This is a genomic window from Arsukibacterium sp. UBA5043, assembly GCA_002415085.1.
In the GTDB taxonomy this organism is placed as follows: Bacteria; Pseudomonadota; Gammaproteobacteria; order Enterobacterales; family Alteromonadaceae; genus Alishewanella.
In genome coordinates, this window is sequence record DIBV01000017.1 from 57,672 (window position 1) to 237,489 (window position 179,818).

161 protein-coding genes, 1 tRNA gene and 1 riboswitch (1 of these 163 running past the window's edge) are annotated in these 179,818 nt (G+C 48.8%); of the genes, 91 read left to right on the top strand and 71 right to left on the bottom strand.

Annotated elements, in window-relative coordinates; genetic code table 11:
• Positions 1-133, bottom strand: partial view of a S8 family serine peptidase gene (locus B2Q61_RS14210; protein WP_290616908.1) — the 5' end (the start) only. 1,409 nt of this gene lie to the left of the window's left edge; only the first 133 of its 1,542 coding nucleotides appear in the window; its start codon is at positions 131-133; the stop codon falls past the left edge of the window.
• A gap of 372 nt (positions 134-505) precedes the next feature.
• Between B2Q61_RS14210 and trxB the strand changes: the two genes are divergently transcribed.
• The 4 genes from trxB to infA all read left to right on the top strand — a co-directional run bounded on the left by trxB (position 506) and on the right by infA (position 3,233).
• A complete protein-coding gene (trxB, locus tag B2Q61_RS14215; RefSeq protein ID WP_290616910.1) occupies positions 506-1,462 on the top strand; it encodes a thioredoxin-disulfide reductase in 957 nt (318 codons plus the stop codon).
• An 18-nt stretch (positions 1,463-1,480) separates the two neighbouring features.
• Positions 1,481-2,197 (top strand): leucyl/phenylalanyl-tRNA--protein transferase, encoded by a 717-nt coding sequence (gene aat, locus B2Q61_RS14220; protein WP_290616912.1) that lies wholly within the window; start codon positions 1,481-1,483, stop codon positions 2,195-2,197.
• The gene (locus tag B2Q61_RS14225; RefSeq protein ID WP_290616914.1) at positions 2,190-2,918 is read left to right on the top strand and encodes an arginyltransferase; all 729 of its coding nucleotides are present in this window, start codon (positions 2,190-2,192) and stop codon (positions 2,916-2,918) included. Before aat ends, B2Q61_RS14225 begins: the two co-directional genes overlap by 8 nt.
• A gap of 96 nt (positions 2,919-3,014) precedes the next feature.
• Entirely contained in the window at positions 3,015-3,233 is a 219-nt protein-coding gene (gene infA, locus B2Q61_RS14230) for a translation initiation factor IF-1 (RefSeq protein ID WP_019676586.1), read from the top strand.
• A gap of 63 nt (positions 3,234-3,296) precedes the next feature.
• On the opposite strand, the gene clpA is transcribed toward infA, so the two are convergent.
• Entirely contained in the window at positions 3,297-5,564 is a 2,268-nt protein-coding gene (clpA, locus tag B2Q61_RS14235; protein WP_290616916.1) for an ATP-dependent Clp protease ATP-binding subunit ClpA, read from the bottom strand.
• Positions 5,565-5,616: 52 nt separating this feature from the next.
• Positions 5,617-5,937: an ATP-dependent Clp protease adapter ClpS gene (gene clpS / locus B2Q61_RS14240; protein WP_290616918.1), complete on the bottom strand. Its 321-nt coding sequence runs from the start codon at positions 5,935-5,937 to the stop codon at positions 5,617-5,619.
• 192 nt (positions 5,938-6,129) lie between these two features.
• Between clpS and cspD the strand changes: the two genes are divergently transcribed.
• Positions 6,130-6,342, top strand: a complete 213-nt coding sequence (cspD, locus tag B2Q61_RS14245; RefSeq protein ID WP_019676583.1) for a cold shock domain-containing protein CspD — start codon at positions 6,130-6,132, stop codon at positions 6,340-6,342.
• A 101-nt stretch (positions 6,343-6,443) separates the two neighbouring features.
• On the opposite strand, the gene B2Q61_RS14250 is transcribed toward cspD, so the two are convergent.
• Positions 6,444-8,672, bottom strand: a complete 2,229-nt coding sequence (locus B2Q61_RS14250) for an NADP-dependent isocitrate dehydrogenase (RefSeq protein WP_290616920.1) — start codon at positions 8,670-8,672, stop codon at positions 6,444-6,446.
• 306 nt (positions 8,673-8,978) lie between these two features.
• On the opposite strand from B2Q61_RS14250, the gene B2Q61_RS14255 reads away from it, so the two are divergent.
• From B2Q61_RS14255 to B2Q61_RS14275, 5 genes are all read left to right on the top strand, one after another.
• Positions 8,979-9,518, top strand: a complete 540-nt coding sequence (locus B2Q61_RS14255; protein WP_414631479.1) for a pseudouridine synthase — start codon at positions 8,979-8,981, stop codon at positions 9,516-9,518.
• Between the two features lie 131 nt (positions 9,519-9,649).
• The gene (mnmA, locus tag B2Q61_RS14260) at positions 9,650-10,753 is read left to right on the top strand and encodes a tRNA 2-thiouridine(34) synthase MnmA (RefSeq protein WP_290616922.1); all 1,104 of its coding nucleotides are present in this window, start codon (positions 9,650-9,652) and stop codon (positions 10,751-10,753) included.
• A gap of 2 nt (positions 10,754-10,755) precedes the next feature.
• Positions 10,756-11,385 (top strand): high frequency lysogenization protein HflD, encoded by a 630-nt coding sequence (gene hflD / locus B2Q61_RS14265; protein ID WP_290616924.1) that lies wholly within the window; start codon positions 10,756-10,758, stop codon positions 11,383-11,385.
• Between the two features lie 15 nt (positions 11,386-11,400).
• Complete coding sequence (gene purB / locus B2Q61_RS14270; protein WP_290616925.1) at positions 11,401-12,771, top strand: adenylosuccinate lyase; 1,371 nt, start codon at positions 11,401-11,403, stop codon at positions 12,769-12,771.
• 94 nt (positions 12,772-12,865) lie between these two features.
• Entirely contained in the window at positions 12,866-14,032 is a 1,167-nt protein-coding gene (locus B2Q61_RS14275; protein WP_290616927.1) for a cupin domain-containing protein, read from the top strand.
• A gap of 122 nt (positions 14,033-14,154) precedes the next feature.
• Here the strand turns inward: B2Q61_RS14275 and B2Q61_RS14280 are convergent, their stop codons facing one another.
• A complete protein-coding gene (locus B2Q61_RS14280; RefSeq protein ID WP_290616929.1) occupies positions 14,155-14,604 on the bottom strand; it encodes a DUF4826 family protein in 450 nt (149 codons plus the stop codon).
• Between the two features lie 136 nt (positions 14,605-14,740).
• Between B2Q61_RS14280 and B2Q61_RS14285 the strand changes: the two genes are divergently transcribed.
• Positions 14,741-15,871, top strand: coding sequence for a Leu/Phe/Val dehydrogenase (locus B2Q61_RS14285; protein WP_290616932.1), 1,131 nt, complete (start codon positions 14,741-14,743; stop codon positions 15,869-15,871).
• A gap of 86 nt (positions 15,872-15,957) precedes the next feature.
• On the opposite strand, the gene B2Q61_RS14290 is transcribed toward B2Q61_RS14285, so the two are convergent.
• Together B2Q61_RS14290 and B2Q61_RS14295 are read right to left on the bottom strand one after the other, a co-directional pair.
• A complete protein-coding gene (locus B2Q61_RS14290) occupies positions 15,958-18,273 on the bottom strand; it encodes an acyl-CoA dehydrogenase (RefSeq protein WP_290616934.1) in 2,316 nt (771 codons plus the stop codon).
• A gap of 11 nt (positions 18,274-18,284) precedes the next feature.
• Positions 18,285-18,959, bottom strand: coding sequence for a TetR/AcrR family transcriptional regulator (locus tag B2Q61_RS14295; RefSeq protein ID WP_290616936.1), 675 nt, complete (start codon positions 18,957-18,959; stop codon positions 18,285-18,287).
• A gap of 482 nt (positions 18,960-19,441) precedes the next feature.
• On the opposite strand from B2Q61_RS14295, the gene B2Q61_RS14300 reads away from it, so the two are divergent.
• From B2Q61_RS14300 to B2Q61_RS14320, 5 genes are all read left to right on the top strand, one after another.
• A complete protein-coding gene (locus B2Q61_RS14300) occupies positions 19,442-22,048 on the top strand; it encodes a TonB-dependent receptor plug domain-containing protein (protein WP_290616938.1) in 2,607 nt (868 codons plus the stop codon).
• A gap of 147 nt (positions 22,049-22,195) precedes the next feature.
• Positions 22,196-23,449 carry an HD-GYP domain-containing protein gene (locus B2Q61_RS14305; RefSeq protein ID WP_290618111.1) on the top strand — a complete coding sequence of 418 codons (1,254 nt, stop codon included), beginning with the start codon at positions 22,196-22,198 and terminating at the stop codon, positions 23,447-23,449.
• Positions 23,450-23,484: 35 nt separating this feature from the next.
• Positions 23,485-24,111 carry a uracil phosphoribosyltransferase gene (upp, locus tag B2Q61_RS14310; protein WP_290616940.1) on the top strand — a complete coding sequence of 209 codons (627 nt, stop codon included), beginning with the start codon at positions 23,485-23,487 and terminating at the stop codon, positions 24,109-24,111.
• A 64-nt stretch (positions 24,112-24,175) separates the two neighbouring features.
• The gene (locus B2Q61_RS14315) at positions 24,176-25,057 is read left to right on the top strand and encodes an alpha/beta fold hydrolase (RefSeq protein ID WP_290616942.1); all 882 of its coding nucleotides are present in this window, start codon (positions 24,176-24,178) and stop codon (positions 25,055-25,057) included.
• Between the two features lie 64 nt (positions 25,058-25,121).
• Positions 25,122-26,234: an META domain-containing protein gene (locus tag B2Q61_RS14320; RefSeq protein ID WP_290616944.1), complete on the top strand. Its 1,113-nt coding sequence runs from the start codon at positions 25,122-25,124 to the stop codon at positions 26,232-26,234.
• A 144-nt stretch (positions 26,235-26,378) separates the two neighbouring features.
• On the opposite strand, the gene rplT is transcribed toward B2Q61_RS14320, so the two are convergent.
• The 4 genes from rplT to thrS all read right to left on the bottom strand — a co-directional run bounded on the left by rplT (position 26,379) and on the right by thrS (position 29,535).
• The gene (rplT, locus tag B2Q61_RS14325; RefSeq protein WP_019676566.1) at positions 26,379-26,735 is read right to left on the bottom strand and encodes a 50S ribosomal protein L20; all 357 of its coding nucleotides are present in this window, start codon (positions 26,733-26,735) and stop codon (positions 26,379-26,381) included.
• A gap of 16 nt (positions 26,736-26,751) precedes the next feature.
• On the bottom strand, positions 26,752-26,949 hold the full coding sequence (gene rpmI, locus B2Q61_RS14330; RefSeq protein WP_027672243.1) for a 50S ribosomal protein L35: 198 nt from the start codon (positions 26,947-26,949) through the stop codon (positions 26,752-26,754).
• 91 nt (positions 26,950-27,040) lie between these two features.
• Positions 27,041-27,583 (bottom strand): translation initiation factor IF-3, encoded by a 543-nt coding sequence (infC, locus tag B2Q61_RS14335; protein ID WP_026349420.1) that lies wholly within the window; start codon positions 27,581-27,583, stop codon positions 27,041-27,043.
• 41 nt (positions 27,584-27,624) lie between these two features.
• Positions 27,625-29,535 carry a threonine--tRNA ligase gene (thrS, locus tag B2Q61_RS14340; RefSeq protein WP_290616946.1) on the bottom strand — a complete coding sequence of 637 codons (1,911 nt, stop codon included), beginning with the start codon at positions 29,533-29,535 and terminating at the stop codon, positions 27,625-27,627.
• Between the two features lie 361 nt (positions 29,536-29,896).
• On the opposite strand from thrS, the gene B2Q61_RS14345 reads away from it, so the two are divergent.
• A complete protein-coding gene (locus B2Q61_RS14345; protein WP_290616948.1) occupies positions 29,897-31,048 on the top strand; it encodes a hypothetical protein in 1,152 nt (383 codons plus the stop codon).
• Between the two features lie 148 nt (positions 31,049-31,196).
• Here B2Q61_RS14345 and B2Q61_RS14350 read toward each other — a convergent pair whose 3' ends face one another.
• The gene (locus B2Q61_RS14350) at positions 31,197-31,703 is read right to left on the bottom strand and encodes a DUF6436 domain-containing protein (protein WP_290616950.1); all 507 of its coding nucleotides are present in this window, start codon (positions 31,701-31,703) and stop codon (positions 31,197-31,199) included.
• 29 nt (positions 31,704-31,732) lie between these two features.
• Positions 31,733-33,226, bottom strand: coding sequence for a methyl-accepting chemotaxis protein (locus tag B2Q61_RS14355; RefSeq protein WP_290616952.1), 1,494 nt, complete (start codon positions 33,224-33,226; stop codon positions 31,733-31,735).
• A gap of 148 nt (positions 33,227-33,374) precedes the next feature.
• On the opposite strand from B2Q61_RS14355, the gene B2Q61_RS14360 reads away from it, so the two are divergent.
• The 3 genes from B2Q61_RS14360 to B2Q61_RS14370 are packed head-to-tail and all read left to right on the top strand — an operon-like array spanning position 33,375 to position 35,212.
• Positions 33,375-34,235 carry a fructosamine kinase family protein gene (locus B2Q61_RS14360; RefSeq protein ID WP_290616954.1) on the top strand — a complete coding sequence of 287 codons (861 nt, stop codon included), beginning with the start codon at positions 33,375-33,377 and terminating at the stop codon, positions 34,233-34,235.
• 9 nt (positions 34,236-34,244) lie between these two features.
• Positions 34,245-34,997, top strand: coding sequence for a pteridine reductase (locus tag B2Q61_RS14365; RefSeq protein WP_290616957.1), 753 nt, complete (start codon positions 34,245-34,247; stop codon positions 34,995-34,997).
• Positions 34,998-35,011: 14 nt separating this feature from the next.
• Positions 35,012-35,212 (top strand): CPXCG motif-containing cysteine-rich protein, encoded by a 201-nt coding sequence (locus tag B2Q61_RS14370; protein WP_290616959.1) that lies wholly within the window; start codon positions 35,012-35,014, stop codon positions 35,210-35,212.
• Between the two features lie 38 nt (positions 35,213-35,250).
• Here the strand turns inward: B2Q61_RS14370 and B2Q61_RS14375 are convergent, their stop codons facing one another.
• Complete coding sequence (locus B2Q61_RS14375; RefSeq protein WP_290616961.1) at positions 35,251-35,880, bottom strand: riboflavin synthase subunit alpha; 630 nt, start codon at positions 35,878-35,880, stop codon at positions 35,251-35,253.
• A gap of 56 nt (positions 35,881-35,936) precedes the next feature.
• Between B2Q61_RS14375 and B2Q61_RS14380 the strand changes: the two genes are divergently transcribed.
• Positions 35,937-37,334 carry an MATE family efflux transporter gene (locus tag B2Q61_RS14380; protein ID WP_290616964.1) on the top strand — a complete coding sequence of 466 codons (1,398 nt, stop codon included), beginning with the start codon at positions 35,937-35,939 and terminating at the stop codon, positions 37,332-37,334.
• Positions 37,282-38,304: a DUF3080 family protein gene (locus B2Q61_RS14385; protein ID WP_290616966.1), complete on the top strand. Its 1,023-nt coding sequence runs from the start codon at positions 37,282-37,284 to the stop codon at positions 38,302-38,304. Before B2Q61_RS14380 ends, B2Q61_RS14385 begins: the two co-directional genes overlap by 53 nt.
• A gap of 39 nt (positions 38,305-38,343) precedes the next feature.
• On the opposite strand, the gene B2Q61_RS14390 is transcribed toward B2Q61_RS14385, so the two are convergent.
• Positions 38,344-41,214 (bottom strand): prolyl oligopeptidase family serine peptidase, encoded by a 2,871-nt coding sequence (locus B2Q61_RS14390; protein WP_290616968.1) that lies wholly within the window; start codon positions 41,212-41,214, stop codon positions 38,344-38,346.
• Positions 41,215-41,514: 300 nt separating this feature from the next.
• Between B2Q61_RS14390 and B2Q61_RS14395 the strand changes: the two genes are divergently transcribed.
• The 10 genes from B2Q61_RS14395 (at position 41,515) to modC (ending at position 47,755) form a co-directional block, all read left to right on the top strand.
• Positions 41,515-41,591: transfer RNA gene (locus B2Q61_RS14395), tRNA-Val, on the top strand.
• Between the two features lie 135 nt (positions 41,592-41,726).
• Positions 41,727-41,876, top strand: a riboswitch (molybdenum cofactor riboswitch).
• Entirely contained in the window at positions 41,865-42,836 is a 972-nt protein-coding gene (gene moaA, locus B2Q61_RS14400; RefSeq protein ID WP_290616970.1) for a GTP 3',8-cyclase MoaA, read from the top strand. It overlaps the preceding riboswitch by 12 nt.
• A gap of 1 nt (position 42,837) precedes the next feature.
• Positions 42,838-43,404, top strand: a complete 567-nt coding sequence (gene mobA, locus B2Q61_RS14405; RefSeq protein ID WP_290616972.1) for a molybdenum cofactor guanylyltransferase — start codon at positions 42,838-42,840, stop codon at positions 43,402-43,404.
• Entirely contained in the window at positions 43,391-43,930 is a 540-nt protein-coding gene (locus tag B2Q61_RS14410; protein ID WP_290616974.1) for a molybdenum cofactor synthesis domain-containing protein, read from the top strand. Before mobA ends, B2Q61_RS14410 begins: the two co-directional genes overlap by 14 nt.
• A 1-nt stretch (position 43,931) precedes the next feature.
• The gene (gene moaC / locus B2Q61_RS14415; RefSeq protein ID WP_290616976.1) at positions 43,932-44,423 is read left to right on the top strand and encodes a cyclic pyranopterin monophosphate synthase MoaC; all 492 of its coding nucleotides are present in this window, start codon (positions 43,932-43,934) and stop codon (positions 44,421-44,423) included.
• On the top strand, positions 44,420-44,671 hold the full coding sequence (locus B2Q61_RS14420; RefSeq protein ID WP_290616978.1) for a MoaD/ThiS family protein: 252 nt from the start codon (positions 44,420-44,422) through the stop codon (positions 44,669-44,671). Before moaC ends, B2Q61_RS14420 begins: the two co-directional genes overlap by 4 nt.
• A 1-nt stretch (position 44,672) precedes the next feature.
• A complete protein-coding gene (gene moaE, locus B2Q61_RS14425) occupies positions 44,673-45,122 on the top strand; it encodes a molybdopterin synthase catalytic subunit MoaE (protein WP_290616980.1) in 450 nt (149 codons plus the stop codon).
• 3 nt (positions 45,123-45,125) lie between these two features.
• Positions 45,126-45,899 (top strand): molybdate ABC transporter substrate-binding protein, encoded by a 774-nt coding sequence (modA, locus tag B2Q61_RS14430; protein ID WP_290616982.1) that lies wholly within the window; start codon positions 45,126-45,128, stop codon positions 45,897-45,899.
• A gap of 3 nt (positions 45,900-45,902) precedes the next feature.
• The gene (modB, locus tag B2Q61_RS14435; protein WP_290612742.1) at positions 45,903-46,604 is read left to right on the top strand and encodes a molybdate ABC transporter permease subunit; all 702 of its coding nucleotides are present in this window, start codon (positions 45,903-45,905) and stop codon (positions 46,602-46,604) included.
• Positions 46,601-47,755, top strand: coding sequence for a molybdenum ABC transporter ATP-binding protein (modC, locus tag B2Q61_RS14440; protein WP_290616983.1), 1,155 nt, complete (start codon positions 46,601-46,603; stop codon positions 47,753-47,755). The genes modB and modC overlap by 4 nt, the downstream gene beginning before the upstream one ends.
• 96 nt (positions 47,756-47,851) lie before the next feature.
• Here the strand turns inward: modC and B2Q61_RS14445 are convergent, their stop codons facing one another.
• The 3 genes from B2Q61_RS14445 to narL all read right to left on the bottom strand — a co-directional run bounded on the left by B2Q61_RS14445 (position 47,852) and on the right by narL (position 51,481).
• Positions 47,852-49,444, bottom strand: a complete 1,593-nt coding sequence (locus B2Q61_RS14445) for a thiamine pyrophosphate-binding protein (protein ID WP_290616985.1) — start codon at positions 49,442-49,444, stop codon at positions 47,852-47,854.
• Positions 49,445-49,565: 121 nt separating this feature from the next.
• Positions 49,566-50,813: a gephyrin-like molybdotransferase Glp gene (gene glp / locus B2Q61_RS14450; RefSeq protein ID WP_290616987.1), complete on the bottom strand. Its 1,248-nt coding sequence runs from the start codon at positions 50,811-50,813 to the stop codon at positions 49,566-49,568.
• Positions 50,814-50,827: 14 nt separating this feature from the next.
• Positions 50,828-51,481 (bottom strand): two-component system response regulator NarL, encoded by a 654-nt coding sequence (narL, locus tag B2Q61_RS14455; RefSeq protein WP_290616989.1) that lies wholly within the window; start codon positions 51,479-51,481, stop codon positions 50,828-50,830.
• 321 nt (positions 51,482-51,802) lie between these two features.
• On the opposite strand from narL, the gene B2Q61_RS14460 reads away from it, so the two are divergent.
• Positions 51,803-53,419 carry an MFS transporter gene (locus B2Q61_RS14460; protein ID WP_290616991.1) on the top strand — a complete coding sequence of 539 codons (1,617 nt, stop codon included), beginning with the start codon at positions 51,803-51,805 and terminating at the stop codon, positions 53,417-53,419.
• A gap of 60 nt (positions 53,420-53,479) precedes the next feature.
• On the opposite strand, the gene B2Q61_RS14465 is transcribed toward B2Q61_RS14460, so the two are convergent.
• Positions 53,480-55,264 carry a type IV pili methyl-accepting chemotaxis transducer N-terminal domain-containing protein gene (locus tag B2Q61_RS14465; protein WP_290616993.1) on the bottom strand — a complete coding sequence of 595 codons (1,785 nt, stop codon included), beginning with the start codon at positions 55,262-55,264 and terminating at the stop codon, positions 53,480-53,482.
• Between the two features lie 335 nt (positions 55,265-55,599).
• On the opposite strand from B2Q61_RS14465, the gene B2Q61_RS14470 reads away from it, so the two are divergent.
• From B2Q61_RS14470 to nrdD, 8 genes are all read left to right on the top strand, one after another.
• The gene (locus tag B2Q61_RS14470; RefSeq protein ID WP_290616995.1) at positions 55,600-59,316 is read left to right on the top strand and encodes a nitrate reductase subunit alpha; all 3,717 of its coding nucleotides are present in this window, start codon (positions 55,600-55,602) and stop codon (positions 59,314-59,316) included.
• A 16-nt stretch (positions 59,317-59,332) separates the two neighbouring features.
• Positions 59,333-60,868: a nitrate reductase subunit beta gene (gene narH / locus B2Q61_RS14475; protein ID WP_290616998.1), complete on the top strand. Its 1,536-nt coding sequence runs from the start codon at positions 59,333-59,335 to the stop codon at positions 60,866-60,868.
• Between the two features lie 5 nt (positions 60,869-60,873).
• Positions 60,874-61,644 (top strand): nitrate reductase molybdenum cofactor assembly chaperone, encoded by a 771-nt coding sequence (narJ, locus tag B2Q61_RS14480; RefSeq protein ID WP_290617000.1) that lies wholly within the window; start codon positions 60,874-60,876, stop codon positions 61,642-61,644.
• A 12-nt stretch (positions 61,645-61,656) separates the two neighbouring features.
• The gene (narI, locus tag B2Q61_RS14485) at positions 61,657-62,346 is read left to right on the top strand and encodes a respiratory nitrate reductase subunit gamma (protein ID WP_290617002.1); all 690 of its coding nucleotides are present in this window, start codon (positions 61,657-61,659) and stop codon (positions 62,344-62,346) included.
• 316 nt (positions 62,347-62,662) lie between these two features.
• Entirely contained in the window at positions 62,663-63,430 is a 768-nt protein-coding gene (locus B2Q61_RS14490; RefSeq protein ID WP_290617003.1) for a peptidylprolyl isomerase, read from the top strand.
• A 189-nt stretch (positions 63,431-63,619) separates the two neighbouring features.
• Positions 63,620-64,834 carry a hypothetical protein gene (locus B2Q61_RS14495; RefSeq protein WP_290617005.1) on the top strand — a complete coding sequence of 405 codons (1,215 nt, stop codon included), beginning with the start codon at positions 63,620-63,622 and terminating at the stop codon, positions 64,832-64,834.
• A 296-nt stretch (positions 64,835-65,130) separates the two neighbouring features.
• Positions 65,131-65,583: an anaerobic ribonucleoside-triphosphate reductase activating protein gene (gene nrdG / locus B2Q61_RS14500; protein ID WP_290617007.1), complete on the top strand. Its 453-nt coding sequence runs from the start codon at positions 65,131-65,133 to the stop codon at positions 65,581-65,583.
• An 18-nt stretch (positions 65,584-65,601) separates the two neighbouring features.
• Complete coding sequence (nrdD, locus tag B2Q61_RS14505; RefSeq protein WP_290617009.1) at positions 65,602-67,404, top strand: anaerobic ribonucleoside-triphosphate reductase; 1,803 nt, start codon at positions 65,602-65,604, stop codon at positions 67,402-67,404.
• Here nrdD and B2Q61_RS14510 read toward each other — a convergent pair.
• Positions 67,362-67,748 carry a SirB2 family protein gene (locus B2Q61_RS14510; RefSeq protein WP_290617011.1) on the bottom strand — a complete coding sequence of 129 codons (387 nt, stop codon included), beginning with the start codon at positions 67,746-67,748 and terminating at the stop codon, positions 67,362-67,364. The genes nrdD and B2Q61_RS14510 overlap by 43 nt on opposite strands.
• A 331-nt stretch (positions 67,749-68,079) precedes the next feature.
• Between B2Q61_RS14510 and B2Q61_RS14515 the strand changes: the two genes are divergently transcribed.
• Entirely contained in the window at positions 68,080-70,347 is a 2,268-nt protein-coding gene (locus B2Q61_RS14515; protein WP_290617013.1) for a nitric-oxide reductase large subunit, read from the top strand.
• Positions 70,348-70,436: 89 nt separating this feature from the next.
• On the opposite strand, the gene B2Q61_RS14520 is transcribed toward B2Q61_RS14515, so the two are convergent.
• Both B2Q61_RS14520 and B2Q61_RS14525 read right to left on the bottom strand, forming a co-directional pair.
• Positions 70,437-70,910 carry a hypothetical protein gene (locus B2Q61_RS14520; RefSeq protein WP_290617015.1) on the bottom strand — a complete coding sequence of 158 codons (474 nt, stop codon included), beginning with the start codon at positions 70,908-70,910 and terminating at the stop codon, positions 70,437-70,439.
• 78 nt (positions 70,911-70,988) lie between these two features.
• The gene (locus tag B2Q61_RS14525; protein ID WP_290617017.1) at positions 70,989-71,240 is read right to left on the bottom strand and encodes a hypothetical protein; all 252 of its coding nucleotides are present in this window, start codon (positions 71,238-71,240) and stop codon (positions 70,989-70,991) included.
• 219 nt (positions 71,241-71,459) lie between these two features.
• Between B2Q61_RS14525 and norR (B2Q61_RS14530) the strand changes: the two genes are divergently transcribed.
• The 3 genes from norR (B2Q61_RS14530) to B2Q61_RS14540 all read left to right on the top strand — a co-directional run bounded on the left by norR (B2Q61_RS14530) (position 71,460) and on the right by B2Q61_RS14540 (position 74,846).
• On the top strand, positions 71,460-73,028 hold the full coding sequence (gene norR / locus B2Q61_RS14530) for a nitric oxide reductase transcriptional regulator NorR (protein ID WP_290617018.1): 1,569 nt from the start codon (positions 71,460-71,462) through the stop codon (positions 73,026-73,028).
• 99 nt (positions 73,029-73,127) lie between these two features.
• Positions 73,128-74,312, top strand: coding sequence for an HPP family protein (locus B2Q61_RS14535; protein ID WP_290617020.1), 1,185 nt, complete (start codon positions 73,128-73,130; stop codon positions 74,310-74,312).
• 129 nt (positions 74,313-74,441) lie between these two features.
• Positions 74,442-74,846 (top strand): ribonucleotide reductase subunit alpha, encoded by a 405-nt coding sequence (locus B2Q61_RS14540; protein ID WP_290612722.1) that lies wholly within the window; start codon positions 74,442-74,444, stop codon positions 74,844-74,846.
• A 60-nt stretch (positions 74,847-74,906) separates the two neighbouring features.
• On the opposite strand, the gene hemN is transcribed toward B2Q61_RS14540, so the two are convergent.
• Together hemN and ubiT are read right to left on the bottom strand one after the other, a co-directional pair.
• Positions 74,907-76,268, bottom strand: a complete 1,362-nt coding sequence (hemN, locus tag B2Q61_RS14545) for an oxygen-independent coproporphyrinogen III oxidase (RefSeq protein ID WP_290617022.1) — start codon at positions 76,266-76,268, stop codon at positions 74,907-74,909.
• Between the two features lie 80 nt (positions 76,269-76,348).
• The gene (gene ubiT / locus B2Q61_RS14550; protein WP_290617024.1) at positions 76,349-76,864 is read right to left on the bottom strand and encodes a ubiquinone anaerobic biosynthesis accessory factor UbiT; all 516 of its coding nucleotides are present in this window, start codon (positions 76,862-76,864) and stop codon (positions 76,349-76,351) included.
• Between the two features lie 110 nt (positions 76,865-76,974).
• On the opposite strand from ubiT, the gene ubiU reads away from it, so the two are divergent.
• The 3 genes from ubiU (at position 76,975) to mog (ending at position 79,548) form a co-directional block, all read left to right on the top strand.
• Positions 76,975-77,967 carry a ubiquinone anaerobic biosynthesis protein UbiU gene (gene ubiU / locus B2Q61_RS14555; protein ID WP_290617026.1) on the top strand — a complete coding sequence of 331 codons (993 nt, stop codon included), beginning with the start codon at positions 76,975-76,977 and terminating at the stop codon, positions 77,965-77,967.
• A gap of 5 nt (positions 77,968-77,972) precedes the next feature.
• Positions 77,973-78,845, top strand: coding sequence for a U32 family peptidase (locus B2Q61_RS14560; protein ID WP_290617028.1), 873 nt, complete (start codon positions 77,973-77,975; stop codon positions 78,843-78,845).
• 166 nt (positions 78,846-79,011) lie between these two features.
• Positions 79,012-79,548, top strand: a complete 537-nt coding sequence (gene mog / locus B2Q61_RS14565) for a molybdopterin adenylyltransferase (RefSeq protein WP_290617030.1) — start codon at positions 79,012-79,014, stop codon at positions 79,546-79,548.
• Between the two features lie 49 nt (positions 79,549-79,597).
• Here mog and rnk read toward each other — a convergent pair whose 3' ends face one another.
• From rnk to B2Q61_RS14580, 3 genes are all read right to left on the bottom strand, one after another.
• Entirely contained in the window at positions 79,598-80,005 is a 408-nt protein-coding gene (gene rnk / locus B2Q61_RS14570) for a nucleoside diphosphate kinase regulator (protein WP_290617032.1), read from the bottom strand.
• A 111-nt stretch (positions 80,006-80,116) separates the two neighbouring features.
• The gene (locus tag B2Q61_RS14575) at positions 80,117-81,868 is read right to left on the bottom strand and encodes a bifunctional protein-serine/threonine kinase/phosphatase (RefSeq protein WP_290617034.1); all 1,752 of its coding nucleotides are present in this window, start codon (positions 81,866-81,868) and stop codon (positions 80,117-80,119) included.
• Positions 81,869-81,898: 30 nt separating this feature from the next.
• Entirely contained in the window at positions 81,899-83,395 is a 1,497-nt protein-coding gene (locus tag B2Q61_RS14580) for an MFS transporter (RefSeq protein WP_290617036.1), read from the bottom strand.
• A gap of 301 nt (positions 83,396-83,696) precedes the next feature.
• Between B2Q61_RS14580 and B2Q61_RS14585 the strand changes: the two genes are divergently transcribed.
• The 3 genes from B2Q61_RS14585 (at position 83,697) to B2Q61_RS14595 (ending at position 86,869) form a co-directional block, all read left to right on the top strand.
• Complete coding sequence (locus B2Q61_RS14585) at positions 83,697-85,004, top strand: MFS transporter (protein WP_290617038.1); 1,308 nt, start codon at positions 83,697-83,699, stop codon at positions 85,002-85,004.
• 12 nt (positions 85,005-85,016) lie between these two features.
• A complete protein-coding gene (locus B2Q61_RS14590; protein ID WP_290617040.1) occupies positions 85,017-86,219 on the top strand; it encodes an NnrS family protein in 1,203 nt (400 codons plus the stop codon).
• A gap of 260 nt (positions 86,220-86,479) precedes the next feature.
• The gene (locus B2Q61_RS14595; RefSeq protein ID WP_290617042.1) at positions 86,480-86,869 is read left to right on the top strand and encodes a putative zinc-binding protein; all 390 of its coding nucleotides are present in this window, start codon (positions 86,480-86,482) and stop codon (positions 86,867-86,869) included.
• A 34-nt stretch (positions 86,870-86,903) separates the two neighbouring features.
• On the opposite strand, the gene B2Q61_RS14600 is transcribed toward B2Q61_RS14595, so the two are convergent.
• The 3 genes from B2Q61_RS14600 to norR (B2Q61_RS14610) are packed head-to-tail and all read right to left on the bottom strand — an operon-like array spanning position 86,904 to position 89,595.
• Positions 86,904-87,668, bottom strand: coding sequence for a HesA/MoeB/ThiF family protein (locus tag B2Q61_RS14600; protein ID WP_290617044.1), 765 nt, complete (start codon positions 87,666-87,668; stop codon positions 86,904-86,906).
• Entirely contained in the window at positions 87,652-88,068 is a 417-nt protein-coding gene (locus B2Q61_RS14605) for a YbaN family protein (protein WP_290617046.1), read from the bottom strand. Before B2Q61_RS14605 ends, B2Q61_RS14600 begins: the two co-directional genes overlap by 17 nt.
• Complete coding sequence (norR, locus tag B2Q61_RS14610) at positions 88,069-89,595, bottom strand: nitric oxide reductase transcriptional regulator NorR (protein ID WP_290617048.1); 1,527 nt, start codon at positions 89,593-89,595, stop codon at positions 88,069-88,071.
• A 169-nt stretch (positions 89,596-89,764) separates the two neighbouring features.
• On the opposite strand from norR (B2Q61_RS14610), the gene ytfE reads away from it, so the two are divergent.
• Positions 89,765-90,478, top strand: a complete 714-nt coding sequence (ytfE, locus tag B2Q61_RS14615) for an iron-sulfur cluster repair protein YtfE (RefSeq protein WP_290617050.1) — start codon at positions 89,765-89,767, stop codon at positions 90,476-90,478.
• A 13-nt stretch (positions 90,479-90,491) separates the two neighbouring features.
• Here ytfE and B2Q61_RS14620 read toward each other — a convergent pair whose 3' ends face one another.
• Both B2Q61_RS14620 and B2Q61_RS14625 read right to left on the bottom strand, forming a co-directional pair.
• Positions 90,492-91,820: a sensor domain-containing diguanylate cyclase gene (locus B2Q61_RS14620; RefSeq protein ID WP_290617052.1), complete on the bottom strand. Its 1,329-nt coding sequence runs from the start codon at positions 91,818-91,820 to the stop codon at positions 90,492-90,494.
• A 93-nt stretch (positions 91,821-91,913) separates the two neighbouring features.
• The gene (locus tag B2Q61_RS14625) at positions 91,914-92,963 is read right to left on the bottom strand and encodes a sugar phosphate nucleotidyltransferase (RefSeq protein WP_290617054.1); all 1,050 of its coding nucleotides are present in this window, start codon (positions 92,961-92,963) and stop codon (positions 91,914-91,916) included.
• Positions 92,964-93,239: 276 nt separating this feature from the next.
• Between B2Q61_RS14625 and B2Q61_RS14630 the strand changes: the two genes are divergently transcribed.
• The 4 genes from B2Q61_RS14630 to B2Q61_RS14645 all read left to right on the top strand — a co-directional run bounded on the left by B2Q61_RS14630 (position 93,240) and on the right by B2Q61_RS14645 (position 96,018).
• Positions 93,240-94,298 carry a PAS domain-containing sensor histidine kinase gene (locus tag B2Q61_RS14630; protein WP_290617057.1) on the top strand — a complete coding sequence of 353 codons (1,059 nt, stop codon included), beginning with the start codon at positions 93,240-93,242 and terminating at the stop codon, positions 94,296-94,298.
• Positions 94,295-94,936 carry a response regulator transcription factor gene (locus tag B2Q61_RS14635; RefSeq protein ID WP_290617059.1) on the top strand — a complete coding sequence of 214 codons (642 nt, stop codon included), beginning with the start codon at positions 94,295-94,297 and terminating at the stop codon, positions 94,934-94,936. Before B2Q61_RS14630 ends, B2Q61_RS14635 begins: the two co-directional genes overlap by 4 nt.
• A 132-nt stretch (positions 94,937-95,068) precedes the next feature.
• Positions 95,069-95,539, top strand: a complete 471-nt coding sequence (locus B2Q61_RS14640) for a CBS domain-containing protein (protein ID WP_290617061.1) — start codon at positions 95,069-95,071, stop codon at positions 95,537-95,539.
• A 26-nt stretch (positions 95,540-95,565) separates the two neighbouring features.
• A complete protein-coding gene (locus B2Q61_RS14645; RefSeq protein ID WP_290617063.1) occupies positions 95,566-96,018 on the top strand; it encodes an Hsp20/alpha crystallin family protein in 453 nt (150 codons plus the stop codon).
• 56 nt (positions 96,019-96,074) lie between these two features.
• Here the strand turns inward: B2Q61_RS14645 and B2Q61_RS14650 are convergent, their stop codons facing one another.
• The 6 genes from B2Q61_RS14650 to rsgA all read right to left on the bottom strand — a co-directional run bounded on the left by B2Q61_RS14650 (position 96,075) and on the right by rsgA (position 102,479).
• On the bottom strand, positions 96,075-96,500 hold the full coding sequence (locus B2Q61_RS14650) for a secondary thiamine-phosphate synthase enzyme YjbQ (RefSeq protein WP_290617065.1): 426 nt from the start codon (positions 96,498-96,500) through the stop codon (positions 96,075-96,077).
• Positions 96,501-96,553: 53 nt separating this feature from the next.
• Positions 96,554-96,994 carry a nucleoside deaminase gene (locus B2Q61_RS14655; RefSeq protein WP_290617067.1) on the bottom strand — a complete coding sequence of 147 codons (441 nt, stop codon included), beginning with the start codon at positions 96,992-96,994 and terminating at the stop codon, positions 96,554-96,556.
• 249 nt (positions 96,995-97,243) lie between these two features.
• Positions 97,244-97,543: a HigA family addiction module antitoxin gene (locus B2Q61_RS14660; protein ID WP_290617069.1), complete on the bottom strand. Its 300-nt coding sequence runs from the start codon at positions 97,541-97,543 to the stop codon at positions 97,244-97,246.
• A gap of 10 nt (positions 97,544-97,553) precedes the next feature.
• Positions 97,554-97,832: a type II toxin-antitoxin system RelE/ParE family toxin gene (locus tag B2Q61_RS14665; protein WP_290617071.1), complete on the bottom strand. Its 279-nt coding sequence runs from the start codon at positions 97,830-97,832 to the stop codon at positions 97,554-97,556.
• A 441-nt stretch (positions 97,833-98,273) separates the two neighbouring features.
• Positions 98,274-100,907 (bottom strand): AAA family ATPase, encoded by a 2,634-nt coding sequence (locus B2Q61_RS14670; protein ID WP_290617073.1) that lies wholly within the window; start codon positions 100,905-100,907, stop codon positions 98,274-98,276.
• Positions 100,908-101,438: 531 nt separating this feature from the next.
• Positions 101,439-102,479 (bottom strand): ribosome small subunit-dependent GTPase A, encoded by a 1,041-nt coding sequence (gene rsgA / locus B2Q61_RS14675; RefSeq protein ID WP_290617075.1) that lies wholly within the window; start codon positions 102,477-102,479, stop codon positions 101,439-101,441.
• Between the two features lie 359 nt (positions 102,480-102,838).
• Here rsgA and B2Q61_RS14680 point away from each other — a divergent pair, with 359 nt between their 5' ends.
• The 5 genes from B2Q61_RS14680 (at position 102,839) to B2Q61_RS14700 (ending at position 109,359) form a co-directional block, all read left to right on the top strand.
• Positions 102,839-103,543: an ABC transporter ATP-binding protein gene (locus B2Q61_RS14680; RefSeq protein ID WP_290617077.1), complete on the top strand. Its 705-nt coding sequence runs from the start codon at positions 102,839-102,841 to the stop codon at positions 103,541-103,543.
• Complete coding sequence (locus B2Q61_RS14685) at positions 103,530-106,055, top strand: ABC transporter permease (RefSeq protein WP_290617080.1); 2,526 nt, start codon at positions 103,530-103,532, stop codon at positions 106,053-106,055. Before B2Q61_RS14680 ends, B2Q61_RS14685 begins: the two co-directional genes overlap by 14 nt.
• A 79-nt stretch (positions 106,056-106,134) precedes the next feature.
• Positions 106,135-107,253 carry a type 1 glutamine amidotransferase domain-containing protein gene (locus tag B2Q61_RS14690; protein ID WP_290617082.1) on the top strand — a complete coding sequence of 373 codons (1,119 nt, stop codon included), beginning with the start codon at positions 106,135-106,137 and terminating at the stop codon, positions 107,251-107,253.
• 40 nt (positions 107,254-107,293) lie between these two features.
• Positions 107,294-107,989: a response regulator transcription factor gene (locus B2Q61_RS14695; RefSeq protein ID WP_290617084.1), complete on the top strand. Its 696-nt coding sequence runs from the start codon at positions 107,294-107,296 to the stop codon at positions 107,987-107,989.
• Positions 107,986-109,359, top strand: coding sequence for a sensor histidine kinase (locus tag B2Q61_RS14700; protein ID WP_290617086.1), 1,374 nt, complete (start codon positions 107,986-107,988; stop codon positions 109,357-109,359). The genes B2Q61_RS14695 and B2Q61_RS14700 overlap by 4 nt, the downstream gene beginning before the upstream one ends.
• On the opposite strand, the gene B2Q61_RS14705 is transcribed toward B2Q61_RS14700, so the two are convergent.
• Positions 109,349-110,113, bottom strand: coding sequence for a hypothetical protein (locus B2Q61_RS14705; RefSeq protein ID WP_290617088.1), 765 nt, complete (start codon positions 110,111-110,113; stop codon positions 109,349-109,351). The genes B2Q61_RS14700 and B2Q61_RS14705 overlap by 11 nt on opposite strands.
• A 194-nt stretch (positions 110,114-110,307) precedes the next feature.
• Positions 110,308-110,772 (bottom strand): VOC family protein, encoded by a 465-nt coding sequence (locus B2Q61_RS14710; RefSeq protein ID WP_290617090.1) that lies wholly within the window; start codon positions 110,770-110,772, stop codon positions 110,308-110,310.
• Between the two features lie 239 nt (positions 110,773-111,011).
• Here B2Q61_RS14710 and B2Q61_RS14715 point away from each other — a divergent pair, with 239 nt between their 5' ends.
• On the top strand, positions 111,012-113,105 hold the full coding sequence (locus tag B2Q61_RS14715; protein ID WP_290617092.1) for a catalase: 2,094 nt from the start codon (positions 111,012-111,014) through the stop codon (positions 113,103-113,105).
• Between the two features lie 145 nt (positions 113,106-113,250).
• Here B2Q61_RS14715 and B2Q61_RS14720 read toward each other — a convergent pair whose 3' ends face one another.
• The 5 genes from B2Q61_RS14720 to B2Q61_RS14740 all read right to left on the bottom strand — a co-directional run bounded on the left by B2Q61_RS14720 (position 113,251) and on the right by B2Q61_RS14740 (position 117,882).
• On the bottom strand, positions 113,251-113,832 hold the full coding sequence (locus B2Q61_RS14720) for an urea carboxylase-associated family protein (protein WP_290617094.1): 582 nt from the start codon (positions 113,830-113,832) through the stop codon (positions 113,251-113,253).
• Entirely contained in the window at positions 113,825-114,535 is a 711-nt protein-coding gene (gntA, locus tag B2Q61_RS14725) for a guanitoxin biosynthesis heme-dependent pre-guanitoxin N-hydroxylase GntA (RefSeq protein ID WP_290617096.1), read from the bottom strand. The genes B2Q61_RS14720 and gntA overlap by 8 nt, the downstream gene beginning before the upstream one ends.
• A gap of 415 nt (positions 114,536-114,950) precedes the next feature.
• Positions 114,951-116,366: an amidohydrolase family protein gene (locus tag B2Q61_RS14730; RefSeq protein WP_290617098.1), complete on the bottom strand. Its 1,416-nt coding sequence runs from the start codon at positions 116,364-116,366 to the stop codon at positions 114,951-114,953.
• Positions 116,367-116,469: 103 nt separating this feature from the next.
• On the bottom strand, positions 116,470-116,934 hold the full coding sequence (locus B2Q61_RS14735) for a VOC family protein (protein ID WP_290617100.1): 465 nt from the start codon (positions 116,932-116,934) through the stop codon (positions 116,470-116,472).
• Between the two features lie 69 nt (positions 116,935-117,003).
• A complete protein-coding gene (locus B2Q61_RS14740) occupies positions 117,004-117,882 on the bottom strand; it encodes a DUF5694 domain-containing protein (protein WP_290617102.1) in 879 nt (292 codons plus the stop codon).
• Positions 117,883-118,104: 222 nt separating this feature from the next.
• Between B2Q61_RS14740 and B2Q61_RS14745 the strand changes: the two genes are divergently transcribed.
• Entirely contained in the window at positions 118,105-118,752 is a 648-nt protein-coding gene (locus B2Q61_RS14745; RefSeq protein WP_290617104.1) for a hypothetical protein, read from the top strand.
• Positions 118,753-118,806: 54 nt separating this feature from the next.
• Here the strand turns inward: B2Q61_RS14745 and B2Q61_RS14750 are convergent, their stop codons facing one another.
• Positions 118,807-119,301, bottom strand: coding sequence for an STAS domain-containing protein (locus tag B2Q61_RS14750; RefSeq protein WP_290617106.1), 495 nt, complete (start codon positions 119,299-119,301; stop codon positions 118,807-118,809).
• Positions 119,302-119,304: 3 nt separating this feature from the next.
• Positions 119,305-120,678, bottom strand: a complete 1,374-nt coding sequence (locus tag B2Q61_RS14755; RefSeq protein ID WP_290617108.1) for a SpoIIE family protein phosphatase — start codon at positions 120,676-120,678, stop codon at positions 119,305-119,307.
• 380 nt (positions 120,679-121,058) lie between these two features.
• On the opposite strand from B2Q61_RS14755, the gene B2Q61_RS14760 reads away from it, so the two are divergent.
• Positions 121,059-121,511 carry a PA2169 family four-helix-bundle protein gene (locus B2Q61_RS14760; protein ID WP_290617110.1) on the top strand — a complete coding sequence of 151 codons (453 nt, stop codon included), beginning with the start codon at positions 121,059-121,061 and terminating at the stop codon, positions 121,509-121,511.
• 86 nt (positions 121,512-121,597) lie between these two features.
• Here the strand turns inward: B2Q61_RS14760 and B2Q61_RS14765 are convergent, their stop codons facing one another.
• Positions 121,598-123,367 (bottom strand): N-acetylglutaminylglutamine amidotransferase, encoded by a 1,770-nt coding sequence (locus B2Q61_RS14765; RefSeq protein WP_290617113.1) that lies wholly within the window; start codon positions 123,365-123,367, stop codon positions 121,598-121,600.
• Positions 123,368-123,588: 221 nt separating this feature from the next.
• Here B2Q61_RS14765 and B2Q61_RS14770 point away from each other — a divergent pair, with 221 nt between their 5' ends.
• Complete coding sequence (locus tag B2Q61_RS14770) at positions 123,589-124,542, top strand: ATP-grasp domain-containing protein (RefSeq protein ID WP_290617115.1); 954 nt, start codon at positions 123,589-123,591, stop codon at positions 124,540-124,542.
• Complete coding sequence (locus B2Q61_RS14775) at positions 124,527-125,360, top strand: class II glutamine amidotransferase (protein WP_290617117.1); 834 nt, start codon at positions 124,527-124,529, stop codon at positions 125,358-125,360. Before B2Q61_RS14770 ends, B2Q61_RS14775 begins: the two co-directional genes overlap by 16 nt.
• A 78-nt stretch (positions 125,361-125,438) precedes the next feature.
• Here B2Q61_RS14775 and secF read toward each other — a convergent pair whose 3' ends face one another.
• The 5 genes from secF to B2Q61_RS14800 form a co-directional block, all read right to left on the bottom strand.
• Positions 125,439-126,380: a protein translocase subunit SecF gene (gene secF / locus B2Q61_RS14780; protein ID WP_290617119.1), complete on the bottom strand. Its 942-nt coding sequence runs from the start codon at positions 126,378-126,380 to the stop codon at positions 125,439-125,441.
• A 10-nt stretch (positions 126,381-126,390) separates the two neighbouring features.
• A complete protein-coding gene (gene secD / locus B2Q61_RS14785; protein ID WP_290617121.1) occupies positions 126,391-128,244 on the bottom strand; it encodes a protein translocase subunit SecD in 1,854 nt (617 codons plus the stop codon).
• A 93-nt stretch (positions 128,245-128,337) separates the two neighbouring features.
• Entirely contained in the window at positions 128,338-128,667 is a 330-nt protein-coding gene (locus B2Q61_RS14790) for a hypothetical protein (protein ID WP_290617123.1), read from the bottom strand.
• A 162-nt stretch (positions 128,668-128,829) separates the two neighbouring features.
• Entirely contained in the window at positions 128,830-130,368 is a 1,539-nt protein-coding gene (locus B2Q61_RS14795; RefSeq protein ID WP_290617125.1) for a bifunctional GNAT family N-acetyltransferase/carbon-nitrogen hydrolase family protein, read from the bottom strand.
• A gap of 18 nt (positions 130,369-130,386) precedes the next feature.
• Positions 130,387-131,055, bottom strand: coding sequence for a pseudouridine synthase (locus B2Q61_RS14800; protein ID WP_290617127.1), 669 nt, complete (start codon positions 131,053-131,055; stop codon positions 130,387-130,389).
• A 129-nt stretch (positions 131,056-131,184) separates the two neighbouring features.
• Between B2Q61_RS14800 and B2Q61_RS14805 the strand changes: the two genes are divergently transcribed.
• Together B2Q61_RS14805 and mscL are read left to right on the top strand one after the other, a co-directional pair.
• The gene (locus B2Q61_RS14805) at positions 131,185-131,886 is read left to right on the top strand and encodes an RluA family pseudouridine synthase (protein WP_290617130.1); all 702 of its coding nucleotides are present in this window, start codon (positions 131,185-131,187) and stop codon (positions 131,884-131,886) included.
• A 104-nt stretch (positions 131,887-131,990) separates the two neighbouring features.
• Entirely contained in the window at positions 131,991-132,392 is a 402-nt protein-coding gene (mscL, locus tag B2Q61_RS14810; RefSeq protein WP_290617132.1) for a large-conductance mechanosensitive channel protein MscL, read from the top strand.
• A 196-nt stretch (positions 132,393-132,588) separates the two neighbouring features.
• Here mscL and B2Q61_RS14815 read toward each other — a convergent pair whose 3' ends face one another.
• Positions 132,589-135,060, bottom strand: coding sequence for a S9 family peptidase (locus B2Q61_RS14815; RefSeq protein WP_290617134.1), 2,472 nt, complete (start codon positions 135,058-135,060; stop codon positions 132,589-132,591).
• A 350-nt stretch (positions 135,061-135,410) separates the two neighbouring features.
• Here B2Q61_RS14815 and B2Q61_RS14820 point away from each other — a divergent pair, with 350 nt between their 5' ends.
• On the top strand, positions 135,411-136,397 hold the full coding sequence (locus tag B2Q61_RS14820; RefSeq protein WP_290617136.1) for a PEP-CTERM sorting domain-containing protein: 987 nt from the start codon (positions 135,411-135,413) through the stop codon (positions 136,395-136,397).
• A gap of 87 nt (positions 136,398-136,484) precedes the next feature.
• Here the strand turns inward: B2Q61_RS14820 and B2Q61_RS14825 are convergent, their stop codons facing one another.
• Entirely contained in the window at positions 136,485-137,090 is a 606-nt protein-coding gene (locus tag B2Q61_RS14825) for an FMN-dependent NADH-azoreductase (protein ID WP_290617138.1), read from the bottom strand.
• Positions 137,091-137,263: 173 nt separating this feature from the next.
• Here B2Q61_RS14825 and B2Q61_RS14830 point away from each other — a divergent pair, with 173 nt between their 5' ends.
• Both B2Q61_RS14830 and B2Q61_RS14835 read left to right on the top strand, forming a co-directional pair.
• On the top strand, positions 137,264-137,923 hold the full coding sequence (locus B2Q61_RS14830; RefSeq protein WP_290617140.1) for a sigma-70 family RNA polymerase sigma factor: 660 nt from the start codon (positions 137,264-137,266) through the stop codon (positions 137,921-137,923).
• Entirely contained in the window at positions 137,907-138,593 is a 687-nt protein-coding gene (locus B2Q61_RS14835; protein ID WP_290617142.1) for a ChrR family anti-sigma-E factor, read from the top strand. The genes B2Q61_RS14830 and B2Q61_RS14835 overlap by 17 nt, the downstream gene beginning before the upstream one ends.
• A gap of 89 nt (positions 138,594-138,682) precedes the next feature.
• On the opposite strand, the gene B2Q61_RS14840 is transcribed toward B2Q61_RS14835, so the two are convergent.
• Complete coding sequence (locus tag B2Q61_RS14840; protein ID WP_290617144.1) at positions 138,683-140,983, bottom strand: aminotransferase class V-fold PLP-dependent enzyme; 2,301 nt, start codon at positions 140,981-140,983, stop codon at positions 138,683-138,685.
• Positions 140,984-141,139: 156 nt separating this feature from the next.
• A complete protein-coding gene (fadR, locus tag B2Q61_RS14845) occupies positions 141,140-141,856 on the bottom strand; it encodes a fatty acid metabolism transcriptional regulator FadR (protein ID WP_290617146.1) in 717 nt (238 codons plus the stop codon).
• Between the two features lie 172 nt (positions 141,857-142,028).
• Between fadR and dsbB the strand changes: the two genes are divergently transcribed.
• Positions 142,029-142,562, top strand: coding sequence for a disulfide bond formation protein DsbB (dsbB, locus tag B2Q61_RS14850; protein WP_290617148.1), 534 nt, complete (start codon positions 142,029-142,031; stop codon positions 142,560-142,562).
• Positions 142,563-142,665: 103 nt separating this feature from the next.
• Here the strand turns inward: dsbB and B2Q61_RS14855 are convergent, their stop codons facing one another.
• The 3 genes from B2Q61_RS14855 to B2Q61_RS14865 form a co-directional block, all read right to left on the bottom strand.
• Entirely contained in the window at positions 142,666-143,283 is a 618-nt protein-coding gene (locus B2Q61_RS14855) for an FKBP-type peptidyl-prolyl cis-trans isomerase (protein WP_290617150.1), read from the bottom strand.
• A 105-nt stretch (positions 143,284-143,388) separates the two neighbouring features.
• Positions 143,389-143,673, bottom strand: a complete 285-nt coding sequence (locus B2Q61_RS14860; protein ID WP_290617152.1) for a YfcL family protein — start codon at positions 143,671-143,673, stop codon at positions 143,389-143,391.
• Between the two features lies 1 nt (position 143,674).
• Entirely contained in the window at positions 143,675-144,805 is a 1,131-nt protein-coding gene (locus B2Q61_RS14865) for an ATP-NAD kinase family protein (RefSeq protein WP_290617154.1), read from the bottom strand.
• 191 nt (positions 144,806-144,996) lie between these two features.
• On the opposite strand from B2Q61_RS14865, the gene B2Q61_RS14870 reads away from it, so the two are divergent.
• Positions 144,997-146,400 carry a coniferyl aldehyde dehydrogenase gene (locus B2Q61_RS14870; protein WP_290617156.1) on the top strand — a complete coding sequence of 468 codons (1,404 nt, stop codon included), beginning with the start codon at positions 144,997-144,999 and terminating at the stop codon, positions 146,398-146,400.
• 73 nt (positions 146,401-146,473) lie between these two features.
• Here the strand turns inward: B2Q61_RS14870 and B2Q61_RS14875 are convergent, their stop codons facing one another.
• Genes B2Q61_RS14875 through prmB form a run of 3 tightly spaced genes read right to left on the bottom strand, consistent with a single transcriptional unit; the run spans position 146,474 to position 149,707 of the window.
• On the bottom strand, positions 146,474-147,634 hold the full coding sequence (locus B2Q61_RS14875) for an MFS transporter (protein ID WP_290617157.1): 1,161 nt from the start codon (positions 147,632-147,634) through the stop codon (positions 146,474-146,476).
• Positions 147,635-147,655: 21 nt separating this feature from the next.
• Positions 147,656-148,756 (bottom strand): chorismate synthase, encoded by a 1,101-nt coding sequence (gene aroC, locus B2Q61_RS14880; RefSeq protein WP_290617159.1) that lies wholly within the window; start codon positions 148,754-148,756, stop codon positions 147,656-147,658.
• The gene (gene prmB / locus B2Q61_RS14885; RefSeq protein ID WP_290617161.1) at positions 148,757-149,707 is read right to left on the bottom strand and encodes a 50S ribosomal protein L3 N(5)-glutamine methyltransferase; all 951 of its coding nucleotides are present in this window, start codon (positions 149,705-149,707) and stop codon (positions 148,757-148,759) included. It lies immediately after the preceding gene.
• A gap of 50 nt (positions 149,708-149,757) precedes the next feature.
• Between prmB and smrB the strand changes: the two genes are divergently transcribed.
• Positions 149,758-150,318, top strand: coding sequence for an endonuclease SmrB (smrB, locus tag B2Q61_RS14890; RefSeq protein ID WP_290617163.1), 561 nt, complete (start codon positions 149,758-149,760; stop codon positions 150,316-150,318).
• A gap of 9 nt (positions 150,319-150,327) precedes the next feature.
• On the opposite strand, the gene sixA is transcribed toward smrB, so the two are convergent.
• Entirely contained in the window at positions 150,328-150,816 is a 489-nt protein-coding gene (sixA, locus tag B2Q61_RS14895) for a phosphohistidine phosphatase SixA (RefSeq protein WP_290617165.1), read from the bottom strand.
• 205 nt (positions 150,817-151,021) lie between these two features.
• Between sixA and B2Q61_RS14900 the strand changes: the two genes are divergently transcribed.
• Complete coding sequence (locus B2Q61_RS14900) at positions 151,022-153,784, top strand: insulinase family protein (protein WP_290617167.1); 2,763 nt, start codon at positions 151,022-151,024, stop codon at positions 153,782-153,784.
• A gap of 112 nt (positions 153,785-153,896) precedes the next feature.
• Positions 153,897-156,092, top strand: coding sequence for a putative bifunctional diguanylate cyclase/phosphodiesterase (locus B2Q61_RS14905; protein ID WP_290617169.1), 2,196 nt, complete (start codon positions 153,897-153,899; stop codon positions 156,090-156,092).
• 43 nt (positions 156,093-156,135) lie between these two features.
• Here the strand turns inward: B2Q61_RS14905 and maoP are convergent, their stop codons facing one another.
• Positions 156,136-156,483: a DUF413 domain-containing protein gene (maoP, locus tag B2Q61_RS14910; RefSeq protein ID WP_290610809.1), complete on the bottom strand. Its 348-nt coding sequence runs from the start codon at positions 156,481-156,483 to the stop codon at positions 156,136-156,138.
• 129 nt (positions 156,484-156,612) lie between these two features.
• Between maoP and hdfR the strand changes: the two genes are divergently transcribed.
• Positions 156,613-157,473, top strand: a complete 861-nt coding sequence (gene hdfR, locus B2Q61_RS14915) for an HTH-type transcriptional regulator HdfR (RefSeq protein WP_290617171.1) — start codon at positions 156,613-156,615, stop codon at positions 157,471-157,473.
• Here hdfR and B2Q61_RS14920 read toward each other — a convergent pair.
• From B2Q61_RS14920 to fadI, 3 genes are all read right to left on the bottom strand, one after another.
• Positions 157,470-157,667 carry a hypothetical protein gene (locus tag B2Q61_RS14920; protein WP_290617173.1) on the bottom strand — a complete coding sequence of 66 codons (198 nt, stop codon included), beginning with the start codon at positions 157,665-157,667 and terminating at the stop codon, positions 157,470-157,472. The genes hdfR and B2Q61_RS14920 overlap by 4 nt on opposite strands.
• Positions 157,668-157,772: 105 nt before the next feature.
• Entirely contained in the window at positions 157,773-159,911 is a 2,139-nt protein-coding gene (gene fadJ / locus B2Q61_RS14925) for a fatty acid oxidation complex subunit alpha FadJ (protein WP_290617175.1), read from the bottom strand.
• Entirely contained in the window at positions 159,911-161,221 is a 1,311-nt protein-coding gene (fadI, locus tag B2Q61_RS14930; RefSeq protein ID WP_290617177.1) for an acetyl-CoA C-acyltransferase FadI, read from the bottom strand. Before fadI ends, fadJ begins: the two co-directional genes overlap by 1 nt.
• A gap of 225 nt (positions 161,222-161,446) precedes the next feature.
• On the opposite strand from fadI, the gene B2Q61_RS14935 reads away from it, so the two are divergent.
• The 8 genes from B2Q61_RS14935 (at position 161,447) to B2Q61_RS14970 (ending at position 171,313) form a co-directional block, all read left to right on the top strand.
• On the top strand, positions 161,447-162,400 hold the full coding sequence (locus B2Q61_RS14935; protein ID WP_290617179.1) for an AAA family ATPase: 954 nt from the start codon (positions 161,447-161,449) through the stop codon (positions 162,398-162,400).
• Between the two features lie 8 nt (positions 162,401-162,408).
• Positions 162,409-163,356, top strand: coding sequence for a DUF58 domain-containing protein (locus B2Q61_RS14940; protein WP_290617181.1), 948 nt, complete (start codon positions 162,409-162,411; stop codon positions 163,354-163,356).
• Entirely contained in the window at positions 163,346-163,837 is a 492-nt protein-coding gene (locus B2Q61_RS14945; protein ID WP_290617183.1) for a DUF4381 domain-containing protein, read from the top strand. The genes B2Q61_RS14940 and B2Q61_RS14945 overlap by 11 nt, the downstream gene beginning before the upstream one ends.
• Positions 163,830-164,819 carry a vWA domain-containing protein gene (locus B2Q61_RS14950; protein WP_290617185.1) on the top strand — a complete coding sequence of 330 codons (990 nt, stop codon included), beginning with the start codon at positions 163,830-163,832 and terminating at the stop codon, positions 164,817-164,819. Before B2Q61_RS14945 ends, B2Q61_RS14950 begins: the two co-directional genes overlap by 8 nt.
• On the top strand, positions 164,803-166,668 hold the full coding sequence (locus tag B2Q61_RS14955; RefSeq protein ID WP_290617187.1) for a VWA domain-containing protein: 1,866 nt from the start codon (positions 164,803-164,805) through the stop codon (positions 166,666-166,668). Before B2Q61_RS14950 ends, B2Q61_RS14955 begins: the two co-directional genes overlap by 17 nt.
• On the top strand, positions 166,662-168,374 hold the full coding sequence (locus B2Q61_RS14960; protein WP_290617189.1) for a BatD family protein: 1,713 nt from the start codon (positions 166,662-166,664) through the stop codon (positions 168,372-168,374). Before B2Q61_RS14955 ends, B2Q61_RS14960 begins: the two co-directional genes overlap by 7 nt.
• A gap of 128 nt (positions 168,375-168,502) precedes the next feature.
• The gene (gene putP / locus B2Q61_RS14965; RefSeq protein WP_290617191.1) at positions 168,503-169,999 is read left to right on the top strand and encodes a sodium/proline symporter PutP; all 1,497 of its coding nucleotides are present in this window, start codon (positions 168,503-168,505) and stop codon (positions 169,997-169,999) included.
• A 93-nt stretch (positions 170,000-170,092) separates the two neighbouring features.
• Positions 170,093-171,313, top strand: coding sequence for an EAL and HDOD domain-containing protein (locus tag B2Q61_RS14970; protein ID WP_290617193.1), 1,221 nt, complete (start codon positions 170,093-170,095; stop codon positions 171,311-171,313).
• Between the two features lie 35 nt (positions 171,314-171,348).
• Here the strand turns inward: B2Q61_RS14970 and B2Q61_RS14975 are convergent, their stop codons facing one another.
• Positions 171,349-171,660, bottom strand: a complete 312-nt coding sequence (locus B2Q61_RS14975) for a ComEA family DNA-binding protein (RefSeq protein ID WP_290617195.1) — start codon at positions 171,658-171,660, stop codon at positions 171,349-171,351.
• 340 nt (positions 171,661-172,000) lie between these two features.
• On the opposite strand from B2Q61_RS14975, the gene B2Q61_RS14980 reads away from it, so the two are divergent.
• From B2Q61_RS14980 to B2Q61_RS15000, 5 genes are all read left to right on the top strand, one after another.
• Positions 172,001-172,258, top strand: coding sequence for a PepSY domain-containing protein (locus tag B2Q61_RS14980; protein ID WP_290617197.1), 258 nt, complete (start codon positions 172,001-172,003; stop codon positions 172,256-172,258).
• Positions 172,258-172,935, top strand: a complete 678-nt coding sequence (locus B2Q61_RS14985) for a response regulator transcription factor (protein WP_290617200.1) — start codon at positions 172,258-172,260, stop codon at positions 172,933-172,935. Before B2Q61_RS14980 ends, B2Q61_RS14985 begins: the two co-directional genes overlap by 1 nt.
• A gap of 2 nt (positions 172,936-172,937) precedes the next feature.
• Complete coding sequence (locus B2Q61_RS14990) at positions 172,938-174,263, top strand: ATP-binding protein (protein ID WP_290617202.1); 1,326 nt, start codon at positions 172,938-172,940, stop codon at positions 174,261-174,263.
• Positions 174,264-174,353: 90 nt separating this feature from the next.
• A complete protein-coding gene (gene folX / locus B2Q61_RS14995) occupies positions 174,354-174,716 on the top strand; it encodes a dihydroneopterin triphosphate 2'-epimerase (RefSeq protein WP_046556111.1) in 363 nt (120 codons plus the stop codon).
• A gap of 59 nt (positions 174,717-174,775) precedes the next feature.
• Complete coding sequence (locus tag B2Q61_RS15000; RefSeq protein ID WP_290617204.1) at positions 174,776-175,666, top strand: TIGR01777 family oxidoreductase; 891 nt, start codon at positions 174,776-174,778, stop codon at positions 175,664-175,666.
• 15 nt (positions 175,667-175,681) lie between these two features.
• Here B2Q61_RS15000 and B2Q61_RS15005 read toward each other — a convergent pair whose 3' ends face one another.
• Positions 175,682-178,168, bottom strand: coding sequence for an ABC transporter permease (locus tag B2Q61_RS15005; RefSeq protein WP_290617206.1), 2,487 nt, complete (start codon positions 178,166-178,168; stop codon positions 175,682-175,684).
• Positions 178,158-178,874 carry an ABC transporter ATP-binding protein gene (locus tag B2Q61_RS15010; RefSeq protein WP_290617208.1) on the bottom strand — a complete coding sequence of 239 codons (717 nt, stop codon included), beginning with the start codon at positions 178,872-178,874 and terminating at the stop codon, positions 178,158-178,160. Before B2Q61_RS15010 ends, B2Q61_RS15005 begins: the two co-directional genes overlap by 11 nt.
• Between B2Q61_RS15010 and B2Q61_RS15015 the strand changes: the two genes are divergently transcribed.
• Entirely contained in the window at positions 178,873-179,460 is a 588-nt protein-coding gene (locus B2Q61_RS15015) for an arylesterase (protein WP_290617210.1), read from the top strand. The two genes, B2Q61_RS15010 and B2Q61_RS15015, sit on opposite strands and share 2 nt — an antisense overlap.
• Positions 179,461-179,818 lie beyond the last annotated feature (358 nt).

Below are 179,818 nucleotides of genomic sequence, written 5' to 3' on the forward strand. Positions count from 1 at the left end.
GCTTAAATTTAATAATATATCGGCCGTTGTCGTTATTTTCGTCAATCAGGCTGTTAGCAACGGCCTGAGCAGTTAAAGTAAGTGCAAAGCAACTGCTGACACCAAGTACTAAGAGTTTTTTAGTTGTTTTCATTGTGGTACCTTGTTTTCAGAATATGAATTGTATGACATCCTTTTTATTGACTGCGTCCTTCGACACTTAACTAACCAGTTGCTCAAGAAAACAACAATTACAAAACTCTTACAAAATACTTATAAAAAAAAACGTCAGCCCTCATCCAGGGAAAAAAAACGGATATCAGAAACAAATAAACTATTTCAGGAAAATATTTTAACGCCCTTATACCGCTAAGTTATTAGGTAGATGGTTTATGAATAATGATTTAGCCCGCCAGGTTTACAGCTAGCAGCAAACTAATTAGCCCCCAGATCTTTCTATGCCGATTGCATTCTTTTAGAATCACCCCCATTGCGTTTTCACTAAGTCGTTTTTTTGGAGTATTACATGTCAAACAGCAAGCATTGTCGGTTACTAATTCTGGGTTCAGGCCCGGCCGGATATACCGCCGCAGTTTATGCTGCCAGAGCTAATTTAAATCCGGTGCTGCTAACAGGCATGCAACAAGGTGGCCAGCTAACCACTACCACCGAAGTAGAAAACTGGCCAGGCGATGCTCATGGCTTAACCGGGCCGGCGCTGATGGAGCGGATGCAGGCCCATGCCGAAGCGTTTAACACCGAAATTATCTTCGATCATATTCACACTGTTGATTTACAACAGCGGCCATTTACCCTGACCGGCGATAATGGCAGCTATACTTGTGATGCGTTAATTATCTGTACCGGTGCCTCGGCTAAATATCTGGGTCTGCCGTCAGAAGAAGCCTACAGTGGCCGCGGTGTTTCAGCTTGTGCTACCTGTGATGGTTTCTTTTACCGTAATCAGAAAGTCGCCGTGGTTGGTGGTGGTAATACCGCGGTAGAAGAAGCTCTGTATCTGTCGAATATTGCCAGTGAAGTGCATCTTATTCACCGTCGTGACACCTTTAAAGCCGAGAAAATTCTGGTAGACCGTTTAATGGAAAAAGTGGCCGCAGGAAAAATCGTGCTCCACACCCATTGTGTACTGGAAGAAGTACTGGGCGACGAAATGGGGGTAACCGGCGTACGTTTGGGGTCAACCAAAGGCGAAGCCGCATCGGAGCTGGCGCTGCAGGGCGTCTTTATTGCCATTGGCCACTCGCCTAATACCGATATTTTTAAAGGCCAGCTGGACATGAATGGCGGTTATTTAAAAGTTGTCAGCGGCACGGAAGGTAATGCCACCCAAACCAGTATTCCCGGTGTGTTTGCTGCCGGTGACGTGTCCGACCATATTTATCGTCAGGCTATTACCTCTGCCGGAACAGGCTGTATGGCTGCGCTGGATGCTGAGCGTTACCTGGATGGTCTGGTAAAATAGCGTAGTTAGCCAGTTCAAATGGCTATTTACCTGCCTGAGCTTGACCCTGCCCAACTGTGGTTTCCTCCGGTTGAGCAGGCGCTTGAACAACCCGATGGTTTACTGGCGATGGGCGGCGACTTATCGAGTGGCCGCCTGACGCTGGCGTATCGCAGCGGCATTTTCCCCTGGTTCAGCGACGGTGATCCGTTGTTGTGGTGGAGCCCGGCGGTACGCGCAGTATTTGCCCCCGCCAGTCTGAAATTTAACCGTACCCTGCGTAAACAATGGCAACGCTCAGCACTGCAGCTGACTCTTAATCATGCGTTTACCGACGTGATTAAGGGCTGTGCCGCGCCGCGCAAGCACCAACCTGAAACCTGGATATTGCCGCCAATGCAACAGGCGTATCAGCAGCTGCATCAGCAAGGCCATGCCCATAGTATTGAAGTGTGGCAGGCTGGTAAGCTGGTCGGCGGCCTGTATGGTATTGTTGTTGGCGGTTTGTTCTGTGGCGAGTCAATGTTTAACCGGATACCCAACGGCGCAAAATTTGCGTTGCTGGCGCTGCAGCAACACGTTAGCCAGTATGCGCCGGGCTGGATTGACTGTCAGATCCCTAACCCTTTCTTACAGCAATTAGGGGCCGGGACAATTGGCCGCGCACAATACTTAACCTTATTACAGCAACAGGCCATGCTCAAAAGCCCAGCCGGCCACTGGCTGCCACAACAGCTAAGCTTACCATATGACTGAGTCTTTTTCGGCAACAAAGCGTGCATTACGTTTTGGTTTAACCCATCCTGCTCCCTGCAGTTACCTGCCGGGCCAACAGGAGCAATTAGTCGTGTTAATGCCGGAAGAGCCCATCAGCGCCAAACTATATCAGCAGCTGCTGGCGCTGAACTTCAGGCGCAGTGGTGAACAAAGCTATACCCCCCACTGCCCGGCCTGTACCGCGTGTCAGTCAGTCCGCATTGACCCGCTGCAATGGCAGCCTTCTCGCAGCCAGCGCCGGCTACTAAATAAAGCAACGCGCGCTAATTTGCAATACAGGCTGGTTACCACAGCGGATGTTGCACTTTATTTTCCGCTGTTTGCTGCTTATATCGCTTTTAAACATGACGATGGCATCATGTTCCCGGCAACGGAGGAGCAACTTAGCAGCATGCTAACGTGCAGCTGGCTAGAAGTGAAATTTCTGGAGATTTATCACGACGAAAAGCTGATTAGCGTCAGTATTATTGATCAGCTTGCCGATAGTTACTCAGCGGTTTATACCTTTTTTTCCCGGCAGTATCAGCAATATTCACCCGGCAAACTCGCTATAATTTATTTACTCGAGCGTGCCCGGCTGGATAACAAAGCATTTGTCTATTTAGGTTATCTGGTAGAGGCATGTCAGAAGATGGCGTATAAGGCCGAATTTAGACCACAACAACGATTTATTCAGGGACATTGGCACTCTTTTGCCTAAAAAAGCGCTTGCTGCTTTACTTATTGCTGTGATTTCGGCACAATCTGCGCAGTTTTTTGAAGGTTCAAACCAAATTTATAGAGGCGAGTACGCTGAATGGCGAAAGAAGACGTAATTGAAATGCAAGGTACCATCCTGGATACATTGCCAAATACCATGTTCAAAGTAGAACTGGAAAATGGTCATGTGGTTATCGCTCACATTTCCGGTAAGATGCGTAAAAACTATATCCGCATTTTGACAGGCGATAAAGTTACCGTTGAATTAACGCCTTATGATTTAAGTAAAGGCCGTATCGTATTCCGTCAGCGTTAAATCAGCTTTAGTACTAAAAAAACCCGGTCAATGCCGGGTTTTTGCTTTGTGCTCAGAGCAAGCCTAGTCTATCAGGGCAAGATCCTGTTCGGTCTGGTAATCGAAGAATAACTCATCGTTTTTCAAGCTCACTTTTACATCACCCCCGTGGAGCAAGCGACCAAATAATATCTCATTGGCCAACGGTTTCTTCAGTTGTTCCTGGATCACCCTGGCCATTGGTCTGGCACCCATCGCCTGATCATAGCCCTTGTCAGCCAACCATTGTCTGGCGTCAGTGGTTAACTCCATTGATACCTGCTTTTTATCTAACTGCACCTGTAAATCGCAAACAAATTTATCAACAATTTGCAGAATAATATCGGCAGCCAGATGTTTAAACCAGATAATACCATCTAACCGGTTACGGAATTCCGGACTAAAAGTACGGTTGATTTCGCTCAATGCATCATGGCTGTGGTCTTGCTGTTTAAAGCCGATGGATTTTCGAACTGTTTCCTGAACTCCGGCATTGGTGGTCATCACCAGCACTACATTTCTGAAATCGACCTTACGCCCGTTATTATCGGTCAGAGTACCGTGGTCCATAACCTGTAACAAAATATTGTACACATCGCTATGGGCTTTCTCTATTTCATCCAGCAGAACGACCGAGTATGGATGTTTAGAAACGGCGTCAGTCAGCAAACCACCCTGCTCAAAACCGACATAGCCTGGTGGGGCGCCAATCAGCCGGCTTACCGCATGCCTTTCCATATACTCAGACATATCAAAGCGCAATAATTCTACCCCCATTACCTTTGCCAGCTGCTTGGTTACTTCGGTTTTCCCCACCCCCGTAGGACCTGCAAACAGAAAGTTTCCTATTGGCTTCTCTTCATTGCCAAGGCCCGAACGAGACAACCGTATCGCGGCCGTCAACACTTCTATTGGTTCGTCCTGACCAAATACCACCAGCTTAAGATTGCGGTCCAGATTCGCCAACACATCTTTATCTGAAGCTGACACGGATTTCTCCGGGATCCGCGCCATCTTAGCAATAATATGCTCTATTTCAGGAACGTTAATGACTTTCTTGCGTTTTGATGTTGGTAGAAGCCGCTGACTGGCTCCGGCTTCGTCTATCACGTCTATCGCTTTATCAGGCAAATGACGCTCATTGATGTACTTCGCTGACAATTCTGCCGCAGCCCGAATTGCCTTTTGGGTGTAACGCACATTGTGATGCTGCTCATAACGTTCTTTCAAACCCATCAGAATACGGGTGGTATCTTCGACACTGGGTTCGGTAACATCAATTTTCTGAAAACGGCGCACCAGGGCTGTGTCTTTTTCAAAAATACTTTTAAATTCCTGATAAGTGGTCGATCCCATGCAACGTAGCCGGCCACTGGACAATAGCGGCTTAATTAAATTAGACGCATCCATTACGCCACCTGAAGCGGCACCGGCACCAATTACTGTATGAATTTCGTCAATAAATAATATTGAGTCTTTCTCTTTCTCCAGTTCTTTAAGTAACGATTTTAACCGTTTTTCAAAGTCGCCACGGTATTTGGTCCCCGCCAGCAATGCGCCCATATCAAGCGCGTAGATAGTGGCATTAGCAATGACCTCTGGCACCTGCTGCTGCACGATACGATACGCCAGACCTTCAGCAATAGCGGTTTTACCGACACCCGCTTCCCCTACCAGCAGCGGGTTATTTTTCTTGCGCCGGCACAGTACTTGTACTGCGCGCTCTACCTCGCGGTCACGGCCAATCAATGGATCAATATGACCATTTTTCGCTTGAATATTCAGGTTGCTGGTAAAATTTTCCAGATATTTACTTTCTTCAGGCACCGTATCAGTCAGCTCTTCCTGCCCACTGTCATCGTGCTGTTCAAGCTTTTCCGTTTTAGTCACACCATGCGAAATGAAATTGACGATATCTAAGCGAGTAATATCAATTTTCTTCAGCAGGTAAACCGCCTGAGACTCCTGCTCACTAAAAATTGCCACCAGCACATTGGCACCCGTGACTTCCGATTTACCTGATGACTGCACATGAAACACCGCCCGCTGTAAAACCCGCTGAAAACCTAAGGTAGGCTGGGTATCTCGCTCTGCATCACTGTCAGGCAACACCGGCGTTGTAGAGTCGATAAAGCTCGCTAGTTCAAGCCTGAGTTTATCAATATTAGCACCGCAAGATTTCAGTGCATCTCCGGCTGCCGGGTTATCCAGCAACGCCAATAATAAATGTTCTACCGTCATGTACTCATGCCGGCGTTCGCGCGCAAACCGGAACGCTAAATTCAGCGTCAGTTCCAGATCTTTATTTAACATAGCTTACTCCCAATACCCCTGAGAACCACTTCCAGACCATGCCAAGACATTCCTAAGCGCGTTCCATTGTGCACAACAGTGGATGCTGATGCTCTTTTGCATACTGTTGCACCTGCTGTACTTTAGTTTCTGCAATTTCAGCTGTGAAAATGCCACACACCGCCTTGCCCTCGTAATGTACTTTCAACATTATTTCACTGGCTTTTTCATACTGCATATTAAAAAAATGCGTTAGCACATCGATCACAAAATCCATTGGAGTGTAGTCGTCGTTGTGCAAAATCACCTTATACATAGGTGGCGGAGTCACTTTTTGTCGGGTTAACTCTGCCAGGTCATCGTGTTTTGTATCTAAATTTTGCTTACCGCTCATAAACTATAGCCATGCCTGCGCCAACCAGCAAAGGCGCTTATATTAAAAATTAGTAAAAAAATCGCACTATTTTTGCAAACAGCTTGACTCTTTGCTTAAATTATCTACAGTAGATATTGGGGCTGTACGAGTCCCCTTCAAGTACACTCTAGAATATAGAATATAGCTAACTTAGAGAAGGAAGTAAGTAGTATGGCTACCGGTAAAGTAAAATGGTTCAATAATGCCAAAGGATTTGGGTTTATTCGTGAAGATGGTCGTGATGAAGATATCTTCGCTCATTATTCTACCATTAGCATGGATGGCTACCGCACGCTAAAAGCAGGCCAGGATGTGGTGTTCGATCTATCTGAAGGCCCGAAAGGGCTGCATGCTGTAAATATTAAGCTCCCCGGCGAAGAATAACCTTTTCATCGTTTCAATGTTGTACCGACCTGGCATCGGCAGTTAAAAATAAAAAAGCAGGCAAATGCCTGCTTTTTTTATCGGTACTCAGCTGGTAATAATTACAGTGACTGTAAGGTCCTGTTTAATGTCGGGCTAGGCCGCATCGCATCGCTTACCAGTTTGTCATTTGGCCGGTAGTAACCACCAATCTGCACGGGGTGTCCCTGCACACCATTCAGCTCCGTCAGGATATCCTGCTCATTCGCCTGCATCGATTCAGCCAGCGCTTTAAAGCGCGCTGCCAGTGCGGTATCAGTAGTTTGATTTGCCAGCTCCTGCGCCCAGTACAACGCCAGATAGAAGTGACTGCCGCGGTTGTCCAGCTCACCGGCTTTGCGTCGCGGTGATTTGTCGTTATCCAGGAAGGTTGCAGTCGCTTTATCCAGGCTATCTGCCAGTACTTTGGCGGCACTGTTGCCAGTCACCTGAGACAAATGCTCCAACGATGCCGCTAATGCCAGAAACTCGCCCAACGAATCCCACCGCAAATGGTTTTCTTCAACAAATTGCTCTACGTGTTTAGGCGCTGAGCCACCAGCACCGGTTTCAAATAAACCACCACCGTTCATCAGTGGTACCACTGACAACATTTTAGCGCTGGTACCCAGCTCTAAAATCGGAAATAAATCTGTCAGATAATCACGTAGCACGTTACCGGTTACAGAAATTGTATCAAGGCCCTGTTTAATCCGGGCCAGGGTATGACGGGTAGCTTCTACCGGCGCCATAATCTGAATATCCAGGCCAGTGGTATCATGATCTTTCAGATAACGCTCTACTTTTTCAATCAGCTGTGCATCATGGGCCCGCTCACTGTCCAGCCAGAAAATCGCCGGCGTTTCACTTAAACGAGAACGATTCACGGCCAGTTTTACCCAGTCACGAATTGGTGCATCTTTTACCTGACACATCCGCCAGATATCGCCTTGTTCAACGGTATGGCTGAACAACACGTCACCTTTACTGTTTAGCACTTTTACCGTACCGTTTACCGCAATTTCAAAGGTTTTATCGTGTGAACCATATTCTTCTGCTTTTTGTGCCATCAGGCCTACGTTAGGAACTGAACCCATGGTACGTGGATCAAAAGCCCCGTTTTCTTTACAGAAACTAATGGTTTCCTGATAAACACCGGCATAGCAGCGATCCGGGATAACTGCTTTAGTGTCTTTTAACTGACCATCCGGGCCCCACATCTGACCAGAGCTACGGATCATCGCTGGCATTGACGCATCGATAATCACATCGCTGGGAACGTGTAAATTAGTAATGCCTTTGTCTGAGTTCACCATTGCCATAGCGGGTTTGTCTGCATATAACGCCGTTATAGCATCTTTAATTTCCTGTTGTTTGGCTTCTGGCAGGCTGGTAATTTTTGCATACACATCACCCAAGCCATTGCTGACATCAACACCGGCATTGGCAAAATCGTCTGCATATTTGCTGAAGATTTCCTGATAAAACACCTTAACCGCATGGCCAAACATAATGGGATCAGATACTTTCATCATAGTGGCTTTTAAGTGCAGCGAAAACAGGATGTCTTTTGCTTTCGCATCAGCAATTTCAGCAGCATAAAAATCACGAAGCGCTTTAGCACTCATGGTTGCCGCATCAATAACCTCATCTGCCAGCACTGCCACGTTGTCTTTCAATACCGCAACCTTGCCATCAGCCTGATGCAATTCAATGCGCAAGGTATCAGCGGCAGTAAGAGTAGTGGATTGTTCTGAGCCATAGAAATCGCCATGTTGCATATGAGCAACATGTGAGGCTGAGTTTGACTGCCAGGCGCCCATGCTGTGGGGATTTTTTTTCGCGTACTGCTTAACAGAAGCCGGCGCACGTCGGTCTGAATTACCCTCTCGCAGTACCGGGTTTACCGCACTACCTTTAATTTTGTCGTAGCGCCCTTTCACATCGCGCTCTTGATCTGTTTTAGGCTCTGATGGATATTCTGGCAGCGCATAGCCCTGGCTCTGTAGCTCTTTAATCGCGGCTTTTAACTGCGGTACGGAAGCACTGATATTGGGCAGCTTAATAATATTGGCTTCTGGCTGTTTAGCCATCTCACCCAACTCTGCCAGCGCATCATTAATGCGTTGCTCTGGCTTTAAAAAATCCGAAAAACTGGCAATAATACGCCCTGACAGTGAAATATCCCGGGTTTCAACTGCAATGCCTGCAGCTGAAGAAAATGCCTGGATAACGGGCAGCAAAGAATGAGTAGCCAGTGCTGGCGCTTCATCGGTGATGGTATAAATGATTGTTGCACTTTCTTTCGACATGTTAGTTCCTGTATTGTAATCGCGGATTGTCCACGGAAGTCCGCGGCCCCGATGGCCCAATGGGAAGTGCCGCGCTAACACTGTAGCACTGTGATTATTGTTTAAAACGCAGCAAAAACAACGGCCGTTAGTATATCAGTATAAAGTCGATTTAAACAGGCGCACCAGCGCCTGCAGTATCGAGACCGGCGCGTGGCGCTAAGTGACTTATAGGAAATAGCTTTGAAACATCCAGCGCCTTTTCGCCACAGGCAACATAAGCCAATTGCTAAAAAAAACAATAGGACCAAGGTCGAAATTCCACTATTGGTATTGTTCAATAAACCTTACGATGTGCTTAGTCAGTTTACGGATAACAGTACCCCTGCCCGCACTACTCTGGCTGATTTTATCCAGTTAAAAGATGTCTACCCGGCAGGTAGGCTGGATCGCGACAGTGAGGGGCTGTTGCTGTTAACCAATTGCGGCCAGACCCAACATCAGTTAAGCGACCCTAAACATAAAGCACCAAAAACGTATTGGGTGCAGGTTGAAGGTGAGATTAGTGATGCCGCCCTGGCCAGCTTGCGCCAGGGCGTGCTGCTAAATGATGGCCCTACCTTACCCGCAATTGCCGAGCGGATGGCCGCTCCGTCACTGTGGCCACGTAACCCACCGGTGCGTTACCGTGCCAGTATTCCTACCAGCTGGCTAAGCCTGACCATAACCGAGGGACGTAACCGTCAGGTTCGGCGCATGACAGCAGCAGTAGGCTTTGCCACATTACGCCTGGTGCGCCAACAGATTGGCCAGTGGCAGCTCGCTGACTTACCACCCGGAGAATACCGGGTTATAAATTTACCTTAGCCCGATACCTGCTCCGGCTAAATCCAGCCAGCAGACACATAAGCTGCAGCCACGCTGGCGATAACGATTTTTTACCGGTTAATTTAGTGCTATACTCCGCGCCTTATTTTGGTCACAGCCAGTGTGGTGCAATGTCAGCTAACAGCAGTAAAAAAGTCATCGTCGGCATGTCCGGCGGCGTGGATTCTTCAGTATCGGCCTATTTGTTAATTCAGCAGGGTTATCAGGTTGAAGGCCTGTTTATGAAAAACTGGGAAGAAGATGACAATGACGAATACTGTGCAGCAGCCGAAGATATGTATGATGCGCAGCAGGTCTGCGATAAACTGGGCATTCCGTTACATAAAATAAATTTTGCCGCAGAATACTGGGATAATGTGTTTGAGTATTTTCTGGCTGAATACCGGGCGGGCCGCACTCCTAACCCGGATATCATGTGTAATAAAGAAATAAAATTTAAGGCTTTTCTCGAATTTGCCGCTGAGGCGCTGGCAGCAGATTTCATTGCCACCGGTCATTATGTGCGTCGCCGCCAGCAAAACGGCCATTGGCAACTACTCCGTGGTCTGGATAATAATAAAGACCAAAGCTACTTTTTATACACGTTAAGTGAACACCATGTCGGCCAGACCTTGTTTCCAATAGGTGAGCTGGAAAAACCAGCGGTGCGGGCTATTGCTGAACAGCAGGGTTTGATTACCCATGACAAAAAAGACTCTACCGGTATCTGCTTTATCGGCGAGCGTAAATTTAAAGATTTTTTACAGCAATATCTGCCTGCCCAACCCGGAGATATCGTTAGCATTGACGATGAACAGGTAATTGGCCGACATGATGGTCTTATGTACCACACGCTGGGCCAGCGCAAAGGCTTGAAAATTGGTGGTCTGCGTGATGGCGCTGACGCACCATGGTATGTGGTAGGCAAAGACTTAGCGCAAAACCGGCTACTGGTGGCGCAGGGTCATGACCATCCGGCATTGTTATCCAGGGGCCTGATTGCCAACCAGTTAGACTGGGTCGACCGCCAGGGGCCAGAGGATACTTTACGCTGCACCGTCAAAACCCGTTACCGCCAGAGTGATATCAGCTGTACCTTAACCCCGCTGGCAGATGGCCAGATCAAGGTGGTATTCGATCAGCCGCAAAAAGCCGTTACTCCTGGCCAGTCTGCGGTATTTTATCTTGATGACGTATGCTTAGGCGGCGGCATTATCGACGAGGCCATTACGTAATTATGCAACCTTCTTTATCAAACCAAATTATTGGTCTGGCCGGCCTGTGTCAGGCGGTCAGCTTGCTCCAAAACCTGGCCCGGCACAACAAACTGCAGCCTGAGCTTTATCACACCACGTTGGCCAGTGTTGCTAACCTGAATCCGGAATCACCTTTGGCCGTATATGGCGATGACCCGGCAAACCTTGCCGCCGGCTTGCAGTTAATTATCGACCAGCTGGGCGACAATACCAAAAAGGATGTCGAACTGACCCGTTATCTGGTTGGCGTGCTGGCACTTGAGCGTAAACTCAATAAAAAGCAGGGTAACCTGGCTGAGCTTGGCAAACAACTTGGCCAGCTGGAGCGACAGTTACAACATTTCTCCGTCACCGACGAGACCATTGTTGGTCGTCTGGCAGACATTTACAGTGAGTGTATCAGCAGCCTGGGTAGCCGCATTCAGGTATATGGGCAACCAGATTTACTCAAGCAAACTGCCGTGCAGCAAAAAGTCCGGGCACTGTTATTGGCGGCAGTGCGCGCTGCGGTATTGTGGCGCCAGGCAGGCGGTAGCAGGCTGAATTTTATTTTTAAACGTCGCAAACTGGTGGCAGCCGCTAAGCAGATGCTGGCACAAACCACACCTTAAACTTCTGGAGTTTTCATGGAACTTAATGCCCTTACCACCATATCCCCGGTTGACGGCCGTTATGGTAGCAAGACGGTTGAGCTACGCCCCTATTTTAGTGAATTTGGTCTGATAAAATACCGGGTTACTGTTGAAGTACGCTGGTTACAGCAATTAGCCGCCACCCCTGCCATTGCCGAGGTTCAGGCGTTATCTGCAGAAGCAAATCAATTGCTTAATAATATTGTCGATAATTTTAGCCTGGCAGACGCCCTGCGGGTAAAAGACATTGAACGCACCACCAACCATGATGTAAAAGCGGTGGAATACCTGCTGAAAGAAAAAGTGGCGGCCAATAGCGAGCTTAGTGCTATTAGCGAATTTATCCACTTTGCCTGCACCTCTGAAGATATTAACAACTTGTCGCACGGTTTAATGTTAAGCCAGGCTCGTCAAGAGGTGTTATTACCACAGTGCGATGCCCTGCTTGCCGCCATCAAAAACCTGGCGCTGGAACATAAAACGGTTGCGATGATGGCTCGCACCCATGGCCAGCCTGCCTCACCCACTACCATGGGCAAAGAAATGGCCAACGTCTACGCCCGGCTGCAACGCCAGCGTGATCAGATTGCCGCAGTCGATATTATGGGTAAAATTAATGGCGCCGTAGGCAACTATAATGCGCATCTATCTGCCTACCCTGACCTTGACTGGCATCAATTTGCCGAGCAATTTGTCACCAGCCTGGGATTAAGCTTTAACCCTTACACCACCCAGATAGAGCCGCACGACTATATTGCCGAGCTATTTGATGCGATAGCCCGCTTTAACACCATATTGCTGGATTTTGACCGCGATATCTGGGGTTATATTGCGCTGGGCCATTTTAAACAGAAAACCGTGGCCGGTGAAATCGGTTCTTCCACCATGCCTCATAAAGTAAACCCGATTGATTTTGAGAACTCAGAAGGCAACCTGGGTATTGCCAATGCGTTATTTAACCATCTTTCGGCCAAGTTACCGGTATCCCGCTGGCAGCGCGATCTGACAGACTCTACCGTGCTACGTAATCTGGGCATGGGCTTCGGCTATACCTTAATTGCGTATCAGGCAACGTTAAAAGGCATCAGCAAATTGGAAGTTAATGCCCCGGCTCTACTCGCCGAACTGGACAGCAACTGGGAACTGCTGGCAGAACCGGTGCAAACCGTTATGCGTAAATACGGCATTGAAAAGCCATATGAAAAACTAAAAGAGCTCACCCGGGGTAAACGGATAAATCAGGCTGATTTGGCCCGCTTTATCGATAGCCTGGCGCTACCTGAAGCAGTTAAAACTGAGCTGAAACAATTAACACCGGCTAATTATATTGGCGATGCCATTGCTCTGGTAAATAAATTACCATAACCACAATAGCAACTGTTGGTGCAGCAGTAATGCTCCACTAGCCCAACATAACAGGCATTGCATGGCGCAGTGCCTTTTTAATTGGAATACCCTTATGTACAAACTTGACTTTAGCGACCTCACCCCAGAGCGTTTTTTAGCCGAATTCTGGCAGAAAAAACCGCTATTGTTAAAACAAGGCTTTAAGCATTTTACCGATCCATTGTCTGCGGACGAGCTGGCAGGCCTGGCACTGGAAGAGGAAGTCGAATCCCGGGTGGTACAGTGTGCTAACGGTAACTGGCAAATGGAAACCGGACCGATAAGCGATTTTAGTCGTTTTGGTGAGCAAGACTGGACCATTTTAGTGCAGGCGGTGGATCACTGGCATAGTGAAGCAGCAACCTTGTTGGATCCTTTCCGGTTTATTCCAAACTGGCGGATAGACGATCTCATGGTCAGCTTTTCCACCCCCGGTGGCGGCGTTGGCCCGCATCTTGACCAGTATGATGTATTTATTGTGCAGGGTGAGGGGAAACGGCATTGGCGGGTGGGTATGCCTGATAGCACTCTTGAGCAATTCTGCCCGCACCCCAGGTTGTTGCAAGTTAGCCCCTTTAATGCCTGTATCGATGTAATAATGGAGCCGGGCGATATCCTGTATATTCCGCCAGGTTGTCCGCACGAGGGTATTTCGCTTGAAAACAGTTTAAACTACTCAGTCGGTTTCAGAGCGCCGGCACAAAAAGATCTGCTAACCGGGCTGGCTGACTATCTGATCGATAATGATATCAGTGGCAAACGTTTTACTGATCCTGCGCGGCCGGTATCCTCGAATATTGGTGAGCTGGGTAGTGCCGATTTGACTCAGGTAAAACAATTGTTGCAACAACTGGTCAGTGATGATGAAAGCCTGCCATTATGGTTTGGCCAGTATATAAGCCGGGCTAAACACGAACTTGACCTGCAGGAGCCTGATCCGCATTATCAGGCAGAGGAGATAGCGGAGTATCTGGAAGAAGGCTCAGAATTAACCCTGACCGGCGGGTTGCGCTGCTGCTATCATCAGGCGAGCTCCGACACCAGCGAACCGGCAGACATTGCGTTATTTATTAATGGTGAACAATATCTGCTGCCAGGCAACGAACTGACAACCGCTAAGTTACTTACCGAGCAGCGCCAATTGGATGAGCAACAGTGCCGCCACTTTCTGGCCCTGCCAGAGCGGCTTGGCTTACTGGTTCATTTAATAAATCTGGGTTACTGGCATTTTACCGAGTAAATTAGCAAATCAGGCTCTGTCATCCCATACTGATATGGCGATGACGTGCTGGTAACCTAAGCAAATAAAAAAACCGCAGAATCTGCGGTTTTTTTTATTTATTGTATGCTCTGCGTTACAGATTAAGCATTAGTCGAGCTCTGCCACACCGCTTCATCTTCAAATAACTGATACAGCCCCTGAGCCCGGGAGACCAGCAAATTCGCGAAATCACGCTGAGTTTTCTCAACCGTTGCGTTATTCATAATGTTTTCCGCCTTTATCTGCCAGTTAAGAGAAAAAGAGCGCATCGCATCCCGCGCTGTTGGCGCTGCAGAAAATGGCATATGATCGGTTGGCAAATCACCACTAATCACCCAATATGACTTTTTATCTTTGGTATTCAGTTTCCACAATGCCACCAGCGGCGGTAGGTAGCGGCTTTCGGTTACGGCAACATTGTCAGGAATAATACCTTTACCAGCAAGATACTGGTTCGCCTTTTGATATTGGGTTCTAACCCACTCTATCCGCTGCTGCTCTGCAACTGCCTGCTGTTCTTGTTGTTGTTCCTGAGTTAACTGCTCACTCATTTTTTCGCTTCCAATTAAAATTTGCCTTACTTTAAGGTACTCAGTCTGCACAATCAAGCGTCGCCAATTAATGTCGACCATCCACATGTCAGACCACCTATTATTTTCGGTGATATATAGCGAAACTCAGGTTGAAATGTTACATTCCGCGGCGCAAAAAAGTGGCGTAGTGCCACTCATTATCAGCCAGATTAAACCCGAGGGAGAATCAGACGTGGCAGTATTTAATCATCCTGAATTCGACAACCATGAGCAAGTGGTGTTTTGTAGTGACCAGGAAACAGGGCTTCGGGCTATTATTGCCGTGCACAGCACCCGCTTAGGGCCTGCCGTTGGCGGCTGTCGCTTATGGAACTATGCCACTGACGAAGAAGCCATTGTTGATGTGCTTCGGCTTTCCCGCGGCATGACTTATAAAAACGCCATGGCCGGCCTGCCATTAGGCGGTGGCAAATCGGTGATAATTGGCGATGCGAAAACCATCAAAACCGAAGCCTTATTCCGTGCTTTTGGCAGGATGTTACATCGGCTTGGTGGCAGTTATTATAGTGCGGAAGACGTTAATATTACCACCGGCGACATTATGCAGGTAAATAAAGAAACGCCTTTTGTTGCTGGCCTGGAAGGCAAAAGTGGCAATCCTGGCCCCTTTACTGCGCTTGGTACCTATCAGGGTTTAAAAGCTGCGGCCATGCACAAATATGGCTCAGCCGATTTAAGCGGGAAAACTGTAGCCGTACAGGGTCTTGGTAGCGTTGGATATGGCCTTTGTGAGTATTTGCATCAGGAAGGCGCCAAACTTATAGTTACTGATATCAATCAGACGTCAGTTGAACGGGCTGTCGCTCAATTTGGCGCTACCGCGGTTGGCTTACACGGCATTTATGAGGTTGACGCCGATATTTATGCACCTTGTGCATTAGGTGCAACGCTTAACGATGAAACCATTAATCTGTTAAAGGCGAAAGTGGTTGCCGGTTGTGCTAACAACCAGCTAAAACAGGCACGTCATGGCGAAATGTTGCGTCAGCGCGGTATTTTGTATGCTCCGGATTACGTTATTAATGCCGGCGGCATTATTAACGTCGCCTGTGAAATGCGGCCACAAGGTTACAATGCTGATGAGTCTACAGCCAAGGTTAACCAGATTTACCATACCCTGCTGAATATTTTTCAGCGCGCGGATGAAGAAGGCAAACCTACCAGTGACATCGCCGACGTAATGGCTCAGGAAATTATCAGCCGCGGCCAGCAACCTGCAGACTAATTGCTGAAATTATCACTTCAGCAAACACCATATAATAAAAAACCGGAGCAAATACTCCGGTTTTTTTATTAATAACGGCTTAGCGATTAAGCCGCATTTTGTTTGTTCAGCGCCTGAGCTGACAACACACCAGGTTTAAAGCTATCAACCGAAATTGATTTAAAACGTAACCTATTCATTTCGGTTAACTGCACCGCTTCCCCCTCGCTGATCACCTTTTGCACTTGTGCCTGCTTAATCGTTTCGGCTAAAGGCAATTTACGGGCAAGTTTACCTTCCCGTTGCGCCTGGTAGATTTTCTTCATGATCGGCTGTGCGTCATGCATGGCGACAAAGGCTGACTCCATCAGGCCGGTAGCATCGTTCTCATCGTTACCAATAAAGCACAAGTGCGTTAACCGATCGCGGATCACTCCGGGCTTGGCCAGTGCGGTACAAATATTGATGGCAATCTCATCATCCGGCATTTTGTAACCAATGCCAAATGGGAATACCAGGGTACGAATAACCCTTGCCACGAACCGATTTGGAAAGTTAACCAGAAAGCCGTCAAACGCTTTGCCAATTTCGGCCAGCGAACGCTGCACGCTGTAATGAACAAATGGTAAGTCTGCCTGCTGCCGACCATTATCTTCATAAAATTTCAGCACCGCTGAGGCAATATATAACTGGCTTAACACATCACCTAACCTGGCAGACAACATCTCTTTACGCTTTAAATCGCCACCCAGCATCAGCATTGACACATCGGCGCTTAATGCCAACGCGCGACTCATCCGGCTTAGTTGCTTGTAATAACGGGCCGTCTCACCAGAAACCGGAGCGGCGTTAAACGCGCCAGCAGTCAGGCCCTGCCATAACGCTGAGAACGTATTACCAATCGCAAACCCAACATGATTAAGCAATAATTTATCAAACTGTTTCAGGCCCTCTTCCGCATCGGGATTCGCCGCGGCTTCTAATTCTGCCAGTACATAAGGGTGACACCGGGTAGCGCCCTGACCAAAAATCATCAGGTTACGAGTCAGGATATTGGCCCCTTCTACAGTAATAGAAATTGGGATCCCCATATAACCATGAGCCAGATAGTTCATCGGGCCACACTGGATAGCTTTACCTGCATGAATATCAAACGCATCATTTAATAAGGTACGCGACATCTCGGTCATGTGGTATTTGGCAATCGCCGTAACGACAGACGGGCTAAGTTTTAAATCTATCGCACCAGCGGTCATTACCCGCATAGCTTCCAACGTATAGGTAAAGGCACCAATTCTCGCCATGCCCTCTTGTACCCCTTCGAACTTACCAATTGACATGCCAAATTGCTGCCGGACATAGCCATAAGCACTGGTCATCCGGGTTGCTAAATGACCCGTTGCCGTCGCCAATGCTGGCAATGAAATACCCCGGCCCGCCGACAGGCATTCCACCAGCATGCGCCAGCCACGACCTGCGTAATCAGGCCCGCCGATTATCCAGTCAAGCGGAATAAAGACGTCTTTACCATAAGTCGTGCCGTTCATAAACGCCATATTCATCGGGAAATGACGGTCACCAATTTCAACCCCTTTGTGACTGGTTGGGATCAGCGCACAGGTGATCCCCAGTTCTTCCTTCTCTCCCAGTAACTGTTCCGGATCGTATAATTTAAACGCCAGACCCAACACGGTCGCGACAGGTGCCAGCGTAATATAGCGCTTGTCCCAGTTGAGCTTGATCCCAAGTACCTCTTGGCCTTCAAATTCGCCTTTACAAATAATTCCGGTATCAGGAATGCCGCCGGCATCTGAACCAGCTTCCGGGCCCGTTAAAGCAAAACAGGGTACGTCGGTGCCGTTGGCCAGGCTCGGTAGCCAGAAATCTTTCTGAGCCTGAGTACCGTAATGCATCAGTAACTCACCCGGCCCTAATGAATTTGGTACCATAACGGTAACCGCTGCGGTTAAACTACGGGTGGCAATCCGCGACACAATCGTAGAGTTAGCAATAGCAGAAAACTCGCGGCCACCATAAGCTTTGGGGATGATCATCGCAAAAAAGCCTTCGCTTTTTATGTAATCCCAGACCGCTTTAGGCAGGTCGCGATCTTCCTGCACTATTTTGTAGTCATCCAGCATAGATAACAACGTTTCGACCTGATTATCCATAAATGCCTGCTCATCTTCTGACAGTTCCGCTTTTGGAATACTGTGCAGCTTGTGCCAGTCTGGCTTGCCTTTAAACAGCTCGCCATCCCACCAGACATCGCCAGCCTCCATAGCCTCCCGCTCGGTATCAGACAGCGGTGGTAAGATTTTTTTGAATATCGCAAATACCGGTTTACTGATCAGACTACGGCGGATATCAGTGACACCAAGTATCACCACCACAGCCAGAACCAAAATTATTAATATCTCCATAACGCTTTCCTTTAAGTACCTGAGCGCGACAGCTGCTGAGGGTATGAACGAGTAAACACTGGCGCGGCAATACCTGCAGCCAGATAGGGCAGCAGGCGCTGAATCACGCCTTCTATATCAACTTCTTCACTAAAATCTGCTTCAGCTATTTCCGCCAGCGCCTCATTTGACGCCATGGTAAATACCACGGTGCCCAGCGAAAAATGAAGTCGCCAGAACAGTTCACTTGCAGGTAACTGAGGGCAGGATTGCTGTACCAGCAACACAAATTTATCCAGCACCCGGCCATAATTATGGTTTATAAACCAGCGTAAATGGCCCTGCACATCGGTATAGCCGCGGCCCAGTAACTGTAAAAAAATCCGGGTACCGTTATGGTGTACCGAGTTAAGCTCTAGCAAAGGTTTAACAAATACGGCAAGTACCTGCGTCAGGTTATTAGGTTGCTGCACTGCCAGTAACCGGTTAAATTCCTGATCTAAACGTGCCATCAGTACCCGTAAATAACGTTGCAGCACTGCCTGAATAAGTTCTTTTTTTGAACCGAAATGATAATTTACCGCCGCCAGATTCACTTCCGCTAAACTGGTAATCTGACGCAGCGAGGTGTCATTAAAACCCGTTTCAGCAAACAGATTTTGTGCAGCGTCAAGGATTTTTTGTTGGGTATTTTGTTTTGCAACCATCGTTAACCCACAAATTAAAACAAGTGTTTGAAATGTACGTTTGAATCTAAAACTTGTCAAGCAACAACTTCAATACTGGTCAGACTTGATGAGCAACAATAAATAAGTAACTGTCGTAGCAGGGGATTTAATCTGCATTTTTCTACCTGAAAAAATAGCTTGACATTATTCAGCCGCTGAGCGAACTTTGCTGTGATATTAACCAACCGGAGAGTAGTCAGATGCAAAAATGCGCCCGCAATCACGTCTACTATTGCTCTGTGTTTTACCTGTCTGAATGGTTCAATAATTAGTTCTCCCTCTGCGTCAGGCAGAGGCTTCCCCGTGCGATATTATTAAAAATAGCATTTCAAAAACTTTCAGCGTTTTGCTGTTTAAATTCCTGCCCGGGGTATATCTATCCGTCTTTGCCTTGACGCACTTTTCCCTTTTTCTATCAGATTGCCAATTAAAGGCAACATTTGTAATCCAGAGGAATGTGTATGTATTGTCAAGCAAAAATGAAGCTATCCACCCTAACTGTTGCGGTTATCCTGGCCTCTACCGGCCAGCATGCGCTCGGAGCAGAAGAACAGACTACTGCCACAGAGCAGAAAACTGAAAAAATTCAGATAACCGGCTCCCGCTTAAAAGGCGTAGATATGGAAGGCGCCAATCACTTGCAGGTGTTTAGCCGCGAAGACATGACGAAACGCGGCTACGACAGTGTCGGTTCGTTTTTGCGCGATTTACCGCAAGCTTCCAGTGCCGGCACCTTTACCGAAAATGGTGGCGTAGGCGGTGCAGATGGTTCTCCAGCCGGTTCTTCAGGTGTAAGCTTGCGAGGCCTGGGCAGCAGTTCTACTCTGGTTCTGGTTAATGGCCGCCGGGTTGCCGTCGACTCGTTCACCAATGGCTTTAACTCCTTTGTAAACGTTAATGCTATACCTATGTCCGCCTTAGAGCGGGTTGAAGTCCTGACCGATGGCGCATCGTCCGTGTACGGTTCCGATGCCATTGCCGGGGTAATCAACTTTATCCTGCGTAAAGATGTTGAAGGCCATGAAGTTTCCGTGTCTTATGGTGATGATACTAAAAGCAGCAACTTTGGCCGTACCAACCTGACCTATGTTGGCGGTTTCAACACTGAACACAGCAACACCACATTGGTTGTCGATTATTTTGATCGCAATGCCCTGTTTAACAGCAACCGGCCAATTGAAGTCACCTTAAAATCCAGTACCCGGGTAAGTATCGACGGCACCGATTACGCAGAGCCCTGGTGTGGTGATGATGTCAGCAACGGTGGTAGTCGCTGTCGCTATGACTATGTTATTGAGCGATCCATTCAGCCTGATACCACTACCCTTGGCGCGACATTGCATCATAATTATCAGCTGGCTAATGGTCATGAATTTTTTGTCGAAGCCATGTTTCAGAATAATACCGGTGCAGCGTACGACTCTGCTGCCGCGTTTGATGTACGGGTAGCGGGCAATTCAGATCTGGTTCCACAATGGGCGCGGGATGTTGATGCTGCAGATGGCATGGTAAATCAAATTCGGGTCCGCTCCCGTTTTCCTGAAACCCGTGTGCAGGATTACGATACCACTAGCTTCCGGGTTTTAGCGGGCTTGCGTGGTGACCTTGGTATGTGGTCGTGGGAGAGCGCAGCGACTTATGGCAAAACCGATAACGAAATTACGCATATTCAAGGTTACATGGGTATTGACAAGGTTAATGCCGCTATTGCCAGCGGTTCGTTTAACCCGTTCAATTTAGGCCGCGATAATAGTGCAAGTGCTATCGCTGCGGTACGTGAACTGGCACCCCGGGTTGGCGAATCAGAGGTTTACTCAGTCGATTTTAATCTCGCGGGTGACTTAGCTGTAGCATTACCTGCGGGAAATATCAGCGCCGTTTTCGGTGGCGAATTCAGAAGTGAAGACATTTTTGACCGCCCAGCTGACATTGCCCAAAGTGGTGGTGTATTTGCGCTCGGAGCCAGCGACGCCGCAGCAGATCGCACCCAATATGCGGCCTATGGCGAATTCAACCTGCCACTTACTGCCGAGCTGGATCTGATAGCGGCTTTACGTTACGACCATTACAGCGATTTTGGTGGCGATATTAATCCCAAACTGTCCCTTCGCTATCGGGCAACCGATGATTTAATTGTTCGTGCTTCGTGGAGTACCGGTTTTAGGGCACCATCACTGTCACAACTTGGTGCTGGCGAGTCATTAAGTTCGGCCTACATAAACTGTGGAGCCGACCAGCCATTCGATGCGCTGTGCGGTAACTTTGGTGCCACAGCTGGCGAGTTAGAGCTTGATCAGGAAACCCTGGGTAACCGTGACTTAAATGCAGAAAACTCTGAAGCGGTAAACATTGGTTTCTCCTGGAACCTGACCGACAAACTACAAGTTACTGCAGATTACTGGCGCTATGAACATACCGATATCGTCGATGTTGATGCCAACACTACCCTCAAAGCCTGTGTTGCCGGTACCGCCCCGGTAACCAGCAGCATTGCAGCGCTTAATGGTGAGTTTGGTTGCGTCTTGGATAGCGGCGACGATTTAGTGTTTTTACGTACCGGCTTCTTTAACGTAGGTCGCCAGAAAACAGACGGGATAGACGTTAAACTGGACTATCGTATTGAGACGAACAGTTTTGGCAGCTTTAAACTGTTTGCTGCCGGCACTAAAACGTTCAGCTATGAACGTCAAATCACCCCTGATAGCGCCAGCGAAGATTTGCTGGGTAAGTTAAGCGGCGCCAATGAAATTGCCCGACCCGACTTTGTTGCTGACGTTGGCACAGACTGGCGTTTAAATAACTGGACCGCCAGCCTATCTGCACACTATATCAGCGAGCTGGGAGATGGTGATTTTAAATTCGGTGGTAACGAAACTGTTGACGCCTGGCTGGTATTCAGCGGCAGCGTCGGCTATGAGTTGACGGCGGATCAGCGTCTGTTACTGACGGTACGAAACCTGACCGATGAAAAGCCGCCCTATGCCTCGTCACCGACCAATGGCTATGCCAGTTCAGTGCATGACTGGATTGGTACCCTCTGGACTGTCAGATATACCGTAAATTTCTAACAGGTTCAGGCATTCATACTGATCCTACACAATAAAGGGGCTGAAAAGTCCCTTATCTTTCAGTTAACGCTGGCGCCTGTGCCTAACCTTACTTAAACTCTCTGTTTGAGTAGTAATTCTCTGAAAACGGAGTGGCAGTTGTCTGCAGTGAAAATTAAACCTGAACAAGTAAAATTAGGCTATGCCATTAAGCTCCCCAGCGGCTGGATGAAACACCCGTTTTTATCCAGCAACATGCTGGTAGAAAACCAGCAGCAGCTTCACATTATTAAAAACCTGGGGTTGGAGTATGTATATTTTTACCCCAACAAAAGTAAACAAGTAACTGAAGATATTGCTGAATTATCTGAAAGTGAAGAGATTGAATTTAACAGCAAAATGTCTGAAGCTCAGGCCATGATGTTAAATGAAAAAATGCTCAGGATTGAGCAAGCTAAAGCACACCGGCGGGATATTCAAAAAACAGAGAAAGCCTTTAATCATTCGTTAAATCAGGTTCGCGAACTGATGAAACAGGTTAGTAGCCGGCCGCTTAATGCCATTACCGAAGCCTCTCACTTAATCAGCCAGTTAGTTGACACCATCATTAATGCCGAAAGTCTGATCTTGCATTTAATTTCATCGGGTAATAAAGATCAGGAAACCTTGTACTATCATGTTCTGAATGTTTCTATCGTCAGCATGATGCTGGCCCGCAATCTGGGCTGTTCAGCGCAAGACATCAAAACAATTGGCATCGGTGCGTTGTTTCACGACATTGGCAAACTTAAAATACCCAGCCAAATCCTACGCAAAACAACACCTTTAACGGCTCCCGAACAAAATTTATTAAAACTGCATACTCAATACGGTACAGACCTGATTGGACTGGCGGAAACCTTTCCGCTTGAAGCCTGGCCAATCATCGAGCAGCATCACGAATATCTGGACGGCAGTGGTTATCCAAAAGCACTGAGCAAAGGCCAAATTAATAACCTTGCCCATATTGTCACTGTGGTAAATGAATTTGATAATTTATGTCATCCGCTTGACCCTGCCAAAGCCCGCTCCCCGCATCATGCACTGGCATATCTGTACCGCAGTATGAAGGGCAAGCTGGATGATAAAACCATGCGGGTTATGATTAAAATGATGGGAATTTATCCACCAGGTACTGTGGTAATGTTAAGCGACCAGCGGTTTGCTATGGTGATGTCAGTTAATAGTGACAGCCTGCTGCAACCAAACGTAATGATCTATCAGCCGGACGTGCCACGGCTCGAAGCACCGGTTATCAGTCTGAATAGCGATGATCTCAGCATCAGCAAGGTGCTGACCATTGCCAGCCTGCCAGAGAAGGTCAGAGAATACCTTAACCCCAGGGCGCAAGTTAGTTACTATGTGCAGGGTAAACCCGGTTAAGCTATCTATCACTTCACAAGCACAGGGAACATAAGATGCAGGTCAATGAAGTAAAACACCCTCTGGTTCAGCATAAAATAGGGCTGCTCAGAGCCGCCGATATCAGTACCAAGCAATTCCGGCAACTCGCAGCTGAACTGGGCAGTTTACTAACCTATGAAGCTACCAGAGACTTTGCCACCGAAACTACCACCATCGACACCTGGAATGGCATCTGTCAGATTGAGCAAATTCAGGGCAAAAAAGTCACTATTGTACCAATTTTAAGAGCCGGCTTAGGTATGCTTGATGGCGTACTGGATCTACTACCCAGTGCCAGAATCAGTGTGGTTGGTATTTATCGCGACGAAAGCACCCTGCAGCCTGTTCCCTATTTTCAAAAGCTCGCCGCAGAGCTGGATCAGCGACTAGCGCTGGTGGTTGATCCTATGCTGGCAACAGGCGGCTCAATGATTGCTACTATCGATTTATTGAAAAAACAAGGCTGCCAGCGCATCAAGGCGCTGGTGCTGGTGGCGGCGCCTGAAGGAATTAAAGCACTGAGCGAAGCGCATCCCGAGATTGAGCTCTACACTGCAGCCATCGATACGGGTTTAAATGAACAAGGATATATTTTGCCTGGCCTGGGCGATGCCGGTGATAAATTGTTTGGCACCCGATAAAGCTATTGCCTGAGACACTAAAAAATGGCACTTTGGTGCCATTTTTTATTACAGAGCATAAAGTGTGGATTTAATTCCCTGGCACTATTCGACACGTTACGGATTTACCTTACGAGGCTATCATAGTAAGCCCAGCGGCAAACCACTGCTGCATATGTTGCATGGCAATGGTTTTTGTAGTCGTACTTACCTGCCTTTATTGCAACATTTAGCATGTCATTTTGATTTTTTTCTGTCTGATGCTCAGGGCCATGGTGACAGCGACCATGGCGGCCCCTTTTTAGGCTGGAATATTTGCGCTGAACTTGCTGCTGAGGCATTGCACGCGCATCGTCATCTATTCCCTGATCAACCTGTTATTGGCGTCGGCCACAGCTTTGGCGGCATACTTACCGCCTTGATCCACAGCAACCCTGATAGCCCCTTTCAGCAGGTAATACTGCTTGATCCGGTGCTGTTTACACCTTCTATGCTTACCGTTATGCGTTCGCTGGATGGCATTGGTTTATATCGAAAAAATCCAATGGCCAAAGCTGCGTTGCGCCGGCGTCAGCATTGGCCTGACAAAAATACTGCCTATAGTTATTTTAACAACCGCGGTATGTTTAAAAACTGGCAACCTGAGGCGCTGGTAGCTTATATTGAGCATGCCATATCAGCATCAGATCAGGGCCTCAGGCTGAAGTGCGCACCGGAACGTGAAGCAGAAATTTTCAGCTCTTATCCCGATAAACTCTGGCCACAGTTGAGTCAACCTTGCTCCTCAATTCTGGTGATCTACGGCAACAGCACCTATCCCTTTATCAGTAAAGCGGTCAAAAAGTGGCAAAATCGTAATCCAGCGGTGCAAAGTGTCGTCACCGAGGGTGGCCATTGCTTTATGCAGGAACACCCGGCGACAACGGCCAGGCTGATGTTGCAGCATTTAAACGGTAAAGCGGGCTAAAATTGACGTTATAAACTGGTATGCTTTACGTTATAATATGACAAATTTTTATCAGGGTATGCAGATGAAAAAGTCCTTACTATTAGCGGCAATGGTGTTGGCAGGGTGCAGCCAACTGCCAGCTCCTGAACAAGTGAGCCCCGAGCAAGTCAGTGCAACCCCTGCTGCACCAGCTGCACCAGAGCAACCACAGGAAGAAGTGGTACCAGATAGCGAAACAACCAAATCGATTGCCACTAATTTTGAACAAATTTTTATCGACAATAACGTCAGTTTTAGCGGTACCCTGCCCTGCGCTGACTGTCCAGGCATTCAGTACCATCTGAACCTGTACCGCGATGGTCGTTTTGAAGTTCGCCAGGAATATCTGGAACGTGGTGAAATCAATATTATTAAAGGAATATGGTTACTGGAAAAACGCAACCTGCATCTGGTTAATCAGCAGCATACGCTGCCAGCGTTTTATTTCTCTAATAATAACCAGCTGGCGATGTTGGATTTGGCCGGCAAACCAATAAGCTCAGCACTCAATTATCAATTAAAACGTATAGCGGATTTTAGTAAACTCGATACCCGGCAACCGATGCTGGGCTTGTATTTTCTGAATGATAATAACGCGACCTTTACACTCTGCCAGACAGGTGAAAGTTTGCCGGTTGCCAATACCCAACATCATTTGCCGATGATGCGCCATTACCAGCGAGACGAACGGTTGCAGAACAATGCCGTTATTGCCACCCTGGTTGGTCGCAAACAGGACAATGCCGAAGGTGAAACGCAATTGTTGATCGAAAAGTTTGAACAGTTCTGGCCCAACGCGGTATGTCCTGATCCCTATGCACCGGGACAAATTCAGGGCATTGTCTGGCGGGCCGAAAAGCTTGCTGGCCGTTATGTGCCGCAACAATTGAATGTACGAATGCTTTTTGATTCACAAGATCGCTTATATGGTTTTGCAGGGTGCAACAGTTTTAATGGTAGTTATAAGCAACAATCTAACCGCCTGAATGTCGCCGGCCTGGCCAGCACTCAAAAGTTCTGTAGCGATAGCAGCCAGTTTGAACAGCAGTTTACCTCGTCATTGCAAGCTGCAGATCGGGCTGAAGTTAATGGCAATAAACTACAGCTGTTTAAAGACAATAGTCTGCTAATTGAGCTAAAACCAGCACTGAACTAGCAGATAAGTATTAGTATACGAAAAGGGCCTTTATTTACGTAAAGGCCCTTTTTTTCAGTTGCAGCCCAAAAAAATACCCTCATACCATGGGTAGTGAGGGTATTTAAGCCACGGCTAAGTGGCTGCCGATGCTATCAGCTTATATCAGACCAGGGCTTCTTTGGCTTTAGATACTAAAGCGGTGAAAGCGGCTTTGTCATATACAGCGATGTCAGCCAGGATCTTACGGTCGATTTCCACAGAGGCTTTTTTCAGACCTGCAATGAAACGGCTGTAAGATAAACCATTCATCCGTGACGCTGCGTTAATACGCGCGATCCACAGTTGACGGAACTGACGCTTACGCTGACGACGGTCACGATAAGCATATTGACCGGCTTTAATAACGGCCTGGAACGCAACACGATAAACACGACTGCGGGCACCGTAGTAACCTTTAGCCTGGTTTAACACCTTCTTATGACGCGCGCGCGCCGTCACACCACGTTTTACTCTTGGCATTTCTGACTCCTGTTAATTATGCGTACGGCATGCAACGGACTAAGCCGGCAATGTCTACTTTAGCGACTAAGGTTTTTGGACCTAACTGACGCTTACGCTTAGAAGTCTTCTTCGTCAGGATGTGGCGAAGGTGTGATTGCTTACGTTTAAAGCTACCAGAAGCGGTTTTTTTGAAACGCTTCGCGGCACCTTTATTGGTTTTCATCTTTGGCATAGTATTTAAACTCGCATTGTTAAGTTACAACGAATAATAAGGCGTTAAAAAACTGCGGCAAGCCGCAGTTTCCTAAACTTGAAGGCACTTATTACTTCTTATTTGGGGCCAGCATCATGATCATCTGCCGACCTTCCACCCGTGAAGGGAAAGATTCGCAGATAGCGATATCAGATAAGTCCTCTTTAATCCGAGAAAGCATCTCAATACCGATTTCCTGATGCGCCATTTCACGCCCACGATAACGTAGCGTTACTTTAGCTTTGTCACCCTCTTCAATGAAGCGACGCAGGTTGCGTAGTTTTACCTGGTAATCGCCTTCGTCAGTTCCAGGCCGGAATTTTATTTCCTTAATCTGGATCTGTTTTTGCTTCTTCTTCTGCTCTTTCAGAGCTTTACTCTTTTCGAACAGGAACTTACCGTAGTCCATCAACTTACAAACTGGTGGTTCGGCTGTCGGGCTAATCTCGACTAAATCATTGCCACTGTCTTCAGCCAGTTTAATAGCTTCAGCAATACTTACTACACCCAGTTGCTCACCTTCGACACCAATTAACCGTACTTCTGGCAGGTTAATTTCTTCGTTGATCCTGTTAGGACGGTTTGCAGGTAATGTTTTCTTTCCTACTTTAATAGTATGTTCCTCCGAAAAATTATTCTTATACGCTTAATCGCTTATACCCGGGTTTTAATTTCTGTGGTCAGCTTCTCTACAAACGCCGCCACCGACATTTTTCCAAGGTCTTCACCTTTACGCGTTCTTAAGGCGATATCGCCCGCTTCCATTTCTTTATCGCCAACGACAACAAGATAAGGAATACGCTTAAGCGTGTGCTCGCGGATTTTAAAGCCTATCTTCTCATTTCTCAAGTCACTAATGACTCTAATACCGTTAGATTTGAAAGTTTTTACTAAATTCTGCACATATTCGGCCTGATTATCGGTAATATTCATTACCACCACCTGAGTGGGAGCTAACCAGGCTGGAAACAGGCCGGCATATTCTTCAATCAAAATACCGATAAAACGTTCGAGCGAGCCAAGTATCGCCCGGTGGATCATCACCGGCACTTGCTTTTCACCACCTTCAGAAATAAAAGTGGCGCCTAAACGGCCAGGTAAGGCAAAATCTAACTGTATTGTGCCACATTGCCACGCCCGGTTCAGACAATCGTGCAGGGTAAATTCAATTTTCGGACCATAAAACGCGCCTTCGCCTGGCTGCAAGTCATAGTCGATATTATTGCTTTTCAGCGCTTCAATCAGGCCCTGCTCGGCTTTATCCCAACTTTCATCAGATCCAATGCGCTGTGCAGGCCGGGTTGACAATTTTACTTTAACGTCTTTAAAGCCAAAAGTGCTATAAACATCGAATACCATCTGAATACATTTGGTTACTTCGGCCTGCACCTGATCTTCAGTACAGAAAATATGGGCATCGTCCTGAGTAAAACCGCGCACCCGCATTAAACCATGTAAGCCGCCCGATGGCTCGTTGCGGTGACAACAGCCAAACTCGGCCATTCTGAGCGGTAAATCACGATACGATTTCAGGCCCTGATTAAAAATCTGGACATGACCCGGGCAATTCATTGGCTTAATCGCATACTCGCGATGCTCAGACTGAGTGGTAAACATGTTTTCGGCATATTTGTCCCAGTGGCCAGATTTTTCCCATAGCACCCGGTCCATCATTAACGGACCTTTTACTTCATCATAATCATATTCGCCCAGCTTTTCCCGCACATAGCTTTCCAGCTCACGGAAAATAGTCCAGCCGTCGTTGTGCCAGAACACCATACCCGGTGCTTCTTCCTGCCAGTGAAATAAACCCAGCGCTTTACCTATTTTACGATGGTCACGCTTTTCTGCTTCTTCCAGCTGAGTTAAATAGCCCGCCAGTTGCTTTTTATCAGCCCAGGCCGTGCCGTACACCCGTTGCAACATTTTGTTTTTCGAGTCGCCACGCCAGTAAGCGCCGGCCACTTTCATGATTTTAAAGTGCTGGCAAAACCGCATATTGGGCACATGCGGGCCACGACACATATCAATGTATTCTTGGTGGTGATACAAACCCGGCTTATCGTCTTTGCTGACGTTGTGCTCCAGAATTTCCATCTTGTAGCTTTCACCACGTGCTTTGAAGGTATCAAACGCTTCTTGCCAGCTGACCTTATGCTTAATCACATCGTATTCGGTTTTAGCCAGTTTGAGCATCAGCGCTTCGAGCTCAGCTAAATCGTCGCTGCTGATTGGCTGATCAATATCAACGTCATAGTAAAAGCCGTTTTCAATTACCGGGCCAATGGCCATTTTCACATTCGGCCACATTTGTTTAATGGCGTGGCCTAATAAATGCGCGCAGGAGTGGCGGATAATTTCCAGACCGTCCTGATCTTTACTGGTAATAATGCTTACGGTTGCATCCGTGGTAATAGGGTCACAGGCATCCACTAACTGACCATTTACCTTACCGGCAATAGTAGCTTTGGCTAAACCGGGGCCGATGTCTTTGGCGACATCCATCACAGAAACAGCAGAATCAAAGGCGCGCTGGCTGCCATCAGGCAGAGTAATAACTGGCATGATATTTCCTTTTACAGTGGTGGCCCACACCAAGGGTCACTTGATTAAACACGTAAATCGTTATTTCGTGCGCCTTGCGTGGCAGTTGACATCCCTTACTAAGGGTTGTTTGTACACAGCGTGGTACACGTTTTAAGCCATTGCTAATCAACGTAGATTAGAAAGGCACCAGCATCATACATGAAAATATGCTGCGAATCATTTATGTCTGAATCCAAATGGTAATTTATTAACCAAAAATATTGTTTAATTCCGCATGCGATGAGTGCGAAACCAGCCAGTGGGTAACTTTAACGATAAACATATTTTACATTTATACATGTGTTCTTTATCATCACAAAAACAACAAATGAGGTACAAAATGATAAAAAAATTAGCCTCGGCACTTTGCTTGCTTGTCTCGGCTTATGCCGGCACTGCATCAGCATCAACAGGCGTAAAAGGTTATGCCTGTAACAATTGCACATCGCAGCAAGCTGAGAGTATTGCTCGCTCCCGGGGAGCACCTGTCCTTCGCTGTGAACCGACAGGCAACAATGAACTGACAAGTATTGATGAACACGCGTGTTACAGTTCACCGCAAAAATTTGTTATTTTTGATGTGAAGAATAGGATAACTTATCCATTTCACGTATCTCATAGCAATCAAGGTGGCTCAAGTTCAGATATGATTCTGAATTCAAACCTTACAAGTTTAACGCATCCAGAAGCCGGAATAGCGCAAGATTTTTTTGACATGTTAGAAATGCAAGAACAGACATTGCAGGCTATAGCACTAGCTGAAGAAGAAAACTTGCAACTGACATACACGGCACCACATTCCGTTTCAACCTTCTCAACAGGTAGCTATAGCAACGCTTCCACTACTACTGCCCCCGATGAATGCGCATCAGACAGCGCTGCAACCGTTCTTAAAATGGCATTGGACCCTAAATACAAAAATAGTCTACGTAATGCCGTTAACACGCGGTTAAGGCAAATAGCTGCTTCATTATATAAAAAAGATTTCCAAGACATACGGTTTAACCAATTTGGATTCGACGCAAAAAAAGATGGTGTTGGCATATCTATAGGCTGGGAATATCTAAATAAAGCTAAACTAGTTAGTAAATATATTTTTGAACCTGGTCAGCAAATCGTACCAGAAGGCGAATCTTATTATCCTCCCAGAGCGGCGTTCAAGCTGTCTTGGGATGATAATTTGGATATGATCGTAGTCGAAATAGAGAAGAGTTTATCAAGAGTAAAACCAGACTTAAACCTTCAAGATGTTTTACAGAATAGTTCTTGGATGATGGAACTGAGCGCTTGTGCAATTATTCAGCTTCAGAAAAATTACTATGCCAGCAATGCGATTCCAAGTGAGCCAACCGGCAGCGATGCTGGAGGCAGCTATCCTGATGGTAACATTAACTTCCCAAGGCCAAGCATGACTACTCAAGAGAAATGCAAATGGCACTTTTACGATAAAAATGGCCAGCTACTTATCACTTTAATGGGGCCATGTCCGTAAGTAAGTTAATATTTTTTAAACCATTAAAAAGTAATGACGCCCAGGGGCGAAACACCTGTAGATAAACTAACACCACCGGTAATCGCTGCCAGTTGGCAATTGTCCGTACCGGTCAGAGCCCTTAGTTTTACATCTGCCAGTGGCTTAATCAGGCGCCTAGCTTGACGACACAGCGACACGCTTTAGCTTCACCATTAAGCCAAAGACCGGCAAGGTTAACGTCACCTTTTAAAATGGGCGCAATTAAACTGGTCGAAACAGAGCACATCGGGCCGGTTGCATAAGGCCCGGCATAAATCAATTGACCATTATCAAAAATAAGCACCGCCGGGGTTGCCGGCAGCATCAGACCGGCGCCGCTTACCTGTTGTAACTGACGATAAAACTGTTTATTTGCAGGCAATTGATAAGCCTCGGTAAACGAAGCGATATGTTGACTTGCCAACCTGTTGCAAACGCACTCAGGCTGCCCGACATGCACAACCTGTTTGCCAGCCTCTGGTGCGATACCCAGCGTTTCAATTGCTAAAGCTTTGGGGGCTGAAACCTGCCAACTGCCGCTATCATCGAACTGGCCATAATTCTGATTACCGAAATAAAATAATCCGGCACTGGCCAGCACAACCCACACCACAAAGACTACAAGCAGCAACATCACTCGCCTTTGGGCGCTTGATACACCCATTACACCCTGAATTTTGCCGACTCATTACTAAGAGCAATGGTAATTTGCTCCAGACTATCGGCACTTTCTAACACTTTCTGTCCAAGAGCATGTTGCTCTGATGTCATTTGGTTAAGGTGTTGCACACTTTGCGCAATTTCATTACTGGATGCGGTTTGCTGCTGCAAAGAGTTGGCCATAGTATCTGAAGAATCAGCAACTTGTCTGGCCTGCTCCAGAATAGTTTGCAGTAATTTGCCACTTTGTTCGGCATGGCCACGGGTATCCTCAAGTTGCTCAATACTACGCTTAACCACTACCACTGATTGCGCACTGTTCTCAACCAGCCTTTCAATCATGGTTTTAATCTCATCTGTCGAACCACGGGTGCGTGATGCCAGAGTACGCACTTCATCAGCGACAACGGCAAAACCGCGACCTTGCTCGCCGGCTCTGGCCGCTTCAATGGCAGCATTTAGTGCCAGCAAATTGGTTTGTTCAGCAATAGATTGAATAACATCTAAAACTTTACGAATATCAACGGTGGCATTGGCCACCTCATTTACCGTCCGGCCAGTGTCAGTTAATTGTGTTGCAAGTTGCTGCACGGACGCAATAGTGCTGCTGACTGATGTTTTCCCCTGATCTGCAGCCTGCTCTGCTGCTTTTGAAAAATCCAGTACCTGTTGCGATAAATTAAACACATCCTGAATACTATGCGACATTTGCTCTGTGGCAGTTGCAACCCGGTCTACTTCATTCATTTCATTGCGCATGCTTACGGCCAGTGAATCGCCCTCGTCACGCAAAATCCCAGACTCCTTTTTTAAAGTTTGCGACTGTTTTTCAATCGTTGTCAGCGTTTTTTGCAGTGTTGCCAGCACCGCATTAAAATTATTTATAATGGCTGAATTCAAATCGGGGCAACGATGGGTTAGCACTACCTTACCATCGCTGGTTAACAATGCTTCAGTGGCATCAAACAAGCCCTGGCTTACGATGGCTTCACGGTAACTCTGCCTTGAGATCACGACTAATACTGCTGATTCCACCACCACAAACGCCGCATGCAGCATAATAATACCGAACGACAAACTCTGTTCAGGAACCAGATAAACAGCGGTACCTTGCATTTGCAAATACATAAAAAGCAAATGATGCACGGCAATGGTGGCAGCAGCGGTCAGAATAACCAGATAATCACGAAAGGAAATTAAAATGGCCAGTAACACAAAAATGCCAAAGTGCATCTCCAGCATACCGGCAGCCTGATGAATATGCAGCGCCGAGAAAAACATAAAACTGACACCAAAGCTTATCCGGGCCAGCGGGTGATCTCCAAGCAACCGATAGAACAACAAAGGCAGTATTGCGGATGGCAAACCTATTAGCAGCGCCGGTAACCAACTGCCATGCCAACTGGCCAATGCCAGTGCCAAAACAAACAATGTGAGGTTTACCCCACTCATTAGTTTGAACGCATGCACACGAAAACTCGGGATAACAATGGCCATTTGAACTCCAGACAACGGGTAGTATTAACAACTGTAGCAGCTACTAAAACGATGACCCGTAATTACGTTATTAAATCCTGATCAGGATCAGTGTTTTTTCTTATATATCAGTCATACTGAAATGACAACAGCGGAATGGAGATAACCGATGTGGCAGGCGATTGCAGATCATATTAATAGTGAACTGGATACCGACTTTAAAGTTGAAGATAAAGTTCAGCTCACCGGTGGTGATATTAATCTGGCGTTTAAAATAAGCGGTAACGATCGCCACTTTTTCGTTAAAATTAATCAGCGGGAGCAATTAGAGCATTTTGAAACTGAGGCATTAGGGCTTAAAACGCTGCGCCAGCATCATTGCATCCGGGTTCCCGAGGTAATTTGCTGCGGTCAAACCCTTGATAAAGCGTTTTTGGTACTCGAATACCTGCCACTGGTAAAAGAAAGCGGCAGCGGCTGGCAGCAGTTGGGCCAGCAATTGGCCTTATTGCATCAACAACATGAACAGGCCATGTTTGGCTTTGATTGGGACAATGTTATCGGCCGCACCCCGCAACCAAATAAGTGGCAAAGTAACTGGAGCAGCTTTTTTTCAGAGCAGCGCCTTGGCTGGCAATTGCAGTTACTGCTGGAGCAGGGTTTCGGTTTTGGCAATATCGACTATATTGTTGAACAATGCCGCCAACGCTTAACACATCATCAACCAGCACCTAGCTTACTGCACGGTGACTTATGGCGCGGTAATGTCGGTTTTCTAGCCGGCTCGCCAGTCATTTATGACCCGGCCTGTTATTACGGCGATCAAGAAACTGATGTCGCTTTCACTGGTCTGTTTGGCCGTTTTCCTGAAACTTTTTATCAAAGTTACCAGCAGTTTAATAAACTTCCTGACGGTTTTAGCGAGCGCAAAGAGCTTTATAATTTGTATCATATACTTAATCACGCATATTTGTTTCGCGGCGCTTTTCTGGTACAAGCACAGGAGATGATTAAACAGCAATTTTACTAGGATAGCTTTATGTCCCATTCCGACGCCCCGGTGGCACTGGTTACCGGCAGTGCCAAACGTTTAGGCAAACAAATTGTATGCCAGCTGCATCACGCAGGCTACCGGGTTATTATTCATTATCATCAGTCACACACTGCAGCAAATGAGCTGGCTGCCAGCCTGAATCAGCAGCGGCCTGACAGCGCCACCACATTGCAAGCGGATCTGTTAAACTACGATGAATTAACACAATTGGCCAGCAACGCGCTGAGCTGTTTTAACCGACTGGACGTTCTGGTCAATAATGCTTCAAGCTTTTATCCTACCCCTCTGGCCAGCGCCACCATAGAAAACTGGAATGATTTATTCGGTAGCAATGTTAAAGCGCCCTACTTTTTGGCTCAGGCGCTGGCTCCAACCCTGTCAATGCATAAAGGCTGTATTATCAATATGGTTGATATTCATGCCACGCAGCCATTACAGGATCACAGCATTTACTGCATGGCTAAAGCGGCCTTATTGATGATGACAAAATCGCTGGCACGGGAATTAGCGCCTACAATAAGAGTCAATGGCATCGCACCAGGCGCTATTTTGTGGCCAAGTCAGCAATTAGCCGACGCGGATAAAGCGGAGATTTTGCAGCAAATACCGTTGCAGCGTATCGGCACCCCTGATGATATTGCCAACACCGTGCTGTTTTTGCTGCAGTCGCCCTATATCAGTGGTCAGATTATTGCTGTTGATGGTGGTCGCAGCCTGGGAACAGCACAAAAAGCCTGATTAAAGGAGGCAGTATGAGTATTTTAACCAAAACCATCAGTTGTCCGTTTTGCGGCCACCCGATACATGTCGATGTTGAAGTGACCGATGACGATCAGGACTACATTGAAGATTGCAGCAATTGCTGCAATCCAATTCACTTAAAGGTACACAAAGATATTCAACATCACAGTGTGCAGATATTTGTCGACGCAGATGATGAACAGTACTATTGATAGCTAAAATGATTGTTTAAATGATGGCTAACTGCCGGCTAACTTTTAGCCGTAGCAAAGCGTTCTGCCATCACCCGCTCAACCGTTTTAATGATGGTCAGTGTTTGCTGATCCAGTTCAATATTAACGATATCGCCCTCTTGCTTGTCACCCAACGTGGTAATGGCCAGGGTTTCCGGAATTAAATACAGGCTAAAACCACTGTCGGTCACCTCGCCCACCGTTAAACTGCAGCCCTCTACAGCAATAAAGCCTTTGGCCAGAATATAAGGCAAAAAGCGTGTATCCAGACTGAGCTCCATACTCACCTTATGCTGCTCGCGCGTCAGTCTGGTTAAAATGGCGGTGGTTTGAATATGGCCTGATACAATATGGCCGCCCAGTTCGCTGCCAAACGTCAATGAGCGCTCCAGGTTTACCTTGCTGCCCACGGCAAGCTTACCCAGGTTGGTTTTATCCAATGTTTCGGCGATAACATCAAAACACACCCAGCCTGCGTGACTATCAAATTCGGTAGCGGTTAAACATACGCCATTAATCGCAACACTGGCCCCACGCTCCAGCGCCTGTAAATTGGCGGGTGGCACCGTTAATGTCAGGCGGCGTAGCTGCCCTTCATCGCGAATTTCGCGCACTTGCGCGGTTGTCTGAACTATTCCGGTAAACATAAAACCTCAATTGTGCTAAATTGCGCGCCATAACTGGCCAACCCGAATGATGGCGCATGGTACCCTTTTCCCGCTTTGAAGCCAAAACTCTGCTAAAACTGACCGGCCCTATTATGCTGGCCCAGCTAACCCAGACCATGATGTATTTTGTCGATACCGTCATGGCCGGCCGCTTTAGTGCTACTGATATGGCAGCACTGGCGGTAGCCTCAGGCCTGTGGTTACCGGTAGTGCTAACTTTACAAGGCCTGCTGCTCGCGTTAACGCCCATTGTGGCGCAGTACTATGGCAGCAGGCAAACCGAACCGGTTAGTCATTTTACCCTGCAAAGTCTGTATCTGGGAATGCTACTTGCCGGCTTATTATTTATGCTGATGTTGTTTGCCGATATTCCAATCAACATGCTGAATATGGAGCCGGTGCTGCGCGATAAAACCCTGCAATATCTGTATTACGTAAGCTGGGGCTTGTTTCCGGCCGCCGGCTATATTGTTATCCGTAATTTATTTGAAGGCATAGGTAATACCAAAGCCAGTATGTGGATCAGTTTTGTCGGCATTTTGGTCAACATTCCGGCTAACTATATTTTTATTTACGGCAAGCTGGGTATGCCGGCCCTGGGCGGCGCGGGCTGTGGCATTGCCACCAGCCTGGTATTTCTGGCAATGTTCATCGCCATGCTGGTATACGGCTGGTACAGCCGCACTACCCGGCCCTACCGGCACTGGCCTAAGCAGCTTAGCGCCAATTTAAAAGACATCTGGTATGTAGTTTGCCTGGGTACCCCGATTGCCTTTTCCATCTTTTTTGAGGTGACGCTGTTTGCCTGTATTCCGCTGGCGATAGTGCATCTGGGGCCGATAGTGGTGGCCGGCCATCAGGTCGCGAATAACTACAGTGCGCTGGTATTTATGCTACCGCTGAGCTTTGGCCTGGCAACGACCATCAGAGTTGGCCATTTAGTCGGCCAGCAAAATAATAAAGAGCTGAAAAAAGCCATTATGACTGCGCTGTGTATGGCCGTGTTTATGTCATTTTTTATCGCCAGCTTTACCTATTTTATGCGCACTTATGTGGCCTCGCTATACTCGACCAATCCAGAGGTTATCGCCATGGCCAGCTCGCTGTTAATTCTGGCCTGCTTTTACCAGTTATCTGACGCCATTCAGGTGGTGTCGGCTTGTGCCCTGCGCGGTATGAAAATCACCAAGCCAGTGTTTTACATTACCCTGTTTGCTTACTGGCCAATCGGTTTTGGTTTAGGCGCCGTATTAGGCTTAACTGACTGGCTGGTAGCGCCAATGGGTGCTCATGGTTTCTGGATAGGCATTATTATTGGCCTGAGTACTGCCGCCATTATGCTGGCAATTATTTTACGCAACCAACTTAAAAGGATCGATCATGAAATACGGCATGCCGGTATCGATGCTGATGGGGGTGCTGTTAGCCCTTAGCGGCTGTGCTGAACCCGATAGCAAAGCAACACTACTTGACTATCAAAAGCGCTTAAACCGGGTGCTGCAGCTTGAAAATATCAGTGTTCAAGCTGAGTTACCTGAAACACTGCCGCGCCCCAGTGCACTGAATCAGCCGCTGCCTGACATCCGTATGGACTTAACGGATGCCTGGGCCAGCCGCGAATGTGGCCTGGATCAGTTGATTGGTGAGCGCAACAGTGGCTTAGGCCGGGTATTTCAGCCCAGTAAACAGCTAAATTATGAACTGCGGTTACTCGCCCGCCTGCAGCAGTGTCAGCAGCAACCGTTAAGCCCGGCATTACAACAGCAAGTTAGTGGCTGGCTTGCTCAAAAACAACAAAGCGTCCAACTTGCTTTTAATAATATGCTGCTAACTGACGACACGCTACGCCAGCAATGGCATAGCAGCAGTAAACGTTTAGTGCCTGGCCAGACTAACGGCTTTATTGACAGCACCGCCGCGTTGCGCAGCCTGATTAATTTAAAACAACTGATAGAAACAAGCGCCTGGCAACACGCTGCAGAAGTTGATATTGAACAAAGCCTGGCAGCGCTGTATCAGCATGATTTTTTAGCCGGATTACAAAATAGCCTGCGGTTCAGTGCCGCCTGGTTTATTCAGGTTAACCCGCAGTTAGTAACCATTGCGCCGACAAGCTTATGTCCAGCAGGACAAAACAAACCGCAACTGACCATTTTAAGCACCGTATTTAGCAAGTTTTTTATTGCAAAGGTGCAGGCCCACTTAGCTGAGCTGACCCGCTACTATAATGAAAGCTGGCCGCTCATTGCCAAGTTGTATCAGCACACCCCGATTTATCCGGCGCTGCAACAGCGTTATCAGCAACCAGCCGAGCAACTGCAGCAGCAACTGCTGTTGCATGTACAGTGGTGGCAGCAACTCAACCAGGTATGCCCGGTTAACCTTACCCAAAGCCCGGCCTAGGCCGGGCTGATAACGCGTATTTTTTACTAAAAGCGCAGCTTACTTTTCGTATTGCTGATACGGCATGCCCTCTGCCCACCACATCGGTGCCGGCGCCCCTTTTAAGTAGTGATCAAAGAACTCACGCATTTTAATGCTGTAGTCCAGTTTATTCGCATAGCGCTGCAAATGATGCGGCTCATTTTCATAGTGCAGCATTACCACGTCTTTGCCTAAACGGCGCAGCGCCAGATAATACTCAATGCCCTGCTCCCACGGCACCGCACCATCGTCGTCGCCAAACTGGATCAGCATCGGGGTATTAATTTTATCGGCAAAAAATACCGGTGAATTATCAATATAGGGTTTCAGGTCGTCATACATCGATACGCCAAGCCGACTCTGGCCGGTTTCATACTGAAACTGACGGGCCAGACCGCTCTGCCAGCGAATACCGCTGTAGGCACTGGTCATATTAGCCACCGGTGCCCCCGAAACGGCTGCTGCAAACATGTCGGTTTCGGTCACAACAAAGGCCGTCTGATAACCTGACCAGCTATGGCCATGTAAGCCAATCGCCTGTGGATCGGCCACGCCCATATCAATTAATTTTTGCAGGCCCGGCACTAAAGATTCCGTGGCACTAGGGCCAGGCGCTGCCGGTCGAAAATGAATATCGGGTAAAAACACCAGATAATTCTGGCCCAGATAATACGGGAAGTTCGGCCGGTGATTGACCTTCATCTGATTATAATGATGCAGCCGCTGCGAGAACTTCTCGTAGTAGTACACCACTACCGGGTACTGCCTTGCCGGATCATAGCCATCCGGGGTCAGTAACACGCCCTGTAATGGCTCGCCGCTGGCGCTGGTCCATTCAATTAAATGGCTGTCACCCCAGATAAACTCTGCCTGCTGCGGGTTAACATTGGTCAGCTGGCGCCGCTGATTAAAATCAGCACTGGCCAGCCATAAATCAGGAAACTGCCTGAAGCTCTGCTCAGTAAATAAGTAATGCCGTTTCGCCTCACTGAAGTCATCCAGAGTTTCAACCACGTCATAGCGTTTTTTGCCCTGCAGTAATACCGTAAGCTCGCCGCTGGTGGCATCAGCAGATAAGGTAAGCTGGGCAAAACCATATTGCTTGGTGTCTTCGTTATACATTTGCAGCAAATGGGCTGCCGCCGGGTCGACAGCCAGCGCATCATCCTTTTGCTGCAAGCGGTATTGCTGCTTAGCCGCCCTGCCATCCGTCAGTTTTTGCATGCCGCCACCAGGGCTCAGCGCCCAGATATCAAACCGGTCATACACCAGTACCGCCGACTCATCGGCTAACCAGCCTGCCACACCATAACTTTCGGCAGCCATCGGCCGGTCGTTCTGCTCATCTACCCAGGATACCGGGGCACTGCCCCCCAGCTGCACAGTAGTGCCGGTTGCGCTGTCAAACAACTGGTACTGCTCTTCTTGCAGATAGACAACGTAGCGGCCTGATGGCGATAAATGGGCCGACTCATGGCTGCGGTTAGCGCTGAATACCTGCTGGCGCTGGCCGCTGCGTAAATTAATATGCCAGATATCGTGCAAGCGGCCATCCCAGCTCAGCTGTTTTAAATAAGGCCGGCCACTACTGATAAGCTGCGCGTCAGTATGCTCGCTAAGCTGCAGTCGCTCGTCGATATCATCACTTAACACCACCATCTTCGCGCTGTCCAGCCAGATAACAGCCGGCGCAGTGCGCTTTAACGCCTGCTTATATTCTGCCTTTTGCTGGCTGTTAATCCGCGCATCATCGCCATGCCATACCTGCAAGCGCCGGTCGGCCAGCAGCCGCTCCACGTTATACAGCTCAGCCTCAGTTTGCGGCGGTTCCATTTTTGCCGGTTTGTCACCGCTATCCGGCCGGTGGCCGATAAACAGCCGCTTGCCATCTTTGCTCCAGCGCGGCGCAGTGTGCTCGCTTAGCAGCCAACCTGCGCGCTGAGTATTAAGCTGCTGCGCGCTGTCATCTCCCTGTGACCAGAGCCATAGCTGCTGGGCTGCTTCTGCCTGGTTTGAGGCCTTTAACTGCGCGCTGTCGGGCCCGCTGAAAAATACCAGCTGACTGCCCTGCTGATTAAATTTCAGCTGTTGCAGCTTTTGTGCTGTTGCACCATGTGCAGTGAACCGGCTGTCAGCAGCGCTGTCCCATACCAGCAACTGCTGCTCTGGTGGTTGTTTGTCAGCTTGCGGGCCGGCGTTCTCTGTTGCTGCCAACTCAGCAACCCAGGCCACCATTGACCCCTCTGCCGCCACCGCAAAATCGGTTACCTGAGCCAGGGTTTGCAAGGTACCGCTGGCTAAATGCAGCGCCTGCAGGGTTTGTGTGCGGTCTTTGCTGTCCGCCTTACGCACCAGTAACAATGCGGTGTGGCCGTCACCGGTAAATGCAAAGCGATCAATATTGGCGATAACCCGCTGCTCGCCCGTTTCACTGTTTACCAGTACCGCATTTTGCGCCAATGCTTCACGCGCTTTTTTATCAGCAGCCTGCTCGCGCTCTAAGAGCGGCGCGCGTTGGCGAAACAGCGCAAAACTGCCATCGGCATTAAGCTGGCCCTTATCGCCGCGCTCAACACTGAGCTGTTTGCCACTTTGTAAAGCAACCAGATAACCGGTGCTGTCGCCAAAATCAGGCGCAGCGGTATACACCATAAATTGCTGGTTTTCGCTAAGCTGGCGCTCTTTAATTTCCCGAAATTTCATAATGTCGGTCAGCGCAAGTGGCCGCAAACCGGTCGTTGCAACGCTACTGGCAGCAATAGCGCCAGAGGTTATTTCAGCCTGGGGCGTTGTGTTCTGCAACTGGCTGCAGCCGGCACTGACAATCAGCAGTAACATAGCCGCACTAAAGCGCAAAGGTCGGCGTAAGCCGTTGCTCGTTCTAATCATAACTTCCTCGAAAGCCTGCTTATCTGAATTATTGTTCTGCCAGGCGACATATCTTACGGTGGGCCAAAGTTAACATAGGCGACGATAAATGTGTGCAGCGAAGGGGCTGACTGCGGCAAAGATACGACCAAAACCTGCAGAGTTGCGGTTAAATACCGGCTGACAGGCTAAAATTCAGCCAAACGTTAAACGAAACACGAAAAACACTTGCCAACCCGTCAGCAGCACAATAACATAGCCGCCGTTGTCAGCCAGACTGTTTACTCTTTATAAAGGCATAGCGGCCGGCAACCCAAGTGTGCGTCCTTAGCTCAGCTGGTTAGAGCACTACCTTGACATGGTAGGGGTCGGTGGTTCGAGTCCACTAGGACGCACCAAAAATTTCTTTTAAAACGCCACCTTATGGGTGGCGTTTTTGCTTTTTATTATCCTGTTGTAAGCCTACCTACCCACAATGGAGTAAACAAGCCCCCTCTTAATGGCAATAACCAAGCGTAGCCTCAGCATGTAACATTAATCCACAACACCGAGCTACCGGCTCTAAGCCTGATACGTATTTTACGATATCAGGGATGAACGGTATGCCGTGGCAATCATGCCACCGGGTATGACGGGAAACGGCCATACCTCCCCATTTGGAAAGGTGAATTATGTTAACTGACGCTTATGCGCGCCGCTTTAGCTATTTGCGGCTTTCTGTTACTGAAATCTGCAATTTTCGCTGCAGCTATTGCCTGCCTGATGGCAATGACTGTGACTCCCGTAGCGGTGAATTAACCCTAAGCGAAATTAAACATCTGGTTACTGCCTTTGCCAGGCTGGGTACCCGCAAAGTACGGATTACCGGTGGCGAGCCTTCGCTGCGTAAAGACTTGACCGAAATTATCGCTATCTGCAAAGCGGTACCCGGTATTGAAAAAGTGGCACTGACCACCAACGGCTACCGTTTAAAACGTGATGCGCTGGCCTGGCAGGAAGCAGGTCTGGATGCGGTGAACGTTAGCGTCGATAGCCTGGATGCCGACACCTTTCACCTGGTCACAGGCCAGGACAAATTAGCCGACATCTTAGAGGGCATAGCCCATGCTAAAGCCATTGGCATTAAGCAGGTAAAAATTAATACCGTACTGCTAAAACAGCATAATGCCCTGGCCCTGCCCGATTTTCTTAAATTTGTTAAACAGCAGGATATTGCGCTGCGTTTTATCGAGCTGATGCGTACTGGCGATAATGCTGATTTTTATCAACGCCAACATTTAAGTGGTGCCAGCATTCAACAACAGCTACTGGATCAGGGCTGGCAGTTGAATGTCAAAGCGAAAACTGACGGTCCAGCTCTGGAATACTCGCATGCAGATTATCAGGGGCGGATTGGTCTGATTATGCCCTACAGCAAAGACTTCTGTGCCGACTGTAACCGGCTTAGAGTTTCAAGCCTGGGTCAGCTGTATTTGTGTCTGTTTACCGACAACCACCAGGAGTTGCGTAGCCTGCTGCAAACAGATAATAGCGCGCCCTTAATGCGTTTTTTGCAACAAGCAGTGCAAGGCAAAGCTTTCAGCCATCAGTTGGCTGAAGATTACAGTGGCAGCACCCGGCACCTAGCCCAGATTGGTGGCTAATATGAGCAGTTGTATGCAATTTAGCGCACTGATTTTAGCCGGAGGAAAATCCAGCCGCATGGGCCAGGATAAAGCGCTGCTAAACCTTAATGGCTTGAATTTACTTGAGCATATGCAGCAATTGGCGCAAGAAAGCGGTGCAGCAGAGGTACTGATTAGTCGTAACCAACCGGGTTTTATTGCCGATCAAACTCAGCAACAAGGGCCCTTAGCCGGTATTTTAGCGGCGCTTGAGCACTGTCGCAGCTCACAGTTACTGGTATTACCGATAGATACGCCATTATTGAGCACACTTAGTCTGCAGCGGCTGCTGCGACACGCGGCTGGCCAAGCCGCCTGTTTTGCCAATAGCCCGCTGCCCTGCGTACTGCCGGTAAACCCGACACTTAGTGCCATGATTAGTAAACAACTGCAAAACGGCCAGCGTTCGGTTAAAGCATTGTTGGCAGACCTTAATGCGCGAACTCTGCCGGCCCCGACCACTGAACTGCTTAATACCAATACCCCACAAGACTGGCAGCTTTGCCTGAAATTACTAAATAACGGAGAGCACTATGCCAAGGCCTGATTTAAGCCGGTTTTATCCGCTGACTATAGCCGTACTTACCGTCTCGGACAGTCGAAGCAGCGCTAATGACAGCAGCGGCGACTTGCTCTGTCAGCTGCTGCAAACCGCAGGTCACCAATTAGCAGAGCGGATAGTATTGCCGAACAACAAATATCACATACGTGCCGTGTTAAGTCAGTGGATCGCAAGCGAGACCATTCAGGTAGTGTTGCTGAATGGTGGCACCGGCTATGCCAAGGGTAATTGTACGGTCGAAGCATTAACACCGCTTATGGATACACAGGTACCGGGCTTTGGCGAGTTATTTCGACAGTTAACGTTTAACGAATTAGGCTCAGCCGCGATGCAATCCGGCGCACTGGCTGGACTGGCCAATGGCACTTTGCTATTTGCGATGCCTGGCTCTGGCGGTGCCTGCAGGCTTGCCATGCAGCAATTGATTTTGCCACAGCTGGATAGCAAAACCGGTCCCTGTAACTTTGTTGCTCATGTGAAAAACAACCCAATCAATAATTGTGGAGCCTGAAATGAGTGAATTCCCACATTTAACGCATCTGGATCAAAGTGGTGCCGCTGCCATGGTCGATGTTAGTAACAAGCAGGACACTAAGCGGCTGGCCCGCGCCGGCGCAGTAGTATTTACCACGCCAGAAGTGATCAGTTTAATTGAGCAGGCCTTACTGAAAAAAGGCGATGTACTGGCCACCGCCCGCATTGCCGGCATTATGGCAGCGAAAAAAACCAGTGAGCTTATTCCGCTGTGCCATCCGCTCATGCTAAGCAAGGTATCAGTCGACTTTCAGCTACTGCCAGCGCAAGGTCAAATAAAAATTGAAAGCTGCTGTGTGCTAAGCGGCCAAACCGGCGTCGAGATGGAAGCATTAACTGCCGCCAGTGTGGCAGCGCTAACCATTTACGATATGTGTAAAGCGGTAGATAAGGCGATGACCATTAGCGAGATCCGGCTGCTGAAAAAAACCGGCGGTAAGTCGGGGCATTATATTTCGGAGGCAATATGATTAAAATTCTGTTTTTTGCAGCGCTGCGTGAGCGACTGGATTGCGAGCAATACTTGCTCAGTTGTGAGAGCAATACACTGAATGTGGCATCGGTACTCAGCCAATTGCAAAGCCGCTGCCAAAACTGGCAGCAGGAGCTAAGCCGCACTGATTTGCTTTGCGCCCTGAACCAGCAACTGGTGCCGCTAACCGCCAGCGTGCAGGATGGGGATGAACTGGCGTTTTTCCCCCCGGTAACCGGAGGCTGATATGAGCATATTTGTCGCCGTACAAAGTGATGATTTTTGTCTGGCCAGTGAATACAGTGAGCTACGCCGTAATGCAGCCTGTGGAGCAATTGTCACATTTAGCGGCCTGGTGCGAGAGCTGCATGATACCGTTCTGCATGGCATGACACTGGAGCACTACCCTGGCATGACCGAACAGGCACTTAACCGCATTGCCACCGATGCGCTTAATCATTGGCAACTGGCTGCTGTACATATTATTCACCGGGTTGGCAGGCTTAAGCCAAATGAGCAGATAGTGTTTGTCGGGGTAGCAAGCGCCCACCGGGCCGCTGCGTTCGCCGCCTGCGAGTTTATTATGGATTACTTAAAAAACCGCGCACCGTTCTGGAAAAAAGAACATACCGCAGAGGGTGATTACTGGGTTGAGGCCAAAGCCAGTGATCAGCAGGCGCTGGCGCGCTGGGAGTAAAATATGATCCGGAGTGCACTGCTGTTTTGTCTGTTTTCTCTGGTTTACGTCCTACCGGTTTATGCCGGCGACAAGCTGATGCTGGCTGCAGCGTCAGATTTACGCTATGCCTTAGATGAAGTCATTCTGCTGTTTCGCCAGCAGCACCCCACCACAGATATTCATGTTGTATATGGGTCAAGCGGCAAACTCAGCACGCAAATTCGCCATGGCGCGCCTTTTGACTTGTTTTTTTCAGCTGACAGCCGCTTTCCTGAGCTGCTGTACCAAGATGGCCACGCGGTTACTGTGCCACAACCTTACGCTGTGGGTCATTTGGTACTGTGGAGCCCACGGCAAAATATGTCAGAGGTTGAGCTGCATCAGCTGAAAAACATGACGTTTCGTCGCCTGGCCATTGCTCAACCGGCGCATGCGCCTTATGGCCAACGTGCCAAAGAAGCTTTGCAAACTCTTGGCCTGTGGGCAGAGCTTGAACCAAAGCTGGTGTATGGCGAAAACATCGCCCAAACCGCACAATTGGTGCAAAGCGGCGGCGCAGACATTGGCATTATTGCGCTGTCGTTAGCAAAGTTTCCTGAACTGGCCAAACAGGGTTATCACCTTATTCCGACAGACCTGCATCAGCCGCTTACCCAGGCTTTTGTGGTTACCCGTCATGGCGCGGATAACCTTGCTGCTCACCATTTTAGCGCCTTTATGAAAAATCCGGCTGCCCTAACGGTAATGCAACGCTTCGGCTTTGAACTGCCAGCAACTCTGCCGGCACAGGACTAAGCCATGCCTGAGTTTCTCACAATATTGAGTAGTCAGGACTGGCAAGCCATCCAACTCACCCTTAAGCTGTGTTTATACACCACGCTGATTTTACTGCTGCTGGGTACCCCGCTGGCCTGGTGGTTATCGCTTAGCCATAGCAAACTGCGCACCGCCATTCAGGCGATAGTAGCGCTGCCACTGGTATTGCCACCCACTGTGCTGGGTTTTTATTTGTTACTGCTGCTTGGGCCGCATGGCGCTATCGGCAGTACCCTGGAGCAACTGGGGCTAAACCATCTGGCATTTAGCTTTAGTGGCATTCTAATTGGCTCAGTCATTTACTCGCTGCCCTTTACCGTGCAGCCTTTAGTGGAAAGCTTTCGACGCATGGGACCAAGGCCGCTGGAAGTCGCCGCTACTTTAGGTGCCAGCAAGCTGGATCAGCTGTTCAGTGTAATACTGCCACTATGCCGTGGTGGGTTTATCGTTGCTGCAACGTTAACGTTTGCCCATACCTTAGGCGAATTTGGGGTTATCTTAATGCTCGGTGGCAGTATACCCGGCGAAACCCAGGTGTTATCGGTACTGATTTATGACCACACCGAAGCGATGAATTATGCGCAGGCGCATCAGTTATCGTTAGGGTTATTAATTACCGCCTTTGCAGTACTGTTTATTGTATATGGGTTAAACCGCCGGTTTGAACGCGAGGCCATACTATGATTAGCCTGTTGCAACATGCCGCCCAGCACTGCTGGCAGCATATTAGCCAGCCACGCCAATTAGCCGCTGCGCCTGAGTGCCAAACGCTTACAGTGCAGTTAAGCCTGGCTCTTGGCGAATTTTCACTGCAGTTAAATAACAGCCTGCCGTTAAACGGTATTACCGCCCTATTTGGCCGCTCGGGTTGTGGTAAAACCACCTTATTGCGTGCAATTGCCGGGCTCGACCGCCATGCTAATGCGCAAATTTGCCTTAACGAAACGCCATGGCAACAGGGTAAACAGTTTGTGCCGGTGCATCAGCGCCGGATAGGTATGGTATTTCAGGAAAGCAGCCTGCTGCCGCATTTATCAGTTGAGCAAAACCTGCTGTATGGCTTTAACCGGCTGGCAAAGCAAACTGCTGTGCGGCTGCAACCAGAGCAGGTGATCCGCTTACTTGAGCTGACGTCACTGCTTAAACTGGCGCCACAGTACTTATCCGGCGGTCAGCGCCAGCGCATCGCACTGGGCCGGGCTTTACTGAGCCAGCCGCAATTACTGCTGCTGGATGAACCTTTAGCATCATTGGATCAGCAAAGCCGCAGCGAGATTTTGCCGTTTTTACAGCGCATAGCTAATACAACCGGCATACCTATGCTGCTGGTCAGTCATCAGCTGGACGACGTCGTAAAACTGGCCGATCAGCTGGTATTGATGAAACACGGCCGCATCCACAGCCAGGGCCCGCTGCAACAGCAATTACTCCAACCCGAACTGGCTGCTATCGGTGCTATGTCGCTACTGCACGCCAAAAGCCAGGGCAGTCACAACCACCTGCTGCAGCTTAGTATCGGCCAACAGCAGTTACAATTACCCTCACCACAGCATAGTGTTGACGCAAACTACTCCGCCACCTCATACCGTTTACGTATTCAGGCGCGCGATGTCGCGCTAAGCCTGAAACCACTTAGCGACTGCTCAGTCAGCAATCAGCTTCAGGTCAGCATTACCGGCATACACCCCGCACCGCACCCCGCCGAACTGCTGGTACAGCTGGAGCTTGACCGCCAGCCACTTCAGGCACTGCTAACCAAACAATCAGCAGACCGGCTCGGCTTACAAATTGGCCAGCAGGTTTATGCGCAAATTAAAGCAGTGGCGTTGGACTAGCTTAACGCCGAATCACTGATCACATCCAAGGTTTGTCATTGTTATTACCAGCGGTAAACACCTGACAGGTAATGAGCAAAGCCAAAGCCCGGATAGCTAACATGGTGTGAGATTGCTTTTGGCTGCCGCTTTAAAGCCCTCAGCGAAGTTATTCAGCCGTGCGGTGCGACTGCCTGCCGGTAGCATTACTTCTATCAGGCTAAAGCGTCTGTTGCTGTTAAGCGCCAACGACAATACCTCGTCAAAATCAGCCAGATTACTAACCTGCATACCATGTCCGCCCATACTGCGGGCCAGCTCAGCATATTGCCAGTTATCTAAGCCGGTACAGTTAAGGCCGGGAGCAAAAGCGTCAATCATGTCCCAGCGCTGGTTATTAAAGACAATAATAATCGGGGCAAAGCCATAGCGGGCACAATGGCCAAGCTCCAGGCCAGTCATTAAAAAGGCGCCATCGCCTACCAGCACCACCGGCCGTAAGCCGGTGGCGGCCTGCACGCCAAAGGCGGCAGGCACCGCATAGCCCATAGAAGCATAAAACGCCGGTGCCAGCATCAGGCTGGGATTAGCATGCAAAGAGGCGAACAGGCAATCGCCTATATCAGAAATCAGTGGCACAGTGTCATGGCGGGCGGTCAATATCCGCTCCAAACCCTGCACCAGGCTGGTGGCACTAAGCTGCTGCTCTGTTGCGACAGATGGCAAAGCCGGCATTACCGGTGGCTGAAATGCCGCTAGTGGCGCGGCCAGCAATGCTGCCAGCAGCGGCTTTAATGCCAGTTGCTGCTGTTCAAGACAAAGCACTTTTTCAGCGGGGAACAGCTCTGAATGGGCAGCAAAATTGCTATCGGTTTTAATCACGCCAATTTGCAGAATAAGATCGGCTTCAGATAACAGCTTTGCCGGGCGGATATCAGATTTATCAAGAAAAATACCGCCAAACCGCGGATGGTGCTGATTAAAGCTGGCACGGCCCATCAGCGTGCAGATAAAAGGTATATTCAGCTTAGTGGCTAAGGCTTCCAGCTCAGTCACTGCCTCAAAACGGCGGACATCTACCCCGGCTAATATCACCGGCTTTTTTGCCTTTTGTAAGCGGCCAGTTAACGCAGCGACGGCCAGCTCAATTTTATCCGCCGCTATCGGTTCAGGCAGGTAAGGCCCTGCGGCAGTCGTGTTAAAACTTAGCGCGTCACGCGGTATTTCCAGCAGCACCGGCCGGCTTTGCTGTTCCACCACGGTTAACGCGGCACGAATGTCGGAACCGGCAGTATCCGGGTTATCTAACCGAAACCGGGCAGCGGTAATTTCACGGTAAATATCGCGCTGTGAGTCGACCGTTCTGGCCTGATGATGTATTTGCAAACCGCGCGCAATCTCGCCCTGGCTAGGGAAACCGGCAATAACTAACAGCGGTACATGTTCAACATAAGCCTGGGCCACCGCATTGACGGCATTAAGGGCTCCGGCACCATAAGTGAGGATAACTACCGCCGGTTTATTGCTGATCCGGGCTGCTGCATCGGCGGCAAATACCACTGAGGGTTCATGACTTAAATAATACAGCGGCAAGTGGTTGCGCTGCTGCAGTTGCTCGAACAACGGCAGCACAAAATCGCCGGGAATGCCAAACAGTTGTTTAACACCAAAAATGTCCAGTTCCTGCAACAACGCATCGATTAATAACATAAACCACTCCCGTTTTAGCTGATGCCGGCAGTGTGGTTATTATTGCGCTAACTGGTGTTGATACAGATCAAAACCGCACCGGCTTCAGCCGGTACAAAAGAGGTATGCTCATTTTTGGATATCAGCGTAACAAATCTGAAAACGGCAGTATCGATACCATTTCACCGGCTGGCAGGCTGCTGCTGTCACGCGGCAAGACAATATAGCAGTTAGCATTTGCAATAGAGCTCAACATGCCCGAACTTTGGGCGCCTGAGGTTTTTACTTTTAAACCGGTTTCGCCCTGCCAGTACCAGCCGCGCTGATAATCCTGCCGCCCGGGCTGTTTTTTCAGCGGTACATCACATTCTGCCTGCAACAACTTAGCTGACGATTGGATAACCTCACCGCTAAGTTTACGCAACACCGGTTGGACTAATTGCTCCAGCGTGACCACTGCCGCCACCGGGTTACCCGGTAAACCAAAGAACCAGCAATTGTTAAGTTTACCAAAGGCGAACGGCTTCCCCGGCTTAATCGCCACCTGCCAGAAATTGATCTGGCCAAGCTTACTGAGAATTTGCCGGGTATAATCGGCCTCGCCCACCGACACGCCGGCACTGGTTACCAGCACATCGGCCTCTTTCATCGCCTGCTGAAATGCCTGCTCTATTGCCCCAGGCTCGTCTGGCAATAAGCCAAGATCGATAAGCTGCACATCAAGACGCTTAAGCATTGCGGCGATAACGTAGCGGTTGCTGTCATAAATATGACCTGCCGGCAGTTTTTGCCCCGGCGCAACAAGCTCATCACCACTGGAAAATATCGCTACCTTTAGCTGACGAAGCACATTAACACTGGCAATGCCCAGAGACGCCAGCAAACCGATATCGGCCGGGCGCAGCTTATGACCAGCAGTAAACACCTCAGCACCCTTGGCGATGTCTTCACCGGCACGGCGGACATGCTCGCCCATTGTTGGTTGGAGCTGACAGAGAATCGATTGCTGCTGGTCGGTTTCGCTAAGCGCTACCTGTTCCTGCATCACCACAGTATCTAAACCTTCAGGCAACACGGCCCCGGTGGTTATCCTTACACAACACCCTGCCGGGACAGGATTTGCAAACGCATGGCCGGCCAGCGCGGTTCCGGCCACCGCCAATCGAACGTCAGGCTTAACATCCGCTGCGCACAGCGCATAACCATCCATAGCTGCATTGTCATAACCCGGTACATTAATGTCTGACACCACAGGCTGTGCCAGCACTCTATCCAGCGCATTGTTCAGTGGCACACTAACGCTTTGGGTCAGCGGCTGCACTTCGCCAAGCATTTGTAATATTGCCTGCTCTGCAGTTAGCATTTGTTTCGGGACGCGGGCGTCTTGCATCGGGCGTTTCTCCACTAAAACTGGGAAGCTTGCTGGTTAACCATCCACACCGCTGCTTCAACCCGTGAGCGCAGGCCAAGCTTCTTCAATAAATGTTTAACATGGACTTTTACTGTGCCATCCGAGATATTAAGTTCACGGGCAATCAGCTTGTTACTTAAGCCCTTAGCAATAAAACTGAGAATTTCATGCTCACGGTTAGTCAGACTGTTAAGTTCAGCCGGCGTTTTAACCGCCGGCCGGCGTAGTGCAGTTGCCAATACCTGAGTAATCGCTTCACTGAGTACCATTTTACCGGTAAGCGAGCGTTTAATTTGATCCAGTAAAATTTCCGGATCACTGTCTTTTAGTAAATAACCATCTGCGCCGTTACTGATAGCATTAACAACATCTTCATCTGCATCAGAAACAGTCAGCATAACTATCCTGGACGTTACGCCTTCATCGCGCATTTTTTTTAAGGTCGCAATACCATCCATACCCTGCATATTTAAATCCAGAATAATTAAATCCGGGTCCAGCTCGCTTGCCAACGGAATTGCCTCAGCGCCACTACTGGCTTCAGCAATCACTTCAAGCTCATCTTCCAGCGCTAATAACTGCTTTAAGCCTTTGCGCAATAAAGGGTGATCATCCACTAACATAATGCTGGATTTCTGCTCTGCCATGTCCCGCTCCAAGATTAGACAATGTATCTATATGCTATTAGCTTACAACAAGCCGGGACGAACTTTGATATAAATCAGTAAAATGGCTGTTCAGCAGCCGGGCTTAATTTAAACTTTAAGCGCTACCTGAGCTCACCGCCTGATTATATGCTACTGATATATATCAATTATTTTAACCAGAATTTTTAAAGCTACCACTTTCTAGGTACCCCTAACTATCCCTCTTCCCACCACGGCTAACTCTGAAGATACATTGTGACATAGCGTCTGACCCTGCATAGTTTGGGCAGCTTAAATTGCTGTTCCCAACAGGAGTGAACTATGTCAGATCTTAAACAATGGCAACCGGAAGACGACAACTTCTGGCACAGCCGGGGTAAGGCTATTGCCAACCGTAACCTGTGGATATCCATCCCCAGCCTGCTTTGCGGCTTTGGTGTCTGGATGTTATGGAGTATTGTCACGGTACAAATGCTTAACGTAGGTTATCCGTTTAGCACGGCAGAGCTGTTTACGCTTACCGCAATTGCCGGCTTAACCGGCGCAACGTTACGTATTCCTTCCAGCTTTTTTGTGCGGTTGTGTGGTGGTCGTTACACCTTATTCCTTACTACCAGCTTACTGCTGATCCCTGCTGTCGGAACCGGGCTGGCGCTGCAAAGTATCGACACCCCGCTGTGGGTATTTCAGCTGATGGCGTTGTTATCCGGCATTGGCGGTGGCAATTTTGCTTCATCAATGTCTAATATCAGTTTCTTTTTTCCGAAAAAGCAGCAAGGTTTGGCACTGGGCTTAAACGCTGGCCTGGGTAACTTTGGTGTTACTACCGTGCAAATCCTGGTGCCGCTTTTTATGTCGTATGGCGTGTTTACCCTGCTCGGTGGTGGGGAGCCGATGATCCTGGCTAAAGCCAGCGGCACCGTTACCGGTACCATACCGGCCGGCACTGAAACCTGGATCCAGAATGCCGGTTTTGCCTGGTTAATCACCCTGATACCGCTGGCGTTTTTGCTCTGGTTTGGCACTAACAATATTCATACCGAAGAAGTGACACCTAAACTGCCTTCAGCAGCCAAATCTTTCAGCATCATTCTGACCATGCTGGGCATTGGTTTTATCACCTCTATTGCCGGTCTATGGTTAATTTTACCGGAGTCGGCCAATGGTTCAGGTTTTGGTATTCCGAAAGAAATTGTGCTGATTGCAATCTTATTTGCCACCGTGTTTTTACTTAAATTGTTGCCGGGCGCCATTCGCACCAGTCTGGATCGGCAATATAAGATTTTTAACAATAAACACACCTGGGTAATGAGCGTACTTTATGTGATGACTTTTGGCTCTTTTATCGGCTTTGCCGCCGCCTTCCCGTTATCCATTAAAGTGATATTTGGCTACAGCCATATTATGGTAGATGGCGTTATGACCCATTCTACGCCAAACCCCAACGGCCCCAGCGCCTTAACTTATGCCTGGATTGCCCCCTTTGTGGGCGCGCTGATCCGCCCGGTTGGCGGCTGGATTGCTGATAAACTCGGTGGCGCCTTTGTAACCCAGCTATGTTCTGTGGTGATGGTACTATGTGCATTGGGTGCGGCTTACTATATGCAGCTGGCCTATCAAAGCGCCACGCCAGAGCAGTACTTTGTGCCGTTCTTCCTGATCTTTTTAGGTTTGTTTGCTGCCAGTGGTATTGGTAACGGCTCCACCTTCCGCACCATTGCTGTGGTATTTCCAAAAGAACAAGCTGGCCCGGTACTGGGCTGGACTTCAGCCGTTGCCGCCTATGGTGCATTTTATATTCCACAGGTACTGGGAGAGCAAATAAAAGCGGCTACCCCGGAATACGCGATGGTAGGGTTTGCCATTTTCTACAGCCTGTGTTTGCTGGTGAATTGGTTTTTTTACCTGCGTAAAAACGGCGAGTTTTATAATCCATAGCCCAAACAGCTATTCCTGCAAACCACAGGGGGCGTAAATATACGCCCCCTTTGCGCTCCATCATGCCAGATGCTGCTGTAATAAATACTCTGGCCGGAAGCTGAAATACACACCGGTACCGCCTTCTGCACGGGCTTTAATCTGAATACTGCCACCTAAATGCTTGCTTCGTTCCTGCATAATGGCCAGACCATAATGGTTTAGTTTTTCAGCCGATGCAGGTATGCCAACCCCATTATCTTCCACCGCCAGATTGATCCCCTCAGCACTATGATGCAGGCTGATTTTAAGCTCGCTGCCCTGGCTATGATGCACAGCATTCTGACTGGCTTCCCGGATAATTTGCAAAAGATGAATTTCTTCATGTGGCGCCAGCGGCACATTCGTCAACTGGTAATCCAGCCTGATGTGCAAATCAGACTGAATGGTTAATTGTTTAACCGTGGTTTGTAAGGCGCTTAACAAGCCTTCGCCATCAACTTTTAAACGGAAGGTGGTTAGCAGCTCGCGCAGCTGGCGATAAGCCGCATCCAGACCCTGTTTCAACTCAGCCGATACATCAGCAATAATAGCTTTGTCATCTTTTTGGGTCGCTTTATTCAGGCGGGTAACCTGAATTTTTAAATAAGACAACGCCTGGGCCAGCGAGTCGTGCAATTCACGGGCAATCACAGTGCGCTCCTGCATCAATGCCAGCCGGCGTACCTGTTGTTCTTCAGATTTTAAACTTAATGCCAGTGCCAGCTGATCAGCGACTGAGCTTAGCAACTGTTGCTGCCACTTAGCCAGCTGCTGGCCCTGTGTAACCCGTGCCACCAGAACACCATATTTTTTCCGCTCGCGTTGCAGCTGAAAATTAAACTGATGAGTTGTACAGCCAGCATTTTCTGTCTGACTTAAACAGTCACCGCAGTTCAGCTGAATGCAAGGTTCTGCACCGTCGGTTCCGGGCACCAGTTGTATATAGGGTTTATCGCCTTCCTGGGTGAACAGACACAATTCCAAATCGTTGAGTTTAACCACCGGCTTTAACTCAGCAATAATCTGATTAAAATCGACATACTCCGGCACATGTTCACTAATACGCTGCGCCGTGTTATACAAAAACCGTAGCGTGGTATTGCTATGCTTCAGCGCCTCGGTTTGCTGTTCTACCCGCTGTTCCAGATTGCCATACATGTAAGCGATGGAATCGTTCATTTTATTAAAGCTGTGCGCCAGAGTGCCCAGCTCATCATTATTCTCCACGCTGAGACGGTGGGTAAAATCTCCCATAGCAACTCTTTTCGCGCCCTGAGTCAGTGTTTCCAGCGGTTGCTGAACCATCACTTTTAACCAATAAATGACAATAGCCGACAACAACACTGTGGCCAGTAATGCGACCAGCTGCAGAGTACGGAAACTACGGACCTTCTGCTCGGCATCCTGCTGGATATAAGACACCAGCTGCTCAAGCAACTGAATCTGCTCTGTCAGAGCCTGCTCAATCTGTACCGGCTGTTGTGACAACTGCGCCAATTCCGGTTCCAGTTGTTGCCAGTGCTGTCTGGCCGTTTCGAATTGCGAGGCTATTTTTTCGTTATGCATAAAGCGGGTAAACACCGGATGTTGCCAGCTTTGATTAAATTGTACTTTGGCAGCCTGCAGCTTTTGTTCATCCTGCTGCAGCGTCAGCAAGGCCAGACGGTAACTTTGCATCCTGAGCGAGCCGGCGACATTGACTGCGTGAGCATCATTATCGGTTTTATCTGATAACCAGTACGAGACCAGCATGGTACCAATAGCCAGCGCTACAATGCAGGCCAGGGCAATATTAATTCGGCTGACTATTGAAAACTGTCGCATAACTTCTCCGCTTACATTACTGGCTAAGCATACCTGCTTATTGGCTGCCGCGCTGCTATCTGGCAAAAATTGCCGGCAAAAATGAGCTACTCCTTTTGCCCCGCCGGGGTAGTCAATATTACCGCACTGGCTTTGCAGGGGGTATAGACCTGCGTATTGTCAACTAAAACAGCGTTACCCACACTACCACCTTGTGGGTATTTTTGTTTTTTATCAGTCATTTAGCGCGGTAGCCGCTTTGATCCAAATCAAGCATTATCTCAGTGTAGTTTCTATAGTGTGCCTACCAGAAAAGCAAGATCTCTGTTCATGCAGGACAAGACCAGGAGTAAACCATGAGTCACCTACTCGACAAACTGCGGTTTTTCAAAACCCGCAAAGCCCCGTTCGCCGACGGCCACGGTGTTACCACTAACGAAGACAGAACCTGGGAACAAGGTTATCGTCAGCGCTGGCAGCACGATAAGATTGTGCGCTCAACCCATGGCGTAAACTGCACCGGCTCGTGTAGCTGGAAAATTTATGTAAAAGACGGCCTGGTAACCTGGGAAACCCAGCAAACCGACTATCCGCGCACCCGGCCGGATTTACCGAATCATGAACCGCGCGGCTGTCCGCGTGGCGCCAGCTATTCCTGGTATATCTACAGCGCCAATCGCTTAAAATACCCCAAGGTACGCCAGCAATTAATGAAACTGTGGCGCGAAGCCAAAGCGCTGCATCAGGACCCGGTAAAAGCCTGGGAGTCTATTGTCAGCGATCCGGTAAAAGCGAAAAGTTACAAAGAACGTCGCGGCTTGGGCGGCTTTATCCGCGCCAGCTGGGATGAAGTGAACGAGCTTATCGCTGCGTCAAATGTGTATACCACCAAAACCTATGGCCCGGACCGGGTTACCGGCTTCTCGCCCATTCCGGCGATGTCGATGGTGTCCTACGCCGCAGGTGCCCGTTATTTATCGTTAATCGGCGGTAACTGCTTAAGCTTCTACGACTGGTACTGCGACTTGCCACCGGCCTCACCCCAGGTATGGGGCGAGCAAACCGACGTGCCGGAGTCGGCCGACTGGTATAACTCGAATTACATTATTGTCTGGGGCTCTAATGTGCCGCAAACCCGCACACCAGACGCGCACTTTTTAACTGAAGTACGTTACAAAGGCACCAAAACCTGTGTTATCACCTCAGATTATTCAGAAGCCTCTAAGTTCGGTGATACCTGGTTAGCGCCACGCCAGGGTACCGATGCCGCGCTGGCAATGGCGTTTGGCCACGTTATTTTACAAGAGTTTTACGTTAATAACCCAAGCGCGTATTTTACCGACTATGTAAAACGCACCACTGATATGCCGATGCTGGTGATGCTGGAACAAGGGGATAAGCATCTGACACAGGGCCGTTTCCTGCGTGCTGCCGATTTAGTGGATAACCTGGGCGAAGACAACAACCCGGACTGGAAAACCATTGCCATTAACAGCGATGGCCGCTTAACCAGCCCAAACGGTGCCATTGGTTACCGCTGGGGCCAGGCCGGAAAATGGAACCTTGAGCAAAAAGATAAAGACGGTGATATCGACTTACAGTTATCGTTAAAAGATAACCGTGATGAGCTGGTCGACGTGGCTTTTCCTTATTTTGGTGGCGCGCCGCACGAATATCAGTACTTTCAGCACACCGCGCACGACGATGTGCAAATCCGCAAAATTCCGGCCAAAAAAGTTGAGCTGGCCGATGGCAGCACGGCGCTGGTTGCCACTGTATTTGACTTAATGCTGGCACACTACGGTGTCGACAACGGCATTGGTGATGATAGTCGCGCAAAAACCTATCTGGACAATGTGCCCTATACCCCGGGCTGGCAGCAGCCAATCACCGGTGTTAACCCGGACGATGTGATTAGAGTAGCCCGCGAATTTGCCCGCAATGCCGATAAAACCCGCGGCCGTTCGATGGTCATTGTCGGCGCAGCATTAAACCACTGGTATCACATGGACATGAATTACCGTGGCTTAATTAACATGCTGATGATGTGCGGTTGTATTGGCCAGAGCGGCGGCGGCTGGGCGCATTATGTCGGCCAGGAAAAACTACGGCCGCAAACCGGCTGGACCCCACTGGCCTTTGCGCTGGACTGGCAGCGGCCACCACGTCATATGAACGGTACCTCATTCTTTTATAACCATTCCAGCCAGTGGCGTTATGAAAAGCTGGATATGACCGAAGTAGTATCACCGCTGGCGAACAAAGAAAAGTGGAGCGGCAGCATTATCGACTTTAACAGCCGTGCCGAGCGCATGGGCTGGTTGCCATCCGCACCACAGTTAGGCGTTAACCCGCTGGGGCTGGCCGCCAAAGCCAAGGCGGCCGGGGTTGAGCTAAAAGACTATGTGCTGCAGCAGCTAACAGATCGCAGCATTAAGTTTGCCTGCGAGCAGCCCGACAGCCCGCAAAACTTCCCGCGGAATATGTTTATCTGGCGCTCTAACCTGCTGGGTTCCAGCGGTAAAGGCCACGAATACATGCTGAAGCATTTTCTGGGCACCAAACATGGCTTGCTGGGTAAAGACTTAGGCGAGTTCGGTGGCAAAAAACCACAGGATGTCGAGTGGACTGACAACGGCGCTGAAGGCAAGGTCGACTTATGGGTGACGCTGGATTTCAGGATGTCTACCACCTGTCTGTATTCCGATATTGTGCTGCCTACCGCCACCTGGTATGAAAAAGACGATATGAATACCTCGGATATGCATCCGTTTATTCACCCGTTAACCGCAGCGATTGACCCGGTATGGGAAGCGCGCAGCGACTGGGAAATCTTTAAAGGCATCGCCAAGGCATTCTCCAAAGCCGCTGTTGGCCACTTAGGTGTGGAAACTGATGTTGTCACCACGCCAATGCACCACGACACCCCGGCCGAACTGGCCCAGCCTTATGGCGTAAAAGCCTGGTGGAAAGGCGAATGTGAGGCCTTACCAGGCTTGACCATGCCACATATTAATATTGTTGAGCGTGATTACCCCAATACCTATCAGCGTTTTACCTCTGTTGGCCCTTTGCTGGAGAAGATTGGCAATGGCGGTAAAGGCATCGGTTGGGATACCAAGGACGAAGTCGCTTTCCTGAAAAAGCTGAACCGGGTGCACACTGACGAAGGCATTAACAAAGGCATGGCGAAGATTGACAGCGCCATCGATGCCTGCGAGATGATCTTATCTCTGGCACCGGAAACCAATGGCCATGTCGCGGTAAAAGCCTGGCAGGCGCTTAGCAAAATTACCGGTCGCGACCACACCCATTTGGCACTGCCTAAAGCTGACGAGAAAATTCGTTTTAACGATATCGTCGCCCAGCCGCGCAAAATCATCAGCTCGCCAACCTGGTCTGGCCTGGAGGATGAACATGTGTCTTACAACGCGGGTTACACCAACGTCCATGAGCTGATCCCATGGCGCACCATTACCGGCCGCCAGCAGTTTTATCAGGATCACGAGTGGATGCGCGATTTTGGCGAGCAGCTGTGCAGCTACAAGCCACCGATTAACTTAAAAACCGTGCAGCCGGTGCTGAATAAAACACCGAACGGCAATAAAGAGATCGTACTGAACTGGATCACGCCGCACCAGAAATGGGGTATCCACAGTACTTACTCGGACAACCTGCTGATGCTGACGCTGTCGCGGGGCGGCCCTATCGTCTGGTTAAGCGAAACCGACGCTGCCGCTGCCGGTATTGAGGATAACGACTGGATTGACATCTTTAACGTCAATGGCGCCATCGCCGCCCGCGCTGTGGTATCGCAACGGGTGCCAGAGGGCATGAGCATGATGTACCACGCCCAGGAGCGCATTGTAAACGTACCCGGCAGCGAGTTAACCGGTACCCGTGGCGGTATTCATAACTCGGTTACCCGCGCGGTGATGAAGCCCACCCATATGATCGGTGGTTATGCCCAACAATCCTACGGCTTTAACTACTACGGTACCGTTGGCTGTAACCGCGATGAGTTTGTCATCATCCGGAAAATGGGCAAAGTCGACTGGTTAGACACTAAATAAGGTTGGAGTAAGTAACATGAAAGTAAGAGCCCAAATTGGCATGGTGCTGAATTTAGACAAGTGCATAGGTTGCCACACTTGCTCCATCACTTGTAAAAATGTCTGGACCTCGCGTGAAGGCGTCGAATACGCCTGGTTTAACAACGTTGAAACCAAGCCCGGTATTGGTTTTCCGAAAGAATGGGAAAACCAGCAAAAATGGAATGGCGGCTGGGTACGCAATAAAAGCGGTAAGCTGGAACTGAAAATCGGTGGCAAACGCCGTATTCTGGCAAATATTTTCGCTAACCCGGACTTACCGGAAATTGACGACTACTACGAGCCGTTCGATTTTGACTATCAGCATTTACATACTGCTGGCGATACCAAACATCAGCCGGTGGCACGTCCTCGTTCGTTAATCAGCGGCCAGCGGATGGAAAAAATCGAATGGGGCCCGAACTGGGAAGAAATTCTCGGTACCGAGTTTGCCAAACGCAAAGTCGATCAGAACTTTAACGAAGTGGTGCAAAAAGACATTTACGGGCAGTTTGAGAAAACCTTTATGATGTACCTGCCCCGCTTGTGCGAGCACTGCTTAAACCCGGCCTGCGTTGCAGCCTGTCCTTCCGGTGCCATTTATAAGCGCGAGGAAGATGGCATAGTGCTGATTGATCAGGACAAATGCCGCGGCTGGCGGATGTGTGTTTCGGCCTGCCCGTATAAGAAAATCTATTACAACTGGAAAACCGGTAAATCAGAAAAATGTACTTTCTGCTTCCCGCGCATTGAAGCCGGCCAGCCGACCGTATGCTCGGAAACCTGTGTGGGCCGCATCCGCTACCTGGGTGTGCTGCTGTATGACGCCGATAAAATTGAAGCGGCCGCCAATACACCAAACGAAAAAGATTTGTATCAGGCGCAACTAGATATCTTCCTCGATCCGACCGATCCGGCAGTAATTGCTGCAGCCAAAGCGGAAGGTATTGGTGATAACTGGATTAAAGCCGCCCAGCGCTCGCCGGTATATATGATGGCAATGGACTGGAAAGTAGCCTTACCGCTACACCCGGAGTACCGCACCCTGCCAATGGTCTGGTATGTGCCGCCACTGTCACCCATTCAGGGCGCAGTACAGGCTGGCCATGTCGGCATGAACGGTGAAATACCGGATCTGAAATCATTGCGTATTCCACTGCGCTATCTGGCCAATATGCTCACCGCCGGTGATGAAGCGCCGGTAGTGCGGGCGCTGGAGCGGATGATAGCGATGCGCGCCTTTAAACGTGCCCAGCAGGTAGACGGGGTAGAAGATGCCGAGGTGTTAAAGCAAGTAGGCTTAACCCCGGTGCAGGTAGAAGAAATGTACCGCTATATGGCGCTGGCAAACTATGAAGACCGGTTTGTCATTCCGACCAGCCACCGCGCCTACGCCGAAAACGCCTATGACTTAAAATCAAGCTGTGGTTTTAGTTTTGGCAACGGCTGTGGCGATGGCAATAACGGCGTAAATCTGTTTGGCACCAAAGCCAAGGGTGTACGTCAGGTTATCCCGGTTGAGATTAAGGATTAAATTTTATGTCAATTCAAAGCATGCCCATACTACAACTGTTATCCCTGCTGCTGGATTACCCCAGGCAGCCGCTGCTAGATGCGAAAGCGGAGTTGCTGACGATAGTGGCCGATGCCGCTATCGCGGCAGAACTTAAGCAAAGTTTAAGTGCTTTTATAGAAACCCGCAGCAGCGGTGAGCTGATGGACTGGCAGTCTGAATACGACAGCCTGTTTGAACGCGGCCGCTCGTTGTCCTTGCTGATTTTTGAGCATATTCATGGCGAGTCACGCGATCGCGGTCAGGCCATGGTTAATCTGATGGCGCAATACCGTGAGGCCGGCCTGGATATCGGCGTAAAAGAGCTGCCGGACTACCTGCCGCTTTACTTAGAGTTTTTATCCACTCAGGGCGGGCAAAACGCGCAAATTGGTCTGGAAGAAATTGCGCCGGTGCTGGCGGTACTGTTGTGCCGCCTTGAGCAGCGTGAGTCGGACTACGCCAGCATTTTTGCCACTCTGGTCGCCTTATCTGCTGCTGAAATTGATTTGACGGACATTAAAAGCCAGATCGCCAGCGAAAAACGTGACGATACGCCCAAAGAGCTCGACAAGGTTTGGGAAGAAGAAATGGTCAGCTTTATCGGCAACGAGCAAACCAATTCGGCGTGCGGCACAGGTAACAAGCCTACCGACGGCCAGCGCCGCGACCAGTTTATTCCGCTAAGTACGGAGTTATTAGGTAGCGAAGAGGCAGGGCAACAACTTTATAAAGCAGCCGCGGCTAAGCGCGCTTAAAGGAGCATTAACATGGCACATTTAAATATGTTTGCCTTTGGCATTTATCCGTATATTGCGATCACTATCATGATAATTGGCAGCTGGATCCGCTACGACAGAGAGCAATACAGCTGGAAAACCAGTTCCAGCCAGCTGCTGGAAAGCAAACAATTGCGCCGGGGCAGCATTGCCTTTCATATCGGGATCCTGGGCATTTTACTGGGCCATTTCTTTGGCTTATTAATGCCCAAAGAAATCTGGTACCTGCTTGGTATCACCACTTCGATGAAACAGCTGATCGCCATCGTCGCCGGCGGCTTATTTGGCGTAATCTGCTTCTACGGTTTAACAGTGCTGATTAAACGCCGCTTATTTAACCCGCGCATTCGTGCCACCAGTAATACCATGGATATTGTTATCCTGTTCTTACTCTATGCACAGCTGATTCTGGGTTTACTCAGTATCACTGTCTCTGTAAGCCATTTAGAAGGTGCAGAAATGCTAAAACTGATGGCCTGGGCCCAAAATACCGTTACCTTTAACAGCGTGGCCGCAGCAGAAGCTATCAGCGGCGTACACTGGATTTTTAAGCTGCACGTATTTCTGGGTTTAACGTTGTTCGTCGTGTTTCCGTTCAGCCGCTTAGTCCATATGCTCAGCGTGCCGGTGCAGTACATCAGCCGCCAGCACCAGATAGTTCGGCAGCGGTTTGTACGCTAGAGGACGTGAACAAAGGATGGTTTAAGGCCCTGACGGTTGGAACCGTGGCAGGTCGGCACAGAGTGTCTGAGTGAGCGCGCAAGCCGCGAGCGAGTTGCTGTGACGAGCCTGACAGGGATTCCAACCTGAAGCCAGTCACTAAACTTTCCGGCTCCAGGAGGCTTTAAGCCGGTGTTGCACACAAAGACGCCGTAAATCCCTTCCTGGAGGCTCCTCTTTGGCATCCATGCCAAAGACGCTTGGTTTAGCAACAACGGCTCGCCTCCTTCAGCAGCCAAACGGCAAGCTATATAGCACCAAATAACAGAGGTTTAATATGATACAAGTAAACAACGCCAGTATCAGCGAAGCGGCCATTATGGCCGAAATGCAGTATCACCCGGCCAGTGACAAACGCGGCGCTATGCTAAAGGCAGCCGAATCACTGATTATCGGTGAGTTGCTGCGCCAACGGGCCAAAGCACTGGGGCTTAGCGTAAAAAGTGAAGCCAATACCGCCAGTGATGATAATTTTCTCGATGCATTAATTACTGCTGAAGTGGCTATTCCCACAGCCAGCCAGGACGAATGCGAGCAATACTACCGGCTAAACCCACAGCGATTTCAAAGTTCGCCGTTGCTGGAAGCAAGCCATATTCTGCTGGCGGCCGCACCTGAGGATGACAAAGCCCGGGTAGAGGCCAAAATACTGGCCGAGCAGCTCATCAGCCAGTTACAACAAGGCGAACCTTTGGCCGCACTGGCGCAGCACCACTCCGCCTGCCCATCAAAAGAAACCGGCGGTAGCTTAGGCCAAATCAGCCGGGGCCAAACCGTACCGGAATTTGAGCGGCAACTTTTCACTGCCGAGCCTGGCCTGGTCAGACAGCCGGTAGAAAGCCGCTATGGTTACCATGTCGTCCATATTGCCCGCAAAGTACCCGGCAAGTTACTACCGTTTCGCGCAGTACAGCAGAAAATTGCCGAATATTTAAATGAAAAAGTCCGGCGCAAAGCAGTAGCGCAGTATATTCATACACTGATTGTCGATGCAGAAATAGACGGCTTTGATTTTAACCTGTCAGCGTCGCCACTAATGCAATAATTCAGCAGTGCCAGACCAGCCCAACCTGAGGCGCCAATGTTGTCGGAACAGCTGGCGCCTCTGCGTTTTTACCCCTTTACTCCTGTTCATCACCTCCCCTACCAATAATTAGGTAACTCCTTAACCTAATTATAAAAATAATTATTTCAGGCTAGGATCTCTGCATCATTTGCAGTCTGGAGATCGACCATGACAACCGCCGTTTCTGCGTTACCTTTTGCGATCACAGTCGCTTTATCTGCGACTACCCTGCCGACACCGGTTAACGCCAGTATCAGTGATAAACTGAACACTGCAGTTAAGCAAAGCAGCGTTTCGGCGCAGTTTCGCTACCGCTTAGAATATGTTGGGCAGGATAACGTCCTGGATGACGCTATCGCCTCTACCCTGCGCAGCCGGTTAAACATTGATACCGGCAAGGCTTTTGGTTTTAGTGCGTTATTACAGCTGGACAACGTTAGCCAGTTGGGGGGTGATAACTACAACAGCACCGTAAATGGCAATACACGTTACAGCGTGGTAGCCGACCCTAAGGGCACCGATATTAATCAGGCACTGCTGCGTTACCAGAGCAACAGTGGCACCGTGCTAAGCGCCGGCCGCCAGCTGGTAAACCAGCTGAACCAGCGCTTTTTAGGGGGCGTAGGCTGGCGCCAGAATGAGCAAACCTTAGACGGCTACCGGCTGCAGCAAAGTTTCAAACAGGGCTTAAGCGCCGAAGTGGGTCATTATTATAACGTAAACCGGGTGTTTGGCCCTGAAGGCGCCGCGGCAGATCAGCGTGGTAGCTTCAATACAGCACTGCTACAGTGGCAACTCAGCCCTGCCCAGCAACTGGCTGCTTTTGGCTATGACTTTGAGTTTGACAACTGGGCAGCACGCAGTAGCCGCACCCTTGGTATCGACTATCAGGGCAAGTTAAATAACTGGCCGAAACTTAGCTGGCATTTAGCCCTGGCCAAACAGGATGACGCCCATAATGCGCCGTTAAACGTTAGCCATCATTACCATCGACTGAGTGTGAGCTGGGCACTGGAAAATGTCACGTTACAAGCCGGACAAGAACGGCTGGCCGGCGACGGTCAGAGCGCTTTTCAAACCCCACTGGCTACCCTGCATGCCTTTTCAGGCTTTGCTGATATATTCTTAAACACCCCCGATAATGGCCTTAGAGATAGCTGGCTGCAGGCCAGCGGCAAATTAAATAATGTTGCACTTGCCGTTACCTATCACCGCTTTGACAGTGATGCTGGCAACAGTAAATACGGCAACGAATGGAATGCCAGTGCCGGTTATGCAGTCAGTAAACAGCTGTCTGCTTTATTAAAACTGGCCCACTATCAGGCCGATTCGCTGGCAGCAGATACCACCAAGGTTTGGCTAATGCTGAGTTACCAGCTGTAAGCCATTTTCTCTTATCGCTCCACGTTGGCCAATGTTGTTATTGGCTCCTCTGCACCGCCCCTGGATTTCAGTGGGCGGTTTTTTATTTTCCTCGCCAGCCGGATAAAGGGTATCAAAGATAACCGGCTTTACCTCCGAAGGGGTAACAACCTCACTAAATCCGGGCCCTGGCGCCAGACCAGGGTTTACCCCACGAGCAAAACTTGATCCAGATCAAGTTTCCGACTGCAAGGAAGACTAAGCTAAAACACAACATATAGTGCCTATTTACAACTCAAACACTACATAGAGGAAATATGCTTAGATTCACTGATGAGCAAATCGTTTTCCAGGAAGTGCCGGGCGAAGTATCACTGGCCTTTACCATTGCTGGCTGCCCGCTGGGTTGTAAAGGCTGCCACAGCAGCTACAGCTGGCGGGATGATATTGGCTGCCAGCTAACGCCAGAGTACTTTAGCCACCGCCTGCAGAGCTATCAGAAGCTAATTAGCTGCGTGTTGTTCCTGGGCGGCGAATGGCAGCGGCAAAACTTACTGGAATTATTAAGGCTGGCACGTGCTGCTGGTTTGAATACCTGTCTCTACACTGGCCTGGACGATATCAGTCCTGATCTTAAACAGCAGCTGACGTATCTGAAAACCGGCCGCTGGCTGCAGGAGCGCGGGGGGCTGAACAGCGCCAACACTAACCAGATTTTTACTGATTTACGCACAGGCCAATGCCTGAACCATCTTTTTCTTCAAAAATAAACTGCAGAGGGATTTATTATGCAAGCGCTGAACTTTGACCAACTTCAACAAAAACTGAGTTTTATCGACAATTACCTGCACGCCAATAATGCTGCTGATGGCTCTAAACTGGATGCTAATGCCAACGTGACTCAGAAAAACATCGCAACCCTGGAAGCCGAGCTGATGAAAGATCAGTTTATTCAGGTCAACCGGGCGCTGATCAGCAATAAAATCAGTGAACTGTTCGGAGCTGAACTGGCTGCGGAGTATCTGCGCCAGATAACCGACCACGAAATATATGTCCATGATGAAACCAGCTTAAAACCCTATTGTGTGTCGGTAACCATGTATCCGTTTTTACGGGATGGTTTAACCAAACTGGGTGGCGAGTCGCAGGCGCCCAAACATCTGGAGTCGTTCTGCGGTTGCTTTGTCAATTTTGTATTTGCCGTTTCCAGCCAGTTTGCCGGTGCCGTGGCTACCGTTGAGTTTTTAACGTATTTTGATTACTTTGCCCGTAAAGATTATGGCGATAACTATCTGCAAACTCATCCAAAGCAAATCGCTAATCATCTGCAACATGTGGTGTACGCATTAAACCAGCCCGCTGCGGCCCGCGGCTACCAAAGCGTATTCTGGAATATCTCAATTTACGATCAATACTACTTTGACAGTATGTTTGGCAATTTTGTGTTTCCCGACTTTAAGAAACCAGAGTGGCAATCAGTATCAGCTTTACAGCAGTACTTTTTACAGTGGTTTAATAAAGAACGGGAAAAAACCGTGCTGACCTTTCCGGTCGTCACCGTGGCCATGTTAACCAATAATGGTCAGTGCAAAGATAAAGCCTTTGCCAATGACATTGCCCGGGAAATGGCTGCCGGTAACGCTTTCTTTGTTTATCAATCAGAAAATGCCGACTCACTGGCCAGCTGCTGCCGTTTGCGTAGTGAAATCAGCGATAACACCTTTTCCTATTCGTTAGGGGCCGGCGGAGTCGCCACCGGCTCAATCAATGTAATTACTATTAATATGAACCGGCTGGTGCAGGATGGCCGGGATTTAGCAACCGAAGTCAGTAAAATTCATAAATATCAGGTGGCTTATCGTAGGTTAATGGAAGAGTACCAAGCGGCAGGGTTGCTGACCGTTTACGATGCCGGCTTTATCAGCCTGGATAAGCAATTTTTAACCATTGGTATCAACGGCATGGTAGAAGCAGCCGAGTCACAGGGCTTAACTGCCAGCAATAACCCCGACTACATTAACTTTGTGCAACAACAGCTGAAAATCATTTTTGATGCCAATAAAGCGGCTAAAGTTGAATATGGCTATATGTTTAACACCGAGTTTGTACCGGCAGAAAACCTTGGCGTTAAGAATGCCAAATGGGACCGTGAGGATGGCTACCTGGTGCCGCGGGATTGCTATAACTCGTATTTTTACGTAGTAGAAGATGAGCAAAGCAACACCCTGGATAAATTTCAGCTGCACGGCCGCGAGCTACTGGATTACCTCGACGGCGGCTCTGCCCTGCATTTAAATCTGGAGGAAAGGTTAGATCAGACCGGCTACCTGCAACTACTGAATATCGCCGCCCAAACCGGATGCAACTATTTTTGCGTCAACGTCAAAATTACCATCTGTAATCATTGCGAAACCATCGACAAGCGCACGTTATGCGCCTGCCCCAGTTGCGGCAGTAACGATATTGATTACGGCACCCGGGTTATCGGTTATTTAAAACGGGTATCGGCCTTTAGCCGTGGCCGCCGCCAGGAGCACAAGCTGCGCCACTATGAAAGAACGAACAATACCGGTTTAAACCGCGCCAGATAAAAAATTCCGGCCAGCTGAGCCAGCGCCAACACTGCGCAGATTGCGCGTGTTGGCACTGCCAGGCTTGGCTTTAACGCCCCGACACCAAAACCAATATAGCCGAGCAATAGCAGAATTTTAAAACCCAGCCACTGGTGAGTAAAAGGCTGCCAGGGGCCTATGGCTAACAGCGTAAACGCTAATGTCAGTAGCAGGGTGTCATTAATATGTGGTAAACGCCGCAGTGGGCTATGCCGCCACTGCGGTTTACCGGTCACGTCCAGCAATAAACGGCCAATAAACAAGGTGGCGCTTAAAAACGCACACAGCATGTGTAAGTGTTTTAGCGGTAAATAGTATTCCATCAGTAGGGCCTCAAAACTGCGCATCAGCAGTGCACTTAGGCGCTACCTTAAAACAACCGGGCTGCTATGCCTATATCGCTAAAGTGGTAGAAAGCACCCTGCCTGCGAAGCTGTCGGGTCATTTTGACCCAAAGAGTTAATTACACCCAACCCTGCTCAGGTTAAAACTACCCTGCCGTGTAAACTAAAACAGATAAAATCATTAAAAACAGAAGCTTAACCTTTGGCTTGATTCTTGTAATAGCAGCGCAGGCAGGTGACGCCCTGCCGATAAAAAAACAGGAGTGAAGTATGAGATTTGGGCGCAATAACAATTATGTAAGGGGGCTATATGGCCGGATATCGTAAACTCTGGTGGCTGCTAATTGGCATCCTGGCGATAACTTTCTCGGTATTGGGCTATTTTGGCGCTGAGGTTTACCGCTCGGCCCCGCCTATCCCGGCTAAGGTAGTGAATCAGCAAGGGCAAGTGCTGATGACCAATGAGACTATTTTAAACGGTCAGACAGCCTGGCAATCGGTCGGTGGTATGCAGTTGGGTTCAATCTGGGGCCATGGCGCTTATCAGGCACCCGACTGGACTGCGGACTGGTTGCACCGGGAACTGCTGGCCTGGCTGGAACTGGCGGCTCTGGATGAGTATGGTCTTAGTTATACGCAACTTGACCCTGCCCAGCAAAATGCGCTGCAGTTTGCCTTAAAACAAACCTACCGTACCAACAGCTATGACAAAGCTACGGATACGCTGCAACTTGGCGATCGCCGGGTGCAGGCTATTGAGCAAACAGCAGAGCACTATATTGCCCTGTTCGGAGATGACATTTCACTCAGTCAGACCCGTGAAAACTACGCAATGAAAAACAATACCCTGCCATCACTAAGACGGCGCCAGGAAATGACTCAGTTTTTCTTCTGGACCGCCTGGGCTGCCAGCACTGAACGCTCACCAGACAGTGCGACCTATACTAACAACTGGCCGCATGAACCGTTAATCGATAACCGCCCGACAGCAGAAAACCTGATCTGGTCGCTGGTCAGTATTATTTTACTGATTGCCGGCGTCGGTGCGTTGATTTGGGGCTGGTCATTTTTACGCAAACATGATGAAGAAGAACCAGCAGCCCCTCAGCTTGACCCTATCGCCCGGCTTAAACTCACGCCGTCGCAAAAATCGCTGGGTAAATACATTCTGGTGGTGGTTGCGCTGTTTACCCTGCAGGTATTTTTGGGCGGCTTTACGGCACACTACACCGTGGAAGGTGATGGATTTTACGGTCTGAATACCACCGAGTGGTTGCCCTATAGTCTGGCCCGTACCTGGCACATTCAGGCGGCGATGTTCTGGATCGCAACCGGTTTTTTAGCCGCGGGGCTGTTTTTAGCACCTATTATCAACGGTGGCAAAGATCCGAAGTATCAGAAACTGGGCGTCGATATTTTGTTCTGGGCGTTAGTGGTATTAGTCGCCGGCTCTTTTGCCGGTAACTATTTTGCCATTATGCAAATTATGCCTGAGCATTTAAGCTTCTGGTTTGGTCATCAGGGCTATGAATACATTGATATTGGCCGCTTCTGGCAAATTATTAAGTATGTGGGTGTATTGTTCTGGCTGCTGTTAATGCTGCGGGCGATCGTGCCGGCGTTTAAAGCACCGGGTGATAAAAACCTACTGGCGTTATTTGCTGCTTCGGTCATTTGTGTCGGTTTGTTTTACGGTGCCGGCCTGTTTTATGGCGAGCGTACCCATTTATCAGTAATGGAATACTGGCGCTGGTGGGTGGTTCACCTTTGGGTAGAAGGCTTCTTTGAAGTATTCGCCACTGTGTCACTGGCATTTATTTTTCATAGCATGGGACTGGTATCACGAACCGTGGCAACCAGTGCAAGTCTGGCTTCAGCCTCATTGTTTATGCTAGGCGGTATACCTGGTACCTTCCACCACCTGTATTTCGCTGGTACCACTACCCCGGTCATGGCTGTCGGCGCTACCTTTAGTGCGCTTGAAGTGGTGCCACTGGTTGTGCTGGGTTATGAAGCCTGGGAAAACTGGCGTTTAAAAAATAAAGCGCCGTGGATGGCTGATATTAAATGGCCGTTACTGTTTTTCGTCGCAGTGGCATTCTGGAATATGCTCGGCGCCGGCGTGTTTGGTTTTATGATTAACCCACCCATTGCGCTTTATTACCTGCAAGGGTTAAACACCACCCCTACCCATGCCCATGCCGCGCTGTTTGGGGTGTATGGCTTCCTGGCGCTCGGGTTCTGTCTGCTCATTCTGCGTTATATCCGGCCGCAATTGGCATTTGATGAAAAACTGATGAAAACCGCATTCTGGTGGATGAATGGCGGTCTTATTCTGATGCTGTTTAGTAGTCTGCTACCGATAGGCTTTATTCAGTTTTATGCCAGTGCTACCGAAGGCTTATGGTATGCCCGCAGCGAAGCCTTTATGCAAAGCGACATTTTGCATACCCTGCGCTGGGTGCGCACTATTGGTGACGTGATCTTTATCATCGGCGCGCTGGCGGTATCCTGGCAAGTGGTTAAAGGCGTGTTTGACAGCAACGCAGCCCAGCAGCCACTGCAACAACCGGGCTGATAGTTTCATTAACTGAAGACACCACAGCAAAGCTGTGGTGTCTTAATTTAAAACTAGTTTGCAACTGCTGTTCGTTGAGACTCACCGTTTTAATGTTCAATAGGCAGAAACACGTCATCCTTAAAGAACTCTGGATAACGTTGTAATGCGTTGAACAAATGCACTGCACCCTGACGTTGTCTGGCTTCATCACCCGTAGCCATCGCTTGCTGACTTTGCAACATCGCCGCCAAAATTAAGTGAAACTGCGCATCAGCCTCGGGGGTTAAATCGCAGTTAGCCACTATATGGTTGATTTCCTGCTGCAGTTTCTTGGCAAGCTGCTGGTACTGCGGTGTGCTGAAACGTTTGTGATGAATCGCATCCAGATTGCGGACGAGTCCGGCCCTTAACCGCAGCATAGCTGCACTTAAAACCTCGTCTACCGGCCATTTAGCTCCTTGATTGAGCACGAGCAGGCTGGGTACTTCGTCATCACCGTGGTGATGATGCTGATCGGGCTCTGCCAGGCAGGGAGCTGCAGACAATAAGCCTGCTAACATCACTATTGATAATGTTTTCATCGGGTATTCTCTTGTTGGGTTACTGTCGTCTTTTCGTGGAATCTGCCTTAGATTAAGGGTTCTGCTTAGCCCCCCGCTTTATCCCACCTGTTGTTGCAATTCATGTTGCACGATACAACGGCCGATGTAAGATAATTTGACTAAGGTAGCACTCAGAATCATGCTGATGTGCCCCATCAGTTGCCAATTGAATGGCACTCTGTCTGCCAGTGGATAGCAAACAACAATTGTGATCAACAAAACAACAAAAGACAACAGCAGCACCAGATTTGCTCGCTGCAACCAGGGCTTTAACGCAGCTACTTTTGTCAGATACTCAGAATTAGGCATAAATCCTCCAGCATAGTGCATAACATCTCTGAGCTTGACGCTCAGTATTACAAAGTTACTACTGCAAGCTATATACCATTATAAATAACTATATTTAATAGCGACTTAGAAGAATCCACAATGCTAAGATGATGTCTTTTTGACTCAGTTTGCGAGTCACAATGACTCTAAGATGTTTTTATGACACAATAACTAACAGCTTCATATTTTAAGGTAACCATGTCTGATATCAACACCACTCTGTTGTTAAAAGTTGCGCTAGACTTGGCTAACAGCCTAAACAGTCAGGATCGTTTTGGTCGTTTACTCAGTTCTGTACGAAAAGCAATTCCCTGTGATGCACTTGTTATTTTAAGCCTGCAAGGCGAGAGCCTGAAACCCCTGGCAGCACAGGGCCTAGCCCCCGATGCTTTAGGCCGGCGGTTTGCGTTAAAAGAACACCCCAGACTTGCCGCAATTTGTCAAAGTGATCAACCGCTCCATTTTAGCGAGGATTCAGCTTTACCTGATCCGTATGACGGATTACTGCTGGCAAAAAGCGGCCATTTGCCGGTGCATTCCTGCATGGGCCTGCCACTGTACTCTGACCAATCGTTAATTGGAGTTTTGACGCTGGATAGCCTTACCCCAAATATGTTCTCCGCTATTCCAGATCGTAGCTTGCAATTAATTAGTGCATTGGCTGCGGCTACATTAAAGACGGCATTACAGCTTAAAACTCTGGAACGCCATGTCCGGCAACGGCAGCACGTGTTACAGGAGCTGACACATCAAGCGCTTACCCGTGATGGAGGAGAGCTAATTGGTGAAAGCCCGGCCATGCAGACATTAAAAAATGAAATTCAGTTGGTAGCAGGCTCAGACTACAGCGTTCTTATCGGGGGACCAACCGGAGTTGGCAAAGAGTTGGTGGTTCGTACTATTCATCAGCAGTCGACGCGCCATGCCCAGCCGCTGGTACATATTAACTGTGCTTCGCTACCGGAAACTCTGGCTGAAAGTGAGCTTTTCGGTCATTCCAGAGGGGCTTTCACCGGTGCTGAGCGAGACCGCCCGGGAAAGTTTCAGTTAGCGGATGGTGGAACCCTGTTTCTGGACGAAGTTGGTGAACTGCCATTAACCGTACAAAGTACTTTATTACGAGCATTGCAAAGTGGCGAAATTCAGCCCGTAGGCCGCGACCATGTCAGCTCAGTTGATGTGCGTGTTATCGCAGCAACTAACCGGGATTTAACTGCAGAGGTTGCTGCAGGCCGGTTTCGGGCAGATTTATACCATCGGCTCGCAGTTTATCCTATTCAAGTTCCCCCGCTTAAAGATCGAGGCTCAGACGTATTACTGTTAGCAGGTTTTTTTCTGGAACGCACCGCCCGTAAACTGAGACTGCGCCAACTTACGCTTAGTCGTCACGCGCAGGCGCATTTACTACAATACAATTGGCCTGGTAATGTGCGGGAACTGGAGCACGTCATAAGCCGGGCGGCATTAAAGGCCAGCCAAAACTCAGTGCAAGGCGATATTATTCCTATTGAGGTAACGCATCTGGAATTGCAAACCACTAGCGATATGCCGTCGATGACCACGGCTAAAACACCAACGACCAGCATTAAAGATTTAAAAACAGCGACAGAGGATTTTCAGCGCCAGCTTATTTTATCTGCATTAAAGGTTAGTCAGGAAAACTGGACTGCTGCAGCGCGATTACTGCAGGTTGACCGCGCTAATCTGGCAAGACAAGCTAAACGGCTTGGTATCAGGTTAGAAAAACGCACTAAAATTGATAATTGACAAGCGTTACTGCTGTCAAGTGACAAGCCTGAGAGATACCATTTCCGGTATGAACATCTTATACTTGCCTCCCTTTTGGTGCAGTTGCCGGATTTACATTTGCAAACTAGAGCGAAAAACCTGTTAAGTGTGATACTGGCACAACTGGGCCTGATTAAACACGACAGCCAGCGACTATCCGCCATACCACTAACCGAGCGTTTAAAGGTAGCTTTAGCGGCATTTATTGCACTGTTTATTGTCACCTTTATAAGCTTGCAACTGGCCGATCCCGCCAGCACCATAGTGCTGTTGGCATCGATGGGCGCGTCGTCTGTATTGTTATTTGGCTTACCGAACAGTCCGTTGGCCCGGCCCTGGTCATTTGCCGCTGGCCATCTTATCTCAGCGGCGGTTGGTGTTATCTGTTCGCACCTGTTTACTGATTTGGCTTTGATGGCCGCAGTCACTATCGGCTGTGTTTTGTTTTTCATGTATATTTTTGAATGTATGCATCCTCCTGGCGGCGCCACGGCCCTGGTACCTGTTATTGCTTCAACCGACTCTGTGCTGGGTTATGATTTTTTACTCTACCCGGTAGCATTAAACGTATTTGTAATGCTGGCGGTTGCTATTTTATTGCAAAAGTTCTGGCTGAAGCGCGGCATGCAAAAACCACCACAAAAATTTGATCCGGTGCATTTGCATCACGATCAATCCCCGCTTAAGCGGCTCGGTTTACAACCAGAGGATTTAATCGACGCATTAAATAGCTTTGATACGGTAGTGGATATTAGCGAGCAGGATTTAGAAAAGCTTTATCATCAGGCGCAACTTCATGCTTATCAGCGCAAAAGCGGTGAAATACGCTGTCGCGATATTATGTCGCGCGATTTAATTACAGTTGAACCCGATAGGGCTGTCGCTGCTGCCTGGCAGTTGCTGCGTAAACATAAAATAAGCTTGCTGCCGGTAACTGATAATCAACAGCAGCTTCTGGGCGTGGTATCGACGGTAGATTTTCTGAAAAACCTGCAGGTACCTCATTATTGGGGGTTACTGCGCCATGTTAACCAGCTGCTGTTAAAAAACCGCCACAATAAACAATACAAACGTAAAGTGGCAGAAATTATGGTGACTAAGCTAAGCGTGGCGCATGAGGATGACCATATCGCCGTTCTGGTGCCGCTGCTCTCAGATCAGGGCCGGCACCATATACCGGTGCTAAATACACAGCAGCAGCTGGTGGGAGTCATAACGCAGTCAGATCTGATTGCAGCTTTGTTTAACACCAAACTAAACTGAACGCTCTTTACTGCCGCACTTAATGCCTGAGCCCTACCCCATCTGGGGTAAACCTTTACCCCTTAATACCAAAGCTTCACCCCGGCAGGCTTTGCTACACTGACCCAAATCCTTACTGAGCGTTATGATATGAATATTGAATCTTATGCCGACTTAATCCGCGCTGCCGGCATCCAGGATGAACCGCAACGTTTGCTGTTTGTGTTTGCCAAAGCCGAATTGCCCAATGGTTTTACCGATAGCCAGAAAAATAACTTTGAAAATGGCCAGGGGGGCGCCTTAGCACCGGTGCTGTGTGTAGATAAACTGCCTGACGAAGTCGTCGAATTCAGCACCTTGGTAGCTGAGTCAGAGAAAACCGGAATAGACTGGGATATCGCTTTTGTCTCAGCAATTGCGGGGCGCGGCAGCTTTGCTCCAAACAGTGATGAGGCCAGCCAACCACTTAAAATGATGACTGAAAAAATTCAGGGCGGCATGATTGCCGATTTCCTGACTTTTAATAAAGCCGGCGATTTAGTGGCGTTGTATTAACCTCCCTCCAGATAGCTTTGGGGCGCCCTTTTTCACTGATAAACGGGCGTCCCCTCAGAATTACACTACTTTTGAATAGCGCTGCTGGCCCTGGGTTAAATAGGCGTCAAAGCAGGCGCAGATGCTGCGCACCCAGAGCCGCTCGGCGTCGGTGACTTTAATCCGCCCGGCAGTTACCTCTACCAGGCCATCTTCGATAAAGGGCTGCAAGCGCTCCAGCGCCTCGGCAAAGTAATGCCAGAAGTTGTCAAGCAGCCATTGCTGGCAAAACGCAGCTATATCTAATTCAAAATGGCAGATTAACTGGCTGATTAACGCTGCGCGGATTTTATCATCGGCATTTAAACTAAAACCGCGTTCGGTGGGAAGCTGGCCATCACTGATAGCCGCATAATAGGCGGGCAGCTCTTTGCTGTTTTGCCACAGCACACCACTTACCTGACTGATACTGGATACTCCCAGGCCAATCAGGGCGTCCTGGCCTGCGGTGGTATAACCCTGAAAATTACGTTGTAACTTACCCGCTCGCTGCGCTTTGGCTAAGGCATCGCCTGGTCTGGCAAAGTGGTCCATACCAATAAACTGATAACCTGCCGCAACAAAACGTTCAATCGCCAGTTGCATCAGTTCCAGCTTTAATGGCGCATCTGGCAGGCTGCTATCGGCTATTTTACGCTGGGCCGCAAAACGTTCAGGAATATGGGCGTAGCTAAACAGCGAAATACGGTGCGGGTTCAGGCGGATAATTTCATCGACCGTTTGGGCGAAGCTGGCCGGTTGCTGAAATGGCAGACCGTAGATTAAATCCAGGTTAATCGAGCTGAAGCCCAGCTCAGTGCTCAGCTTTACCTGATGGCGAATTAAATCAGTATCCTGCACCCGGTTAATAGCAATTTGCACTTTTTCATCTAAATCCTGCACGCCAAAACTGACCCGGTTAAACCCCAGGGTGCGTAAATGGCGTAATTTTTCATCACTGCAGCTGCGTGGGTCAATTTCGATACTGATTTCAGCGTCTGGCGTTATCGTAAAGTGATTATCTAATAGCGCCATTAACCGGCTTAACTGCACTTCGGTTAAAAAGGTGGGCGTGCCGCCGCCTAAATGCAGTTGATTAATTTGCTTGCTCTTTAACAGCGGAGCATACAGCGACATTTCCTGCGCTAAGGCATCAAGATAGGTATCGGCTTTATGCTGATGGCGGGTAATGACTTTATTGCAGCCGCAGTAATAACAAAGCTTGTGGCAAAACGGGATATGCAAATACAGGCTAAGCTCAGCCGGACTTTGGCTGACCGCCTCCAGTATTTGCACCGGATCAAAGTTGCTACTAAGCGCCAGCGCCGTTGGATACGAGGTATAACGCGGGCCGTTAATATTGTACTTGCTGATTAACTTCGGGTCCCATTTGATACGTTGCATTATTACCTCTGCTATTGCTTTGCTGTTTTGTGTTTGGACAGCTCGCTTACTGGCGGCCAGTATAAAAGCGAATGAAAAATCTAAGTTTGATCTATCGCAGGCTTAGCGGAGCTTAATGTGGTTTGTTGTTGCGCTAACCAGTTTAGACCGCCCGATATCCCCGGCGGTAAGCGTTCTGGCCCTATACTGTCCAACAGGTTTTTGCAGTACAAACCCAGCTCGGTATCACCCAGCATTTGTAACCGACGGCGGAAAAATAACGTATCCGGATCGGTGGTATTGCTTATCATGGCAATAAAATCAGCCAGTTCAGCTTTTAATAACAGGTCTTGTTGCGCGGGCATCAGCTGCACCTGCAAGCTACTGCCATCCAGGCTAATACCAAATTCCAGACCGATATCGGCAACATTGATCACCACCGACTTGTGCTGCATAAAATTAAGCTCACCGCTACTGAGCTCAGGCTGGAAAAACCGGTTTAATGCCAACTGTAACATGCAGCTTTGCATTCCCTTTGGCGCACAGCGGGTAAGCTGGCGTAACATTGGGGGTAGTGCCGCTACCAACTTAGAGTTAACCCTTTTAATATCAAACATATAAAAGCCTTAGTGTCCGTTATCGTCCTATAATAAAACCACAGTACCGACCCCTTAGCTATGCCCTGTCGGAGGTAGCTGAGATAACTAATAAATTAATGAGGCGACAAATGGAGCTGCTCTGCCCTGCTGGCAGTATGCCGGCGTTAAAGGCGGCCATTGAACATGGCGCCGACGCCGTGTATATCGGCTTAAAAGATGACACCAACGCCCGTCACTTTGCCGGGCTGAATTTTGACGAAGCCAGACTGAAAGATGCGGCGCGCTATGCTCATCAGCATGGTAAAAAATTACATGTGGCCATTAATACCTTTGCCCATCCGGATAACTATCAGCGCTGGCAGCAGGCGGTGGATGTTGCTGCCAATGCTGGCGCCGACGTGCTTATTCTGGCTGATATTGCCGTGCTGGCCTATGCCGCTGAGCGCTACCCTAAGCTGGAGCGGCATTTATCAGTGCAGGCTTCTGCAACCAATGCCGCGGCAATAAATTTTTACCGGCAGTTTGATATCAGCCGCGTCGTGTTACCGCGCGTGCTATCGATGCAGCAAGTGCGCGCTCTGGCCCGCAGCTGCGACATTGATCTTGAAGTGTTTGCTTTTGGCAGCCTGTGTATCATGGCCGAAGGCCGCTGTTATTTAAGCTCGTATATGACCGGTCAGTCACCTAATACCGCAGGTGCCTGCTCACCTGCGGCTTTTGTTAACTGGCAGGATAACGACGGCACGCTGGAGTCGCGCTTAAACGGTATTTTAATTGATCGCTTTGCCCCGAATGAAACAGCTGGCTACCCCACCCTGTGCAAGGGTCGCTTTACTGTGGGCGATGACACTTACCATGCGCTGGAAGAGCCAACCAGCCTTAACACCCTGGACTTACTGCCACAGCTGTATGCCGAAGGCATTAGCTCTTTGAAAATAGAAGGCCGCCAGCGCAGCCCGGCCTATGTGGCCCAAATTACCAAAGTTTGGCGTGCTGCCATCGATGCAGTAAAAAGCGCCCCCGATCATTTTAATGTACAACCAAAGTGGCAGCAGGTGTTGGCAGGTCTGGCTGAAGGCAGCCAGACCACGCTTGGCGCTTATCATCGGAAATGGAAATAACAGCTATGCAATTCTCATTAGGCCCGGTGCTTTATTTCTGGCCCAAAGCACAAATACTGCAGTTTTATCGCGAGGTGGCTGACAGCGACGTTGACATTGTTTACCTTGGCGAAACGGTCTGTAGTAAAAGGCGTGAGCTGAAATATGCCGATTATTTTGCGCTGGGGCAAATGCTGCGTGAAGCCGGCAAGCAGGTTTGTTTATCGTCTATGACCTTATATGAAGCGCCAAATGAGTTAAGAGAGCTGCGAAAATATGTTGATAACGGCGAGTTTTTAGTCGAAGCCAATGACGTTGGCGCCATCAGCATGTTGCAGGAGCAATGCCTGCCGTTTGTCGCAGGCGCCGCCATTAATTGCTACAACCAGCATACATTACGCCGCTTAATCAGCATGGGCATGACCCGCTGGGTGATGCCGGTAGAATTATCCGGCCAGTGGTTAAGCGATGTATTAAGCCAGAGTCTGGTAACTGATATCCGCGATTGCTTTACTACCGAAGTATTTAGTTTTGGTCATTTGCCGCTGGCGTGGAGCGGTCGCTGTTTTACTGCCCGCTCTGAGAACCGCAGTAAAGATCAGTGTGAATTGTGCTGCATTAATTATCCGCAGGGGCGCGAAGTAAAAAGCCAGGACGGTACTCAGGTCTTTGTGTTAAACGGTATTCAGACGCAATCGGGTTACCGTTACAATTTGATAAACCAGCTACCCGCTATGCAAAACCTGGCAGATATTGTACGGTTAAGCCCACAACAAACCGGCACTTTTGACTGGCTGGCTAAATTTAAGGCCAATCTTGATGGCAGCGCGCCGCAGCAACTAAACGCTACCGATAGTAATGGCTTCTGGCTGCAACTGGCAGGGATGGCCTGCGGTTAGTTAGCAAAAAAGTACAGTGCTGACGCAGATTATCTAAGTGAGAATCGACTTACTCTAAGCTAACCGTTGCAGGCCCGGACGGCCGAATCGAGCCCCCAGGGATGGGTTCACGGCGTGTTAGCGTGGGTAAGTCGGTTCGTCTTATTTAACAAAACTTGGAATTTTAATGACTAATCAAATCGCCAAAATTGGCATAGTTACAGTAAGCGATCGGGCCAGTGCCGGCATTTACGAGGATTTATCCGGTAAGGCAATTATCGACACTTTAACAGACTATTTAAGCAGCGACTGGCAGGCAGAGTACCGGCTGATCCCGGATGAGCAGCCTTTAATCGAGCATATTCTTCGTAAACTGGCTGATGAACAGGGTTGCTGTTTAATTGTCACAACCGGTGGCACTGGCCCAGCAAAACGCGACGTTACGCCCGAAGCAACCGAAGCCGTGTGTGAGCGGATGATGCCTGGCTTTGGTGAGCTGATGCGCACGGAATCCTTAAAATATGTGCCCACGGCCATATTGTCGCGTCAAACCGCCGGCCTGCGCGGCAGCTGCCTTATTATTAATCTGCCGGGTAAACCCAAAGCCATTCGCCAGTGTTTAGATGCGGTATTTCCGGCGGTGCCCTACTGCATTGATTTAATGGATGGACCTTTTTTGCAGTGCGATGAAGATGTGATTAAGCCGTTTCGACCAAAAAAATAGCAGTGTGGAACATAGTGCCGCAGCCATTAGCTCCGGCACGATTTGTAACTTAGCGTTGATATTCTCCAACGCGTTCAGGTTGATATAACACTTCGAGAATTTCTACCGTGCGGCTCTGACCATTTGGCATCGGCCATTCCAGTGACTGACCAACAGCTAACCCCAGTAACGCACTCCCCACAGGAGCGAAAATCGATATCTGATGTTCACTTTTAGCATCTTGCGGATATACCAGTGTTTTCTCAAACACCTTGCTATCACCGGCGAATTTAAAACGCACTGTAGAATTCATACTAACTACATCTGCTGGCATATTAACCGGCTCAACAATAGTTGCGCGGTCTAACTCACTCTCCAGCGTTTCGAGTTCTGGCGTCATCCGAGGCACTTTTTCAATCAGCGCTTCTATTCTGTCCATGTCGACAGCGGAAACAGTAATGGTAGGTTTTGAACTCATTAAACACTCCTGAAAATGACAGCCTTTGAAAAAAAGAAAAGCCCGCCGGCACTGGCCGTCGGACTTTTACACAATCTGAACGTTATAACGCCACAGCCTCAAAAAAGCAAGTTAACCACGAAGCAAAAACAACCACACCACCAGCAATAACGTGATAAACCAGAAACCCGATAACAGCTGCCAGAAAAGCAGCGGGTTGGTTTTGTGTTGTTGTTTAACTTCCTCGTGCAAAAATGCCGGGTTTGGTTGTTGTAAATCGGTCAGTAGCTGATTAATACTCTGATAGCGCTGCGATAAATCTAAACTCACCCCTTTTTGTAAGGCCCGGTCGAACCAGGTTGGAATGACCGGGTTAAACTGGCTGCTACTGCGATAACGCAGTTTGTCGTAATCGGCCGCCGTGCGGCAATTTTCAACGGTTTGACCATAAGGTAAATGACCACCACTGAACAGCTCGTACGCAATGGTAGCCAGCGCATAAATATCGCCCTGGACGCCAGAGTTATGCCCAAGCAGATAGTGTGGATCAGAATAAGCGGCGGTACCCAGTGCCGTTTCATGCTGCAGCGCGCTGTATATTTCCGCCAGACCAGCCACATAGACTGAGCCAAAATCAACAATTTTCAAGCTGCCATCTTCCAGGTAAATAATATTGCCGGGCTTTAAATCCTGATGGATAGCACCCATCCGGTGGAAAGCTTTTAAACCTTCGGCAATTTGTTTTACCAGCTTAATTGCCAATGCCGGTTTTAACGGTTTGGGTTGGGTCTCAAACCATTGCTCTAAACTCTGGCCCGGCAAATACTCCATCAGGTAGTATAAAAAGGTCCGTGGCCGGTGCTGGCGCACTACCTTTACCACGTAGTCTGACTCTATCCGCAGGCCGATCCATTCTTCGCGGATAAAACGATCAATATAAAGAACATCATCATCGTAGTTCAGTGAAGGGCATTTCAGCACCATTTGCCGGGCAGTGCTTTTTACAGCAGCGCTCTCATCTTCAACCAAATATAAATGGCTGCGGCTGCTGGCAAATAATTCGCGCAGTACTTTATAACCATCCAGCTTCATGCCGGGGCTAAGCGCCGGCGGAAATGGCAGCCTTGTCAGATGCTGATTTAAATCATCCAGGCTTTGCTCAGGCAGTGCCGTTATTTCAAGCAAAATCAGGCTGATATTATCATCACTGTCCTGCGCTAACGCCTGCTGCTTAAGCTGCTGCGCGGTTTGCTGTAAATCGACCGCGGCTGACACTGCCTGCTGCAGTGCATCCGGGCTGATAAAATCAGACAGGCCATCGGAGCACAGTAAAAAGCGGTCACCCATTCTAATGCTGATACTACCGTGCTGTAACTCGATGTGGGCATCCATCCCCAGGGCCCGGCCGAGAAACTGACGTTGCTCTGATAATATCGTGGTATGGTCCTGACTAAGTTGCACCAGCACGCCTTCGCGCCAGTGATACAAGCGGCTATCGCCAATATGAAAAAAATGCGCGGTCTGCGATTTCAGTACCAGCGCGGTAAATGTCGTCAGGTAGCCTTTTTGGTTGTGCGCAAACTGATGGCTCAGCTCGTACAACTCATTGTTAATGGTTGCCAGCAACTGCTCGGCACTATAGGCCACCGACCAGCTATCCGGCGTCTGACAGTATTCACGGCAAAACCGGCTTACCGCCCGCTCGCTGGCTTGCCGGCCAGCCTCCGCTGTGCTTACGCCATCGGCCAGGGTAAAACAGGCGCCTTTGTAAGTTAACAGGTGAGGATCGGCGGGTATATCAACCGCCACAGCATCTTCGTTGGCCGGCTTAACGCCGGCCTCGCAAATACTGCTATAGCAAAGTTGCAGCTCAGATCCCGACACCTGTTAATCCTTATTTAACCAGCAACACGCCTAACCAACGTTTATCCGAAACACAGTACCGTCTTCCCCTACTTCGGTAATATGACCTTTGGGATCATCTAAAAACATTACCGCTACCAGGCCAACCAGGGCAGATGCCGCTATCACATAGAAAAACAAACTGTAGCTGACATAACTTAGCACTGTTAAATAAACGACTGCACCAACGTTACCATAGGCACCGGCCATACCGGCAATCTGGCCGGTCATGCTGCGTTTAATCAGAGGCACTATAGCAAATACCGCGCCTTCTCCGGCCTGAACAAAAAAGCTGCAAGCCATCGTTGCCAGCACTGCCAGCGGGATCCACCAGTGGCTGTCCATCAGCCCCATTAAGAAGTAGCCTGCCGCCAGACCACCAATTAAGATCAGCATACTTTTACGCCGGCCAAATTTATCGGAAAACCAGCCGCCCATCGGCCGTGACACTAAATTCATAAAGGCAAAACCCGACGCCAGTAAACCGGCTTTTACCGCACTTAAACCGTCAAAGGTTTCCAGAAAATACAATGGCAGCATAGATACCACTGCCAGCTCAGAGCCAAAAGTAGCAAAGTAGGCAATATTTAATATCCCCACCTGCTTAAAACTGTATTTATCGGTCTCTGGCACCCCAACCCGTAAATGTTCGGCATTAATCCGCCAGGTTTGCTGGGTTTGGACGATAAATAACAGCAATAATACACCCCACAACGTATACATCATATTGACAGAGAATAAATTAACCCCGGCCGGTGATAAACGCCAGGCCAGCATGCCCAATGCCAGATGCATCGGAATATTCATCAGAATAAGGCCCCACAGCGCACCCCAGCTTGTCACCACCATAGCGCCGGTTTTTTTCGGTTTAAAATACATTGAGCCTTTGGGGGTATTGCGGGCAAATTTATAAAATATCAGCGAATACACTGCACTTATCACCCCGACAGTGCCAATCGCATACCGCCAGCCATTTTCGCCGCCATAAGCCAGTGCCAATAGCGGTAAGCTCATTGCTGCTGCGGCAGAGCCAAAATTGCCCCAGCCACCATATATACCCTCTGCCGTTCCTACCTGATGGTGCGGAAACCACTCGCCGACCAGACGAATGCCAACTACAAAACCGGCACCGACAAAGCCAAGTAAAAAGCGAAATAACGCCAGCGCGGCATAGGTATCGGCAAAAGCAAAGCCGATACACAGCACTGCTGAGATAAACAGCAGCAAAGAATACATAATCCGCGGACCATAGCGGTCTACCAGCATGCCCACTACTATCCGTGCCGGGATCGTTATGGCCACGTTTAAAATCAGCAGTGCTTTAACCTGCGCATCGGTAAGGGCAAGCGCTTCTTTAATATGAATAAGCAAAGGTGCGTGGGCAAACCACATTACAAAAGTCAAAAAGAATGCAAACCAGGTAAGGTGCAGCATTTTTATTTTTTGTTCGGCAAAATTAAGCAGGTTTAACCCGCTGCCGCTATTTGTTGATAAAGCAGGGCCAGCCATAACATCCTCCAAAGGATTATCACTAAACTGCAGCCAGTGTAGAGAGACTGAAACCGAAAATCATTGATATAAAACAAAGCAGAAATTTTATTTTCATATAAAAAACAACAATATACCACCTTATAGGTAGTGGCATTGCCGATGCAAATGCAGGGTATTGCGGCACTTACTACCTACTTCGGTCAGGCCGGCACTTTTATCCACGCCAGCATAGCGCGTCAGAGGTACACCCTCTTCGCTGCAGCAGTGGGCCACTTTGACGTTACACTAACGGTTAATACTGTTTGCCGGATGTATAGTTATGCCGCAACCTGCTGCCACCTCGTTGAAACAGGCGACACTGCCTGGTGCTAACCTGGCGTTATTGTTGGCAACCCTGGCTTTTGCTGCCTGCTTTTCCGTCTGGACCTTGTACGCTGTAATGGGCATTGCCCTGCAACAACAACTTGGCCTTAGCGCGACCCAATACGGCATACTGCTGGCAGCACCGATATTAAGTGGTGCCATCCTCCGATTGCCGCTCGGTATTCTGGCCGACCGCTATAGTGCGCGACTGTTATGGCTCTACCAGATGCTGGCTGTGCTGCCCGCTTTATTACTGCTGCCGACCGTGCAAAGCTTCACTGGTTATTTATTGCTGGGATTGTGGTTTGGGATTAGCGGCGTGTCTTTTACCTTTGGGGTGCGCTATGTCAGTCAGTGGTTTGCTTCCAGCCGTCAGGGCCGGGCGCTTGGCCTGTTCGGTGTTGGCAATGCCGGGGTGGCGATTACCTTTGTTCTGGTTCCTTTGCTGATAGATCACGCCGGCTGGCAATGGGTTGGACCGGTTTATGCCGGCGGACTGTTGGCAATCAGTCTGCTGTTTGCCTTGCTGGCACCAAAAGAACCGCTGCAGAGCACTCAGGCCAGACCCAAGGGGCTGAGTTTGCGTCAGCTATGCGCTGACGCGCGGATTTGGCGATTCTCATTGTATTATTATTTTGTGTTCGGCAGTTTTTTAGCCTTGTTGTTATGGTTACCGCAATATTATATGCAGGCCTACGCCATGGACGCGCGGCAAGCGATGGCCTTTACTCTGTTTTTTGTCGCCACGTCTTCAATGATGCGGGCGCTGGGCGGCTGGTTCTCTGACCGTTACGGCGGCCGTGCCGTAAACTGGAGTGTGTTCTGGGTTTGTATAGTTTGCTTGTTTTTTCTAAGTTACCCGCCCACTACCCTGATTATTCACGGCCTGGAAAAAGATGTACAACTGGAAATAGGTATTAATGTCTGGTGGTTTACCCTACTGATTTTCATTATCGGCGTGGCGCAGGGTTTTGGCCGGGCCAGCGTGTATAAAGTCATTCACGATTACTATCCGCACCATATGGGCAGCGCTGGTGGTTTTGTTGCCGCTATCGGCGCCCTGGGCGGCTGTACTCTGCCCATCCTGTTTGGTGTGGCGCAGGATGTGCTCGGCATCGTCACCGGCTGCTTTATGATTTTATATGGCGTGTTAGCGCTTTGTATGATCACTATGTTCTTTGCGAACCAGGCAGCGCAATATCGACAAAAACTGGCTGCCGCCCGCGCAGATAATTTTCTTTACAACGAGGACTCACCTTTATGATGGGGATAAACCATGCAAATTACTGATCTGGCAACTGAGCAGAAGCTGTCACCGTTGTTACGCCAGGCGTTCCGGCCAATGTTTTTAATGGGGGCTGCCTTTAGTGCCATCGCGATGCTGTTATGGGGCCTGACGCTTTTTGGCGTCATTCAGCTTAAACCCTTTGCCAATGTGCTGTTCTGGCATAGTCATGAAATGTTGTTTGGTTTTGTTGCCGCCATTATTATCGGCTTTTTACTTACCGCAGTACAAAACTGGACCGGCTTGCGGGCACCTCATGGCAAAAGCCTGCTGTTTATTAGTCTGCTATGGCTGGCGGGCCGCTTACTGTTGCTGTTTGGACAAGGATTGCCGGTATATCTGGTGGCGCTGATTGATCTGAGCTTTTTACCGGTTTGCGCCTATCTGCTGGCCAGGCCGTTATTGCAAACAGGACAAAGCAGAAATTTGTTTTTTATCCCGGTGCTGCTGTTACTCAGTGCCTGTAATGCATTAATGTATATCGGCGTCGCGACTAACCGCTTTGAGCTTATTCAACTGGGCAGTCAGAATGCGGTTTGGCTGATTACCTTACTGATGGCCATTGTCGGTGGTAGGGTATTGCCAATGTTTACAGCCAATGGCACCCAAACCCCAAAGGTGGAAGCCTTACTTTGGCTCGATCGCGCCGCATTGGCTTCTCTGTGGCTTATTTTTGTGCTGCATTTTTTTGCCTTAACCAAGTATCTGCCAGCCATGGCAATCAGTGGCTTATTTGCAGTTAGCGCCTCCTTAACCGCGTTACGCTGTCTGCGCTGGAAAATATGGATCACCTTAAAAGTGCCGCTGCTTTGGTCGCTGCATCTGGCCTACTGGTGTATTCCAATTGGCCTGGCACTATACAGCGCCCGCTATGCTGGTTTTAATATCAGCAATAGCATCGCGCTGCATGCGTTAACCGCTGGCGCTATGGGCAGTATGATTTTAAGCATGATGGCAAGGGTGTCGCTGGGTCATAGCGGTCGTATGCTGAAACCACACACCGTGATGTCAGTGGCATTTTTGCTAGTACTGGCCGCAGCGATAAGCCGCACCTTGCTGATCTGGCTGTGGCCAGCGCAGACGATGCAGTGGCTGTGGTTGGGTGTCGGCGGTTGGGTGCTGGCCTATTTACTTTATGTACTGGTATATTTCCCGGTGCTTACCACCCCAAGGCCAGATGGCCGGCCGGGTTAAAGCAACATTACCGCCAACGCGAAGGTTAGAACCCTGAATAGTTGTCACAGAGTGTCTGAGCGAGTGCGTAGCGAGCGAGTTGCTGTGACAAGCTCTGAAGGCGTTGTAACCGCAGATGGCACGCCGCTTGCCATTCTTATCACCGGTACCCCTGAAGGGGTATCTGTCCAGCAGCTTTGATTTATATCAAGTCGCGTATTGCCATGGCCTCTACACTGACTAAATAGTCTGACCACACTATTTAGCATCAGGAGCCTGCTATGAACACAAAATACAACGACAAGCCTTTAGTCTATTCCTGCTCAGGTTGCTCTAATGTCGCGCAGCTAGCCAATGATCTTGCGGTCGTACTCGATCGTGAAGGCTCAGCCCAAATGTCCTGTATTGCCGGAGTTGGCGGCAAGGTAAAGCAATTGGTAAAAGTTGCCCAGTCCGGCCGGCCAATTCTTGCTGTCGATGGCTGCCCGCTTAACTGTGTAAAACAAACCCTGGCCACGGTAGATGTGGTGCCAACCTGGCATATTGAATTAACGTCAATGGGTTATAAAAAACGCGACCATGAAAACTGTGATTTAGGTGATGCTTATAACCTGTTGCAAATGGTACATAGCGATATTCTGCCACAGGCGACAAAACCGGCGCAGCGTTAAACACTGCAAGCCATTAACCACTAGTCACTAGCCATTAGCCACAAACCGAACAGCCCGGGTCTTTATTTATACCAAACTGGCGCCATTGGCTGGTCAAAGCGTCAAATAACTGCAACTTGCCATACAGCGGCGTGCCCACTTCCGCCAGGATTTTTACCGCCTCCAGTGCCTGCATTGTGCCAATAACCCCCACTACCGGGCTCAAAATACCGGCTTCCATACAACTTAATTGCTGCTCACCAAATAACTGGCTTAAGCAGTGATAACAAGCCGTGTCGCCTTGCATGCTGAAGCTGGCAACCTGGCCTTCAAAGCGGATCGCCGCGCCTGATACCAGCGGCACTTTGGCCTTAACACAGGCGGCGTTAATGGCATTGCGGGTGACGAGGTTATCGCTGCAATCGAGTACCAGTGAAAATTGCGGTATCAGCTCAGCTAAATCCTCCGCAGTTAAACGTTGCTGCAACGCTTCAATATCAATTTCAGCATTTAACTGGCGCAAACCCGCGGCAGCCTGTTGCACTTTACTATGGCCAATATCAACTTCGCGATACAAAATCTGGCGTTGCAGGTTACTGCGGTCAATAATGTCATCATCTACCAGAGTAATCCTGCCAATACCGCTGGCAACTAAATAAGGCGCAGCAGCACAACCAAGGCCTCCCATGCCGACCAGCAACACCGAGCTTGCCAGCAATGCCTCCTGCCCCCGAAAATCTATTGCCGGCAGCATCAGCTGGCGGCTGTAACGCATTGCCTGCTGCGGGCTAAGCTCTGACGGATTAGTCGGTTTTGTCATAATTATTATCCTGAGTAACGTGTTCCGGACGACGCCATAGCCAAATTGCCACCAGCAGCAAAAAACAGGGTAGCAGCAGCCTTAGTAGCAGCGGAGCCTGAGATAATTGTAACAGCACAACACTGAGCAGCATCATGGCCGTGGCCAGGTATTTGGCGCGACGCGGTACCACCCCATTCTGGCGCCAGGCCAGAATGGGTGGGCCTAGTTGCGGATGTGCCAGCAAACGCTGCTCCAGGGCTGGCCAGCCTTTACCTGACGACCAGGCGCTAAGCAAAATAAAAGGTACCGTCGGCAGGCCCGGCAAGGGTATGCCTAACAGCCCCAGCGCTAAGCTGACAATGGCCAGTGCCCGCCAGCACAGCATCCGGCTATAGTGCCACATTATGTCTTTTACCATTCATTTAAGGCCCAACCTTTGTGCCAGCTTATGCAGGTTGCTGGGATCAAGCTCCAGCTGACGGGCAGCTAACGACCAGCTGCCATTGTGCTGGCTTATTGCCTGTTGAATCATTTGTCGTTGCAGTTGGTTGACCGCTTGCTTTAAAGGGATACCGCTTAATTGCAGCACCTCATTTGTTTCATTGTGTGCAATGGCTGAGGGCACGGTATCCAGATCAAGCAATGCCGCCTCCAGAGTAACAATGTCAGTGCGGGATGCGCCATGACTTAATGCTTTAATCGCCGCCCGGCTTATTACATGCTCCAGTTCCCGTACATTTCCCGGCCAGTCGTAACTTAATAACGCAAGTTCAGCGTCAGCGGATAATCTGAGCGCCCGAAGCCCCAACCGGCTGCGATTGAGCTCCAGAAAATGACCTGCCAATAGCGGAATATCATCCGGCCGTTCGCGCAGCGGTGGAATTGGCAACGGGTAAACCGATAAGCGATGGTATAAATCGGCCCGAAATTCACCACTTTTAACCTGTTGTTTTAAATCCCGGTTCGTTGCCGCCACCAACCGTACATTTACCTGGCGGGTTTTGTCTGAACCGAGGCGTTGGATCTCACCGTCTTGTAGTACCCGCAGCAATTTCGCTTGCACTGATAGTGGCAGCTCGCCTACTTCATCTAAAAACAAGGTTCCGCCGTCTGCCGCCTCAAATCGGCCTGCCCGCTCACTGTGGGCCCCCGAGAAAGCGCCTTTGTTATGACCAAACAGTTCACTTTCTGCCAGGCTTTCGGGCAGGGCCGCGCAGTTAATATAAATCATTGGCTTCATTGCGCGGGCGGAACTGCGGTGCAAATGACGGGCAAACAGCTCCTTCCCGACACCGGTTTCACCCAGCAGCAAAACCGGAAGATCAGAGCTTGCTACCACAGTTAATTCCTGCAGAATTTGGCGCAAGACTTTACTCTGGCCAATCAGCTCATAGCGTTGTTTGGCGGCGGGTTCATATTGCTGCTCATCGGCCTGATGATTGAGACGCAAAGCCCGGTTAGCTTGCTCCAGCTCCGTCATCCGCACTGCGGCTTCTACCAGCAAACTGTAGCGCTGCAGCTCGTAAATCGCAGCCTGAGAAAAGCTGCCAGCCTGCAACGCATCCAGAGTAAGAGCCCCCCAACAACGCCCCTCGATGTAGAGTGCAATACCCATACAATCATGCACAGGCAGCGCCTGGCCGGGTTGCTCTGCTAACAGGCCATCGTAAGGGTCGGGTAATTCAGACTCAGGCTCAAACCTGACGGGGTTACGGCTGGCCAGAATGGCTGCCAGCCTCGGGTGCTGCGCTACCACAAATCGGCGGCCCTGGGCTTCCCGCACCAGGCCATGCAATGCCACAGGTTTAAGCACGTCATGTTCCAGCCTGAGCAGGCCTACTGCACCGCAGTTAAAATGGCTTCGCAGGGTACTCACTAGGCGCTGCAACCGCACGGCCGCAGGTAAATCTGTTACCAAATCAGCAATTAGACTTTCTTCCAGCATGGTATTTTTTACCCTTGGGTAGATATTACCCTTAATTAACCGGGTGCAATTTACCACAGTGCAAAATAAAGCTATATAAATCAAAGGAGGTAGTTTTGGCCTGACTCTTGCCATTTAAGGGTAACCGTAACTCAACACGGTCCTTTTTATTTAGCAAGCAGGAGTTAGTATGTCACTCACCCATGTATCATTTTTAGACCAGTCTTTAGGCCAGATAGCCACTACCATTGCCGGTGCTACCGCGGTATTTCATCAGTACAAACTGGATTTTTGTTGCGGCGGTCAACATAGCCTGCGTGAAGCACTGGCTGCAAAAGAGCTTGATGCAACGCCGATCCTAAGTGCTCTGAAGCAATTACAACAACAAGACGGCGAGATAACCGACTGGCGCAGCAAACCGGTTAAGGAGCTTATCGAGCATGTCCTGTTTCGTTTCCATCAGCGCCACCGCCTGCAACTACCCGAAGTTATCCGTCTGGCCAGACGGGTTGAACATGTTCATGCTGACGATCCGAATTGCCCGACCGGACTGACCCAACACCTGGAGGACATGTATCAGGAGCTGGAAAGCCATATGGTAAAAGAAGAGCAGATTTTATTTCCAATGCTGGCAGGCGGCATTTATCCGGCAGGGCCGATTAGCGTAATGGAAGAAGAGCACCTGCAACATGGGGATGCCCTGGAAACACTGGATAAACTGACCAATAACATTACGTTACCGGCCGATGCCTGCAATACCTGGACAGCACTGTATCTGGCGTTGCAGGAGCTGAAAGAAGACTTAATGCAGCATATTTTACTGGAAAACCAAATTTTGTTTGTCCAGCCTGAAATTACTGCTCACGGTGATGACCGCCAGATGTGCTGCGGCAGTTGTCAGTAATTGCCATTTATGGCTATAACCTGGGTTCAGGTGCCTGACAGTCATCGGCATCACCGCTGGGACGCACCCGGTTGCGTCCCTCAGATTTGGCTGCATAAAGACATCTGTCTGAGCGGTTTATCAGCTGCTCCGGACTGGAGTCACTATCGCATAATGTTGCCACACCAATGCTGACGGTAACACCAAATGCCCCTTGCGGACTGTCAAATACCAGCGCAGCCACAGCCTGACAGAGTCGCTGCGCCAGTTGACGTGCTGACTGCAAATTACTTTGTGGCAACAATATCGTAAACTCTTCGCCGCCCATTCGGGCAAAACAATCGCTTGCTCGAATTTCCGGTGTGACAACCCTGACAAATTCTTTAAGCACTCTGTCACCAGTGGCATGACCATACTGGTCATTTATCTGTTTAAAGTGGTCAAGATCGAGCATCAATACGCTTAACTGATGCCGGTAACGCTGCGCCCGACGGTATTCATCCTCCAGCCGCCCCATAAATACCCGCCGGTTGGAAATGCCTGTCAGTGGATCAGTTTGTGACATAACCATTAGCTGATCAGTCATCCGCTGCATTTCGGTAACATCACGATAAAACCAGATCCGTCCCCAGTAGTTATCGTCTGGTCCATGCAAACCTCTTGAGTAACGCTCCAGGATCCGGCCATCTTTCATCTGGATCCGTATCCCCAGCTCCTCCTCGTGCAGCGATAAGTATAATTCCCTGATGCGCTGCACAAAGCCATCTGGCTCAGCCAACTGCTCCATCACTGACCGAAGTGCCGCCTCGCCGTCCCGCTGCGCCATCACCGTCTCAGGAATATTCCATATTTCCAGAAAACGGCGGTTCCAGGTTTTTATCTGATTATTGGCATCGACCACCAGAATGCCGTCAGGCGATTCATCCAGATAAACACTCATCACCGTAGACTGATAACGCGCCTCCAGCTCAAGATGCACCTGATCACTAATCTCATAAGCAGTGCCCAGCAAGCGGCTAACCCTGCCTGTTTCATCCAGAGAAGGCACCAGGTATGTCTGCCAGTATGTACGCCCTATAGGCAAATCGAGCGTTTCCCGGTAGTCAGTAGCAGTCTTATTTTCAATACAACGACGATAATTAGCCTTAAGTTGAGCCACTGTGCCAGGTGCAAGCAATTCTTCCACCCGTCGGCCGGCAACCTTATCGTGTTTCATACCACTATGCTGCTCGTGCCGGGCATTAATCGCCGCCAGCCTGAATTCATCTGCCGAGATTACGTCAATCACAAAAGCCGCGACACCAAGATAATCCAGCATTTGCCGCAACTCAGCAGGGTTACTGTTAACACTTATCTCTTTCATCTTAGCGCAGTGACGCCAGATAGTTATCGTCAATCCGGTTAGCAATGAACTGAACTAAATGCGCAGTCAAAGTAAAACAGTTGAAATTTGCGGCTAACACATTCTTCGCCCCGCCTCATTTAGCCAACTGTCCAGACCGTATCTTTCAATGCTTTGCAAAATGCGCTCTGGCCTGCCCCAGTCATCCCAGTCAATATCAGTCATCGGCATTACCCTGCATTGCTGTGTGGCGTTTTGCAGCACGTCTTTAGAGAAGTCCAGCTCTGGCATATATTTAAAAGTATCGCTAATTGCTTTGTCGACAGCTTCTTTTTGCATACAACTGAAGCGTACTTCCAGGGTAAGACGATGCAGATACAAAAAGCAGTGGAAAAATTTCGGATGTAATGCCCTGGCAAGTTGCCATAGCAATTCGCCCTTAGCGGCGATAATCATTGTGCTCCACAATGCATTGTTACTAAACAGACGCCGGGCTTGATGATTATCAGGTTTCTCGAAAAATGCCATAACCGGCTGTAAAGGTGTAACTTCGGTTGGCTCACTGCCTGACAATTCGACCACCGATTCAATCCAGCCAAAGTCGGGGTTGGGCCAGCGCGCTTCAGCACCTAGTAATATCAGATGCTCAGGATCGGTGGCGGCATAAGCAAGTGCCTGTGCCGCCAGCACCACAAAACGCTCTTCAGGGAAAATAAAGTGATCCGAGGGCATAATGATCACACTGGCATCGGGATCCAAGGCCAGAATATGAGCTAACGCCAGGTAAACAGCCGCTGCAGTGCCATTATGTTCAGGTTGATAAAGCACTGTTCCGGGAATAGTATTGCTGTTCAGTTCGTCAAAATACATCGCCTGATCAGCTACTGATACCGTGACAATATTGGCGCTGCCGACAAGTTGCCGGGCTCTTTCCCAGGTATATTCCAGCATGGAATGTTCGCCAAAAAAGCGACAAAACTGTTTAGGTCGGTAACTACCCAGCCAGTCGTTAATCGCTTCACGCATCCTTTCCCCCCGTCCGCCAGCCAGCACTATGGCCCAGTGTTTGCCGCGGGATTCAGCTTGGCGAATTTCGTTAGCAGCAGTGATATTGCTGCCGAGTGTTCCGAACTGGGCGCTGGTACCGTTTTTAACGACAGTCATATATCCTCCAGATAACCATTTTAAAAATTGTCTTGGCAGGCTGAACTGCGTACCTGATTTGTTCTCTTTAGCTAAAGCGGTTAAGTCGAACAGTAAGCGGCAAGATAGCGCACTGACTGTGATTATTAGTTGAGTGTACGGAGTATTGGCGGCCAACTGCATCAGGCTGAGCCGGAATAGCCTGTAAGAAAACGCCCTATAAAACGGGGTGATAATTAGCGTTAAGGAATATAAAGACTACAATTATTTGCATTAAAGTATGCACACGCGATTAACATGCCTTCAACACCGGATACCGATGGCGAAGAACTGCAGGCCATTTTAAGTACCATGAGCGATGTGGTGATTACAGCTGATTATCACGGCACTGTAATGCGGGTAAATCCGGCGATTGAAAAACTATTCGGTTATCTGCCGGCTACTCTGATTGGTCAGAATATCTCGGTACTGATGCCTGAGGCATATGCCAGTGCACACGATGGCTACATGGCGCGCTATCTGCAATCTGGTGTAGCCAGAATAATCGGTACCGGCCGCGAACTGGTGGCCAGGCACAGAGATGGTCATTTGTTTCCTATCCATATCGCAGTCAGCAAACTGGAGCAGTACCCGCTGTTTGTTGCGGTGATCCGCGATATGTCCGAGCTGGTTAAGTTAGAAAAAGAAGCGTTACTTATCAGCGAAATAGAGCGTAATCGGATCAGCAGAGAGCTGCATGATGAACTGGGTCAGAACCTGTTAGGTTTGACCATGCAACTACAGGTCATTACTAAACAGCTAGCCGGAAATGATAATCAGCTTCAGCTGCAACTACAAAACCTTAGTCGTGGGTTGGCACAAAATGTTAGCAATATCAGAGCCATTATCAGTGAACTTGCTACCGTCGAGTTAGAAGAGCAGGGTTTGCAAAGTGCCTTAAACACTTTTGTTAAGCTCTGCAATAACTATAACAAAGCGAAAGTAACCTTAACCTGTGAAGGACAAAAACCGGCAGAAGATTATACTGTTAGCATAAATTTGTACCGGATTGCCCGCGAAGCCATTTACAACGCCCTGAAACATGCCGATGCCAGTCAGATAGAGGTGTCTCTGAAAGAGCAAGATACGCGTATCGAGCTTATTATTAAAGACAATGGCAAAGGCTTACCGCCAGAATTGAATGTCCGGGACGGCCGGCTGATTAACACCGGGCATGGCCTGCGCAATATTCATTTTCGGGCCCATGTTATCGGGGCCCAGCTGACAATCAGCTCTTCTGCAGCTACTGGCACCCGGATTGAATGTCTTTATAACAGACCTGGCGTCAAACCCAGTTTAATCAGAGAAAACATATGAGCAACCTGTTATTAATAGATGATCATCCGGTTTTCCGTTGTGGCCTGGCAGCGCTTATTCAGGCCGAACCCGATCTTAAAGTATGTGGTGAAGCAGCCACAGTTGCCGATGCCCTGCGGCTGATTAAACAGCTTAAGCCTGACATGCTGATACTGGACCTTATTCTGGAGGAAGGTGACGGCTTGCAATTGCTAAAACACCTGCGGGCCCAGGGCAGTACGTTACCAATACTGGTAATGTCAATGTACGAAGAGCAGCTATTTGCCGAGCGGGTGATCAAAGCCGGAGCGAATGGCTACATTAACAAAGCCGATGCCATCAGCAATGTGATCTATGCAATTCGGCGGGTACTGCAGGGTCGGATTTATCTTAGCGACATTATGGCAGAAGCCTTACTTCACAAACAATTTAACCACAAGGCAAAGCAAGATGGCTCTGGTCCGGAAAAGCTATCTGATCGTGAAATGGAGGTATACATGATGTTAGGCAGAGGCTACTCGACCAAACGGATTGCTGCAGAATTGAACCTTAGCAGCAAAACTGTTGACTCCCATAAAGAACATATCAAGGAAAAACTTGCTATTACTGATAACACCAGCCTGATTCACCATGCGGTTACCTGGATGATGACCAGATAGCACATATCTACTACGGCAATTATTGTCCTCACGTTAGGTAGATCCCCTACCCCAGAAAGTGGCATTTTCCTAAATCCCTCTTACCAAGCAACAGCTATGCTCTAGTCACTGATAAACCTATGGAGCAAGAGCATGAAAATTACAAGCTGTATGAACCCGGATATCAGAAGTATTCAGGCAAATCAAACCTTGCAGCAGGCTGCACAAATAATGTGGGAAGCCGACTGTGGTTCCTTGCCCGTGTTAAATGATGATAAACAGACAATAGGCATGATTACAGACCGCGATATCGCTATGGCTGGCTTTATTCAGGGGCTGCCTTTAAGTGATATTCCGGTAAAAGATGTCATGTCTAAGACGCTGATTAGTATTGGTCCGGAGCAGGATCTGACTGAGGCTGAACAGTTGATGCAGGCTAATCAGCTCAGACGCTTACCGGTACTGAATAGCAAAAAACAGCTGGTCGGTATTCTGTCACTGAATGACATTGCAGCTGCATACAAGCGGGATAGCGGAAAGCAGGTAAACGCCAACGAAGTAGCGGATACACTGGCCTCTATTTGTACCCACAGAACCCTGATAAAAACCTCGGCTGTGGTCTGATATTTTAATCCCAAAAAAGGAGATAAATGATGAGCTTAATACCAATCGGCGGCCCATTGGCACAGTGGGACCCCTTTAACCAGTTCGGCAGTCTGTATGACAAATTTAATTCGCTGTTTAATGGCGGTAGTGGTTTACCGTTAGAAGCACAATGGACTCCGGCCATGGACATCGTTGAAAAGGAACATGAAATAATGGTACGCCTGGAAACCCCTGGCATGGAGCGAAAAGATCTGAAAGTCGAAATAAACGACAATATGCTGGTTGTCAGTGGCGAGCGTAAATACGAGCATAAAGACGAGAAAGACAATTACCATCGTCTGGAAAGAGGTTATGGCAGTTTCACGCGTAGCTTCCGGCTACCTGACTATGTTGATCAGAACCATATAAAAGCCGAATGTAAAAACGGTCTGTTACAAATACATCTGGCGAAAGTGCCGGGTAAGAAAAAAGAGCTGAAAAGCATTACCATAAACTAAGCCAACTGATTGCAAGGAGGGTGTTATCGCTACACTCTCTTTCTATTTAACGTCCTCTATTCACCTTGCAGGGTAACGACTACCTTTCGGCTGCCAGCACGGTTACGGTGTTCGCCCAGGTAAATTCCCTGCCAGGTACCCAGATCCAGCCTACCGCCGGTGATTGGAATGGTGACACTGCTGCCAAGCAGGCTGCTTTTCAGATGGGCCGGCATATCATCACTACCTTCACAGGTATGGGTGTAATAAGGTTCGTTTTCCGGCACGGCCCGGTTAAAAAACTGCTCAAAATCCCGGCGCACAGTCGGGTCGGCGTTCTCATTAATAGTTATTGAAGCAGAGCTGTGTTTAATAAAAAAATGACAAATGCCCACCGACAATGTACTAAGTTCAGGCAACTGCCGCAGCAGCTCGTCGGTAATTAAATGAAAACCGCGGTTTTTTGCTTTTAATGTCAGCTCTTTTTGTAACCACATTGTCATTATCTCTCGCTTAAAACCTTGGGTAGCTGGTCACTGCCAGCTGCCGTTGAGATTTACTCGCCAATATCTTCAAACCACAGCTGGGGGTTAGCAGTAATAAAATCCTGCATCAGTTGAATGCACTCTGTATTGTGCTGGTTCTCCAGAACAACGCCACGGCTTTGCAGATAGGCTTCCGGCCCCTGAAATGTTTGGTTCTCACCAATCACCACCTTGGGAATGCCATAAAGCAATACGGTGCCGCTGCACATATCGCAAGGCGATAAGGTAGAGTAAAGCGTAGCGCGGCGGTAATCGGCGGCGGTTAAACGGCCGGCGTTTTCCAGGCAATCCATTTCAGCATGCAATACACAACTGCCCTTCTGCACCCGCTGATTATGGCCGGCACCGACGATTTTGCCATCGATAACCAGCACCGAACCAATCGGAATACCGCCCTCAGCCAAACTTTTCCTGGCCTGGGCGATAGCCGCCTGCATATAGATATCCGTCATATTAAATCCTCTGGCAACTGGAGCCATAACCGAAAGAACGCTGCGGTTAAGTTTCGGCTTATGACAGGCATAACATTAACAACCCAGGATCGATAGGGTCGGATCGATAGGGTCAGGTTCATTGATACTTCTTCGAGCAACATTTCGCCAATGACACTCCCCTACTGACTATTTTACATGGGTAAATTAAAGCTAATTGCCACCACCTGCTATTCAGCGGCAAGATACAGCGCTATTTGGCAGTTAAGCTCAGGCTGCATGAGGTGATATATCTTTGCTGATTTGCTCACCACTTTGTTGCTCGGCCAGTTTAAGGTCATATATCGCCTGCAAGTTCAGCCAGCTTTGGGCATCGCCGCCAAAATAGCGAGCCAGGCGAAGTGCCGTGTCTGCAGTAACACCACGTTTTTCACGAACGATTTCATTGACCCGAGCAGGTGTTACCCGTAGTGCCTGCGCCAGAGCATTGGCACTCATATTTAGTGGTAACAAATAATCTTCACGCAATACTTCACCTGGGTGTACTGCGCGCATGCTGTTTTTAAACATAACTCCCCCGTTAGTGATAATCGACAATTTCCACATCCCATGCATTCCCATCATGCCAACGGAAACACAACCGCCATTGCTCGTTAATACGAATACTATACTGCCCCGCCCGATCGCCTTTTAACGGTTCCAACCGGTTTCCGGGTGGGCTTCGCAAAAACTCTAGGGTTGTTGCAGCTTCTAACTGAGTTAACTTGCGCGTGGCAACTTTTACAATAGCGGACCACCGGCTGGATTTGCCGTTTTCAAACAGTTGTTGTGTATCCGCGCATTTGAAACTTTTAATCATGCCAAATCATATATCGATAATCGATAAGCTGCAAGCTGGGACTGATAGGAGCAGGTCTTCTTACATACATTTTTTGGTTGGCAAAAGGCAAGACCTGACCCTGAGGATGCCGCCCTCAGCCAAACTTTTTCTGGCCTGGGCGATAGCCGCCTGCATATAGATATCCTTCATATTAAATCATCTGGCAACGATAGCCTTAACCGAAAGAGCGCTGCATTCAAGTTTCGGCAAATGACAGGCATAACATTAACAACCCATGCTGCAAGCACTGCGATTAATAGCGTTTAGATTATGCCAGGCAATGCAGAGGTTAATGTCTGCTATGAGCGAAAAGCAGACATCAATATCTAAATAAAGGGCACTCTGTGCACGCGTCCAGCAAAAGCCGCCTTTGATGACTTGTTAACACTGTCACTTACCTCACAGTGTTAACAAGTGCTTTTAGCGGCTACTCAGTCTCAAGGCGTTTATACCTTCCATTAAACAAACCATCTGCTCAACCACTCCCTCATCGAAGTCTTCACGGTCTTGTTCTTCATGAGTACCTTTATTCAGATACTGCCACACGGAATCTGTGAGAATCTGATCCAATGCATCTACTAAAGGTTGTTTATCCACATGCTCAAAAGCTGGTGACTTTTTCAATTTTGCCCTGATGCCTTCGCACAAATTCCGTAGCGAGGGTTGGTCTCCCACACCAGCTAGCTTGACGCTGATTACGCTTAGTTCATTCTTCCCTAACCATCGCCAAATTTTGTTCGCTAGCATTTCTAACGCCTGTCTGCATGGCTGTAAAGCGCCACGATGATCTCCTCGATCAACAGCGGCTCTGGCGTTTAAAAGATAGGCTTGCGGTGGTAAATCCCTCAATACCCGTGGGTGATGATCTCCGGTGTGATGCCGGAAAGTGTAGGATACCCACTGAGCTCTATCAACATGGTTCTGGACGTCTTTGATGAATTCATTGCTGTGGCAGGTGACAATGATTTGTGTATTGGCAAATCGCTCGCTCTGGAACAGAGCCTCTCTAATTCCTTGGCGATGCTCATGATCGATGGCATTAATCGCATCATCGAAGATCACTGTGGGAGCCTGGATGTTACAAGCTTTTGCTAATAGTATAGCCAGCCCCAAACATCTGACGTGTCCTTCACTGAGAACCTGCAATGCATCAACCCTCACTTGGGGGACTCCTTGGAAGCTCAACTCGATACGACCTTCCCCTGTAACAGGAAGATGCAGTGAAGCCAGCTTGTCTTCCATGGCATCACGGACGTTAAATTCGTTGTATAGATCCATGGCTAAGTTATTCAAGCCTGCCATCAACGTACCCGGCAACTCCGAGCGGTAATGGCGCAGTAGGCGCAAGAATTCATTATAGGCGCTCTGAATCCTTGTCTCTGTAGCAATGCGTCCCTGTTCCTCAGCAACCGCAGCAATTAGTGCGGCGTTCTGAGCTTCAAAGGCTTCTATGCGTTGGCGAGCACTTGCAATGGCTTCGATAAATTGTTGGCGTTGAGTCGCATGTTGAACCAATTGGATGCGGGCCTCAGAAAGACGATCACGTTCTGCAATCAGTTGGTCACGCTGAGCAAGGTTTTGCTGAATAACGACATCCTCATTTTCCAACTGATGGGCGTAATTGACCGCCTGCTGTGCCAGTGACACCCCACCTGCAACAGGGGTGTATCCTGCCTTCCACCATGCAACACCATGTTGAACGCCCGGATTTGCGATATAGCGCAAAACTTCAGACTCACTATCGACCGTTGCTACAACACGTTGAGCAAAATTGGCGAAGTAAGCGCGCAATGCATCTGCTGCAATCTGCCTCTGAGTAGTTGCGGCTTGGTGCCGCTGCTTGAGCTGCGTCAGTTCACGGAGCTGTTCCAGGCCATTGGCAGCTTTTGCAAACGGATCGACATGAACATGCTGTTCTCCAACAATTGCAGTTTCACATGCCGGACAATGGTCTGGAGACAATGCCTGTAGTACAAGAACTGCAGTGTAAAGTTCTTGGTATGCGGCACTATCCTGCTGCAGTGCAAGCTGACCCGCCAGGTCATCCACTAACTTGTGAGCCTCGTCAGCTCCGTGAAATAACGCAAGTAGATCCTGCGCCCGGATATCATACAAGGTTGGTGCAGGTTGATTTAATATTTCTATCAATTCCTGTAATCGACCCGGAGCTTCGACAGAGCCGACCTTTTGCTGCAACTGAGCATATGTCAATCCGGGCTGAAAAGTCTCGGCGTATGCCTGTTCAGCTTGGTCAAATGCAGCAATACCGACAGCCTCACCTTTAAGCAGCTCGGTGTCATTTGCGATAGTTTGACGTCTGCGCGCAAGCTCTGGGCCTTGCAGAGGCAGTAGTGACAATTGCGTATCAATGGACTCATTAAAGTGGCCTACAAACTCGTTGAAGTCGTCCATACCGAATAGCGCTGCTATCAGCTCTGTCTTTTGGCCGACCGGTTTAGCCGCTATCCTGGAGAAGGCGTCAATACGGTTCTTCTCAATGAAGCAGAACCGATACGCATCGGCATCCGCCTGTACGGTAACTCTCTGTTCTTGCGAATCCAACGCAGTCAGCCGAGGTGGGACAAACCGACCTTCATGGATGTTGCGTAGGTACTGGGCGGCATCAATACGCTTTTGTGCGCCCTCGTTTACAGCACCAAGAAGGGCAAACTCAAGCGCCTCGCATAGACTCGTCTTGCCGCTGCCATTTGGGCCATAAAACAATACTATGCGTCGTGTAAGATCAAAGTCCTCGGTAATCCGAAAGCCCCGGAATGGCCCAAGGGAGAGGTGGCACAAGTTCTGCCACTTCCATCCATCGCCCACTGCTGTGTCGTCAAGCTGAGGTAGGCTTGGATCCGTTACAGTGAGGTGCTGATGCGCCAACTCAACCAAATATACAGAACGCTGACTTCGATGACGGCTAGTCGCACTGACACTCTCAAAGTTGTCCAGCACTAGCCGTCCAAAACGCCGAACATCCTCAGGTATTCTGTTGCCTTCGTGATGAAGCCATCGAATGAAATGCTGATAATCATGTTCTGCAGATGCCACTGTTTTCTCCGTTATAACTAGCAAAGTTAACCATACAGCCGACTAATCATTTCGAGTATGCTGAATAAAAAAACATCAGGAATAACGACATCGAATTTGACCATGAACATCCCAGTTTACTTAAATTGCTAGGTTCTATAAACCTTCCTTGCACCACCATATCACGAGTAAGAACATACTCAAGAAACAATAACCAATTGAATCACCGTCAATAAAATAGACTCTTCATAACCGTCATTAGTGATGGTTTTAAACGTAGCGACAAAAGAAAATTCTGATTGTTGTCTTTTATTGAAAGGCAACTTAAAGAGAGCAACCTGTATTTCGTCCGCTTTTGGCACCAAGCAGCCAGATGGTTGAACACCGCTAGCTAAATCTCCTTCTAAACAAAAGTACGTATCCCTGCTTTTTGCAGATAAATAAAGGCATTCAACAACATGTCTGGGAAGTGTTTGGTTTACTGATGACGATGCCGCGTTGCTGGTTATCGACTACCGAAAAACACGCCGCCCTAAGGCGGCGTGTTTACGGCTAATCACTGAATTTTTTGGCTTTTAGTGACTTAACCGACTTCACCATTTTACTAAATTTCCGCTCGTGGGCGCGCCTTTGTTTCAGTGACGCCGCGTTGCGTGCCTGTTCGGCATTTAGTTTTTGGTAGTTGGTTAATCGCCTTGCTGCTAAAGCCCCTTGCGTTATAGCCTGTTGTACCGCGCAGCCTGGTTCAGCAACATGCTGGCAGTCACTAAAGCGGCATTGACTGGCTATAGCGTCAATGTCGGCAAACGCGCGGCGAATGCCGTCGTCACAGTCTGTCAGCTGCAGTTCACGCATACCGGGCGTATCAATTACTACAGCACCACCGGCAATAAAATGCATGGAGCGCCCTGTTGTGGTATGCCGGCCTTTACTGTCATCCACTCGTATTGCTGCGGTTTTTTGTCCACCGCGGCCAGTGAGAGTATTCACTAACGTCGATTTGCCAACACCAGAAGACCCCACCACCGCCAAGGTGTTACCAGCTTTACACCAGTGCTGCAAGGTACTGCTGCAGCTGGCTTCAAGTGCATTAACCACCTCGACCATCAGCATGGCGTCTAGCTGTTTAACCTGTCGCAAAAAGGCATCTACATCGGCGCATAGGTCCATTTTGGTTAATACCAGCAACGGCTCGGCACCGGCATCGTGCGCTAGGGTTAGAAAGCGCTCTATCCGGCTTAAATTAAAGTCATGGTTTAACGAGCAAACAATAATTAGCGTATCGACGTTAGCGGCAATAAGTTGCTCGGCCAGTTGGCTACCCGCGGCTTTACGTTTAAACAACGACTTTCTGGTTAACAGGCGCACAAAGCCGCCGCCGGCATCTAGCAGCAACCAATCGCCAATGGTTATCGGCGGCAAAGTGGTGCTGGCCATTAAACGGCAAGAGCCCTGCAGGGTTATCAGCTCATAACCACTGCGGTGATGTGCGGTTACCCGGGCGATAATGCTGTGTTCAAATTCCGGTAAAGTAAGTTGTTGTTGAAAAAAAGCCTGCCACCCCAGGTGTTGCAATGTTGAGGGTAAGTTCATGTCATTTCCTTCTGCCCACAGTGAAGCACTGCGCGCACAGTAAAAATGGTTAGGAGCTCTGGAATAAGGCTAAGGTAGCCGTATTAATCGGTTAGCAGAGTTCCCGGTCAGCAGACACCGGGCAAAGGCAGGTTAAGGCAAAAGGTAAAAGTTTTACTTACGCCGCAGCCTTCGCCGGGTGGGTCATTGCAACAATCATCAAACTTTCCTTCTGAGGCTAAATAACGCACAAAAGTATACCGATAGTGAACGGGAAAAGCCAATTGGTTGCGCAGTAACACGATGCTGTCTGTTTTCACATCTGTTTCACGTCACAGTCGCTAGGCTTTGCATACTTTTAGCAAGCAACAGGTGTCAGTATGACGCTATCTTCAGCCAGCCAGATTGAATTACACAACGTTAGCCAGAGCTTTAATCACAACGCGCAGCAGATAACATTATTTCAGCAGCTGAGCCTGTGCATTGAACAAGGTCAGTCTTACGCCATTACCGGGCCGTCGGGTTCGGGTAAATCCAGTTTGTTAATGCTGATGGCAGGCCTGGAGCCGCCGACAGCCGGCCAGATCAGCTATATTGAGCACGGTCGCAGCATGCCACTGGCACTGCTGCGACAAAACATAGGTTTTGTGTTCCAGCAGTTTCATTTATTGCCGGAGCTGACAGCACTGCACAATGTGGCCTTGCCGCTTAAATTGCGCGGCGAAAAAAATGCCGAAGTAATTGCCGCTGCCTCGCTGGAAAAAGTTGGCCTGGGCCACAGGCTTAACCACAAACCGCAGCAACTCAGCGGCGGCGAGCAGCAGCGGGCCGCCATTGCCAGAGCGCTGGTATTTCAACCAAAGTTTATTTTCGCAGATGAACCCACCGGCAATCTCGATAGCAAAAGTGCCGCTAACGTGGCCGATCTGCTGTTTGACTGCTGCCGGCAAAACGGTGCGGCGCTGGTAATAGTAACCCATAGCCCGCCATTGGCCGCGCGGGCACAGCAGGTGCTGGCCTTTAATAATGGCAACTGTACCTTATTGGCAAAGCCGCAGATGGAGGTGCAAGATGCGTGCTACTGAGCAATTACGGCAGAACCTGCAGTTAGCCTGGCATTTTTATCAACAACAAAAGCAGCACAGCAAAGAGCGCGTGCTGCGCTGGGTACAAGGCATTCTACTGCTATTTATTGTTACGCTAAGCCAGACCAGCGCCAGCATTCAGGCTTATCTGGGCCAGAATTTAGCCAACCTGCTGGGCGCCGACTTAGTGCTAAGCCAACCGCTTGCGCTAACGGCCAGCCAACACGCTGAACTAACCGCAATGGCAGAGCAAATCGTACTAAGCCAAAGTTTAACCACGACTTTGACCCACAACGACCAATGGCAACGGGCAACACTAAAAGCCGTGGCTGAAGATTACCCATTGCAGGGTGAGCTACGTAGTGCAGCATTTCCCGGTGGGCCGGACAGTGCCAGCAGCCAGGGCCCGGCAATTGGTGAAATCTGGCTTGATTCGCGCTTACTGGCCGCCTTAGGGCTGCAGATTGGCGAACCACTGCGTATTGGCGGCCAGCAGCTGATTGTATCGCGCATTTTACTGCATGAGCCGGACCGGCTGATGGAGGGCCATAACGTGGAGATGCGCGCCCTGCTACACCGCCAGGACCTGCAGCAGTTTCGTGGTGCCGACGATATTATTCAGCACCGCTATCTGGTTGAAGCTAATACCCAGCAAATCGCTGGTATCCGGCAGTGGCATAAAACGCATTTGCCGGCGGCACAGCTGCACCATAAGCACGGTGCCCATCCGCTCGCCTTGTTTTGGCAGCGTACCGAGAATTTTATTGGTTTAGCCTCGATATTATTATTTTTTATGGCCGCCATCGCCATGCAGCAACTTAGCCGGGCGCAACTGCCGCAACAGCAGTTTTTCAGTGCGGTGTGCTTAAGTCTCGGGGCCTCGAAACAAAAGGTGCTGCAAATATCAATGCTGAAGTGGCTGTTCGGCCTGCTGCTGTTATTGCCGCAGGTACTGCTGCTGTCTGCGCTGTGTCACTGGTTGGCGCTGCAATGGTTAAAGGCGCACGTCTTTGCCGGGCAAGAGCTGGCCGGCAGCGTCGCCACACTAATCTGGCAGCCCAACATAACGCTGGCAATAAAAACCGTATTTGCCAGTGCAGCGATCTTTTTTGTGTTCAACTTACCGCTGTGGCTGGCGCTGTGGCAATGCTCGGTGCGGCAGTTAATTCAGCAACAGCAGCGCAGCATCAGTAACGCCGTGCTGTTTGGCTGCGCCTTGCTGGTGTTGGGGGGTTTGGCGGCACATTACTCGGATAACGGCCTGCTTACCGCTATGTTGCTGGGCTCGATGATAACAAGCATTGCACTGCTGTTAGTGCTGAGCTGGCTGGCACTGTCGCTGGGCGAAAAACTCAGCCAGCCGTTTTCTGGTTTGCTGCCGTTTGCGCTGTATATGATGAAGCAGCGCCTGCTGAGCAAAACCACCCAGATTTTAGGTATAGGGTTGGCCGCCTTTTTATTGCTGTTTACCCTGATGCTGCTAAAAGATTTGGGCGACAATATGGCGGCCCATCAGCGGGCGCATGATGGCAACTTGCTGGTAACGCAGGCAAGTGCAACACAAATGGCCGACATAGAGGTATGGGCAGCGCAGCACAACCTTACCATTCGCCAGCACAAGCCGTTTATCTACGGCCAGCTTAGCCATATCAACGGTGGCCTGCTAACTGAGGTGATGCAAAAACCCAGCGACAGTCTGGCAGCCTTTAACCGCCCGGTCCGGCTGCATTGGAGCGCTGAAATGCCTGGCAATAACCGGCTGGTTGGCGGCCAATGGTGGCACAGCGCCGCTGACAACTGGCAGCAGCTGTCGGTAGAGCAGGAAGTGATGACCGACCTTGGCCTGCAGTTGGGCGATAAATTAGGGCTGGTCATTGGCGGGCACGCTATCGAGTTCAGCATTGTGGCCTCGCACGCCTACCAAAGCGGCGCCGGCGCTATTACCTTCTGGCTGCAAATGCCGCCTGCTGCGCTGGCACATATCAGCGCGCCGCAATACAGCATGGCCAGCCTGGAGCTGCAGCCACAGCAGTTTTCGTTGCTACCCCAGCTGTGGCAGCAACACCCGTCACTGCGCATGGTATCACTGCAAGAGCTTACCCAGCGCTTTGACAACAGCCTTGCCATGGTAACCCGGCTTATCAGCGGCTTTGCCGGCTTAATTATGCTGCTGGCCGGCATTGTGATGCTGTCTTCGGTGCACGCCGTTGAAGCCAAAGAGCAGAAAAAGAACAGCATTATTCTTAGTTTTGGCCTGTCAAAACGCACCTGCCTGCAGCTGAATATGATCGAGTGGCTGGTAACCGGCGCTATTGCCGCCTGTGGCGCCATTGTTGCCACCTGGTTGGCCGGTTTACTGATATATCAGTCGCAGTTCTCCCTGACTTACCAGCCTGATATGGGTTGGTTGCTGGGCATTCTGGCCGTCATTATCACGCTGGTGACAACATTGGGTATGCTTCTGAGTAAACACAGTTTGTCCTGCTCGGTCCGTCAGCTACTGGCGGAGTGAACCAGCAGCCATTTTTCACATTCGTTTCACAGCCGCTTTGTCATGCTGGCGGCGCAACCCCATATTTAGGAGCACTAAAATGAAACAGTTTAAACTTTGTATACTGATTGTCGCCACCCTGCTTTGCGCGCTGGTCAGTCGCCCGGCATTTGCCGCAGCGCCCGACAACAAGCGTATTGTGATGGTACTAAGTGGTTACGGCCAGCCGGAGCAACAAGCACCGGGCTATGAATTTGATGAGTTTGCCAAAGCGTATTTAATCTTTCAGACACATGGTATCAGCGTTGATATTGCCAGCCCGCAAGGCGGCAAAATTGAGGCCGATAAATACGACCCGGCCAAAGCCTATAATCAGCAGGTACTGAGCGACGCGGCGATTATGGCGAAGTTAAACAATACCCTGAGCACAGCGCAGCTAAAAGCCAGCGACTATCACGGCATTTTTATCGTTGGCGGCAAAGGCGCTATGTTCGACTTACCCAAAGATGCTGCCCTGCAGCAATTGATTGCAGATATTTATCAGCAGCAAGGCGCGGTGGCCGCGGTATGTCATGGCCCGGCGGCGCTGGTTAATGTGAAATTAGCCGACGGCAGCTATCTGGTGGCTAATAAAGCGGTAAATGGCTTTACCAATGAAGAAGAGCGGTTATTTGGCAAAAAGTGGTTGGCCAAATTTGATTTTTTACTGCAGGACAAACTAATAGAGCGCGGTGGCCGCTTTGAGCACAGCCCGATGATGCTAAGCCATGTGGCAGTAGATAACCGGCTGATCACCGGACAAAACCCGGCATCTACGGTAGCAACAGCCATGGCGCTGGTCACATCGCTGGCTATTACCCCACAGCCAATGGCGCCGCACAAGGATGATGCCACCCTGGCGCTGGTGGCTGAATTTTTAAACGGCAAGGTTATTGCATCGCAGCTGTTAGCGGCCGATGCCGCGCAGTATCAACTTGAATTGCTTGGCATGTACGGGTATTACTACGTAAATACTGCCAACACTACACAAGAGAGGCAGCATGCGCTAACGCTGATGCAAGCGGGCCAAAGCGCCATTAACAACCTGTCACTGGATATGACTATTGCGCAAACTCAGCTTAAACTGGGGGACAAAGTCGCAGCACGGGCCACTCTGCAGCAAATTTTGGCCGCTAAGCCTGATTATGCCGCAGCAACAGCATTGTTAGCGACGTTGTAGCTTTAAACTGTACTGATTTAGTACCCGAATGGATTGAGTAATGAACGAGCCCGGCGCACTGCAGGTATTACTGATTGAAGATGAGCTGGGTATTGCGAAAAATATCGCCAGCTATATGGAACAAAAAGGCCATATCTTTGATTTTGCCAGCAATGGCAAACAGGGGCTGGCGTTGGCGCTGCAACAGCATTACGACCTGATCATTCTGGACTTGAACCTGCCGGGTATGGATGGCCTGCAGTTATGCACAGCGCTGCGACAGCGGGCCGACCGCCATATCCCACTGTTAATGCTGACCGCCCGCGACAGCATCGATGACAAGCTGGCTGGTTTTCACGTCGGCACCGACGATTATCTGACCAAACCCTTTTCGTTACAGGAGCTGGAAGTGCGTTGCCTGGCGTTATCGCGCCGTCATCTGTTGCAACAGCAACACACGATAACCCTGGGACCGTTAGTGCTGGATAAACAGCGCCGAATAGCCAAACGCGATGGCCAGCAACTGGCGCTAAATGCGATGGGCTATAAAATTCTGCTGCTGTTGGCCGAGGCCTACCCGCAGGTGGTCAGCCGCAGCGAACTAAGCCGGCAGCTTTGGCGCGATGAGCCGACAGAATCTGACGCGCTGCGCTCGCATATTTATCAGTTACGCACTGTGCTGGATAAGCCTTTTGCTTATCCGCTGTTAAAAACCGTATTTGGCGTCGGTTTTACGCTGGAGATAACCGCAGCATGAGCGCAAAAACCCGCAACATCAGCACCAAATTTCACAGTTTAAGCCGGCGTATCGTCGTGCAATTCTGTATTTTCACCCTGGTGATTTCTGCCGTTTACAGCCTTATTTCTTTTATCCTGATGTACACGCTGGAAGACAGCTTTATTGAACAGCAATTGCAGCAAGAAGCAGCATACCTCAGTACGCAATATCAGCAAACAGCTAGCTGGCCCGCGCCAAGAAGCCAGTCGATGCAACTGCACTTTAGCCGCGACAGCCTGCCCGATGAAATACGCCCAAAAGCGCTGGCAGAGCCAGAACGTAAAGAGTTCTTCGGCCAGCAGGGCAGGCATTATCACTTGTATACGGTTAGCGCACAGCCAGAAGTGCTGCTGCTGGCAGAGGTGAGCCGGCAATTGCTGGTGCGGCCTATTAGTGGCGGTGTGCTGCAATTTCTGCTGATCAGCGCCTTGCTTGTCAGCAGCATTGCCTGCCTTATTGCCTGGTTTGTCAGCCGCCGCACCACCCGTCCGCTGAAACAATTGGCAGCGCTGGTTGATAGCGCTGCTCCACAACAGTTGCCGCAGCAATTTTCTAAACAATTTGCCAGCCAGTTTGCCAACGACGAAGTGGGCATTTTAGCCCGCACACTGGAGCAAAGCTTAGGCGGTATCGCCCGCGCGCTTGAGCGCGAAAAAAGCTTTACCGCCGATGTCAGCCACGAGCTACGCACCCCGCTGGCGGTGATTAAAAATACGGTGGAGCTATGGCAAAGCCAACAAACCGGCTATCAACAAAATACTCAGCAACACACTGCTCACCCACGAACAGAACCTGACGCTGATCAGCTACTAATAACGCGCATTTATGATGCTGCGGTGCAAATGGAAAAAACCGTGCAAACCCTGCTTATTCTGGCCAGAGAAGAGCATACTGCCGCTAAGCACAGCAGCACGGCACTGATGCCGCTGGTCGAGCGGGCAATTTTAGATAACAGCATGCTGCTGCAAGGCAAGGCGGTGAGAGTGCAGCTGTGTGACAGTTGCCAGGTCATCATTAACGCCAATGCCGACATGCTAAAAGTGCTACTGGATAATCTGCTGAGTAACGCCTTTAAGTACACTGAAGCCGGCGAGATTAGCATTGCATTTAGCGATAACTGCCTGCTGATCCGCGACACCGGCCCGGGCATAGCGGCCGATATTTACCCGCATATTACCGAAGCCGGAGTAAAAGCCCGGCACAGTACCGGCTTTGGTTTTGGCTTAGCCATCGTTAAACGATTATGTGAACATCAGGGCTGGCATATGAGCGTTAGCAGCAACCACGGTAACTGCAGCCCCGTTAGAATAAGTACGGGCACCATAGTCAGTGTCGGGTTTAGTCAGTAAGGCTGGGCTGACCGACATAGCGGTAATCTGAGAAGGTGTCGGTTGAGACTTCATCAATTTGCGTAAAAAAGGCAAAGGTGCCTTTCATCCTCATTTGTTGCTGTTGTGGCAGTATTGCATTGTCGATTTTAGTAAAGCGCAACGTCAGGTTAAACTCGCTGATATTGGCACTAAACAGCGGCGAAAAGTGTGCGGTATTGCTAATGTCAATGCTGTCGATATAGTGCTGTTGCTTATTATAGCGTAGCGAGCCTTGCAGTTTTTTACTGACATCATTACCCAGCTGACTAAGATACACCCCAAAACTGGCCTGGAGATACTGCGGGCTGTCAAACGTCAGCTGCAAGCTATCGAGTTGAATCAGCTCACTTAGCGTCACCGAAAAACTCTGCTGCCCAGCCGCTTTGGCCTGCTGCTGTTTCGCCCTAGCAAACTTTCGATGCTGTTTGTTATCCGGTGTGCGGCCATTAATGCTCAGCAACTGCCATTGGTTGTCAGGTGCATTTGCCGGGTCATACAGCTCGATACTGCTGCTGATATCGCCCTCTTCGTTTTCATAGCGATCAATTCGATAAGCCCAGTCCCGCCGCGATCGTTGCTCAAACTGGCTAATTGCAGCTGCAATAGTGCTTTGCAAATCTGCAGCAGTGGGCTGTACATTCAGCGTCTGCTGCGCGGTGCCACTGATATCTGCTGCCTGCAGCTGCGCCGCCAAGCCAACGCCAAGCAGCATCCGATAATATTTTTTAGCCATACTTATGCCTTATTGATAAACCAAACAGGCTCGCAACATAATGCAGGGCTTGTGAAACCGCCGTGAAATGATAATGTCAGCAGCGAATGCAATGGCAAGGCAGGCAAACTGCAACGGACTACCCGCTCCAGCACATCAGCCGTAAGCCAGCTTTTTGTGTGCTATAGCCGACCATTGGGTTGTCACGTTGCGTGTTAGTTCAACTGCAGCAAATCCCATTTATTGCCGTATAAATCCTGAAATACGGCCACAGTGCCGTAACTTTCTGCTCTGGGCTGTTCATTAAACACCACGCCTTTGCCCTGCATAGCATGATAGTCGCGCCAGAAATCGTTGGTGTGCAAAAACAAAAATACCCTGCCGCCCGTTTGATTGCCTACCGCCACTTGCTGCTGCTCGTTGCTGGCTTTGGCTAACAGTATATGGCTGCCGTTGCTGTTGGGCGGTGCAATTTCAACCCAGCGCTTACCGCCGCCCAAATCGGTATCGGCGACCAGGTTAAATTGCAGCTTAGTGGTATAAAACGCTATAGCGTCGTCGTAATCGGCGACCAGCAGCGCTATATTGCCGATGTTCTGTAGTACTGGTTTGTCTTGCGCTGGAGCTGTGTGTACTTCTGATTGAACTTCTGATTGAACTTGGGGTTTACGCTCAGACATGTGTTTGCTTCCAGGTTATTGAGGGGCCATTCTAACGCAACTATGACAGCGGGTGGAAACCAGCAAGTGTTGTCAGAGAATTGTTTACGCCATATTTATTGCACCGCAGAGAATATCCACCACATTGCCTGAAATACGTTATATTTAATTGAACAAAATGTAGCGTGTTTCGTCTGCTTTTATGTAGTAGCAACAAACTGGCAGCTTTTAACTTGTCTAAGCAACAATAAGGATGAATTATGAAAAAGCATATTGATCATACCGACCCCGCCAAAAACATAAATTCAGCACGCGGTAATGGCGGTGAAACTCACCAGAAAACAGACAAGCGCACCCAGGCGCTGACGACTCAGCAAGGTGTCGTTATCACTGACAACCAGAATTCGCTGAAGGCAGGCAGCCGTGGCCCTACTCTGCTTGAAGATTTTATATTACGGGAAAAAATTAATCATTTTGATCACGAGCGTATTCCTGAACGCATTGTCCACGCTCGCGGCAGCGCCGCCCATGGCTATTTTCAGCTGACTGAATCATTGCAAGAGTATACCAGCGCAAAAGTACTGTGTGATACCGATAAAAAAACTCCCTTATTTGCCCGCTTTTCTACTGTAGCCGGCAGCAAAGGCTCAAAAGACACGCCGCGTGATGTGCGGGGTTTTGCCGTAAAACTTTATACCGAGCAAGGTAACTGGGATTTGGTGGGGAATAATATGCCTGTATTCTTTATCCAGGATGCCATTAAATTCCCGGATCTTATTCATGCAGTAAAACCGGAACCCGATCGCGGCTTTCCGCAGGCAGCCTCTGCTCATGACACATTTTGGGATTTTGTTTCTCTCACGCCGGAAACAATGCACAACGTGATCTGGCTGATGAGTGATCGGGCTTTGCCACGCAGCCTGCGAATGATGGAGGGGTTTGGCATTCACAGTTATCGTTTGCTCAACCAGCAGGGTAACAGTACCTTTGTCCGGTTTCATTGGAAACCCGTGCTGGGTGTGCAGTCGACCACATGGGATGAAGCCGTAAAAATATCAGGAGCCGACCCTGACTATCATCGGCGGGATTTATTTGAGGCCATTGAGCGAGGTGACTTTCCTGAATGGGAATTGGGTGTTCAGTTATTTACTGCAGAGCAAGCCCAGCAGTTTCCGTTTGATCACTTAGACGCCACCAAACTTATACCAGAGGAGCTGGTGCCGGTTAAAATCGTTGGTAAAATGGTGCTCGATCGTTATCCGGATAACTTTTTTGCTGAAACAGAGCAAGTAGCATTTTGCCCTTCTCATGTGCCGCCGGGCATTGATTTTAGTAATGACCCGTTACTGCAAGGTCGACTGTTTAGTTATCTCGACACCCAATTATCTCGTTTGGGTTCACCTAATTTTGCCCAGTTACCCATTAATGCCCCCAAGTGTCCCTTTGCCAACATGCAGCGCGATGGCCAGATGCAAATGCAAGTGCCCAAAGGCCGTGTTGCCTATGAACCGCAAAGTCTGGACCCGGATATGCCACGTGAAAGCGCCAAAAGTGGCTTTAGCTCATTCGAAGAGCAGCTTGATGATGGCGTAACAGGCCGCGTTCGGGCAGAAAAATTTGCCGACCATTACAGTCAACCGCGGATGTTTTATCGCAGTCAAACACCAGCAGAACAGGCCCATATTGCCTCGGCCTATGCTTTTGAACTGGGCAAAGTGGATACGCCGGATGTACGGTGCAGGGTGCTCAGTCACCTGCGGCTTATTGATGAAAATTTAGCCAGCCGTGTTGCGGCAGCACTTGGTATGAAGTTACCAGCAGCAGCTGATGCTGCCGCTGCCGCTGCCGTACAGGATCTTGCTACCTCTGATGCGTTACAAACTATCGGCCTGACACCGGCGCGTTTAACAGGCCGGCAAATTGGTATACTGATTGCCAAAGGCTCAAAGCACAGCGAAATTAAAAAGTATCAGCACGCCTTAGAAGCTGAGGGCGCCAGTATAAAGCTGGTGGCACCGGGGCGGGAGGTTGAGCTTGACGATGGCACATGTCTGCAATCTGCTGAACGTATTGCCGGCGCGCCGTCTGTATTTTTTGATGCGGTGGTTAGTATTATTATGCCTGAACAAGCCAAAACATTAGCCAACGATAGCTCAACCCTGGATTGGTTTACCGATGCGTACGTGCACTGCAAAGCCATAGCGTATTGCGGCGCGACTGATGAATTTATTTTAAGTAAACTGCCTCTGGAAAAAGACGCTTATATCAGCCCACTGGCGGATATTGATACCTTTATCAATAATGCCAAATCGCGTTTGTGGGATCGTGAGCCAAGGGTGCGTGATCTGGCGTAAACCTGGCGACTGATTAGCGGCTATTGAAACTTAAAGCTCAGCCCTTGGGGTGCGCTTTAGGTTTCAAAGCAGTTGTTGCTGTTACGTTATTCCCTCTGTAACGTAACCACTACCGTTGATGAAAGCCGCTATTTCCAGCCAAAGGTTAGTCTGTCACCTGATAGTGAATGGGCTTATAGGAAAAATTGTTTGACTGACCCGCAGAACATGCCGTTAGTCCGACAATTAAATCCATTTTGGCTTTGAAAATAGTGTAGTCGCCAGCTTTACTTTTCGGAGGTAAAACCCGGATCCGGCCTTTCTCATCGACGGCAACATTCATAAAAGTATTGAAAGTAGTACTGATAAGATGCTCGGGAATACCATAATCGGCAAAGGCATTAACTAAATTACCGTAACAGCCGGGTACCGCCTCTTCGTCGGGATAAAAATGGCTAAAGGTATCCTTGCTGCAGGGGGTGAGCAGAAAGTCGTGATCCTCCACCTTATCTTCGATAATTTCAAACATCTCGTTGCTGAAATTGGAATACAGTTTACTACCCTGGCAAAAGTGCAGCGACTCGTTGTAATCAAGCGAGCGCCCCGACGACAAGTATTCGTGAAAGTTATGCTGGTTAAAACAATACAGATCAGCCACCTGCTCACCTTCAGGATCAATGACCTTTAGTAACTGGCCTGCTTTCATGCTAAATGCGGTGCCACTTCTGGGCATTATTACCTTACTCATTGTGTCTCCTTGCTGAGAATGGACAGCGCCACTCAGCGCCGACTGCCCGGCCACTGTATTGGCGCGCTTCTGAAACTTCACCGTGATCAGCCAGTACAGGGTTTGGCTTACCACAAAATACAGCGTCATTTTTGCGGATTTGTTGCCGCATACTATAAAATTTATTCTGTTCTTTCAGCTGTTCGAACTGGTTATGCAGATTAAAAACAATAGCCGGGTAGCGAAACTGCCGTGACTTACGCTGACTATACGGATTTAAACCAATAATAAAAAACGCTTCGCCTCCCAGGCTAAAGCTGAAATGAGTCTCTGCCGGTATATCACTTACCCGGCTATCCCAGTTAAAACGTTTGCTGTCTTTATTGTGCAGTGCCTGTAATCGTGCCCACAGTGCGCGTTCAAAACCGGCATCGCTGCCGGTATCAGAGCCCGGGAATACACAAACCAGGCTGAAAAAAATATCATTTTGCTGCTTAAACTGAGAAATAAACTGATAAATGCAGTGTAAAATTGCCTCATCGTCTTTTTCGCTGCTGATATCCCTGAATTTATGAAGTTCAATCCGGCGTTTGTTGCGCGCTATTTTCGCGCCGACACACGGATAACCGTGCTGGGTTATAAACTCATCAAAGCATGCCAGCCACTCCGATCCGTCATCCTGATTCATCAGCTTATTAGTTGGCTTAATTACCGCGTGTTGCATAAGACACCTCTGCAGTATCATCCATATCTGTCAACTGCTGAGGCGAAATGCATGCCAGAAAGCAGCCTGTGAGGTGAACAAGCACATCCGGGAAATAACAATATTTATATCAATAACTTAATAAATACGGCAAAAAAACAGTAGTTGGCCGCGCCAGGCAAGGTTACAAATTAATGGAAAATAATTCAAAAAATTGTATATTTTTCTGTTTTAACTCAACTTAAGATCTGGAGGGTTGCTAAGAAGGTTGAACGATGCCTTGATTACAGCTGCTGGACAGCTGCTGGTTTTGGCTATATGTTTACTGGTGCCACGGGCACTGGCAGCAGCTTAACGCTACGAAAATTCAGGCGACAGAAGGTTGTCTGAAGACAGCTGATTTTCAATAAGCTGGCGACTACGCATGTCTGCCCCTTTAGGGTGTGCTGTTCTCTGCCAGCCGGGCGGCGGCAATATCCGCTAACAAGCTATCAAGCTGCTGCCGGCTTAACCACTGGCCGCGCACCATCACACCGGCTGGCTGATTCAGCACGCCCAAATTGTCTAACGGGTTACCGTCCAGTAACAACAAGTCAGCCCGCTGGCCGGCTTTTACCTGGCCAAACTGATCTTCATCACTAAAATACTCACCAACCAGCACGGTGCCACTGCGTAAAATGTCGTAATGACTCATGCCTGCTTCTGCCATTTTCGGTATTTCCCGGCGTAACGATAAACCCGGCACACTGAATAGTTGCGGCGCGTCGGTGCCCAGTAAAATGGTTACCCCGGCCCGGTATAGCTCGCCAAGCAGCATACGGCGGTTTTCAGCATGCAGTGCAGCGGTCTCCCCCGTATAGTAACTGCCACTGGCTTGCTGCAAATAGCGCTGCCAGCCGGCGATTACCCGCGCTGGCATATATTTAAGCTCCGGATAAGCCTGCAGCTTTTCACTATCGGCAGCGCCGATAATGGTTTGCCATAATGCTTCGGTAGGCACTACCGCCACGTTATGTTGTTTGGTCAACGCCACCAGCGGCGCCATATCTTCAGGGGTTAACACCGTAGCAAAACCATCCAGCGCCGCCATATAGCCATCGAGATGATCGATAGTCCGACTACCCAAAGTGATAGCCTGCTCAATGCCAACCGCCTCCGGCACATGGCCGGCAAAATCAATATTTTGCTTATTGGCTTCAGCCGCTATCGCCTGATAATGCTCCAGGCTTAAACCAGGGTGGATTTTCAACAGGTCCCAGCCTTGCTGCTTATGTTCACGCACCCGCTGCCGCGCTTGTTCAATCGACGTTACCGTGTGCTGATTAAAGCTGGGGCCGGCCAGATACAAGGTCGGGCCAAGGCGCTTACCCGTGGCGATATCCTCTTTAAGCTGCAACTGCCGGTCATGGCCCAGCATACCGCGCACGGTAGTAACGCCTCCGGCCAGGTACAGCGTTAATACATCGTCCAGATAGCGCTTGGGCACACCACTGAAATCAGCCAGCGGCGGCACATGGCCATGCATCTCGGCCAGGCCTGGCATCAGGAACCGGCCGGCGCCGTCAATCAGTGTTGCGCCTTGCGGTATTGCAAGCTCGTTAGCAGGGCCAACGGCAATAATCCTGTCGCCTTGCACCACTACGCGCTGCTTGCGCAGCACCTGCTGTTCAGCTGCAACCGGCTCGTTATACATCGGTAACACATGCACCTGGTCAAATACGAAATAACGTTGTTGAACTGATGGTTCAGCTTGCTCAGCCTGCTTGCTTTGCGCGGCAGCGCTGACAGACGGCAACGCCAGAACCAGCACCATAAAATAACTACACCGGAATAATAATGTTTTCAGTAACATGGTACCGTGCCTTATGCCGTCATCAGAGCTTGCTATGATGAACAACCCTCTGTATTTTGGCAATGCCTGATAAAATGATGAGCAATGCCAGATATGATGTTTGTCACTGACCAAACATTTTCTTTGCCCGCTCGGCAATTTCTGCGTCAGTCAGATCCTCAGTATGGGTGGCAAACATCCAGCGATGACCAAAAGGGTCAACCAGACAACTACTGCGATCGCCCCAAAACTGATCAGCCACTTCTATTGAGAGCTTAGCACCAGCCGCTGTGGCCTGTTTAACCAGCGCATCAACATCTTCAACATAAATCATCAGGCTAACCGGGCTGTCGCCCAGCATATCCGGGCTTTTACTACACCACTCATCGCTTTGCTCGCTTAACATAAACAGCGCAGCACCAATTCGCATTTCGGCATGCATTACCGCGCCATCAGGCATATCCATCCGACTGATAAGTTCTGCGCCATAGGCTTTTTGATAGAAATCAATGGCTTTAGCGGCACCCTTAATTGTTAAATAAGGGATGGTCGAAGCATAATTTGGTGGAATAGGTAGAATAGACGCCATTTCAGTCTCCTTCTGTTGAGTTTCAGGCTTTACCAGTATAGCGGCTTTATGGTTGGCCGGCGTATCAGGCTACTTTGCTGAGTGCTCTTTTGCTGTTAAATAATCCAGGGTATTTACCATCTCAAATTTTGGGCTGCGACCAATAAACTCCCGCAGCATTGCGGTATGAGCTGCCCCCATTAAAATCAGTACCCGGTCATCGCTGCTCATGGGGATCCTATTTAAATTAGTATAGATTTTCATATTACGCAGATAAAACTGCGCCGCCTGCTCTGCGCCTTCAAAGCCATCACCAATGCCAACATAAAACAGTTTATCGGCATTGGTATTAAGCATGTAATCCAGCATTAGCGGGTGATTGGTTAACTGTAATTGCTCCAGCAAAGACAGCTGTTCAAAACGCTGATTAACTTCAGCTAACCCGGGATAATGCAGAAAAGGCTGATTGGTTAATTGCAAATAGGTATCTCGGTCTACTGAATTTGTTAGCTCAGGGCTATGCTCAATAAAATCTCCCAGGCTGTAGTTGTACCCTAAATGGTTATCGATACCATATACCTTGTCGAGGCCACTTAATCTGGCGACATCAAAGCCCAGCATACTCAGCTCACCATAGCGGGTATTCAACACTTTCGGATCCGCTAAAAATGCCTGATAGGCCTGGTTCATCGTCGTCATATCCTCCGGTAAAAACTCAAGGCACACAATGGTCGGTTTAAATTGGGCAATTAATTTGGCGATGTCTTTAACCGCTTGCTGGTTAGCCTGCTTATGTTCATCAAAATTAACGACATTGGCGTCACTGCTAGCACCAAAATGAAAACTGCCTACATTTAACACTTTAATTTTATTGCCAGCGCCAGGCTCTGCGTCAGCCAGTAAAACAGAAGGAGTTGAACTACTGCAACCGACAAGGCAAAGCGCGAGTAAAAATAAGATATTTTTCATTTATTTAGACCATCTGTTGCATAGCAAACCAGCATAGCCAACATTGGCAAGAGCAGCAATAGCATCAGTGGCGATAAATCAGCTAGCGAATAACATTAAGGGTCAGATCCAATTGTTGCAGTTGTCTGCCCGGCAAAATGCAGCAGCATCACATTGCAATTGGGATTTTATACGGTTAACCGCTAAACTTTGTTTATCGATATTTACTTAGCGAGATTTAATATGCGTTTGTTATTACTGCTGGTTCTGGCTATTAGTGTGAGTGTTGTTCCGCTGCGGGCGCCGGCGGCAGAAGATCAGCATGGCTATATTGGGAATCATGGAATGGTGTTATTTGCTGCAGATGATATTTTGCTGGCGTCACATTTACCGCTTTATCAAGCACCACATAATTATCAGCTTATCTATCAGATAACCCTGCCGCCGACTGAGCATAAAGCGGTGTTGGCTACACTGCAAAAAAGACAGCAGATGACCTTGCTGCCACAACAATTCGATTTGCGCCAACTAATCGCAGGACAAAACATCAATATTAAGGCCACGGTATATCATGGCCATTTTGAACGAGGTGGCAGTGTCTGGTTTGATCAGGTGCCGGTAAACTTTGCCCGCCAGCTTTATATACGGCCAATAGTGCAACCGGGCAGCGCAACTGAAGCTCGGTATGACGTGCTAAAAATTAATCAGAGCTATTTTTTAATCCATCAGATTGCTGCTAACCCGAGCTATGACCAGATATTGCGCACGGAACGGCCCCTTACTGAACCGCTGATATTAAAAGCGCCGGCTGATGTGACAGCGTTGCAGCAACTAAATGCAATGGGTATTGAGGCGACTGAAGTGTATCTGGAAACCACCGATTTTCAGTAATAATTGAGGGCGCAACTTATATCATGAGCGAGACCTTGTTGTTGATAACATAAGCTATTTCAGTTGCTGTTGTAATAAGGTCACCAGCGGCTGAAACTCTGCTTTATTTTTATCGTTCAGGTCAATTAAGGCCTGATGAGCGCGTAAAATCATCTGGCCTTGCTCCTGCTCACTGTAATGTTGAGCCCCAATGCTGGTCATGTCAGCTGTCACGTTAGTTGGCTGCTGCACAATCTGAAAAGCCTGATCCAGGCATAAGCTAAACAGTAACTCATTAATTTCATTTTGAGTTGAAAAAAGAGTGGGTTTTGCCAGGTGTTGTTGCTGACAGTAGCGAGCCAGACTGGCCAGTAAACCGACGTAGGTACTGTCGATAAATATCGCCTGATTTAAATCAATAACCACCTGGTCGCACTGGATAGGCGCACTGAATACGCGTTCAATTAAATCATCCATACCGGTAGCATTGGTATAGCGTAGTTCACCACACAGCTTGAAATAACAACAGTTATCAATGTTGGCAAACAGAATTTGAGATGACTCACTCATGGGTTACTCGCTTAGCGGATTATCAGGCGGATCAGTAACGTCCCGGCTCAACTTTAGTATAGTCAGATCATCGGGCAATGTTTGTCTGGGATCAATATTCAGTGCCTGCAGCAAGCCTGCAATATCCGTTGCGGCAATGCTCTTATCGAGCAGAAACTGCAGCTTTGATTCCGTTGTGGACTGAGGCAGCAAATCTAACAGGCCATCTGAGCACAGCACAATGCCACTATGTTCAGCCAACGTCAGCTGTTGGTTGCGATACTCGCTAAAATCGAACATGCCTGCCGGTGTGCTTTTGAGCTCAAGATAGTTTGCCTGTTGCTGTTGCTGCACTAAGGGCCAGGGATAAGCACCAGCATTAGCGTAGGTAAGCGTATTGCTGCGGGTATCTAATACGGCGTAAAACAGCGCAATATACTTTGTGATGTTTTCCCGCAGCAATTCGCTGTTTAACGTGCCTAGCATCGCCGCCGGATCGAGCAACGTATCGGCATTGCCGCGTTGATAACGCTCATAATATGAGCTGACAAAACGCTTTAAGTAAACCGTAACAAAGGCAGAGGCCACGCCATGCCCTGACACATCTGCGATATAAAACACCACCCGGTGCGGATCGGCATTAAAATAATCAACAAAGTCACCACTCATGTATGCCGAAGGAAAAAGTGCATGACTAAATTGATATTCACCACAGCGAAACCGCTCTGGCGGTAACATTTTAAACTGTACCTGTTTACCTGCCCGCTCGCCTGCTTCCAGCTCAGCCAGCGATTGCTGAAGTTGCTGATTACTAACTGCCAGCTCTGCTGTTCGGGCCTGGACCTTCGCCTCAAGAGTATCGTTAAGTTTGGCCAGCTCAGCAATAGCGGTATAGGCGCGCAGCGCCGACAATACCGTGGTGGTTAAGCGTTGGACCGTGAGCTCTGTTTTAGCCCGGTAATCATTAATATCGTAATCCTGCACTACTTTTTGTTCTGGCGCCTGGCCAGCCTGACCGGTTCGTAACACAATCCGTACTAAATGATTTTGTAAAGTATCGCGAATATAGTGCACCAGCGTCAGCCCGGCGTCATCGGTTTCCATTACTACATCCAGTAAAACCAATGCAATATCATGATTACTGGCAAGGATCGGTTTTGCTTCGCTTGCACTGAACGCACTGATAAATTTAAGCTTGTGGTTTTGAAAATTAAAATCACGCAGTGCCAGCAATGTTACCTTATGAATTTCTGGATCATCATCAACAATAAGCACCGTCCAATACTGATGCTCAGTTATCGGCGCGTTGTTGTCTTCTGCAAACAGCATTAGCTCGGAATGAGCAGCCGATTCTTCCAAAGCTGAAGTGCTATTGTTTGGAGCAACGTTGTGAACCATCCCACGCTTCCTCACATTAATAAATGTGCTTACTGACGGTAGCATAGTTAAGCAACCGCGAAAACACCCAACTTTCAGATCCTGAAAACACATCTTTACCCTAGTAAAAATTACCGGCTAAGGGGTTAAAGTATGAAATAAATGCGCTGTTCAGTATCCCCTGGCCGTGGGTTTAACGGATAACCAAAATAAACGTGATCCACATTAAAATACATAATATCAATAAGTTAATCTGTCACTTTATTTATTTAAAAACCAAAATTTCAGATTGGCCTGCTTGCTGCAGCAGTAGCGTTGTCCTGACAGCAGGATGGCAGCGGCAGCCAAACGTTGCTATCAACATCCGCTGTAATTTTTAATTAGAATGGAGAACGCATCTTATGGCACAGTTAAATAATCCAGAAATTAAACATGTACATGACATTATTCAGGTACTCAACAGTGGTATTGATTTTTACGGTGATGCGAAAGAAAAAGTAGATGACGATCAACTGGCACAATTTTTTGACCGGATGCTGAACGCAAGGCGGCTGATAAAAGAACGCCTGCAACCGTTCGCTATTGCAGAAGATGGTGAGCGTGAAGATGGCTCAGCCTTTACCGTCGAGGCCCGCAAAGTATATACCAAGGTCATTGGTGCGATGTCATCTGATAAAGAGCATACTTATATCAGCCAGCTGGAAGAAGTAGAAGACAAAACGTTGGAAGAGTTGAAAGCCGCATTAAAAGAAAACCAGCCGCCACAGTTTGAGACGGCCCTGCGCCAGTCATTAACAACGATGCAGGAGTGCCATGATGAAATGCGGGCACTGAAAAAAGCAACCAGCCACTAACTGGTTTAAAAACTAAAAAAACGGCCGTTCAGGCCGTTTTTTCTTCCTGATACTGCTGGCTTACTGCAGGCTCGCCTGGCAAACAGTCAGTGAATACCGTGGCGCTGCAACCAAAGTTCCAGTAAGGTGGCCTGCCACAATTTTGAGCCAAATTTGCCAGTGTAATGTTCCGGTGCTGCCAGCATGGCATCAATATAGTTCATATTAAACAGCTTACGGGCTCTGGCTTCCGGCTGACTGAATACCTCTTTAGCCAGCTCCAGATATTCGCCCTGCATCTGGCGCAGGGCCGGTACCGGGAAATAGCCTTTTGGACGATCGATAACGGCACTGGGTATAATATCTCTGGCGACCTGCTTTAACAAATACTTACCGCCATCGCGCAGTTTTAAAGGGTGCGGGATCTGAAATGCCAGCTCGACCAGTTCATGATCCAGAAAAGGCACCCGCGCTTCCAAACCGAAAGCCATGGTCATGTTATCGACCCGTTTTACCGGATCATCGACCAGCATCACCGAAGTGTCCAAATGCAGCGCTTTATCTACCGGCAAGCGTGCACCACAATTGGCAAAATGGTGTTGCACCAGCTTAAGCGACTCGTTACTCAGACAGAATTCCGGTGCCAGCACTTTCGACAGCGCTTGTTCATCCCACGAAAAATAGGCCTGTGCATAGCGCTCTGCTGCATCCTGTTCTGAAACATCGGTCATCGGTGGATACCAGTGATAACCGGCAAACACCTCATCTGCGCCCTGGCCGCTTTGCACCACTTTAACATGCTGGCTAACTGCCTGAGCTAGCAGATAAAAACCGATAACGTCGTGGCTGACCATCGGCTCAGACATTGCATCTATGCAGGGCCGCAAATGCTCTAATAAGGTACCGTGCCGGGCAAAAATCTTGTTGTGCTCAGTATCGTAATGACCGGCAATAATGTCAGAGTATTTGAATTCATTACCCTCTTCTTCTGCCACATTGTCAAAGCCAATCGAAAACGTATGCAACTTTTTCTGGCCCAGTTCGCTTAGCATTCCTACCAGCAACGATGAGTCAACCCCGCCGGACAGCAATACACCTACCGGCACATCGGCTTCCAGCCGGCGTTTGGCACTGCTAAATAAAGACGCTTTCAGTGCCTCCTGCCAGTCCTGTTCGCTGCGCTTGTCGCTGTCGTCTACTTTGCTGTTCAGCTGCCAGTAACAGCCCTGGCTTATTTCACCGTCAGCACTGACTTTTAACCAGTGCCCTGGTAGCAATTTATGCACATTGCTAAATAAGGTGTCTGCGCCAACAATGGCCCGGAACGACATATACTGATGCACGCCTAACGGGCTTAATTTTGCCGGAACTTCCGGACATTTTAATAAAGATGGCAGGGTTGATGAAAACCAGAAACCCGTTTGATTATGGTGATAATACAAGGGTTTTATTCCCAACCGATCGCGGGCAAAAAAAGTACTGTTGCTGTCACGATGCCAGATTGCAAAGGCAAACATACCATTAAAACGGCTCATGCATTGCTCCTGCCACTGGGCATAAGCCTTCAGAATTACTTCGGTATCACTGGTGGAAAAGAACTGATGCCCCAGTTGCTCCAGCTCCTGTCGCAATGCTTTGTAGTTGTAAATACAGCCGTTAAATACGATGGTCAGCCCCAGGCGGGCATCATGCATCGGCTGGGCCCCTGCTGCTGTTAAGTCAATGACTTTCAGCCGCTGATGGCCAAAACAGGTATTCCCTTGCGCTGTTAACCCCCAGCCATCCGGGCCACGCGGTGCCAGACACTCCAACATTGAATTAACATAGTGACTTGACGCTTTACCCTGAAAATTTACTTCTCCTGCTATTCCACACATACTAACCCTCTGATTAAATTATCAGTTGCCACCGGCTTCGCTTCAGCTGAAAGATAACCAGGATAAGCAATCTGATTGAGTAGCAAATCTACACTTGTGATCATTCCCTTTACTGAAAAGCTTAAGTTTAGCTATAAATCTGAATTTTTGGAGGAAGAAACCGATTTTTGTCGCTATGCTAAAGTTAACCTTAAAGCAACAATTAGTGAGAGAACACTAATATGAATATTTGCATCTTATCTACGGACCAGGAACAGGACGATCAACGATTGCTCGATGCAGCCAGAGCAAAAGGCCACAAAGCAGAACGCTATAACATTCGCGATATCAGCATGGTACTGACCAGTGAAAAACCGGTTATTTATTGGCGGGATCAGGAGATAACCAAAAGCCTCGACGCCATTATTCCACGATTGAACGTCAATTTTACCGATTACGGCACCAATGTGTTGCAGCAGTTTATTTGCAGCCAGACTTATGTCAGTGAGTCGCCTGCTGCACTGCGCCTGGGACGGGACAAACTTAAAAGTCTGCAATACCTGCTGGCCAGGGGCCTGCCATTTCCGGCGACCGGTATTGCCTATACCCCGCAAGGGTTCCGGCAACTGGCCAAAACCATTGGTATACCGATGATTGTTAAATTAATTGAGAGCACCGAAGGCACTGGTATTTTCCTGGCTAAAAATCTAAAAGAGATGGATAACATCGTTAAAACCTTTGGTCAGCTTGGTGCCAGCTATATTATTCAGTCTTTTATTACCGAAGCGGCCGGTACTGATGTCAGAGCTTTTGTGGTTGGCGGCAAAGTCGTGGCCGCAATGTGTCGCCGCTCCCAGGATGGCGACTTCAGATCGAATGTCGCACTCGGCGGTCGCTCAGAGCCTTATCAGCTGACCGCCAGGGAACAAGAAATAGTACTGTCAGCAACAGCAGCCATCGGTATCAATGTCGCTGGTGTCGATTTTGTCCGCTCTGATTCCGGGCCAATGCTGCTGGAAGTTAACGTTTCACCGGATTTTACCGGCGAGCAGGGCATTGAAAATATAACCGGCGTCAATATTGCCGATGCGATAATCGACCATGTGGTCGGCAGGGTGTGCAACTTTTATCAGCATCACTATACTAGTGCTACCGTACTTGAATCACCACGGGGGATTTTATGTGCCGATGGATAGCCTACACTGGCAAACCAGTTTATCTTGATACCCTTGTTACTAAGCCAGATCACTCACTGGTGGTGCAAAGCCGACACAGCCAGATGAATTTCACCACCAGTGGTGAACTGCTCAGTATTAATGGCGATGGCTTTGGCATTGGCTGGTACGACGAACGCGAAGAGCCAGGTTTATTTAAAGATGATCTGCCTGCCTGGCATAATACTAATCTTGACAGCTTATGCCATCATATAAAGTCACATACCTTTCTGGCCCATATCAGAGCCTCGACTACCGGTGATATTCAGCGGGCTAACTGTCACCCGTTCCGGTATAGAAACTGGATATTTCAACATAATGGTCACGTCAGCCACTTCAATAAAATACGTCGTGCGCTGCAAATGAAGATTAGTCCTGAACTCTTTCCGCTGCTGCAAGGCACTACCGACAGCGAAACCTTTTTTTATCTGGCTATTAGCTATGGCTTGCCAGACAATCCTAAAGCCGCAATGCAGAAAATGGTCAGAGAAGTATTGCAGGTGCTGAACGAAACGGGTCAAGACGGCGTGCTTAATTTGTCATGTGCATTTTCCGATGGCAATAGACTATACACCTTGCGTTATTCGTATAATGAAGCACCGATGACTCAGTTTGTGTCAACAGATACCAATTGTATGCAGGAGTTTGCCAACAGCAAACCGCAAATACCAGCGGGAAGCACCATAATTGTCTCTGAACCACTGGATGACATTAGTGATAAGTGGACAAAGATCCCAAATAACTCTTTTACTACTGTGTTCCAGAACGAAGTGAAGACAGAACGCTTTCTTGATGATTAAACAGCATGTCGCTGTTTACAGTCATCTGATTAGCCACAAAAAAACGGCCGATGCAGGCCGTTTTTGTAACAACAATGATTAACTGTATTCGGTTTCGGTTTCGGTTTCTGAAGGCGGAGGTGGCAGCATATCCTCGCGGCTAATGCCCAGCACTTCAGCAATAGCACTGGCAACATAAACTGACGAATATGTCCCCACCGCAATGCCAAATAACAGTGCAGTCGCAAAGCCGTTAATCAACGCCCCACCCAGAAAGAACAGAACAACCAGCACCAACACGGTGGTCAACGAGGTTACCACCGTGCGGTTCAACGTGGTGGTGATGGCGTGGTTTATGGTTTCATCGACCGTCGCATCCCGCAGTTTGCGAAAACTTTCCCGCAGCCGGTCAAATACGACTATGGTATCGTTAATTGAGTAGCCTATCAGGGCCAGAATAGCGGCAAGTACTGTTAAATCGAACTCCAGCTGCAATACTGAAAACAGCCCGACCGTTAATATGACATCATGCGCCAGCGACAGTACTGCCCCCACCGACAAGCGCCATTCAAAACGCAGGGCAACGTACAGTAAAATGCCAATAAGTGCGACCAGCAAAGCCATGCCACCATCCTGCTTCAGCTCTTCGCCAACGCTGGGCCCGACAAATTCAACCCGGCGCAGCTCTACCGGCACGGTTTGCTGATAATTCAGCGCCTGCAGCACGGCCTGCCCTACTTTTTCCTGCGCCAGATCGGGGCGCAGCGGAATACGGATCAGCACATCTTTACTGGAACCAAACAGTTGAATTACTGCATCAGGATAACCGGCAACGGCCAATGTTTCGCGCATCGCCGTTAAATCTGCTGGCTGGTGCAAACCCACTTCAATTACCGTGCCGCCGGTAAAATCAAGGCCCCAGTTAATACCGTTGCTGAAAATTGACGCCAGAGAGCCCAGTATCAGCAAAGCTGACAACACTAACGCCGGCCATTTAATCCGCATAAAATTAACCGGCTGGTTAAACTTAAATAATTGCATACATTACTCCCTACAGCGGCAGTGACTGCAAACGGCGGCCACCCCAGAACAAGTTAACCAGCAAACGGGTACCTACTACGGCCGTAAAGATGGAGGTTAAAATACCGATGGCCAGAGTAATAGCAAACCCTTTGACCGGGCCACTCCCCACCCCAAACAGAATAAGCGCGACCAGTAAGGTGGTAATATTGGAGTCAGCAATGGTTGAAAACGCCCGCTCATAGCCCAGATTAATGGCTTGTTGCACGCTGCGCCCCTCGGCCAACTCTTCCCGTATTCGCTCAAAAATAAGCACATTAGCATCAACCGCCATACCAACCGTCAGTACTATGCCGGCCATGCCCGGCAAAGTTAATGTTGCCCCAGGGATCATCGATAAAAAACCGACTATCAATACCAGATTTGCTGCCAGTGCCACATTGGCTACCAGGCCGAACGCTTTGTAATACACCAGCATAAACAGCACAACTGCAGCCAGTCCCCACTGAATGGCCGCCAAACCCAGGGCGATATTTTCTTTGCCTAAGCTCGGGCCGATAGTGCGCTCTTCAATCACCTGAATAGGCGCTATCAGCGCACCAGCACGTAATAAACTGGCCAGATGCTGCGCTTCTGCCGGGGAACCTAAGCCAGTGATGACAAAATCACGCCCCAGACGCATGGTAATGGTGGCGTCATTAATCACCTCCTGCTGCTTCACCAGTACCGCTGTACCATCAGCATTAAGCTCGGTGCCGGGTTTATATTCAATAAAAACCGTTGCCATTCTGCGGCCCACCGCACTTTTTGACGCCTCCGACATTAAATTGCCACCTGCGGTATCCAGTTTAATGTTGACCTGAGGCTGGCTATATTCGTCATAGCCGGAAACAGCATCAATAATATGATCGCCAGTTAACAGCACCCGTTTTTCCAGTAATACTGGCCGGCCATCGGCACTGTGGTAAAGATCAGCATTGGCGGATAACCGTCCTGCTACTGCAGCAGCTAAATCACTGTCAGTATCAACCAACCGAAATTCCAGGGTTGCGGTAGCACTTAATATTTCCTTAGCCTGGGCAGTATCCTGTACGCCGGGTAATTGCACAACAATCCGGTCTGCGCCCTGGCGCTGCACTACCGACTCGGCAACGCCAATCTCATTCACCCGGTTGCGCATAATCGTGATGTTCTGTTCAAGCGCATAATTACGGATCTCGCGCTGCCGCTCTTCACTCAGGGATACCAGTAAACTCAGGTTTTCAGCGTCATCTGTTATCACAAACTGGTTATCTTGCTGGCTTAACAACGTTGTCGCTTCTTTCAAATCTTCAGACTGACGAAAACTGAGCGTAATCTGCCCCTGCTCCAAGTCAGCTTTAACCCTCAGATAGCGGATATCAGCCTGACGTAAGTCGCTGCGAAAGGCACTGACCATATCATTCAGGTGTTTATCCAGCGCAGCCTGCATATCAACTGCCAGCAAAAAGTGTACGCCACCGCGCAGGTCCAGTCCCAGCTTCATTGGCGTAGCGCCAATTGCCGTTAACCAGGCAGGCGTGGCCGGCATCAGGCTCAGGGCGCTGGTGTAATGAGTGCCTAATACATTTTTTGCCTGATCAAGTGCCTGCAGTTGCTGCTCGGCATTACTAAAACGGGCAATTATTTTACCGTCCTGTAACGCTACGGATGTTGCAGTAATGCCGGCGTCAATAAAGGATTGCTCCAGCTTGAGCCGGGTTGGCTCGGTAATTGTACCGCCGCGGCTGGCACTGATGTTAAGTGCCGGCTCTTCCGGATATAAATTGGGTAATGCATATAGCAAGGTTAGTAACAGCATGCCGATAACGACCAGATATCGCCATGCCGGATTTTTATTTAACATTTAATTTGTCCTTCACATACTCAGCACCACTAAAGCAACGTTAGCTATGCTATAGCGGGAAAAAATGGGCAACGGATCGTTGCGGTTTGAGTTTTACAGTGAAATAAAGGCGGGAGGCGCGCGGGCGGAGTAAGATTGACTTAAAGCAGAAATGGCAACCCATTGCCGACTTATCTCAGCGGCAGAGCTCGCCAGCTGAAAAGTAAATTGATTGTCAGGTATTATTGCTGCTGGCGGCTCATCATCGTCGCTATTGTCAGCAGCTATCGCTTGTTGATGAAGCGCAGAAGAAATGGCAGGGTTGAGTCCTTGCAGCTGGGTATCTGCCAGCCGTTCCAGCCCATTGCCATACACTGCCAATGCTTGCGGTGATGACAATAAAGCCAGATAAACCAGAATGGCAAAGCCAGTGAACCAGCGCATAAAACCTCATAACAGACACAGGCGGACAGCGACAGGCGGATGTCGTTAACCTGCTTGCACTATCATGAGGCTTAGCGTTTAAAGAAACAAGCCACTGCTAAACAAATAACGAAAAGTTAGTAGCGCTTTTATCGTCGCAGCAGGCAGTAGTCTCTGTACCGCTTATTTTTCCGGTTTGTCGGAATTAACCAGCGACAACTGATATACATCATGCCGGCGGTCTTTCATGGTATTAACACTGCCATGGGTATGCAGCTCTTTTAATAAATCCAGATTAACGTCAACAATTAGCAGCATTTCGGAATTAGGGGTCGCTTCAGCTTTAATCCCGGTAGTCGGAAAAGCAAAATCTGACGGCGTAAATAACGCCGACTGGGCATACTGAATATCCATATTATTAACCCGCGCCAGATTACCTACTGCCCCGGCAATGGCCACATAACACTCATTTTCAATCGCCCGGGCCATCGCACAGTGCCGGACCCGGGTATACCCGTTCTGGGTATCGGTTAAAAAAGGCACAAACAGGATGTTCATTCCCTGATCTGATAACAAACGCGCGTACTCCGGAAACTCAACATCGTAGCAGATCATAATGCCAATTTTACCGCAGTCAGTATCGAACACTTTCACCTTATTGCCGCCGTGCATGGCCCAGTTGCGCTTTTCAGCCGGGGTAACATGCACCTTATCGTATTGCTCCCAGCTGCCATCCCGGCGACACAAAAAACCACTGTTATGCAGCTTGCCATCGTAGATGCACGGCATACTGCCGGTAATAATATTGATGTTATAGGCAATAGCAAACTCAATGAATTTTTCACGGATAGTATCGGTATATTTTGCCAGCTCGCGAATGCTTTGGGTGACACTTAAATGGTTATAATGCTCCATCAATGGCGCAGCGAATAACTCCGGGAATAGAATAAAATCGCTTTTATAGTCGGATACCGCATCAACAAAAAACTCCATCTGCTCAAACAGCTGGTTGATGTCTTTCATATTGCGCATTTGCCACTGCACCAGGCCCAGTCGTACTTCAGCTTTAGGGGCATTAATTAATTTTACTGATTTGGTGTAGTAAATATTGGCCCATTCCAGCAAGGTGGCATATTCCTGCGACTGCACATCGCCGGGAATGTAACCGGTCAGTAACTTACGGACATGAAAGCCATTGGCCAGCTGAAAACTGAGTACCGGATCATACAGCTCTTTGCTTTTAACTTTTTCAATGTATTGTTTTGCGGTCAGTTTGTCGGAATGCTGCTGATAATTCGGCATTCTGCCGCCAGCCATAATGGCGCGTAAATTTAAGTTCTCGCAGATCTCTTTGCGAACATCGTACAGCCGCCGTGCCAGACGCAAGCCACGGTACTCCGGATGAATAAACACTTCTATGCCGTACAGCACATCGCCATTATGGTCATGATTATCAAAAGAAAAACCTGAAACAATCTGCTCGTAGGTATGATCATCACTGAATTTTCGGTAATCAATAATCAGCGAAAATGCACAACCCACAACTTTACCGTCAACACAGACACAGATCTGACCTTCAGGAAACTTGGTTAGCAAGGTATCGACTCTCTCTGCCGTCCAGCTTAATAACGGCCCCGCCTGATACACCTGTTCGGATGCTGCGCGCAGCTCTTTCATATCCTCATTGGTCAGATGGCGGATTTCGACATGATTAGCTTCCATAACAGTTCCTTCAATTAATTAAAATTCTGCCGGGTTGGTCAGGCTCATTTGCTCAGCAGTGAATGGGTGGATAAAGCTGATGTTGCAAGCATGCAATAACAAACGCCCGGCCTGAGCGATATTATCTGGCGTACCATACAGGGTATCACCCAGTATGGGGTGACCTATGGCCCGGGTATGCAGCCGCAACTGATGCGAACGTCCGGTAACCGGCATCAGCAATAACCGGCTTTGCTGGCGCATGCTGTCTCGCTCTACTACCTGAAAGTGGCTTACCGATGCTTTGCCGCTTTTGCATATTTTATACAACGGCCTGTTTTCAGGATCAGCCGCTATCGGCAGATTAATCTCACCCTGTGTTTTTTCGACCAGCCCGGCCACTACCGCCTGATATTGCTTGCTGATACTGCGGGCCTGAAACTGCTTGCTTAGCTCAGACAAGGCGCGTTTGGTCAGCGGCAATAACACGATACCTGAGGTATCATAATCTAATCGATGCACCACAGACGCAGTGGGCCACTCGCGCTGTACCCGGCTTATCAGGCAATCTTTATTTGCCGGATGGCGGCCAGGCACCGTTAATAATTTGGTGGGCTTGCTGACTACCAGCAGCTGTTCATCTTCGAACAACAAGGTAAACGGCTGCTCAGTAGCCGGGAGCACTGCCAGTTCTGATAGGTCTGTCATTTAATAACACCCACTCGCCAAAATAGTAAAATACATTCGCCGCTTTATGGCTATTATGCCTGATAAGCGGTTTGTCTGCAGCGCAAAATCCGTTATGCTGCTGGCCGGATTGATTACTGCTCTCAGGTTATGGCCGATACCTTTATCTATTCTCCCCCAACTGAGCCCTGGCTTGATATTTTATATCAGGACAAAGATATCATTGTGCTGAATAAACCCAGTGGTTTGTTAACCAATCCTGGCCGGGGGCCCCATTTAGCGGACTGTCTGTTAAGCCGGGTTCAGGCTGAGTTTGCATTGGCGCAACTGGTTCACCGGCTTGATCTCAGTACTTCAGGCATCGTGGTTATTGCGCTGCGACGTAAAGCCGAGCGCGAGTTAAAGCGCCAGTTTGCCGAACGAATAGTTAAAAAACGTTATCTGGCGGTAGTCGCTGGCCATTTAGCCGCTGACAGTGGCAGTATCGATTTGCCCCTGACTGTAGATGTCGGGAATGAGCCCCGTCAAAAAGTCTGTAAGCTGACGGGCAAAACCGCCCTGACCCACTACAGGGTATTGCAAGCGTTACCCTCTGCCTCGCTGTTGGAACTGCTGCCGGTTACCGGACGCTCGCATCAGTTGCGGGTCCATATGCTGGCGCTGGGCCATCCGATCCTTGGTGACGCCTTTTATGCAACGGAGCAGGTGCAGGCTGCTGCGCCCCGTTTACTGCTGCATGCGGCAAACTTACAGTTACAGCAACCCTACTCCGGAGAGACCCTTCAATTTACTGCAGATACTGACTTTGTTTCTGCCAGCGGCAGCCTGAACTGGCCCGTCAACAATTTCTGAACATCTCATCTGGTAAATTTAACTGGGCAGACTATAGTGATGGTACCTGCCATCGCAGCTGCATTTGGTAAGGCACACTAATAACAATAAAACAGGAATTTACTATGAGTATGCTCGGAGAGTTTAAAAGCTTTGCCATGCGCGGCAATGTGGTTGATATGGCGGTGGGGATTATTATTGGCGCTGCTTTTGGCAAAATTGTTTCGTCTTTTGTCAACGACGTTATCATGCCGCCCATTGGCGTAATGCTGGGTGGGGTAAATTTTCGCGATTTAGCAGTGGTCATTCAACAAGCGACCGAAAGTCAGGCCGAAGTAATGATTAAATATGGCATGTTTATCCAAAGCATTATTGATTTTATTATTATAGCTTTGGCGGTATTTGTCGGAGTAAGAGCAATGAATTCGATGAAAGCAAAAGAAGAGGCCAAGCCGGTAGCGGTAGCGGAAATACCGGAAGATGTTAAGTTACTGGTAGAAATCCGGGATTTATTGAAAAAGTCTTAGCCGTGATTTCACCAGGTTAGTGGCATAAAAAAACGTCTCCTAATGAGACGTTTTTTATTTCTCTAAGCACAATGTTTTCGGCAGCAATACCCGATTGTGCTCGCCGCAGCAACTCGCCCTACTGCCTGCGGTAGGGCTCAGACACTCTGCGCCGACAAAATCGGGTTTCCTGCCTCATCACTGGCTTATCTGCTTCCTACAAGTTCTGCTCAAATAACTTATAAATACGCCGGTATTCGTCCAGCCAGCTACTGGGCTGCCGGAAACCGTGCGGCTCTACCGGATAAATCGCCGTTTCAAAGTCCTGTTTTTCCTGTTCAATTAAGCGCTGAACCAGCCGCACCACATCCTGGAAAAACACATTATCATCCACCATAGGTGCATTAATCAGCAGCGGCCTGGTTAACCCCTGGGTAAAATAAATTGGCGAGCTGCGCTCGTACGCGATCGGATCAATATCCGGGGTGTTCAGGATATTAGACGTATAAGGGTGATTGTAGTAAGCCCAGTCGCTGACCGGACGCAGTGCTGCGCCCGCCTGGAACAGGTCTGGCTGCTTAAACAACGCCATAAAGGTCATAAAACCACCATAAGAGCCACCGTAAGTGCCGACGCGCTTGCGATCAACATTGGCGTTATCCACCAGCCAGTCTACACCATCGGCTAAATCTTCAATCTCAGGCGTTCCCATCTGGCGATAGATTGCTGTACGCCAGTCCCGGCCATAGCCTTTTGATGCCCGGTAATCCATATCCATCACCACATAGCCTTGTTGCGCCAGCAAGTTATGAAATAAGAACTCACGGAAATAACCAGACCAGCCCAGATCACTGTTTTGCAGATAGCCCGCACCATGATTAAAGATGACTGCCCGGCGCGGCTCGCCCTGCTTGTAGTTTGCAGGGTAATACACTTTACTGAATATCGGCTGCTTAGCATGGTTGGAAGGCACTGCCACCACTTGCGGTGCAATTAACGGCAACTGTTTAAATTCAGCCGATACCGTGTCGGTCAATCTGACAACCTCCGCGTCTGGAGCTGCCGCCATTAGATATAAATCTTCCGGCATCAGGTTGCTGGAATGGGTTAATAGCAACTTTTGCTCATCGCCAGATAACGTGTAATCGGTCATTCCACCCAGTTTTGTCAGCTGCTCGGTGTTGTTGTTAGCCAAATTTAAACGGTATATTTCATATACGCCAGGGTGCGACGCATTCGCTTTAAAGTACAAATAGTTATCATCTGTGGTTAAGGTAGGATTGCTAACTTCAAAAGTTCCACGGGTCAACTTTTCTGCCTTACGGCTAGTTAACGATTTACGGTATAGATGTGAGTAGCCACTTTCTTCAGACAGAAAATACAGAGTGTTGCTGGTGTTTAGCCAGCCAAAATCATTAAAGGCGTAGTTTACCCAGGCGTTGTCATGTAAGCGATGTTGTGGCACCAATGCTTTCTTTTCAAAGTCAATTGTGGCAATCCAGCGATCTTTGTTGTCGAACGCTTTAAGCATAATGGCGACCTGCTCACCGCTACTGTGCCAGCGCATGGCGCTCTGACTCCAGTACCAGTCGGTCATCAAACCTATGTCCCGAATAACCTTAGCACTTTTATACTTTTCCCCGTTAGCTTTAGCGTTTTCGGCCTTGACCTCGGCCAGCACGTCTTCATTATAACCGGGTAAGCTGGTGTAACTTAGCGGATACTGACTGCCATCGGTTAACGATACCAGGATTAGCCGTTGCGGTTCAGGTTTAAAGTCATTAACCCGCCATCTTACCGGTTGCGCAGCAATATCGCCGGTTTGGGTAATATAATTAGGCATAATATCTTTATCATTGCGTGGCTTGGCCTTGCGCACGGCGACCAGTAAATAATCTGCTTTGGGTGATATGCTTGCGTCAACGATCTGTTGACCTTTACCAAAATAGGCAGCAACCGGCGCTAATGACGGATTTGCCGCGCGCAGTGCAGTTTCTGCTTGATACTGCTCAATTTTATCACGCTGCGTTTTTGCCACAAAACCGATAAGTTTTTGTTGTTCTTGCGCCAGATAACCGCTGGGAGCAGCAGGAGATGTTGGTTTGTCTTCTGTTTTTAAGCTGATCAGCTCGCTGCTTAAACCAGTGGTTAAATCTGTACTGTAATAGGTCCATCCCTGCCGGTAAACCAGTCGGTTATCCAGTAAAAACTGGGGCTCATTTTGAGTTGCATTACTGCGGGTCACTTGAATTATCTGGCCGTCAGCATTACGAACGAAAATATTCCCTTCAAACACCCAGGCCTGCAACCGCCGATCAGCACTGTACTGCACATGGGTACTGCCCATCTGATGTAATTGTGATAACGCTACTGCGCTACCATTATCATCAGCATTTAGCGCCCGCTGATACCAGTCACGCACTTCACTGCCTGGCCGTTTTTGCTGATAATACACCTGATTGCTGTCCGCACTCCAAAACGCATTTTCTGGCGAACGCCCCATCCAGTCAGGGTCTGCCATAATCTGCTCAAGGGTCAGCTTAATGGTGGGATCAGCCTGATAAAGCGATGTCACCGATACTGTTGCTTTATCCCAGGTTTGCGGTTCTGTTTTGGCTAAAGCCAAATTACTGCTTAGTAACAACGCCACAGTGACTGCTGCAAGCACCGTTTGGTGAAATAATTTCATAGTTTTAATCTTGTACTGAATTAACGACGCCCTGTTATACAAAGCCTTGAGCCGGAACGCAACCCGATGCGGCTGAATAGCAAAAGATCTGAGCTGGAATGCGCTGCCAGGCTAAATTATTGTCCAATAAATTTACAATTCGCTCCAATCAAGACAAGGCCCCATATTGTTGGACTAGCTTGACTCAGCGCCATAGAGTTGATTTCTTTATCAATTATTAGCGCGTACTTATTTACATTTAATCTGGCATTAAATATGCGTAACAAAGCATGCAGTAAGGCAAGGAGCACAGCTGTTGGCAACCCTGTCTGTTGAAACAGTTTGTCTAACTCTATTAAAAGGAGCTTTCTATGACTTTAAAACGTAAAATAATACTGGGTGTATCGACCTTGCTATTACTTGTTGCCGGATCAGCGCAAGCCGCGTTAATCCCATTTCAAACCTTTGTTGGAAATTACGGTGTGTCCACTGACGGCTGGGGGTCTACCAGCCAAAGTGGCACTATCAGTGCGCTAGTGCCAAATGGTGCGACCGTAGTGGCGGCATATCTGTATTCTTCAACTTTTGATAACCCAACTCTAGCAGATGTGGGTGGGACCCTCGCTGGTGAGACAATAAATTATGATACTAACCTCGGAACGATCCCGGCACCTGCCTGTTGCAACTTGACAGCTACCAGGGCCGATGTCACGTCGATTATAAAACCTCTGGTTGATGGTGGTCCCGGCGGAGTCTACAACTTTGATATTACTGAAACCTCCGATTTTCAGGATGGTTCAGCATTAGTAGTGGTTTATAGTGATCCTACTTTGGGTGTATCAACTGTGGGCATTCTTGATGGTTATGCCCGGGTTGATGGCGATACCACCTCGCTAAATTTTGCTGATCCGCTTGATCCCACGGCACCGGGCTTCTTTGCTCATATGATGTTGGGTATAGGTTTTAGCTGCTGTGGTCAAACGAATACTGTCGAAGTGAACGGCACGTTAATTACCCAAAACGCTGGTAATAACAATGATAGTGCAGACCCATCACTGGCCAACGGTAATCTGATTACTGTGGGCAGTTTCGATGACCCGTTCTCACCGTTAATGCCCGGATATGATGAAGATACTGAACGCTATAGCTTAACTGATTATCTGAGTACCGGTGATACCAGCATTACCATTGAAACGACCAATGCAACCAACAATGATAATATCTTTATGGCAGTATTTCATGTGTCTGGTGAAGCTGGCGTTAACGAGCCACCACCTGGCGTGTCAATTCCTGAGCCAGGTACCTTAGCACTGTTTGCGCTGGCAATGTTTGGATTGCGTCGACGCTTTAATAGTTAAAAAGCTATTAACCATATAAAAATGCGCGGCATTAATCCGCGCATTTTTTTCTTTAAATTATTATTTATATTCACTTACACAATATGTTTAAGCTGCAACTTTCTCGCTAAGCTTACCCAGTTGCTGCCGCGCTGCTGTCAATGCTTGCTGAGCCGCTTCTTCGCCCATATTCAAACCTTCTGCATATACAAAGTGCAGTTGGGTTAAACCGATGAAGTTAAAGAAACTGGTTAAAAACGGAGTTTGACTGTCGGCTGGCGTACCCTGGTATAGTCCGCCGCGGGTTGCCAGTATGATCACCGGTTTATCAGCCAGCAGGCCGACCGGCCCCTTATCAGTGTATTTAAAAGTGACCCCTGCCCGTGCCAACCGATCCAATAACGATTTAAGCTGCGATGGAATACCAAAATTGTACATCGGCACACCTAGCATAATAAGGTCAGCAGTCTGAACCTGATTGATCAAATTATCTGAATAGTGGGCAAGCTGCTGCTGCTCTGCGGTACGATCTGCGGCAGGTGTCATCCATGCAGCCAACTCTGCCATCATCAGGTGAGGTAGAGGTGCTGCATTTAAATCAATTTCTGTCAGGTTGATATCACTGCCAAGCTGATCAATAAAAGCCTTGCTCAGCTTGCTTGAATGGCCATTGTCACCGCTTATCGAGCTGTTTATTACCAGAACGTGTTTCATTATTTTCTCCTTTGAACGTATGCGCAGATGATACATCATATTTATAGAATGTTAATCGCATTAAACTGCAAGTTCCTTTCTATTTAATAGTTAAATAAGTTTTAAACCGCTGCCACGTACCAGGCGTATAACAATGAAATTCGAATAACAAATACGAGCCGGGACACATAAATATGTTGGAAACTACCGTGCTAAAAAGGCATCATGATGCTTTACCAAAGCAAAAGCGAATAAGCCAGCGGATGACCATTAATAGTGAAAACGAAACACGCACCGGACAATGGGAAGACGCCCTGACTTTGGTGGCGTTAAATCAGGACAAAGCGGCTTATGCTGAACTGTTCAGGTATTTTGCGCCGAGATTAAGAGCGTTCGGCATTAAAATGTTTGGCAATGAACAACAAGCAATGGAAATGGTGCAGGATGCTATGTTGAACGTCTGGCGTAAAGCCCGCTTGTTTGATGCGAGTCGTGGTTGTGCCTCTACCTGGATATTTACCATAGCGCGGAATGTGCGGTTCGATATGCTGCGTAAAAAACAAAGCCGCAAAGATGATATTAGCGCTGACGATTTGTGGTTTGATGGCGATTATCCCGAGCAGGAAAGTAACAGTAGTGATCATTGGGATACGATGTTAATGAGCGAAAAGCTCGCACCACATTTTGATGCATTACCCCCTGCACAGCGCATGGTAATGCAAAAAGTATATTTAGAAGAAAAATCACATCAGGAAGTGTCTGATGAACTGGCAATACCTTTAGGTACAGTGAAATCGCGGATCAGGTTAGCATTAGATAGATTGAGAGGGGCATTAGATGACACACGCAGTTAAATTTCATCCGGGATTAATGTTACTGGAACAATATGTGGAAGGTACTTTGTCTGCGGACGTAGCCCTTGCTGTGTCAGCACATATTGACTTGTGCCCACATTGCCAGCAGTTGAATAACGACATCACTAACGATCAGGCAGCCGTGCTGACTGAACAGCAGGTATCAGGCCGTAACGACGAACAGGAATGGAATCAGATGCTTGATTTTATTACCAATCAGCCAGTGTTGGCTGCGTCGGTGATTACTGATACGAAAGCAGCGCCGGTAGCAAGTGTTACGGTAAATGGTAAGACGTTTCAAATTCCAAGAGCATTGGCCAGACTGGCTGAGAATCAGAACAAATGGTTACATCTGGGTGGTATCGCCACCGCCAAGTTGCCCACAGCAGAAAAGCAGCATGTGTCGTTACTTTATATTGATAAAGGGACTGAAGTACCAAATCATACCCACCTCGGTTTGGAGATGACATTAGTGCTGGCTGGACGAATAGTCGACGAGAATGGCGAATATGGTGTTGGTGATTTACTGATTAACTCACCGGAAGACACCCATACACCAAGAACGCTGGCTGACGAAGATTGCTTATGTTTGTCTGTGCTTAGTGCACCTTTAAAGTTCAAAAAAGGCCTAACCCGGCTGTTAAACCCGTTACAACAGTTCTTCTATTAGTAAGACAAAGTTAGCTTGGTGGAGCAAGCGTAGCGCCGTGCAAACGGCGCTTTTTTTTTGCTGGATTATTTGGCCCGGCACTAACAACGCTATACTAATAGTGCCATACCGCCGTTTAAATTATACACCGTGTTAAAACCAAACCGGCGCAATACCTTGCACGCCAGCAAACTGCGATTTCCACTGCGACATACCAGCAATAATGGTTTGGAAGGTTCCAGCTGCTTACTGATAAGCGCATCGCATAATTTTGATAAAGGCACCGCTAATACTTTATTCACTGCCGGCAAGTGCTGTTGCAACGGCCCAGCGGTTTGTTCGTGGGGTTCCCGCACATCAACTACCTGCAATTGGGGCTGTTGGCTCAATACCTCGGCCAGTTCGGTCTTGTCTAACAGGCGAGTTGCATCTGTTATTGCTACTTCGACCAGACCACAGTAGTGGTGGCTTGCTTGCTGCAATTTGGCCGTTTGAGCATTTAATTGCTGTTGCCATTCATTAACCGGTTGGCCCGTCAGGACGTTATTGAATAACTCACTTTCCTGGCTGGCAAGGCGCAATGTAGTGGCAAAACGCTGGGCATAATCATGGCTGGACAATAATAATGTATCGGGATCGATCTGCGCAGCCAATGTCTGAATACTCTGCTGTAATGCAATAGCATCGCCGCCAGCCAAATCAGTACGGCCAATCCCTCCGGGTAAAATTAAGTCACCTACAAATACCGCCAGTGGCCGTTGTTCCCGTTGTAACATAATGCTGACCGCATTGGCACAATGGCCTGGGGTAGCCAACCGGGTAAGCTGATAGTCAGCCAGGGTTAACGCGTCTTCCCCCTCTGGCCAGCCTAAATTGTCACCGTTTTCCTGATAAAAATGTAGCGCCTGACGCAACAACATTGCTGCACTATTTTGTTGTCGATCGTGTTGTAGCTCTGACTGCAGGTCATGCTGCAAATCGTGTTGTGCATGTTGATGTGTTTCCAGAATAGCCAATAATCGCAGTTGCCGGCCTTGTACAATATTAATCATTCGGTTTACCAGGGCTGGCACCGGATCAATCACGACCGCCTGTTTTGCCTGCGCATCAATCAGCAAGTAGCTGCAACTGTCTTCATGCTTCAGCTGAAGCAAGCCATTTGCATGGATTTCCAACGTGGGGGTGGCGTCAGTTACAACCAGGCAGTGCTTATTAACCACCTCTTTTAGTGCGCTGATCGCTTTACAAGCGTCTGTGCATTCAGTGGCTGTCATTGCTGGCCCGAACGATAAGCGGATGGCTCCCTGACTTCGCCAGGCAGCCAGTCCCATAGCATCAAGCACAAAGCTGCTGGGTACCTTAGAACTGCACGCCGAGCCACTACTTATCCGGATGCCGGCCGCATCAAATAAATCCATAATTTCTTTACTGTAAAAACCCGGCACAGAAAAGTTTATCGTAGTCGGTACAATATATGGCGGTTCACTGTTTAGCACCAGCTCTGGAAAAACATAGCGCAGCGCACTGAGTAAAGCGTCCCGGTAATCCCATAACGTTTGCTCATTCTGAAAAACTTTGCCGTCAGTTTGCTGCAACTCGGCTAATACCGCTCCCAGGGCAGCAATCCCAGGTAAGTTTTCAGTACCCGAGCGTAAGCCACCTTCCTGACCACCACCGGCAATAAACGGCTGATACGGCGCACTGGCTCTGATATACAAGAAGCCGACCCCTTTAGGTGCGTACAGTTTGTGGCCACTAAATGGCGCATAATCAATGGTGGTGGTTGCCAGATTAAGCTGCATTTTGCCCAGCGCCTGCACACAGTCAACCAACCAGAATACGGCAGGGTTCGCCGCACGAATACAATGCTCCAGCTCCTGCAATTGCTGGCTAATGCCCGTTTCATTATTCGCTGCCATCGTACAGATAAGACCGGCGGCGGGCGCATGCTCTGTAATAAACCCTAACTCTAGCTGGCCGTTATGATCGACCGGAATCGCCATGACCGTGGCGCCCAGTTGCAACACCTCATTCCAGTGTTTCAGACTTTCAGGGACCGCTTTATGCTCGGTGGCGCCATATAACAGCAGCGTATCAGGTCCAATTCTGGCCTTAGCACGCAGTGCCAGCAATGCCGAAACCACACCACTTTGAATACCTTCAGTAGCGCCGGAGGTAAATACAATGCGACCGTTTCCGGCCCCCGTTACGGTACGAGCCAGATTTCTAGCTTGTTCCAGTGTTGCTTTTGCCTTAATGCCGGTGGCATGACTGCTGCTGGGGTTACCAAACTGCTGTTGCATGCACTGCATGGCCGCTACTGCCGCCGCCGGCAATACGGGCGTGGTGGCGTTATTATCTAAATAAATTTCAGCGGGTCGGGCCCGGGGGCTTACAGCTTTCGTTGTCATCGTCAGGCCTATTACGCACGGCAACGCCGCTTATAGCTAAAAGAAATATCTTATAACAAACATCATAAATGGCTTGGCCTTAAACAACAAGCAAAGCCTGTCGCTGTGTTGCTGAATTACATGCAATAAAAAGGGCTGCACCTGGCAGCCCTAACCTTACTCAATAAGGTCTTTCGGAATATCTGGCCGTAGCTCCTGCCAGATTTTACCGCTTTCAATACCATATTTCCTTACAGCCATTACCACTTCATCGTGCTTTCCTGCTTCAGCATACTGCTTTAACTGCGCATAATATTTGCGGGCCAATTCACGGGCAGCCGGATGAGAGAAGTAAAAGCGGGCTATTTTGTTATAAAGTCCGCGGAAACCATTTAATATCAGTACATATATCCGGTTGGAAGAATGCAACGCAAGTTCGTGGTTTAAATTATAATCAAACTCGGCAAATGCTGCCGGTGTATCATCAAGTACTTCGGCACCGGTAAAGGCCGCGATCACTTCCTGCTGATGCGTTTTAATTGCACCACGAATATAAATAGCACTAATATTAGTGCGGGCTGACAACAAATCGTCAACCAGTTTAGGCATTTGATCTTCATCCAACCTGGCGAGGGTTTCAAGAATGTTAAGCCCAGAAGTTTCCCAGTAATTATTTACTTTGGTAGGCTTGCCATGCTGAATGGTCAGCCAGCCATCGCGCGCCAGACGCTGTAATACTTCGCGTAAGGTGGTTCGGGTTACACCAATCAGTTCCGACAGTTCACGTTCTGCCGGTAATATTGATCCGGGCGCAAATTTACCATTCCAGATCGAGTCCACTATATATTCTTCAGCAAAACCGGCAGGGCTTTGCGCTTTAATCAGATTGGTCATGCCAAAAAATCCGTCAGGGTCATTAGATAAGTTGACTGATTGTACCAGAGCGCTGCCAGTTAACAAGTCGGTGTTTAAAATTAGCCACGGTGATGCAACACAACAATTGTGTAATGTGCATAAATCCCTTAAATTAGCCAATTAGCTGATTGTTAAACCATTAGGAACACCTATGCTGGCTACAATAAAGAAAATATCGCGCCATCGCTTGTCCTGGTTTTTGCTGTTATTAAGCGCCCTGGCTTTACTTGCCAGCGGTTTATATTTTCAATATGGCCTTAATCTGCAACCTTGCATAAAATGCATTTATATCAGAGCGGCGTTCGCCGGCATTCTGCTGGCTGGCCTGTTGGCAATGCTGGCGCCGCGGCAAAATGCGCTGCGCCTGCTCGCCCTGTTGTTATGGTTGACCAGCGCCGCTATTGGTCTTTATCACGCCTTGGCATTAGTAAATATTGAACAAACGCTTGCTGCCGGTGGCTTTAGCAGTTGCGCTTTATTTGCTGAATTTCCTAGCTGGTTAGCGCTGGATAAATGGCTGCCCAGCATATTTGAAGTTACTGGTAGTTGTGGCGCAGTTGACTGGCAGTTTTTAGGTCTGAGCATGGGGTACTGGAGTATGCTGATCCTGGCAGCTTATTTGCTTAGCGCCGTTGTGGTATTAATTGGCCAGGCAGGCCGCATTTCCAATAACCCTTACCGGTAACATTATCGGGTTAAAGCCGTAAACAGATCTTTTTACCCAAAAAAAGCCCTGCAGATGCAGGGCTTTGTATTTGGTGCGCTAAAAAAGCATTGTGCAGTAGTCGTTACAGAATAGCCAGCAACTCTACATCGAATACCAGGGTACTGTATGGGGCGATAGCATTGCCTGCACCACGCTCGCCGTAGGCCAGGTTTTGCGGAACATACAAGCGTAATTTTGAACCTACTGCCATTAACTGTAGTGCTTCAGTCCAGCCGGCAATGACGCCTGAAACCGGAAATTCAGCTGGCTCGCCACGCTGATAAGAGCTGTCAAAAACGGTGCCATCAATCAGGGTACCATGGTAATGCGTGCGTACCGTGGAAGCAGTAGTTGGTTTTTCGCCTTCAGCTGCTACCAATACTTCGTACTGTAAGCCAGAAGCGGTAACGGTAACTTCAGCACGCTTAGCGTTTTCTGTCAGAAACATTTCACCTGCTTCAGCCAGTGCCTTCGCTTTTTCCTGCTCTGCTGCCTGCATCCGCTCGCTGATCACACCAAACGCTGCGCGGATTTGCTCTTCGCTGACTTCAGGCTCTTGCTCGTTGTACGCTGCAGCTAAACCGGCTGCTACTGCAGTAATATCTAAGCCATCAAATGGGTTGTCGGCTAATTGCTGGCCCATTTGTAAACCAATACCATAGCTGGCGTGTTGTTCTAGCGTTGCATATTTATCAGACATAAATTCCACTTTTGCTGGGCTGTTGACAGCAGATGCTTGCCAGACAGCAATTAAAATCGGCGAACATACTAACCTATCAAGCTGCGAATGTCTCGCCACAGACGCTCATAACGCCTGTACCTGCTGCCATAGCTGTTCAACATGTGCTTGATCGTCACTGGCCAGTTCGCCGCTGGCAATGGCTTTTGCCAGGCTCTGCTCTACCCATATGCATAATTGTGGCTTGTTGAAGGGTTCTGCCGCCACTTCCAGACTGCCGACAGCTAAATCAAAATGGCCCCGTAAGTAACCAGCCGCAAACAACTGGTCGTCAGTTGCCTGCGGGATCAGGCCATCAAAAAAATCGGCCACGGTATCAATATACTGCTCTGGTTTTGCTAATTGATTCATGCTACTCCTCGTCCTGATAACCTAAACGGTAAATTACGTAGTCGTTATAGCCGGTCAGCACATTAAGCAAACCGTGTAAGGCTTTATCCAGTGCCTGATCACCAGTGTCACTCAGTAGTGGCCGGCCATTTAATTGTTGTAGTTTGGTTTTGGTGGCCAGCAAAATCATATTCTCCCGACCAATCGCTTTAATAACAGCCGGTGACAGTTGCTGATTGCCACGCCCGAATACATGGCCCTGACCACCAATAAGCGTAATGACTAACTTACTGGGGTAACCCGTCACCAGTTCCAGCAATTCTGTGGCGGTAACATCACTGGCAATCAGCTCACCGTTCTCGACGACATCAACCCCCAGTAAAGTGTTTGGCAGGCCCAGCTCTGTCATCACTGCAGCGACTGTACTGCCTGATCCCATTACATACCGAATATTATCTTCCATTAAACTGGCCACATAGGCCGCTAAATCGTCCAGCACCAGCTCTTCCGACTCTTTGCCTGCAGCCTTAACGCTCTGCACGTAACGCAGTTCTGATGGAATGCGCATTTCCCCATAACGACGGGCTTTGACCACACCATCCCGAAATGCAGTTTCGTCAATATCCATCACCGGAGCTTCCGCCAGAGTAACCAGCTCACCGCTAATTAACCGCTGTAGCAGTTTGCCGGCAGCCTGCGGTGAAATAGCATAAACACCCGAATGAATTTTACAGCCAGCAGGCACACCTAATACCGTGGTCTTATCAGCAAGCACACTGCATAAGTTACGGGCGGTGCCATCACCGCCGGCAAACAACAGCAGATCGACGCCCTGCGCAGCGATGGCCAGCGCAGCCTGCTCAGTATCAGCCGCCACGGTAGGATAAGTTGGCGGCACATAACACACCTGATAATTCAGCCCCAGTTGCTGACACACATCAGCGCCCATGTCACCGGCTGCAGTTACCACATTAAACTGATTTTTTAATGAAAGTAGCTGCTGTAATGCGACATGAGTACGTTGCCCCGCCATAGGCACAGCTCCGCGAGCCAATGCTTCTGCGGCCATGCCGTCACTGCCCTTCAGCGCCACACTGCCGCCAAGGCCCGCCAGCGGATTAATAATAAGCCCTAACCGAAATGGATTTATCATAGGTTCAGTTGTATCCGGATAGCTGTCTGCCAATGGCGCGCATTGTAACGACTTCCACCGTGCTTGCCCAGTATTGCCGCTCTGCGCTCCCTGCCAGCTCATAGTTCTTTGGCAATGACGAAGCGTGCTTGCTGCACTGGTCTGACTGGTTTAGAGTACAGTTAGACTTTTACCACTTTCCAGGGAAAACGATGTCAGCACTTCAGCTGCAATTTGCGCAACTAAAACAAGCTTACAGCCATAGCCCTTATCCGGATTATCAACAACGCCGGCAACAGCTGACTGCGCTGCGTCAGGCTATCTCACAACACGGCGACGCACTGTGTACTGCCGTGAGCGAGGATTTTGGCTATCGCAGCAGCGATGAAACCCGCTTACTGGAAATTATGCCGTCGCTAAGCGGGATTGATTACCATAAAAAGCAGTTAAAAAGCTGGCTCAAACCTGAAAAACGGCATGTTCACTATAGTTTTATGCCCGCCAGCAACCGGGTGATGGTGCAGCCGCTGGGTGTGGTTGGCATTATCGTGCCGTGGAATTACCCTGTTTATCTGGCACTGGGCCCGTTGATGGCCGCCATTGCCGCCGGCAACAAAGCGATGTTGAAATTATCGGAGTACACGCCGGCAACCAATAAAGTGCTGACAGCCATATGCCAGCAGGCCCTGGCAGCAGATGTCATGGTGATTGAAGGGGATGCTGAGATAGCGGCTGAGTTTTCGCGCCTGCCTTTTGATCACTTGTTGTTTACCGGCTCTACCGCGGTTGGCCGCAAAGTGATGCAGGCCGCTGCGGCAAATCTGACCCCGGTGACGCTGGAGCTCGGTGGTAAGAGCCCGGTGGTGATTGCACCTGATGCTGATATCGGGCAGATCGCAAAACGTATTTTGTTTGGTAAAACCGCCAATGCCGGTCAGACCTGCGTGGCGCCCGACTATGTGCTGGTACCGGCTGACAAACTGGAATTGTTAATTTCTGAACTATGTCAGGCATTTAGCGCGTTTTATCCGGATTTTGCCACTAACCCCGATTACAGCGCGATAATAAATAAAGCACAGTACCAGCGGCTGATGACCATGCTTGAACATGCCCACAGCAGCGGTGCCCGGGTGATTAATTGTGACCTTAACAGTGACGCTGCAACCGTTAACAGTGAACGGCGCCTGGCGCTACAGTTAATTGTTGGTGCTGATGACAACAGTAATTTAATGGAGCAGGAAATATTTGGTCCCTTGTTGCCATTAATTCCCTACCATACCCTTGCTGAAGCCCTGGATTATATTCAGCAGCGACCAAGGCCTTTGGCGCTGTATTTAATGAGCAACGATAGCGATACCCAGCAACAGGTACTGAAACAAACCCATGTCGGCGGTGTTTGTATCAATGACACCCTGGTCCATGTGGCACAGGACGACCTGCCATTTGGCGGCATTGGCCCGTCAGGTTTAGGTAATTACCATGGCAAAGAAGGTTTTCTGCGGTTTTCTCATCAGAAAGCAATCCATCAGAAGGGGTGGTTTAACAGCGGCCGGTTTATTTATCCGCCGTTTAACCGCAAAATGTTTAAAGCCATACTGAGCTGGTTAACCCGTTAAAAATAAGGTAGTACGAAAGTACACCAGCCACCCTGCTTTGGTTTCTGAGCAGGCTTCAGCAAATACCTGCTTTTTATTCTATATTCGCGATATTTTTCGGCAAGGTTAACACCAACAGGCAGGCCAGCAGGGCAAAGCCGGCGGCGAAGATAAAGGTTTGCGCTGCACCAGCACCATTTTGCCAGCTTAAACCGGCCAGATAAGCACCGATAGCCCCACCGCCGCCGAAAATAAGCCCGGCATAAATGGCTTGGCCCCGGCCGCGCTGGGCTTTGGGAAATACCTGCTGAATAAACTGCATGGCGCAGCTGTGGGCGATAGCAAAACTGCCGGCATGCAGCAACATACTCAGGGCCAGCAACCAAGCAGAGTCCGCCAGCAGTGCCACCATTAACCAGCGAATGGCAGTTAAGCCATAACAAATACCTAACAGGGTGCGATAGCTGCGGTTGCGCATAATACGTCCGGCAAAGTAAAACGCGACGATTTCTGCCGCTACCGCCAGGCTTATCAGTAAACCGGTCTGGCTGCCGCTATAACCTAAATCCCTGCTGTACAGAGTGAAAAAGCCGTAAAAAGGTGCAAAACTGATTTGCATCAGCAGTGCCGCCCCCATAAAAATCCATAAAACCCGGTGTTTTAATAGTTGCCGGTAAGACAGGCTTGCTGCTGTGGCATCATAGTCCGGCCTCAGCGTGGGTAAATTAAACAGACAAAATACCAGCAGTAATAAAAATGCCAGTGCGGTGGCAGGCATAAACTCACTACCATACAACTGATAAAACCAGCCACCCAGCATCACCAGCACAATATAACCCACGCTGCCGGCCGAGCGGATCCGGCTGTACTGCTCTGTATCGTTATTCAAAAATAAAAAAGTGGAGACTTCCAGCTGCGGTAATATAGCGGTCCAGAAAAAACTGAATAACGCCAGAGCGGCCAGTAATAGGCCAAAACCGCCATTGATAAAGCTGCCAAGCCAGCCAATACAAGCCAGCACCGCGCCCAACTGCATAACAACTAACGGCTTACTGCTGCGCTCAGCCAGGCCAGCCCAGATAGCCGGCCCGATAATACGGGTGGCGGTGACGATAGCCAGCATCAGGCCTATTTGGCGCGAGTCAAAGCCGCGGCCATCCAGAAACAGGCCCAGGTAAGGTACAAAAATGCCAAGTACGCCAAAATACGTGAAGTAAGCCAGCGCTAACGCCGGCCTGGCAGCGAGAAGTGTCATAAGGTCCTGAGCGCGGCTTGGTTATCGGTTAGCTCTGGCAATATCCGGGGTGCTGACGCTGACGCCGGCATTTTGCGCCCGGTGTCGCAGCAGATGATCCATTAATACAATTGCCAGCATTGCTTCAGCAATGGGCACGGCCCGGATCCCGACACAAGGGTCGTGCCGGCCTTTGGTTACAATATCCACCACGTCGCCATCCACATTAATGCTTTTACCCGGGATGCTGATACTGGAGGTAGGTTTTAACGCCATACTGACCATAATATCCTGGCCGGACGATATACCGCCTAACGTACCGCCGGCATGGTTGGAGCTGAACCCTTGTGGCGTTAACGCATCGCGATCGGTTGAACCGCGCTGTTCTACCACCGCAAAGCCATCACCAATTTCCACAGCTTTAACGGCATTGATACTCATCATGGCATGGGCAATATCGGCATCCAGCCGGTCAAAAACGGGCTCGCCGAGCCCGACGGGCATACCCGTTGCCACCACATTCACTCTGGCGCCTACTGAGTCACCGTCTTTCTTAAGCTGGCGCATATACTCATCCAGCTCGGCAATTTTATCCGGATCCGGGCAAAAAAACGGGTTATTTGCTATTTCATCCCAGTTGAGTGTTTCCGCTTTAACCGGGCCTAACTGCGCCAGATAGCCACGAATTACGATGCCACAGTGTTCTTTTAAATACTTTTTAGCAATAGCCCCCGCCGCTACCCGCACCGCGGTTTCGCGCGCCGATGAGCGGCCGCCGCCACGGTAATCCCGGATGCCGAATTTATGCCAGTAGGTATAATCAGCATGGCCTGGCCGGAACAAATCCTTGATATTAGAATAATCCTGGGAGCGCTGATCAGTATTTTCAATTAATAAACCAATGCTGGCACCGGTAGTGGTATCTTCAAACACGCCAGATAGAATTTTCACCTGGTCTTCTTCCCGCCGCGCTGTAGTGTAGCGTGAAGTACCGGGTTTGCGCCGATCTAAATCCAGTTGTAAATCGTCAACCGTTAAACTCATTCCCGGTGGACAGCCATCGACAATACCACCGATGGCCGGGCCATGGCTTTCACCAAAAGTGGTAACTTTAAACAACTGACCAATGCTGTTGCCGGCCATTTAGCTCTCCTCGAACAAGTGTTGATAAGCGATCAACTGCGCTTTACTCAGCGCAAATACACCAAGACCACCAGCAGCAAACTCAAGCCAGTTAAATTGGACGTCTGGATACCTATCCTGCAATTCAACCATACTATTGCCGACTTCACAAACTAAAAACCCCTGCTCAGTTAAATGGGCGGCAGAGTGAGCCAAAATACGCCGGGTAAGTTCGAGACCATCATGGCCAGAGGCCAGACCCAGTTCAGGCTCGTGCCGGTATTCCTCTGGAAGATCAGCCATATCATCTGCATCAACATAAGGTGGGTTGGTCACAATTAAATCGTATTGTTGACCGGAAAGGGCCTCATAACCATCCGATAGAATCGGATATACCCGATCCAGTAAGCCATGCTCATTAATATTAATATCAGCCACGGCTAACGCGTCAGGGCTGATATCAACCGCATCCACCTGGGCATCGGGAAAGGCGTAAGCACAGGCAATGGCTATACATCCGGAGCCAGTGCACAAGTCAAGGATCCGCTCTGGCGCTGCGACCCATTCCAAACGACTGAACTTTTCCTTAATCAGCTCTGCAATCGGTGAGCGCGGCACCAGTACCCGCTGATCAACATAAAACGGTAAGTTACAAAAATAGGCCTGATGAGTCAGGTAGGCAGCAGGCATGCGCAGCTCTATCCGCTGCGACAGCATATCAACAAAAGCACGCCGCTCAGGTTTGGTTAGCCTGACATTCAGTAATTTATCATCGGTCAGGGGTGGTAAAAACAAACAGTGGGCCAACAGGGTTGCGGCTTCATCCCAGGGGTTATCAGTGCCATGTCCGAAATAAACACCGGCTTCATTAAAGCGACTTACCGCAAAACGCAGCCAGTCATGCACGGTAATCAACGCCTCAAGCGCTTCATCAATATCAGATTCTGAAAACATTGGGTTTAATTCGGCCATCTCAGTATTCGCTCTTTGTAAAAAATGGGCAGATTGTATAGACTTGCGCGATGCAACGAAAGAAGCTTTCTCCTCAAGCCCGTTTATCTGCCGAAGACAGCGACCTTTTCCGCCAGTCGGTTACGGACGCTCGCCCGTTATTGCAAGACAAGATAGCCCCAGTTAGCAGAGCCAGCAAGAAAAAAGCCCGGCCTGCATTAAATATGCCGCAGCACGATCAGGATCTTTTTTATTTCTCTGATGGCTATGAAGGCGTTATCAGTGATGGCGGTTCGCAATCTTATGTCCAGCCCGGCGATGATCCCAGATTAGCCGGGCGCTTAAAACGAGCGGAGTTTCAACCACAGGTCGTACTTGATTTACATGGATTAACTCAGCTTCAGGCAAAAAGCGAACTGGCAGGCTTACTGGCATATTGTCAACAGCAACAGTTTAATTGTGCCTGCGTAGTGCATGGTAAAGGTTTGGGTATCCTGGCGCGCAAAGTGCCAAACTGGCTTATTCAGCATCCTAATGTGCGGGCATTTCATACTGCACCAAAAAGCTGGGGCAAACATGGTGCTTTGTTGCTGTTGCTGAAAATTAATCAGCCTGACGCTGAGCTACGTTAGTCACCAGGTTCAGCTTGATAAAATCACCAACTCTTGCGGCGCCACTTTTTCAACGATATGCCCCCCCTTCGCTGGCTGATAATCAATACAACACAACGAAGCTGTACTGAACACGGGTGTTTGTCCCGGCTGCGTCAGCGCTTCTACCAGAAAGCTCACCAGTGGCATATGCGACACCAGCAAAATACGGGCATCAGGTTGCTCACTTAGCCTGGCATCTATAGCATCAAGCATACCCCTGACACTGCCTTCCGGAACCAGTTGCTGCTGAGTTTCCAACTGACAGTCCGCCCCTTGCTTACTACGCATAATTTCGGCAGTCTGTGCAGTGCGTAAATAAGGGCTAAGCCAGATATAAGTGAAGGAGCGATAGCAATTTTGCAGCCACTGCGCCATATGCAAGGATTCCCGCTTTCCGATTGCGGTAAGCTGCCGCTGACTATCCTGCTCAGTAAAAGGCTCGGCTTCCCCGTGACGCATAATAACAATGTTAACCATTTATATTGATACCGTACTACTTAGTCAGTGCGTTTTTGTTTGCCATTGTTAAAAAGCATACGCTGGGCAAAAATTGTGCGCTATGATAAAGAAACTCTGACATTAACGTAACTGCTATTAACGCATAACGTAACGTCTGTTTATTACTAAATGCTATCAAAAATCGGAAATCTTGCAGTACTACCATACCGACATAGGACTATTTTTGGAAAAAGTACATATAAAGCAAAGCCCCAACGATAACAGAGTCTATCAACACCTGACACTGGACAATGGTCTTACTGTTTTGTTAGTTCAGGATGAAAATGCTGAAAAAAGTGCCGCAGCCTTAACGGTCAATGTCGGTCATTTTGATGATCCGGCAGATTATCAGGGGATGGCCCATTTTTTAGAGCATATGCTATTTCTTGGATCAGAAAACTTTCCGCAGCCAGGTGAATATCAGCAATTTATCAGTCAGCACGGCGGCAGTCACAATGCATGGACCGGCACAGAGCACAGCCATTTTTATTTCGACATCGATACTCCGCAATTGCAGCAGGCTGTTGCCCGTTTTTCTGATATGTTTTGCCGGCCTTTATTTACCGCAGCCTATGTTGAAAAAGAACGCCATGCCATTGAAGCGGAATATTCGTTAAAACTAAAAGACGACAGCCGGCGAATTTATCAGGTTCACAAAGAAACCATCAACCAGGATCATCCCTTCGCTAAATTTTCAGTGGGTAACCTTAATACGTTAAATGATAAACCAGGCCAAACTCTGCGTGACGCCCTGATCGAGTTTTATCAGCAACAATACAGTGCCAGCAGAATGAGCTTGTGTCTGGTCTCACCCACATCATTGTTAACCATGGCGCAGTGGGTATCTCACTACTTTGCTGATTTGCCGGCAGAGCTACCCGCAAAAGCACCATTAGACGTGCCGCTGTATAACGCTGAGCATCAGACCATTTTATTAAATATTCAACCACACAAAGATTCCGACAGACTGGTAGCCAGTTTTGCTCTGCCAGACATCCAACCCTGGTATCCACATAAAATAGTCAGCTTTCTGGCATCTATTCTGGGTGATGAAAGCGACGGCTCGTTATTGAGCTATCTGAAAAATGCCGGGTTGGTGAACCAACTAAGCGCAGGTGGCGGAATTGACGGCAGTAACTATAAAGATTTTACCGTATCCTTTGAGCTGACCCGCGCAGGCCGGGCTAACACCCAAGCGATCCTCAAAGCGCTCTATAGCGCGCTGGCCAGAATTAAACAGCACCCACTGCCCCACAGTTTATTTGAGGAACGGCAAAAACTTTTGCACTGGTCATTTATTTATCAGGAGCCCGCCGACGCCTTGCAAACAGCCAGTCAATTATCGGTCAATCTGCAGCACTATCCGGTTGAAGATATTATTTTTGGTGACTACAGGATGGAATTGCCTGCTGAATCTTTGTATCAGCAGTTGCTAAGCTGGTTCAGGCCAGACAATATGCGGATAATGCTGATTGCCCCTGACGTGCCTGTGCTATTGGAAGCAAAATGGTATAACACGCCTTATTCCGTTACCCGGTTAAGTGATGAATTGCTGCACACTTTGCTGACGACCGGTCCGGTTGCTGAAATTACGCTACCCAGTACCAACCCTTATCTGAGCGAGCAGCTGAGCTTGCTGGAAAAAACTGCACATATGGCAATACCGCAGCAAATATGTAGCACTCCTGGTTTAAGCGTCTGGCACAAAGCGGATACCGAATTTAACACACCTAAAGGCCATATTTTTTTGCAACTTAGTCTGCCTCAGAGTATTGCTGACAATCATCAGCTTGCAACCAGCAGGTTATGGCTGGAGTTGTTTCAGGATCACATTAATCAGCAGTTTTACAATGCCACGACTGCGGGTCTGAGCTATAATCTGCACGTTCAGAAGCAAGGGATCAGCATCCATATCTCCGGGTTGGCAGCCAATCAGATCCAGCTGTTACAGAATATTTTACAGCAAATAGGCCATACTGAATTCTCAGAGCTTCGTTTTAATGAAATTAAACAACAGCTTTGCCGACACTGGCGCAATAGCAGTAAAAGTAAGCCAGTCGCCAGATTATTCAGTCAATTATCGGCATTGCTCCAACCTTTGAATCCAGAGATTGAAATCTTAATTGACGAGCTGGAGCAACTGAGTTTCAGTCAATTCTGTCATTTTTCAGCCCATCTGCTGGACAATGTTCATTTAGAAGCGCTGATGGTAGGCAACTGGACAACAAATAACGCCGAAGATCTGCAACAGATGCTGCTTAACTGGCAACACCAGCAACATAGTGTTGGTTGTAAAATTACACCTGAAGCTAATAGTATTAAGGGTTTAGGTCCGGTCTGGTTAAAAACAGAAACCGAAAGCGGCGACCATGCGCTGGTGGTTTACCTGGCAGCTGAACAGGCCAGTGCCGAGCAAATGGCGCTGTTTATGCTGGCGAATCATCTTATGTCTCCCTATTACTTCCATCAGTTACGCACCGAGAAACAAATGGGATATTTAGTGGGTACAGGCTATGTCCCCATTAATACCCTGCCGGGTATGGCATTTTATATTCAGTCCCCTAATTTCGATTGCAGTGCCTTATATCAGGCGACCGTGGCATTTTTTCATGAGTTTCTGACGCAGATTGAAGATATGCCAGATGAAACCTTTGCCGAGTTAAAACAGGGGTTGACGGCCCAGCTCGCTGAACGCGACAGTAGCCTGGGTTCCAGGGCAAAAAGACTCTGGCTGGCACTGGGACAAGATGATACCCGGTTTAATCTGACCAGCAGAATAATTACTGCTCTTGCTCAATTAGATAAAAAACATTTCACCGACTTACTTACCCAGCTGTTGGCTGATGATTATGATGTGTTGATCCTGGCGTCCGGAGCTAACGATCAAAACTCACATATCAGGACAATGTCCCGGGCTGAACTAAGACAAAAAATTGCCACAACGTAAATTGATTTTGACACTGTTCCTAAACTTAGTTACCGTAAGCGGAATAACAATAAAAATGATGTAATACGTGGGCAAACGTCACCTCCGCTGCGCTAAAACGACTGTTGTACTGTTGGCTGTTCATCCTACCTGGCTTTATGCCTTTAGCTGGGACAGCGTGCAGCCTTATTTGTTTTCAGCGGTATTATTTTTTGCCTGTGCTGCTTTGCTGCTGGCGCATGCCAGTATCGTTAAAATGCGGCGCTACCACAAACGACTGGCAAAGAGTGAAGAGCGATTGCGCCTGTCATTATGGGGCAGCGGTGACGAGCTCTGGGACTGGCGAATTCATACCGGCCAATTATATCGCTCCAGCTCCTGGTTAAAACCGGTCGAACTGAAACCTGAAACGCACGACTTTCCGCCAAACAAACTGCAGATCCATCCTCAGGATTTAGACAGAGTAATCAATTTGCTTAACGACCACCTCAATGGTGGCAGTGCCTTTTTTGAAGCGACCTATCGACTGCGCACCGCTGAAGGGATATACATTTGGGTACTGGATCGTGGAAAGGTGGTCGCATACGCCACTAACGGCAGTCCAAGCCGGATGACCGGCACCCTTAAAAACATCCACCAATTGAAAGAAGCGGAAGGCAGAATGCAGTTATTCGCCCGCTGTCTTGAAAATATTTCAGATGCAGTGTTAGTTTGTGATACCCATTTCAATATTATCGAAGTTAATCCAGCATTTAGCAGCATTACCGGTAAAAATCGTGCCGAAGTCATTAACAGCCGCTTTGAACTGTCGTTGTATCCAAGTCGTTTTATGCAAGATATTCAGCTACAACTGGCAAAACATGGCCGTTGGAGCGGTGAAATCCGCGAACAAAAAGAAAATGGCGAAATATATCAGGCAGAGTTGGCATTTGATGTCATTAGAGATGAGGAAGACAACCCGCAACAATATGTTGGGGTATTATCAGATATTACCGACCGGAAATTGCGTGATGCAGAACTGAACCGGCTGGCGAACAACGACACCCTGACCGGTTTGCCGAACCGGGCCGTTTTCATGACTAAACTGGCCAGTTTGGTGACAGTCGATGCGGTTCATGCGTTACTGGTATTCGATTTAGATAATTTTAAGAAAATTAATGACTCGCTGGGCCATGAACTGGGCGATACCCTGCTGTGTAAGCTTGCACAAAGACTGCATGGTGACCCGCGATACCAGAACAAATTATACCGCCTTGGCGGCGACGAATTTGCCGTAATGCTCAATAACACCAATGATATTCATTCTATAACCTCTATGGCCAAAGGATTGCTCGAACAAATTAACCGGCCATTTTTTATCAGTCAGCATGAACTTGCTGTTACCAGCAGTATTGGCATTGTGTTGTTTCCGGATGACGGCAACGACCCTCAGGCTTTGCTTCGCAATGCCGACACGGCCATGTACCATGCCAAAAACGACGGCGCCAACCGCTACTTGTTTTTTAATGACAGCATGAACAAGCAAGCAGTAAAACGGTTGCAGGTCGAAAATTTAATTCGCTACGGTTTAAAAGAAGATTATTTCACGGTGTTTTATCAACCTAAAATGGACATTCTGACCGGTAACGTCGTCGGTATGGAAGCGTTGGTGCGGTTTATCACTCCCAAAGGCGGACTGGTAAGCCCTGCCAGCTTTATTCCGGTAGCCGAGGAAACCGGACAAATTGTCGAAATCGGCGCAGTGGTGCTGCGAAAAGCCTGTGCCGATGTTAAAAAGTGGCTGTCACTTGGCTTATTTCAGGGTCGTGTTGCGGTTAACTTGTCTGCCAAGCAATTTATGCTGCCAAATCTGTGCCAGCAAATCGACGATGTATTGGAGCAATGTGAGCTACCTTCATATCATCTGGAACTTGAAATAACAGAAGGCACGGTAATGCAATCGCCTAAGCTGGCGATCGACATGATGAAGAAACTCCGGGCTCGCGGTATCCACCTGGCGATGGATGACTTTGGTACCGGCTACTCGTCACTGGCCTACCTGAAACAATTCCCCTTAAATACCCTGAAAATTGATAAAGCTTTTATCGATGATATGGACAATGCCAGAGGCAGGAATATGGTAGATACCATCGTGACCATTGCCCACAATTTAAGTTTAAATGTGGTTGCAGAGGGTGTTGAAACCCAGGATCAATTGGATATGCTCCGGAAATTACGTTGTGAGACAATTCAGGGATTTTATTACAGTAAACCGCTTTCAGCCGAAGACTTTGCCGCGTTTTTACTGACGCAAAAACAACGGCCCCGGCTGTCAGCTATTCCAGGTTAATCGCAGCCTTGCATCACAGCGATAAAAAAAGCCCCGCAGGGCTTTAATCGGAGTCTGTTTCTACGTACGAAAAATCGTCCGCGCCATCTGCAATACGTTTCTTACCGAACACAGTATGAAATTTTCGCTTTTCGTTCAGGCGTTGCTTGTATTTAATCCAGGTTTTTTCATAGGCGGAGCTCGCTTCTGCTTCGCCCCGGCAAACCAGAATAAAGCGTTGCTCTTCCTCGTTTACCGGTTCACGTGCACCCTGCTCCAGCTGTTGCATCGCGAAACCATGTTTTTCCAGCAAATTACCTTCTGCCAGAGTAAAGCGCCCGGACCGCGTAAAACCACGAGGGAAATTGCGGTCATCGAAAAAGCGACGAGTAGCGACAAAACTTTGCTGCATCACTTTTTTCCTCTAATGTCGTTGAATATAAAGCCAGCCTGTTTAAACTGTGCGGAGTATGGTTAACAATATTCCTGTCGTAAAACAAAAATTTTTTATTGACACGATAAATAATTTTAAGGCTCAACCTTGGATACTGAACTACTAAAGACCTTTCTGGAAGTGCAGCGTACCCGCCATTTTGGCAAGGCGGCAGAAAACCTTTATTTGACCCAGTCTGCTGTTAGTTTTCGGATCAGGCAACTCGAACAGCAGCTTGGTGTTAATTTATTTAGTCGTTATCGGAATAACATTCAGCTTACCGCTGCCGGAGAACGTTTGTTGCCCCATGCTCAGGCTATGTTAACCGCATTACAACGCGCTAAACAAGACGTAGCATTAAGCAATAAACAAGCACAACAGCTCTCTATCGCCGCCACTGCTAACGTTTGGGACAGCTTTCTGCTGCCGGGCTTTATAGGGGTACAGCAACATTATCCGCAGCTTGCCTGGCGCGCAGAATCACTGGGTACAGAGCAAATAGGCCGCTTATTGCTGGAGCGGAATCTGGACCTGGCCGTTGTTTTTGACCCACCCAAAGTCGACGAGATCCAGGTTGAAAAGCTTGATGACATTGAACTGATTGCTGTGACCAGTACTCAGCACAAGGATTGTGACACTGCTATGGCTCATCATTATATTCTAATGGACTGGGGGACGTCATTTGATATTCAGCATGCCAAGCATTTCGCTGATCTGCCACCGCCAATGCTGAGAACCGGCAGTGCGAAAATTGCGTTGTCAATGCTGCTGCATAGCGCTGCAACAGCTTATCTGCCACTGGTGATGGTGCAGCCATTATTACACAATAATAGCCTCAGAACGGTAGACAATGCACCACGGATGAGTAGAGAGTTATTTGCCGCAACGTTGCATCAGGCAACCAACGAACAGTTGCTGCAAGACATCATTCAGCAATTGCGTCGGCACATCAGCAGCACCGCGGCTTAGGGACGGAATAAACTGCTGTTTCTGCCACGCATTTTACATAGCAGCAACCGCTTATGGCTGTTAAACAAAGGTAGTAAAAAAGGTCCGGTAAACAGGGCCGCCACCGCCCATTGTAACGCCTGCATGCCACTACGCAGCGCCGCAACATAAACCCCAACGGCCACCATTAACCACACTACAGGTACTAATAACACCTACCACTCTCCAAAAATAGCTTACCAAAATCCACAGTAACAGCCGATATTATACCGGCTGCTACTGTGGTTGACTGTTAAGCTTTAGTTGAATTTTTGCAACGACTACGGATAAAAGCGGCTGCCCTGCTCTGCCATGGCCAGCAGGCGGGAACAAGGTGCAAAACGTTCGCCATGCTCGGCTTCAAACTGGCGCAGGCTGGCAATCAGGTTCGTCACTCCTAAGGTATCGATATAGCGGAATGGCCCACCTAAAAACGGCGGAAAACCTATGCCAAAAATCGCACCAATATCACCGTCCCGTGCCGAGGCAATTACGCCCTCATCAAGGCAGCGCACGGCTTCATTAAGCATTTGCACAGTGCAACGCCTGGCAATGGCATCACTGCTAAGGGTGCCAGCCGGTGTAATGCCCAGTACATTATAGACGCTGCTGTCGACCGTTTTGGCACCTTTTTTCTCATTTTTACCGTACTGATAAAAACCCTTCGTAGATTTTTTACCTTTACGGCCATCTGCCAGCAACTTGTCAAAAGCAGCAGGAGGGGCAAAGCGCTCGCCTAATTGCTCAGTCAGGATCGGTGAGATTTTCGCGCCCACATCAATACCCACTTCATCTAGCAGTGTCATAGGCCCAACCGGAAAACCGAATTTCACCAGTGCCTTGTCTATTTTCTCTACCGGCTCGCCGGCTAACAGCAAATTAGCGGCTTCGTTCATATACAACGCCAAAATACGATTAACATAAAATCCGGCCCCGTCTTTTACCACAATGGGTGTTTTGCCCTGCTTGCGAGCGAATGCAACCGTTGTGGCAATCGTCTGATCAGATGTTTTGGCGTGGGCGATAACCTCAACCAATGGCATCTTGTCAACAGGCGAGAAATAATGCAAACCAATCACGTTCTCTGGCCGTGTTGCTTTCGCCGCAATCTGAGCAATAGGCAGCGAGCTGGTATTACTGGCAAAAATGGTATGCTCGGCACAGTGTTGTTCAATATCTGCAACCATTTTTTGTTTTAAATCCAGATCTTCAAATACCGCTTCAATCACTAAGTCTACATCATGAAAACCACTGTAATCTGTGCTGCCCGTCAATAATAGTAATTGCTTTTGCATTTCTGCTTTACTGATAAAACGACGTTTAAATTTCTTTTGCAGTAAATCATAACTGTATTTAAGGGCATTACTAATGCCTTGCTCATTAATATCTTTAATTCGTACCGGTACACCCGCTTTGGTGCTACTGACGTTAGCAATACCGCCGCCCATCAAACCACCACCAAGCACAGCGGCTTTGTGGACTTTCTGCGGCTGGGTATTACCGGCCCCGGTCTCTTTTTTCATCTGGGTGGTAGCAAAAAATAAACTGCGAAGTGCTGCCGACTCATTAGTCATGCACAACTGGCCAAAGGCTTTGGCTTCAGCTGAAAGCCCTGCCGCATAGCCGTTGTCCTGGCCTTTACGCACCACTTCGATGATCCGTACCGGCGCAGGATAATTACCCTGGGTTTTCTTTAAGGTTTGTTTCAGTGCTTGTGAAAACAGTATATTGCGCCCCGGGCCGGTGTTCTCCAGCAGTTTTGCCAGCATACCTTTGCTTTTCGATGCACTTTTTGTTTTACCCTGCAACGCACGCTTTACGGCCGCCTCCAGTAAAATACTCACCGGAACCACTTCATCAACTAACCCGGCTTTTTTAGCCTGAACTGCCCGCAATTGTTTACCGGTCAGCATCATATCCAGCGCTTTTTGCACCCCAACCAAGCGCGGTAAGCGTTGCGTACCACCGCTACCTGGCAGTAAACCCAGCTGCACTTCGGGCAAGCCCAGTACTGTTTTTGCTGAATCAGTCGCTATTCTGGCATGACAGGCCATCGCCAGCTCCAGCCCCCCGCCAAGGCAGGGGCCGTTAATTGCCGCCACCACAGGGATTTTCATCTGTTCCAGCCGGTCGAACATTTGCTGGCCCATGCGGGCAATATCTTCGGCCTGCTCTGCAGTGTCACAGCTATCCAGCATTGAAATATCGGCGCCGGCAATAAACGAATCTTTTTTACCGCTGATGATAACCACACCTTTGACACTGCTGTCGCTTTGCAGAGTTTTTAAAATGGCGTCAATCTCATCGGCGAAAGACGCCTTCAACACATTCATGCTCTCGCCAGGAATGTCCATGGTAATTACCGCGACATGATCGTCCCGCAGCGCCAGGCTAAAGCTGTTTTGTTGTTTCTTGGTCATTATTCAGTCTCCACTATCATCGCAGCACCTAAACCACCCGCTGCACACGCTGTGGTTAGCCCTACTCCACCGCCGCGACGCTGTAGTTCATTCAAGGTCTGCACTATTAAGCGGGTTCCGGTAGCGGCAAACGGATGGCCATAAGCCAGTGAGCCACCATTGACATTAAATTTGTCCATATCAATCTCGCCAATCGCTTCACTGCGACCAAGCTTTTCTTCGGCAAATTTGCGACTGGCAAACATTTTAACGTTCGCCAGCGCCTGAGCGGCAAACGCCTCATGCATTTCAATTAATGTCAGATCGTTCAGGGTCATCCCCGCCCGATCCAGCGCAATAGGTGTCGCGTAAGACGGCCCCATCAGCATATCTTCATGTACGCCAATGGCAGTAAACGCATAGCTGCGAATAAAGCCCAATGGTTTGTAACCTAATGCTTTAGCGCGGCTTTCAGTCATCATTAATACTGCTGAGGCACCATCGGTCAGCGGCGTACTAGTCGCGGCGGTCACCGTGCCGTGATTACGATCAAATACCGGACGCAGCTTGGCGTACGATTCCAGCTTAGAGTCCATCCGGATATTGTTGTCTATATCCAGAAATTTGCGATACGGCTCAACATGAGCGGTCATCACTTCATTGGCCATTAAACCATTTTGCCAGGCTTTTGCTGCCAGGCTGTGCGAGCGATGTGCTAACTCATCCTGCGCAGCACGACTAATACCATGGGTTTTAGCCATTTGTTCTGCGGTGTCACCCATCGACAAGCCCGTACTGTATTCTGCCACCGCTGGTGGTACCGGCATCAAATCCTTTAAACCCAGACGACGTAAAATACTGAATTTCTGGCCAAAGGTTTTCGCTTTGTTCATATCAACCAACGCGCGGGCCAGTTTTTTACTGACGCCGATAGGCAGCACAGAACTGGAATCGGCCCCCCCGGCAATCGCGATCTCGAGGGTTCCGGCCATCATCGACTCAACCACACTGGCAACTGATTGAAAACTGGTGGCGCAGGCACGCGTTACACTGTACGCATCAGTATGCACCCCCATACCGGTACCCAGCACAATTTCCCGTGCAATATTAGGTGCTTCGGGCATTTGCACTACCTGGCCATATACCACTTGCTGCACCAGACTGGCGTCCAGTTCACTGCGAATAAGCAGTTCATTAACCACCAGTTTGGCCAAATCCAGCGCCGATACACCGTGCAATTCGGTCGCTTGTTTGGCAAAAGGTGTACGCAACCCTGAGACGATCGCTATCCGATCACCACTGCGGGTATGAAGTTTAATAGGCGCTGACATAGTTTTCCTCTTATTTAGTCCGGATAGGTTAGTCCGGGATAGTCGACGCAAAAACAGGTCTGACCTGTAAGTATAAATTGATTGTAACGACAGTTGCGGTGAATTAAAACACTTGTTTTAATGCAAACTGAACCTTATTTAGGTTATAACGTCTTAGCCTAGCTTCTTTTATAGCTAACTGCGCAGAAAACAACTGAAACTTTTAACCAAAAGACTTAAATCACTATGGTAAACGCATTTTCCGCCTTGAAATCCTATCTGGACAGTCAGGTATTGGGCCAACCTGAGCTTACTGAAGGTATTTTACTTGCCTTACTGGCCAATGGTCATCTACTGGTAGAGGGCCCGCCAGGCCTGGCAAAAACCCGGGCAGTGAACGCGCTGGCTCACGGCGTAGAGGCAGAGTTTCACCGGGTACAATTTACCCCGGATTTACTGCCTGCCGATTTAACCGGCACCGATATCTACCGGCCAGAAACCGGCCAGTTCGAATTTCAATCGGGTCCGCTGTTTCATCATATTATCCTGGCAGATGAAATTAACCGGGCTCCGGCAAAAGTGCAATCAGCGTTGCTCGAAGCGATGGCAGAAAAACAAATCACCGTTGGCCGTACTACTTACAAATTACCGGAATTATTTCTGGTAATGGCTACTCAAAACCCGTTAGAGCAGGAAGGCACCTATCCGTTACCGGAAGCCCAGCTTGACCGTTTTCTGTTGCATCTTAAAGTTGACTATCCTGATGCTGAAACCGAGCGTGAAATCCTCAGGCTAACTCGCAACGAGGCCCTGAATACCGCTCAGGACCAACCTGCCGCTATTAGTCAGGCTGATATTTTCAGTGCCCGTCAGGCCATTTTAAAGCTGCATCTGGCGGAAAGTCTGGAAGAGTACATTGTGCAATTGATCATGGCCACCCGCAATGGCGCCGCGTACAGTCCTAAACTGGCATCCTGGGTGAGTTATGGTGCAAGCCCTCGCGCAACTATTGCGCTGGAGCGCTGTGCAAGGGCCAAGGCCTGGCTGGCAGACCGTGATTTTGTTACCCCGGACGATGTTCAGGCGGTGTTTCACAACGCACTACGCCACAGGTTGATCTTAACCTACACGGCTGAGGCAGAAGGTGTAACGACCGATGATGTGCTGACTGAAATCCTTAACTGCGTACCGGTACCCTGAACAGCCCTATGAACACCGCGTTTTCAGCCAACGAATGGCTTAAGCAATTAAATGCTGACGGCAGCTCGGTCGGGTTGCCCGAATTATTATGGTATCAACGCCATACGAAAGTACTGAACCTGAAACCCACGATCAGTATCCATAGCAAGCTTGCTGGCACCTATCTGGCGCGTAGTAAAGGCCGCGGTATGGAGTTTGACGAAGTACGGCATTATCAGCCAGGTGATGATGTTCGCACTATCGACTGGCGGGTTACGGCGCGCAGTGGCAAAGTGCATACCAAGTTATTCCGGGAAGAGAAAGAGCGGCCGGTATTTATCGTTACCGATTTAACTGACAGCATGCGTTTTGGCAGCAGTTTGTTATTCAAATCAGTACAGGCGGCTCATCTGGCGGCCGTTATTGCCTGGCATGTCAAAGAGCATGGCGATAAACTCGGCGGGCTGGTGTTCAGCAACCAGCAACACCGTGAATTAAAACCTCAGGGCCGCAGTCATGGCGTGCTTCGCTACTTGCAAGCGTTGCAACAATGTCATCACGGCGCAAACAACACCAATGGTTTAACGTTAACGCAGGCACTCGGGCAGCAACGGCGGCTGAGCCGTCCTGGTAGTCTGGTATATATTCTGTCTGATTTTAATCAGCTCGACGAGCAGGCGCTACGACATATCAGGGCAATTAGCCAGCATAACGAGGTAACCTGTTGTCAGATCAGCGACCCGCTCGAACTGGCAATACCGCATGCGGCCAGTGGCATAGCAGCGGTACGTAATAACCAACTGGTGGTAAACGCTGAACTGGCAAACGCCAGCTTACGACGTCGTTACCAGCAACAACAACAGCTTCGGCGGCAACAACTGGCAACATCGCTGGCGCAAGTTGGCTGTAAATGGCTGGATATTAGTGCGGGCGAACCTGTTATCAGTCAGCTGGAGCAAATTCACTATGGCCGCTAAACAATTACGTGGGCAGTTGGTCGACATTGCTGAACCCAGCTACCAGTTATCCTGGCAAATCCCGCTTGGAATTTATATTTTACTTACCCTTATCGTCGGGATGTTAGCTTATGGTAGCTGGCAGGTGTATAAGCGTTGGCGCTTTTTAGGTGCTAAGCGCCAGGCAATAATCCTGCTTAATCAGCTGGAGCCTGCGGCCACAAATCAAATAAACCAGCTGCTGAAGCGGGTGGTTAAGCATTATGCGCCGGCCCATCCCGTGCTGACAGCCAGTACCTTACAATGGCAAGGTTTTTTACAACAACAACTACCAGCAACGCCACTGCCAGCGTTGAGCATACTGCTTTATCAGGGAGATGCCGACCCGGAGCACAGCCAGCAGTTTTATCAGTTTGCCAAATGCTGGCTGAGTAATCTTCACCCGACAAGCCTGGTTAACCGCCAACAGCCTCTATCTTCAGAGGAGCAAGCTGATGTTTGAGCTTACGTATCCCTGGCTGATGTTACTGATTATCGTGCCGTTGTTCTTTAAGAAACGCCAGCAGCAAAGGGAGGGGGCACTGACCTTACCGGCACTGGCCAGAATTGCCGCTCAGCAGCAACCCCGACCTGGATTAAGGCGCCATCTTGCCACTTTGCCCCAGGCCCTGATCTGGCTGATGCTGGTGTTAGCTGCCTGTCAGCCCCGTTGGCTGGGCGAGCCGGTTACCCTGCCCCAGCAAGGCCGTGATCTGATGTTAGCCATTGATCTATCAGGCTCTATGGATATGAGTGATATGGTACTGGATGGCCAGGTAATGAACCGTTTAGCAGCAGTAAAAAGGGTAGTAGGTGATTTTATCCTGCAACGTAAGGGCGATCGTCTGGGTTTAATATTATTTGCCGACGCAGCTTATCAGCAAACTCCCCTCACCTATGATCTTGCAACCGTCCAAACATTTTTAGATGACAGTCAGCTAAAACTGGTAGGCCAGCGCACCGCCATCGGTGAAGCCATTGGCTTGGCCGTGAAACGCTTAAATGAATATGAAACCAGTAATAAAGTACTGGTACTGTTAAGTGATGGCGCCAATAATGCGGGCAATATTCAACCGCTGGAAGCCCTGGCATTGGCAAAGGCCGCCGGTATCAAAATTTATACGGTTGGTGTAGGGGCCGAACAAATGGTGCAGCAAACGGTATTTGGCCGGCGCACCGTTAATCCATCGCAGGATTTGGATGAGCAATTATTAAATCACCTTGCCACTGAAACTGGTGGCCGGTATTTCCGGGCGCGCAGTCTTGGTGAGCTGGCTCAAATCTATCGGTTGCTTGATCAATTGGAGCCGATAAGCCGGGATAACCTGACTTACCGGCCGCAGCGCAGCCTGCTGCACTGGCCGCTTGCTCTGGCGTTACTGCTGTCTTTTATTCTGGCAATCAGGCGTATTAACTGGCGGAGGCTATATGAACCTGCTCGCTGATTTTCACTTATTGCGTCCCTGGTGGCTGCTGGCACTGTTACCCGCAGTCATTCTGTGCTTACTTTTGATAAACTACCGGCAGCAAAGCAGTGCCTGGCAACGTGTTATTGCCCCGCACTTACAGCAACTGATGCTAAGTGGCGCCAGGTTAACGAAGCGCAACCCGTTGGCGCTGCCAATACTGTTTATTTGTTGGTTACTAAGCACACTGGCACTGGCCGGGCCCAGCTGGCACCAACAACCACAGCCTGCTTTTACCCTTAATAAAGCTACAGTTCTGATCGTCGATATGTCAATGTCAATGCGCGCTACAGATATGTCACCTGACCGGGTCAGCCAGCAACGCTTTAAAGCACTGGACTTTATTGATGATCTGGCCGAAGGCGAACTGGCCCTGATAAGCTTTGCCGGGGATGCCTTTGTTATTTCTCCGCTAACGCCTGACTTTAATAATGTGCGGCTGCTGCTCAGTGAGCTCAAACCTGAATTAATGCCCGTTCAGGGCTCAGATATTGAAGCGGCCCTGGAGTTGGCTGATAGCCTGTTGCACCAGGCAGGCCATAGTCGTGGCGATGTAGTGCTGTTTACTGATGGTTTTGTTTCTGCAGACTATTCGCGAATTATGCAGCGACTGGACAACTGGCCGCACCGGTTGTCAGTACTGGCATTTGGAACCGAACAGGGTGCCCCGGTGCAACTTGAAGACGGGCAGTTGCTTAAAGACTCCCGTGGCGCGGTGGTTATACCAAAAGTACCGTTGTCGCAACTGGCAGCGCTTGCCCGGAAAGGGCGTGGCAATTTTGCCGTTGCCGGTAGCACTAACAGCGATATATCCGCTCTGTTAGCGACGATCAACAGCCCGTCGGAGCGACTTGCTGAAGGTACCGGGCAATTCGCCGGCGATCTGTGGCAGGACAATGCCGTCTATCTGGTATGGCTCCTGTTACCCCTGGCATTGTATCTGGCCAAACGGGCCCCGGTATTGGTGTTATTACCTCTTTGTTATTTACCAAACGCAGAAGCCGCAGCCTCCGATATCTGGCGTGACTTATGGCAGACCAAGGCTCAGCAAGCGATCACTGATTACCGGCAGCAGGATTATCAACAGGCGCAGCAGAAATTCACCGACCCCCTGTGGCAAGGTAATGCAGCTTATCGGCTGCAGGATTACGCCGGTGCCGAGCAAGCATTTAAGCACGCCGTTCAGCAACAACCCAGTGCCGATGGCTTCGCTAATCTCGGCAATAGCCAGGCTTTGCAACAAAAATATGACGAGGCGCTGGCCAGTTATCAGCAGGCATTACAACTTGATCCTGACCATCAGCAGGCTAAACAAAATGCTGAGCTGCTACAGCAAATGAAACAACAACAAAATATGCAGCAACAGGATGGTAAGCAGCAGGACGCTGAACAGCAAGACGCTGAGCAATCTGAAGACGGTCGCGACAATTCTGCTGGATCGGAGAGTAATTCTGAAGGTAATAGTGAAGACCAGGGCCAGGATAATCCAGAGCAATCTGAGACTGAGCAAAAAGATTCAGAGCAAAATGATGCTGGCGATCGGGCTAAGCAAACGGCAAAGCAAGAACAACAACCCGGACAATCTGAACCAATGCCCAGTCCGCAGGATGCAGTAGCGCAACAAGCACGCGATGCTGCTGACAGCGAACAACAACAAGCTATCCGGGAAAAGTGGCCCAATGCCAATCTGGAAGAGCAACAACAACTCGATAACTTATTGCGTAAGGTGCAGGACGATCCGGGGCTGTTATTGCGCAACCGGATGAATCTGGAGTATCAGAAACGTCGGCAATTCGCTATCCCCAGAGGAGTAGAACAAGAATGGTAATACGTAGTCTGTTATGGTCCTGGGCACTGCCAGCGGTACTATTAAGCTTAGTATTACTTAGTACATTGCTGAGTATGCCTGCGTATGCAGTTAGTGAGTTAACTGCACGGGTAGACAAAAACCCGGTTATGCTCGGCGAGAGCGTATTGTTAGAGGTAACCGCAGACAGCAGAGTACCGGCCACCAGTATCAATTTCAGAGTTCTTGATAACAATTTTACGGTTATGGCTCCCTCGGTAAACCAGAGCACCCGGGTGATTAATGGCGATGCGAGTCACAGCACAATCTGGACCGTAACGATGCTGCCTAAAACCAGTGGTACTTTTACTATCCCTGCCTTTACTATTGATAATGTCAGTAGTAACCCGCTGACGATTGAGGTTGTACCAGTACAGCAAGGTTCAGGCCAGCTGCGTGACGTTTTTCTGCAAAGTAAGCTAAGCAGTAACACGCTGATGGTACAGCAAATGGTGTACTACGAAGTTACCATCTTTTTCAGCGGAGATATTCAGCGGGGTAGTCTGACTGAGCCACAACTGGATGACGCTCTGATCCAGCAGGTAGGTCAGGATAAAGAAGGTACTGAACTGATTGACGGTGAGCGCTATCGCTCTATTACCCGGCGCTATGCCATTACTCCCCAGCGCAGTGGTGAATTCACGATTACCCCCCCCACTTTCACTGGTGATGTGATAGACCGGGAAAGCGCACGGCAAAGCTATTTTGCCCGCAGTCGCACCATAGTACGCGAAGCGGAAGCATTGCCCATTACCGTGCAGCCACAGCCGGCCAGTTACAATGGTGACTGGCTGGTAGCAGGACTGGTAACGCTGAATGAAGAATGGCAACCGGAACAAACCCAGTTGGTGCAAGGTCAGCCGGTCACCCGGATTATTACGCTGTCAGCAGTAGATGTGGCGGCCAATCAATTACCGGAACTTAACTTAAATCTGCCCGAGGGTTTTCGGGTTTATCAGGAGCAACCTCAGGTTAAAGGCGCAGAACGTGCCGGCCGGTTAGTCGCCCAAAAAGTGATCACCAGTGCCATTATTGCCAATAGTCCTGGAGAATATGAATTACCAGAGGTGAAAGTAAGCTGGTGGAATAGCCAGACCGACCAACTGGAGCAGACCGTGTTACCGGGCCGGACCGTTCAGGTTGAGGCTGACCCGACGCAGCCTGATGCCACCCCACCGGCCCAAGGACCCACCCTGACGCCCTCCGCGTCGGCCACGCCGCCTCAAGCCGTATCCAACTGGCGCTGGAACTATACCAGTTCACTGTTGCTCACTTGCTGGTTGTTAACTTTGCTATTGTTTATTTACCAAAGAGTGCTTTGGCAAAAACATCGCGCTTATCAGGCTCAGGCAGCTGCCAGCGCAGGTAACACAGGGCCACGTTATGACAGCAAAGCATTACGAACCGCCTGCAAAGAGAACAATAAAGGTGCCGCAAAACAGCAACTTCTGCTATGGGCCCGCCATCAGAACATCCTAGCCACAGGGTCATTGAGTGCACTGGGTGAACATATCAGGCCCGGCATGTTTAAAGAACAAGTAGAGCAGTTAAATGCAGCGCTTTATGGCGATAGCGCAGTAAACTGGCATGGTGAACTGTTATGGCAAGCCTGGTCAGATTATCAGCATGACGAAGCAAAAACAGCCACTAAAACGTTATTGCCCCCGCTCTACCCTGAGCAAAAATGAGTATGATCCCGCTAAACCACTTGTAAAACAGCGCCGGCAAATGCCGGCGTTGCCTTGTTTGGTATAAAGCGCTGGTAAGCCTGGGTTCATCTTGTTAGCATAAAAACAAATAATAAGGAGTCTATGCTTTGGAAACTGCAACTATTTTTGCGTTAGGTATCTATTTTGCTGCCATGATAGGGATTGGTTTATACGCCTATCGTAATACTGATGAAGATGTCTCGGGCTATATGTTGGGTGGCCGGAAACTTGGCCCAGGCGTTACCGCACTGTCAGCCGGTGCCTCAGATATGAGTGGCTGGATGTTAATGGGATTGCCCGGTGCAATGTATCTTACCGGTCTGAGCAGTGCCTGGATCGCAGTTGGCTTACTTATTGGCGCTTACATCAACTACCTCGTCGTTGCGCCAAGATTAAGGGTTTACACCGAAGTGGCCCATGATGCGATTACTATTCCTGACTACTTTGAAAAACGTTTTGAAGATAAAACCCGCTTACTTCGGGTGGTTTCATCTGTCGTTATCGTGATTTTCTTTACGCTTTACACCTCATCCGGGGTAGTAGGCGGCGGCAAACTATTTGAAAGTTCGTTTAACCTCAGCTACGAGCTTGGTTTATACGTTACAGCCGGTGTCGTTGTTGTTTATACCCTGATTGGCGGTTTTATGGCGGTAAGCATGACTGACTTTGTCCAGGGCTGCATCATGTTTGTATCGCTGGTGTTGGTTCCGGTGGTAGCACTTGATCATCTGGGTGGTTTTAGCGAGGTTAAACTAGTTGCAGAAAGTATCAATCCCCAATTAATTAACTGGGTCGGCGCGTCATCACTCATCGCTATTATTTCTGCATTATCCTGGGGGCTGGGTTATTTTGGTCAGCCTCATATCATTGTCCGCTTTATGGCAATTCGCTCCGTTAAAGATATTAAAGCTGCCCGCCGCATTGGCATGAGCTGGATGCTGGTCACCATTGTAGGCGCATTAATGACAGGTTTCGTTGGTATTGCCTATGTCGCAAAAACCCAGATGACACTCAGCGATCCTGAAACTATTTTTATAGTATTCTCGCAGTTTTTGTTTCACCCTTTTATCGCAGGTTTTTTACTGGCCGCTATTTTAGCCGCCATTATGAGTACTATTTCTTCACAGCTGTTAGTCACCTCCAGTTCACTGACTGAAGATTTTTACAAAACCTTTGTTAAACGAGATGCGACGCAGCGAGAGCTGGTACTAGTAGGTCGAATCTCAGTGCTGGCCGTGGCGTTAGTAGCCATAGCGCTGGCCTATGACCGGGACAGTTCAGTGCTGCAACTGGTCAGTAATGCCTGGGCAGGGTTTGGTGCAGCCTTCGGACCACTGATTATACTTAGCCTGTACTGGCAAAGAATGACATTCGCCGGTGCACTAAGTGGTATTGTGGTAGGTGCTTTGACGGTATTAATCTGGATTTATGCCCCAATCACCATCAACGGCGAGAGCTTAAGCAGCACGCTGTATGAAATCGTACCAGGTTTTATTCTCAGCACACTGGCAATTATTATCGTCAGTAAGTTCAGCCAGGCCCCGGCGCCAAGCGTATTGACCATGTTTAAAAAAATGCAACAACAGTTGGCTGATCAGAGATAGCAGACCAGTACCCCACAACGCAATAAAGTACTAACGCGTTGTGGGGGAAATTTGCTAAATTAAAATTAAGAAACCATTTGAGATACCTGCAATATGTATTTTTATGCTGCGCGCCAACCTATTCTTGACCGAAATAAAGCCCTGTACGCCTATGAATTGTTATTTCGTGACGGCCTGAGTAATGTTTTTCCTGAAATTGATGGTGATGAAGCCACCTCACGAATGATTGAAGGTAGCCAGTTTAGTTTTGGTTTAGATGATTTTCTTGGCGACAAACCGGGCTTTATTAATTTCACCCTCGAGACCCTGATTAAAAAATACCCCAGTATGCTACCCAAAGAGCAGGTCGTGGTGGAAATACTCGAGACGGTTCAGCCTGGAAAACGACTGTTGGCAGAATGTAAGCAATTAAAAGAGCAAGGTTACACTCTGGCATTGGATGACTATATTCATCAGCCGGTATGGCGCCACTTTTATCCTTTTATCGATATTATTAAGATTGATTTTCGTAGCACTGATATCGAAACCATAAAAAGTGTGCAACAAGCCATCGTCGATTTTCCTCATATAAAACTACTGGCAGAAAAAGTCGAAACAAATGAGGAATTTCAGCAGGCGCTGGATATGGGTTTCTGCTACTTTCAGGGGTTCTTTTTCTCACAACCAGAGATGATGCAAACCAAAGCCCTGTCTCCGGCACAAATGACTCTGGCAGAACTGCTATACGAAACGTCCAAAGCAGAACTTAACCTGGCAAAAATTACTGAAATTTTCCAACGTGACGTCAGTTTGTCATACAAATTATTGCGCTACAGCAACTCTGCAATTTTTAAACGCCGGGCGGAAATTGAAACTATAAAACAGGCTTTGGTTGTGCTGGGCCAGAGCGAACTCAAAAAATTCCTGTCGTTACTGTTTACCGCACAAATTAGCAGTGACAAGCCTGCGGAGCTAATGAGGATGTCGATGACCCGGGCCCGCTTTGCCGAAGGCTTAGCCGCTATTGATGGTAAGGTAGACACCGGCAAAGCGTTTTTAACCGGCCTGATGTCATTAATGGATGCAATTTTAGATGAACCTATCGCCAGCGTAATGGAAAAGCTGCCTCTGGCTAAAGAAATTAAAGATGCACTGGTTGAAAACAGCGGAATACTGGCCGAATACTTAACCCTGATAAAGCACTATGAAGCAGCCCAGTGGCAGCAGGCGAATCAGGCAATCAATCAACTGGGTATTGCCACCGATAAAGTACCTGACGCCTACCACACTGCAGTACAGTGGGCGAACGAACAAATGAAAGCCTTAGCAGATTAACACTAAGGCTCTGGCACCAGGTGATAAGCTGTTAACTATTCAAAGCTAACATACTGAGCCACTTTAGCGGCCAGTTTATCACCAATGCCTTTTACCTCGGTTAACTGTTTCTGGCTCGTTATCGGGCCTTTTTCCTGAATGTAAGCCAGAATTGCCTGAGCCTTAGATTTACCAATGCCGGGAACTGCTTCCAGCTGCTCAATAGTGGCTTTATTAAGATTTAACTTCTGCTGCTGTGCTGCGATGGCAGCATGTTTATCCAGAGTGGCGCCGGGCTTTGCCGCCAGCGTCTGGTTTGCTGTCAGTGTCAATCCGGTTAACAACAATGCAATCATTACATTTTTCATTGAATATTCCTTTCCAGTTTTTAACCGCGTCCCTGCAAAGCAATTGGCAAAAGTGTAAGCCACTACAACTGTTTAGATTGGTTCTGTAAACAGTGGCCTGGCACAAAACCCAGGGAAGCAACATTTTTATACCAATCAAGTTATAAATTAGGATTATATTTTAACTTTTGCAATTTTTAATTAACTTTTATTTTAAAAATATTTCAATAACAATACTGTCTCTATTCAGCGACAATTAATGCTGTTCGGCATAGGCTAGCACTATATTGAAATACAAAGTTTATTGTTGCGTCCAATATAGTTAGGTAACATAGAACTTAAACCAAATGTGGAGAATCGTATGCTTCGTTCCCTGCTGTTGCTGATCATGCTGTCGGTGGCAACAATGGCACCTGATGCCATGGCACTTGGTAAACAACAACCTCAGGTTACAAAAGAGCAAGCGGCAAACCTTGCTCAACAACGTTTTCCCGGCAAAGTGTTAAAAGTACAAACCGAAAGCCGCCACTACAGGGTGCGCTTAATTCAGGCTGATGGCAGAGTAATTACCGTACTGGTCGATAATCGTACCGGCCGGGTTGAAAGGGACGATAAATAATGCGGGTATTAGTGGTTGAAGATGAAACGTTATTAGCTGAGCAGATAAAACATCAGCTGGTACAACAGCAATTCAGTGTCGATATTGCACAGGATGGTGACGATGGCTGGTTTAAACTGGCTGAGTACCCTTACGATTTAGCAGTTATTGATCTCGGTTTGCCTAAAATGGATGGTTTGAGCCTAATTCGTAAGGCACGGCAACAGGAAATTAAGACACCTATTATTATTCTTACGGCCCGGGGTAGCTGGCAGGAAAAAGTAGAAGGTCTTGACGCAGGCGCCGATGATTATTTAACCAAACCATTTCATGGCGAAGAATTACTGGCGCGTTGCAATGCTTTAATCCGCCGGGCTGCCGGCCAACCGGATCCGACACTCAGTGCTGGCCCGGTGTCTCTTAATAGCCGAACTCAACAGGTATGGCTACGTGAAGACGAAGTTAGCCTGACAGCCTACGAGTATAAAGTTCTGGAGTACTTTATGCTCAACCCGAGCAAAGTTATTTCTAAAACAGAATTAACCGAGCATATCTATGATCAGGATTTTGATTTAGATAGTAATGTTATTGAAGTTTTTGTACTCAGACTGCGCAAAAAGCTCGACCCTGACGGCGAGTTAAAGCCGATAGAGACATTACGCGGTCGTGGTTATCGTTTTAACCTGACTATCAGTTAAACATGACACTGTCACTCAAGCTACGCCAGGGCTTGGTTAGCATTGTATTGTTGCTACTGCTATTGCCGAGCTCTTTTATTGCGATTGATCAGGCGTTTTTTACCCAACTTCTGACCAGCGCCGAGCAAAAGCTTGAAGTGCATATGTATGCCATGCTCTCTGATTTGAAAATTATCGATGGCAAAATTGAACTGAGTAATAACACCTTATCACCAGACTTCTTCCGGCCCGACTCTGGTTTAAGTGCTTATGTTACCAGTGTTGACCACACCAATACCGATCAAATAGTTTGGCAATCAGATTCGTCATTAAGCCAGAATTTTACCCCGCCGGATACTAATCTGGTGCCGGGTGAGCATTCATTTTATTCGTATACCAGCGCTAATCAGGAATACTGGCTGTTAAGTATTGCGTTGCTGTTTGATTCGGGAGAACAAACCCGACCGCTAGCGATACATATTGTGCAAACTGATGCCATGTTGCGCGCGCCTTACCTCAGCTTTCGCAATACGTTACTCAGCTGGTTTATCTGGATCGGTGCTGCACTGGTAATATTAAGTATCCTGGCGTATTACTGGACAACTAAGCCACTGAGTAAGCTAGATCAGGAGATTCGTAAATTAGAGGGCGGCGAGCAGGATCATCTGAATGGTCAGTACCCGGTAGAGCTAACCAATATTAAAGAAGACTTAAACTTGCTGCTGGCGAATCAAAACCGGCAAAAACAGCGGTATCGCAACCACCTCAGTGATCTGGCCCATGCATTAAAAACCCCGGTAGCCGTGCTTAAAACCTCAGTGCTAAGTGAGCAACCGGAGTTAAAAGAGCAACTTGACCGGATCAGTGCCATGATCGAACATCAACTGAAGCGAGCCAGTAGCTCTGGTCAGGATATCTGGAAAAAGCAATTTGATATCCTGCCTCATGTAGACAAACTGTGTAATGCTTTGCAAAAAATTTACCGGGATAAAGATTTACATATTCAAATTGAATGTGCCGATAATGCAACATTCCGCGGCGATGAAACGGACTTAATGGAAATTCTGGGCAATTTACTGGATAACGCCTGTAAAGCCTGTCAACGCCAGGTAAAACTGACGGTTATTCAGAATCCACTCAATTTAATTGTTGAAGACGATGGTCCGGGAATTGCCAAAGAAGCCAGGAAAAAACTGTTTGCACGTGGCACCCGACTTGATACCTATAAAGATGGGCATGGTGTTGGACTTTCTATTGTCGCCGAATTAGTCTCTTCTTATTCCGGCGGCATGCAAATTACCGACAGCCCATTGGGTGGCGCCCGTTTTGAACTTATTTTTCCAGAATAACCATCATGGCAAGGGTTTAAGCTGAATAATCACTGATCGCCCCGCTATTTCCTACCGTAAGCTTTAAAAATATTCTGAGGAACAGCTTTTATGGAACTTAACCCGGCAACAATTAAAATTAAAAACCTGCGTTTACGAACTTTCATCGGCATCAAAGACGACGAAATTAATAATAAACAGGACGTCATCATTAACGCCAGGATCCAGTACAGCGCTAACAATGCCGCCAACAGCGATGACATGAATAACGCCCTTAATTATCGTACGATTACCAAGCAAATTATTGAGCTGGTTGAGATGAATCGCTTTAGTCTGCTAGAAAAGTTAACGGCAGATGTGTTAGCGCTTGCCAGTGCCCATCCGGCAGTGCGCTTCGCTGAAGTAGAAATCGATAAGCCCCATGCGTTACGATTTGCTGACTCTGTGTCACTTACCCTGTCGGTAAACAAATAATCAAACAGACCATAGTCCGCTATACTTAGCGGCAACGGGCAAACGGACAGGAGCATTTCATGCGTATTTTAGTTACTGGTGGAACAGGCTTAATAGGTTCTGCATTGCTTAAATACTGGCGTGATCAACATCAGATAACAGTGTTAACCCGCCAACCTGTTGCCCGTTTGCAACAAACTTCAGCCATTAATTATGTAAATAGCCTGAAAGACATCGACTTTAACCAGCTAGATGCAATCGTTAATCTGGCTGGGGAACCTATAGCTGACAAAAGATGGACAGAAAAACAGAAGCACCGTATTTGCCAGAGCCGCTGGCACCTTACCGAGCAGCTTACCGAATGCATTCTGGCGGCATCAACACCGCCTTCATGCCTGATTAATGGCTCAGCTGTCGGCTATTATGGCCGCCAGGGTAGTGAATTTATCTGTGAGGAACACAGCGCTTTTTATCCGGAGTTTAGCCACGACATCTGTGCCCGCTGGGAAAATATCGCCCTCCAGGCAGCCAGCGAGAAAACCCGGGTGTGTCTGCTGCGCACAGGTATCGTGTTATCTGATCAGGGTGGTGCACTGAAAAAAATGCTGCCGGCGTTTCGGTTTGGCCTGGGCGGCCCACTGGGCAGCGGCCAACAATACATGTCTTGGATCCACATTGATGACATCGTAAAGTTGATAGACTTTCTATTGCACTCTCCTACTCTGCAGGGGCCGTTCAATGCGGTCGCCCCCAAAGCCGTTACCAACAAGCAATTCAGTCAGGCATTGGCAGAACGGTTAAACCGACCGGCGAAACTCACGATGCCGGCTTTTATATTGCGGCTGATGTTTGGTGAAATGGCAGATATTCTGTTGTTCGGACAACGCGTCGTACCGCAACAAGCCCTGGATGCAGGTTTTAAATTTCAGTATCCTAAGCTGCCAGCAGCGCTGGCAGACTTAGACATTTAACCGGTTACACGCGGGTTAGCTTTGAATAACGCGTCTGATGAGCACTGCGCCAGGGATCTGCAGTAACCGCCGCAGCTGCCACCAACCAAGCAAGCTTACCGACACTACGCCAATAGCCGGTCCCATCCACCACAACGCAAAATGAAACTGAAACGGCATGTCAAACACCCGTTGCTGCAGTGTCATCAACAGCAATTCGGCCAGCACCGTGGCAAACAATCCTGCCAGGGCGCCCAGAAATGCAAACTCAAGTAACAGTGCATTGCGTAAAAAGACATATTTGGCACCCAGCGTCCGTAAAATTGCCAGTTCCTGCTCTCGTTGTTCCAGGGTAGCCTGAACCTGAGCGACCAGCACCAGAGCGGCCGCTAGCGCAATAATTACCAGAATAAAGCTCAGGGCAATCGTCACCTGAGCAATAATATCGTTAACCTGAGTTATGATAGCATCGACACTAATAACCGTAACCGTGGGCATTTGCCGGGCTAACTGGTTTATCAGTTTGCCGCTGCCCTGCTCCAGATAAAAAGCAGTAATATACGTTGCCGGAAAAGTAGCCAGCACGTCAGGGCTCAATATCATATAGAAGTTTGGTTGCAGGCTATTCCAGTCAACCTGGCGGATACTGGTTACCGTTGCCGAGACCTGCTGTCCGCCAACGGAAAAGTCCAGCGTATCGCCAAGCGATAATTGTAAGCGCTCTGCTATTTCCTGCTCTACTGAGACTTCCGCCGCAGTATTGTCAGTAAACCACTGTCCTTCAATAATTTTATTATTGGCTGGTATGTCAGCCAGCCAGGTGAGGTTTAACTCGCGGCCTACTCCAACCCGCTGTTCGCTCCGATCTTCTTTTGACGCTTCCTGCTGCAATTTTTCATCATTCACGGTAATCAACCGGCCCCGTACCACTGGATAAAAGGGTTCTGCCTGCAAATTATTTGTTTCAGTAAACGCCGTAACCTGAGTTCGCTGCTGTGCACTGACATTAACTAAGAAATGGTTAGGAGCGCCCTCAGGAATTTGCTGTTGCCACTGGCCTATCAGTTCTGCCCTTAAAAAATACAGCAATAACGTCAGAAAAATTGCCAGGCTAAAGGTGATGAGCTGAAAACTGTTCGGCCACAATCTGCGGCGTAAATTTGCTAAAGCCAGGCGTCCGGCACTGCTCTGCCCTGCTGCCACCGGTCGTGCCAACTTCACCATCACCGCGGCAAAGCCCAGTAAAATACCAGCAAATAATGCGCAAAGTAAAAATAAGCCGACGCTAATCAATAACTCGCCACTAAACAGCCACATTAAGCCCCAGATAGCAGCTGCACCAAACAGCAGTTGCCATTTGTCCAGAACCATTGCCACAGCAGGTTGCTTTAATACTTCAATGGCTGGTGTTTTCGCCAGCTGCCATAAAGGTCGGGCCGCAAACAGCAGGGCGCAGATAATGCATGTCAGGGTGCCCAGTAGCAGTGGTCTGACACTGAACTCTGTCCGATAATCACTGATGTACTGGCTAATACCAAGCTCGGCAGCAAAAATTGCTAACTGACCACCTAACAAGCCCAGCACCAGACTAAACAGTACCACCAAAAATAAATGGCTGCCGTAGAGCAGTCTGGCTCTTGCCGTGGTAGCACCCAGAGCTTTTATAATGGCGACGGCCTGAGTATGACGCTGACTGTAGCGGCTGGCTGCCACAGCGGCGGCACAAGCGGCTAATACGATACCCAACAGACCCGCAAGCAATAAAAAGCGCTCAGCACGCTCCAGAGCGCTGCCGATAGCAGATTCACGATCCAGGTTACGCCAGCGCTGATGAACACTGAGCATGGGTTGCAGTTGCGCTGCCAGTTCATCTAAAGCGCCAGTACTGCCAGCGAACAAATACCGGTAGCTAATCCGGCTGCCCGGCTGCACAATATTGCTGGCCGGCACATCAGCCAGGTGCATTATCACCCTTGGTGAACCACCAAACACACTCAGCGGCGCATCGGGTTCGTTGGCAATCACCCCGCCGACTACCAGCCGGGATTCGCCAAGTTCGATCGTATCACCGGGCTTAACTTGTAATAAATCCAGCAACCGGGTTTCAAACCATACTTCACCGGGCACCAACTGCGCAGTCGGGCCCGAGGTAATACTTGCCGAGCGGTGTAATAGCAACTCTCCCCGCAGGGGATAAGCATCGTTGACAGCTTTAATGGTGGCAAGCTGCATTTGCTCGCCGGCAAACAACATGGAGTCAAATTGCATTTGGCGGGCTGTGGCCACATTAAGCTGGCTGGCCACAGCAAAAAAGTTTTCGTTAAACGGCTGACTTGACCCTAATACTCTGTCGGCGGCTGTAAACTGGGCGCTACGTTGTTGCAATGCACTTTTCACGCTTTGAGTGATACCACTTAAACTGACAACAGAACCAACGGCCAGAAACAGGGCGAAGGCAATAACCCATAATTCCCCTCGTTTTAACTCACGCCAGAATAACCGACCTGCAATACTAGCCCACATTTGCTGTATCCTCTGCTGACGGTTCTGGCACAACAAAACGACCAGAGCGCATTTGATACTGACGCTGACAACGCTTCGCTAACTCAGCATTATGGGTTACCAGCACCAATGTCGTGCCCTGGCTGTTGTTCAGCTCGAATAATAAGTCTTCAATCATTCTGCCCGTTACCGCATCCAGATTGGCTGATGGCTCATCAGCGAACAAAATGGCAGGTCGGGTAATAAACGCACGGGCAATAGCAACCCGTTGTTGTTCACCACCGGACAATTGTGCTGGAAAAAAATCTGCCCTGGCACTCAGTCCCACCTGCTCCAGCAATTCCAGCCCTCTTTCACGGGCTTTGCGATCACCAGATAGCTCAGCAGGCAACGTTACATTCTCTAATGCCGTCAGACTGGGCAATAGCAAAAATGACTGGAACACAAAACCCACGTCACTGGCTCTGACCCCTGCCCGTTCATCTTCAGACATGTTATGCAGGGGGTGGCCCGCCATGTCAATTTCACCTGAGCTAGGCGTATCCAATCCGGCCAGCAAGCTAAGCAAGGTCGACTTGCCTGAACCTGATGCGCCTACTATTGCTACGGTTTCGCCCCGATTGATTGTCAGACTAATATCATGCAGGATAGTCAGTGATCCTTCTGGGACCTTGACACGTTTTGCAAGGTTTGTTGCTTTTATATGTAATTCAGGTGTGTTATTCATGCGTATCGTCTTATTGTTGTTAATCAGTTTAGCCAGTCATTTTGCTTATGCTGACAAGTTACTCATTCTGGGTGATAGCTTAAGTGCTGCTTACGGTATGCAGCAACATCAGGGTTGGCCGGCGCTACTCCAAAAAAATACGGAATGGCAGCTTATTAACGCCAGTATCAGCGGTGAAACCACCTCAGGGGGGCTGGCAAGACTGCCAGCACTGTTAGCCGAGCATAAACCAGATGCTGTGCTGATAGAACTGGGTGGTAACGATGGCCTGCGAGGCTTTTCGGTAGAGCTCATCCAGGCAAACCTGAGTAAAATCATTACACTGGTCAAGCAGCATAATGCGCAGCCGGTATTAATGCAAATACGGATCCCACCTAACTATGGACCACGCTATGTCAGACAATTTACTGTAGTTTACCCGCAGCTTGCAGAAAAACATGCCATAACCCTATGGCCATTCTTTATGGATAGTATTGCGATCAATAGTGAACTAATAATGGCAGATGGTATTCATCCCAATGCAGCAGCACAGCCGATGATAAGCGAATTTATGGCGGATTTACTAAAGGAATTGCCATCGAAATAGCATAAGATCAGCTGATTACGCAACCGCAACCATACCGAATAAAAACATAAATTATTAGTGGTTCAAGCAGGAATAAAACAACTTTGGCAGGAATGGCGTCCCCTAGGGGATTCTAACCCCTGTTACCGCCGTGCCAAAGTGTTTAGCGCGGTGTCATGACACCGCCATCACGGCGTTAAAGCTAGTCAGTTGGGAATCATTGGCATTGAAAACAGAATGGCGTCCCCTAGGGGATTCGAACCCCTGTTACCGCCGTGCCAAAGTGTTTAGCGCGGTGTCCTGACACCGCCATCACGGCGATAAAAGTAGTCAGTTGGGAATCATTGGCATTGAAAACAGAATGGCGTCCCCTAGGGGA

Bases quoted from the DNA above. Each gene is read 5' to 3' on its own strand.
- ubiT (WP_290617024.1), bottom strand. From the start codon at position 76,864: ATGTTTGATATTAAAAGGGTTAACTCTAAGTTGGTAGCGGCACTACCC.
- B2Q61_RS14580 (WP_290617036.1), bottom strand. From the start codon at position 83,395: ATGGCTGGCCCTGCTTTATCAACAAATAGCGGCAGCGGGTTAAACCTG.
- B2Q61_RS14490 (WP_290617003.1), top strand. From the start codon at position 62,663: ATGATACAAGTAAACAACGCCAGTATCAGCGAAGCGGCCATTATGGCC.
- rsgA (WP_290617075.1), bottom strand. From the start codon at position 102,479: ATGAACTTACCCTCAACATTGCAACACCTGGGGTGGCAGGCTTTTTTT.
- B2Q61_RS14285 (WP_290616932.1), top strand. From the start codon at position 14,741: ATGTTACATTCCGCGGCGCAAAAAAGTGGCGTAGTGCCACTCATTATC.
- B2Q61_RS14605 (WP_290617046.1), bottom strand. From the start codon at position 88,068: ATGGTAAAAGACATAATGTGGCACTATAGCCGGATGCTGTGCTGGCGG.
- norR (WP_290617048.1), bottom strand. From the start codon at position 89,595: ATGCTGGAAGAAAGTCTAATTGCTGATTTGGTAACAGATTTACCTGCG.
- B2Q61_RS14795 (WP_290617125.1), bottom strand. From the start codon at position 130,368: ATGGAAGCTAATCATGTCGAAATCCGCCATCTGACCAATGAGGATATG.
- secD (WP_290617121.1), bottom strand. From the start codon at position 128,244: ATGTTAAATAAAAATCCGGCATGGCGATATCTGGTCGTTATCGGCATG.
- B2Q61_RS14980 (WP_290617197.1), top strand. From the start codon at position 172,001: ATGCTTCGTTCCCTGCTGTTGCTGATCATGCTGTCGGTGGCAACAATG.
- mobA (WP_290616972.1), top strand. From the start codon at position 42,838: ATGAGCAGTTGTATGCAATTTAGCGCACTGATTTTAGCCGGAGGAAAA.
- B2Q61_RS14625 (WP_290617054.1), bottom strand. From the start codon at position 92,963: ATGACTGTCGTTAAAAACGGTACCAGCGCCCAGTTCGGAACACTCGGC.
- modB (WP_290612742.1), top strand. From the start codon at position 45,903: ATGCCTGAGTTTCTCACAATATTGAGTAGTCAGGACTGGCAAGCCATC.
- B2Q61_RS14370 (WP_290616959.1), top strand. From the start codon at position 35,012: ATGAGTATTTTAACCAAAACCATCAGTTGTCCGTTTTGCGGCCACCCG.
- B2Q61_RS14660 (WP_290617069.1), bottom strand. From the start codon at position 97,543: ATGTTTAAAAACAGCATGCGCGCAGTACACCCAGGTGAAGTATTGCGT.
- B2Q61_RS15015 (WP_290617210.1), top strand. From the start codon at position 178,873: ATGCGTATCGTCTTATTGTTGTTAATCAGTTTAGCCAGTCATTTTGCT.
- B2Q61_RS14420 (WP_290616978.1), top strand. From the start codon at position 44,420: ATGATTAAAATTCTGTTTTTTGCAGCGCTGCGTGAGCGACTGGATTGC.
- B2Q61_RS15005 (WP_290617206.1), bottom strand. From the start codon at position 178,168: ATGTGGGCTAGTATTGCAGGTCGGTTATTCTGGCGTGAGTTAAAACGA.
- B2Q61_RS14380 (WP_290616964.1), top strand. From the start codon at position 35,937: ATGGTACCCTTTTCCCGCTTTGAAGCCAAAACTCTGCTAAAACTGACC.
- B2Q61_RS14540 (WP_290612722.1), top strand. From the start codon at position 74,442: ATGAATATTGAATCTTATGCCGACTTAATCCGCGCTGCCGGCATCCAG.
- mscL (WP_290617132.1), top strand. From the start codon at position 131,991: ATGAGTATGCTCGGAGAGTTTAAAAGCTTTGCCATGCGCGGCAATGTG.
- B2Q61_RS14755 (WP_290617108.1), bottom strand. From the start codon at position 120,678: ATGGTTCACAACGTTGCTCCAAACAATAGCACTTCAGCTTTGGAAGAA.
- narL (WP_290616989.1), bottom strand. From the start codon at position 51,481: ATGGCAGAGCAGAAATCCAGCATTATGTTAGTGGATGATCACCCTTTA.
- B2Q61_RS14775 (WP_290617117.1), top strand. From the start codon at position 124,527: ATGTGCCGATGGATAGCCTACACTGGCAAACCAGTTTATCTTGATACC.
- cspD (WP_019676583.1), top strand. From the start codon at position 6,130: ATGGCTACCGGTAAAGTAAAATGGTTCAATAATGCCAAAGGATTTGGG.
- B2Q61_RS14515 (WP_290617013.1), top strand. From the start codon at position 68,080: ATGGCCGGATATCGTAAACTCTGGTGGCTGCTAATTGGCATCCTGGCG.
- ytfE (WP_290617050.1), top strand. From the start codon at position 89,765: ATGTCACTCACCCATGTATCATTTTTAGACCAGTCTTTAGGCCAGATA.
- B2Q61_RS14715 (WP_290617092.1), top strand. From the start codon at position 111,012: ATGAAAAAGCATATTGATCATACCGACCCCGCCAAAAACATAAATTCA.
- B2Q61_RS14650 (WP_290617065.1), bottom strand. From the start codon at position 96,500: ATGACAATGTGGTTACAAAAAGAGCTGACATTAAAAGCAAAAAACCGC.
- B2Q61_RS14735 (WP_290617100.1), bottom strand. From the start codon at position 116,934: ATGGCGTCTATTCTACCTATTCCACCAAATTATGCTTCGACCATCCCT.
- B2Q61_RS14700 (WP_290617086.1), top strand. From the start codon at position 107,986: ATGAGCGCAAAAACCCGCAACATCAGCACCAAATTTCACAGTTTAAGC.
- narJ (WP_290617000.1), top strand. From the start codon at position 60,874: ATGTCAATTCAAAGCATGCCCATACTACAACTGTTATCCCTGCTGCTG.
- modA (WP_290616982.1), top strand. From the start codon at position 45,126: ATGATCCGGAGTGCACTGCTGTTTTGTCTGTTTTCTCTGGTTTACGTC.
- hflD (WP_290616924.1), top strand. From the start codon at position 10,756: ATGCAACCTTCTTTATCAAACCAAATTATTGGTCTGGCCGGCCTGTGT.
- B2Q61_RS14375 (WP_290616961.1), bottom strand. From the start codon at position 35,880: ATGTTTACCGGAATAGTTCAGACAACCGCGCAAGTGCGCGAAATTCGC.
- B2Q61_RS14465 (WP_290616993.1), bottom strand. From the start codon at position 55,264: ATGCGACAGTTTTCAATAGTCAGCCGAATTAATATTGCCCTGGCCTGC.
- narH (WP_290616998.1), top strand. From the start codon at position 59,333: ATGAAAGTAAGAGCCCAAATTGGCATGGTGCTGAATTTAGACAAGTGC.
- B2Q61_RS14750 (WP_290617106.1), bottom strand. From the start codon at position 119,301: ATGAGTGAGTCATCTCAAATTCTGTTTGCCAACATTGATAACTGTTGT.
- B2Q61_RS14585 (WP_290617038.1), top strand. From the start codon at position 83,697: ATGCCGCAACCTGCTGCCACCTCGTTGAAACAGGCGACACTGCCTGGT.
- B2Q61_RS14385 (WP_290616966.1), top strand. From the start codon at position 37,282: ATGAAATACGGCATGCCGGTATCGATGCTGATGGGGGTGCTGTTAGCC.
- B2Q61_RS14815 (WP_290617134.1), bottom strand. From the start codon at position 135,060: ATGAAATTATTTCACCAAACGGTGCTTGCAGCAGTCACTGTGGCGTTG.
- B2Q61_RS14225 (WP_290616914.1), top strand. From the start codon at position 2,190: ATGACTGAGTCTTTTTCGGCAACAAAGCGTGCATTACGTTTTGGTTTA.
- norR (WP_290617018.1), top strand. From the start codon at position 71,460: ATGTCTGATATCAACACCACTCTGTTGTTAAAAGTTGCGCTAGACTTG.
- rplT (WP_019676566.1), bottom strand. From the start codon at position 26,735: ATGCCAAGAGTAAAACGTGGTGTGACGGCGCGCGCGCGTCATAAGAAG.
- hemN (WP_290617022.1), bottom strand. From the start codon at position 76,268: ATGCAACGTATCAAATGGGACCCGAAGTTAATCAGCAAGTACAATATT.
- B2Q61_RS14825 (WP_290617138.1), bottom strand. From the start codon at position 137,090: ATGAAACACGTTCTGGTAATAAACAGCTCGATAAGCGGTGACAATGGC.
- B2Q61_RS14710 (WP_290617090.1), bottom strand. From the start codon at position 110,772: ATGTCTGAGCGTAAACCCCAAGTTCAATCAGAAGTTCAATCAGAAGTA.
- clpA (WP_290616916.1), bottom strand. From the start codon at position 5,564: ATGTTAAATAAAGATCTGGAACTGACGCTGAATTTAGCGTTCCGGTTT.
- B2Q61_RS15010 (WP_290617208.1), bottom strand. From the start codon at position 178,874: ATGAATAACACACCTGAATTACATATAAAAGCAACAAACCTTGCAAAA.
- B2Q61_RS14820 (WP_290617136.1), top strand. From the start codon at position 135,411: ATGACTTTAAAACGTAAAATAATACTGGGTGTATCGACCTTGCTATTA.
- B2Q61_RS14790 (WP_290617123.1), bottom strand. From the start codon at position 128,667: ATGCGCTGGTTCACTGGCTTTGCCATTCTGGTTTATCTGGCTTTATTG.
- B2Q61_RS14655 (WP_290617067.1), bottom strand. From the start codon at position 96,994: ATGACGGATATCTATATGCAGGCGGCTATCGCCCAGGCCAGGAAAAGT.
- B2Q61_RS14950 (WP_290617185.1), top strand. From the start codon at position 163,830: ATGTTTGAGCTTACGTATCCCTGGCTGATGTTACTGATTATCGTGCCG.
- fadI (WP_290617177.1), bottom strand. From the start codon at position 161,221: ATGTCAGCGCCTATTAAACTTCATACCCGCAGTGGTGATCGGATAGCG.
- secF (WP_290617119.1), bottom strand. From the start codon at position 126,380: ATGCAATTATTTAAGTTTAACCAGCCGGTTAATTTTATGCGGATTAAA.
- B2Q61_RS14355 (WP_290616952.1), bottom strand. From the start codon at position 33,226: ATGGCCATTGTTATCCCGAGTTTTCGTGTGCATGCGTTCAAACTAATG.
- B2Q61_RS14690 (WP_290617082.1), top strand. From the start codon at position 106,135: ATGAAACAGTTTAAACTTTGTATACTGATTGTCGCCACCCTGCTTTGC.
- aat (WP_290616912.1), top strand. From the start codon at position 1,481: ATGGCTATTTACCTGCCTGAGCTTGACCCTGCCCAACTGTGGTTTCCT.
- B2Q61_RS14390 (WP_290616968.1), bottom strand. From the start codon at position 41,214: ATGATTAGAACGAGCAACGGCTTACGCCGACCTTTGCGCTTTAGTGCG.
- B2Q61_RS14525 (WP_290617017.1), bottom strand. From the start codon at position 71,240: ATGCCTAATTCTGAGTATCTGACAAAAGTAGCTGCGTTAAAGCCCTGG.
- B2Q61_RS14935 (WP_290617179.1), top strand. From the start codon at position 161,447: ATGGTAAACGCATTTTCCGCCTTGAAATCCTATCTGGACAGTCAGGTA.
- B2Q61_RS14295 (WP_290616936.1), bottom strand. From the start codon at position 18,959: ATGGTTGCAAAACAAAATACCCAACAAAAAATCCTTGACGCTGCACAA.
- trxB (WP_290616910.1), top strand. From the start codon at position 506: ATGTCAAACAGCAAGCATTGTCGGTTACTAATTCTGGGTTCAGGCCCG.
- B2Q61_RS14870 (WP_290617156.1), top strand. From the start codon at position 144,997: ATGTCAGCACTTCAGCTGCAATTTGCGCAACTAAAACAAGCTTACAGC.
- B2Q61_RS14985 (WP_290617200.1), top strand. From the start codon at position 172,258: ATGCGGGTATTAGTGGTTGAAGATGAAACGTTATTAGCTGAGCAGATA.
- B2Q61_RS14495 (WP_290617005.1), top strand. From the start codon at position 63,620: ATGACAACCGCCGTTTCTGCGTTACCTTTTGCGATCACAGTCGCTTTA.
- B2Q61_RS14460 (WP_290616991.1), top strand. From the start codon at position 51,803: ATGTCAGATCTTAAACAATGGCAACCGGAAGACGACAACTTCTGGCAC.
- B2Q61_RS14860 (WP_290617152.1), bottom strand. From the start codon at position 143,673: ATGAATCAATTAGCAAAACCAGAGCAGTATATTGATACCGTGGCCGAT.
- B2Q61_RS14620 (WP_290617052.1), bottom strand. From the start codon at position 91,820: ATGAAAGAGATAAGTGTTAACAGTAACCCTGCTGAGTTGCGGCAAATG.
- B2Q61_RS14940 (WP_290617181.1), top strand. From the start codon at position 162,409: ATGAACACCGCGTTTTCAGCCAACGAATGGCTTAAGCAATTAAATGCT.
- B2Q61_RS14470 (WP_290616995.1), top strand. From the start codon at position 55,600: ATGAGTCACCTACTCGACAAACTGCGGTTTTTCAAAACCCGCAAAGCC.
- B2Q61_RS14510 (WP_290617011.1), bottom strand. From the start codon at position 67,748: ATGGAATACTATTTACCGCTAAAACACTTACACATGCTGTGTGCGTTT.
- glp (WP_290616987.1), bottom strand. From the start codon at position 50,813: ATGCAAGACGCCCGCGTCCCGAAACAAATGCTAACTGCAGAGCAGGCA.
- B2Q61_RS14960 (WP_290617189.1), top strand. From the start codon at position 166,662: ATGGTAATACGTAGTCTGTTATGGTCCTGGGCACTGCCAGCGGTACTA.
- B2Q61_RS14680 (WP_290617077.1), top strand. From the start codon at position 102,839: ATGACGCTATCTTCAGCCAGCCAGATTGAATTACACAACGTTAGCCAG.
- B2Q61_RS14840 (WP_290617144.1), bottom strand. From the start codon at position 140,983: ATGACAACGAAAGCTGTAAGCCCCCGGGCCCGACCCGCTGAAATTTAT.
- mog (WP_290617030.1), top strand. From the start codon at position 79,012: ATGACTAATCAAATCGCCAAAATTGGCATAGTTACAGTAAGCGATCGG.
- prmB (WP_290617161.1), bottom strand. From the start codon at position 149,707: ATGGCCGAATTAAACCCAATGTTTTCAGAATCTGATATTGATGAAGCG.
- infA (WP_019676586.1), top strand. From the start codon at position 3,015: ATGGCGAAAGAAGACGTAATTGAAATGCAAGGTACCATCCTGGATACA.
- B2Q61_RS14945 (WP_290617183.1), top strand. From the start codon at position 163,346: ATGGCCGCTAAACAATTACGTGGGCAGTTGGTCGACATTGCTGAACCC.
- B2Q61_RS14875 (WP_290617157.1), bottom strand. From the start codon at position 147,634: ATGACACTTCTCGCTGCCAGGCCGGCGTTAGCGCTGGCTTACTTCACG.
- B2Q61_RS14970 (WP_290617193.1), top strand. From the start codon at position 170,093: ATGTATTTTTATGCTGCGCGCCAACCTATTCTTGACCGAAATAAAGCC.
- B2Q61_RS14520 (WP_290617015.1), bottom strand. From the start codon at position 70,910: ATGAAAACATTATCAATAGTGATGTTAGCAGGCTTATTGTCTGCAGCT.
- B2Q61_RS14955 (WP_290617187.1), top strand. From the start codon at position 164,803: ATGAACCTGCTCGCTGATTTTCACTTATTGCGTCCCTGGTGGCTGCTG.
- B2Q61_RS14345 (WP_290616948.1), top strand. From the start codon at position 29,897: ATGATAAAAAAATTAGCCTCGGCACTTTGCTTGCTTGTCTCGGCTTAT.
- B2Q61_RS14630 (WP_290617057.1), top strand. From the start codon at position 93,240: ATGCCTTCAACACCGGATACCGATGGCGAAGAACTGCAGGCCATTTTA.
- B2Q61_RS14975 (WP_290617195.1), bottom strand. From the start codon at position 171,660: ATGAAAAATGTAATGATTGCATTGTTGTTAACCGGATTGACACTGACA.
- B2Q61_RS14445 (WP_290616985.1), bottom strand. From the start codon at position 49,444: ATGTTATTAATCGATGCGTTGTTGCAGGAACTGGACATTTTTGGTGTT.
- B2Q61_RS14685 (WP_290617080.1), top strand. From the start codon at position 103,530: ATGCGTGCTACTGAGCAATTACGGCAGAACCTGCAGTTAGCCTGGCAT.
- moaA (WP_290616970.1), top strand. From the start codon at position 41,865: ATGTTAACTGACGCTTATGCGCGCCGCTTTAGCTATTTGCGGCTTTCT.
- moaC (WP_290616976.1), top strand. From the start codon at position 43,932: ATGAGTGAATTCCCACATTTAACGCATCTGGATCAAAGTGGTGCCGCT.
- B2Q61_RS14250 (WP_290616920.1), bottom strand. From the start codon at position 8,672: ATGTCGAAAGAAAGTGCAACAATCATTTATACCATCACCGATGAAGCG.
- fadJ (WP_290617175.1), bottom strand. From the start codon at position 159,911: ATGACCAAGAAACAACAAAACAGCTTTAGCCTGGCGCTGCGGGACGAT.
- B2Q61_RS14410 (WP_290616974.1), top strand. From the start codon at position 43,391: ATGCCAAGGCCTGATTTAAGCCGGTTTTATCCGCTGACTATAGCCGTA.
- B2Q61_RS14765 (WP_290617113.1), bottom strand. From the start codon at position 123,367: ATGTGTGGAATAGCAGGAGAAGTAAATTTTCAGGGTAAAGCGTCAAGT.
- B2Q61_RS14855 (WP_290617150.1), bottom strand. From the start codon at position 143,283: ATGTCTGATAAATATGCAACGCTAGAACAACACGCCAGCTATGGTATT.
- B2Q61_RS14640 (WP_290617061.1), top strand. From the start codon at position 95,069: ATGAAAATTACAAGCTGTATGAACCCGGATATCAGAAGTATTCAGGCA.
- dsbB (WP_290617148.1), top strand. From the start codon at position 142,029: ATGCTGGCTACAATAAAGAAAATATCGCGCCATCGCTTGTCCTGGTTT.
- B2Q61_RS14665 (WP_290617071.1), bottom strand. From the start codon at position 97,832: ATGATTAAAAGTTTCAAATGCGCGGATACACAACAACTGTTTGAAAAC.
- B2Q61_RS14805 (WP_290617130.1), top strand. From the start codon at position 131,185: ATGGCCGATACCTTTATCTATTCTCCCCCAACTGAGCCCTGGCTTGAT.
- B2Q61_RS14695 (WP_290617084.1), top strand. From the start codon at position 107,294: ATGAACGAGCCCGGCGCACTGCAGGTATTACTGATTGAAGATGAGCTG.
- B2Q61_RS14350 (WP_290616950.1), bottom strand. From the start codon at position 31,703: ATGTTGCTGCTTGTAGTCTTTGTGGTGTGGGTTGTGCTGGCCAGTGCC.
- ubiU (WP_290617026.1), top strand. From the start codon at position 76,975: ATGGAGCTGCTCTGCCCTGCTGGCAGTATGCCGGCGTTAAAGGCGGCC.
- gntA (WP_290617096.1), bottom strand. From the start codon at position 114,535: ATGCAACACGCGGTAATTAAGCCAACTAATAAGCTGATGAATCAGGAT.
- B2Q61_RS14560 (WP_290617028.1), top strand. From the start codon at position 77,973: ATGCAATTCTCATTAGGCCCGGTGCTTTATTTCTGGCCCAAAGCACAA.
- B2Q61_RS14990 (WP_290617202.1), top strand. From the start codon at position 172,938: ATGACACTGTCACTCAAGCTACGCCAGGGCTTGGTTAGCATTGTATTG.
- upp (WP_290616940.1), top strand. From the start codon at position 23,485: ATGCAGGTCAATGAAGTAAAACACCCTCTGGTTCAGCATAAAATAGGG.
- folX (WP_046556111.1), top strand. From the start codon at position 174,354: ATGGAACTTAACCCGGCAACAATTAAAATTAAAAACCTGCGTTTACGA.
- B2Q61_RS14745 (WP_290617104.1), top strand. From the start codon at position 118,105: ATGCGTTTGTTATTACTGCTGGTTCTGGCTATTAGTGTGAGTGTTGTT.
- B2Q61_RS14595 (WP_290617042.1), top strand. From the start codon at position 86,480: ATGAACACAAAATACAACGACAAGCCTTTAGTCTATTCCTGCTCAGGT.
- B2Q61_RS14280 (WP_290616929.1), bottom strand. From the start codon at position 14,604: ATGAGTGAGCAGTTAACTCAGGAACAACAACAAGAACAGCAGGCAGTT.
- B2Q61_RS14770 (WP_290617115.1), top strand. From the start codon at position 123,589: ATGAATATTTGCATCTTATCTACGGACCAGGAACAGGACGATCAACGA.
- B2Q61_RS14290 (WP_290616934.1), bottom strand. From the start codon at position 18,273: ATGGAGATATTAATAATTTTGGTTCTGGCTGTGGTGGTGATACTTGGT.
- B2Q61_RS15000 (WP_290617204.1), top strand. From the start codon at position 174,776: ATGCGTATTTTAGTTACTGGTGGAACAGGCTTAATAGGTTCTGCATTG.
- B2Q61_RS14590 (WP_290617040.1), top strand. From the start codon at position 85,017: ATGCAAATTACTGATCTGGCAACTGAGCAGAAGCTGTCACCGTTGTTA.
- rpmI (WP_027672243.1), bottom strand. From the start codon at position 26,949: ATGCCAAAGATGAAAACCAATAAAGGTGCCGCGAAGCGTTTCAAAAAA.
- clpS (WP_290616918.1), bottom strand. From the start codon at position 5,937: ATGAGCGGTAAGCAAAATTTAGATACAAAACACGATGACCTGGCAGAG.
- B2Q61_RS14705 (WP_290617088.1), bottom strand. From the start codon at position 110,113: ATGGCTAAAAAATATTATCGGATGCTGCTTGGCGTTGGCTTGGCGGCG.
- nrdG (WP_290617007.1), top strand. From the start codon at position 65,131: ATGCTTAGATTCACTGATGAGCAAATCGTTTTCCAGGAAGTGCCGGGC.
- B2Q61_RS14600 (WP_290617044.1), bottom strand. From the start codon at position 87,668: ATGACAAAACCGACTAATCCGTCAGAGCTTAGCCCGCAGCAGGCAATG.
- B2Q61_RS14835 (WP_290617142.1), top strand. From the start codon at position 137,907: ATGACACACGCAGTTAAATTTCATCCGGGATTAATGTTACTGGAACAA.
- B2Q61_RS14635 (WP_290617059.1), top strand. From the start codon at position 94,295: ATGAGCAACCTGTTATTAATAGATGATCATCCGGTTTTCCGTTGTGGC.
- aroC (WP_290617159.1), bottom strand. From the start codon at position 148,756: ATGGCCGGCAACAGCATTGGTCAGTTGTTTAAAGTTACCACTTTTGGT.
- B2Q61_RS14645 (WP_290617063.1), top strand. From the start codon at position 95,566: ATGATGAGCTTAATACCAATCGGCGGCCCATTGGCACAGTGGGACCCC.
- B2Q61_RS14365 (WP_290616957.1), top strand. From the start codon at position 34,245: ATGTCCCATTCCGACGCCCCGGTGGCACTGGTTACCGGCAGTGCCAAA.
- B2Q61_RS14830 (WP_290617140.1), top strand. From the start codon at position 137,264: ATGTTGGAAACTACCGTGCTAAAAAGGCATCATGATGCTTTACCAAAG.
- moaE (WP_290616980.1), top strand. From the start codon at position 44,673: ATGAGCATATTTGTCGCCGTACAAAGTGATGATTTTTGTCTGGCCAGT.
- B2Q61_RS14800 (WP_290617127.1), bottom strand. From the start codon at position 131,055: ATGACAGACCTATCAGAACTGGCAGTGCTCCCGGCTACTGAGCAGCCG.
- rnk (WP_290617032.1), bottom strand. From the start codon at position 80,005: ATGAGTTCAAAACCTACCATTACTGTTTCCGCTGTCGACATGGACAGA.
- B2Q61_RS14275 (WP_290616927.1), top strand. From the start codon at position 12,866: ATGTACAAACTTGACTTTAGCGACCTCACCCCAGAGCGTTTTTTAGCC.
- thrS (WP_290616946.1), bottom strand. From the start codon at position 29,535: ATGCCAGTTATTACTCTGCCTGATGGCAGCCAGCGCGCCTTTGATTCT.
- fadR (WP_290617146.1), bottom strand. From the start codon at position 141,856: ATGACCAATCTGATTAAAGCGCAAAGCCCTGCCGGTTTTGCTGAAGAA.
- B2Q61_RS14865 (WP_290617154.1), bottom strand. From the start codon at position 144,805: ATGATAAATCCATTTCGGTTAGGGCTTATTATTAATCCGCTGGCGGGC.
- maoP (WP_290610809.1), bottom strand. From the start codon at position 156,483: ATGCAGCAAAGTTTTGTCGCTACTCGTCGCTTTTTCGATGACCGCAAT.
- purB (WP_290616925.1), top strand. From the start codon at position 11,401: ATGGAACTTAATGCCCTTACCACCATATCCCCGGTTGACGGCCGTTAT.
- modC (WP_290616983.1), top strand. From the start codon at position 46,601: ATGATTAGCCTGTTGCAACATGCCGCCCAGCACTGCTGGCAGCATATT.
- B2Q61_RS14360 (WP_290616954.1), top strand. From the start codon at position 33,375: ATGTGGCAGGCGATTGCAGATCATATTAATAGTGAACTGGATACCGAC.
- B2Q61_RS14760 (WP_290617110.1), top strand. From the start codon at position 121,059: ATGGCACAGTTAAATAATCCAGAAATTAAACATGTACATGACATTATT.
- B2Q61_RS14720 (WP_290617094.1), bottom strand. From the start codon at position 113,832: ATGAGTAAGGTAATAATGCCCAGAAGTGGCACCGCATTTAGCATGAAA.
- sixA (WP_290617165.1), bottom strand. From the start codon at position 150,816: ATGGTTAACATTGTTATTATGCGTCACGGGGAAGCCGAGCCTTTTACT.
- narI (WP_290617002.1), top strand. From the start codon at position 61,657: ATGGCACATTTAAATATGTTTGCCTTTGGCATTTATCCGTATATTGCG.
- smrB (WP_290617163.1), top strand. From the start codon at position 149,758: ATGCAACGAAAGAAGCTTTCTCCTCAAGCCCGTTTATCTGCCGAAGAC.
- nrdD (WP_290617009.1), top strand. From the start codon at position 65,602: ATGCAAGCGCTGAACTTTGACCAACTTCAACAAAAACTGAGTTTTATC.
- B2Q61_RS14730 (WP_290617098.1), bottom strand. From the start codon at position 116,366: ATGTTACTGAAAACATTATTATTCCGGTGTAGTTATTTTATGGTGCTG.
- B2Q61_RS14320 (WP_290616944.1), top strand. From the start codon at position 25,122: ATGAAAAAGTCCTTACTATTAGCGGCAATGGTGTTGGCAGGGTGCAGC.
- B2Q61_RS14300 (WP_290616938.1), top strand. From the start codon at position 19,442: ATGTATTGTCAAGCAAAAATGAAGCTATCCACCCTAACTGTTGCGGTT.
- B2Q61_RS14740 (WP_290617102.1), bottom strand. From the start codon at position 117,882: ATGAAAAATATCTTATTTTTACTCGCGCTTTGCCTTGTCGGTTGCAGT.
- mnmA (WP_290616922.1), top strand. From the start codon at position 9,650: ATGTCAGCTAACAGCAGTAAAAAAGTCATCGTCGGCATGTCCGGCGGC.